Source organism: Thermorudis peleae, from assembly GCF_000744775.1.
Taxonomy (GTDB): Bacteria; Chloroflexota; Chloroflexia; order Thermomicrobiales; family Thermomicrobiaceae; genus Thermorudis; species Thermorudis peleae.
This window is the reverse complement of the sequence record NZ_JQMP01000004.1, coordinates 343,468-574,153: the sequence shown is the minus strand read 5'-3', so window position 1 is coordinate 574,153 and position 230,686 is coordinate 343,468. Positions and strand designations below refer to the sequence as shown.

The following is a 230,686-nucleotide window of genomic DNA, read 5'->3' as shown; positions in this document are numbered from 1 at the left end:
AACTTGAACTTGGCCGGCTCGTTATTCTCGATGTTGAAGGCTTCCCGGTGCGTCGTTCATGGTCAATCGTCCGTCGACGTGGCCGGCCAACAACGCCCGCAGCTGAAGCGCTCTGGCATTTCTTCCTGCAGTATCGTCATGCGCTACTCTGAGAAGAGTGGCGGCTGGCTTAGATGTTCCCAAGGCGGTGGTGGGTGTGGGACACCAAGTACATCCATCAGCAGAAAGGCATTACGCGGTCCCTGGTTACCGGCATTGGTGTTGAACAAGACGTGGACGGCGTGTGCGTCAGCCAGGGCGCGGTTGATCCGAGGGCGCCACTCCTCAAGCTCCGCTGGTTGGTAGTTCCAATCGAAACGCTCAGTGCTTGACGTTCCAACATGGTACCACTTCTCCGCGTTTCGTCCGTGGAAGCGGATTAAGGCGAGTTGAGGATTCGTGACAGCATAGACAGGTGGAACACTTCCGATCCCAACTTGTGGCTCATCGACCATCGTGAAGCTATAGCCGAGTGCCTGAAGTAGTGCAAGTGTGCGTTCCGCATGACGTTCATCCAGCCAGTCTCGCCGGCGAAATTCGATAGCAATAAGATGATCGGGGAAGAATTCCCGTAATCGTTTGAGATACTCGCAGTGTTGCGGAGTGTTGCGAAACGATGGCGGAAATTGGAAGGTCAACGCGCCGAGTTTTCGAGCTTCTTGCAAGGGCTTAACGATCTCGCGAAATGCTCGAGCAACGTTCGGGTCAAAGGCAGGTGATGGTGCTCCAGGGTGCTCTGGTGTGTGTGTTAGCAAACGAGGCGGTTTCACGTGGAAAAGAAACCCCGGTGGAGTCCGCTCAACCCATCCTTCAACGGTATGCACGCTTGGTAAGTGATAGTACGTGCTATTGACCTCGACGACGGGAAAGTATTGGGCGTAAAACCGGAGTCGCTCAGTTGACGAAAGCGTCGGCGGGTAGAACCCTTGGTGATCGTGCCATGCCGAGGTGCCAATCCGTAACTCGCCCATTTGTTCCTCCCTCGGTATATCGTGCTCTGCATATCTTGGTGCAAAATAGCCTAGAGGGGTATACTGCATGGGAAAGGAGGGCGGGATCATGCCACTACTCTCAGCGCGCGATCAAGACTACTTGCGGAAGCGTTTTGCTGAAGAACTCGTTGACCCAGTCACCATTACGCTCTATACCCAACGGCTTGCCCAGTTGCAACTACCAGGATACGAGTGCGCAACATGTCGAGAAGCGAACGAATTGTATAGTGAGCTTGCTCAGCTCTCAGAGAAAGTGAAGCTTGAGGTTGTCGACTTTCTGCAAGCACAGGCTGAGGCCCGAACGGCTGGCGTGACGGACATTCCTACGGCGGTCTTCTCAGGCAAGAACGCTGGCACTGTTCGCTATGTAGGCCTGCCGGCGGGCTATGAATTCGCCGTGCTCATTGAGGATCTGGCCGATCTCTCTCGCGGCACAACACGGCTGACTCCCCTCAGCCGTGAGACCTTAGCGAAGCTCCCTGCACCGGCGCATATTAAAGTCTTCGTTACTCCAACTTGACCGCACTGCCCAAGTGCCGCCAGGTTGGCGCACATGATGGCGATTGAGAGCGAGAAGGTCACCGCTGATGTGATTGAAGTAGCGGAATTCCCGCATCTGGCGCAGCGCTATCAAGTCTACGCCGTGCCGACGATTGTTATTAACGAACGGCTTCGCCTTGAAGGCGCACGACCTGAGGAAGCGTTTGTTGCTGCGGTTGAGGCAGCTGTTCGTCCGCCCGAGGCAGATCACGCTGGTCAACGCTAACGGGGAACCGCCCAATCGTGAGTATCCAAAATGCAAGCATCCGGGTCGCTTCTCACGACCCGGATGCTTGCCCTGTGGGTGACGGGGTGGCTTCGCTGCTCCGCTGCGTTTACGCAGCAGTTGCCCGCGCCTCGTAATCCGGCACGCTCGCTGGATGACGAGCCGCCGTGATAATCCAGTCAATAATGACTGCAACGAGTGAACCAATGACCAGCGGAATCAGGTGCAGGTCGCCGAAGGCAGGACCGCGGTGGAAGAAGACTTCAGCCACCCACATGCCGAGGAACGGATACGCCGCCACCCGCCAGGGCTTCATCGACAGCTTGCCCGGCAGCAAGTCATACCACAGCACACCAAAGGCATAGCTGAGCGCCAGCATCAAGAGGAACGTCCCGAACTGCATAGCCAGCCTCCTTTCGGTCTACGCTCCCCATCGCCCGCAGGGCTGCGCAAGGCCGTTGGTTCTCTTTTGCTTTCCATAATCAATTATACCTAGCATGGTAACAAGTCTGCAATAGTATGACAGAGCAGCAATGCTTCGCCGGACTGCCAGTTGGCCACTATACTGGAATGCAGTTCTGGTATGCCCAGTGCTGGAAGAGAGCCGAGGGAGTCACAGAATGGTGGGCGGTGATCATCGCCTTGCAGCACAGGAGCGAGCATCGATCCCTGACGAAGCATGGCAGTGGGCCGAGCGAGCATTGGTGCACATCCGCGTATTGGCTGAGGAGATTGGCCCACGCCCGTCAACCGGCGTTGGTGAACGGCGCGCTGCAGACTATGCGGCGTCAATATGGCGGCAAGCAGGACTTTTGACCTCCATCGAACCATTCCGCAGTGGCCGATCGACCTATCGTCCGTATGCACTTGCGTTTGCTGCTGGACTGGTTGGCACGGTTGTCTGGGCGGTTGAGCCAGGTCGACTGCGCGCACTCTTGGCCTCGGCGCTCAACGGTCTTGGGGCATGGGCCTTCTTGTGCGAAACCGAATTTCGTGATCACTGGGCACGACGCTTAGCTCCCCACGGACAAAGTCAGAACGTCGTCGCCGTTGTGCCACCAACTGGTCCGGTACGGCAACGCGTTGTCATCTATGGGCATCTTGATACGCATCGAACTCCTGTGTTTTACAGCAGTCCGCGTTGGCTGAGGGCGTTCTCCGGACTTGTCGGGGTAAGTTTCCTAAGCCTCATTGCAAACACGGTAGGCTTCGGCCGCGCAGCATGGCGTGGCCGTAGCCCGCTTCCGTTCTGGCTCTTGCCTGCGACAGGAATGCAACTCTTTGCCCTTGCTATGACATTACATGCCGATCGCACACCCTATACTCCAGGCGCGAACGACAACGCTAGTGGTGCAGCAAGCGTGCTCGCGCTTGGCGAGCGCTTAGTGCGGCAGCCACTCAACGGAACCGAAGTGTGGGTGGTTGCCAATGGCTGTGAAGAAGTCGGTGCCTATGGCATTGCTGCCTTCCTTGAGCAACATCGCGATGCGCTCCACAATGCTGTGTTCATCGACCTCGACATGGTTGGCATCGGCTTCCCTACGCTTCTCCTCCGTGAAGGACTCTTGCTACCGGCACGACCTGACCGATCTGTGCTCGCGCTTGCACGCAAGGTAGCAGCTCACTATCCAGGATGGCTTGGCGGAGAGCATCGTGGTGGAGCCTATACTGATACCGGCGTCGTCGTGCGGCGTGGGTTTCGTGGCCTCACGATTGACTCACAGTTGCCAACAGGCCATCCAGCTGTGCCATATATGGGGTACTGGCATCAGCAGTCGGATACAGTGGACAAGATTGAACTGCCGTGCCTAGCACGAGTGCACGCGTTTGTCTGGGCAATGCTTCAGGCGATTGACGAGATGGCCGATGGTGCATAACGACGTGGCGTCAGCGGTGAAGGGCGAGCGATGGAAACAGCCTATGATGCCGTGGTGGTTGGCGCTGGCCCTAATGGGCTTGCGGCTGCTATTGCGTTGGCGATGGCACGCCAGCGAGTTGTTGTCATTGAAGCAGCGCCAGTCGCTGGAGGCGGCCTCCGCAGCGAACCACTGACGCTGCCTGGCGTCGTGCATGATCTCTGTGCGGCAGTCTTACCGTTCGTTCGGGTGTCGCCGTTCTTGCGAGCATTGCCCCTGGGCCGCAATGGCCTCGGATGGGTCGAGTCGCCCTTTGTCCTTGCTCATCCTTTTGAAGACGGTACCGCCGCGGTTCTCAGCCGTCGGCTGAATGAGACAGCAGCGCGTCTTGCTGAAGACGGTCCGGCCTACCGTCGCCTCCTTGAAATCTTCGTTGATCAAGCGGATCCCCTTTTTCGCTGGATTCTTGGTCCACTTCGCTGGCCATCGCGGCCAGCACTAATAGCGCGTTTCGGGCTTGTCGCCCTGCAGTCTGCGCAACGGCTAGCCAACACCTGGTTTCGAACCCCGCAGGCACGTGCACTCTTTGCTGGTGTTGCAGCACATGGCATGTTGCCGCTTGACCAGCCGCCATCAGCTGCCTTTGGCCTGGTCCTCTTGCTCCTTGCCCACACCGTGGGGTGGCCGCTGCCACGCGGCGGGGCACAGCGTGTTGCGGACGCTTTAGTTGCGACGCTGCTCGAATATGGCGGCGAATTACGGACCAACACGAGGGTTACGAGCCTTGCAGAACTGCCACGTGCACGAGCGCTACTGCTTGACCTCGCACCGCCGCATGTGCTTTCTCTTGCTCGCTCCTGGCTACCCGTTTCCTATCGGCGTTGGCTGCGACGCTATCGCTTTGGGCCAGGCGTATGCAAAGTTGATTACGTCCTCGATGGGCCAGTGCCTTGGCGGGCTGTTGACTGTCATGACGCAGCGACAGTCCATCTCGGCGGTACAGCAGAGGAGATCGCTGAAGCTGAACGTGCGGTTGCGCATGGTCAATGCCCTGATCGCCCGTTTGTCATCCTCGTGCAACCGAGCCGATTTGATCCGACGCGAGCCCCTGGGACACGTCAGGTTGTTTGGGCCTACTGCCATGTGCCCGCTGGCTCAGATCGTGACTTGAGTGCGGCGATTGAAGAACAGATCGAGCGATTTGCTCCTGGCTTTCGCAAGCGGATTCTTGCCCGTCATGTCCAAACAGCCGCTCAACTTGCTGAGCGCGAGCCGAATATGATCGGGGGTGACATCAACTGTGGCGTAATGGATCTCCGTCAGCTGTTCTTTCGCCCGGCACCGCGGCGTAACCCTTATGCCACACCGCATCCTCAACTGTTTCTGTGCTCGTCAGCAACGCCACCTGGTGGCGGCGTTCATGGCATGTGTGGCTACTGGGCCGCCCGCTCAGCCCTTGCTCGCTTGACGGTCACCGTACGAGAACGGTAGAATTGCTATGCAAGACCTTCGGGGCAGGGTGAGGCGCGCGGCGCCAATTCCCGACCGGCGGTAAAGCCCGCGAGCGGCTTCGGCCGCAGGATCCGGTGAAACTCCGGAGCCGACGGTATAGTCCGGATGGGAGAAGGTTGTTGCACCGGCCGGTATCCGGCGTTTGCAGCACACCGCGATCGCCATCATCCCCGGAGGCTTGTCCTCCGGGATTTTTCTATGCCGGATCGGCCGGGAGAATGGATGGCGTACATGCCACAGCACCAACGCTGGTCGACTGATGACCGCCGCTTCATGCGACAAGCACTCGCACTTGCCTGGCAAGCGCAGGGGCGGGTTGCGCCGAACCCCGCTGTCGGTGCTGTCATCGTGCGCGATGGGATGGTCGTTGGCGCTGGCTGTACGCATCCCCCTGGCGGCCCACATGCTGAAATCGTCGCGCTACGCCAAGCTGGCGAACAGGCTCGTGGTGCTACGCTCTACGTGACACTGGAACCTTGCGCCCACTACGGCCGTACTCCGCCCTGTACCGAAGCGTTGCTTGCGGCTGGTATTGCGCGCGTCGTCGCTGCGCTCCGTGATCCGTTTCCGGCGGTCAATGGGCGAGGTCTTGCTCAGCTGCGGGAGGCTGGTGTTGCCGTTACCGTTGGGCTTGAGAAGCGGCGGGCGGTTGAAGTCAACGCTGGCTATCTGAAACGGCTGCAGACGGGTATGCCCGAGGTGACCGTCAAGTACGCTATAACGCTTGACGGGCGTATTGCTACCCGAACTGGCAACAGTCGATGGATCACCAGTGCACCTGCGCGGCTGCTTGCGCATCAACTCCGTGACCAACATGACGCGATCATGGTCGGCATTGGTACCGTCCTTGCCGATGATCCCTTGCTGACAACGCGCATACCGGCTGAGCATGCCGGGCTGGGCGGGCCACACCATCCGCTTCGTGTCATCGTTGACCGACTCGCTCGTACTCCTCCCACGGCCGCACTCCTTGCGCCCGATCTGCCTGGACGGACTGTCATTGCCTGCACCGATGAGGCTCCAGTCGAGCGGCGACAGGCGCTTGCAGCGGCTGGAGCAGATGTTGTCGTAGTGCCGCGGTCTGATCGCGGTGTTGACCTGCGCGCTCTGCTCTGTCACCTCGGCAACGTAGGCATCAACCGGGTGCTCGTTGAAGGTGGCGGTACACTCATCGGTTCGCTTTTCGACGATGATCTGGTCGACCAGGTCTATGCGCTCATCGCACCACTGATTGTCGGTGGTCGGACAGCTCCGGGGCCAGTCGGAGGCGACGGCGTCGCGCTGCTTGCCCACGCATGGCGACTCCACCATGTGCGCGTTCGCCGGTTAGGGCCAGACATCATGGTACACGGCCGCATCCATCCGCTGCCTACGGTATAGGGAGGGATACAGGATGTTCACAGGCATTATTGAAGAAGTCGGTACGGTGCGCCGCGTTGTCCATCGCCCCGGTGGGGCTGAGATCACGATTGCGTGCCGAACGGTGCTCGAGGGCACGCGCCTGGGCGACAGTATCAGTGTCGATGGCGTCTGTCTCACCGTGACGGATTGCACCACTGACGGGTTTACCGTAGGACTTCAGCCTGTCACGTTGGAACGAACGACGCTCGGCCAGCTCAAGCCCGGTGATCGGGTCAATCTCGAACGAGCGCTTGCTGTGAATGGCCGGCTCGGCGGTCACTACGTCCAGGGGCATGTCGATGGCGTTGGCCGCATCACCAGCAAGCAGCCCCATGGTGAAGCCATGATTGTACGCATTACTGTTCCCCCGGCGATTCAGCGCTACCTCGTCGAGCGCGGCTACATTGCAGTTGATGGCGCCAGCTTGACCATTATGACGGTGCATCCTGACGGGTTGAGTGTCTCACTCGTACGGTATACCCAGCAGCATATTACGCTGCCGCAGAAGCCGGTTGGCGCGCTGGTCAATCTCGAAGTTGATGTCATGGCCAAGTATGTCGAGCGGTTATTGGCGGCACAGTCAGCCGCGCCTGATGGCGTGACGCCTGAGTTGCTTGTGCGGGCTGGCTTTTGGGAGGCGCACTAATGGATGAGCGTTGGGAGCGTGTTGAGCGTGCATGCGCTGCGTTTCGGTCTGGTGGCTTCGTGCTCATCGTTGACGACGCTGACCGAGAAAATGAGGGCGATCTGGCCATTGCTGCTCAATTTGTTACTCCTGAGACCGTTGCCTTCATGGCGCGCGAAGCACGCGGCTTAATCTGTGTTCCCATGGCGCCGGAGTGGGCTGACCGGCTTGGGCTCCGACCAATGGTCGCTCCGAGTGAAGATGAAGCGCCATTTGGGACCGCGTTCCTGGTGTCGGTCGAGGCGCGCTATGGGGTAACAACAGGGATTTCAGCCTATGATCGTGCGACAACCATTCGGAAACTGGCCGACCCCACAGCGACACGCGCCGACTTCGTCACGCCTGGGCACGTCTTCCCCTTGCGTGCTCGTCCAGGTGGCGTGCTTGAACGCGGTGGACAGACAGAAGCCTCAGTTGACCTCGCACGGTTAGCTGGCTTGCATCCTGTTGCAGCCCTGTGCGAAGTCATGCGTGCCGATGGCCAGATGGCCCGATTACCCGAGTTAGAGCGCTTTGCTGCCGAGCATGATATTCCCATCGTGCATGTCGCTGACATCGTTGCCTACCGTATTGCCCACGAGCGACTTGCCCAACGTGTCGCCGAAACGCAGCTGCCAACCCGATACGGGACCTTTTCACTCCGAGCCTATCGTCGCATTGGTAGCGATGAGATCGACCTGGCGCTCTGGTGCGGGGCTGTTGACGATGGACAGCCGGTGCTTGTCCGTCTTCATTCTGAATGCCTCACCGGTGATGTATTCGGCTCCCTGCGCTGTGATTGTGGTGCCCAGCTGGAGGCGGCCCTGGAGCGGATTGGACAGCACGGTCGCGGCGTACTGGTCTACCTTCGCCAGGAGGGGCGCGGCATTGGCTTAGTCAACAAGCTCCGGGCGTACCATGTTCAGGATGCAGAAGGCCTCGATACGGTCGAAGCGAACCTGCGCCTTGGATTGCCAGTTGATGCCCGCGATTATCGAGCAGCTGCGATCATCCTCCATGATCTTGGCGTGCAGCATGTGCAACTGCTGACGAATAACCCAGCCAAATTGCGTGCCCTCGCCTGCTATGGCTTTGCGAGTGTTGTGCGGGTGCCGCTTGTGATTCCCCCAAATGACCACAACCGGCATTACCTTGAGACAAAGCGCACCAAACTTGGTCACCTGCTCGGAGAATTGTCGCCTCGCGTCAGTGCAGCAGCTGAATAGGAGGATGGCGATGACACTGCTTTCAACAAATGGTAGCCACCCACGCACCATTGCTGGCCTACTCAACGGTCGTGATCGCCGTTTTGCGATTATTGTAAGCCGATACAACGACTTCATCACGAGTAAGCTGCTCGAGGGTGCGCTCGATGCGCTTGCTCGGCATGAAACGGATCTCTCAGCAGTTGATGTTGTCTGGACTCCTGGCGCGTTTGAGTTGCCGCTCGTCGCCAAACGGCTTGCGCAGAGCCAGCGCTATCATGCCGTGATTTGCCTTGGGGCGGTGATACGCGGGTCAACGCCGCACTTCGATTACGTTGCAGCAGAAGTCTCGAAGGGGATCGCGAATGTTGCCCTCGAGACGGGCGTACCGGTCATTTTTGGCGTGCTGACCACCGACACGATCGAACAAGCAATCGAACGTGCTGGGACACGCATGGCGAATAAGGGAGCCGAGGCAGCGCTCGCAGCCCTTGAGATGGCGAGTGTGCTCGCCCAACTCGATATGGTCGCGATCGCCTCACAGACAACAGATCGATGAAAACATCCCGCGTTCCTGGCTGCTCTGTTTACATCGCTGTTACAGTTGCTGATTAGGTTCATTCTGGAATCGAAAGAAGAGGAGCAGCTGTGGAACGCTTACTGCAACAACCGCTTCGTCGGCGCAAAGCTGTCGCTGGGCTTGTTGCTGCTGGCTTAAGTGCGCTTCTTGCCGCCTACTATGCTGATTCGCGCGTTTCCTCTTCCTCGCTCGATGAGCGAACATTATTCCGCCATCTCCTGCGTCGAGCCGGTTTTGGTCTTGCGCCGAATGAAGTGACGACCTGGCAGAGCCTCGGATGGGATAATGCTGTTGGTCGTTTGGTTAACTACGAACAGGTTGCCAATCACGATCTTGAAGCACTCCTCGCTCAGTACCACTTCGACCTCACAACACCAAACGGTATTCGCTTATGGTGGCTTGTGCGCATGGCATACACCGCACGGCCACTTGAAGAGAAGATGACGCTGTTTTGGCATGGCCTCTTAACTTCGTCGTTGGGCAAGGCGACACCAAGCGAGATGATACGCCAGAATCAGTTTTTCCGTGAGCACGCGCTGGACAATTATGGGGTCATTTTGAAGGGAATTTCACGCGATGTCGCCATGATGCGCTGGCTTGATCTTGCAGAGAATCGTGTTGGTCACCCGAATGAGAACTATGCTCGGGAGTTAATGGAGCTCTTTACCATGGGGCCTGGCCATTACACTGAAGTCGATGTTCGGGAAGCGGCTCGTGCCTTTACCGGCCTCGTCCTCCGCAAAGACGGCAATGACTATGTCTCGGCCTTCGTTCCTTCACAGCATGATCGTGGTTCCAAAACCTTTTTGGGGCGCACCGGAAATTTTGGCCCGGATGATATTGTTGACATCATCCTCGAGCAACCTGCCACTGCTCCTTTCCTTGCGACAAAACTCCTGCGCTTCTTTGTCACGCCAACGCCATCACCAGATCTCGTGCAACGAATTGCGACGACGCTCCAAAAGACAAATTATTCAATCAAGGCGGCAGTAAAGGATATATTGTTGCTGCCAGAGTTTCGTGAACCGAGTGCCTACCGCTCTCTCATCAAATCTCCCGTTGAATATCTTGTAGGAGCGATCCGTCAACTTGGAGCTCATGGGAATCTGCAATTTGCTCCCCAAGCACTCAAGCTGATGGGCCAAGATCTCTTTGCTCCGCCGAATGTTGCCGGGTGGCCTGGGGGAACAAGCTGGCTTAACAGTGGAACGTGGCTAGCCCGTCTGAATGCAGCGAATACGCTCGTAACCCAGCGCGCGATGGTGCAGTTTGATTTCCATTCGCTGCTTGGTGATCCGCTACCCCAAGACCCACAAGGAGTCGTTGATCGTCTCGCAGAGGTCTTCGTTGACGGGCAACTCGCTGATCCGCAGCGTCAGATTCTCTATGACCATGCTGGTCCAGCTGCAGCATATCACCAAAGTCCGGATCAATGGCTTGATCAGCAAGGTCGTAGCCTTGTCTATCTTTTTCTCGCTCTGCCTGAGTATCACCTAAACTAAGGAGGTGTCACGTGCTCTCCCGGCGTGAATTGCTTCGTGCCTCAGTGGTTTCACTCGCGAGTGGCATCGTTATGCCAAACCTCTTTGCGCGAGCACTTGAAGTGGCAGCTGCTGATCACCGTGTGTCCGGGCCCAATGCTGCAGTGCTGGATCGCACGCTCATTATCATTCAACTTGCTGGCGGGAATGATGGATTGAACACGGTCATCCCGTACCAGAGCGGTGAGTATTATGCTGCCCGACCAACTTTGGCGATTGCCCCGGAATCAGTCATCCCGTTAAATGATCAACTTGGCTTGCATCCTTCGCTCAGTGCGTTGCACTCACTCTGGTCGCAAGGGCAACTCGCGATCATTGACGGCGTCGGTTATGACCATCCCAGCCTTTCCCATTTTCAGGCGATGGATATTTGGCAAACGGCGGATCCATAGCTGGCGCGACACGATGGCTGGTTATCAAAGTTGGTCGAGGGATTGGTGGATAGTCAAGGACACCCGCTGAGCACCGTTGCGCTGGGGGCGACGCTCCCGCCAGCACTCTGCTGCCCGCCAACCCCTCCACCTGTGCTAGAAAATCCCAAATAGTTTCGGCTCGAAGCCGATCCTCGTTCAGTGAGCCTTACCAAAGCACGTGAAGCAGCCTTGCGCCAGCTTTACCAGGCATATCAGCCACCGGCCCCATACGCAGCACTGCTTCAGGCTACTGCCGAGAGCGCTGCCCTCGCCAGCGTCCAGATGCAACAGGTACTTACGAGCTACCAGCCAAGTGTGTCCTATCCCTCAACCTCACTTGCTGATGGGTTGAAGCTTTTCGCGGCATTGATCACTGGCGGCTATGGTCTGCGGATTGGCTACATCATTCTTGGAGGATTCGACACCCATGCACTCCAAGCAGATCACCATGCTCAATTGCTGAAGACTTTGGGCGATGCTGTCGCAGCGTTTTATGCAGATCTCCAGGCCAAAGGGCATGCCCAGAATACGCTCGTTATGACCTGGTCAGAGTTTGGCCGGCGTGTAAAAGAAAATGCGAGTCATGGCACTGACCATGGCACAGCTGCTCCATTGTTCGTTGTTGGGCCAGGAGTGAAGAGTGGGATCTACGGTGAACCTCCTGACTTGCAGAACCTCGATGAGAACGGCAACCTGAAGTTTGCCGTCGATTTTCGAAGCGTCTATGCCACTGTGCTTGCCGGCTGGCTTGAGGCTGACCCGCAAGCGGTGCTAGGGCAGTCCTTCCCGCAATTGCCACTATTTTGACCTTGTGGTCTGCACTGGCGTATCGGGTTGCCACTTGCCGTCGTTGCGGCAGTCTGCGATGATCGGCCTTGAGGAGGGGCAAATGATCAACCGACGGCAGTGGCAATACGTCTTTCTTGGCTGCTTGCTGACTCTTTTCCTGCAGGTAAGCCCAGTCCAGGCGGCATCGTTACCAGCGGTCGCTGCTACAAGCTGGGTCATTATGGATGCCGATTCTGGTAAGGTGCTTGCCGAGCAAGCGAGCCATGAGCGTCGAGCGATGGCAAGCTTGACGAAGTTGATGACTGCGCTCGTTGCGGTGGAGCGAGGGAATCTCGACCAAGTTGTCACAATTACCTCGGGGGATGTAATTGGCGAGTCATCGATGGGACTCGTTCCTGGGCAACAGGTAACCTTACGGACGTTGCTCTATGGTCTGCTCCTTCGCAGTGGCAATGACGCTGCAATGGCTATTGCCCGGGCTGTTGGCGGTAGTCCCGCTCAGGAGAGCGCGCTTGCACGCCAGCAATTTATCGACTGGATGAATGCTCGGGCAGCGAGCCTTGGCATGAGCGATACGCAGTACATCAATCCGCATGGCTTAGATGCGGATGGCCACTACAGCTCCGCGTATGACCTTGCTTTACTTGCGCGCGCTGTGCTGAACAATCCAACGCTCGTTACTATCTTTGGCACACTCCGCTACAGCGCTGAGGGCTTCACGCTCCAGAATACGAACCAGTTGCTCGGCAGCTATCCTGGCTTGATCGGGGGCAAAACTGGCTGGACAGACAATGCTGGTCGGTGTCTGGTGCTGGTTGCCGAGCGCGCTGGCAAACGCGAAATTGTAGTGTTGCTTCATTCAACTGGCGATGCCTGGTTTGCTGACGGCGCTGCCTTGCTGAATGCTGGCTGGGTGCTGCTCGATCCCATCACGACTCCTGAGCGGGCAGCTGCGCTTTTCGCGTGGTGGCATGACCGTGTTGATGGACCGGTCGCAGCTGGTCTTGATCATCGTACGTGGCTCTGGGGCAATCCAATCAGTGGTGTCGTGAGCGAGTCATATCAGGAATCACCCGGTGGCGAGCGGTGGGTACAGTATTTTGATAAGGGGCGTATGGAGTTGACACATCCTGATCAACCGATCGACGCTCGCTGGGCGATCACGGGGGGCCGGCTCGCGTGGGAAATGATTACTGGCCAGCGACAGATTGGCGATAGCCAGTTTATTGCACTTGGCCCTGCTGCCATTCCAGTTGCTGGTGATGTCGTAGCGGGATCACCGACGTATGCCACGCTCCGGCCACTCTTATCGGCTCCAGCCCCACCACCCGGTTCGGTCATTACCCAAGTGCTTACTGCGAATGGTACAGTGACGGATGATCCGCAGCTTGCAGTGTACAACGTCCATGCGGGAGCGCCTGATCCAGCCACTGGACACGGGATTGCTGATGTCTTTGCGAGCTTCACTGCCCAGTGGGGACTTGTGCAAGTTGCCGGCCATGTCCGCTCCGAACCGCTGCTCAATCCTCCGGTTGCGCTTCTTGGTCTGCCGATCACGGATCCGTACTGGGTACGGGTACCGGTAGGAGGGCGTGTCCACGACGTACTAATCCAGTGCTTTGAACGTCGCTGTTTAAGCTATACGCCGGATAATCCACCAGGATGGCAAGTCGAAATGGGCAATATTGGTCAGCACTATCTCCATTGGCTACAGACAGCGACACTGTCGTCAGTGCTCGGGTTGGCTCAGGAGCCACGGAACGTGGGCTATGGCCTCGGAATGCTCTTTTACGCGTGAACGTAAAAGCCAAAGCCGCTCTATCAATTGTCCCTGTCGCACGCGCTGCGCTGCGCGCTTCACTGCTTCTGCTGGGTCGCCAAGATCACGAAAGATAACTGCGAGTTGCGACTCGTAGCAGGCGATAGCGGCGATGCGGCGCTCAAGGTGCTCGGCCGACAGCTCGATCATCCACGGCGTTTGCTCGCAATATTGGGTCACAAGCGCGTGGCGTTGGTCTTCACCACCAGGCAACAGGACGTAGGGGAAATCTTCATAGCTCCAAACCACCTGTCCATGTGCCCGAAGCCGTTGACCAAGCAGGCGAACCAGTTGGTGATCAACGTGGTTGCCGATGCCCAGTGGCACGGCATACCAGGCGGGCTGAATACCGGCCTTGTCAAGGAGCGACGTCAGTGCCTGCTCGAGTTCATCAAGCAGTGACCACTCGTCCGGATGGATTGCACCAAAGAGTTCGGCATCACTTTGGTAGTGGTCGCCACGGTAAATTGCGTCTGGCAAGCCCAGCCAGAGTGGCTCTGCGCCAAGCAACGTGGCAGCAGAACGTTCCTCTTGACGGCGAACAGCAAGTGCGTTGTGATCGTCGAGCCCTCGCCACTGATGCTGGAATCGCGCGAATGCGCTTAAGGTTGCTGGCGGTTCACCGCCGAAGCACGTGATGATAACCGGTCGCAGACCGCGCTCGGCCAGGAGCGCGACAGTGCCTCCACACGAGAGCGCAACATCGTCATAGTGGGGAGCGAGGAAAACTGGACGGAGATTAGCTTTGGGGTTGCGCATATCGTACTCGTACGTCACCGACACGACGTGTCACTCGCTTTCGATCGAGATATTCAAGAACTGCCTGTGCATACTTGCGGCTCGTATTGAAATGGTCCCGGAACTGCGCGAGCGTCAGGCCATTGTTTGCGTCAATGAGCGTCAGGACCGTTTGCTCGATTTCCTGCATAACATCGGTTGGGAAAACGATATCTTCGTCGACACGAACGATGTATCCAAGCTCAATCAGGGCATTGACGAGTTCTGGATCCACACCAAGCGTCGAAGGTGACGGTGGCGTATAGGGTGTCTCATGCAGCGCGGCTAGCAACCGCTGAGCTGCTGCCTCTTGTTGTGGAGTCAATTGAATCGCGTGTGTTGGCAGGCGGAGGACATCACCATCGTCAACGATTGCTCCCATGCCAGCGAATGTTGCGACAAGTGCATCAAACGCCCGCGGTGCAATCTCGAGCTGGCTACGGGCAGCTTCCTTCGGCATGCCACGGCGCAAGGGATACTGTTGATGGTAATCAGCTAACAGTGCAACAAGACGGCTACGCCATGCTTCGAGCGCTTCCCGCTGAAGGTAAAGCGTCGGCGTGTGTGGAGTTGGGGATACGAGTGCAATGATTTCGCCTTGTGCTTGCAGTACCTCAAGGGCGTCCGCTACATGGTGCTCATGCAATGTCAATTGCCGGGTTAATGTCGCAACGTCACGTGGTTCCTCAGCGAGCGCGTGGCGGACGAGTTCCACTGGTTCACCACGAGCGAGCAGTTCGAGTGTCGCAATTGTTGCGGGATGAAAGCGCCGGTGACGCGGCGGGTGTGCGTCCACGACCACACCGCCTCCCAAGGTCGCACTTGGTGAGGGGCGACGAAGGATGAAACGATCCCCACGAACGGCGACGACCGGTTTACGCAGGCGGAGCTGGACCCAACCAGTATCGCCTGGGGTGAGCTTCTCCGCATCCAGCAACGTGAGTTGTGCAAGCGTCTCGCTTGTCCCGATGAAGAGCATCACTTCATCATCTTGCTCGAGGATGGCTGGAGCATCTGCCAGCAAACGGATCCGGGCGTCGATCCGCTGGGTTGGAGTAAGCCAGCCTGGGATCGTGAGCACATCTCCTCGACTGATCTCCTCGACGGCTATGCCGCTAATGTTCACCGCCGTTCTGGCGCCAGGAGAGGCATGCTCAACTTTTTCCCGATGGCGTTGTAAACCGCGGATGCGCCCGCGTTTCCCGGCAGGCAGAATCTCAATCTCTTGGCCAACGCTAAGCGGCCCATCGCGAAGTGTGCCAGTGACAACGGTGCCAAAGCCCGCTATGGTAAAGACGCGATCGACTGCGAGGCGCGGCTTGCCGTCTGCTGGATGTGGTGGAAGCGTCGCCAGCAGTGTATCCAGCGTCTGGATGAGTTCCGCCAAGCCTTCGCCAGTGATCGCCGAGACTGGGATGAGCGGTGCCCCTTCAAGTGTCGTACCTTGGAGCAGTTCAATCGTTTCATTCATCACAAGCTCAAGCCAGTCTGGCTCGACAAGGTCACGTTTGGTGATCGCAACAATACCCTGGCGAATCTCGAGAAGATCAAGAATAGCCAAGTGCTCGCGTGTCTGGGGCATTGGCCCTTCGTCAGCTGCAATAACGAGGAGCGCTGCGTCGAAGCCACCGACTCCAGCCAGCATATTGCGGATGAAGCGTTCATGGCCGGGCACATCGATCATGCTGACCCGTCGGCCGCTTGGCAACGTGAGCCAAGCAAAACCGAGGTCAATCGTCATTTCGCGTTCTTTTTCTTCACGCAGTCGATCTGGGTCAATCCCCGTCAGTGCTTTGACGAGCGTTGACTTGCCATGATCAACATGCCCGGCTGTACCAACAACCGAGGTCGGCGGTGTAACGGTCATTAACCAACACCCCCTCGTCCTCTTCGCCGTGCTAAGTCTACGTGGTCTGGAAACGTTCAGCTTTGCGTACGATCATCATGGTGCAACGGCAATCGACGTCGGCGCAGCCCAGTAGCCACCAACTGCATAGATACGATGCCCTTCTTGTAGGGCTGCGGTGATTCATGGCAGACGCGTTCTGGCATGAGTACAACTCGGGGATCACGCCACGGCGTTGCACTTATCCTATTCGCGAACGCTGGTAAAATCGCGGTCATCAAGCCCAAGCTGCCTTGCAAGCTCGGCTGGCGTTGTCACCGGTTGTTGGCAGACGAAGTGCCGGCAGACATACGCCGTTGCCGTGCCATTCTTCTGTGGACGGTCAAGCAGCAGCGGTATAGACTCGTCATACTCGTGTGGCCGACGGAGTGCAACGACCTTGGCCGGCACATACGGCTCACGCACAACCTTCAAGAGTGCGGCCATGTCTGGCTGTTCTGGGTTCCCAACGAGCGCAATCTCAAACGGCTCAGCCAACAAGAAGTCAAGGACGAGGAGGAACTGGCTCATCCCAGTCGGATGCTCACTTGCGAGTGGCGCATAACGTTCAAGTACCGTGCGGGCATATTCCTCGTACCGTCCGTCGCCGAAGAGGAGTGACAGCCGGAGAAAGACGTCAGCCGTGACCGCGATCGGACTCGGCGTAGGCGAATCGAAGAGGCTCTTTGGCCGGGCTACCAGATGATCGGCGTGTTCGGTCGTATCAAAGAAATCTCCGATTGCCGGATCGCGAAATTCGCGCAGGATTGTTTCTGTCAATCTGCGCGCCCAGTGGAGCCATTGCCGATCAAAGGTCAGCTCGTAGAGGGCAAGGAGGCCACGAGCGAGGTACGCGTAGTCCTCAAGGAGGCCCGTGACTTTGGCCTGTCCATCTGCAAAGACATGCCAGAGATGGGCGTCACCCTCTGCAAGATGGTCGCGAAGGAAGGCAGCGAGTTGCACCGCGGCCTCGGCGTAGGTCGGTTCACCGAGCACAGTGGCCGCTTCGGCCAATGCCTGGAGGAGGAGTCCGTTCCAGGATGTCAGTACTTTCTCATCACGGGCTGGATGCGGGCGCTGTTCACGGAGGGCAAAGAGTCGCGATCGAATTGCAGCGACCTGCGCCATCAATTCCTCTTGCCCAATGCCAAGCGCTGCAGCGACATGTTCAGGCGGGTTCGGGACGTGAAGGACGTGCTTCCCTTCAAAATTGCCTTCTGGGCGCAAGCCGAAATACTGCTGTGCCACTGAAAAGAGTTGTGGACCGAGTGCTTCCTCGAGTTCTTCAGTTGTCCAGGTGTAGAACTTGCCTTCTTCGCCCTCAACGTCAGCGTCTTGGGCGCTGGCGAAGCCACCTCCGGGAAGCCGAAGCTCCCGCAGGACGTAGTCGAGTGTCTCAGTTGCCGTGCGGCGGAAAAGCGGGTTACCACTCGCCTGGTAGGCAAGGACAAGCAATCTGCTCAGCTGGGCGTTGTCATAGAGCATCTTCTCGAAGTGTGGGATCTCCCAAGCGGCATCGACGGCATACCGGTGGAATCCTCCGCCAATGTGGTCATAGATTCCGCCCCGGATCATGTGCTCCAGGCTGAAAGTCACCATCTCGCGTGCGCGCTGGGAGCCAACGCGACGAAATGTGCGGAGGAGGAACTCAAGCGTGGTCGGCGCAGGGAACTTCGGTGCCGTGCCGAATCCGCCGTGCTCACGATCGAATTCCGGTACAAGGTTTCGTGCCGCTTCGTCAAGGAGTGTTGAGGTCAGCGTGCTTGTTGGCAGAGTAAGAGCAAACTGCTGATTCAAGAAATGTACAAGGTCACTGGCAGCACGCTCGACCTCTGCTCGTCGTGTGCGATAGGTCTCAGAGACAGCCAAGAGCACGCGGGGGAAGCCTGGTAGGCCTGGTCGATCTTCAGGGGGAAAGTAGGTGCCACCATAAAATGGCCGACCGTCTGGTGTTAGGAAGACAGTCAGCGGCCATCCCCCTTGCCCCGTCATTGCCTGTACTGCGCTCATGTACAGTGCGTCAATATCCGGTCGTTCTTCCCGATCAACCTTAATGCAGACAAATCGCTCGTTCATGAGACGAGCGATGTCAGGGTTTTCAAAGCATTCGTGAGCCATGACGTGGCACCAGTGACACGCGGCATAGCCGATGCTGAGCAAAATCGGCTTATCTTGTTCTTGGGCGATGCGAAAGGCTTCTTCTCCCCAGGGATACCAATCGACAGGATTATCAGCATGTTGACGAAGATAGGGGCTGGTCTCGTTCGCAAGGCGATTTGGCACGGGATACCACTCCACTTCATCATGCGAGGCAGTGATGCGCCTCGCGCAAGGGTTTCGCTACGAAAGGATATCAAAATTCGCTCTTGCACCGCGGCCTTAACATGGCACAATCCCGGACAGGAAAACAGGCTGTCTGCCGGAGAGGAGATGCAGTATGGCAGAGCGGCAACAGGCCGCCTATGGTGAATGGCCATCAGCGTTAACAGCTGACTGGGTTGTCCAAGCAAGTCGGACGATCACAGAGGCGCAGTGGGGTGCAGGACAACTCTGGTGGCTTGAGAGTCGCCCAGAAGAGCAGGGGCGATCGGTGCTGGTTGCCCTTGCTCCAGGACATGAGCCGCGCGACGTCGTGCCGCCTGCCTATGATGTCCGTACTCGTGTCCATGAATATGGCGGTGGTGCGTTCACTGTGCACGGTGCTACTGCCTTCTTTAGCCATTTTTATGACCAGCGGCTCTATCGGTTGGACCCTGATGAACCGCCAAAGCCAATTACTCCCGATCCCCCTGTGTTAGCGGGCTATCGGTATGCTGATGGCCGCGTAACGCCTAATGGTCAGTGGCTTCTTGCTGTCCGGGAGCGGCATGAATCTGGCGGTGTGTTCAATGAGCTTGTTGCTTTGCCAACAGATGGCAGCGCTGAGCCCAAGGTGATTGTGAGTGGCAACGATTTCTATGCTGCACCGCGCATCAGCCCCGATGGAGACTGGCTGTGTTGGCTAACGTGGAATCATCCGAACATGCCATGGGATGGCACGGAGTTATGGGTTGGGCGCCTTGATGAGGTGGGAAACGTTCGGACGCCGTGGTTGCTTGCCGGCGGCCGACAAGAATCAATCACGCAGCCGCTTTGGGCTCCCGATGGGACGCTCTATTTTCTCTCTGATCGTACCGGCTGGTGGAATCTCTATCGCTGGCATCCTCGCAATGGCGTCATTGAGCAAGTCACTCAACTTGAGGCAGAAATTGGCGAGCCTCATTGGACCTTTGGCCAGTCGCGATACGTCGTCTTTCATGACGGGTACATTGCGGCAATCGTCACAGATCGCGGCGAGGATCGTCTGATCCGCGTTGATCCCGAAGGTGCTGTGCAATGGGTTGAAGTTCCCTGGCGAGCTCTTCTACGACTGACTGCCGATCCGTCTGATTCGAGCCGGCTCTGGCTCATCGCGAGTAGCCCTGCGTTCCCGCAGGCCCTGGTCGAGTTCTCGCTCCAGGACGGGACATGGCAGGTGATCCGCCAGGCTTCCGATGCCCAGCCCGAGTCAACGTGGATCAGCGAGCCTGATGTGATTGCGTTTCCCACTGAAGATGAGCAAACAGCCTATGGCTTCTTCTATCGTCCGAAGAATCCGACTGTTGAACTGCCACACGATGAGACACGTCCTCCGTTGATCGTCTTTTGCCACGGCGGACCGACCGGCCATGTGCGCCCAGCATTCTCGCCCGTGATTCAGTACTGGACAAGTCGAGGCTTCGCTGTCATCGACGTCAATTACGGTGGCAGCAGTGGCTATGGACGGGCCTATCGTGAGCGCTTGCGTGAACGATGGGGAATTGTTGACGTCGCTGACTGTGTGAACGCTGTCCGGTATCTTACCGAGCAAGGGGTAGTCGATAGCTCCCGAGTGGCGATCCGCGGTGGGTCAGCTGGTGGCTATACCACGCTTCGCGCGCTGACCGTGAGTGACGTGTTTGCTGCCGGGACAAGTTACTATGGAGTGGCCGACCTGGAGGCATTGGCGAAAACAACGCATAAATTTGAGTCGCGTTATCTTGATGGCCTCATTGGCCCATATCCTGATCAGGCGGAGCGCTATCGTGAGCGCTCTCCTCTCTATGCGATTGACCATCTCCGCGCCCCGGTCTTGCTCTTGCAAGGTGCAGATGATCGCGTGGTCCCTCCGGAGCAGGCAGAAATCATGGTGCAGTCGCTTGAGCGTCATCATCTGCCATATGCCTATTACGTTTTTGAGGGCGAAGGCCACGGATTCCGTCGTGCTGAGACAATTCGCCGCTGTTTAGTGCTTGAGCATAGTTTCTACGCCACTATTTTTGGCCTGCATCCACCCGAGTCCCTAGAGGCGGTGCAGTTGCATTGGTTCGGTGAGAGCACCGCCGTTCCTGAAGCAGCGGTTGATCAGGTCGTGGCCTCAGCCAGTGAGGAGGGAACAGAAGAAACGACACCGCAGTCTATCCCAATGGGTGAGAGTGCCCCGTCAATCCTACCAGGAGAGCCTCCGCATGAGAGTGAACGTATGACAGAATAGAGAGAGTACTGGGGCGCGGAAGGAGTGCGTCATGCGGAGCCGAATAGGCATCATAGTCAGTGTATTGGCCCTCGTGGTCGTTGCCCAGTTTTCCTTCGGTGCCTCCAGTGCGGGTGCAGCTGAGCCTGATCGAGTCTATTTCCCACAGACTGGCCATACGCTCAGCTATGGTTTCCTGCAGTATTGGCTGAATAATGGCGGTGTAACAGTTTTTGGCTATCCGATTAGCGAAGAACGTAATGAGCAGGGTGTGACGGTACAGTACTTCGAGCGTGCTGTCTTTGAATGGCATCCTGAGGCGCCACCGGGTTGGCAGGTGCAGTTACGGCGTCTTGGCAGCTTATTAACTGCTGGTCGAATGGATGAGCCTGCATTCCGGCCAGTACAGGCACAGAGTGATGCCGCGTGTGAGTATTTCCCACAGACACAGCATCGGCTCTGCAATGGCTTCCGTTCATTCTGGAATGCCCATGGTGGAGTCCGCATCTTTGGTTATCCGATTAGTGAAGAGCTGACAGAAGAAGGGCGAGTCGTCCAGTATTTCGAGCGTGCGCGCTTTGAGTGGTGGCCAGAACTTGCCGGCACACCATATGAGATTCAAATAAGCCTTCTTGGCCGCACCCTGGCGAATGCCAATGGTGTTGATACGGCACCCATTCCTCAGTCGGCAGATACACCGACGTATGATCCGGCTCTCTGGCTTGATGATCCAACAACTGTACGTGTTCCGCCACCGGGAGCTCCGGTGAATGAGCCCAAGTGGGTGGAGGTCGATCTTTCGCATCAGTATCTGCGTGCATGGGAATACGGCACGCTTGTCTTTGGAACGTATGTATCTACCGGTGTGCCGGCACATCCAACACCGACCGGCATGTTCCGTGTTTATCGCAAGCTACCGTACGACGATATGCAAGGTGGGACACCCGGAATCGACTATTACTACCTGCCGCGTGTTCCTGACGTGCTCTACTTCCTTGACGGATATGCGTTACATGGAACGTATTGGCACCATAATTTCGGACATGTCATGAGCCACGGGTGTGTCAACCTCCCGCTTGATGCAGCAGCGTGGATCTATTCCTGGGCGCCGGTCGGTACATTAGTCTGGATCCATCAGTGAAGGGGGAAAGGCCAGCGTGCCGCCGCGCTCTGCGGGGCAGGGGGCAAGCATTCAACGCACACTCGTCATCCTGCTCCTCCTTGCCTTGTCCGGATGTGTGAGCCAGTCAGTAACGGCTGTACCGACGCCAACAGCTCACCAGGAGGTGACTGCAACATCACCGCGAATAACTGCAACGGCAACGCCTTCGCCCGTGCCGACGCTTCGTCCTCTGCCCACACCGTCTCTGACACCTTTTCTGCTTCCAGCCAGTTGCAGTGAAGCGCAGCTTGTTGGGCTTGCCCGACAATTCATCACAGCCATTAATGCTGGTGATGCGAGGCAACTTCAGGCGCTATTAACGCAGCCGGAAGCGAGCGATGAGTGGTTTGCTGTTGTTCCACGAGATCTCACCCAACTCACCACCGCAACATTTACGACGCAACCGGATGAGTTTGTACGGTATGTGCTCGCGCGCCATACCCAGAATGAACAAATCGTCCCCCTCGAGCTTGTTGATCTGCGTGGGCGCACAACAACGGCGAATACAGCCCTGCTCATGCTTGCCGCAGTGCGCCAAGCCGTTGACATTCCGGCCAAACCTGCGGTTTTGCTCTTTGTCCTTGATTGTCAGCAGGAGCGTGTTCGTGGCTTGACGATGACCGATGCGCCAGTAACCACGGTGCCACAGACGCCGGTACAATTACTGAACACCGCGTTGCGACAACGTCCGCTTGAAAGCCCCGAAACACAGGGCAAGAGTGGTGTTTGTCCGCGTTCGGCTTGGGCGTTTGGCCGCGCCGTTGGAACAAGTCCAGCATATGCCGAGTTTGGCCCTGATGCTGTGATCAACCTCGGTGGGCCAGTCGCGCACGCTGATGGAACCGGCTGGTACACCTTCCCGATCGCCTGGCACCTTGCACCGGGATATCGTGGTCCGGTGTTGATTCGCGGCGTCCCATTAGACGGGCAGGGGCAAGTGCTCCTCGGCGGTGAGGGGGCAAGCGCCGAGAGCAGTGGACTCTTACTGCTCCCGCACGATCTGCAATCACAGGCAGATGGCTGGGCAAGCTGGCGAATGGAGGGTGCACTCAACCAGCCAGGTTGCTATGCCGTGTTTATTGACGGCGTGGTATTTCATCAAGCGCTGGTCTTTCAAGCAGTTGATGGCTCGGCCGATCACGTCGCTGACCTTACCCTGTCACGCCCACTGCCAGATGGCCTGCAACTGCTGTCAGCATTTCAGACACCAACTGGATCAGTGCAGCTCGCGTTTGCGAGCGATTACGTTGTCCTTCGCGTAGTACAGACGCGTGGCCCGTTGCTATCGACCGTTGCGCCAAGCCCATCGCAGTGCCAGGAAAGCGCGATTGGACTCATCTGCTGGACCAATGATCCAACGAGTGGTTGGCCTGCGACTGCGAGTTGGAGCGATGGTCCCATACATTATCAGTTAGTAGCGCTCCAAGCTACAGCTGCGACCTGGACGGCAAATGATCTTGTGGCCTTCGCAGAAGCATTGCACGATGCCCAACGAGTTCTCTCCCCAACAGCTTCCCCCACATCTTCGTGAGTAACACTGGTTCCAAGAAGTCCGACCATGCTTTTACACGTCTGCAATACTGCGTTGCTCTCCCTTGATTAGGCTCCTCGCTGAGGAAAGGGGGAGCAATGGCCGATCAGGTACTGAAACGCGAAGACACATTTCCTCGTTGGTGCCACTGTGCGCGCATGTCGCGTCGCCAGCTTCTCGGGCTGATAGCTGCTCAAGGAACGACAGCTCTACTCACTGCCTGTCACAGTACAGCGATGACACCATCAAAGCCTGTTTCTTCATCAGGACTGAATAGCCAAGCCATGACGGCGGCCCCAGCGGCCACTGTTACGCTCGGAATGCCGGCCACCATTACCCAGCATGGCTCAAAAGTTACCGTCGTCTACTGGGATGCATTTGGTGGTGAGCGTGGAAAGCTCGTACAGGAAATAGTGCAGCGCTTTCACGCTGCGCAATCGGATGTTGAAGTGGTCTATCAATTTCAGGGCAGCTACGATGATACGGGGCAGAAGCTGCTTCAGGCGATCGCGGCAAAGCAAACACCCGACCTCGTGTTGTTAGCAGATAACTGGTGGTTCCGTTTTTATCTCAACGATGTCTTGCAACCACTTTCCTCATTCTTTGCTCAAGCCGGAATCGATTTACAGGACTATGTTGGCCCGCTCTTGAATGAAGGAACTCGTCATGGCGAAGTCTATTGGGTACCGTTTGCGCGCTCCACGCCGATCTTCTATTACAACAAGACGGCATGGCAGGAAGCAGGATTGCCAGACCGCGGTCCAGAAACATGGGAGGAGTTTGCTCAGTGGGCACCGAAGCTCGTTCAGCAACGCGGGGGCAATGTGAGTCGCTCTGCATTTGCCATGCCAACAGGAGCCGGGAATACCCCTGGCAATCTCACTTCGCTTATCTCCTGGCTCTTCCAGCCAATCGTCTGGCAATGGGGTGGACGTTACTCGGATGAGGCGCTCGGCATTCACATTCAGGAGGCTCCTGCGATTGCAGCAGGACAGTCGTTCCTCTTGCGTCCGCTCAGCGAAGGATGGGCGATACCCTCGGGGGATATTGATGCAGCGTTTCTCAATGGTGGAACTGCGGCTGTCATGCAGACGACAGCGAACCTTGCAAACTATGAACGCAATGCCCCGTTCCCCGTTGGAACGGCCAAGCTCCCGAAAGGGCCTGCGGGCTTCGGTTGTTGTACCGGTGGATCAGGCCTTGCCATTCTCAAAGGGAAGCCTGTCGAAGTCCAGCAGGCTGCCTTTCGCTACATAGCCTTTGCAACCTCACCAGAAATCACAGCATTTTGGTCGCAGAATACCGGATACATGCCAGTGCGTCGTTCGGCTGTTGAAGGAACACTAATGACACAGTTTTACCAGCAGCGACCAAACTTCCGGACGGCCGTAGAGCAATTACCCCAAGCGCGCCAATGTGATCCAGCACGAGAATGGATACCGAATGGGTTTGACATCATTGGTCGCGGGTTAGAGCGGGTCTTGACACAGCGGGAAGACCCAGTGAGTGTGTTTCCCGCTCTTGGCCAACAACTGACTGAAGCCGCCTCGTCGATCATTGCCCAGTTAAAGCAACGTGAAGGCGATACAGTTCAGCGCATTCGGATACTCTAGCAGCACAATGCAGCCTCATCGCGGTATGATGCGCAGAGGCGTTCAGTGGGTTGGAGTGGAAGGTTACCTGCGTACCAATGGCTGTCCAGACCCTCATTCAAAACGGGCGGGTTGTTGACGGAACGGGAAACCCTTGGTTTTACGCGGATGTCCTGCTTGATGGAGATCGGATTGCGGCAGTTGTGCCGCCGGGCCAGTTTCCCTCAGCGTATGCCGAGGCAGTCGTTGACGCGAGCGGGATGGTTGTTTGTCCCGGATTTATTGATATTCAGAGCCATTCAATCGTTCCGTTGATGATCGATGGCCGATCTCTCTCAAAAGTGCTTCAGGGTGTCACGACTGAGATCATGGGAGAAGGCTGGACGCCAGCTCCCTTTGGGGGACGTATCGCTGAACCAATTCCCATAAGCGGCTTTGCGCGTCGCCTGACAGGCTGGCAGGAAGAAGCGAGAAACTGGCGTCGGTTTGGCGATTGGCTTGATGCACTTGCCCGTCATGGTGTTTCGCCGAATATTGGGTCGTTCATTGCTGGTGGGACAGTGCGGCAATATGCCAAGGGCTTTGATCCTACTCCTGCAACGCCGGATGAGCTCACTCTGATGCAACGCGTTGTTGCCGAGGCAATGGAGGACGGGGCGTTTGGCGTTGCGTATGCACTGATTTATCCGCCCGATGTCTTTGCGACGACTGAGGAGATCATCTATCTCTGTCGCGTCGTTGCCCGCTATGGAGGGCTCTACATTACCCACTTGCGATCTGAAGCAGACCAGCTCTTCCCTGCATTGGACGAAGCGTTCCGGATTGGCCGCGAAGCGGGCCTGCCAGTCGAAATTTATCACCTCAAAGCAGCTGGACGACGCAACTGGGCAAAAGCGCCTGAAGCGATCGCCCGCATTGAAGCGGCGCGCGCTGCGGGACTTGATGTTACCGCTGATATGTATCCCTATCAGGCCGCCGGAACTGGTCTTGCTTCGGTCCTGCCGCCGCGCTACACCGCTCTTCCAGATTTCTATACACGCCTTAACGATCCAGCATTCCGCGCCGAGATTCGAGCTGCGACCCTGCACGTGTCTGGTGATTGGGAGCCGCTTGCTGATCTCGCTGGCCCTGAAGGGGTCATGCCAGTTGGTATGGAACACCCAAGCCTGCGTCCCTATGTCGGCAAGCGCCTTGCAGAGATTGCAGCGATGCGGGGACAGGACTGGCTCGATGCCGCGCTCGATTTGCTTGCGATCGAGGGCCGAAATATTCCAACGGTCTACTTTATGATGGACGAGCAAAATATTCGCCTCCAACTTCAGCAGCCATGGATCAAGATCTCGACCGATGCTGGTGGACTCGATCCGGCCTGGGCGGCCGAGCATGGCCCTGTCCATCCGCGCGCGTATGGTACGTATACTCGAGTCTTGGGATATTACGTCCGTGAGGAACGGGTGCTCACGCTCGAGGATGCTGTGAGAAAGATGAGTAGCGCTGTCGCTGACCGCCTTGGCCTTCGCGATCGTGGGCAAATTCGCCCAGGATTTTTTGCTGACGTCGTGGTTTTTGATCCGCAGCAAGTTGCTGACCGGGCGACCTTCACCGACCCGCATCAATTGTCTGTCGGTATTCGTGACGTCTGGATCAATGGCGTGCGCGTGGTCGCTGACGGACGCCACGCCGGGGCTTTGCCTGGGCGCGTGGTGCGTGGTGCGGGAGCGCGGTAGCGGATGCTTGCGTTACAGTTTACGGACAGTCTGCCGCGTTACGGACTGACAAAAGTCCTTGGACGCATTCGACGCCGAGCATACTGGGCGTCGTGGTCGTGCCTGCAACTTCGCGATGTCCCCCCGCCATCGTTGCCTGCTTCCTCTTGGGTACGGATTGCAACCCGTTACGGCGGCATCTGCGGCAGTGATCTTGGTACGATCATGCTCCATCAAAGCCCGGTTATGTCGGCCATTACCTCGCTGCCATTTACCCTGGGGCACGAGAACGTTGGCATCGTGACCGAATGCGGGGCAAGCGTGACGGCGGTGCGTCCAGGGCAGCGCGTCGTTGTGAATCCGGTGTTGAGCTGTGAGCCTCGCGGCTTCAGTGACCGTTGCCCGAACTGTGCGCGCGGTGAAACCAATCTCTGCCTGCGGTTCCACGAGGGAGCGATTTCCGCTGGAACGATGATCGGCTTTTGCCGTGACACTGGTGGGAGTTGGAGCCCGCTCTTTGTCGCGCACCAATCGCAAGTGCTGCCTGTGCCTGATGTCCTTTCAGATGAAGAAGCGGTATTGGCCGAGCCGTTTGCCGTGGCGTTGCATGCTGTCTTGCGCCATTGGCCAGACGATACGGCAACAGTGCTCGTCCTTGGTGCAGGCATCATTGGCTTGCTCACGGTTGCCGCGCTCCGAGCGTTGGGATCGAAGGCGCGCATCCTCATTACGGCACGGTATCCGTTCCAGGCGAAGGAAGCGGAGCGTTTAGGGGCGGATATTGTGCTCCGCGCTCGTGATCCTGATGATCTTTATCGGCAGGTTGCTCGTCTTACTGGTGCAGCCATCCTCCATCCGCTCATCGGCCGACCGCTCGTACAAGGTGGTGCTGATCTCGTCTTCGATTGCGTCGGATCAAGCCGCACCGTTGATGACGCATTCCGGCTCACGCGTGCTGGTGGCACTGTCGTCTTAGTTGGTTTGGCTTCAACGCCGCATGGCGTCGATTGGACACCGGTTTGGCTACATGAGTTGCACGTTTGCGGCGAGATGGCATATGCCCATGAGCAGGTCGGAAACTGGCGCGGGCATACGATGGAGCTTGCCCTGAAGTTGATGGCCGAGCGCAAGGTTGAGCTTGGATCGCTCGTCACGCACCGATTTGATCTGAAAAACTATCGCACTGCCCTTGCGACTGTCACGCAAAAGGGCAGTGCGGGCGTCATCAAAGCGGTATTTGCCTTTGACCCAGCGGCTGCCGGCGCCTAAGCAGCTGGCAGCCGCTGCACGATTACGTCATCGGTACTTGTGGGATAATCTTATCGCCCACGCGTTCAAAGATCTCATCTAAGCTCTCGCCCGTGATCGTAACCCCGTGATTCTTCAGGCCGATCACCGCATGGCCAGGATCGGGCTCCTGCGCGAGCAGGTTCGAGACAGCCTGAGCCAATTCGAGTGTCCCGCATGGATAGTTAATCTCTGTCGAGCGAATCCCGTCCATCCAAGCATGGACATGCATAATGGCACCAATCTCTGGGTGCTGCTGGTAGATCATCCAATGCTCGATGGCATCAACGGAAACGCGACGCGGTTTGATGTTCGGCGGGACGCTTAAGATAATCGCTGGGATCGTGGGGTCGAAACCTGAAACCATCAAGATGTCTTGCCCGACTACTTCTAGCTTGGACTTATCAACGCCGCTGGCACTCATCCAGAAACGTGTTCGGTCTTTGCGAGCACTCAGGTTGCCGTAGCTTAGCCCACCAATGCCATACAATCGCCGGACGTGTCGCAACTCTTTCTCGCTGAGAAACTCCTCGACTGGGAAGGGAGCTGGGAGGAGGTTCATCGCGTCGAGGCGCTTGCCAGCGCGCGTAATCTGCGCAGTAATTTCATCGCCATTCCACAACTCTGGTTCAAGGTCAGTCTTGAAAACATTGTTGATCACAAGGTGCGAAGAGGCGAGCGGATAAAGCCGCTGGTAAATCGCCTCGAAGAATTGCTCATCCTGTCCTGGGACATATGGAATGCCGTAGTTGCCGCGTTCAAGCGTAATGAACCGGGCTTCAACACTCTGACCGTCTGCAGTTGGAACAAGGAGAATAACAAGGTTCGCTAACGAATACAGAAGGTACGGATAGCCTGCGACGAGAATATCAGCTGGTCGCTGGGCAAACTCGGTAATGCCAACGACAAAGGTCGCCTGTGCCTTCCGGCGATATGGCTTTGGTTTGTCATGTGGGAAGACATTAAGAACCAGCCGAATGTCAGGAATCGGTTGCTCAGTGTATTCATGCCCCTGGCGGATTAATGCATTTCGCAGCCCTTCAGCGAACCAGCGCAGGTGTGGCGTACTTTGCTCGCCAATAATCGTAAACGTTCCTGGACCTTCATCCTTCGCAATAAAATTCAACGCAATGAGCTGCGCTGAAACTCCGCCACTCATGCTTCTTATCACCACCTCTGTCCTTCTTCGCTCTGAGCTTGACGCTCAAGCGGCCAAGCCCTTCTGATTGTGGCAGATAGCCAAGTCAGAGGTCAATTGTGCCAACTGTTCGGCATAGGGATGCCTGTATACTCTCCCCACGTAGTGAGATTGCGAGAAAGGTCATTGCGATGAGAGAACCACATTGCCCCTCTGGTACTCGATGAAACATATGCATATTCCCCACCGTAGTCTTTGATTTTTGAGAAGACATAATGTTTGTGGCAGGGAATGGCAGAAGCGTTGCGTCTGCAGTTTGTCCCTTAGACGGGATGCTCTCGTTGACAGCTACCGCGTGGCACGCGTACGGTGAGTACTCGGTGCAGGACTCCAGCCGTCACATCGGTTGTGCCAGGCTGCTCACCGTCCATTTCGATGCGGAGCGGAACGTGTGCGTGAATTGTGACGACTTGCCCCTGCCAATGCTGGACTGCTGGGTGCCCAACGTGACGTCCACGGTAGACAGCGGGTAAGAGACGAAAGAGCAGTTCGCGCCGCGGAACGTCGCGCAGAACGAAGACTTCGAGCCGGCCGTCTGAGACCGATGCCATCGGAGCGAGCCGCATGCCGCCAGCGTGGAAACGGCCGTTGGCAAGTGCAACCATCATCGCTGGCCCGCGATAGACGACCACGCCATCGACGCTCAACTCCAATGGATGACTTCGGTGACGGAGAATGGTGCGGCCCGCTCCGATGAGGTAGCTGAGGAAGCCGCCAAGCCGCTTTGTTGAGGTGCTGACCCAGGCCGCTGTCTCGGCGCCGAGCCCAATGTCCGCCATATTGACAAAGCAGCGACGGGCAAGATTGCCATCAGGTGTGCGAAAGTCGAGTACGCCAACATCGACCTGACATCGCTCGCCGTTGAGCAACAATGAAGCAAGCTGCTCGGGTCGCGTAATTCCAAAAAGCCGGGCGAAGTCTCGGCCCGTACCACATGGCACAGGGGTAATAACGAGATCACGGCGTCGCGGTCGCCCTTGGAAATCAATAATCCCGTTGACGACTTCGTTGAGTGTCCCGTCGCCACCGACAACAATGAGCTCACGGGCTCCTGCAGTGACGAGTTGTTCCGCTAATCGAATTGCCTGGCCCGGGGCTTCGGTCAGTACGTCATGAACAGTGAACCCAAGTGCTGTGAGTTCGTGTCGTAGGCGTGGCCAGGTCCGCCCTGCCCGTCCACTCCCGGCTGCAGGGTTGATAATGGCATAGATGGTCTGTTCCACGACGTCAGAGAGGTGGGCACGCTGGTGCTGCAGTTGCTCAGGCAATGATTGTGACACGACTCTGCTCCCGCATTCTGGTATGGTGTCTATTACTCTGCCCACACCCAATAGAGCCGCAGGACGTAATGAAGAGAGCGAGCTTGTGTGGGAATGTTTCAGCATCGATAAAGCATGCACTGAAAAGTTTCCACAAATGCTCATCCTCTGTCGAGTATCCTGCTCAAGCCCGTAGTAGCAGTGTTGCAGGACGCGGCATTTTCCGGTAAAGTCGAGGCGTGGGCGCGCCGGGCGCTCAACCACGGGCAAGTGTACGCGGTGGAAACGTGCTGGGGAATGGCCGAACGCGGTATGGCGCGTCAGGCGCGTCAGGAAGGAATCACGGTGAGTGGCCCGGCCTGCGTAACCAAGGGAGGGGCGAGGGAGCATGATCCGCCCGCTCAGTGCACTCTTTGGATTGTTTAGCCGGGATCTGGGCATCGACCTCGGTACAGCCAATACGCTTGTCTACGTTCGCGGCAAAGGGATTGTTATTTCCGAGCCGTCAGTCGTCGCTGTCGATAAGCGGACGCGGCGTGCCTTGGCTGTTGGTGTGGAAGCCAAGGCTATGGTCGGCAAGACGCCAGAGACGATCGTCGCTGTTCGTCCACTCAAGGATGGTGTTATTGCCGACTTTGACATTGTTGAGATGATGCTGCACTACTTCATTCGCAAGGTTCACGCCCAACAGCTCATCACTCCTCATCCGCGCGTTGTCATTGGTGTTCCAAGTGGCGTCACCGAAGTTGAGAAGCGTGCGGCGAAGGATGCAGCGCTCAGTGCTGGCGCGCGCGAGGCCTATACGATTGAAGAGCCCATGGCCGCGGCGATTGGTGCGGGCTTGCCAATCAACGAGCCTGTCGGCAGCATGATCGTTGACATTGGTGGCGGCACAACGGAAGTCGCCGTAATCTCGCTTGGTGGCATCGTCGTGAATCGCTCACTCCGTGTCGCTGGTGATGAGATCGATGAGGCGATCATGCAGTATGCACGTCGGGACCATGATCTGATCATCGGTGAGCGAACAGCCGAGAATGCAAAAATTGCTGCCGGCTCAGCCTATCCGCTTGAAGAAGAGCGCCGGGTTGTACTGCGGGGGCGCGATCTGATTACCGGTTTGCCGAAGTCAGTTGAGGTCAGCAGTGTTGAGCTTCGTGAGGCGATTGCTGGGCCAGTTAATCAGATCGTTGAAGCTGTGAAGACATGCGTTGAAGAAACGCCACCAGAATTGATCGCCGACATTATGGAACGTGGCATCGTCTTGGCTGGTGGTGGTGCCTTGCTGCTTGGCCTCGATAAACGACTTCAAGCTGAACTACGAATGCCTGTGTATCTGGCAGACGATCCGCTCACCTGTGTTGCGCGTGGGGCAGGACGTGTGGCTGAGGCGTTGCACTTGTACCAGCGTGCGCTTGCTGGCAGCAACCAACGGCGGGTGCCCGCTCGGACAACAACGACCTAGCAAAGGACTATTGGCCTGCACATGGTCATCCCTGCTCGTCGTGTTGTGGCCCTAACAGTACTTTCTCTCCTTGCCGCCATGCTCCTCATTCTGCTCGATCGGCAACATGTGCTGACTGTTATCCGACTGCCAGCAGATCGCGCAGCTGCCACTGTCGAGCGTGTTTTCTCTTCCCTTTCGCTCCACCTCCCGTGGCCGACGAGTCAGCGGGAACGTGAGCTCGAAGCGCAACTCGCGCAGCTTCAAGCTGAACGTGACCGGCTCTTAGCCGAAAACGCCCAACTCAAAGAGGTGCAACGAGAAGTTGACCAGCTTCAAGCCCAACTGGGATTTCAGCAGCAACATCCTGAGCTGCGGCTCGTTCTGGCCCGAGTCATCGCCTATGATCCCGATGCGACGCAACAGGTGATCATCATTGATCGTGGGGCAAATGCCGGATTGCAAGTTGGATTGCCAGTGGTCAGCCCAAATTTCTTGGTCGGGGTTGTAACGGCAGTTGAGAGCGATCGTGCTCGGGTAACCTTGCTCACAGATCCCAGTATGCGTCTTGGGGCGCGATTGCAAGATACGGGGGCCGAAGGACTACTCTATGGTGAAGGGCCACAAGGGGGCGGTAGGCTCGAGTTGCGCCATCTTGACCCGCAGACGCCAGTGCATGATGGGGAGCTTGTTGTCACATCGGGGCGAACAGCGCATATTCCCGCGGGTCTCGTCATTGGTTCAGTCTATGGCGGCTCGCGTGAGCTGGCTGCTGGAGAACTCCGTCTCGCCGTGCGGCCGCTTGTAGACTTTAGGGCGCTGCGCTCAGTGAGTGTCATTCTGAGCGCTGCTGGATCGCCCTAGCGTGAGGAAGCATGGACATTCGTCTCTTGAGTGCTGTCGCCGCGAGCCATGCAAGCGCCGCTGTTATCCGCCGATTGGGCCATGGCGGTGGGACAGCGCTGCCTGGTCTTGTCGCAAATTGGATTGATCCGCGCGCATTAGCGAAGCTGAGCGCTCAGCTGCCCCATGGCGTCATCGTCGTCAGCGGCACAAACGGTAAGACGACTACGGCTCGAGCAATCGCGACGATTGCCGCTGCAGCTGGCTATCGTCCAGTCCATAACCGTTCAGGATCGAATCTTGTCCGTGGCGTCACCGCTGCGGTCGCTGCACAAACGCGTCTCAACGGGCGCGTCTGCGGCGATCTCGGCATCTTTGAAGCGGATGAGGCAGCGTTCCCTGCAATCGTGGCGCAAACGCGCCCGCGCCTCGTTGTTTTGCTCAACCTCTTTCGCGATCAACTTGATCGATATGGCGAACTCGATGCAATCGCTCGTCGATGGAGCAAGGCCCTCGCATTGCTCCCACCAGAAAGCTGCGTCCTCGTAAATGCAGACGATCCTACGCTGGCCGTGATGACCGAGACTCTGCCTGTGCCACGGATTACGTTTGGCATTCTAGAAGCGGAAGAGCAGCTTCCAAGCCTTCCGCATGCTGCGGATGCCCTGTCATGCCGCCGCTGTGGGGCAGCTTTAACATATCGCCAAGCATTCCTTTCGCATCTCGGTGAATACGTGTGTCCACGGTGTGGGTTTACTCGGCCCCGGCTCGATTATGGCGCGAACGAGATCGTGCTTGAGGGGCTTGATCGGCTTCAGCTGCGCCTCACGATCCCTCAGGGTGACCAGATTCCGTTGGCCGTTCCTCTTGGCGGACTGTACAACGCCTATAACGTCATTGCTGCTGCTGCTGCTGCCCATACCTTTGGAATCACGCCGTCAGCGATTGCTCAAGGCTTTGCTCAAATGACCGCTGCTTTTGGACGGCTTGAGCGTGTCTGTTACCACGGGCGTGAAATCATCTTTCTGCTGATTAAGAATCCGACAGGTTTGAATGAAGTGGTGCGAGCGCTCGCAAAAAGTCCAGAAGCACCACTCTTTTTCGCGATTAACGATCTTGATGCGGACGGGCGCGATATCTCGTGGCTCTGGGATGCTGATCTCGAGCCGCTTGCTGCATGGCATACCTCATTCTTTACCGGTGGATTGCGTGGCCCGGATATGGCTCTCCGTCTCAAGTACGCTGGTATTGCGGAGACGCGCGTGCACGAGCTTGGTAGACTGCCAGAAGCGTTCGAACGCTTCGTTGCGCGACTGGCCCCTGGCGCGCGCGGCTACGTCCTGCCCACCTATACGGCGCTTCTTTCGCTCCGTCGTTATCTTGCGGCACGTGGCGCTGCGCCAGCATTTTGGGAGCAGTGAGGGATGGAAGTAACCATTTGCTGGCTCTTCGGCCGCACAATGAATATCTACGGCGATCGGGGCAATATCCTAACCCTTGTGCAACGCTGCCGTTGGCGAGGCATTGAAGCGCATGTTGCGACCTATGCGTGTGGCGATTCGCTCAATGCAGCAGCATATGACATTTTCTTTTGGGGCGGTGGGCAAGATCGTGAGCAGATTGCGGCTGCGTGGGACCTCCAAGGTCCCAGTGGCGAGGCGTTGCGTGCTGCTGTTGAAGATGGCGCGCCACTGCTGGCAATCTGTGGCGGATATCAACTCCTTGGCCAATACTATCAACCCCATGAGGGCGAGCGATTACCAGGGCTTGGGATCTTTGATGCGTACACTGTCGCTGGCTCTCGTCGGATGATTGGCAATATCGTCGTGCAAAGCGACGACTTTGGTGAACTCGTTGGGTTTGAAAACCATAGTGGCCGGACGTTTCTTGGTCCGCAAGCCCGACCGCTTGGGTATGTCCGTAAAGGCTTTGGCAACAACGGTGAAGATCGAACTGAGGGGTGCCGCTATCGAAATGCAATCGGCACATACCTGCATGGGCCAATATTACCAAAGAATCCAAAACTTGCTGATTTCTTGATTCATGCTGCGCTCATACGACGGTATGGGCCGATTGACTTACCTCCACTCGATGATCGCCAAGAGGAGCAAGCGCATCAATCAGCCCGCAGTCGAGTTTTCCACAGGTACTAGGAGCCGGTTCCCTTTAGATAGCGGTCGAAGAACGCGGTTGTGCGCTGCATGAAAAGCAGCCAACTTGTCCCTTGGAATGCATGACCTTGACCAGGGTACTCATAGTATTCAACGCTCTTGCCTGCAGCGAGGAGTGCATCGCGAATGGCCTGTGACCATTGTGGCGGCGTAACGGTGTCAGCGAGCCCCTGATGGATTTGCACCGGAGCGGTTACATAGTGGAAGAAGAATAAAGGCGAGGTCTGGCGCAGGAACATCGGATCGCGTGCCGCTTCACGATACGCCTGGGCAAGAGGATCAGGACTTGCCTCATTCAATCCATCGCCCCATTTCTGGATGTTATCAAGGTCATAGGCGCTCACTGGGCCATACAGAACGGCTGCTTTAATCCGCGAATCAACAGTGATAGCTTTTGCTACCAATCCTCCACCCATGCTGTGGCCCCAGAGCCCAACGCGATGTGGATCGGCCTGGGGGAGTGATGGAAGAGAGCTGATAAGGTTCAGCACATCGATCACAATACCCGTGCGGAAATAGTTTGGCCCAGGATCAGAATCTCCCCATCCACGGAAATCTGGAGCAATACAGAGATAGCCTCGGCGCGCAAGGTAGTCCGCTTCGTTCGCGGTGTCGGCTCCCGACCAATACTGGTCTGGTGGAATATAGCCATGGTTGAGGATGACGACGGGGAATGGTCCACTCCCGTTCGGGATAAGCATAACGCCAGTGATGCGTAGGCCGTCGCTTGGATAAGTGATGGCATACCGTGTATACGCGGCGTTGCGCTCAAGCACACGGGTTATTGTAATCGTCCCTCCTGGATAACGCCGATTGCGTAAGCCTTCGATGGTATAGGCCCAGAGCGGATTTTGCGGAGTCGGTGAAGGGCTCGGCGTTACGGTTGGCACTGGCGTTGGTGTTGGTGTTGGGGAAAGCGTTGGAGTAGCGACTGGCGATGGGGTTGTCGGTGTTGGCGTTGTGATAATTGGCTGAGGAACAACCGTTGCCGTTGCCGCCTGTCGTTGCCCCTGGCACGCGCTAAGCATCGTGAGCACACTAAGGCAGAGAAGCCAAGTCAGGCGATGCATTCTCACGTGCCTCCAAATCGCTGCTTAGCCTCCATCCAGATTGCGCAAGATCGCCAATGGCCATACGGCAAGAATATCGCGCAGCGCCAGCGTCAATCCCTGAGCTGTGCCTAAGGAAAAGGTTTGGCCTGTGAGGATGCACTGCCATCGTGTGGGTGCCTCTGGCGGAAGCTGGAGCACGGTTTCTTCCCACGCTGTTGGTGGTGGGAGCGTCTGCCGCTCCCCAACGTCGCGATGAACGCGAGCTGGAAATCGAGTGACCACGGTCACTACCCACTGATGGTCGTGAATACGGGCAAAGGCGAGCACCTGATCACGCTGCGGGCCGTGCACGTGCAAGGGGACATACGCGCCTTCCAGGAAGAGTGCCGGTGAACGACGACGCAGATGAAGAGCCTGACGCGTGAGGAACAGCTTGATTCGCCCGTCTCGCCAATCCTGAAGTAGCTCTGTCGCATGCTCAACTGTTGGACGATCAGGGTCACAGAGCTGGGCGAGGTGATAAGCAAGCCGTTCAAAGTCGACCGGCCGGCGGTTATCTGGGTCAACAAGTGAGAACGACCATCCCTCGCAGCCTTGATAGATGTCTGGAACGCCGGGCGCCATGCAGGCTATGGCGCGCTGAGCAAGACTCGCAAGCGCACCTACCCAGGCGATGGCGTCACGGACCGGAGCGAGAGCATCTCGCACCGCTGCACCTTCGGAGCCACAGACAAGTTGCTGGGCAAATCGGAGAATTGCTTCCTCAGAGGACGGTTGTGGGTTGAGCCAACTTGTTTCCAGCTTGGCCTCGCGCGCAGCCTTGAGGAGATAGTCTGCGAAGCGTTGCGCAAATGTTGGCACGTCGTTCTCGTCAAAAGGCCAAGCAGCAACAAGCGTTTGAAGAGCGAGCAATGCTAAGTATGGGCGCGGAAAGTGCTGTCCACCAATCGTGCGACGGAATGGGGTAAGCGCTGCGCGGGCAGCGACCAGCGCGGATGCCCACATGTCAGGAAGTTGGGAAAGCGCAAGCAACCGCGCTCGAACGTCTTCGCTCCGCTTCGTGTCGTGGGTTGAGAGTGCATTGAGCGATCGAGGCCAACGAGCCTGTCGTTCCTGGCACCAGCGATGAAACGCTTCGATGGATAAGGGACCTGCTGCTGGATCACACCCAACATCGTTGAGTGCAAGCAGCCGTGGATCCCGGTACAGTGCTGTATCTTCAACCCCTTTCGCGATAGCGGCGCCAGTCAGCTGTTGCCATCGGATCATCCAACGTCGCCAAGCAGCAACTGGAAAGAGCGTGCCAACTTCTTCCCGGGCCAACAGGACACGGTGCAGTACATCGAGTGCAGCCATATCTTCGCATGTTGCCCGCGCAGCGGTTAGTGCCGCTGTGATAGCAGCATGGTCAGGTGCGGAAAGCGCTGGTCCCACACGGTATGTCCGATAGACGGGTACTGCAGCGGTCACAGCGCAAAGGGCCTGGCGGAGCGCCTGCAGTGGAACGTCTCGACCTTCGGGGATGCCAGCAGCAAGCTCGGCAAGCCAGAACGTGAGCAGGTCAATCTCGCTGGTGAAAAGCATGTTGAGGACTTCGTGCCGCGCTGCAGTAGCAAGAGTTGGAAAGTCTAGCTGCTCAGCAAAATGGGGATCCTCAGCTAACACGCTCCCGTGGCGCGCAGCCAGCTGCGCTGCCCCTTGTGGATCCAGCAAAACACGGGTGCAGTGGGCGAGAAAATCATAGCCCGTCGTGCCGTCAATTGGCCAATCCTGGGGTAAGCGTTCGTCGCCGGTTAGGATCTTTTCAACAAGGACAACGCCGGTTCCCTTTGTGCTTGCCTGAACGCGCTGGTTGAGCCAGTGAAGATAGGCCGTTGGTTCGGCTAACCCATCAATATGATCAACACGCACGCCATGGAAAAGCCCGGCGTCCATGAGACTCAGAATCAGCCCGTGCGTCGCTTCACGGACTGCCAGATCTTCCTGTCGGATCCCAGCAAGCTCAGTAATGTCGAAGAATCGGCGCAGTGTCAACTGTTGCAGGCCACTGCGCCAGAATGCCAGTCGGTAGTGTTGTGCCGCAAGCATGCGATCGAGTCGTGCTTGCGCCTCGGGGGTATCAGCTGGCTGAAATGCTGCGATAGCGTGTGCCAGTGCTTGTGCAACGTGTTGGTCAGAGTTAGCAAGGCCGCGCAACGTTGCACTTGCCTCGGCGAGACTACTCTTGCCTTCGGCTACTCGTTGTGCAAGCGCTGCAATCTGCTGGTGTAACGGCGGTGGTAACGTGTCGGTAAGGACATGTTCGAGAAATTGTTGCCATCCGGCTCGGTTGACCGGAAAGATTCGATCTGCGTACGTGATGACGAGCCCAGCATCAGCATGCCAGGCAAGCGCAAGCTTCCCGCTCCGCAACGCTTCAGCATATGGCTCGCCTAACACTGGCAGCGTGATGCGTCCACGGACGGCTGGCCATGGAGCATCCCAGGCAATATCAAACCAGCGCGCAGTCGGTGTATCGAGCCCGTCTCGGAGAAATTGCCACCAGGCTGGGTTGCTCTCATGCGCGGCCTGATGATTAGGCACGATATCGACGATGATGCCAAGGCCAAAGGCTTGTGCGGCATGCGCGAGCGAGCGAAAGCCTGCGAGCCCACCACGCTCGCGGCTGATCTGTGTGGGATCAATCACATCATAGCCATGCAGACTACCAGCTCGTGCTTCAGTAATCGGTGAGAGGTAAAGATCACTCACCCCGAGCGCGTTGAGGTACGGTACGAGCGATTGGACTGCTGCAAAGTCGAACTGCCGGTGGAGTTGCAAACGATATGTTGCAGTGAAAGCGCGCATCGCCGCTTGCCTCACTCACAGGCGAGCCAAAGCGTATCGCAGAGATGCTGGAATTGCTCAACCCAAGTGGCAGCTTCAGGATCGTTATCTGCCCGTTCTTTCATGGTCGGATAGATCGTATGACGCACATCCCAGGCAAGGTTTTGCACATTCCAGGTATTGACGGGCTCGCGAAGCTGCGGGATACGTTCAGCAAGCGCTGTGAGGGTCTGCAGGAGTCGACTGTCTTCGGGGTGTTCATGCCAGGCTGTTGCCAGCGCCTCGAGCCGTTGTTGCATGGCATATGCAAGGCCGGTGTAGTCGATAGCGAGCCCCCACTGTTCGGCATCGTCGAGCAGCTGATCAAACCGTGCCAGATCAGGCTCCTCGTCCGCAATCACCTGGCGTAGCGCGGCTTCAATGGCAACTTCAGCGGCAGCAAGGAATGGCCGCGGAATTGGCGCGCCAAGGGTGTGGAGGAACTGCATGAGCAGACGGTTGTCCTCATACACATGCCGGAACGAGCTTTCAGACTCTGCTATTGCTGAATCCAGGAGGATAGTGAGAATCTTTCGTTGTTCGTCGCGAAAGAGCGTGCGCAGTGAGTAGGTCTGGTCGGAAAAGTGCTGGTCAAACACGCGAAGCAATGCTGGAATATCTGCCTGCTCAAAGCTCGTCTTCAATTCCTCGAGAAGGGCCTTGTACTGCTCAGGATGGTGATCGGGTAGGACGCCACTCAGAACATTGTGTTCCCCAAGATGCAGTGCCGCAATCGTGAATTGGGCGTCTTCCTTCGTGATCGTTGATGTCACATCGACCGTGGCAACAAGGAGACGGGTTCGCCCTGCTTCTGCCTTGTACGCCTGCTGCTGCTGAATCGTGTAACAGGCAATGTCAGTCTGTTCTGGGTAGTTCTCGAAGAGTGCGCTAATTGCATAGTGTGCGGCGACTTCAGCTAATCCAATCTGTGCTGGCTTGACGAACCGTTCATAGACGACCCGCCCATTGCCAATTTCAGGGACGTTACTGGGCGCGCGTTCGAGAAACTCAAGATAGCCTGATTCGAGGTCTATCCCAAGGGCTTCGCGCGCAAGCTGAATTGCCCGTGCTGCGTACTGAATCACTTGGACGGTTTCGATACCTGAAATCTCATCAAAGAACCAGCCACAACTGGTGTACATTAAAAGCGCGTGGCGTTGCAGTTCAAGGAGTTTAAGTGCGGTGACTTGCTCTTCTTTGCTCAAGGGGTGGCGTTGCCAACGCTCAAAAAAGTGCTGCACATTCTCAGGGGAGCGGTCAAGGATAACATGGATGTAATCATCGCGTGCTTCCCATGGATCGTGCAAGAGTGCACCGATCGCTTCTTCATAGCGTGGCGCAAGTTCATCGCGGAGCCAATCCATGGCTTCGCGCAATGGCTGGCGCCACTCCTGGGTCCATCCCGGGTTCATGCCTGAGTTGCAGCCACAGTTGCTGCGCCAGCGCTCCACACCGTGGGCGCAGCTCCAGGAAGTTTGTTCAATAATTTCTGCCTCCCACGTTGGCGGGTAGTGTTCAAGGAAGGCAGCGTAGTTGGTTAGTTCGGCCTCCCCGCTCTGCTCGATCGTTTCGAGGGCAGCGGCAAGGGCCATGTCACCGAATCGGTGGTGATGACCAAAGGTCTCACCGTCAGTCGCAATGTGCACAAGGTGTGGCTGGTCATCGGCTGGCGCAGCCTGCAAGAGTCGTGCGGCAAGCTGGTGGCCATCATTGAGCAGTCCACCGAATGCCACATCATGAGCGGTTCCACCGTCATAGAAGAACACGGTAATCGTTCGGCCTGAGGGAAGACGCACGAGATAGGGGCGGCTTGGATCGACGCGACCGCCTTCGACATCCTGCCACTCTTCCTGATCGAGTGGGCGCACGCGCCGTGCCTGATATGGTGCGAGAATGGTGAAGGTAATGCCGTGCTCGGCCAGAATGTCGAGGGTCTCGAGGTCAACGGCTGTCTCTGGTAGCCACATGCCTTCAGGGTGCCGCCCAAACCGGCTGACAAAATCGGCAATCCCCCACCGGACCTGCGTTCGCTTATCGCGTGTATTGGCCAATGGCATGATGAGGTGGTTGTAGGCTTGCGCGATAGCTGAGCCATGGCCGTGAGTTGCAAGGCTTTCGCGATCAGCCTCCAGAATGCGCTCGTATACCGCAGGCGCTTGGTCCGCTAACCAGGCGATCAGCGTTGGCCCAAAATTAAAGCTCATTCTGGCGTAGTTATTGACGATTTTCATGATCTTGCCCTGATCATTGAGAATCCGTGACCAGGCATTGGGGCCGTAGCATTCGGCGGTGATGCGTGCGTTCCAGTCATGATAGGGGTATGCCGAATCTTGGACTTCGATAACCTCGAGCCATGGGTTTTCCCGTGGAGGTTGATAGAAATGTCCATGGACACAAATAAAGCGCTTTGCCATCTTAGGGCACGTCCTCTCGTTCCCAAAACGTTGCTGACCATGGCGGGAGCAGTACAGACGCTCCCGCGCCTCCAGTGACGCGGAGGGGAGATGGATCGGCAGATCGGTTGCCTCCCCACGTCTCTGCTGCTGAGTCTACTCGAATGTGCCATAGACCGTCAGGTAAATTGAGGTGAACAGTCTGCGGTTGATCAGCAAAGCAGAGGGCCAAACAAGCAGCAGGGGTAACATCTTCCCAGCGAACAACAAGGGTATGAGCCGCGCGATCCATCTCAACGATCGGCCAAGGGCGCGGTGTCGTCTGATAAGGTGCGGCTTGACGACGTACCGTAAGAAGGTGCTGGTAAAAGCGCCAAAGGGTACGATGCTGCCCTTCATCACGAAGCTGGTGGCGGAGTTTGGCCTGAAGAAACGTTTCAACTGCTTGAGGATCAGGCGGCTCTTGCTCGGCGTGAAAGGCTGCGAACTCCCGTTTCCGCCCTTCACGGACTGCGGTGATTAATTCTGGATCAGTGTGGCTGACGAAATAGGGGAATGGTGCTGTCTCTGCATATTCTTCTCCCATAAAGAGCAATGGCGTAAACGGCGACAACAACACGGTTGCAGCTGCCAACTTGAGGCGCTCGAAGTCGACAAGGGTGCTGAGGCGGTCTCCGCGGGCGCGGTTCCCAACCTGGTCATGATTTTGGATGCAGACAACGAACTGCTCAGGCTGGGCAACGAGAGCTGCTCGCCCATGCCGTCGCCGACGAAAGACTGAACGTTGTCCTGTGTAGCAGAAGCCGCGCCGAAAAACTCTCGCCAGGTGCTCAAGCGATCCGTAATCAGCATAGTACCCGTGCTGTTCGCCAGTAAGAAGCGTGTGGAGTGCGTGATGAAAATCATCGCTCCAGACCGCATCAAGCCCATAGCCTCCGAGTGGCCTTGGCGTGATGATCCGCGGGTCGTTGGCGTCACTCTCAGCGATAACGAGAATGTGGCGATTGAGTCGCAAGCCTTCTGCGTGAAGTGTTTGAGCAAGTTCCTCGAGAATGTGCGTTGGCAGTTGGTCAACGATCGCGTGGACCGCGTCGAGTCGAAATCCATCAATGTGATATTCCCGAACCCAGTGTAAGGCGTTTTCGATAAGAAAACGGCGGACTGGTTCACTATCGGGCCCATCCGTGTTGAGCGCAGGGCCCCAGGGAGTGCGGTACCGTTCAGTGAAATAGGGGCCATACTGGTTGAGTACATTGCCTTCGGGCCCAACATGGTTGTACACGACGTCAAGGATGACGCCGAGCCCATGCTGATGACAGGCATCGACAAGATAGCGAAGACCGTCAGGCCCGCCGTATGCGTGATGAACGGCAAACGGCAAGACCCCGTCGTAGCCCCAGTTGCGTTCTCCTGGGAATTCTGCCACTGGCATCAACTCAATCGCAGTAATCCCCAGGTCGACAAGAGTCGGTAGGATTGGAATGATCGCGGTAAAGGTGCCTTCGGGGGTGAAAGTGCCAACATGCAGCTCGTAGCAGATGAGTTCGGACAGACGGATCCCTCGCCAGTGGTCGTCATGCCAGGCAAAACGTGTTGGATCAGCAACCGCCGAAGGCCCATGTACGCCGTCCGGTTGCCATCGGCTAGCTGGATCAGGCAAATCTTGCTCACGATCGAGGCGATACCAGTACCGTGATCCGGCTGGCACGTTGTCGACAGCAACGGTCCAGTACCCGTCACGCTCTTGTTGCATCGGGATGAGGCGTTCCTGGGGTGTGAGGAGGTGAAGGGCGACGTCTGTTGCATTCGGGGCCCAGACAGTGAACTGCACATGCCCAGGAGCCAACACAATTGCCCCAAGCTCGAGTGGCTGCGCTGACACGCATGCTCCTCTCTACTGCTCGCACTTGAAGATGACCATTGCCAGTGGTGGGAGAGTGAGGTTAACAGAATAGGGTCGGCCATGCCATGGCACCGGCGTTGCCTCAACGCCGCCAAAGTTGCCCCAACCACTGCCACCATAGATCGACGCGTCGCTGTTGAGCACCTCGCGCCAGAAGCCAAGCCGTGGTACGCCGACGCGGTAGTTCTGCCGCGGGACCGGGGTAAAGTTGCACACGATGAGCAGTTCGCTTCCCTCTGCCCGCCCACGACGCAAGTAGCTCAGCACACTGTTATCGGCATCGTTGGGGTCGATCCACTCGAAGCCGGTAGGTGAGAAATCCTGCTCGTAGAGCGCTGGTTCGGTACGGACAAGTCGGTTGAGATCTTCGAGCCAGCGATGAATACCCTGGTGCGGCGCATACTGCAGCAGGTGCCAGTCGAGGCTTGTGTCATGATTCCATTCGGCCCATTGCCCGATCTCTGCGCCCATGAATAAGAGCTTTTTCCCCGGTTGTGTGTACTGGTAACCATAGAGTAGGCGAAGGTTGGCGAATTTCTGCCAGTCATCTCCAGGCATCTTGCTGAGCAAGGAACCTTTCCCATGCACAACTTCATCATGTGAAAGCGGGAGAACGAAGTTTTCGGTGAACGCGTAGAGCATACGAAACGTAAGCAACGTGTGGTGATACTTCCGGTAGATGGGATCATAGTGAAGGTAGTGAAGCGTATCGTGCATCCAGCCCATGTCCCACTTCATCCCGAAACCAAGGCCGCCGAGATACGTGGGACGTGACACCATCGGCCAGGCTGTCGATTCTTCGGCGATGGTCTGCACATCTGGATAGAGCCGATAGATCTCTTCGTTGAGACGACGCAGGAAGGCAATGGCCTCAAGATTTTCCCGACCGCCGTATTCGTTGGGGATCCATTCCCCTGGTTTACGGGAGTAATCGAGGTAGAGCATTGACGCGACAGCATCAACCCGAAGCCCATCGGCGTGGTAGCGATCGAGCCAGAAGATAGCACTGCTGAGCAGGAACGTGCGTACCTCATGCCGACCGTAGTTAAAGATCGCGCTATGCCAATCAGGATGAAAGCCGCGTCGAGGATCGGCGTGCTCGTAGAGATGTGTCCCATCAAAGTAAATTAAGCCGTGCTCATCGGTCGGAAAATGTGATGGGACCCAGTCAAGAATAACGCCGATGCCCTGCTGGTGCAGGTAGTCAATAAGATACATGAAGTCTTGGGGGGTGCCATATCGACTTGTTGGTGCGAAGTAGCCGGTAATCTGGTATCCCCATGAGCCGTAGAAGGGGTGCTCCATAATCGGCAAAAACTCGACGTGGGTAAAACCAAGGCGCTGCACATGCTCGGCAAGCTTCGGTGCCAGCTCTCGGTATGTCAACCAGCGATTGCCTTCTTCAGGCACGCGCATCCAGGAGCCGAGATGTACCTCGTAGATCAACATTGGTGCATCAAGAGCATTGCGTTGGCGTCGCTGCGCCATCCATTGCTGGTCATGCCATTCATACGAGAGATCCCAGACGATTGAAGCGGTTCGTGGAGGCGTTTCATGGAAGACGCCATAGGGATCGGCTTTGTCAACGCGATAGTTATTGTAGTGTGACACAATGTGGTACTTATACCGGGCTCCGACGCCGACGCCAGGGAGAAACCCTTCCCAGATGCCGGAGTTCCCACGTGGTGCAAGAGGATGGACTCCTGGCTTCCAGCCGTTAAAGTCGCCAATGACCGAAACTTCACGCGCGTTCGGTGCCCAGACTGCAAAGTAAACGCCAGTCTCATCACCAAGCTGTACGGGATGAGCTCCAAGCTTTTCGTATGCACGTAGCCACGAGCCTTCGTTGAAGAGGTAGAGATCGTCATCTGTCAGTAAACTCTGGTCATGGCGAATCGTTGGCGTTTCCGTCATCGTGCTTCCTTCCCTTGTGCTGCCTTTGTCCGAAGCTGGCTAATGCGGTTCAGCACGTGAATCAGATCAGGATCGGCAGACCATGCTTCGAGTGGCAAGCGCGCCTTATGTCGCCAATTTGGCTGCTCTGCGCCTGTGCCTGGTCGATTCTGGGGCTCCGTTTCGAGCCAGAGATCCTCAGCATTGACTAGGAGAATGCGCGCTGGACTTGTCGCCAGAAAAGTGAGTACACCTTCAAGTGCGCGGCGACATGCTCCATCATTCGCACTGTCATCTGGTAGAAGCCACCCTCGGTGCTGGAGCCAGCGAAGCGTTGCGTGGCGCTGGCGGGGTGTCCACGATTGCCAGAGTGCCGCAAATGGTGGAAGATCGTGCGTGTTGAGCGCTGCGAGCGACAGCGGCGAAGGCGTTGCGAAGCCTGCACCTCGCTGTTCAAACGGCAAGATGTACATGCCGAGGAGATGGTGACGGCGCATCGAATCGCGCACAAGCCACGGCACCGTGCCAAGGTCTTCGCCAATGAGTACTGCTTGGGCGCGTTGTGACTCAATGGCGAGTACAGCAAAGAGTTCCTCCGCTGGATAACGAACATAGATGCCGTCTCGTCCGCTTGCTCCTTGTGGCACCCAGTAGAGCCGATGCAGTCCCATGACATGGTCAAGGCGCAAGAGTGGCCCGACTGCAAGGTGCCGACGCACGATGGCACGAAAATATGCATGGCCGTTCTCTCGAGTGTGCAGCGGATGAAGCGGCGGGAAGTTCCAGACCTGACCTTCAGGATAGAATGCGTCCGGCGGCGCACCAGCGCTCATATCCAGCGCAAAATTCGTGCGCCAGCGCCACGTGTCGTAGCCTTGCGTGTGCACTCCGATTGGGAGATCAAGATAAAGCCCAACATGCTGTGCGCGGGCGGAACGTGCAACCTGAAGAAATTGCTGCTCGGTGAGCCACTGCGCGTAACAGAAGCGCCGAACTATCGCCGGATCTGCATCATCAGCGCCGAGTTGCCCGTCGCGTTGCGGCGTTGGCCATCCCTGCCAGCCTTGCCTTGTTTGCTCAACGAATGCCCGAAAGCGTGCGTATTTTTCGACCTCAGGGTGTTCGTGAAGCCACGATTGCAAGGCCTCGAATCGTGGACCGCGGTGTTGTGCAAGTGAGTCCGCCAGGAGTTGCAAAATTTGTGTTCGGAGCTGCATACCTCGGCGGTAGTCAACGAATGCGGATGCTCGTGCTGCTGCGAGTGCGTCCTGAAACGTGGATGAGGCAAGGAGTGTTTGGGCTTCTGGACACTGATCCACCTCCGGTGCCTGCGTGAGATCAAGGTAGAACGGATTCCAAAAGAGTCGGCTTACTGGCGCGTAGGGACTGGGATCGAACGGCTGGTCGAGGTACGTATCCAGCAGGGGAAGTGTGCCAACAACCTGCCCTTGCTGTTCCGCAACCCAGGTAACGAGTGTGCCAAGGTCGGAAAAGTTTCCTGCACCCCAACTCTGTTCAGTTGTCAGGGCATAGAGCGGTAAGAAGAGCCCCCACCATCGTGTTTCCTCGGAAGGGAGCCAACAACGGACTGGAGCACAAAGGATATGGGTTGTTGTCTCAATTCCGTCGGGGAAGTGTAACGACAGTGTGTGGTATCCCATTGGCAGGGCAGGGAGTCCAAGTCGAGCGATGGAATAGGTATCAGTGCCATTCTGCTCTTGCCCCCGGCGTGGCAGTTCAGTAGAGCGAACGGACCATTCATGGGTTGTACCGTCTTCCTGTTGGAGGAAGACGGTAAAGCGTTCGGGCTCTCTTGATAATGGCAAAAAGATCGAGAGGGCATTTCGACGATGTGGTCGTAGAACAATGGTCGGTTCAACGCGTCGTGTCAGGCGGTGGTGCTGGAACATTCGCAGTGCAGCTGGAGCCTCTTCCATGGTTGCCATGGTAATGCCAAGCGCGTTTAGGGCTGCAAGGATCACGTCAGGTGACGCGCGATGTCGGCGGCCCAAGACATCGACATAGCCAGTCTGCAGTCCAGCTGCCTGAGCGAGCTGCCGTAACGCAGCCTGTGGGGTATTCATGTTCCTGCCTCTGGTCCTTGACTCATCTCCAGTACACCGCGGAGAGGAATTGAAAGCCAGCCAGGTCGATGCCCCAGTTCGTAGCGTACTTCGTAGAGTGCCTTGTCGAGCAGGTAAGCCTCAAGCACTGCCCGCAAATCATCTGGACCAGGCGGAAGCAAATCGCTGCCTTCCATCGTCTGCAGATAGCCTTGGAGGAAGATGGCAGCAACCCAGCCATACCAGTAGCGCAGCCAGCGCTCAGCTCGCTCCACGTCAGAGATGAGACCATGCTGTTGATGTTCGTGAAGCACGGCGTAGGCAGCATAGTGGAAGGAACGGAGCATCCCCGCCACGTCAAGCAGCGGCGTGCGCTTGAGACGGCGTTCGCTAATCGGGCGAGCGGGCTCACCCTCAAAGTCGATAATCACAAAGTCGCGCCCAGTATAGAGCACTTGCCCAAGGTGATAGTCACCGTGGCAACGAATGCGCTTGGCTGGGATCAGGTGATGGAGTAGGCGCCGATAAACGGCGATGATCGTATTTTCCCGGGCGAGTACTTGCTCAACAAGGGCACGTGTTCCTTCGTCAAGCCGAGCGGTGTGCCGGCGAAGTTGCTGAAACGTTTGAATTGCTGCACTACGCATCGATTGGTAAATCGACCGTTGGTAGAGGAGCGAAAACGGTTCTGGTGCAAACGCTGGGTTATCAGTTGCAGCAGCCAGGGCGCGGTGAAGTTCTGCTGTTCGTTGCCCAAGGAGCCTGACCGCCTCGACGTACGTATTCACCGTTTCATAGACGTCGCTTGGGATTTCCCCTCCTGCTCGCTCAATGAGGCTTTGCGGATCAAGGGTAATGGCTGGCGGCTCACCCGGATACGCGAGTGCACGCTCGAGGTAGCCTCCAAGCTCATCGAGCGTGTATTGCCACGCATCTCCTTCGGTATGGACGAAAGCCTGGAGAACCGCGAGCGAGATCGGTTCAGATTGTCCGAGTTTGAGCTCGATGCTGCCGGCAAGTGGCGGCACATGGGGGAAGCCAACGCGCTCAGTCAGATAGTAGCCAATCTCGACCTCCGGATTCATTCCCGGTTCGACCTTGCGGAACAGCTTCAAAATGAGGCGGTCGCCAAAGATGAGCGAATTGTTACTTTGCTCAGCGCGACTGAGTGTCGGCTCAGGAAGGGGGGTCCCTGAGGGGACGAGTTGCCGAAATGCCCGCGTTGGTTGGGCAAGCAGGACAGCGCCATCTGCGGGAATCCGGCGACGACGACTGATCGCCTCGACTAATGCTCGACCAAAGGCCGGGTCTGCCAGTGCGTCGACGAGCAGCGCGTCGCCGCTCGGTTGCGCCAGCCGGCCCACGACGTAATGTGGCAAGCGCTCCATAATCTGCTCGGCGAGGGAACCATCGACGATGGTCAAGGGCAAGAGATATTGCTCAGGATCCCCTTCCGTGTATTCGACTGTGATAAGTAGCAGTTGTGCAGTGCGATCGCCATATTCAAACGGCACGTGAGCACTGATATGGGCACTGCGAATTCGCCGATCCTTTCCGCCAAACCAGCGTCGACCACGGAGATAGGCTGGTAATAAGCCTTCAAGTGCTCGTCGTGTCGGAGTGAGGTCAAAGTGGCCGTTACGCCGGGCGAGTGGGATGAGCGGTAGTTCGTGCAGCGTGATCGTGCCGCTTTCTTCTCCCGTCCGTTGTGGTTCAAGCGAGAACCAATAGAAACTATGTGGGCCAAGCGTGAGCAGATACGGAGTGTCACCGATCGGGGGAAATTCAACACGGCCAAAGAGTTCAACCGGCACAAGTCCGCGATACGGGCTGAGATCAAGTTCAGCATATTGCACAAAGCGCGACAAATTGGCGACGACAAGCAACGTTTCTTGCTCGTATCGCCGGACATATGCTAGGATCTTACGATTTTCGGGGGTGATGAATTCGAATGAGCCACGCCCAAATGCCCGGTACTGCTTGCGTAAAGCAATGAGCCGCTTCATCCACCAGAGCAATGAGTGCGGGTTATTTTGCTGCGCTTCAACGTTGACGGCCTCATAGTGATACTCGGCATCCACGATCACTGGCAAGTAGAGCCGCTGGCGATTTGCGGTGGAGAAGCCGGCATTGCGGTCGCTGCTCCATTGCATGGGAGTACGCACACCATTGCGGTCACCAAGGTAAATGTTGTCTCCCATGCCAATTTCATCGCCATAGTAAATGACTGGCGTGCCGGGAAGCGAGAAGAGGAGACCATTCATTAATTCGATTCGTCGGCGGTTATTGCCGAGCAATGGCGCAAGGCGACGGCGGATACCTAAGTTGATGCGTGCCACTGGATCGCGCGCATAGACGCGGTACATGTAGTCGCGTTCTTCGTCAGTGACCATCTCGAGGGTCAATTCGTCGTGGTTACGGAGGAAGAGGGCCCACTGTGCCGTTGGTGGGATGGGTGGCGTTTGGCTCAGGATGTCGATAATCGGGAACCGGTCTTCCATGCGGATTGCCATAAAGAGGCGTGGCATGAGTGGGAAGTGAAATGCCATGTGACATTCGTCACCATCGCCGAAATAGGCGACGGCATCTTCAGGCCACTGATTGGCTTCGGCTAAGAGCATGCGGTTCGGGAATCGTTCATCGATATGGCGACGGAGTTCTTTCAAAAATGCGTGCGTTTCTGGCAAATTCTCGCAGTTCGTCCCTTCTCGTTCGAAGAGATAGGGGACGGCATCAAGCCGCATGCCGTCGATGCCCAGCTCAAGCCAGAAATCGACGACCCGCAGAATCTCACGGCGCACGCGAGGGTTATCGTAGTTCAAGTCAGGCTGGTGTGAGTAGAACCGGTGCCAGTAGTAGGCTTGCGCGACTGGATCCCAGGCCCAATTCGATGTCTCAAAATCTTTGAAAATGATGCGTGCTTCACGATAACGATCTGGCGTATCGCTCCACACGTAGTAGTTACGGTAGATGCTCCCTGGCGCTGAGCGGCGCGCTCGCTGGAACCATGGATGCTGATCCGATGTATGGTTCAAGACGAGCTCATTAATGACCCGTATTCCGCGCTGGTGGGCCTCGCGAATGAACTGCCGGACATCGCGGAGCGTGCCATACGCGGGATGGACATTCGTGTAGTCCGCAATGTCATATCCATCATCGCGGAGGGGTGAGGGATAGAATGGGAGCAACCATACCGCGGTGACACCAAGGTCCTGGAGGTAATCCAGTTTTGCCGTCAACCCGGGGAAATCGCCGATGCCATCACCATTGCTATCGTAGAAGGCGCGAACGTGGACTTCGTAGATGATGGCGTCCTTATACCAGAGTGGATCGTCAGTCAAGGGCGATAGGCTAGGCACTGTTGCCGGACGCTGGCGTGTGGCCATTGATACCGGTGCCTCCTTTACCAAAGATTATGCGTAGTACTCAAAGTCGTGCTCGCGACGAATTCGCCGGCGCAGTAAGAAGATGTGCGCCGGCATAACCTGTGGATTTAACTCTACATAATTGGTCGGTCCGTGCCAGAGATAGCGCGCATCGCTCAGTAGATCATGAACTTGATACGGCTGATCGTGCGGGATTGCAAGGTCTTCGAGTGGGAGCGTGACCCAGCCAGATTGGGTGTAATGTGGATCGAGATTAACAACGGTGAGAATAATATTGCTACGATCATCCGTGGTCTTTGTGTAGGCGATGAGCTGGTCGTTCGTCGTCGGATGGAAACGCAAGGTCCAATCTTGCTGCAGAGCAGGGTTCTCACGACGGATACGGTTCACCCGGGCAATGATGGGGGCGAGGCTCTGCGGCGCATCGAGTTGCCAATGGCGGATCTCATATTTCTCTGAGTTGAGATATTCTTCGCTGCCTGGTGCGAGTGGCTGATTTTCGCAAAGTTCGAACGCTGGCCCATAGATGCCATAGTTTGCCCCAAGTGTCGCAGCAAGCACCAATCGTGTAAGAAATGCTGGCCGACCGCCAAGCTGCAAGTACTCTGTCAGGATATCTGGGGTATTCGGCCAGAGGTTGGGGCGGAAATATTCGCGTACTGGCGTTTGTGTCAACTCGGTGAAATAGCTCTCGAGTTCCCACTTGGTATTGCGCCACGCAAAGTACGTGTAGGATTGCGAGAAGCCGAGTTTCGCTAAGTGATACATCACTTTCGGGCGCGTAAAGGCTTCTGACAAGAAGATCACATCAGGGTACGTGTTCTTTATCTCTGCGATCAGCCATTCCCAGAATGGGAAAGCCTTCGTGTGCGGATTGTCGACCCGGAAGATGCGTACGCCTTGTTCAATCCAGAAGCAGACGACACGTCGTAGCTCTGCCCAGAGGTTGCGCCAGGCCGGACTCTCAAAATCAAAGGGATAGATATCCTGGTACTTCTTTGGCGGGTTCTCTGCATATTGAATCGTGCCGTCTGGGCGATGGCGGAACCATTCTGGATGCTCGCGGACGTAAGGGTGATCGGGGGAGCACTGGAACGCTAAATCGAGCGCGATCTCAATGCCGTGCTCCCGGGCTCGTTTGAGGAGGTACTGAAAGTCTGCGAGGGTGCCGAGCTGCGGGTGAATGGCGTCGTGGCCCCCTTCTGGTCCACCAATGGCCCATGGGCTGCCAGGGTCATCTGGGCCAGCAGTGAGCGTGTTGTTTCGTCCCTTCCGGAATGTGTGGCCAATTGGGTGAATCGGTGGAAGGTAGAGGACGTCGAAGCCCATGCCTGCAATGTAGGGAATCGCGCGCTCTGCGACATCGCGGAGTGTGCCATGGCGACCCGGTTCGGGTGACCACGAGCGAGGAAAAAGCTCGTACCACGTACTGAACCGCGCACGTGTCCGATCAACAACGAGGCGCAGCACCCGTGGGTACGATGTCGCGAAGGCTCGCGGATCGTGCTGGCGCATCAGGGCGTGAAGCTGGGGATCAAAGGCAGCTTCGGCTGCAGCTGGGCCCGTGCGGAGCGTCGCCGCATATGCTCGCAGAGTTGTTGCATCGGGTTCTGGTGCCTGGCGAGCGATCGTGTCAATGAGCTCTGCCCCAATCAGCAGATCAACACTGACATCTTGCCTTGCGTCAAGGCGCTTCCGTAGATCGCGCACCCATGTCTGGAATCGATCAATCCATGCGACTGCAGTGTATTCATAGATGCCAAGCTCATTGACAGCGAACTGAGCGTGCCAGCGGTCGTTGACCGTGAGCGTGAACGGTGTCTCATGCCACGTTTCCTCGCGAGCATGGCGGTAGCGGAGAACAGCTGCGATCGCATCGTGGCCGTCCGCAAAGATATCCGCTTCGATTGTGACAAGGTCACCAATGATCCGCTTTGCCGCAAACCGTCCGCAGTCAACTTCCGGCAAGAGCTGGGCAATGACGACGCGTTGCCGCCCCTCAGCAGGAAATGCGTCACAGTGTTGGTTACTCATTCCCTTCCTCTCACCTGTGTGCTTTGCGAGACGTCCGCAATCCCCCACTCCGGAAAATGTCGTCCGCCTAATTGTTCCATGCTGCGGCGCTTGATGGTGGTGCTAGGCTAGGATACCGTGAAACACGGCAGCCGAGTCTGGGGGAGCAGGCTATGCGTATTGCGGTAATCTCCGATGTCCATGGGAACCTTCCAGCCTTAGAGGCTGTACTTGCCGATATCGAGAAGGGATCATATGACCGTGTCGTCATGGCCGGCGACTTCGCGTTCGGTGGCCCATGGCCAGCTGAATGCATTGAGGTGATTCGCGAGCGGGGCATCCCGGCAGTGCGTGGAAATACCGACGAGTTCTTAGTTGAAGTTGGCAGTGGTGGACGAATACCAGCACACGTCAGTACTGAAGCGCAACGTCATACTGCCTCGCCTGCCTTGCGAGCGCGCTATGAATGGGCGGTTGAGCGTCTCTCAGCTGCGCATCTTGAGTATCTCGCTTCACTCCCACTCGCCTATCTTGTTCCGGCCCCCGGCGGAGCAGCGTTAACGGTTGTGCACGCAACGCCATGGAATTGTCACGATACGATCCAGCCAGACGCGCCGGAAGCAACGTTGCAGGCAATGCTGGATGCTGCCGGAGGCCAGGCTCTTGCCTATGGCCATATTCATGTGCAATATGCCCGTGCGCTTGCTGATCGTCTTGTTGTTGCCGTTGGGAGTGTTGGGTTACCGTTCGATGGTGACCAGCGTGCGGCCTATGCCATCCTAACCTTCAATGAAGATCAAGGGCGATGGGACGTTGCGTTTCGACGCGTTGCCTATAACGTCTCGCAGACCATTGCCGCATTACGTGCTTCCGCGATGCCTGGAGCTGAAGGGCAGATCGCCGTACTCGAGACTGCGCGCCCTCCTCACGGTTAGCGGCAAACTCTTGGGTGATGTGCTAGCATCCCTCTTTGAGGGATATCGCTGGGAGGGTTTGGGGTGCGCCACCTCTTTCTTGTGCTGTTAGTCATCAGTGCTACGGTGGTGCAAGTAACAATACTGCCCCGGATTAATCCACTGTGGGTTAATCCCGATCTCGTGTTAGGCATTGTTCTCGTCCTTGCGAGCCTCTATGGCGTGGCCTATGGTCTTGGAGCAGCGGCACTTGGTGGTGTGCTGCTCGATGTGCTTACGTTAACCCCGCTGGGCTTGCATAGCCTGGCACTGCTTGCTGCAGCGCTTACAGGAGGCCTCGCTCGTCGTCGGCTCTTCCGGGCTGATTTGCTTGTGCCAATGGGGCTTGTTGTCGTCGCAACAATAACCAGCCAAGCGTTGCTTGCCGTTGCGCGATGGTTAGCGCATATGAGTGCGTCGCCGCGGCTCATAGTTGAAGTTGCCGTGCTGACAGCGCTGCTGAATGTTGCTGCCGTCCCTGTGATCTACGTCGTGATTCTGCTCCTTGATCGTGTAGGACTCCATGATGCGGGCCCATCGACGACTTGAACTTGCGCCGCCTGAAGCACGGCGGCGCATTCTCATTGAAGAAATTGGCGATGAGCGCCGTGGCATGACGCGGCGCACATTCCTCTTGCGGAGCATGATCATTGCTGGTTTTGGCGCTGTCCTTGCGAAGTTAGGGAAGATGCAACTTCTTGATGCCGCTCGTTACCAGCGTCGTGCCGCTGGCAATGTCATTCGCTTCGAGGCATTGCCAGCACCGCGCGGGCTGATTGTTGATCGAAACGGTGTGATTCTGGCGCAGAATCGGCGTGCGTGGTCGGTCTCGGTTGTTCCTGACCAGTTGCCGGATGATCCGCAGCAGCGGGCTGCGGTGCGGGATCAGCTGATTCGGATGTTGAATCTTGATACCGTCCTTGTTGTACGGCCTGCTGCAGTACCTCCTGAAGCCCGCCGACCAGTTGCTGACGCTTTGTCAACTGCGCTGAATGTGCCGCTTGGGGACGTGCTCGGGCCATTAGTGTCACCGCCGAAGGATGGGCCTTTTGTTTTGTTGCGTGAGCAGCTTTCGCCTGCTGAAGTCGCGACGTTCCAGTCATTAGCACAACAATGGCCTGGTGTTCACGTGCTGAACCGCTACGATTATCTGCTTGAACAGTATGCGGGGTCTGGAAGCCCGATTGTCCTGAAGCGCGATGTGCCGCGTGATCTTGCGTTACAAATTGGAGCAAATCCACTCTCCTTCCCTGGTGTTGTTGTCGACGACAATACGCTCATGCGCCAGTACCCGGCTGGACCGATCTTTGCGCACGTTCTTGGATACGTTGGACCGATTACCAAAGAAGAGTATGATGCTGCTGGTGGTGATACTGCGGCGAATCCCTACTTACCAAATGCCGTTGTCGGACGTGATGGTATTGAGCAAGCGCTTGAGCCATACCTGCGGGGAACGCGTGGTGGCCGCTGGCTACAAACGGATGCCCGTGGGGCAGTTGTCTCCGAGTTAGTAGATCGACGGCAAGATCCCGTTCCCGGATACACTGTTGTGCTCACTATTGATAGCGCCTTGCAGAAGGCTGCCGCTGAAGCCCTCCAAGCAGGAATTGCGCAATCTAACGATGCGGCAGCAAAACAAGGACGCTCGGCAGTTGGGTCTGGAGTGGCTATTGCTCTTGATCCGCGTAGTGGTGAAGTGCTTGCGCTCGTGAGTCTCCCAACCTACGATAATCAATGCTTTGCTGATGGCATCTCCCAGGCAGAGTATCAGCGGTATTTAAACGATCCGTTCCGCCCGTTATTCAACTATGCCGTGCGTGGAGAATTCCCACCCGGTTCGACAGTCAAGCCGCTCCTTGCGTGCGCCGCGCTGCAAGAAGGCACAATCACTGCGCAAACGACATTTACCTGTCGTGGGGCAATTCGTGTCCCGACTGAGTGGGATGAAAATGGAGGCAATTACTACTATTGCTGGCTTCGCAGCGGGCATGGACCGATTACCGTGCTCGATGGTATTGCGCAATCATGTAATGTCTTCTTCTACAATGTCGGTGCGCCAAATCAGCAAGCTGAAGGGGCAAACACACCGCTTCACTATTACATTCCTGGAGATCCACAACCGCACTTTTTCTCGGGACTTGGGATCGAGCGGATTGGCAAATATCTCCGCGAGCAATTTGGATTTGGACAGCCCACGGGGATTGAGCTCGGCAACGAAGCGAGCGGCCTTGTGCCCGATCCGCGTTGGCTGTTCCAGGAGTTGCGGGAGTACTGGTCGGTCGGTGATACGATTAACGTCTCGATCGGCCAGGGCCATCTTTCTTGTACGCCATTGCAACTTGCCTGTGCTCTCGCTGCCATCGCAAATGGCGGGACGTATTATCGGCCCCGGCTTGTCCGAGAACTTCGTGATGCCAACGGAGAAACGGTGCGCACCTTCGAGCCGGTTGTCGTCCGAAAGCTCGGGATTGCGCCGGAGCATATTCAGCTAGTTCGTCAGGCAATGCGCCGCACGGTTACGGACGGGACAGCCAAGGGGAAATTCGTCCGCACAGGCGATACAATACCGATTGCTGGCAAAACAGGTACAGCTGAGTACGGTCAATCCGAGAATGGGAAATACACCAAGCAGCATGCATGGTTTACGGCATTTGCGCCGTATGATGCGCCAGAGATCCTGGTTCTTGTGTTGATTCGAGACGGCGGCGAAGGTGCAACGTTTGCGGTTCCAGTTGCTGACGCGATTCTCGCTGCCTATTTCCACCGGACGACTGCTGGGCGGTAATCAGCGGGCAGGGGGGCTTATGGAAGAGCGGACACGATTCGCAGACCAGCAGGTGCGCGTTCGCGGTACCCAAGATGGGCTTGTCCTTCAGTTGCCGCCAGGGCTTGCGACGGCCTCGTTGCTCGCTGATGTTCAAGCGACGATTGAGCGCTCCCGCGCATTCTTTCGCAATAGCGAGCTCATGATTGACTATGGCGAGCGTGAGCCCACGTTAGATGAAATCGTTGCGCTGCAACGCTATCTGAGCGAACAAGGAGTGCGTGTCCGGGCGATTACCTCGACAACGCCAGCGTACCGTGAGCGACTCCAAAGCTGGGGGTTTTATCCTTTGCGTGTCGTTGGCCGTGAGACACGAGACGATCGAATGGTACCAGGGAACGAAGCAGAGCGAACTGCACTCTACGTTCGGCGCACGCTCCGCTCTGGTATGAGTGTGACTGCTGATGGTGATGTTGTCATCGTTGGTGATGTCAATCCAGGAGCTGAGGTGCGTGCTGGCGGGGATGTTCTGGTCTGGGGGGTAGTGCGCGGGACAATCTACGCCGGACTCCGTACGGGGACGCAGGCGATCATCGCGGCATTGCGCCTGAGCCCGACGCTACTGCGTATTGGCTCGCTCGCTGCTCGGGCGCCTGACCAGCGGCGTGAGTTGCTCGACGAGCCTGCGTTAGCGCACGTGGTGGACGGGGCAATTGTGGTTGAGCCGTGGCGGTTTGAGCGACGACACGCCTAGTCAGAGCATGCAACGTCTGGTTGCGCGGCGGCAGCGAAAGGAGGGGGCTGTGGAGACAGAAGAAGCACGAGACGTCCAGGGGCGAGTCATTACCATCACTTCTGGCAAAGGCGGTGTTGGGAAGACAACCACGACGGCCAATCTCGGGGCAGCCCTTGCTGCCCGCGGACGTTCCGTTGTCCTCGTTGATGCCGATATTGGCCTCCGCAATCTCGATATTGTCTTGGGGCTTGAAAACCGCATCGTCTATGACATTGTTGACATTGTTGAGGGACGGTGCCGGTTACGCCAAGCCCTCATTCGTGATAAGCGGCTGTCCAATCTCTATCTCATCCCGGCCGCGCAAACCCGTGATAAGGAAGCAGTATCCCCACAGCAAATGCGCGAGTTGTGCAGCGAACTGCGTCGCCAATTTGACTTCGTGCTCATCGACTCCCCTGCCGGCATCGAGCAAGGCTTCCGTAATGCCATTGCTGGAGCGGACGAAGTACTGATCGTCACAAATCCTGAGGTGTCATCGGTTCGTGACGCTGATCGCATCATTGGCCTGGTTGAGGCGGCGGAGTTGCCAGTACCACGACTGATTGTGAATCGGATCGATCCGACCTTGGTCCGCCGTGGTGACATGCTCTCGGTTGATGATGTAACTGACATTTTGTCTATTCCCTTGATCGGGCTTGTACCAGATGATGAGACGATCATTACCTCGACGAACCGGGGAGAGCCAGCAGCGCTTGATCCTCAGTCGCGAGCCGGCCAGGCGTTCCGCGATATCGCTGCGCGTTTGCTTGGCGAAGAAATCCCGCTGTTGCCGCCGACTGAACCAGATGGCGCATTTCGTCGCTTCTTGCGCGCACTCGGGCTCGGCGGCCGTTCGAAGCAGGTCGTACACTAAGCACACGATGAGGAGGCACGACAATGGGGTGGCTTGATAACCTCTTTGGGCGCCGCAGCCAACCGCAACGGAGTGCGCAGGTCGCCAAACAGCGGCTCGTCGAGGTGCTCGTCCAAGATCACGTGAAGCTCACGCCCGAGGTGATGGAAGCGATTCGTGCCGATATCTATCGGATTCTTTCACGGCACCTTGACATCGATGCAGAACGGCTCGAGGTACGCATTATGCGCACTGAAACCGGCGATCGCTTAGTTGCGAACGTCCCGGTACGCCGAGCTGGGGTCCCAAGGCGATGAGCCTGTTACAAACCCTTGCACTGCAGAATATCCATCACGTTGGGATTGTGGTTGCATCCCTTGAGCCTGCGATTGAGCGCTATCAGGCGCTTGGCTGCCCCCTCCTTGAGGTGACTAATGTGCATGACCAACGAGTCCGGGTTGCGTTGCTGGCGAGCGGTGCCCAGTACATTGAACTACTCACACCACTTGATGATGACAGTGGTGTCGCGCGGTTCCTCGCCAAACGTGGGGACGGACTCCATCATGTTGCCTACCAAGTGCGTGATCTTGCTTCTGTCTTACAGCATCTCGCTGCCCAAGGCTTTGAGTTAATTGACGCTGAGCCGCGGCAAGGCTTGCATGGCTGGCGTGTTGCGTTCGTGCATCCACGCTCTTGTGCTGGTGTACTAACAGAACTCGTCGAAGTTGTCCAGCAGCCGCGTCACGTGACGCGCGCCCATCGACTCGCGTAAGGATCGAGGAGTACGGCAACAATGGTGGAAGCACGACTCGATCCCGTCTACACCGACGCTGGAATTGAGATCTTGCCGGTCTACCGTGACACAGGTCGCCCTGCAGAACCGGACCCCGGTACGTATCCCTATACCAGGGGAATCCACGCCACGATGTATCGTGGGAAGAAGTGGACAATCCGGCAGTATGCAGGCTACGCCTCAGCCGAAGAGACGAACCGCCGGTTTCGCCTCCTGCTTGCCCGTGGCCAAACTGGGCTCAGTGTCGCATTTGACCTTCCAACACAGCTTGGCTATGACTCGGATCATCCTCTCGCGAGACCGGAAGTTGGCCGCGTCGGTGTTGCAATCAGCACGCTCGATGACATGCGCCGGCTTTTCGATGGCATCCACCTTGGGCAGGTCACAACGTCAATGACGATCAATGCACCAGCAGCGATTTTGCTCCTGATGTATGAGCTTGTTGCCGAGGAACAGGGGGTCGATCCACGCACACTCCGTGGCACCATTCAAAACGACATCTTGAAGGAATATGCGGCTCGCGGGACCTATATCTTCCCACCTCGCCCTTCCATGCGCCTCGTTACCGATACGTTCGCTTATTGCCGTGAGCACCTTCCAAACTGGAACATGATCAGTATTAGTGGCTACCACATTCGTGAGGCTGGTGCCACAGCAGTACAGGAGATCGCGTTTACTCTGGCCAACGCGATCGCTTACGTCCAAGCTGCAATTGATGCTGGTCTCGCTGTTGATGAGTTTGCTCCACGCTTAAGTTTCTTCTTCGGTGCCCACAATAATTTCTTTGAGGAAATCGCGAAGTTTCGGGCAGCGCGCCGGATGTGGGCGAAGATCATGCGCGAGCGTTTTGGTGCCCAAAATCCGCGTTCACTGATGCTGCGCTTCCACACCCAGACCTGTGGTTGTACATTGACGGCGCAGCAGCCATTGAACAACATTGTCCGCGTTGCCTATCAGGCATTAAGCGCCGTGCTCGGTGGTACCCAGAGTCTGCATACCAATGCGTATGATGAGGCCCTTGGTCTGCCGACCGAAGAATCGGCGACCATTGCCTTGCGTACTCAGCAAATTCTGGCCGAAGAGACTGGGGTTGCTGATACAGCTGATCCTCTTGGGGGATCGTATTTTGTCGAAGCACTCACTGATGAAATCGAGCGTCGGGCGTGGTCGCTTCTTGAAGAGATCGAGGAACTTGGTGGTGCCGTCACTGCGATCGAACAGGGCTGGATGCAGGAGCAGATCGCCGAGAGCGCATATGCTTGGGAACGCGCTGTTGAGCGTGGTGACCGGGTGATCGTCGGCGTCAACAAGTATCAGGACGACCTGCCGGTCACGGTTCCAGTGCACCGCATTGATGATGAAGCGGTCAACCGACAGATTGCTCGTGTCCAAGCGTATCGCGCGGCCCAGGATGCAGTCCGGGTGACTGCAGCACTCGATGCCGTTGAGCAAGCTGCACGCGGAACAGTGAATCTCTTGCCCGTCATGAAGGAAGCACTCCGTGCTGGTGCAACCCTTGGGCAAATTTGTGGGCGACTCCGTCAGGTCTGGGGCGAGTACCGTCCACGTTTTGCCTAAGTTGCCTGATGCCTTGTCACGTTGTTGGGCAAGGCGCCACGGCGTGAAGCCGGTGGCAGTGACGATTGCTTGCACGCAGTAGCATCTGTAGCGTACGCGCCGTACAACGCTTGCTCCCTGTCCTTGACAAATGACGCGCGGACGGTGCCGTTCCCGCGACATTCCTTCACTTTCTTTCCGCATTATCATGGCCGATGCACCAGTCTCCCGAAGGATCCGTCAGCGAAAGAAGCCGCGCCTTCCTTCTTCTGTTCGTTTCTCTACGCTGTGAAAGAAACCGCTACTCGCGTTGTTGGTGGACTGCAGCGACAATGCAGCGAAGCTGGGTAGTGCCCCAATTTTTATTGTACGGACAGTATGTATGGACACCCCGAGGCGCCCAGGGCTTGTCAGGAGGGGTGTACGTATGTATGCTTGTGGACAAGTGTGGGGAAAGGTGGGGATAAGTGGGAGCCACTGTGGAAATCTCGCCCCGGGTTGTGTGCCGTGTGGCACCCCGCAATAGTTGCCAACCCCGCAGTGTTGTTGCCCATGCCCATCATCCCTTCCAGAAGTGAGGGTGGGGATGTTCCTCGGTCGCTACACCCATGCTATTGATGACAAAGGGCGCCTGGCGATACCGGCCCGTTTCCGGGAAGACTTCGGGAGTGAAGGCGTACTCACCCGAGGAATTGATCGCTGTCTCACCCTCTACCCTCTTTCAACATGGAAGCCGTTGGCCGAGAAAGTTGCTGCCTTGCCGATCAGCGATCCGGATGCTCGCACATTCCGCCGTATGGTCTTCAGCGAAGCCAGCGTTGTGGAACTCGATCGCCAGGGACGAATCCTGCTTCCTCCCGAACTTCGCGCCTACGCTGGCCTTATTCGTGACGCCGTCATTGTTGGGGTGAACACCTATATTGAGATCTGGAGTCCTGAGGGATGGGCGGCGCAGGCGCTTACCATGGACAAAGAAGGAGCTGATATTGCCCAGCGACTTGCAAGCTTGATCTAAGACGGTGAGAGAAATGCCGCGTGCAGTCAAGCTGGATCGCCGACAAGGCACTGGGGTAGCGGCTGACCGGGAGTTGCTCGCCAACGAGCAAATGCCGGGGCATATTCCGGTGCTGCTGAACGAAGTGATCGAGTGGCTTGCCGTTCGCCCCGGAGGGCAGTATATCGATGCGACATTTGGCGGCGGTGGCCATACGCGTGCACTGCTGCAGGCGAGTGCTCCAGATGGGTGCGTGCTTGCCGTCGATGCTGATCCCGAAGCAGTTGAGCGTGCCCGCGCCTTAGCCGAGGAATACCCAGGCCGCCTTGTTGTAGGTCACAGCAACTTTGCGGATCTTGCTCAGCTTGCACCAGCTGCTGGCTTTGCCAAGGTCGACGGTGTGCTCTTTGACCTTGGCCTTTCCTCATTGCAACTGGCTGATCCTGAACGCGGGTTTTCCTTTCAGCAACCTGGGCCGCTTGATATGCGGTTCGACCCGACCCGCGGTGAACCGGCAGCTGCACTTGTAAACACGTTGCCCGAGGAGCGCCTTGCTGACATTCTCTGGCGCTATGGCGAAGAGCCGCGCGCCCGGGCCATTGCGAAGGCAATCGTACGAGTGCGGCGGCAACGTCCGCTGACAACAACGACAGAGCTTGCCGAGGTGGTCGCACGGGTTGTCGGGCGAGCTGGCCAGCGGATTCATCCGGCGACCCGCACCTTCCAAGCCTTACGCATTGCCGTCAATGGCGAGCTTGATGCGCTTGCCGGAGGGCTTGATGCAGCCATCTCGCTCTTGCGCCCTGGTGGACGCCTCGTTGTCATTGCCTTCCATTCCTTGGAGGACCGCATCGTAAAGCAGACGTTTCGGGCTGAGGCGCAGGGCTGTCGCTGCCCGCCTGGCACGCCGGTTTGCATCTGTGGTCATCGTCCGCGGCTCCGGATCTTGACTCCCCATCCCATTTTCCCCAGCGCTGCTGAAGTTGCGCGCAATCCGCGCAGTCGTAGTGCGCGACTCCGTGCTGCGGAGCGTCTCCCATGACGCTTTCTACCCGTTCCCGGCCGGTACGGACTCGTCCGTTGCGGACGCAACCTGCTGAGCCACAACCGGCGCGCCCAAGTGCTTCGCCTCGCAGCCGACGGCCGAGTACGGTTGCGATCGCTATCCTGGTTGCCCTTGCTCTGGCTGGGTTGAGCGTACTCTATCTTATCCAGACAAGCGAAGTGGTCTCGCTTGGGTATCAGCTTACCCGCCTGCAGAATCAGCACGATGCCGTCGAACTCGAAAATTCCCGATTGCGCTATCAGATCGCAACCTATCAAGCGCTTGACCGCATTGAGCGGATCGCACGGGATGAACTTGGCATGGCACCCGTGCGACACGTTGAATACCTCGATGTTACACGGCCAGCGCCGTTGCCACAGCCACCATCGCCATCGCTGCCAACTCCATCGTTTTGGCAGCGCGTGCTTGACGTGCTGATGGGAGTTGGGAGAGCAACACACGAGAGTGCGACAGGGGCAAGCTGATGCACAAGGAGCCGATGCTCTCACGCAATCGGATACTCGTGCTGTTCCTTTGCTTTACACTCTTCTGCAGCGCCGTTGCCTACCGCGTCTTTTCGTTCCAGGTTGTGCAAGGACAGATGCTAGCCCAGCGTGCCGAGGAGTTCCGCTATCGGGAGGATATTGTGCCAGCGCATCGCGGCGATATCCTCGATGCTCGTGGGCGTGTGCTTGCGACCGATGTCCCCGCTGATCGGGTGTCGGCGATTATTCGTGAGGTAAAAGACCCCAAGAAGACTGCAGAGCTCCTTGCCCCGCTCGTGGGCCGGAGTGCTGACGATCTCTATGCAGCGCTGACCCAGCCCGGGAAAGAGTGGGTGGTGTTGCAACGGCAACTCTCTCCCGAAACATCAGACAAAATCAAAGCATTGAATTTGCCGGGCATTGTCTTGGATCCTGAGCCGCATCGAGCATATCCCATGGGAGACTTCGCCTCACAGGTGCTTGGCTTTGTCAACTGGGAGTATCAGGGTGCATATGGGATTGAAGCCCAGTATGACAAAGTCGTTGGTGGTCAGCCGGGACAACTGATCGGCGAGCGTGATGCTGCGGGCAACGTCATTGCGCTTGGCCAAAGCGTTTGGAACCCGCCAAAAGATGGAGCCACCCTAGTGCTGACGATTGACAGCGCCGTTCAACGGCTCGCTGAGCGTGCTCTCGACGAGGCAATAGCGACGCAGCATGCGACTGGCGGAACGATTATCGTGCAAAATGCCAAGACCGGGGCTATTCTGGCAATTGCGAATCGACCATCGTTCAATCCCAATGCCTATGCGACGGTGAGTGATTCGGCTGTCTTTGCCAACCCAGCGGTTGCCAACGCCTATGAGCCTGGTTCGACCTTCAAGATCATTACGATGGCGCTCGGGTTAGATGCTGGAGTCGTGACACCGAATACTGTCTATGATGGTGGACGTTACCGGGAGTTACCAGACGGGACTCGGATCTACAACGCGTTGCAACTTGCCTACGGTCCCGAAACAATGACGCAAGTGCTCGAGCACTCGAGTAACGTCGGAGCCATGTATGTTGCTGATCGCCTCGGGCAAAAGGCGTTTTATGATGGCGTGCTTCGATTTGGCTTCGGCAAGCCTACAGGCATTGATCTCCCAGGAGAAAATGATGGCATCGTCAATCTGCCAGGCAGTCCTGGTTGGTCACTGACCACCTTCTATACCAATGCATTTGGACAAGGCATTGCAGTAACTCCATTGCAGCTTGTTACCGCGGTCTCAGCAGTGGCAAACGGCGGACTCTTAATGCGCCCGTATCTCGTGCAAGAGATTCGGGATGGCAATCGCACGACAGTCACGCAGCCTCAGGTCGTGCGCCGAGTGATTCAGGAGACAACTGCGAAGCAGTTAACCGCGATGCTCGTTGATGTCATGGATACCACGTATCACAACACCTTCGGTATCCCCGGATATGCTGTTGCTGCAAAGACTGGTACCGCACAGATTCCTTCACCAAGTGGCGGCTACGAATCTGGCCCAGCCTCGACTATTGCCTCAGTGATTGGCTTTGGGCCTGCTGAGGATCCGCAATTTACGGTTCTTGTCAAAATTGACCGACCACAGGAATCACCGTGGGGGGAACGAGCTGCGGGCCCAGCATTTCGCGAAGTCTTCCAGGGACTCTTCTTACTTTATGGTATCCCGCCAAGCCGTCCCCAGGAGTTGGCACAATGATGGTGGCCTTGATGATTACTGACTCGGTGGGGCAGTAAGGTGTGAGCTATGATCTCACTTCGTGATGTTCTTGAAGGCAGCAAAGGATCCATCCAGGGAACACGTTCTCTCGACCTCCTGATCAAGCATGTCCGCCATGATTCTCGCGATGTGCAACCTGGTGACCTCTTCGTCGCCATTGTTGGAGAACGACAAGATGGGCACAGCTTTATCCCTGATGCTCTGGCTCGCGGCGCAGTTGCTGTCATGGTCGATCAAGCACATGCTGCGCAGTATGAGGGGTTATCGGTGCCTGTTGTTGTTGTCGACGATACGCTCGCTGCGCTCCAGCGACTTGCAAGCTACTGGCGAGGCTTGTTCGATCTTCAGGTCGTTGGTATTACCGGGAGCGTTGGCAAGACGAGTACCAAGGAAGCCGTCGCGGCCGTTGCGAGCCAACGCTATCGCGTGGTGAAGTCACGAGGGAGTTATAACAACGAGATTGGTGTCCCGCTCACGCTCCTCGATATCACGCCAGATACCGAGGTGGCTGTTGTTGAGATTGGTGGCGCTTATCGAATGGGTGAAGTGCGCGAGATGTGCGCGCTTGCCCGGCCTACCATCGGCATCGTTACCAATGTCAGCCATTCGCACCTTGCACGCATGGGCTCGCTTGAGGCGATTGCGAAGAATAAAGCAGAACTTATTGAATCGCTCGGAGAGGATGGTGTTGCCATCCTCAATGGCGATGATTTTCGCGTGCGTGCGATGGCTGCTCGTTGCCGCGGCCGCGTTGTCCTTTATGGTCTCGCTCCCGACTGCACGATACGAGCGGAGAATGTAGAGAGTCACGGGTTACAAGGGATTTCGTTCGACCTCGTCATTGGCGATGTCCGCAATCATGTCCGCTTGCCGCTCCTTGGTCGCCATAGTGTGCACACTGCCCTCGCAGCAATTGCTGTTGGCTACGAACTTGGTATGACCCTCGATGAGATGCTGCCGGGATTCGCTGATCCGAATATCCAGGTTCGTCTGCTGACAGTGCCCGGCGTGAATGGTGCAACGTTACTCGACGATTCCTACAATGCCAGTCCAACGTCGTGTTTAGCTGCTTTGAGTTTGCTCTCAGAGGTGCCAGCGCAACGGCGCATTGCCGTGTTTGGCGATATGTTCGAGCTTGGGTCATATGAAGAAGAAGGGCACCGTCTTGTTGGGCGGCGCGCGGCACACGTCGTGGATCTGCTCTTTACACTCGGGACACGTGCCCGCCTGATTGCTGAAGCAGCGGTTGAGGCAGGACTTTCACCACTCGCGGTCTTTGCAACGGAAGATCGTCGGGAGTTAATCGACCAGTTACGAGAAATCCTGCGTCCTGGCGACTTTGTTCTTGTTAAAGGAGCGCATGGGATGCGGATGGGCGAAATCGTCGAAGCGCTGCGCGCGCAGCAGCAAACCGGGAGCGCCCAGTGAGCGACGGGCTTGCACTGCTCGAAAGTGTTGGCCATTTCGTTCGGAATCGCAGCGTTCTCCCACGTGATCCGGGGCAAAATCTTGCTCTCTCCCTTGCGCTCTCTGGCGTTGCCTTCTTGCTCACAGTCATCGTCGGCCATCCATATATTCAGTGGTTGCGCCGGCATGGCATCGGCAAAAAAATTCGTATCGAAGGTCCAGAAGGCCATCTGGTGAAGCTTGGCACGCCAACCATGGGTGGCTTTATGATCACTGTGCCGGTCATTGTGTTGACCGTGTTCTTCAACCTCCTTGGACGGCTGTCTATGCTGCTGCCCCTTGGGGTTCTCATTGGCACTGCAGTGCTTGGGGCGATTGATGATCGGCTCAGTCTTGTAGGCGCAACACGTATGGGACTCAGCGCCCGGTTCAAAATGATCTGGCTCTTACTCTTCTCCATCGTTGCTGCAGTAATCCTCTATGGCCCCTTAGGATTGCATAGCATTTACATTCCGTTCGTCGGCAAATTTGATATTGGCGCTGTCTATCTTCCAATTGCTGTTCTTGCTATCGCTGGGACAGCCAATGCGGTCAACTTAACCGATGGCCTTGACACACTTGCTGGTGGAACGGCTGCGGTTGCCTTCACAGCATACGGCATCATTGCGTTCCTGCAAGGGCAGATCCAAGTGGTCACGTTTTGCTTTACCATGGTTGGATCTGTGCTCGGCTTTCTGTGGTACAACGCACATCCAGCGCAAGTCTTTATGGGCGACACGGGATCGCTGGCACTTGGAGCCTCACTCGCTACTGCAGCATTGATGACCGGTCAGTGGCTGCTGCTTCCGATCATTGGCATCGTCTTTGTCGCTGAGGCGTTATCCGTTATGCTGCAAGTTGCCTATTTCAAGTTGACAAATGGGAAGCGGTTGTTTCGCATGACGCCACTCCATCATCACTTCGAGTTGCTTGGCTGGTCAGAGACCCAGATTACACTCCGCTTCTGGCTTGTTGGGATGATGGCCGGCTTGCTTGGCATGGCACTCGCGCTGGCGTGAGACTGGGACGGTGGCAGAAATGATGCCGCACCACCAACTTGATCTCCGCGGTAAACGTGTCCTGGTTATGGGGCTTGGGACACGGAGCGGTGGACTTGGCGTCACGCGGTGGCTCGTTGCCCAGGGTGCAATTGTTACTGTCACCGATTTGCGACCAGCCGAAGCATTGCGCGAGAGCCTTGCTGCGCTTGAGGGATTGCCAATTACGTTTGTGCTCGGCCAGCATCGAGAGCAGGACTTTACTCAAGCTGATATCGTGGTTCGCAACCCAGCAGTGCCACGTGAATCGCCTTGGCTTGCGCTTGCTCGGGCCGCCGGTGCACGCATTGAGATGGAAATGACGCTCTTCTTCCGAGCGTGTCCCGCGCCGATTATTGGCGTAACGGGGACGAAAGGAAAGACAACGACCGCAACGCTCTGTGCCGCAATGTTGCGTGCATGGCGCCCGGATACGGTGCTCGCAGGAAATCTTGGTCGCTCCGCTCTTGAAATGCTTCCAGCAATTCAGCCGGATACGCCTGTCGTGCTCGAGCTTTCAAGCTGGCAGCTCGAAGGGCTCGGTGAACATGGGATGAGTCCGCACATCGCCATCTTGACCTCGATCAGTGAGGATCATCTCGATCGCTATCCTTCAATGGCAGAGTACATCGAAGCCAAGCGGCACATCGCCCGGTTTCAAAAGCCAGACGATTGGTTCATCGTCAATGCTGATAATCCGATTGCCTGGAGTTGCCGCCATACGGGACGGGGCCAGCTCGTGCCGTTTGGTCGGGATCAGGGATGGCCAACCGCTGCGGTACTTATTGGTGAGGAGCTGTATTGGCGTCGGGACTCGGTCGGACAGCGTATCTGCCACCGTTCCGAGATTCCGCTGGCAGGTGAGCACATTGCCTGGAATGTGCTCGCCGCGGCTGCTGCGGCCTTGCTCCGTGGTGCGCCGATCGAAGCCGTGCGAGAAGGGTTGCGTCAGGTACAGCCAATTCCGCATCGACTTGAGCCAATCGCTGAACTAAACGGAGTCCTCTTCGTCAACGACAGCGCGGCGACTGCGCCAGCGGCAGTCCTGGCGGCGCTTCAAGCCTACCGCGAACGCGGTATTGTGCTCATTGCCGGAGGAGCGGCCAAGGGCGTTGATTTGACACCGCTTGCTGAGCAGCTTGCCGCCGCGTCTCATGTACGAGCCGTGGTGCTCCTTGCTGGCTCTGCTACCCCAGCGTTTGCTGAAGCGCTCCGCGCTGCTGGCGCTCCTGTTCTTGGGGTGACCTACAGCATGGAGGAAGCTGTGCATACTGCTGTCGCGCATGCGCAGCCGGGGGATGTTGTCCTGCTCTCGCCTGGTTGCGCAAGCTTTGGCCTATTTCGTGATGAATTTCATCGCGGTGAATCCTTCCGTCAGGTTGTCCAACAACTGTGCCAGCAAGCGTTCCATGCGAAGGAGGGGGCAGGATGAACCTACGCGGGTGGCTGCGTCAACAGCTTGCGCTGCCGCGAGATCGTCATCCCCTCTATGAGCCCGATATTTGGTTGCTCTGCACGCTTTTCGTCCTCGTGATGTTTGGGACCGTCATGGTCTTTAGCGCGAGTTTCCCGCAAAGTGTGCGTGAAACTGGCAACGGTTATAGCTATCTTTTCCGCCACCTTCTCTGGCTGGGCATCGGTAGCCTTGGATTTCTGGTCACGTCGTTGGTTGACTATCGACGCTGGCGCGGGCTTGCTCCGCTTGCGCTGATGGCTGTGCTGGTACTGCTTGCACTCGTGCTTGTACCTGGAGTTGGTGTGCGCCTGTGGGGGGCCCAACGATGGATCGGCGTCGGCCCATTTACGGTGCAACCAGCTGAACTCGCTAAGCTCGGCCTGGCGCTGTTCTTCGCTGCTTGGCTCTCAAAACGAGGAGAGCGTCTTCGGTCATTTCGTGAGGGCCTTGTGCCATTTGCACTTTTGCTCGGTCTCGTCGTTGGGTTAGTCATGCTACAGCCCGATCTTGGTAGTGCGACGGTGCTCGCCATTATTGCCCTCAGCATGTTTTTCCTGGCCGGGGCGTCGCTGTCTCAACTCGCTCTCATCGGGGGCGCTGGGGCAGTTGGATTCGTTGCGCTGGCGCTTGGTGCATCCTACCGTCGCGATCGCCTACTGGTCTTTCTCAGCCCGGATCAGGACCTGTTCAATCCGCAAAGTAAGCTCTTGAACATTGGCTGGCAGCTTGCTCAGGCTCGACTTGCGTTCGCGAGCGGGGGACCGTTTGGTGATGGCCTTGGTGCAAGTCGGCAGAAGTTTCTGTGGCTTCCTGCCGCGGCCAACGATGCAATCTATGCCGTCATCGGTGAAGAACTCGGCATGGTCGGCTGCGCTTTCGTGCTCGTCTTGTTTCTCGTCCTCGCCTGGCGTGGGTATCGCGCTGCGCGATGGGCACCGGACCAGTTTGGCTCGCTGCTTGCAGCTGGCATTACGACATGGATGGTTGCCCAGGCGTTAATCAATATCGGAGGGATTACGTCGACCATTCCGTTCACCGGTATTCCTTTGCCATTTATTAGCTATGGTGGTTCGGCGTTAGCCGTCTCCCTCACTGCAATGGGGATCGTGGTGAATATCTCGCGTGGTCTTGTCCCGCGCCGGGTCCTCACGAAATCGCGGCACTCAACCTCCCAGATGCAAGCTGCCTCGGCTCCAGGGAGGCATCCGTCAGTGCTCCGTCCGAGCTTGCGAGCACGCGAGGGGGCTGGGGCATCACTTGGGTATCACGCGGTCGGGCGTTCCTTTGGCCGAGCGCGCCGTACAGGTGAAAGGCAGAGCAATGGACGGCCGGTCAGCCGCTGGTGATTGGCGTACGCTTACGCCGCCAGCGCATGTGCATCTTGTCGGAATCGGCGGAGCAGGGATGAGCGGCCTTGCTCGCATGCTCCGTGCCCTTGGCTATACCGTCACAGGATGTGATCGTGCCGCTTCACCAGAGCTCGACCGTCTGCAGGCTGAAGGGATTCAAGTCGAACTCGGGCATCATCCTGCGCATGTTCACAATGCCGCGTTCCTCGTCCTCAGTGCCGCAGTTTCGACAAGTGAGCCAGAAATTGGCGCAGCCATACAGCGGCGTCTCCCTGTTGTAAAACGCGCTGCTGTTCTTGGGTGGCTCAGTGAGCACCGCCAATGCATTGCGGTTGCTGGAGCCCATGGCAAGTCAACAACCAGCGGTATGATTGCCTGGATTCTTACTCAAGCTGGGTATCACCCGTCGTTTGCCGTTGGTGCTGAATTGCGCGACCTTGGAGTAAACGCTCGTATCGATACGGGTGAGGCGTTCGTCGTTGAAGCGGATGAGTATGACTACAGTTTTTTATTATTGCGCCCGTCAATCGCTGTGGTGTTGAATATCGAACACGATCATCCCGATCTCTTTCCGACGCCGGCTCATGTCGAGCGGGCATTTCAACGCTTCCTTGAGGCGGTGCCTCCAGGCGGTACAGCCGTCGTCGCTGCAGATGATCCTGCAGTGCAGCGTGTGCTCACGTGGCTAGCACCGCACCAACTCCAGATCATCACATTTGGAGCAAATCCAAAGGCAGATTGGTGGGTTGAACCGGGAGATCCGCCACAACTTCATGGTCCCCACAATCAACATTGGCCACTGCATTTGTCAATTCCTGGATGGCACAATCGGCTTAATGCAGCAGCCGCGGTTGCTGCGGCGCACGCTGCCGGTGTCCCTGTGTCGCAAAGCCTTCGCGCCCTTGCAGCCTTTCATGGAGTAAGCCGGCGGTTTGAACAATGGGGTGAAGTAAGAGGCATCAAGATTTTCGTCGACTATGCTCATCATCCTAGTGAAATTGCCGCCACAATTGCAGCAGCCCGCGAGCGCTTTCCTGGCTGCCGCCTTTGGGTACTCTTCCAGCCGCACACCTACAGCCGTACACGTGCGTTCCTCGACCGATTTGCTGAGGTGCTCGAATTGGCGGATGGTGTTGTCCTTGTGCCGATTTATGCTGCTCGGGAAGCTGATCCCGGTATCGTTCAAAGTGCGGATATTGGGGCGCGAATCCAGGGCGTTCCCGTGGTCGTTGCCGATGCCCTTGATGACGCGGTCCAGCGCCTTGTTTCACAACTGCACGGCGATGAGGTCATCTTGATTCTTGGCGCGGGTGATGTCTGGCGAGCAGCGCCGACCCTAATCCAAGCATTGGAAGGGCACGCATGAATGAGCGTACCGTTACCATCCAGAGTCCAACTGGCATCTTGCCGGTGAAGCGCAACGAGCCACTCTCGCGGTACACAACCTTCCGGATCGGTGGGCCAGCTGATTTCCTTGTTCGTGCTGCAACACGTGATGACGTGCTTGCTGCCCTTGCATGGGCTGACCAGCACCAGCTGCCCGTTACTGTCATTGGGGGTGGGAGCAACCTTCTCGTCGGTGATCGTGGGATTCGTGGACTCGTTGTCGTTGTGCGAGCACCAAGTACACAACTGGATGACCAGTTCCGCATTGAGCCAGATGGACAGGATCATGCGTTGGTAACTGTGCCTGCACAGGCTCCGATTTCTTGGCTAGGGCATGCGACGAGTGCCCAGGGGCTCGCTGGCTTAGAGTGGACGGCTGGGCTGCCAGGTGTTGTTGGTGGTGCGGTCGTCAACAACGCTGGTGCTCATGGCGGGGAGATGGCTGATTATCTTGTCTCGCTCACCCTCCTCGACACCGAGACGTTTGACCTTGTCCAGTGGACACAAGCAATGCTCGAACCCCGCTATCGTATGACCACTCTTAAAGCAGCACCGCGTCCTCGCCGATGGGTTGTGCTCGAAGTGACCTTTCGCTTGCCGTATGGGGATCGAGCGGAACTCCAGAGCCGGGTGGCTGAGCTTACTCGATGGCGACGGGTGCACCAGCCGACGGGGGCCTGTGCTGGCTCAGTCTTTACCAATCCTCCGGGAACCTACGCAGGGTATCTCATTGAGCAGGCTGGCTTGAAAGGGCTGCAAATCGGCGGGGTGAAAGTGTCAGAGCGGCATGCAAACTTCTTCATCAATACGGGCACAGCAACCGCTGCTGATGTACGGGCGTTAATTGCAATGATTCAAGAGGTTGTTCAACAGCGGTTTGGCATTGTCCTTGTGCCCGAAATTGAGCAGATTGGCGAGGAATGAGTCATGACCCGAAAACTCCGTGTCGGCGTCCTCTTCGGCGGACAATCGAGCGAGCATGATGTGTCCTTACGCTCGGCACAGGCGATCTTGCGGCATATTGATCGATCGCGCTTTGATGTTGTCCCAATTGGCATTACCCGGGATGGCCGGTGGTTGGTTGGTGGTGATCCTCTTCGTGCGCTAGCAGCTGTCTCGCGACTGCCGCTCGAATCTGAGAATGCCGATGAGTCCGAAGACAGCAGGAGTAGCATGCCGGCGTCCATTACTGATGACGTGCGTGCCATTGCACCAACCCATGTTGTCGGTGAATTGGACGTCGTCTTTCCAGTCTTGCATGGACCAAATGGGGAGGACGGCACTGTCCAAGGGTTGCTTGAGCTTGCTGGAATCCCCTATGTCGGCTGTGGCGTTCTTGCTTCTGCCGTTGCTATGGACAAGCCAACAGCGAAACGACTCTTTGCCTGGGCCGGCTTACCGCAAGCGCGGTGGCTCCTTATTACCTGGCGCGAATGGCAACACGATAGCCAAAGCGTGGAGCAGCGCGTTGAAGAAGAAATTGGCTACCCTTGCTTTGTGAAACCTGCGAACCTTGGCTCAAGCGTTGGTGTGACCAAGGTTCGTGCTGCGGCGCACCTTGGGCCCGCGATCGAAGAAGCAGGGCGCTATGACCGCCGGATACTTATTGAAGAGGCAATTGATGCTCGTGAGCTTGAAGTGAGTGTCTTAGGCAATGACGAGCCGGTAGCCTCGATTGTCGGTGAAATTATTCCGAGTCGAGAGTTCTATGACTATGAGGCGAAGTACGTTGATACCGGATCGCAACTCCTGATCCCAGCCCCGATTACACCAGAACAAGCCGAGGCCACGCGGCGTATGGCAGTCGAAGCATTTCGCCTCATTGACGGCGCGGGAATGGCGCGCGTTGATTTCTTTCTCGATCGCCGGACCGGACAGGTGCTCATTAACGAAGTCAATACCATCCCAGGCTTTACGGCGATCAGCATGTATCCCAAGCTCTGGGAAGCAAGCGGTCTGCCGTTTCGTGAGCTTATTACTCGGCTCATCGAGCTTGCACTCGAACGACACCAGGAAAAAGTGCAACGGCGCTGCGGATAATGCTCATGGTCACGAGACGCCCCCCTGCTCGTCCATTGCAGCGTGTTGGTCGTGTGGTGCGTTATGGAACACGCACTGGGCGCCTCCCTGCCCTGGTGTTAGCTGTTGGGTTCAGCGTGCTTGCCGGAGGATTTCTCACTGCGAAAACCTACACAGTACGGACAGTTGAGGTACAAGGAGCGCAGTTAGCGACTGCCAACGACGTTGTTCAAGTGAGTGGCGCCTTAGGCCAGTCGCTCTTTTGGCTTCGGCCGGACGACATAGCGCGACGCGTTGCGCGACATCCTGCTGTTGCGGCAGCGTCAGTTCATCCAGTTTTCCCTGATCGGGTCATTATCAGTCTCCAAGAGCGTGTGCCGGTGCTCGTCTGGATTGCTGGCGGGCAGCCGTATCTCGTCGATAGCCAAGGATGGGTTATTGCCCAGGGTGACCAGGCTATGCTTCCCCATGTCACTCAGGCTGATGGTACTCCGCCACAACTTGGCAGTAAACTGCCAGCCAGCAGCGTGCAGGCGGCTCGTACGATTGTTCAGCGAACACAAGGTCAGCAAGTTTCCTTGATCTATAGCGCAAAGCTTGGTCTTACACTCACCTATCCTGATGGTCGGACCGTGGTATTTGGCGACGCGACACGCTTAGCCGATCAGCTTGCGGTCTTCCAAGCGCTGCTTGCGCGCGACCAAGGTTGGCTGCGACTTGATCTGCGTGATCCAGATCGTCCGGTAATCTGGTGAGGAATGCGAGGTGTACGGATACTCGTCGGGGGGTGGCGATATGCTACACTCCCTCACAGCGTGACGCGGGTGGGGATCGGCCGAGCTACTACCAGATGATTCAACAGACGCTGCCACGAGGAAATGCAAAGTGCCCGTGGCAGGATGTTGCGTTAGCAGTATTCATTGGGTCGTTCCATAACGAGAATAGGGCGGGGCAGTGGCGAAGCGGACAACATACCAGCATCAGGAAGCCAGCGGGAGGTCACAAATGTTTCCAGAGCGTGAAGACGATTTCGTCAACAACTTCGCACGCATTAAGGTGATCGGCGTTGGTGGTGCCGGCGGGAACGCAGTGAACCGCATGATTGAGTCTGGCATTAGCGGCGTCGAGTTCATTGCGGTCAATACCGATGCCCAGGCTCTCCTCAACTCTCTTAGTCCGGTCACGATCCGTATTGGCGATAAATTGACGAAAGGGCTGGGAGCTGGTGGTCGTCCCGAAATTGGCGAGCGTGCTGCCGAGGAAAGTATTGATATCTTAGCTGAGGCTGTCCGTGGTGCTGATATGGTCTTTATTACGGCCGGCATGGGCGGTGGAACGGGCACAGGCGCTTCGCCGACGATTGCACGCCTGGCACGCGAGGCTGGAGCCCTGACCATTGGGATCGTCACCAAGCCGTTTGATTTTGAGGGAGCCAAACGTCGACGTATTGCCGATGAGGGCATCGCAGTCCTCCGCGAACACGTCGACGCCTTGATTACTATTCCAAACCAGCGGCTTGTCACACTGGTCGATCCTAAGACGCCTTTCTCAGAAGCGTTTCGCATTGCCGATGATGTGCTGCGACAAGGTATTCAAGGCATTTCCGAGCTCATTACCAAGCCGGGGTTAATTAACCTTGACTTTGCCGACGTCAAGACGATTCTGCGTGATGCCGGCTCAGCACTTATGGCGATTGGCCGTGGCTCGGGTGAAAATCGCTGTGTTGAGGCGGCGAAGGCTGCAATTGAGAGCCCGTTGCTTGAGATGAGCATTGACGGGGCAACTCGTGTCCTCTACAACATCACCGGTGGTCCAGACCTCTCAATGGCTGAAATTAACGAAGCTGCTGAGGTCATCCGTTCAACTGTCGACGAAGAGGCTGAAATTATCTTTGGTGCTAACCCTGACGAAGCGATGGGGCGGGACGTCACCATCACGCTCATTGCCGCTGGCTTTACCGGCTCAGGACAGCAGCGACGTGTGCGACCAGCCGCGACCGAGCAGCGACGGTTCCGTGCCGAACCGACGGCGCGAACGGCTCCGCCACGTACACCCATTCTTCCAGAGGATGACTGGGCTGAGCCATCGATCTTGCGCTTCTTGCGGGAGCGGTAAGATACTCCTTAAGGGAGTGGCCTGCAGCATGTGCTGTAGTCCAACAGGAACCGATGAGGCACAACGGTGCGGTGTCCTTTCTGTGGCGCACGTGATACCCGTGTAATCGATTCACGTGAGCTTGGTGGCGGCGAGAGTATTCGGCGCCGTCGGGAGTGTGTGGTTTGTGGCCGCCGGTTCACGACCTATGAGCGCGTTGAACCAGGCGGCCTCATGGTCATTAAGCGCGATGGCCGACGTGAAGAATTCGATAGTCGCAAGCTCCGTGATAAATTGCGGCTCGCCTTAACGAAGCGTCCGGTCTCGCAAGAAGAGGTTGACCGCATCGTTGCGACGGTTGAACGCGAGTTATTGGCAACTGGCAAGATCGAGGTGCCAAGCACGTTGATCGGCGAAATTGTGCTTCGTGAACTGAAGCAGCTTGATGAGGTGGCCTATATTCGGTTCGCTTCAGTCTATCGTCGTTTTGCCGATCTGGAAGATTTGCGCCGTGAAATGGAGGCGCTTGGCGCAGCCCGCACGCGTTCTGAACACGAGGCACCCTCGTCGTGATCCAACTACGAGCCAGAGCAGCTGACGGCGCGACGCTTGACCATCTTGTCTACGCCAATCGTCCGGGTGAACCATTTCGCTACTATCCTGATCGCTTCATCCTTGAAGCGACCATGCCCTCTCTCTCCGGGGCAGGCACATCTGCTCAGGTCGTACTCAAAGTCCCGCAGGGATGGTATGTGCTTGATTACGGTCCTCCACTCTTCCAAGGGCAGCGGCGTTGGTGGATCTGGCCAAGCGGACAACCGCCGTCAGCTCTCTATGCGGAGCTTACCGTTACTCTTCGTGTACAACGTCGCGCCATCGCCCGAGGGAGGTTGGGCCTCCCGATCTGGATCATGGGCTATCATCGCTTTGTCCCCGAGCAGCATCGTCTTCCCTGGGCGAACACTCTTGCGGATCTTGGTGAAATCGAGCCGTCTCATCAGCAGTTCACGCAGACCTTCCGGTTTTGCTTGTTCCCGTGGGCATTCTTCCGTGGTCTCTATCGTGATACCGTTGGCATTCGTCAGCGAGGGACACAGGTCATTGGTGGGCTGTGTACTGGCCTCTCGCGCCTTGCCCTAGCACGAGCGTTAGAAGCTTCACCATTGCCAGAAGGAACACTGCTTGAGCAGGTCATTGTCCTGCATGGCCGGCAACTGACTGATCGTGCGCTCCTTGCTGGTGCCCCGTGGTTCTTCTTCCCAAGTCCTCGCCGTGCCTACTTCCGGTTCATGCAGGATGTGCTTCAGCGTCGTGAGAGCGATCTTTGTTTTGATATTAATGTCCCTGTACCGTGGCGCCGTGACGTCATTCAGGCCTTACTTGGTCAGGGACATACGGTTGTTCCCTATGCCTTTCAGCAGCAACGTCCCGATCATGCTGCAGTCTGGGTCTTTGACCCGAATGCGCCCGATCGTGCTTCCGAGACTGTGCTCAGCATTGATTTACGACGAAATCGCTATGCCTATCCTCCCTTGATTACGCCCAATGACCGGGTGACCATCGTTGCAGTGCGGTTGCCGCACTATCTCCGCGGTCGCACCGCTGTGCTAGCCAGCTTGGCCAATATGGTGTTGTATGGCCCACGATGGCCCATCGTCATGTTCACCGGTAGTGTCCTTGCTTTGACTGCCTATGTCTGGCGGCGTCGTGCCACAGCTCGGTAGAGAAGAGCAAGGCCTCTCAGCATAACGCTGAGAGGCCTCACAGTGTTGTTGACTTGAATACCTATGCGAGGTGCTTTTCAATCTGCTGAAGAAGACGCTGCTTCGGCTGGGCGCCGATAATACGCTCAACTGGACGGCCATTCTTATAGAGGACAAGGGTTGGAATGCTCGTCACGCCGAGTTCTGTCGCAATGCGCATGTTTTCATCGACGTTGACCTTCGCGACCTTGAGTTGCTCGCCCTTCTCCTCAGCGATCTCCTCAAGGATTGGCGCGATGATGCGGCATGGACCGCACCAGGGTGCCCAAAAGTCAACAAGCACTGGAACAGCAGATTGAATAACCTCTGACTCAAACGTCTCATCACTGACTGTGACTGGTTTGGCCATTGTCCTGCTCCCTCCAATGGCTGCCCGGGTAAAGGGCTTGTGACTGACTATACTCAAGGGATCGGTATCCCTGCAAATGGAAAAGAACGCGCAACCACCACACTTTATGCCGAAAGCCGCGCATGGAATGCAGCGCGTAATTGCACGAGTACGCTCGGTATACTCCCATAGGGAGCGGTGGTGATGGCTTGCAGTGCGCCGTGTATTGCGCTCGATGGAGCATTTTACGACCAACCTCTCACCGGCAGCGGGCAATATACCCGTGGTCTATGGCACGCTTTGTGTATGCAAGCGCGTCCCGTTGTTCTCCTCCGTCCAGGCAGTGAGCCAGTGCGAATGCCCGACGTTGCCCAGCGGACTCGTCAAGAACCACTTGGGAAGGTAGCGAAGGTACAGTGGGAACAGTGGGGGATAGTTCATGTCGCTCGCCAGATTGGTGTGCAACTCTTGCATGTGCCCTATTTCGCTGGCCCACTGCGTGCGCCGTTTCCCGTCGTCCTCACTGTCCACGATGTGATCCCGCTGGTCTTACCTGAGTATCGCACCTTCGCCATGCGACTTTACTTGCTTCTTGCGGTCCGAGCGGCACGCCGAGCAGCCGCCATTATCACCGATTCTGACGCCTCATATCGCGATATCGTGCGCTACCTTCGCATCCCTGCCGAGCGGGTGCATGTAATTCCGTTGGCTGTCGATGCATCCTATCATGCTTCTGCGTGCGACGCCGCGTTGATCGAAGATCTACGGCAGCGTTTTGGTTTGCATGGTCCAGTGATCTTTAATGTTGGTGGTTTCGACGTTCGCAAAAATTTGTTGATGCTCCTTGAGGCATTTGCCTGCGCGTTGCCCGCGCTTGATCCACGTACGCGCTTAGTTATTGGAGGCAAGCCACATTCAGCGAATTCGCAGCGCTACCCACCGCTTGAGCCGACGATACAACGCCTTGGTCTTGTCAACCATGTCGTGATCACCGGACCGCTTCGCGAAGAGGAAAAGCGAGCGCTCTATTGCATGGCCGATCTCTACGTCTATCCCTCGATCTATGAGGGATTTGGATTGTCGCCATTAGAGGCGATGGCATGTGGCACCCCGGTGATCGTTGCCAATCGGACAAGCCTTCCCGAAGTCGTTGGCGATGCTGGCGTCCTCGTTGAGCCAACGGCTGAGGCGTTTGCCCGTGAAATCGTTCGCCTGATGCAGAATACATCATTGCGGCGGCAACTCGCCGAACGTGCACGGCGGCGTGCGGCAGCCTTTACCTGGGAGCGAACAGCTCAGCAGACGTGGCAGGTGTACGAGCGCGTTCTTGCGGCATGGCAGAAAGGGCATCGTGGCACTTGAGAATCGTCATGATTTCCAAAGCGCTTGTCAATGGCATCTATCAGAAGAAGCTGGAGGAATTAGCGAAGTTGCCTGATGTCGAGCTGGTTGCCATTGTGCCCCCAGCGTGGCAAGAGTCCCGCGTTGGCGTGCTGCAATTGGAACGGCGCTACACCAACGGCTATACCCTGATCGTTGAGCCAATGTGGTTCAACGGCCATCACCACGTGCATATTTATCCGCGTTTGTGGCGACATCTGCGACATTTTCGGCCGGACATTCTTCATATTGATGAAGAACCCTACAACCTCGTCACGGCTCATGCTGCTGTCCTCGGACGGCTTGTCGGTGCACGCATTCTCTTCTTTACCTGGCAGAATCTCTATCGTCGATATCCTCCGCCGTTTTCGCTGTTTGAACAACTCAATTATCGGCTTGCGACAGCCGCTGTAGCCGGCAATGAAGAGGCGGCTGCGGTGCTTCGACGCAAGGGCTATCGCGGCCCGCTGGCAGTTATTCCGCAATTCGGGGTTGACCCTGATCTCTTTCGTCCGCAAGCGAAGCCTCGTCGAGAAGAACCGGTCATTGGATTTGTTGGACGGTTAGTGCCGGAAAAGGGCGCTGACCTGCTTGTGCAAGCTCTCGCGCGCATGCGTGTACGCGCTCAGCTTCATCTTGTTGGCGGTGGTGTTGAGCGTGTTCCGCTCGAATTGCTCGCGACAAACCTTGGAATCCGAGATCGCGTCCATTTCCGTGGCAATATTGCCCCGGCGTTTATGCATCAGGTCTACCATGATTTCGATCTTCTCGTTGTCCCGTCGCGGACACGGCGAAACTGGAAGGAGCAGTTTGGCCGCGTCATCATTGAAGCAATGGCGTCTGGTGTGCCAGTGATTGGTTCGAATTCTGGTGAGATCCCAAATGTCATTGGTGATCCTGATCTCGTGTTTCCTGAGGGGGATGTGGATGCGCTTGCGCGCATGCTCGATCAGCTGCTGAGCCGTCCCGATCTGCTCGAGCAGAAGGCCGAGCAAGGACGCGCTCGGGTGCTTGCGCACTATACGCAAGCTCGGATTGCCGAACGGTACTATGCGCTGTATCAGGACATGATGCGTCCTCGACAGCGTGCTGCAAATGCACCGCACAGCGCACGTGAAGCGGCACGGAGGCACTATGAGCCCAAAGCGTGACTATGAGCCGCGTGACGCCCTCCGCTTGCTTGAGCCGAGTCCAGTTGCTCTTGTCACGAGTCAATTTCGGAGCCAGCCGAACGTGTTAACTGTGGCCTGGCTGATGCCACTGAGTTTCTCGCCTGCACAACTTGCCATCGCGCTGCATCCTGATCGCTTCTCACATGAGCTGATTAGTCGAAGCGAGACGTTCATTGTCAATATTCCGACCGCCGAGCAACTACGGGCAATTCATCTCTGTGGCCTGCTGTCTGGTCGGGACCACGATAAGTTTGCGGCAGCTAGCCTTACACCGGCAGATGCTCGTGAACTCGATATTCCAATCATTGAGGAGTGTGTTGGGCATATCGAATGTGGCCTCATTGAGCGGGTTCGCTTTGGTGACCACGATCTTTTTATTGGACAAGTCCTCGCCGTTACCGCTGAAGAGACGCTTTTCCACGATCGTTGGGAGGTTGTTGAAGCCGAAGGCTTCCCCCTTGTCCATCATCTCGGCGGCGAAGCGTATGTGAGCGGTGCCAAGCTGTATCGCGTTCGTGTTGCCTCTGAAGAAGAAGCTGAGGCTGCTACCTGAGCAGTTGCCTAGCTCACGTCGCCGACGCCAGGCTGCCAAAACTGCTCCATTCGCTGTCGCAGTAAGCGATGTTCTGGCCGAGATAGCGTTGGATCACGTCGCAAGATCGCTTCGGCGGCTCGCCGGGCGTGTTGCAAGGTTGGAACATCAGCGAGGCTCGCGAAACGGAGGTCTGGTAATCCGCTTTGCCGCGTGCCCAGGAATTCTCCCGGACCGCGCATTTGCAGGTCGATCTCAGCGAGGCGGAAGCCATCGTGCGTCTTCACAAGTGCTTGCAGCCGCTGCCGGCTTTCATCACTCTCACTGTCTGAGATCAAAAGGCAGTACGATTGCGCTGCTCCTCGCCCGACGCGTCCACGAAATTGGTGAAGTTGGGCCAGTCCAAACCGGTCGGCCCCTTCGATGAGTATCACCGTCGCGTTCGGGACATCGATGCCAACCTCAACTACTGCCGTTGAGACCAGAATATCAAGCTCATGATCACGGAATGCCGTCATGACGGCTTCTTTCTCAGCTGGACGCATACGGCCATGTAAGAGGCCGAGGCGGAAATCCGGGAAAACAACTTCCTGGAGGCGTTCAAACTCAACGGTGGCTGCTTTGGCGTCGATCGCTTCTGACTCTTCAACGAGCGGGTAGATAATGAATGCCTGATGACCTGCTTCGATTTGCTTTCGAATGAAGGCATAGGCGCGTTCACGCTGCTTACCGGTGAGCAAGTATGTCTGGACAACTTGCCGTCCCGGAGGCAGTTCGTCGATAATCGAAACATCTAAATCGCCATGGAGAACGAGCGCAAGGCTTCGCGGAATAGGCGTTGCGGTCATCACTAGGACGTCGGGATTGATGCCTTTGGCTCGTAACGTCGCTCGCTGCAGGACACCGAAGCGGTGTTGCTCGTCGATCACGGCAAGGCCAAGGCGCTGAAACTGCACCCAGTCCTCCAGGAGCGCGTGGGTGCCAATCAGCAGATTGATGCTTCCATCAAGCAACCCAGCCTCGATTGCGCGTCGTCCACGTTCACTCGTGCTGCCGGTTAAGAGCGCGACATTTGGACGAAGTTCGTCAGGTAAGCGTTCGTAGAGCCGCGTAAAGCTTCGCGCGTGTTGCTCGGCGAGGACTTCGGTTGGCGCGAGCACGGCTACTTGCGCACCAGCAGTGATGGCAATGAGTGCGGCCGCAGCAGCCACGACCGTCTTACCTGAGCCGACATCGCCTTGGAGGAGCCGACTCATTGGGCGCGGTTGTGCCATGTCGGCCAGAATCTCGTCAAGCGCGCGCCGCTGAGCGGCGGTGAGTTGAAATGGCAGGCTTGTAAGGAATGTCTCTAAGATGTCGGGGGGAGTTGGGAATGCCTGTCCTGGCTGTGCCTGCCATTCGGCTTTTCGGCGTACGAGCCCAAGTTGCAGGACCAGGAATTCATCAAAGGCGAGTCGTCGTCGAGCGGCCTCGCAGTGTTCGGGGGTATCTGGATAGTGGATTTGCTCCAATGCATCGCGAAGCGACAGGAGTGCATGTGCCTCAAGGATCGCGGGCGGCACAGGGTCCTCAACGAGTGGAAGGGCGACATCAAGGGCTAGGCGCGTAAGCTGCCGTAGCTGTTTCTGAGAGAGATTCCGTGTCAACGGATAGACGGGGACGATGCGCCCCGTCTGCACTGATGCTTCATCAGCACGCTCCCACTCTGGGTTACGGAAGCAAAGCATTGCCCGCTGGAGTTCAAGCTTGCCGCTAATGGCCACTTCCATTCCCACCTGCAATTGGCGCGCCACGTAGGGATTGAACCAAATGATGGGCATTGTGCCGGTCTGGTCAGTAATCTCAGCGTAGACATAACGCACACCACTTTGGGATTCGCGTTGTTCAAGAGTAGTCAGTGTGCCGATGACCGTACAGCGTACCTCGCCATCGGTTCTTTGCGCTGCAAAAAGTCGCGCGAGCTTGCCGATTGGCTGAATTGTTCGGTAATCCTCATATCGTCGTGGCGCGAGATAGAGCAGGTCGCCAATAGTGTGAACTCCCAGCCCTGCCAGCTGGTGTGCACGTTGCCTCCCGACGCCGGCAAGTGCTGTCACCGGCGAGTCGAGCGTCAAGTCAGATGGTGGGCGGATTGACTGTGGTCGTGCGCTGTGGTGATGGCGTGTGCGCAACACTGGATGACCGGTAACGTGGTTGTCTGGGGCTGGTGACACTGCCTGGGTGTGCGTGGGGGTGGCGGCGTGGGTCAAGAGTGTCAGTGCTTGCTCGACAATCTGCTTGCGTTCGGTGACTGAAGCCTGCTGGTATCGTGCAAAGAGCCGACAGATTTCGTCAATGAGCACGTGATGGTGCGGGGCATGTTTGCGCCAGATTGGCGTTTGCTGATCGAGAAACCGTTGGATGCCGCCAGCGACCGCAGTATCACGATAGCCTTTTCGTTGCTCAAGGCTGAGAACGCGCTGGAGGAGCGTAGCCATATCTGGTTGAAGATTCGATTCTCGCATCATACTCCCTGCCACCCCGTGTCCGTACTGCCAAGTGAAGCGATCAGCTCCGTCTGTGTCAAGCCAAGGCTTGATCTGGTGATGACCTTCCTGTATTCTCGCTTTAGCGCAATTCGCTAATGAAAACCGAAAGGAGGTGTTGGCCAGGGCGTGGTGTAGCCTGCTTGGGGTATTCGAGGGGAGAGTATCTCCTGTGGAGGGAGTGGCGTGATGGTGCTGCAGAAGTCAGCGCGCTGGTTGATCGTGACTCTTGCGGTTCTTCTTCTCCTGAGCATGCCTGCCACTGCGGCGAGTACCGCGACTCGCGTGAATGTTGGGAGTCCATCAAGTCCTTTTGCGCAAAATAAGCAGAATGAACCAGCCATTGCGGTCCATCCCCTTAATCCACAAATCCTCGTTGCTGGCGCGAATGATGAAATTGATATTGAGGCCTGCAATGCCGGTGATCCAACCACCTGTCCGTTTATCTTTTAACGGGGGCAAGAGTTGGATTCAGCCAACCTATACCGGTTGGACTGCCCGGGATTGTCTCGGCCCAGCCCCCTGCCAGCCACATGTCGGGCCGATCGGCACCCTGCCCTGGTATTACGAAAATGGCCTCGTTTCTGATGGCGATCCTGCGCTTGCTTTCGGGCCAAAGCCCGGTCCAGATGGGCGCTTTGCATGGAGTAATGGGGTTCGCCTGTACTATGCGAATTTGACCGCAAATTTCTCGGACCAACGTGGTCAAGAGGCTTTCCGTGGTGCAGAAGCGATTGCGGTCTCACGCACCGATGACCTCCAGGCCGCTGCAAATGGCGATAAAAATGCGTGGATGCCTCCAGTTCTTGTCTCGCAACGGCTCAGCACGACAACCTTTAGCGATAAAGACAACATCTGGGCGGATAATGCTGCGTCGAGCCCATATTTCAGCTGGGTCTATGTCTGTTGGGTTTCTTTCCGTAGTGACGGTGCTGCGCCTGAGCCATTGCTTGTGAGTCACTCCTCTGATGGAGGCGATACCTGGTCAGCACCAGTCCAGGTAACTGCTGCTGCTAATACTGGAGCCAATCCCGGACGGCAAGGATGTCAGCTGCGCACTGACAGTAAAGGCACTGTCTATGTCTTTTGGGAAGGCTTTGAACCGACGCTGAAGTCGAGTGTCCAGTACATGGCGCGCTCATTTGATGGCGGTGCCCACTTTGAGCAACCGCGCGTTATTGCAACGGTGGTCGACGTTGGTCAGTATGACCCTGTGCAGGGTGATGTGACGTTTGACGGTGTTGCTGGCGCACGGACGAACAGCTTCCCCGCGGTGAGTATTGCCAATGGTGCTCCTTACGGCGGCGGACCAGATATTATCGCGGTCGCTTGGGCCGATGCGCGCCTTGGACTCAATCGAGAGCAATTGCTCGTCCAGATTTCAACAGATGGCGGAAATACATGGTCACCTCCGATGAATGCAGCTCAAGCTGGCGATCGTCCAGACTTTCCGTGGATCGCTCTTTCTCCAAATGGCCGTGACCTCTATGTGGTGTACGACGCGTTCATCGATCCGTGGCGCACTGAAACCAGTTCGCCCCGTCGGTTCCTCGGAATCGTCCGCCATGCTGATACTGCCCACCCTGATGCCTGGACAACCCTGTTCCGCGGCGCGATTGGCGATGCTCGAGGGTCGAGTACCAATAGCCTCGCAGCGGAATTTCTTGGAGACTATAACTGGATCGTCGCAACCGATACTGCAGCTTTTGCCGTCTGGAATGATGGTCGTAATGTGAGTGTCTGCGAGGCGATCAATGTCTATCGCCAGAACCTCGCGAGCGGCACACCCGCGACCCGCCCTGTGCCCCAGCAAGATTGTCCGAAAGCGTTTGGGAATACCGACATCTACGGTGGCAGTTTCGTTGATCCAACGCCGTAGGCTGAGAACGGTTTGCGGGGGAAGCGTTATCATCGCTTCCCTCGCATTTGCGTTGAGGCTATTGAGTTCAGCCTGTCTTTTTCAGGCCAGCAAAGCCAAGTGTTCCTGGGCCAGTATATGTGCCGACAACTGGCCCGAGATTGCTCAGCGGAATCGTTTGGTCGGGGTAAAGCGCGAGCAGCCGGTCGCGTAATGACTCAGCGAGGGCAAGTGCATCGAGGTGAAGAACCGCGAGATGGTCGAAGGGACCATGTTCAGCTGCTAACTCAACAAGCCGTTCTATCGCGCGACGAGTCGTGCGGACACGTTCGACAGGCTCCACCACCCCTTCGCGGACTGTCAAGATCGGCTTCACCTGGAGAGCCGTGCCGAGAAATGCTGAAGCACGGCCGATTCGCCCGCCACGATAGAGATACTCGAGCGTATCAAGCATCGCAAAAACACGAACATCTCGTTTGCGGCGTTCAATCGTTTCAACAATGGTTGCCTGGCTTGCACCTTGAACAGCAAGATGCGCTGCCTCAAAGACGAGCCAGCCGGTGCCAATTGAAACGGTTTGCCCATCGATCACTGCAATACGATCAGGAGCCTGCTGGGCCGCCAGCCGCGCAGCGTTCCAGGTTCCGGAGAGTTGTGCGGCAATATGAATTGATACAATGTCAAACCCCTCACGTAGCAGTGGCTCATAAACGGCTTGAAATGCCCCAACGGATGGCTGCGATGTGCGGAGGAGTTGCTTTGCTCGCAGCAGCGCGGCCACCTGCTCGCTTGTGATATCAACCTGGTCGAAATAGCTTCGACCACCGACGTCAATGATCAACGGTACGATCCGAATCGGCAAGCCTTCAAGCAGGGAAGAAGGAAGGTCTGCCGTACTGTCGGTAACGATCCAGACTGGTCGATGGTGTGTCACGTTTCCCCCGCTCTACTCTAATGCAACCATGAGAGGGTAGAGGGGTTGCCCACCTTCAATGGTCTCGAGCGCGAGTCCAGGCCAGCGTTCCTGTATGGACTGGATGAGTGAATCAATCGGTGGCGCGTCTCGCCCCAGAATGAGTGTCGCTAACTCAGCCTCAGCTGCATTCGCTGCTTCAAACGCCGCCAAGGCTGTTGTCACAAAGTCGGGCGTGCTTGCAACAATCGTATCATCGACGAGCGCAAGCCATTCTCCTGCCCGAACGGTTACTGGCTCGTCGAGATCACGTGTTGCTTTGGTAACCGCAATAGCGCGAACATGCTGGCTCGCCTCGATGATCTGCCTCGCAACCTCGTGTGCTTCGGCGTCAGGGTGAAACGCCGTTACTGCGACAAGCCCTTGGGGAATGCGCGAAATAGGCAGAACGTCAACCTGTTTGTCAGCGATGAACTGTGCAGCATGTCGGGCGGTTATGGCGACGTTTGGATCATTGGGCAGTACAAGCACGGTGTCTTGCGGCAAGGCCGCAATAGCGTGGGCGATTTCCTCAGCGCTGGGCACCATGCCTGGGCCGCCGCGCACCGTCGCTGCGCCGAAGCTTGCAAACACTTTTGCGAGCTCAGGGCTCGGCACAACAGCGACAAGTCCAGTCCGACTCGATTGAGCGTGGTGAGGGGATTCGCTAGCTTTCTCACGTGCTGCCCGGAGTGCACGAGTTTGCAGTGACATGTTGTCGATGCGCACTGCATCAAGCTCGCCGAAAGCCAACGCTGCCTCGAGTAACTGTCCTGGGTGTTCCGTATGAACATGGACTTTCACTGCTTGCTGGTCGCCAACGAGCACAGCAGAGGTGCCAAGCTCGTTGAGAGTCTCACGAAGCGTTTCAAGCGGCACGTTTTCTCCAAGAAGCACAAAGTTCACGCAATAACCAAACGCGTCATCACCGTGCAACGCCTCGATATTGTCAAGAAACGTCATTGTCTGGGCAATGTGCCCTTCTTGCACATCACCTGAGGGCTGCAAGATTGGCGAAGCATTCGCGGCAAATGCTGCCGCGGCGTCGAGCATGACGGCAATTCCTTGGCCACCGGCATCGACGACGCCCGCTTGCCGCAGAATTGGCAGAAGGTCTGGTGTCTTCCGGACACTCGCGATGGCCGTATCACGACAGACCGCAAGCAATTCAGCTAGTGTGCAGCCTTGGGCCAAGGCCTGCTGTGCTGCCTCAGCGACTTCGCGAAGAACCGTGAGCATGGTTCCTTCAACGGGATGCAACACTGCTTGGTAGGCAAGGCGAGCTCCCTCGGCAAGTCCAGCACCGAGATGGGCGGCATCGAGTACCCGCGCGTTGTGCGCGACCTGGGCGAGTCCGCGGAATAGCTGGAAGAGGATAACACCAGAGTTGCCGCGCGCGCCGAGCAAGGCACCGCGTGCAGCTTGCTCAAGCACGGTTCCGGCTGTTGCGCTACGCTCTCCATCAGTTGCCTGTAGGGCGGATTCGAGGGTCAGGAGCATGTTGGTACCGGTGTCGCCGTCAGGTACAGGGAAAACGTTCAGGGCATTCAATGAAGGCACATGGCGGCGAAAATGGGTAACGATCGCAGCCAAAGCAGCGCGGAGCGTCGATCCTGTCCAGTTGACCTGTGGCGTCGCTACTGCCTGCTGAGTCCGTACATTGCCCACTGACGGAAAGCCTCCCCAATCTTGTTTCACGATGAGATTGCCAGCATGTGCGCTGATTGTCGTTGACTACGTCGTCGAGCATACCGCAGCTCGCATGGTGCCTGCGAGTACTGCGCTCGGATTGTAGCCTGTGATAGGACTTCGGTAAAATGCTCTGCCGGCTTTGGATCAGGAGTGCTGTGGCGTGCGAGATGACGGTGAGCTTGCCACTGGCCAAGCGGCATGCTAGTCTTGCTCGTTGGGCCGGTCCTGGCCGGTAGTAGTGGATGTGCGTGTGGGAATGCAACGGACAATTGGAGATCAGCGATGGCGGTTTGTGAACTCTGCGGCAAAAAGCCCGTTTCTGGCCATAATGTCAGTCACTCGAATCGGCGCACAAATCGGCGCTTCAAGCCCAATGTTCAGCCGGTGACGATCTACATCAATGGTGAGCGCAAGCGCTTGCGCATCTGCACCCGCTGCCTGCGAACGCTCTATAAGGATGCTCGGATGGCCGAAAAGGCTGAGCGGAAGCGGCAGAAAGTCCAGGGCAGGAGCTAGGTTTCAACCAGCAGATAGCGTGCTCGTCCTGCGAGATCGGGGAGAACGCGAACGTTCGCGTGTGGAAAGGCCCGACGCGCGCTTTGTTGCGCGCGAGCAGCCTGGCTCGGATCGATCTCGCAGAGGAGTACACCCCCAGTTTGTATGCAGCCTGGCGCTTGATCGAGAAGCGCTTCATAGGCTGCGAATCCTTCATGATCAGCGTAGAGGGCGATAGCCGGTTCATAGGCAATGCCAGGATGAGCCTGCTCATACCGCAGGTACGGTAAGTTCGCAACGATGAGGTCAAGAGGCTCGCCGCACCATTCCAGGAGTGAGCCGCAGACGAACTGCACGCGCTGCAAGCCAAGACGTTGGCGGTTAGCCTTAGCGACTTGAAGCGCTGGCAACGAGATATCGCTGCCGATCAGCAGTCCAGGCCACTCACGAGGTAAATGCCACGCGATTGCGAGAATAATTGCCCCGCTGCCTGTCCCGACATCGACACAGGTAGCTCCCGGATGGTCGCTGAGCCACGCGAGCGCCCATTGCACCAGAAACTCGGTCTCTGGGCGAGGGATGAGCACCGCCGGCGAGACAAGCAGATCCAAGCCAAAAAATTCCTTGTGACCGGTGATATAGGCGATCGGCTCTCCGGCTTGACGCCGGCGCACAAGCTGAGCAAAGCGCTCTGCACTCTCAGGCGGTAACGGTTCAGCCAGTCGTTGGTAGAGACCAACTCGGTCGAGGCTGAGCGTATGCATGAGCAAGAGTTCAGCATCAAGCCGTGGCGAATCGCTGGCCTCGCGAAGGTGCTGTGTTGCCCAGTGAAGAGCGGCGCGTATCGTATCGAATCGCTTTGTCATTGTATGCAAAACACACGCCCGGCTCGTCAGTAATTAGCTGATACCTGCCTCGCGCAAGCGCTCAGCCTGCTCTAATGCTTGAAGTTCGCTAATGAATTGATCAAGTTCGCCATCGAGCACGGCCGGCAAGTTGCTTACGCTAAGCTTCAGCCGATGGTCGGTGACGCGATCCTGCGGGAAGTTGTAGGTCCGAATCTTTTCCGCCCGTTCGCCAGTGCCCACCTGTGCGCGGCGCATTCCGGTGCGTTCTTCTTCCAGTTTGCGGCGCTCGAGATCATAGAGGCGAGCGCGCAAGACGGCCATTGCTCGTGCGCGATTCTTGAGTTGCGATCGCTCATCTTGACACGTGACAACAATGCCGGTCGGGAGATGGGTAATCCGGACAGCTGAGTCGGTTGTGTTGACGCTCTGCCCACCGTGGCCGCTCGACCGGAACACTTCGATACGGAGGTCGTCTTCATTGATCTGGACATCGACTTCTTCGGCTTCTGGCAGGACAGCGACGGTCGCTGTCGAGGTGTGGATACGCCCTCCTGATTCGGTAATCGGGATGCGTTGGACACGGTGCACGCCACTCTCATGTTTCAGGTGACTATAGGCGCCTTTGCCACGTACTTCGAAGATGATTTCTTTGAATCCGCCGAGTTCGGTTGGGTTGCTTGAGAGCACTTCAGTTTTCCAGCCTTGGCGTTCGGCGTAGCGGGTATACATACGGAAGAGATCGGCAGCGAAGAGGGCGGCTTCTTCTCCGCCAGTGCCAGCGCGGATCTCGACAATGACATCCTTTTCGTCGTTCGGGTCTTTCGGGACGAGGCGCTTACGGAGATCTTGATAGAGCTGCTCGCGCAGTTCTTTGAGCCGCGGAAGCTCGTCAGCTGCAAGTTCTGCAAGTTCGGGATCAGAGCCATCGAGCAGTTGCTCCGCTTCTGCAATCTGTTCGTCAACGCGACGGAGCTCGCGATAAACGCTGACAATTTCCTCAAGCTCGGCCCGCTCGCGGCCAAGCTGGGCAAGCCGCTGTGGATCAGTGACGACCTCGGGGTCGGCAAGCAGGTGCTCAAGCTCGATATAGCGCTGTTCAAGTTCCTGGAGTTTGTCAAGCACACTTACAGTCTTCGTCATGGTCTCCCTCACGTGTGCGAAGTTGCGGCGATCTTGCACACATCGTGCAAGTGTACCGCGCCTGCGGTACATCGATGTGAATCAAAACGATTGTGATGGAATAAGGGCTACGTAGGCGGGGCTGGCTGCGAAGAAGCACAGGCAAACGCGACCGCTTCCTCTGGGCTTGTTGCGTAGGAGAGATGGGCCTGGTGTACGCTCCGATGCAGCTGGTGGTGATCAAGATCCCAGCTTGCAAGCAAGACAACTGGTCGGCCCAGCTTTAACGCGAAGGCAATTTCGGAGAGCGTACCAAGGCCTCCGCCGATCGCGATGACGGCTTGCCCGGTTGCGACCACTGCCAGGTTTCGAGCTTCCCCGATGCCAGTGCAGATCGGATAGTCAACCCACGGATTTGCCTGCGTTGGGTCAACTCCCGGGAGGATACCGAGCGTGATTCCACCGGCACGTTTGGCGCCACGGCAGACTGCTTCCATCACACCGCCGCGGCCGCCGCACACGACGACATGCCCAGCACGAGCAAGCAGTTCTCCGACCTGCTCGGCAAGTTGAAGTTCATCAGGTGTTGCTTCGTGCGGCCCACAGACCGCAATGATCACGTGCTGCCTCCAAGCGGGAACTGATAGAGTTCAGTATAAACTGGGCCGCTTGGTCGTAGAACGCTGCGGTAAAGCGTTAACGTTGTTACCGGCAACACCACTGGTGGCAGCGCGCCAAGCTCGTGGAGCGCTGCTTCGATACCGCGTGGCGGAATCGTATCGTCAGGTCGCAACCGGGCCAGCGTAATATGTGGCTGGAACGGACGGTGTTCGGCTTGATAGCCGAGCGCAACACTGGCTGCTTCGATCCGTTCGTGCAGCACTGTTAAGGGAGCGAGATCGCCGATAAGGCCGAGCCAGATAACGCGCGGTTGGCGCAAGGATGGGAAAATACCGGCACCTGCTACCTGAAGAGTGAAGGGTTGGCTTGCTTGGCTGCTTGCCGCAAGGGCGTCCTGGAGTGCAGGCAGTTGTGCAACTGGTACATTGCCATAAAACTTTACGGTGATATGGCTGTTGTATGGATCGACCCACTTTGCTCGCCAGCCACGACGCTGTAGAAACGCAATGGCTTCAGCGATGCGGTGATGAACTGGAGAAGGCAAAGGAATTGCGGCAAAAACCCGCCACGTTTCCTCTTGTTCGTGTGGTTGCTGTCGTGCCTCTCGCCGCTTCATGATCTAAGTATACCTCGTGCGTTCGCAGCATTTCAGGAAAAGCTGGAGGATGAATGAACACTCCTGAAGGTCAGCAATTGCCAGAGCAAGACTCTTCTCGCTCAACTACTGAATGCATTTCGCTTCCATTTCCGCTGGAACGGCTGCGTGGCCGCCGCGTGACTTGCTCTTGTGGTCACGTGCTTGCAGTCTGGCGGCGCCGTCGTTTTTATCCCCTCGTGCCTCCTCGTGACACCGGAACATATCTTTTCCTCGTGTGCCCGGGTTGTGGCCGCACCTATCCATTAGCCGAACTGCTTGCTCACACGGACCCTCGACGCCGACCATCACGATAGTGATAGGATGACTCATTCACTCCACCAATCGCATACAATGAGCGCCGAGGTGCAGTGAGTGAAAAGGGGAGAAAGATGCGCATTGTTGATCTCAAGTGTGCAGTAATCGGTCAAAGCCCGGTGGTACGGATCGTGACAGATGAAGGGGTAAGTGGCTACGGGCAGATTGAATCGACAAAGCCGTACCTGAAGCCGCAGGTCCTTTTCTTCCGTGATTATCTCCTCGGCGAGGACCCCACGAATGTCGAGCGCGTCATTCGCAAGATTCGTCGCCTCGGTGCGTTTAAGCCGTGGGGCAGTGCTGTCAGCGCTATTGAAATGGCGCTGTGGGATGTTGCGGGCAAAGCTGCTGGTCTGCCTGTCTATAAGCTCCTTGGTGGCAAAGTTCGAGACCGTGTGCGGGTGTATAACGGCGGCGTGCGGTTTCCCTTACGTGGCTATCAACCTGAGGACTTCGCCGAGAATATGGCCAAGATGAAAGCTGCCCCGGAAGGATTCACCATCATCAAGCAGGCTATTGGGTACCATGGTCCAATGCTGCAGCATCTTCCCGGCTCGCGCTACGGCGAAGACGTAACCGGATCACCCTATCTCAACCGCGGCCCGCTGACGGAGCGTGGGTTGAAGCATCTTGTCGCGTGTGTTGAGGCGATGAAGTCGGTGCTTGGTGATGAGGTGGGGCTTGCTCTCGATTGTGGCCCCGGTTGGACGGTGCCTGATGCAATCCGCTTTGCTCGGGCTGTCGAGCCCTACAACATTCTCTGGCTCGAGGACCTCATCACTGGCGACTACACGCCCTACGTATTAGCTGAGCTCTATCGAGAAGTAACAACGCAAACGATGACGCCAACGCATACAGGCGAGCAGATCTATCTGCGCCAAAATTTCATGCAGTTAATTGAAACACATGCCGTGCGTGTGATTGGTCCCGATCCAGCAGATGTTGGTGGCATTGCTGAATTGAAGTGGATTGCTGAGTATGCTGATCTCCATGGAATCCAGATTGCCCCGCATGGCATCTTCGACGGCTTGATCGGTTTGGCGGCACTGGTGCAGGTGGCCGCGACGCTGCCGCAGAACTATATCGCGTTTGAGTATCCGGTCGCACGACCTGAATGGTGGTACGACATTATCGAGGGGTTGCCGCAGCCGATTGTGCGCGACGGTTTTATCGAAGTTTGGGATCGTCCCGGCCTCGGCGTCGAATTCAATGTTGACGCAGCGCGCCAGTATCTTCGCCCTGAAGACGCGGATTTCTTCGACTAGTCGTTGCCAACGTTTGTCACATTGTCAGCATATACTCATTGGGGGCAGCGAGAGGAGCAGCGCGTGCGACTCGCCTATTTAGGTCCGCCAGGGACATTCAGTGAAGAAGCGGCTTTGGCCGTTGCGTCGCGTGATGGTGCAGACGTCTTGCCACTGGGGTCAATTCCCGCACTCGTTTCTGCTGTTGAGACAGGGCTTGCCGATCGTGCGATTCTGCCAATCGAGAACTCGCTTGAGGGCACGGTGAGCACGACGGTTGACCTGCTCATCCATGATACGGACTTAAAAATCTGCGCTGAGTTGATCCTGCCGGTTCGGCACTTCCTTCTCGTCCGCCCTGGGACAAGTCTTGACCAGATCCGTGTTGTTGTCTCACATCCACAAGCGCTTGCCCAATGCCGACGATTTCTCGAGCGCTGCCTCCCGCAAGCGCAGCAGGTTGCTGCACTGAGCACTGCTGCTGCGGTTGCTGATGTCATGCAGCGAGAAGATGGCACATATGCCGCGATTGGGACGTTGCGTGCCGCTGAGCTCTATGGCGCTGCCGTCCTCGCGCGCGATATTCAGGATCATCATGGCAACGTGACACGGTTTGTTGTGTTGGCACCCGAGGATGCTCCGCCCACTGGGCATGATCGCACCTCATTTTGCTTTACGGTGAAACGCAATGTGCCTGGAGCGCTCGTCGATGTGCTGAGCGAGCTAGCGGTTGCGCAGATTCAAATGACCAAGGTTGAAAGTCGTCCGATGAAGTCGGTGCTTGGTGACTACTACTTCTTGGTCGATATTGAAGGTCACCGGCTTGATCCTCCGGTGGCCGCGGCGCTTGAGCGTGTCGCCGCAAAAGCAGCCGAGCTCAAGTTGTTTGGCTCATATCCCCGTCACGACGTGGAACTGTCGGGTGGTCGTATTCCTCGCCAATAACGCGGAGGCACGGCCGTGCGGGTAATTGGAGGCGTGGCACGTGGCCGACACCTGAAAGCACCACGTGGCATGCGCACACGTCCAATGGCTGACAAGATTCGTGAGGCGCTCTTTTCAATGCTTGCCTCGCTGCAGATTCGGCCGCGTCGCGTGCTCGATCTCTATGCCGGCAGTGGGGCCATCGGTATCGAAGCACTATCACGTGGTGCACAGTGGGTCGATTTTGTCGATATGAGTTCAGCGGCCTGTACGGTCATCCGACAGAATCTGGAAAACACGGGCTTTCGGGATCGCGCAGCAGTGCATTGCATGCCGGTCCGCTCCTTTCTTGCACGCGTGCGTGAACCGTACGATTGCGTCATTATGGACCCTCCCTATGCTGATCCAACCATCCTTGAGACTATGGCTCTGCTTGCCCGCTCAGCGGCTGTTCAGCCAGGGACCGTCTTAATTCTTGGCCATTCGCCGCGTCTTCTCCTCCCACCGTTTCATGCTGGTTGGCGACAATTACGCGATCGTTGTCACGGGGATAGTTGTGTGGCAATTTACCAACTTGAAGCAAGTGAGGATTCAGAGGCGGTGGAAACGTGATCCAGCATATTGCCCTCTATCCGGGCACCTTCGATCCGATTACGAATGGCCATGTCGATGTTGCATTACGTGCGGCGCGATTGTTCGACTTCGTTGTCATTGGGGTCTATGCAGGACACGATGGAGCGGGCAAGCACCCGTTGTTTAGCGCTGAAGAGCGGTGTGCCATGGCCCGGCAAGCACTTGCCGGTGTGGAAAATGTTCGCGTTGACGTCTTCACTGGCTTGACCGTAGACTATGCCCGTGCGGTTGGGGCGCAGACGATTGTCCGAGGGCTGCGAGCTGTGTCCGACTTTGAGTATGAATTTCAGCTCGCGCATATGAATCGTCATCTTGCACCAGATGTTGATGTCGTCTGCCTCATGACGAGTGCCCAGCACTCGTTTATTAGCTCGAGCATGATCAAAGAGGTGGCGATGCTGGGCGGTGATATCACAGCGTTTGTGCCACCGCACGTTGCGCAAGCGCTTGCTGAGAAGTTCAGTCAGCTGCGGGTGGAGCGTCGATAGGATGGCCATCGTGGATGAACAGCAACGGGGATATTCCGTAGCGGAGCCGCCGGTTGACCTCAATGAACTGATCGATCGGCTTGAAGAGCTCATGGTGCGTGGATCCCGGGTGCCGCTCACCAGCCGCGTGATGATCGAAGAAGCGGAAGCCCTTGCCTTGCTTGAACAGCTTCGTCGCGCGCTGCCTCGGGAAATCCGCCAGGCTCGACGGGTTTTACAAGAGCGGCAGAAAATTATCCTCGATGCCCAGATGGAAGCACAAAAGATTCTCGCAACAGCCCAGGAGCGCGCCCAATATATTCTGAGTGAGCAAGGCATTGTGAACGAAGCTAAGGCGCGCTGCGAGGAGATGCTGCGCCAGGCCAAAGAACAAGCCCGCCGTGCTCGCAGCGAAGTTGATCTCTATGCTGTTGATCTCCTCTCTCGCGTCGAGGAAGTGCTCCAGGAGAGCCTTGGTCGTGTCCAACACATCAAAGAGCGGATCACAGAGTAATAAGCTGAGCGTCGCATCTTGACAAGGCTCCATGTCGATGCTACAGTGCTAAAGCAAAAGAGGGTAATGGCTGCGAACGGGGCAAGTACGCGAAGGGTCGCGGCTCAGAGAGCTGGCGGATGGTGCAAGCCAGCGCTGGCGATTTCGCGGAATGGACTCGGGAGCTGCACCCCGAACGCCTTGTGCAAGTAGGAGGTGCCGGAGACTCCACCGTTATCTGGGAGCGGGGTATCGGATCACGCTGTGATCCCGTACTCGCAGAGGTGGGGCGTACGCGTGAGCTGCGCCCAACCAGGGTGGTACCGCGGAAGGCGATGTGCCCTCCGTCCCTGATGGGACGGAGGGCAATTTGTATTGGAGCAAAAGTGGAGCGGGGCCATGGTCGTAGGATTCGCACCTTCTTTCTCTCGTACCGAGCAATACCAACCGAGCCGTGACGAGGTGATTCGACTGGCTCACGCTGGCTACACCGTTATCCCCGTCTATCGGGTCTTGAACGCGGATCTGGAAACGCCCGTCTCCGTTTTCTTGAAAGTCGCACAAGGGCGGTATGGCTTCTTGCTGGAAAGTGTTGAGGGTGGCGAGCGGCTTGCGCGCTATTCCTTCATTGGCACCGATCCTGCGGCGGTGCTCACCTGCCGCGATGGTCTTGCGACAGTGCAATGGTTCGCGTCGTTGGGCGATAGCTCTGGACTTCATCACCGCGCAGGAGGGCTAGATTATTACGGAGGAGCAGCCCACGTAGAGCAGCGGCCTTTTACTGATCCATTAACGCTACTTCAGTCGCTCCTGGCGCCCTTGCGTCCAGCAGTGTTGCCCGGGTTGCCGCGCTTTCTTGGTGGGGCGGTCGGCTATGTAAGCTATGAAGCAGTGCGCTATTTCGAGCGTATCCCAACGGCTCCCCAGGACCCACTTGCCTTCCCCGACGCGTGTTTCCAACTCGTGACCAGTATGGTGATTGTTGATCACATCGAACGAACGATGACGGTCGTTGCCCATGCAGTCATCGATGATCCGCGTGTTGCTGGCCGCGAATATGACGCAGCAGTCGCACGGGTCGAGCAGATCGTCGAGCGGCTTCAAAAACCGCCAATCGTGCCGGTCAGCACCCATCCGTTGTCTTCCATCCCCATACTCGAGCGCTTGCAGGCTAATCTCGATCAGTCCCAGTATGAAGCCATGGTTGAACAAGCAAAGGCCTACATTGCTGCCGGGGATATCATCCAGGTGGTGCTTTCGCGTCGTCTTGCTACTGAGACTGGGGCTCACCCGTTCACGATTTATCGGGCACTTCGCCGTATCAATCCTTCGCCCTACATGTTCTTCTTGCAGTTTGATCGTGATGTGCTCATCGGTGCATCTCCTGAGATGCTCGTTCGGCTTGATGGCGACCAGCTGTCGATGCACCCGATTGCCGGCACCCGTCCCCGTGGCAGGACGCCTGAAGAAGACGAGGCGTTGGCACGTGAATTGCTCGCTGACGAAAAGGAACGTGCTGAGCACATTATGCTCGTTGATCTCGGCCGGAATGACATTGGGCGCGTCTCCGAACCAGGCACGGTTCGCGTGCCACGCCTGATGGAGATCGAGCGGTATAGCCATGTCATGCATCTGGTCAGTCAGGTAACCGGAAGACTCCGCGCTGACCTCAGTGGGATTGATGCGCTGCGGGCGTGCTTCCCAGCTGGGACGGTCAGTGGAGCACCAAAGATTCGTGCCATGGAAGTCATCGCGGAGCTTGAACCAGAGTGGCGTGGACCCTATGCCGGTGCTGTTGGCTATGTCGATTTTACCGGCAATCTCGATGCCGCGATCACTATCCGCACGATTGTGATGCGTGACGCAAAGGCATACCTCCAAGCGGGTGCAGGTATCGTTGCCGACAGCGTTCCTGAACGTGAATTCCAGGAGACCTGGCAGAAGCTTCGCGCAATCGTGCGTGCGCTTGAACTGGGCGAAGCGATGGAACGTGTACAGCGGGAAGGTGGTGAAGTGTGATTCTCCTACTCGATAACTATGACTCCTTTACCTATAACCTCTACCAGTATCTTGTCGAACTTGGAGCCGAAGTCACGGTCTATCGCAACGATGCGATTGATGTTGCTGATGTTCTCCGGTTACATCCAGATGGCATTGTGATCTCTCCTGGCCCTTGCACTCCACGGGAAGCTGGTATTTCGGTGCCACTCATCCGCGCTGTTGCTGGCCACATTCCGGTGCTTGGCGTTTGTCTGGGCCATCAAGCCATTGCAGAAGCCTTTGGAGGACGGGTTGTCCGTGCCCCGAGCCTCATGCATGGCAAGACGTCACAGGTCTATCACGATGGCTCGGGTGTCTTTACTGGGCTTCCCAGTCCGTTCACAGCAATCCGGTATCACTCGCTCGTCGTTGAGGCGGAGACACTGCCGGCTGAACTCTGCGTCTCGGCACGCAGTGATGACGGAGTGATCATGGGGATACGCCACCATCAGTATCCCATTGAAGGCGTCCAGTTCCACCCTGAGTCGATCTTGACCGAGCATGGCAAAGCCTTGCTGGCCAATTTCTTGGATCTCGCACGGACTTATCACCAGCGCATACTGGTCGGATCACGCCAGGAGGGAGGGCAAGCATGATCACTGAAGCGATTCGGAAAGTCGTTGCTGGCGAGACGCTCACACGGGATGAGGCAGCACAGGCGATGGAGGCAATTATGGGCGGTGCTGCGACGCCCGCCCAGATTGCTGGATTGCTCACGGCCTTGCGCGTGCGCGGAGAACGTGAAGAAGAAATTGCTGGCTTTGCTGAAACGATGCGCCGTTTTGCCGTGCCCGTCTCACTCGATCTCGCTACTCCGGTCGTAGACACGTGTGGAACCGGTGGTGATGGCGGGCGCACCTTTAACGTCTCGACTGCGGCCGCTTTCGTTGTTGCAGGCGCAGGAGTGCCAGTTGCCAAGCACGGGAACCGTGCGATGTCAAGCGCTAGTGGCTCGGCTGATGTACTCGAGGCACTGGGCGTCCGAATCGACCTTGGGCCTGAAGCCGTTGCCCATTGTGTTCGTGAGGCTGGCATCGGATTCATGTTTGCCCAACGTTTTCATCCGGCAATGCGCCACGCAGCACCAGTGCGTCGGGAACTTGGTATTCGCACAGTCTTCAACGTACTCGGGCCGTTGACCAATCCTGCTGGGGTACGCCACCAACTCGTCGGTGTCGCAATGCCTGATATGGTTGAAACAGTTGCCCGTGTTCTTGCCCTGCTTGGGGTGTCACACGCGCTTGTTGTCCACGCGACGGATGGCCTTGACGAGCTGAGCCTCAGCGCTCCAACACTCGTGTATGACGTGCGCACCAATGGTATGTCCTCGGTGCGCACGTTTACGATTGAGCCAGAATCGCTCGGCATTCCAGCAGCGCCGCTGTCTACTGTCCGCGGTGGAACGGCCCAGGAAAATGCGCTGATGATTCGCCGCATACTAAGCGGTGAAGAACGTGGCCCCGCGCGAGCTATTACCGTGCTCAATGCGGCAGCTGCACTCTACGCTGCAGATGCCGTTGAATCGATTGCTGAAGGAATTGCTCGCGCCACTGCAGCGATTGATAGTGGCGCAGCACAGGCTCGCCTCGAAGCTCTCGTGCGGCTGAGTCAGTCGTTGGCAGAAACAGAGGCGGGGGTAGCATGATGCGAGCGACTTCGACCTACCTCGACCGTATTCTTGCGCAGACGGCGCGGGATCTCGACCAGCGCCGTCAAATAACCCCTCTCCGCGAGCTAGAGGAGCGCGCAGCACGTCAGCCTGCCCCTTTTTCGATTTCAGCGGCACTTCGCGTTCCTGGCGTTCAGGTCATTGCTGAGATAAAACGAGCTTCGCCTTCCCGCGGCCTCATTGCTCCCGCTGCTCAGGTAGAAGATGTCGCACAGTCGTACCTTGAGGGCGGAGCTGCGGCGCTCTCGGTCTTAACGGACACCCCCTTCTTCCAGGGATCGCTTGAGGACTTGCGCTGTGCTACTCAACTTGCTCATGCCTGGCATCCCCCACGTCCTGTCCTTCGAAAAGACTTTGTGCTCGATCCATACCAGGTTATTGAAGCGCGAGCGGCGGGTGCCGACGCCGTGCTGTTGATTGTGGCTGCGTGCGATCCACCAACTTTGCTGCGGTTGCTAACGGAAGTGCAAACCTGGGGGATGGAAGCCCTCGTTGAAGTGCACGATGAAACTGAGCTGGCAACGGCGTTAGACGCTGGAGCCATGATCATCGGCATTAACAACCGTGACTTGCGCACATTCCAGGTTGATCTCGCAACGACTGAACGCCTCGCAGTGCAGGTCCCGGCGGATCGTGTCATCGTAGCGGAGAGTGGCATTCATGGGCCACAGGATGTCAAGCGGCTGGCTCAGGTTGGTGTCGATGCAGTGCTTGTTGGCGAGTCGTTGATGATGGCTGCTGATCGAAAGGCGGCAGTGGAGGCATTGTGGCAATGGCAGCTGGCTGGGTGAAGCTCTGCGGCATACGCACAATTGCCGATGCGTTGACTGCCGCTCGGGCTAACGCTGATGCCATTGGCTTTGTTTTTGCTCCCAGTCGGCGTCAAGTCACGGTATCGGCAGCAAAAGAAATTGCCCGAGTAGTTCGAGCCCTCGCACCCGAACTCCTCATTGTCGGTGTCTTCGTGAATGCTGCACCCGAAGAAATCAACGACGTTGTCGACACGGTTGGACTTGACCTGGTGCAGTTGAGTGGCGATGAACCACTGGCGGTAATTCCGCAGCTTACAAGACCTGTGCTGCGTTCCGTTCGTGTCACTGCTACAAATGCTGAAGCAGCGATGCAGTTTGCCCGTCAAGCCTTTGCGGCACACAAACCACCATTTGCCTTGTTGGTCGATGCGCATGTACCGGGCCGGTATGGCGGAACAGGACAGCGCGCTGACTGGGCGCTCGCTGCTGCGCTCGCCGCTGAGTGGCCAGTGGTCTTGGCCGGAGGATTGACGCCGGAAAATGTTGGCGAGGCGATTACCCAAGTCAGACCCTTCGGCGTTGATACGTCGAGTGGTATTGAGACAGATGGCCAGAAAGACCCCGCGAAGATGCAGGCGTTTGTCGCGGCGAGTCGAGCCGCGTTTGCGCTCCAGGCTTCATCCCAACAGCGGGAACAGCAGAAGGAGGCAGTACCATGACGCTGATCCGTGAAGTGCGACGACTTCCCGATGAGCGTGGTCGCTTCGGCCGGTTCGGTGGTGTCTATGCGCCAGTGACATTGCTTCCGGCGCTTGAAGAGTTGACAGCAGCGTACGAAGAAGCGCGCAATGATCCGTCATTCCAGGCTGAATTCGCTCGCTTGTTGCATGACTATGTAGGCCGTCCGACTCCACTCTATCATGCAGCAACCCTCAGCCGAGCAGTTGGTGGTGCCCAGATCTATCTCAAGCGGGAAGACCTTGCGCATACCGGGGCCCACAAGATTAATAACGCTCTTGGGCAGGGCCTGCTTGCTAAACGTATGGGGAAACGACGAGTAATTGCAGAAACTGGAGCGGGGCAGCACGGCGTTGCAACCGCGACGGTCTGCGCGTTGCTTGGTCTTGAGTGTGTTGTCTATATGGGTGAGCTGGACATTCAGCGTCAGGCGCTGAATGTTTTCCGCATGAAATTACTCGGCGCTGAGGTTCGCGCAGTGCACGCAGGCAGCCGCACGCTCAAAGACGCGATGAACGAGGCCATCCGTGATTGGGTGACCAATGTTCGCACGACCTACTACCTCATTGGTTCTGTCGCCGGGATGCATCCTTATCCCATGATTGTTCGTGATTTTCAATCGATCATCGGTCAGGAAGCGCGGCGGCAGATTCTCGAGCAAGCAGGTCGCCCCCCAGATGCAGTCGTTGCCTGTGTCGGTGGTGGTTCGAATGCGATGGGGATCTTTTCTGGCTTTCTCGACGATGCCGAAGTCGAGCTCTATGGTGCTGAAGCAGGTGGTGAAGGAGTCGAAACCGGACGCCATGCTGCTTCGCTGAGCGCAGGCCGGGTTGGTGTGCTCCACGGCTCGCAATCTTATGTGTTGCAGGATGCGGATGGGCAAATTCTTGAGGCGCACAGTATTGCTGCTGGACTCGATTACCCTGGCGTTGGCCCAGAGCATGCCTATTTGAAGGAAACCGGACGCGCAACCTATATCCCGATCACGGATCACGAAGCGCTCGATGCCTTTCAGTTGCTTTGTCGGACCGAAGGGATTATTCCAGCGCTTGAATCTGCGCATGCCGTTGCGCTGGCAGTGCGGCTCGCTCGCGAGCGCCCACGCGATGCCGTGATTCTTGTCAACCTCTCAGGGCGTGGTGATAAAGATCTGCATAGCGTTGCCTCGGTGTTGGGGGTGTCATTATGACGCAAGCTCCGAGCCAAAGCCGGTTGCAGAACGTGTTTGCTCAAGCCCGTGCGCGTGGCGACGTCGCGATCATTCCCTACTTGACCGTGGGGTTCCCGCAACGTGAGAGCACGGTTGCCCTCGCCAGGGCGGTTGTACAAGGGGGCGCTGCGGCAATCGAGCTGGGAATTCCTTTTTCTGATCCGTTGGCCGATGGCGTGACAATCCAGCGTGCAAGCCAGGTCGCTCTCGCCAATGGTGTCACCGTTCGCTTTTGCCTTGAAACGGCCGCGCAGTTGCGGCAAAACAGCGTTGACGTGCCGCTGATCTTCATGGGATACTACAATCCACTGCTCCAGTATGGTCTGGAGCGGTTTATCGCTGCATGCGTGGAAGTCGGAGTTGACGGCTTGATCGTGCCTGATTTACCCCCACAGGAAAGTGATGAACTCTTGGCACTGTGTCAAGCAGCTGGGCGCGATCTTATCCAGATGGTCGCTCCGACAAGTACGGATCAGTTGATTGCCGAGGCTGCAGCCAGGGCCCGTGGGTTTATCTATTGCGTTTCCGTGACCGGCGTGACTGGCGCACGCACACAGTTGCCGGAAGATCTTCCTGCGTTTATTACTCGAGTTCGCCAGGTGACCACCTTGCCGCTTGTCCTGGGCTTTGGCATCGCGCGTCCCGAGCATGTTCAAGCTGCAGCGGCGCTGGTTGATGGGGTGGTCGTCGGAAGCGCTCTCCTTGATCGTATCGCGAGCGCGCCACCATCGGCGCAGGCTGAGGTCGCGCGGGCATTTCTCGAGGAGTTGCGGTCGTAGGGGAGGGTAGGGAATGCATTGGTGCCGGGGAATTCGCGGAGCGACGACAGTGGAGCGGAACGACGCTGCGGAAATTGTTGCTGCGACGCGCGAGTTGTTACTGGCGATCGCCGAGGCAAACGACGTGCAGCCTGACGATATTGCGAGCATTATCTTTACGACGACACCTGATTTGAACGCCACATTCCCTGCGGTCGCAGCCCGTGAGCTTGGCTGGCTTCAGGTTCCGCTCCTCTGCGCCCACGAGATGAATGTCCCCGGTGCTTTACAACGCGTTGTGCGCGTGCTTATGCATGTCAACACAACGCGTCATGCCAATGAGATTCGCCATGTCTACTTACGTGGAGCGCGTGACTTGCGTCCTGACTGGACATTCGGTTCCGCGTTGTAGCTCGATCATGGTGCAGGCCCAGGGAAGGACAAGGAGGGACGAGGAATGATCGTGATCATGGAGCCGGGTGCGACTCCCGAGCAGATTGCTGCTGTGCAGAAGCGTGTTGAGGAGTTTGGCTTCTCAACTAAGCTTGCGCCCGGTGCCGAGCGGATGGTGATCGGTATTGTTGGTGTCCCCTTGCCAGACACGCTAAAGGAGGCGCTGGAGCGGCTGCCTGGAGTCGAGCAGGTCGTTCGTATCAGCAAGCGGTATAAGCTCGTCAGCCGCGATTTCCATCCAGTCAATAGCGTGATCCGCGTTGGCGATGTGGCTATTGGTGGCGATGACGTTGTTGTCATTGCTGGCCCCTGCTCGGTCGAAAGCGAGGAGCAGATCATCACAACTGCACGGGCCGTGAAAGCGGCTGGAGCAAAACTCCTGCGCGGCGGTGCCTTTAAGCCTCGTACTTCGCCATATGACTTCCGTGGCTTCGGTGAAAAGGGTCTCAAGCTGCTGGCGAAGGCTCGCGAGGAGACGGGGTTGCCAGTGGTGACCGAAGTGCTCAGCCCCAATGAGGTGGATCTTGTGGCTGAGTATGCCGATGTTCTGCAAATTGGCGCGCGCAATTGCCAGAACTACCTCTTGCTGGAGGCGGTGGGAAGAACGCACAAGCCAGTGCTCTTTAAGCGTGGTATGGCGGTTCAACTCGAGGAATGGCTCCTCGCGGCTGAATACATTGCAGCCCAAGGGAACGATCAGATTATCCTCTGTGAGCGCGGCATTCGGACGTTTGAGACCTACACTCGGAATACACTCGACCTTGCCGCAGTGCCGGCCATCAAGCGACTGAGCCACTTGCCAATCATTGTCGACCCAAGTCATGGCACTGGCCGCTGGCAGCTTGTCCCAGCAATGATGCTTGCTGCTGTGGCCGCTGGTGCTGATGGGTTGATTGTCGAGGTGCATCCCAATCCCGATCAAGCGCTTTCCGATGGCAGCCAGTCGCTGACGTTCGAGAACTTTGCGACTGTCATGCCGCAACTGGCGCGCGTTGCCGAAGCGATTGGCCGTCGGCTGCCCTTGCCTGAAACCACCAGCGAGTATGCAATGATGGCACCAGCTGAGTAAGCTGGAGAAAATGGTGAGGGCCGTGGTGTGGCTGTGGCATGAGGATAACGTGCAATGGAACAGGCAGCTGATAGGGCAGCAGTTCTGACAAAGATCCGCTTTAACGAGCAGGGGCTTGTCCCGGCGATCATCCAAGATGTAGCAACCCGCACCGTGCGTATGATCGGCTACATGAATGCCGAGGCAGTTCAGCGCACAATCGAGACCGGATTCGTGCACTTCTGGAGCCGGAGCCGGCAACGTCTTTGGATGAAAGGTGAAACCTCCGGTAACGTGCTTGAGCTCGTCGAATTGCGTGCCGATTGTGATGGCGATGCGTTATTGATCCTCGTGCAGCCCCACGGCCCGACTTGCCATACCGGCATGACGAGCTGCTTTGATGGGCAGCCTCTCATACAGCGTCCCTGGCCGCACAGTGGCAGTTGGGTTCTCGATGATGTTGCGGCGGTTATCGCTGAGCGGCAGGCATCTCCGCGCGAAGGCTCCTATACGAGCTATCTCTTCCGCGAGGGGGTCGATAAGATCGGCAAAAAGATCGGTGAAGAAGCGGCGGAAGTCATTATTGCTGCAAAGAATGGCCAGCCTGAGCCGCTTGCGAACGAGGTCGCTGACCTGTTCTATCACGTCCTCGTGCTCTTAGCAGCGATGAATGTGCCACTGCTACGGGTGTGGGATGTCTTACGGCAGCGACGTGGGCGCGGAGCGATCGATCAGCCTCCCTCGTCGTCTTCTTCGTCGTAGTAGAGGGGTGGCCGCACGATCATTTCACCGGCATCCAGATCAATCGAAAGAATCACCGATTGCAGTGCTGGCAAAAGCAGTTCGCCGTGTGCCGTCTGGACAACGTAGACGTCATTTGCTCCTGTTTCGAGGATCTCGACAAGCTCCCCGAGCAGTATTCCCTGCTCATCGCGGACACGAAGCCCAATGAGCTGAAAGTGGTAGTACTCATCCTCGCCGAGGGGAGCAGCTTGAGCAAGATCAATGCGCACCACGCGTCCTTGCAATTCCTCGGCAGCCTCTCGGGTCTCAATCCCTTCCAGGGCAAGTAGGGCAATTTCTCCTTGGATGCGGGCGCGGCGGAGCTTCCGCGGTGTTGGCTCGTCTTCGATGTAGACATACGCCAGCTTCGGAATACGCTCAGGGAAGTGCGACCAGATGCGGAGACGCACTTCCCCGCGAAGGCCGTGTGCGCCAACAATTTTGCCGATTGAGAGGCGCTCAATTGACTGCCGGTTCTTGCCGTGTTGTTCGTTCGATCTGGTCATCAATCGTCAAGCTCGCGTGAACACCGTAGCGAATAGCGGCGATGCTCAGCATCGTCCGCATAGCGCGAGCGATCTTGCCTTCGCGGCCAATAACTTTGCCAAGCTGGTCTGGTTCCACTGAGAGCCGCAGGACGACGGTGCGGCCCCGACGTCGTGCTCGAATCTGGAATGCTCCTGGCCCATCAACAAGCTGGCGAACGATATAGTCGATCAGATCCCGCAACGCTGGGATGGCGCGTTCGGGTTCTGACCGGTGAGGTGGCCGTCGTGGTGGTCCTGGTGGGCGTCCTCCGCTGCCACTCATGATTACGCCAGTACCTCGTTACCTACGCATTTGCCTGCGTCGTCGTGCCTTGCCCAGCTCCGTTGCGCCCAGGCAGAACCCCTGCCTTGACGAGGATGGAGCGGACCGTCTCGGTTGGCTGGGCGCCGTGCGAAAGCCAGTACTGCGCTCGCTCAGCATTAACTTGGATTGTCGCTGGCTCTGTACGAGGGTTATAGTACCCAATCTCCTCGATGAAGCGTCCATCGCGTGGCCAGCGCGCTTCTGCAGCGACAATCCGATAGTGTGGTTGCCCCTTGCGACCCATCCGGCGTAGTCGTAGTCGGATCATTGCCTCCCCGTCTCCGAACCTCGTCCCTGCGCTCAGCGGAACTGCTCATCGCGTGCTGCTACGAACTTTGGACAACACTCTCCATGCCAGCCTTCTTGCTGGCACGCAATGCATAGCGTAACACTTTCCTGTATCCACGGTCAAATAGCAAGCATCCATCGCTGCACGGCGGGTAAGGAGAGAGAATGCTGTGCAAGCAGCTTCAGTTTCGACATTATGAATTATGATGTCCCTCGCAGCCGTTTCCCTTGTCTTTGTTGGGCAGAACGCGCATGGAGAGAGCGGTGCAGAGCCTGCCAATCGGCAACGGCCGCAGTATCATCTTCGCTGGTTGCACGCTCACCATAGCGCGCAACAAGATACCGCGCTGTCAAATCGGCAAAGGTGCTCGTTGTTTCGTTGAGCATGTGCTGTAGGCGTGCAAGATAATCCAGTGGTGTCTCTGGGGCTCGCCGGCTGAAGCCGTACTCGCTGAGGAGCCAGAGGGCAGCCTGGTATGCCTCACGAACGGTCTGAGGCGTCGTTGGTACACGTCGCTGGGCACGCTTTTGTGTCGGACGCCGAAGAAGACCGCGGATCTGCTCCATGACAAGCGCACGCGACCAGGTTGCTTCGTGGATATCCTGCGTGCTTTCTTCACCTGTTGCGATGTGATAACGACGCAGCCCGCGAACAACAAGCAGAAGAATACCAGCCGCCAGGGAAATACCGATAGCAAGTTCGACCCCAAAGCGAAGAATCGGCGGCAGTCCAAACCGTGCATGGTTAGCGGCTTCGTGGAACGTCGGGAAAGCCGGTGGCTGTTGGGGAAGTGGCTGATGCGCGCTTCCGCCATGGTGGAGAAGCCACGTTATCGGAGTGAGGAGTAGAAAGAGGACGTAGGCAAACGCAGCAAGGATAAAGAAGAGCACGGTTTCGATGCCGGTAAGGATCCAGCTCAGTGGTGTCGCAAGCCACTGCCAGAGTGCCGGGCCAGCAAGCAGACTGATAAGTGCTGCGAACGCAACAGTGAAGAGCGCAAGACCCGTTGCGCTGCTCAGCCAGCGTCTTACCTGGAGTGTGCCTCCCACGCGTCGAGCAGCCGAGTGTTGTACCGCTGCCGCTTGCACTGTTGCGGCTGTAATGAGACGGAGGGCTGCGAGTGTCGGAACAACCCAGCTCAATGTTGCGCCAGCGCTTTCAGCCAGGTGCTTGCTAACAAGCACGAAGAACAGCGCGCCGCCAACAAGAACCAGATCGCGAATAAGGCTGCGTCGGACAAAGTCACTCGTGAATGGGCGTGGGTCAGCGCCGAGCGTGAGGCCGCGCCACCATGCCAGAGCGCTCAGGATGAGTAAGGCAAGTGCCGGGCCACGAAGGTGCAGGAGTTGAACGATCCCGATGAGTGGTGCAAGGATCCCGCCGTGCGAAGTGAGGCCAATCCAAAGCAGCGTACACCAGATCCACGCCAGGGCACTGATTGCCCGAGCAAACCCAACGTCCCAACCCGCAGCAAGGAGCAAGCGGGCGAGCCAGAATGCAACGAGCCCGAGTCCACCAAGCACGAGCCCTGCGGGGGGTTGGGTCTGTGATGACACCATCGCAGCACCAAGATGAAGCCACGGGAGAAGCGTAAGGGCTTCCGCACTGGCGACAAGGACACTGAGGATAATGTCAAGCGGATGAGGCAGCCATCGTCGCATTCGGCAAATCCTCCAGCGTATGAATGACAAAGCCAGGTCGCGAAGGAAGGCTTGGCGCGTCTCCGACAGCGAAGAGAGCAATCGTATGCCCCTCACGGTAAAGGCGGATGAGTGTCCGTTCAAGCTCTGGCGTAACCAGGGCGGTGATCACGGCAAGCGTTGCCCCCCAAGGAAGCATGCGTGCTTCACTGGCAAGCAGGCGCTCGATGCGATAACCCGTATACGGAACGAGGCGCGCAAGGGCTTCCAGAATCCGTTGGAGCTGACGTGGATGACGACTTGCCGGCAGGCGAATCAACCGCTCACCGCCTGCCTGTGGAGCGTTGACATAAAGGCCAACTTGGTATCCTGCATCAAGTCCCCAACGCGCTAAGGCGGCGCAGAGGGCGATCGCGTGCTCAAGCTTCTCGGGATCAAGCCCTTCCCAGTAATGCTGAAAGGTGTTGATGTCGAGAAAGAGTGCTAAGAGCGGTGTTGCGCCTGGTTCAAAGTGTTTGACTTGCACTTCGCCGGTCCGCGCTGTCGCTGCCCAATGGATTCGTCGTGGGGCGTCGCCTGGGGCATAAGGGCGTACACCCGCATAGCGTGTTGGGTCTTCGAGGAATGGCCGCAGTGGTGATCGTTCTCCAAGGGGATGTTCAGCTGGTACCTGGAATACTTCGAGGGGGAGCAGCGGAGGGTAAACCAGAAGTTCGGTTCGCTCATCGATCTCTTGGCGTGTGAATGCGAGTCCGAATGGATCGCCGGTACGAAGGCGAGCTGGCCCAAATCGAAATACTCCACGGCGTTGCGGGATGAGCGTGTAGCGCCGGCGAATGCGCTCATAGGGCCGGATCCCGAAGAGGGTACGCAATACATGCGTCTTTGGTTTGAAGGACGGCTCAAGCTGGGCCTCTCGAGTTGCTAGGCCATCAGGGATGTCATCTTCAACCTCTAACCAGGGAAGTGGAAGAAGTTTGTTGTTCTCGAGAATGAGTTCCATGGTGATCAGTTCGCCAGGGAATGCCCGTGTGGTGGAAAGTTGGCGCGTGTAGTGCACGGCGCGTAGCCCCACGCGGCGCCAGAGCAGCGCGAGCACCAAGGTCACGGCAACGACTGCGCCGAGAAAGGCGAGCAGGGGCTGACGCAATGCGAGTCCAGCAAGCACGACAAGGCAAGCAAGACCTAGGAGTGGTGGAAGGCGATCAGCCTGCTCAGTGTCAAAGAGTGCAGCGGCATCATCCATCGCCTGCTCCTATGTCTCCAGCAGCTCGACATCAGGCTCGACTGGCACAGGTAACTCAGCCACGATCTGCCCGAGCACGGTTTCCGCCGTTCGCCCATGGAGTTCAGCGCTGGGGGCAAGGAGCAACCGATGTGCCAGTGCCGGAATCGCCATCGTGCGCACGTCATCTGGCAAGACATATGCGCGGCCATGGAGGATGGCATAGGCTTGAGCCGCCCGTGCAAGTGCAAGCGTGCCACGTGGACTAACGCCGAGCGTTAGGTCAGGATGGGTGCGCGTTCGGGCAACGAGATCAAGAAGGTAATCTTCGACGGGTGGACTGATGTGCACAGCGCGCACCAGCTGGCTTGCCTCAATGAGTTCTTCTGGACTTGTCACGGGCTGAATTGCTTGCAGGGGATCACCATGCAGAAATCGCCCAAGGAGCGCTCGTTCGTCTTCTCGCTCGGGATATCCCATGCGGATTCGCAGCAAAAAGCGGTCGAGTTGCGCTTCCGGTAGGGGAAAGGTGCCTTCAAGTTCAACAGGATTTTGTGTCGCAATCACCAAAAATGGCCGTGGAAGCGGATACGTTTGGCGTTCAACCGTCACCTGGCGCTCTTCCATCGCCTCCAGCAATGCAGCTTGGGTACGCGGGGTGCCGCGGTTCACTTCGTCCGCGAGGATGACATGGGCGAAAATTGGACCAGGATGAAAACGAAACGATCCGTCCTGCGGTTGGTAGGCAAGGGTGCCGAGAATGTCGGTGGGGAGCAGATCTGGTGTGAATTGGATACGTTGGAAGGTGCCCCCGAGCGTTTGGCAGAGCGTACGGGCGAGCTTGGTTTTGCCGATACCAGGGACGTCTTCAATTAACACATGGCCATCGGCGAGCAGGGCAACAAGGACTTGCTCGATAACTGCCCGTTTCCCCACGATAACTCGCTCAACGGTATCGCAAATGCGCTGTGCAAGTGCTTGGATACGTTCTGCGGCTGTCGCATCAAGCCGGGGCATCGGCGTCATTTGTCCCATGAACGTTTACCTTCCCTTCTGGAGCGCGCGGAGTGCTTGGTCACGAATACTAGCTAACGGATCATGTTCCGCGATGTCGCGCAATACCGCATCGGCTTGCGGTGTATGGAGTTGCCGCAGTGCTGCAACAACCTCGACGCGGACACGTGCTGCTCCATGCTGGAGTGCAAATTGAAGTGCCGGGAGAGCTTGCGGATCGCCGATCTTTCCGAGTGCTGCAACAGCGGCGGCTGCAACATCGACGTCCCACAGACGTTCCTGGATTGTTTGGCAGAGTGCGGGTACGGCGTACTGCTCCTTTTGTTCGCCAAGTATCCAGGCACAGTGTTCAGCAATGTCTGGTCGAGGATGCCGCAGCCCTGCAATCAGTTTAGCGGTAAAGGAGTCCGCTGCGATAGTGCTACCATGCATCGTCATGACTTATCCTCGTGTTTCACGAGACCCGTGCGTCGTGAAGCGAGACACCGGGCGTTTCTCCACCAAAGACTGCGATAAGGTCTCGCCAACTTCGCCGCTCTTCGTCAGTCAGATGCCCGCGAAAACGGTAATCAGAACTGGCAATAAATCGTTGAGCACGCTCAGCAAGCTCTTCGAAGGCGGCCACCGTCTCATCAAGAACGTGGTCAGCGTCTGGCTGTGTGAGTGCTTGGCGAAGGTGGCCAAGGCAGCGCGGTTCCGCTGAGTGATTGCTCGTCTCCATCGGCAGAGCAACTGCTTCCGGCCAAGCTTGGTCTTCCTCAAGCAGCAACTGGGCAACCAGCTGGGGAGCATCGAGATAGGTGGTCCATGCCCGAGCGCGGTCGCACAGCCAGGCCGTTCCCTTACTGAGATATTCCCGCTCAGCTTGGCACCATGGGCAATATTCAGCTTGGCGTGGAAGATATGGTGGTCGTCGGCCAACACGCAGTGCAAGCTGTTGCTCACTATCGAGGCTGCGATGGTGGTGCGCATATCGTGTGGCGAGGATGTCAAGCAGCGAACGCCAGCGCGCTGCTTGAGCTGGGGCGATTCGCTCAAGGGTGATGGCAAGAAGGTGGGCATGTGGCTGGCAGAGTAGCGCTGGCTCACTGACGACGAGTTCTGGCTCGTGCATGGCGATCCACGCCAGCGCGGTAAGCAGCGTCGATTCTCGTTGGGCTTCCCAGATGCAAGCCGGGCAGGGAGTACGAGGGGTGAGCCAGCGCCGAGCAGCTGTAACGCCACCGATCTTTACTGTTTGGAGTAGATCGACGAGAATGCGCTGCAGAAGGATTGCCACACCATGGTGACTGAATACATGATCACCAGCTGGTATGAGTGCCCAACTATGAATGAAGCAAAAACCGCGCGCGGCCAGTAGTGCGCGATGAGTATCTGGATCGGTGACCTGTTCCCACAGGATTGATTCCAGCCCGCGCAATTCGCGCTCTGCAAGGAGCCGACAGACTGGGCAACCAGGTAAGGCGATCGCTTCCGTGAGCATTGCAATGAGCACGCGGTCTGGCTGGATAGTTGGACGAGTGCGAAACAGGCGGGAAATGCGTGCAAGCCATCCGCCACGCTGCTCGGCTGTTCCTCCTGTTCGCATGGCCGGTGTTTCATGCACCATAAGAAAACCTCCACGCTACCGGAATAATCCGGAACTGCGTAGAGGCCATCAGCCGCTCGGCGGTTCGGCGGTCTTGTGCCGCCTGGTGAGCCTCATCACCTGCGTAGCGTAGTATACCACAAAGCACGCGTGCTGACGGCGCCGTGCTCAATGCCGAGGGGAGAGTAGGGCAATCGTGCAAAAGCAAATGCATGGGGTTGACATCGCCATTGTCGGCGGTGGCATTATTGGGGCAACACTTGCCTACTTACTGGCGCGCCAAGGAGTCTCGTGTTGCGTCCTCGAGCGTGGGATACCTGGCGCTGGGACTGCCGAAGCATCCGCGGGAATTGTTGGGCCCCATCTTGAACGAGAACAACCCGAAGCCCTTCGTGCCTTGCTTCTCAAAAGCCTGCGGGCTTATCCCTGGTTGATTGCGACGCTGCAGGATGAAACGCCAATCGATCCAAGCTATCACACCTGGGGCGAGCTACGGTTAGCGTTCACAGCTGAGCAAGCTCAAGCGCTGCGGGATCATGGCCAATGGCTTGAGTCGCTCGGTTTTGATGTCACCTGGCTCGACGCTGCAGCAGTGCGAGCTGATGCACCAGTGGTGGCTGAACAGGTCGTTGGTGGGCTGTATCTCGCTGACGCTGCCAGTATGGTGGTGCCTCGTTTTGTGCGCTCACTGTTGGACGCAGCGTGCCGGCGCGGCGTAACCGTGTTGCAACAGACCCCAGTACTCGGCTTCCAAACAGTCGGCGACCGCGTGATTGCGCTGCAGACTGGCGCAGCAGTATTGCCGGTTGACCAGCTCGTACTCGCAGCCGGCGTTGAGACAACGGCTCTCGTGCGATTGCTTGGCTCCTCCGTCGCTATCGAGCCGGTGCGTGGCCAGATGGTGCTCCTTCGTACAGTGCCGGGGGTGCTCAGAACAATCCTTGCCGGTCCGGCTGGTGGCTATGTTGTTCCACGCACTGATGGCGATATTTGGGCAGGTCCAACGAAGGAACGAGGGCGCTGGGAACAGCAGCCAACAGTTGATGGCCTTGTCACGTGCTTGTCCATCCTGAATCAGCTCGCGCCCGGGTTGCGTCCTGCAATCTTTGCTGGCACGACTGTTGGACTGCGGCCAGGGGCGCCTCCCGATGGACTTCCCGTTATCGGCCGCCTGCCCGGCTGGGCAAATGTCTGGGTCGCAAGTGGACACGAACACCTGGGAGTCATGCTCGCCCCTGGCACAGCCGAACTCCTTGTCGCAGCGCTTACTGGTACCGAGACACTAGCCGAACTGTCCGCCTTTGATCCTGGACGGCCAGCTGCCTGGCGTAACAGTGAGCACCGGCGCGCAAATTAGGAACTCCACGTGATAATCCAGTCATCATGTGGCTCTCCTGCCGTCTCACTCGTACTATCGCACTGGCCGTTTCGGTTAACGTCAACGCAGGCCCGAACGATCGTCGTTGTACCAGCTTCACTACCGTTGCGCAGGATGGTGACAGAGGCTTTCCCGTTAGCATCGGTTAGTGGTGTTGCTGAACCAATGACGGCAGGTGCCGGATTATCATTTCCCTCTTCCAGAATGCTGAAGAGGACGCGCGCTCCTGCAACGCTGTGTGATTGCATGCCGATGTCCGTAACAAGAACCGTTAGCTGGACCGTTTCTGAGTCGCCATACGGGGGATTGGAGCCGTCAGCAGGGAATGCGAGTTGGTAGTTCACCCACTGGAGCGTCACGGCTGCGCGTGGCTCGCCTTGATCGCATGAAAGGCTCAGGTCAAGGTCGATACAGGCAAGCACCTGGTCAGTTCGCTGAGGATCAGTATGGACATGGGAATATGCGACTTGGCCTGCTTCGTTGCTTACGTTGAACCATAGGATGCTGTGGTCGGATAGCGAAAAGAGGGTAATCGGAATCACACTGCCTGTAGTTTTTGCGGTCAATTGGATTGGAACGTTGATTTGACTGATGTCGGCCGACGCCGTTAAGGTAATAGCATACTCGCCTGTTGGCTGGGGCATGGGTAGCCCAGGTGGTGTGGTCACGAGGCTAAACGTAGTCGAGCCGTCGACAGCGACAGCGTAGTTGACGTTATTCGAGATAGCGCTTACTGGTCCGCCTGTCCGTACGGCAACGACCGCACTGCCGTGAAATCCAGGTGTTAGTGCGCTGAGGCGTGGTGTGTAGAGCGTTTGACCACTGTGGGGGGCGAGCGTCAGCGACTGAGTGCTACTCGGTACCTCATGCCCCATGTGATCAAAGAAGCGCACGACGACCTCAGCGGGAGTCGTTGCGCTTGTATTGAAGAGATTGATGCCACTCGTATCAGCTCGCTGGCTACCATCGCCTTTTTGGACGAGTGGCAGAGTAAGGAACTCTCCCTCGGCTGCGCCACTCGGCGCAAGATAACTGAGCGCTTGGCCCTGGCCGTCGAGCTTGTTGCCTTGATACTTGACGGCATCGACGGCAACCGCAATTGGCTCGGTGCCAACAACGGTGGCCTGTGAGAGCCCTTCGATGCCGGCGCCATCGAATGATGGGCGGTAGACAAAGGTCATGCCGCTGGGAGGCAGCGTACGTTCAACTTTGCCAAGCAGTGTACCTTGGGTGTCGTAAAAGCTGAGCGTTACCAGATTTTCCTCACTATCCGAAAGGTTGCTGATATTAATCCCACTGTTCCAGCCATTGTAGGACTGGAAGATGAGCGGTGCCGTCACAACGCGTGGACTATCGGCAGCGCGAGCGACCGGCACATTGGTCAAGGCCATAAGTGTTGAGGGCTTGATACGGTCAACGCTTGCGACCACCGGGCATGGCGCAGTAATCCACGCTTGTCCAACCCAGTTTTGCGCGGAGACCCCATTGTTTTCCAGAAGGTCAACAAGGTGGAGCGAGCGTGTTGCTCCAGCAGTCACTGCTGCTTGAACACGAAGCGGTTGATGACTCATCGCCATCTCAGCCGAAGGCAAGAGGTCAATAGTGGCCTTACAGCTACCTGCCGTGGCCAGGTTGGTAAGATGGATGACACTTTCCCAACCGTTGTTGCTTTGAACAATGGGAAACGCCCAGCGTGTCGGCTCAGTACTTGCCAGGAGGTCAGCAAACTTACTCTCTTCAGGGAGTTGAGCCGCGTGCAGTAGTTCGGTAAGTCCAAGTGCCGTATACCCTGATACGATAGCGTGCCCTTGGGAGGTGATCGCTTCGGGTGCTGGCAGCGGCTCAACGAGCTTGACTGCCCCAGCAATCCGAGCGGTGATCGTACTGCACTGCTGGTCAATCACGGGCAGGATGACATCGTAGTTCGCATTCGTGCTAATCGGATCCGGCTCCGTACTATCTCTCGTCGCTCGCCAGTCGATACTCAGTCCAGTGGTCGTGCGAAGTGCTCGCCATTCATGGTCGTTTGAGAGTTGGCCAATGCCAGCGAATGACTCGTAGGCACCGTAGCGGATGATGATGACCTTTGGGGTGATTGATGGATCAAGTTTGATCGTATCTGCCGTGTTTTGCCCGCCTTTGTGGACCACAAACGTGCGAGTAGCGAAGGTCTTGTTGCAGATGGTATCCGATGGCGGGTTTGACGTGCTCGGCAAGGCAGGTCGCGCTGTTGCCACGAGTGCGTGTGCTCCTTCGTCGGTTGACGTGAAGAGCGCCTCTGGTGCGATTGTTTCGATGCCGTGTGATGGCAGGGTCAGGGTCTTAATCGGGTGCGTATAGTCTCCCGGCTGCCAAAGGTCGATAGTAATCGGGTACTCTTCGATGTTTTGGAGAATGGCGACACTATGCCATGGACCGAGAGTGCCGATACGCTGTCCGTTTGGTAGCCAGGGAAAGAACACGACACTCTGTGGCTGCGCTGCGAATGGCCACTGTGGGGCAGGAGAAAGTGCAGGTGTTGCGGCAATGGAGGAGAAACAGAGCGTTGCGAAAAGCGCGAAGCAGATTATCCACCTGATACGAGCGTGCAACCGCCCCACCCGATTCCGTCCTTTCGTTACGCGGAACCTCACAAGCACTATCGTGCGTTGCTCTCTGAGGAGAATGCAGAATGATGGACGGGACAGAAATTTTGCGAACGATGCCCGCTCCCTTGCAGATTCATCTCCTGATTCTCTGGTCCTTGTTTCCACCAAAGGACTAATAAGGTCTATCCCATATGGATAGAATCATAGATTAAGAAAAACCATCTTGTCAAGGACAACTGGGAGATATCCAGCAATTTCTGAATTGCCCGAGAGGTACCTTAGAGTGCTGCAGAGAAAACCAAGCTCAGACAGGTCAATGCGGTCGCGGCTTTCCTGTTTACAAGCGCAGCTTTTGACAGTAATCCCCTCAAGTCAGCGTTCCGCGGCTCTACTACAAAAAGCGAGGGTTCTATCCCAACGTGTGAACGACGCGCCGGACGGCAACTTTTCTCCAGATTTGACATTCAGCGTGTCGTTCGTCTGGGGCGCTTCTCACTTTTTGCAGCAGCCTGCTGTAGTGCTATACTTCCTCCGTTGTGATGTGGGTGGAGGTTGTTGGTACGAGCGATAAGGGGTTGCAGGGCAATGGCACTGTATAAGGCACAAAAGGAGCAAATCATTCAGCAATTTCGCGTTCATGAGCATGATACCGGTTCTCCTGAGGTGCAGATTGCCCTGCTAACCGAGCGCATTAACAACCTTGTTGAGCATCTGCGTGAGCATCCTCATGACCATCATTCACGCCGTGGCTTGCTCATGCTCGTTGGGCAGCGGCGGCGCTTGTTGCGCTATCTGCGGGACAATGATGCTGATCGATACCAGGCGCTTATTGCTCGCCTCGGGCTGCGACGGTAAGATGGCATCGGAGCATGCTGTTGAGGAACCAGTAGGAGACGATCGTCGCCGTTGCCAGCAGCGGCAGAGCGAGATTTGTCTTCAAAGCCCAGGGATATCATCCCTGGGCTTTCTGTCTGAACAGCGACGTGCTCCTGGTTAGCTGGAATGCAACGTGAAACGGTGCTCATTCTCTTGCTGTATCGTCGGATTGAGGAGCAATGTAGAGGAGCGTGTCAATGCCGCCAGTCATCCACGCGCGTTCAATTGAAATCAACGGAAGAACGCTAACGATTGAGACAGGGCGAGTTGCCGAACAGGCTGATGGTGCAGTTCTTGTCCGCTACGGGGAAACTGTCGTCTTGACCACAGTCGTTGGCGCGAAAGAACCCGTTGAAGGGCTCGATTTCTTCCCGTTGACGGTCGAGTATGAAGAGAAAATGTATGCTGCCGGCAAGATCCCGGGGAGTTTCTTCCGCCGCGAAGGCCGGCCGTCAGAAGCTGCGATCCTTGCAGCCCGTCTGACTGATCGTCCAATTCGTCCACTCTTCCCAAAGGGATATAAGAACGAGGTCCAGGTGATCTCGACCGTCCTGTCTGCAGATCAGGAGAACGATCCTGCTGTCCTTTCCATCATTGGCGCTTCTGCCGCGTTAATGCTCTCCGATATCCCATGGTATGGCCCAGTTGGGGCTGTGCAAGTCGGCGAATTGAATGGTGAGTTGGTGATCAATCCGACCAGCCATCAGTTGTTGGAGAGTCGTCTTGATATTGTGGTAGCTGGCACGGAAGATGCCGTTGTCATGGTCGAAGGCCATGCAAACGAGATTTCTGAAGACCGCTTCATTGAAGCGATCGAGCTCGCGCATCAGGAGATTCGCCGCATTGTTCAACTGCAGCGCGAGTTGCAGCAGATTGCTGGTAAGCCGAAACGCGAGTTTGTGTCTCCTGTCGAGAATGTTGCGTTGAAAGAGCAAATTGCCGCCTATGTCGGCGATCGTCTTGCGCAGGCAGTGTTTAATCCCGATAAGGAAGCGCGCGTTGAAGCAACCGCTTCCTTGCGCGAGGAAGTCATCACCCACTTCTGCCTCGCGCCTCTTGCAGCCGCTTCCGAGATGCCGACGTCCGTGCCCTCGCCCAAGGAGGTTGGTGACCTCTTTGACAGCCTCGTCAAGCAACTTGTCCGGACGTCGATTCTGGAGCGGGGCGAGCGGCCCGATGGCCGAAAGCCTGATGAAATCCGAGAAATCTGGATTGAGGTTGGATTGCTGCCTCGTCCACACGGTTCGGCATTATTTACCCGGGGCCAGACGCAAGTCCTGACAGTTTGCACACTTGGGACCAAGGAAGAGGAGCAACTCCTCGATACGCTCGGCATTGAAGAGTCAAAGCGCTACATTCATCACTACAATTTCCCACCATTTAGTACGGGCGAGATCCGCCGATTGCGTGGCCCGAGCCGACGCGATATCGGCCATGGCGCACTCGCAGAGCGTGCCCTGCTCGCGGTACTTCCATCGGAGGAGGAATTCCCCTATACGATGCGCCTTGTCTCTGAAGTGTTGAGCTCAAACGGCTCAACCTCGATGGCAAGTGTCTGTGGGAGTACCCTCGCGCTCATGGATGCCGGGGTGCCGATCCGCAAGCCCGTTGGTGGGATTGCCATGGGGCTTATCACTGACCCGCAAAGCGGACGGTACACCATCTTAACGGATATCCAGGGTATCGAGGACGCGCTTGGCGATATGGACTTCAAGGTCGCCGGGACCCGTGATGGTATTACGGCGATTCAGATGGATATTAAGGTTATGGGGCTTTCCACTGCAATTATGCGCCAAGCCCTCGAACAGGCTCGCCAAGCTCGGCTGTTCATCCTTGACAAGATGACGGCTGTGCTTCCTGAACCACGCTCGACCATGTCGCCGTATGCGCCGCGGATCTTCCGGATCAAGATTCGCCCGGATCAGATTGGCGATGTTATTGGCCCAGGTGGTCGGGTGATTCGTGGGATTCAAGAGGCTACTGGCTCGAAGATCGAGATTCAAGAGGATGGCACTGTCTTCATCAGCGCAGCCAACGAGGAAAGCGCGCGCAAAGCCATTCGCGAGATCGAACGGCTGACGCGCATGCCCGAAGTTGGGGAAATCTTCTCTGGCCGCGTGGTGACCATTATTCCGTCGGGAGCGTTTGTCGAGATCTTGCCTGGCCGCGATGGTTTCCTCCATATTTCGGAGATTGCTCCTGGCCGTGTCCGATCTGTCGAAGATGTGCTCAAGGTTGGTCAAGAGATTAGCGTGATGGTGACCGGCATTCGGCCGGATGGCAAGATCAACCTCTCGCGGAAGGCGTTGCTAGAGCGGGAAGAAGGCGCACAGCCAACCCAAGCGAGTGTGAGCGCAGCCGCAAGCAGCGATCGTGGCCCACGTGGAGAACGTCCGCGTGGTAGCGGTGGGCATGGCCCTGGCTCCCGTGGTGGAGGGCCAACGCGGCCTTCAGTTCCCGATCGCGGCCGCCCTGGCAGTGGACCACGGGCACCACGGCCTGGCGCATATACGATTGGTGAACGGCTACAGGCCATGCTCGAGGACGAGGAGAAACAGTAGCCCAACACGTTCGTGACAGGGGATGCATGCAAGGCCAAGCAATTGGCCTTGCATATTTTGTGTCTCTTGTTCGGCATCCTTTACGATGCGGAAAGATCACGTTCTCGTGAGGTTGAAGCCAGTATCGTTGCCGTTAGGAGCGCAGAAGCCTCATTACTCCAGACGGTTATGCGTACTGTTTGGAGCCGGTGACCGAAGTAATGCCAGTAAAGCAAGCAATCCGAGCAGTACGCCAAACCAGAGCGTTGAGCAACGAATCAAGACGGTCGCCGCACTCGCCTGTTGCGTTGTTAGTGCAGAATGACCAAAGACAAATAAGAGTCCAACGATACCCGCTTCGGCTACACCGATCCCTCCTGGAAGTAATGAGAGGGCACCAGCGATTGAGGCGCTCGAAAGAGCAAACGTGGCCAAACTGAATGTGTCACGGGCAAACGGAGCGCCAAGTCCCGTCAGAATGAGTCCCAGCGCAATACACTCTCCCATCCATGAAATGAGGCCAATGCCAACTGCGACGATGAGTCGATGCGGCAGGAAAAGCACGTAGGCAGCATGATAGGCATGCAGGAGGGCGGCGGCCTGGTTTTTCAGAATCGGGACACGTTCGCTGAGGCTGAGTAATCGTTCCATCAGTGGACGTTGGAGAATCATGAGAATCCCCACGATCACAATGCCAAGCAGCAGGAGAAAAAACGTAGGACGAACATGAAGGTCGAGGCTTGCGCTGAAGAGGGCGAGAAGGAGCATTGCAATACCATCGGTGAGGCGTTCAGCGATGACAATCGGCAAAGCACGGGCTGCTGGAGCTCCAGTAAAGCGTCGGATAAACGCAGCTTTCAGGAATTCTCCGACTTTCCCTGGAGTCAAGCTCATAGCCAGGCCGGAAAGGAAAATGAGCCAACTGGTCCACCGAGATGGCGTTTGGAGGTCAAGCCAACGGAGGTACAGTTGCCATTTGCCAAACCGCAAAAGGTAATTCCAGAATGTCAAAAGGATGACGAAAGGCAACAGTTGCCAACGGAACTGCTGGAGCGCGTTCAGCAGGGCATGGGCATCGCTTGCGATCGCAAGCGCGAAGAGCACGATAACGCCGAAAATGACACTCACAAGCAGCCGGCGCCAAAAGCGCTGGAGTAATCCTCCGTCAAGCGGTGCTTCCGTGTCCTCGGGAGTAGGTGCCCGAGTTACGACGGTCTGTTGTGGTTCTCGTGTCGGCGGTTTCATCACGGCGCTGCCTTAGGCTTTGTCCTTTGCTCTATACCCCTGTTGACACTTGGAGTGTGGCATAGTGCATAAGCGCTGGAAAGGCCTGGCCGTGCAGCACGATGAATGTCAGGCGCTGCTCGCATCTCATGCGCTCCAGGAGACCGCACAGGGCGTCATCCTTTCGATGAAAGTGATTCCGCGCTCGCGTGTGACTGCGCTCGTTGGTGTCCGTGATGGCGCACTCGTCGTGCGAATTGCCGCACCGCCATTCGATGGGAAGGCCAACGCTGCGCTCTGCGCATTTCTGAGCGAACTACTCGACGTGCCGCCAAGCGCGTTAACACTTGTGAGTGGCCATCGCTCGCCCCAGAAGCGCGTTGCCATTCGGGGCGTGTCAGTGTCAGCTCTCATCGATCGTCTTTGCCGCGCCCTCTGCCATCACGAGAGGCACAGCGGGTAATTGCCTCCAATTACTCTTGACGAGGAATACGGCGGAGCCCCTCAATGAGTGCACCGAGTGCGGCAAGGCCGACAGTGCCAAGAACTGCGCTCCGCATCCAAAGCGCATAGCGTGGTAGTGCTTGTCCGCGAGTCGGCACAGCTGGTGGCTCGTAGAAGAGCATTCGCCACCATAGGCGAATCGTCTCGCGCATTGCACGCAGGATAACCTTCGGATTGCCTCCGGTTGGCTCACCAGTTGGCCGAGGATAGTGGTTGACCCCAGCTTCGACGATCCGTGCGCCCGCGCGCCGCGCCTTAATTAACAACTCCGTATTGATCAGCGCACCTTTACTCGTAATCTCCAACGCTTTCAAGAGCTCTGCCCGCCAAACTTTGAACGCGCAGTCAATATCGCGGACAGGAATGCCAAAAAGAAGCCGCATGGCGCGGTTGAAGATCCAGGCGTAGATCAGACGAATACGTGGGTCACGCCGCTTGATGCGGTAGCCGGCGACAAGATCTGCATCGTGCAGGAAAGGAAGAAGTTGAGCCAGATCGGCCGGGTCAAACTGCTGATCGGCATCCATGAACATGATAAAGTCGCCGGTTGCAGCCTGAAACCCCGACGTAAGCGCTGCACCATACCCACGGTTCCGCTCGTGATGGATAACGCGTATTGTCGGTGAAAGCTGGGCAAGGTGATCTGCTAACGGACCAGTCCCGTCCGTGCTTCCATCATCGACGATGATTAGTTCGAATTCCGGAGCAAGGCTCGGGAGTACTTCGAGCGCGCGTCGAACAACGCCTTCAAGGTTGAGTGCTTCGTTATATGCCGGTAAAACGACCGAGAGCTTGCCTGGTACCCGAACAGTCGCGGCTTGTGCCGGAAGCGTCGCGTTCATGTTAGTACTCCTTCAACTATTTGGGCATGTTCTTCAATGCAAGGTAGGATGGCCGTGGACTCCAGTCGGCATAGAGTACTGACCAGGGATACTTTTCATCTGATGGTTGAGTCATCGTGCTGAAATTGAGGTTCCAGACGAACATGACGCCAACCCAAGGCCACTCTGTTCGCGCAATCTCAAAGGCGCGGACAAGGTACTGCGCTTGATCACTTTCGCTGATCTGATTGCCGTATTCAAAGCCGGGCGCTTGGTTCGCAGTAGTCCAGCCAAATTCGGTCAACCACACTTGCTTCGCGCCGTCCCCGTTATCAAGCATGACTTGCCGTAGTTGCTCAGCCCGACGGAAGTAAAAACTCGGGTGATCACGCCAACCTGGTCCTGGGCCAGGATGGTCTGGCCACATTGCGTCTGGGGGGTTGTTGTTACTACCCGGATGAACGCCGAGAACATCGAAATACTGTTTGATTTCGCCATTATTATAGGCATAGGCCTGCTTCAAATATTCTCGGTCGTCAATGCCAAGTGATGGATCCATCACGCCTGTGGGGGAAAGGCCACCAAAGACGACAATAGCCTGCGGGTCACTCGCTTTGACGCCGCGATAGCCGGCTTCAAGGAGTTTGATATAGCGCACAAGATCAACATGTCCACCAGTTTCGATGGCAAGGTTTTGTTCGTTCCAAATCTCCCAGGCTTGGACTTTGCCCTTATAGCGTTGAGCAAGATATTGCATCAAGGCGCCAAACGCTGTGGGATCCTGTGGAATACCACCATTGGGGTCAGCCCACGAGGGTGCATGAACAATACTGACAAGGATGTTGACCCCATTTTGATTGGCCTGATTCACGATAAGGTCGAGTGACTGGGGCTGGTATTGCCCGGGTGACGGTTCGAGTGTTGCCCAGTGGACCTGGATACGTACCCAGCCAAAACCAGCTTGTTTCACCATGTCGAGTGCTTTCTGGTTGTATGCTGCCCCACCATCATCGCCGCGCCAGGCGATGTTGAAGCCATAGCCCAGATGCGGGCCATAAAGGCGGCCGGTGATGGGATCAGGCGGGGGGAGGTTAGGGTTCTGCCGTTGGACTGCTTCTGGTGGCGCACCACGAGCCTGAAGATATTCGCGGCCAAGCAAGCCAAGTTCAACTTCCCACGGGGTGCCGCGATTCTCTGGATGATACTCAAAGCGAGCGCGTTCGAAGTATTGGACAGTGTGGACCTTGCCATCGCCGGCTGGTGGGTCTGGATTCTTCTCATCGAACTCTTCGGAAAGCGGGTAGCCAAAGTTGGGGAGTCCCCCATGGTCGATCCAAAACGCTTTAAAGCCGTAATTGAGGCTATGCTGTGTTTCTGAAAAGTACCAGTGATCAGATGAGCTTTGGAATGCGCTCACTGGTTGGAAAGGCGGCTCTTGTGTGCGGTTGCTTACACGCCATGCGCCAACACGGACCAGGAGGACCGCATAGGGCGTGCCAGCAAGTTCGGGGTGATACTCGAACACAGAGCGTTCGAAGTACTGCCGCCAATAGCCATCCTGTTGAAAGACTGCACTAATTGGATAACCATGGACGTAGAGACCTCCGTGCGTTTCCCAATATTGGCGAAAAACGCCTTCCACCCAGAACCCCGTTTCAGGAAAGTACCGTGGCATCAAGAGGTCGTCGGGGGAATTCGGGGCAGCATGAGCAGGGGGAATAGAGGAAAACGCACTCAGCAGGAGAGAAAGCAGGACAATAGCCCATCCATAGTGTGATCGAGCGAGCCGTACCACGAAGAAGAACCCCTTCCTCTTCCCACGATGATTATCCTGGGCGATGGGCACCACCGTACGTAAGCAGGATGCCCATATCGGCGAGAACCCTACCATATCCGCCAGCCCGGCAGCTATTGGGGACTTATGGCACAAGCAAGAGTTGCACGTCGCCTACTTCGATAACGTCGCCATACCGTAGGCCAGTTGGCGCAGTAATCGGCAAACCGTTCACTTTTGTGCCGTTCGTGCTACCAAGATCGGTAATCCACCAGCGCCCACGATCCCAGGTAAGCTGGGCATGCTCAGACGAGACGAAGCTGTCTTCAAGGCGAATCGTGCACTGTGGGTGTCGTCCGATGACGGTGATTGGTTCAAGCCGTAGACGAGTCCCTGGCCGTAACGTCGTATTGCCCGGTGCTTGCACGACGAGATGACCCGAAGCCACTTGCGCGGATGGTTGTTGGGTATTTGTTAGTGCTGCCAGCTCGCGAAGACTGACCCGAATGACCAACAGAAGAAAGAAGTAGAGAAGAAAAATGAACACGATGCGAAGCAGCAAGACGAACCACTCAAACGGCAGCGCGTTCATCATCGCTCGGCCGATTGCTCTCCATGTGTCGGTCCTTGATACGGCAAAATCTGCAGACTCACGGTACCAAGCGTGAGCCTATCGCCATCGGTAATCGGGGAGCGGGTGACTGGGCGGCCGTTGACCATTGTCCCGTTTGTTGAGTTGAGATCGACAATTTCATAGTGATCCTGATGGTACTCAAGACGCGCATGATGCCGTGATACTTCAGGGACTTCGAGGATAACGTCGTTATCGGGTGCGCGGCCAATTGTCGTCACTTTTTGGCGGATCAGGAAGGTTTGCTCAGGAAGCGGCCCGCCAATGATCCGAAGGAATTTCGGTGGGACGTTGCCGGTTTCTTCAAGGGCACGGAAGACTTGCGTTTGTTGCCACTCGGCCTCAACTGCTGGATCATAGTCTGGGAGCTGGGCAATGCTTGCTTCAACTTGAATGTTGCGCCGTGGAATGTTGCTATCACCAACAATCCGAACCCGGACGAGGTCAATAAAGCCGTAGCCACGTTCCTCCGCAAGATCGAGTAGCCACTCTTCAAGTTGGTTGCAGAGTGGACGAAGAAAATCCGCAAATTGCACAAGATCCTCTGGGTTAAGCCGGACAAGATAGTCGTTTGGGACGATTGGCCCTTCAACGGTCGAGAGTTTCTGACTTTCCATCGCTCGTTCGAGGCGACGGCCAATCTCAACGGGCTGAATCGGTGTGCGAAAGATCCGCCCCACCGAGCCTTCCATGATGCGTTGGACAAAATCCTCAAAACGCTGAATGCTGTTGATCATCGCTTGATGTACCGTTGTTGCCTCGCCCAACCACAATTGCCAGCGAAGTATACGAAGCTAGCCGACTGGTCAGCAAATTCCCTGCCGTACGCCCTCGTCTTGCCCTCGCGCTTAGGTTGAGGGAGCAGTGAGGGTGTCATGATAGAGGATAAATTGCTCCAATACTTCTTGAAGGTCCTTCACTTCAGGCAACTGGCCATGTTCCTGCTCCCACCATTCGATTGCCCGAGCAAGAATATCAGCCGGCCGGTCGCCAGGGAATTGGCGCGGAAAGCCGAGTGTCCGGATTTGCTGCCGCAGTGGTGCGAACACACTGCTATACCAGCGACGTGCAGCCTCTTGTATGTCTGGTATGGCAGCGTCCCGCTGGTAATGTTGGATCATGCGCAGCATTGTCTGGTAGGTTGCCGGACGGCTTGCTCCGACGCGCGTTATCCCTGTTGCCTGCTCGAACTGGCGCCGAGCAACAAACAGCTCGTGAGCAGCTTGGTCGTTCACCGGAAGAAATTCTGTGACCAACGCATCGAGTTCGGTGGACGGACCGAGTTGACGCGCAGCTGCGACGCGATGATGCCCATCGACGACATAGTAACCAAAGCCAAGCTTATACAGTTCGATCGGTGGCAGAGGATCGCCACGGAGCATTGCTGCCCGAACAAGTTGGAACCGCTCTTGATCGGCACGGTTGGGTTTGATGGGGAGAAAATCGGGGCCAAGCTCATGGACACGATTCACGCTACCCACAATACGCGATACTTCGACCGTGCGCAGGCCAAGCCATCGTGGAATGATGGCGCCAGCTCGTGCCGCGTCATCAGCAAAAGAACGCAAGGGATAACAGGGCTCAGCAGGGAGTTCAGCCCGTACTAGGAGCACGGGGCATGGTGCAGTGCGAAGGACTTCGTCGGTAACACCGCCACGCAAGATACTCGGAAAACGACTCCGTACTGTCATGCCCAAAATAATCAAGGCTGCGTCCAGCGCTTCGGCTTCGTTGATAATTGTTTCGACAACTGGGCCTTCCTTGACCATACTGCGAGCAGGAACGCCACGACGGCGGAGCACGCTACTGAGCGTGTCAAGGTGCGTTCGTGCCATGGCCTCAGCAGGCGTGACCATATCCGGTCGAAGTGTCCCACGCGGCAGGACGTGTAAGAGCACAACTTCACCATTGAGTCCTTGCGCCTGTTGAACGATTGTCTCAAGTTTCTGCTCTCCCAATGGGACAAGCGTAACCGGTACGAGAATAAGCGGTGGCACAGCATCCCCCCTTAGGGCTTGTGTCGCAGTGAGCTGAAAGTCTTAATGTGCCGCGCTTGCCGCCGCGTGTTCGTGAATCCGTCCAGCGGTTCCTGGATGTCGCACGACCATGGTCTCGTTCAAGAGTCCACCATAACCAAACCCAGCAAAGAGAGCGGGCGTCAACGGTTCACGCGCTAGTGCGTAGGGCAAGACAAGGTCGAGGATTGACGTTCGTCCATACATTTCACACGATGCAAGTCCAAAGGCTGGAACTGTCCCGAAGGTAGCGGCCCAAAACATCGTGCCAGGGTCAACTGGGGCGCCACGGCAGACAAATTGGGCTCGTAGGCGGCGGGCTGCGACGAGAAACGGATCCTGTGGATCGAGGACGATTGAGCCTGCGACAAGTAAGACCTCGCTGCCCGCTTGCAGCAGCCGTTGATAGGTTGCCGCGATGGTCGCCGGAGCATCAGTATCAAGATGAACGACCTCAACGAGTTCCGCCTGAAACTGGGCAAGCTTGTTTCGCAGTTGCTCAGAAGCAACTTGCAGGTTTGTTGGGCGAATTCTTGTCCCAGCGATCAGACTGATAGCTCGCACGGTGAATGGTGCAACCCGCAAAATTGGCCCACCCTCGGCTACGGCGAGGGCTCGATTCAGCAGTCGTTTGGCCATGACGAGGCGTGGTGCCTTGACAATCGCCACAGTGTCACCCGGTTGCGTAACCCGTCCGTCGAAGGCTGTCGCAACGAGGGCCGCGTTGGTTCGATTCAGGCGGTAGACACGGTCGCTGTCAACGCGCAGCAGCCCGAATTGCTCAGCCCGAACATTGACTTGCCCCTGGTGCGGACCCTCGAGGGTGAGGCCAGGGCCGGCCACTGCTTTTGCCAGCGCGAGTGACGCATCAGGCTGCGTTATATCATCAGGTTCTGGCAGCAGCACCGTTGCGCGCAGGTCAGGTCGCGGGCCAAGCCGCTCCTGGGCTTCTGCCAAGGTTGCCCCGCGTCGCACCGTTACCTGCTTGCCGTCTATAGTGGCAGTCAAATCGCGGCACAGAATTGCCTGAGCTACTGCCGGTGATATCTGCTGAAGTGGCACGGTCATGCGGCGCATTGGTCGTTCCTCCTAGCTACTCGATCTTGGTGGCGAGCGGTCGAGCGCGTGCCACTACTTCAAGCGTACCAGAGGGGAAGCCGCTTCAGAGGCTTCTACTATTGGGCAATCTTCACCAAGAGCGATTACACTCTGCCCAAGAGAAAGGAGCGAAGCGCTCATATGTCAATGGTTGACCTTCGCTCGCGGCTGCCTGCACTTGCCCCGTCAATCCTCGATGCCGACTTTGCTTGCCTTGCTGACGCCGTCCGGCTCCTTGAGGCACATGGCGCCGATTTTATCCATCTCGATGTCATGGATGGCCGATTTGTCCCAAATATAAGCTTTGGTCTTCCGGTTGTATCAGCTGTGCGACGCCTGACTCGGTTGCCGCTTGATGTGCATTTGATGATTGTCGAGCCTGAGCGGTATGTTGAGGCCTTTATTGAAGCGGGTGCCACAATTGTCACGGTTCACGCAGAGGTAAGTCCACATCTCCACCGCACTGTCCAGCTTATTCATGAGCATGGGGCACGGGCTGGCGTTGCACTGAATCCAGCAACCCCACTTGCGCTTATTGAGGAAATTCTTCCCTTCGTTGATGTCGTTCTCGTCATGACGGTAAATCCGGGATTCGGCGGACAAACACTGATTCCGTCTGTCTTGCAGAAAGTACGGCGCTTGCGCGCACGTATTGATGAGCAACGCCTTCCAGCAGTGATCGAGATTGATGGAGGGATCAAGCCGAGCAATGTTGGCGCTGGGATTGCTGCTGGGGCTGATGTGTTGGTCACTGGTTCTGCTGTCTTTCACGCTGATGATCCTGCGGCGGTATTACACGCCCTGCGCACTGAAGCGCAGCGTGCGTGGCTGGCTCACCGTTCAGGTTCATCGGATGGCGATTGATCTACTGGTGCAGTGTGATCAACGTCTTCGCTGAGTGCTACTTCTGCAAACCAGAGGCGATGCTTTCCTCGGTCATTGTTCAGGGCAAAGGCAAGTATTACTGCCAACAGTGCGAGCATGCTTGCAACGAGAAAGATTCCCCGAAATGTCTGCAACATGAGGCGCTGATATTCTGTCGGAGAAACGGCAAATCCTTTCTGGGCAAACAGTTGACTTGCTTGTTGTGTAAAGTGGCCAAGCCCTAGCCAGGCAAGGAGGGCCATCCCGGTCATCATACCGATGCATTGCGTCATCTGCGCGAATGCTGCAGCAGTCGCGCGTGCGCGACTGGGAGAGGCATGCAAGGTATGCCCAAGGATTGCCGCATCGTTCAACCCGATGCCGATCCCCAGGAGACTGAGCGTTCCCCAGAGGAGGGCTGATGATGGCGGGTTTGGCCACAGGCGCATCAGGCTAAAGCCCAGGGCGATCAAACTAAATGAGCCAATCGTCACGGTTCGAAATCCGAGACGTGGGGTAAGCAAGCCGCCAATGATGCCACCAATAGGCATCCAAAGCATCAATTTCAGGAGGTTGAGTCCTCCATCAATCGTCGGTTTTCCCCATAAGACATCAGTCATTAACGGAATACAGACCAGTGCCGTTATGGTTGCAGCACCATCGAGGCCGTAGAGGCTCATGCCGGTCAGGACGCGGCCTCGTTGGGATCCGTCGAGCGTGAGCAGCGGGGCATGTGCTCGCCGCTGCCGTTGCCAGAACGCGAGGCTAAGGATGGCGGCGCAAAGCACGCCGATGGCCAGATGAAGCGGGGCAGATGTGCCAACAGTACTCCCTTGTGCAGTAAGACCCCATGAAACCGTCCCAATTGCCAATACCAGCAAGAGAGCACTTGGCCAATCCAGATCAGCCTGCCGACGAATTTCGGTACCAAGGAGCAGGAGCGTCATGATTAGCCAAGGGAGTTGCAACGGAATGTTCAGCCAGAAAAGCCCGCGCCAGCCAATGTGGTTAACAAGCGCTGCTCCGTAGATTGGCCCGAGCAAGCTGCTTGCATCGTCAAGCGCTGCGACAAGGCCGAGAGCCATGATCCGCCGTGTTGGTGGCAGTGTCGTTCCGAGAATTGCAAATGTAATGGGGAGTAGCGCTCCTCCACCGAGGGCCTGGAGAGCCCGGGCGAGCGTGAACCATCCAAGTCCCGGTGAAAGCGCGACGATACCTGTCCCGACGAGGAAGAGTCCTGTGCTGATAAGATACATCCGGCGCAGGCCAAACACATCAGCAAGTTTCCCCATGAGCGGCAAGGCAATCGTGTACCCCAGAAGATAGCTATTCACGACCCATGCAGTCTTGCCAAATGTATCAACTGTGATGCCAAGGTCAGGCATCATCTGCGGCAGGATTGTGACCACGACTGTCTGGTCGAGGCCGGAAAAGAACACCCCAAAGCCGAGCGTGAGTGTGAGCAGTAGCCAGTGAGCATGGCGAGTCTTGCCGACTCTTGCAACCGCATCGAAGCCGCGATCACACTGGGCGGCACCAGGCGTGTGACTATGATGTCGGTGGGGTAATGGTAACTGGCGCATCGTACTTAGAGAGTGAAAGTGTGCGCTGGATATCGCGCGGCTCAGACTTCGTGAGTGGGCCATTCAGGATGACCTGATAAAGACGATGGTCATTGGCTCCGATCCACAGCTGTACGTTCAGCTGAAGGCCATCTTCCGTCCCGTTTGGGATCACTGGCCGTAGGGCGGTCGATGTAAGTGTCCCCTCAAGGATTGCCATAGGTGTTCCTTGCTGATTTGTCTGGCCAGTGACGTGCAGTTCAGTCATTGCGCGCAGTGCCTGAGGAATCGCTCCGAGGTTCAAAATATCCTGTGCACGCACCCCTTGTAGCGGCTGCCACTGATTGGGATTAAAGGGGTTCGTCATCCATGTTCGGTCATCGATGCCAATAAGCTGGAGATGGAGCTGGGCTCCCAGGGTTTGAACCAACAATGTCGCGTGGAGTTGGTTCGATTTTGTGACATCTCCTTCTGCCTGAACAAGCTGCATGCCGTTAAGGATTGTTGTCGTTCCGTGGCTGTGCGTGAGGACAAAGTGAAATGATTGTGCCTGCTCGAATTGGTTTGCCGCAAAATCACGGAGTTGTGCGGGATCAAGTGCAGGCTTCTGCTGACGACAGCCGGCGCTTCCAGCAAACAGCAAAATAGCGAGGGGGATGAGAATCCACCGTAGATGGGTGCGGCAAGCGCTCATGCACTATGCTCCCAGTAGTTCTCGGGCACGTGCCTCCCGGATTATACCCGCCTGTCGTATCCTTGCCACGGTATGCTGTGTACCCCATTGCCGATTGGGGAAGCGCAGCTCATACTAATGGGCAGCGACGAGTGCTCGGCGGCGAAGGGGAGAAAGGGACGTGTCAGTCGGGCAACGGACGCGAGAACTTGTTATCCACGTTGGGGCAGCAACTGATCCTGGCCCAGTCCGTGAACAGAACGAGGACGCGTTGCTCGTTACGGATCCGGCCAGCGAGGAAGCTCGGACACAAGGCATTCTGCTCGCGATCGCTGATGGCATGGGAGGCTATCAGCGTGGCGAGGTTGCCGCGCGGTTGGCGATTGAGACGCTTCGTTCTGTCTACTACAGTACTCCCCTGGCGCCGAATGAGATTCCTCAGCGGCTCCGGACAGCTTTTCGCCAAGCCAATGAGCGCATCTACGCCGAATGGCAGCCCGAGGGTGAAGAGCAACTCATGGGCACGACTCTTGTCGCTGCCGTGATTCGCGATCAGCAGCTTACCGTCGCAAATGTTGGTGACAGCCGGGCCTATCTCATTCGTGCCAAGCGCGCGACCCAGATTACTCGTGATCACTCGTTGGTTGCTGAACAAGTGGCTGCTGGTGTGCTGACGGAAGATGAAGCGCGCGAGAGCAATTATCGCAATGTCATTACTCGCGCACTTGGCCATCGCCAGCGTTTAGATGTCGATATCTTTGAGCTCCAACTCCTCGCTGATGACCGCCTTGTTCTTACCTCTGATGGTGTTCATGATGTAGTCACACCGGAGGAATTGACGCAAATTGTGCTTGCTCACCCTCCTGAAGCTGCTGCAAAAGCGCTGATCGACCTGGCTATTCAGAAGCAGACAACCGACAACGTCAGTGCCATTGTTGCCTGGGTGAAGCCTGCAGTTGAAGCTGCCGCAGAGCCAGCGCCAGCACGTCCTGGGACGAACTGGCTCGTTGTGGTTCTTGTCTTGCTTGGCATTCTCGTCTTTATCGCTGTTGTTGGCGTTATTCTTGCATTAGGTCATGCTCTGCCGTAGTGTGATGTACGCCAATGATTATTGATTCACATGTCCACATTTTCCCTCCTGAGGTTGTGGCGCACCGCGATACGTATTGCGAGCGTGATCCTTGGTTTGGCGCGCTCTACGCCACTGAGCGTGCACGGATTGCGACGCTCGAGGATTTGCTTACTGCAATGGATGGAGCTGGTATCGACTGCGCGATCGCTTGTGGTTTCCCATGGCATGATCCCGGGCTCTGTGCGTGGCATAACGAGTATCTTGCTGACGCTGCCCAGCGAAGCAACGGACGCGTTGCGTGGCTTGGCATTGTTGTACCTGGGACAACCACTGCGGCTGCTGAGGCTGAGCGTTGCTTTCTGTGCGGCGCAGTCGGTATCGGCGAGCTCAATGCTGATGCCCAAGGCTTTGCCTTTGATGACCAGAAGGCCTTTGCTCCACTGGTAGACGTATGCCGAGCGTTCAGTCGGCCGTTGCTTTTCCATGTCAGTGAGCCGCTCGGGCATCAGTATCCTGGCAAAGGCAACGCCTGGCCCCAGCGGTTTATCTCGTTCTTGGAAGCTTTTCCGGGGCAACCCGTCATCGCTGCACATTGGGGCGGCGGCCTCCCGTTTTATGAACTCATGCCAGAAGTTGCAGAACTTACCCGTCAGGTCGTATATGATTCAGCCGCAAGTACCTATCTCTACCGCTTTCGTGTGTTCCGCGCTGTTGTCGATCTCGTTGGGGCTGATCGCGTCTTGTTTGCCAGTGATTATCCTGTCCTGCGGCAGGATCGCTTCTTGCGTCGCGTGCTTGAGGTAGAGCTAACCGAGCAGGAACGTGCCTTGATCCTCGGACAGAATGCCCTGCGTGTCTTTCGTCTGGCAGAGGCTGCGCGATGATTCGGGGTCTTCGTGGCATCTTGGTAGGAAAACAGCCTGGCTTCGTGCTCATCGATGTCCAGGGAGTCACATTTCAAGTTTTTACGAGCCAAACGACGCTTGATGACCTCGGCTCGCTTGGAGAGGTGGTCTCGCTCTGGACACATTTGCGGGTACGCGAGGATGAACTTGCGCTGTATGGCTTTGCTACGGAGCAGGAGCTGGTACTATTTGAGCACCTGTTAACGATCGGCGGCGTCGGACCCAAGGCTGCATTAAGCATCCTTTCCCTTGGCACACCGGACTTCATCGCTGATTTGATTGCACGAGAAGCCGTTGACCAGCTGAGTCGAGCGCCGGGCGTTGGGCGGAAAACAGCGAGTCGCATCATCCTTGAACTGCGGGGCAAGCTTCCCGCTTTTGTCCCATCGGAGCGAGGGCCGAGCGTGCCAATTGATCACGATGTCGTCGATGCCTTGATGGCTCTCGGGTATTCGGCAGCCGAAGCCCGTGAGGCGGCATCGCATCTTGATCCGGAGGCTGCCTCAACGACAGAGGAGCGCGTTGTGGCAGCGCTTCGCTGGCTTGCCCGGCTGCACTAATCAGGCCGCAACCGCTCGAGCCGTTGCTCAATTGCTGCGGCGTGTGCTGTGAGTCCTTCGGCTCGCGCAAGTGTGATGGCTGTTGGCCCAAGGGAGCGCAGCCCAGACTCATGGACCGCGATGATGCTCGTTCGCTTGAGGAATGTTTCAACGTTGAGTGGTGAGGCAAATCGTGCCGTTTGGCCAGTTGGCATCACGTGGCTTGGGCCGGCGACATAATCGCCAATGACTTCGGGTGACTGTTCACCAAGAAATACACCACCAGCATGCATCACTTTATCAAGGTAACGCCAGGCATCTTGCACAAGCAAACAGAGGTGCTCAGGGGCATAGGCATTTGCAAGCGTAAACGCGTCATCAAGCGTGGGAACGACCGCAATGAGGCCATTGCGCTCCAATGCCTCACGTGCAATGGCGGCGCGTTCGAGGCGTGGTAGTTGTCGCTGTACCTCTGCAACGACCTGCTGGGCAAGGTCCACGCTCGTTGTCAGCAGAATCGCGCTCGCCATTGGATCATGTTCGGCCTGCGCAAGAAGGTCGGCGGCACAGAGTACTGGATTTGCTGAGTCATCTGCAATGAGCAAGGTCTCAGTTGGCCCTGGGAGCAGTCCAATATCGACAATTCCGAAGACAGCACGCATGGCGAGGACGACGAAGATATTGCCGGGCCCTACGATCTTATCGACTTTGGGGATCGTGGCTGTCCCCAAGGCGAGCGCTGCAATTGCTTGCGCGCCACCAATTTTGAACACACGATGCGTGCCAGCAATTTCAGCTGCAGTGAGAATCAGTGGATGTGCTGAGCCATCAGGCAGTGGCGGGGTACAAATGACAATTTCACGAACACCTGCGACCTGTGCGGGAATTGCTGACATTAAGAGAGAAGAAGGATACGGCGCACGTCCTGCTGGCGCATAGACGCCGACACGTTCAAGCGGCCGTACGAGTTGCCCAAAGGTGCCAGTCCCATCAAATGTCAGCCAGGTCTGGCTCCGCTGCTGCGCGTGAAAGGCCCGGATCCGGGCTGCGGCTGCTTCTAGTGCTGTGCGAATATCAGGAGCAACACGCTGACGCGCTGCCGCAAACTCCTCTGGCGTTACTTCCAAGGACTCAAGCTGGACGCCATCGAGAAGGTGCGTGTACCGGACCAGCGCTGTATCACCTTCACGGCGAACATCGTGGATAATCTGGGTGACTATTTCTTCAGCCGTTAAGGCCTTGCCAAAAAGTTCTTGAATGCGCTTTTGGACCTGTGGTGGGAGGACAGTATCGAAGCGCTGGCGTGCCTCGGTGAGAAGGTGATACGCCTCAGAAAACGTTGTGACAACGCGGATCGTTACTGGTTGCTCGTTCACGGCTCATGCTCCACGGCTTCACATAACCGATCGTAGGACTCGCACCGTTGGGCGAAAACATAGTCGGGGGAGTTGACTGTAATATCGCTGCTCCCCACCTGACGCAAGTGGTCGATGGCGTGGAGTAAGAGATCGCGCGGCACAATGATCCGCACTTCATACCATGTGCAGCCAGCATCGGGGAACTTTGGGTAAACCCGAGAGAGTGTCGGTCCTTGTTGACCGGCAATCGCCACGTTCGCGGTGATGCGTTCTGCGACGGCTGCCTCACTCTCGCCGCGCACGTTAGCCGTAATCACGCGGTAGTGACGAGCCCGAAGCCGTGCTTCGATGAGCTCAAGAATGGATCGCGCGCGTTCGAGCTTTTCGCTGGCCTGTCGTAACCCACGGCGTGATGCGATAAGGCAGGCCTGTGCTCGCAGAATCACCCCACCTTCAAGGATTCTTAGGCGGTTTTCTCGCAGCGTGACCCCGGTTTCAGTGAGGTCAGCAATAATGTCCGCGTGTCCAAGCGCGGGAGCGACTTCAAGTGCCCCATGGGCATCAACGAGGCTGAAGTAATGCACGCCGTTGCGATAGAGGAAATCACGTGTTAAGTTGGGGAACTTCGTCGCAACGCGCAGCGTGCGCCCGGAACGTTTAAAGTCGACTGAGAGATCGGCTAAATCAGCCATGGTCGTAATGTCGAGCCATCCCTCGGGAACTGCGAGCACAAGCTCACAGCGCCGAAAGCCAAGATCGTCGAGCACGACGAGCACATCAGGATTGTCACTTGCATGCTCTGCGACTAAATCGTAACCGGTAATCCCAAGGTCGACGCTACCATCGGCAACTTTGTGGACAATATCTTCTGTTCGTTGAAACAGAACGTCGACTCCCTCAAGTCCACTAATCCGACCAACATATTGCCGTGGGTTTGGACGCCATACTGGCAAGCCGGCGCTCTCAAGGAAGCGCAGCGTTGCCTCCTCATACGCCCCTTTCGAGGAGATAGCGAGACGCAGGGTTGGGGCCATCTCCTTACTCCTGTCCATCTTGCCTCAGAGGCAATTGCTCAACGCGTGTTGAGCCGTCTGCTTCAACGAAGATCACGTGGCTAATACCGCGACGTCGGGCGTATCGTCGGTTGGCGTTTGGAGAGCGGCCACGCACATCAAGTTCAACCTGCACGTTGCGCTGACGCAGTGCTTCTGCTGTTGCGATTGCGTGGGGCATGGCTTCCTGGGTAACAGGTGCCACCAGCGTGATGTCTGGCAGAGATGGGCCTGGCACGCGGGCGAGTTCAGTAAGCCGCTCGAGACCACAGGAGAATCCACACGCGGGAAGTGGCTGCCGGGCACCGAGCAACTGGGCGAGATCATCATAGCGACCGCCGCCGCAAAGCTGAAGATGTGGCTGTTCGGCGGCATAGACCTCAAAAAGCACGCCGGTGTAGTAATGCAACCCGCGCGCCATGCCAGGGCTGAGCACCACGGTGTCTTCTTCAACACCGTAAGCACGAAGCAATTGCAGCACAGCCTCAATCTGCTGGATCGGCGTCGGGTCAAGCGCGTGACGGTCAAGAAGCATGCGGAGTTGTGGAAGAACCTCCGCTGGCGGTCCTTCCAATGCAGCTAACTCACGGGTGAACGCAAATGCTTGCAGGATGTGTTCCCGATCTTGCACGCGACTAAGCTTTGCCAGTACTCCGGCAACAATCTCCTCCGGTGTTCGAGATCCTCCGCTGAGTTGCACACCAACTTCGCGAAGCATGCCAAGAACCCAGCGCTCGAGCCGCTCTGGTGAGATATCGCGGAGTTCATGGCCAAGCTCGTGATAGAGGGCAACAAGCCGCTCATTTCCTGACAAGCTTTCGAGTGCAGCATCGACATCAACTGGCTGCCCCTTGCGTAACCGTTCCATGCTCCAGAGCAACCAGTCGCGAACACGCTGGCGCAGTGGCAGACGATCGAGGAATTCCAGCACAATGCCGATGTGCCCAACGACCAGTCGTGGCGTGAGCCCGAGCGCTGTGACGCTTTCAACAGCGAGATGCACAATCTCAGCATCACCGTAGGGACTCGGTGCGCCGAGGAGTTCGCAGCCAAGTTCTGTGAACTGGCGACTCCGCCCAGCTTGTGGGCGTTCATAGCGGAAAACTGGCCCAACATACGCTAAACGCAGTGGCAGCGGCTCGTTCTGCAACTCCTCAACGTAATAGCGCAGTACTGATGCCGTATGCTCAGGTCGGAGGGCGATATCACGATTGCGATAGCGCAAGGCATAGATCTGGGCTACTCGTTCTGGTCCAGATTTGCGTAGGAAGAGCTCTGTCGCTTCAACGACCGGTGGCTCTATGAACTGATAGCCGTGTTGCTCCAAAATGGCCTGAAGCGTGTGACGAATTGCCTCCCGCCGCCGATATACCTCAGGGCCAATATCAGGCATGCCACGGAGGCGCTCAATTGGTGTTGTCGGCTCCGTTGTTGAAACAGTCGTCACTGGCGTAGCGCTCCTCCAACGCGTTCGTGCACAACGCGAGCAATTGTCTCACGGATGCTCGCAAGCTGTTCGTCACTTAATGGCTGATCAAGCGCTGAGAATGTTACCCGGAATGCCAGGCTCTTCTTTCCTGCAGGGATGGCTGGTCCATGGTAGACATCGAAGAGCCGGACGTTTGTTGCGAGCGGACCAGCACCGAGACGGACGGCCTCCGTCACCAGCGCGGCTGGCACAGCTTCGTCAACGACGATGGCAAAGTCCTGCTCAATTGGCTGGAAACGCGATACCGGATGCACGCTGATTGGCTCAAGGCCGAGTGCAAGCAGCGCGCTTAAGTCAATTTCGGCTGCGACGACACGGTGATGTCGTTCGATGCCATAATGCTCAGCGACCAGGGGATGCACCTCGCCGAGCACACCAACCGGCTCGCCTTTAACCACAATCTCTGCTGCTCGACCAGGATGAAGGCTCGGGTGAGCAAGTGGACGGAAGGTGACATCAAGCGCGCCAACTCGTGGCAGCAGCACTTCAATCGTGCCCTTAAGGTCAAAGAAATCGACCGGTCGCTCTTCATGGTAAAGGTCACGCACGTGCTGCACGCCTGCGAGCAGACAGCCGACTACCCGCCGTTCGTCGGGGAGTTGATCACCACCACGTGGAAGGTAAACTTTGCCGACTTCGAAGATAGAAACAGCGGCATTGAACTTCAAGTGCTCTGCCCCTGCACGGAGCAACGTTGGGAGCAGAGAGGGCCGCATCATTGACCATTCTGGGCGAATCGGATTCACTGCCCGAACGAGCGGAAGATCAGGCCGAGCAAAAAAGCCATAGCGATTCGGTGCCTCACGCTCAGCCGGATCGAGCGCTCGGAGCGCTGCTTCATCGATCATGGGGTAAGTGATAATTTCGGTAAGCCCTTCGCCGACCAGTGTGTCTTGGACGGCGCGCACAAGCTGAAGTAGTGGGTCAACTTCGACCGGCACCGTCTGTCCAACGGGAAGCCGTTCCGGAAGCTTATCATAGCCAATAACGCGTGCGATCTCTTCGACAATGTCCGCCTTAATGGTCAGGTCGCTGCGATAGGTTGGTACGGTCACAACGATAACCTGCTCGTGCCCCTCTTGGATAACTTCTGGCGCGAGTTCGAGCCGATGCAGAACATCAAGGATCTCGTCGTCGCTGAAGTCTGTGCCAAGGAGACGTGGAATTTCCCGTCGTGGTACCTGGATCTGGCGCGGGAAGCGGGGATGTGGGTAGACATCAGCGACGTTCGTAATGCGACTCTGAGGAAAGAGTTGCTGAAAGAGCATCACAGCCCGGCGGGTTGCCGTCCACGCGAGATTCGGATCAAGTCCGCGCTCGAAGCGTGCCGAAGCTTCAGTGCGAAGGCGCTGAGCGCGCGCAGTGCGCCGAATGCTGCGCATGTCGAAGTTTGCTGTCTCGAGCAAGACAACGCGCGTTTCTTCATCAATCTCACTTTCACGTCCACCCATAATCCCAGCGATACCAACAGCTCGTTCCTCATCAGCAATCACGAGAGTATCAGGGTCAAGGGTACGGTGGACATGGTCAATTGTCTCAAGTGTTTCCCCGGGACGCGCACGTCGGGCAATAAGGCGCCCACCATGGAGCCGAGCACGGTCATAGGCGTGCTGTGGCTGACCATACTCGAGCATAACATAGTTGGTGATATCGACGATGGCATTGATTGGGCGCATGCCCGCTACCCGGAGCCGCTGCTGCATCCACCACGGAGACGCTACTGGCTCGACGCCTTCGATGACGACTCCGACGAACCGAGCACAGAGATCGGGGGCGTCAATTGTCACAAGCGTTGGATCGCCGCAGGGAGCGAGTTCTGCAAGGGCAGGATAGTTGACCGGTTGCTTTGTCAAAGCACCTAACTCACGGGCAATACCGATCATCGAAAAAGCATGAACAAGGTTGGGGGTAATTTCGATTTCAAGCACTTCATCGCCAAGGACATCGGCGAGTGGCACACCCACTGGCGTATCATCGGGCAAGACCATAATACCTTCATGGTCATCTGAAAGCCCCAGTTCTTTTTCCGAGCAGACCATGCCCTCGGAACGTATCCCGCGGATGGTGCTGGGCGTCAGCGTCATCAGCCGTGGCTCAATGCTATGGCCATCGTAGAGGGTGGCACCGGGCAAAGCGAGTGCAACTTTTTGCCCGACTGCGATATTCGGTGCGCCAGTGACGACGGTGAGGCGATGGGTGCCGGCTGCAACAGTCGCCAGGACAAGCCGATCAGCATTGGGGTGGGGCTCGATGGCCTCAACCAGGCCAGTGAAAATCTTTTCCCAGTGCTCGCCGATTCGCTCAATCGCTTCGACTGCAAGGCCGGCGAGCGTTAATCGCTCCGCGATTGCTTCAGTGCTCAGTTCTGTTGGGACAAGCTCGCGTAACCATCGAACCGAGACGCGCATGATCTTCTCCCCACCTACCAGACTGTGGTGCGGCTAAACTGTGCCAGAAACCGGAGATCGCCCTGATAAAACAGGCGAATATCAGGGACTCCATATTTCAGCATGACGAGCCGTTCAACCCCCATACCGAACGCCCAGCCCGTGTAGCGCTCGGGATCATACCCGACGTTCCGGAGCACCTGCGGATGAACCATGCCTGCGCCGAGAATTTCGATCCAGCCAGTTCCTTTGCAGACCCGACAGCCTTCACCGTGACAGAACATGCAGTCAATAGCGAAATCCACACCTGGCTCGACAAAGGGAAAATAGTCGCAGCGAAAACGTACCCGGCGCTCTTGCCCGAAGAGTTGCCGTGCAAAGGCTGCAAGTGTCCCCTTCAAATCTGCCATGGTGATGTGCTCGTCAACAGCAAGTCCTTCGATCTGGTGGAAATGCCATTCATGTGTCGCGTCGACGGCTTCGTAGCGGTAGCACCGTCCGGGAACGACCACGCGGATTGGTGGCTGCCGTTGCTCCATGACACGAATTTGCATCGGTGAGGTGTGAGGACGAAGGACAATTTCACGACCCGGTGAATCGATATAGATCGTATCCCAGACGTCGCGTGCCGGATGGTCTTGCGGAATATTGAGTGCGTCGAAGGCATAGGCACTGTATTCAACTTCTGGACCTTCGACGACTTGGAATCCGAGGCGAGCGAAGATGCCAGTTACCTCGCGAATCATCGCCGTTACGGGGTGAAGCGTACCCAACGTGGGCTGGCGACCTGGCAGGGTAACATCGACTGTCTCAGCAGCGAGTTGTTGGGCGAGTTCCTGAGCGCTCACCTCTTGTTGCCGCGCGGTAAACGCAGCTGAAAGCTCCTCCTTCAGTGCGTTGACTGCCTGTCCATACGCTGGCCGCTCGGTTGGTGGAATCTGGCTAATTTGGCGCATGAGCTGAGTTAAGACGCCGCGCCGGCCAAGATAATGACTATGCCATTCTGCGAGCGCTGAACTCGTCTGGGCAGCGGCAAGCGCTGCCAGCGCCTCGTTGCGCACCTGGTCAATTTCCCCATGCACGGTTTCGCTCCCTGCTCATCTCTCCTTGCCATTTGCCAAAGAAACGAGCAGAGGCCGTGCCCCTGCTCGCCGGGTTGCCGTGTTGGGCGCGGATGGAACGCGTTCACCACCGCCCATGAACCGGCAACGCCGGCCAGCGGTGGTGATGAAATTGGACATATCTATAGGTACCCAACATCTTCGCCCCACTTGTCTCACTGTTGAGCTTAACGTGCGGCTTGTGGGCTGTCAACGCGCGCTCGATCTCTATAATCCCTGCAGGGACGTTGTACAGAGGGGATAGGCGCATGAGTCGAACGACAATTACCCGTGTGAGTGCTCGGGAGATCCTCGACTCACGAGGGAATCCGACCGTTGAAGTCGATGTTGAACTTGCCGGTGGTGCATGGGGCCGAGCGGCCGTTCCTTCCGGTGCCTCGACTGGTACGCACGAGGCCTTGGAGTTGCGGGATGGGGGGGAACGGTACGGCGGGAAAGGCGTCCAGAAGGCCGTTCAGCATGTCACAACGGTGATCGCTGAAGCAATTGTTGGCATGGATGCCTTGGACCAGCGCAAAATCGACTCGACCATGATCGAGCTTGATGGCACGCCAAACAAGCAGCGGCTTGGAGCGAATGCGCTTCTCGGTGTTTCCCTCGCTGTTGCTCGTGCTGCGGCAACTGCCTGCGGACTACCACTCTACCGCTACCTTGGTGGCCCGAATGCATACCTGTTGCCAACCCCACTCTTGAATATCCTGAATGGGGGTAAGCATGCTCCAGGCTCGAACGTCGACATGCAGGAATTTATGATTGTTCCCGTTGGCGCGCCATCGTTTCGCGAAGCGCTGCGCTGGGCAGCCGAAATCTACCACACATTGCGGCGGGTGTTAACTGAGGCAGGATACACCGCAGGGCTTGGCGATGAAGGCGGGTATGCTCCCCAGTTGCCAAGTAACCAAGCCGCAGTTGATCTAATCCTGCAAGCAATTGAGCGAGCTGGCTATCGCCCTGGTATCGACGTTGTGCTTGCGCTCGATCCAGCGGCGAGCGAGTTCTATGCGAATACTGCCTATACGCTGCATGGAGAAGGAAAGACGCTACAGCCGAGCGAGATGGTCGACTTTTGGGTGGAGTTACTGGAACGCTATCCCATTGTCTCGCTTGAGGATGGCTTGGCCGAAGACGACTGGCTTGCGTGGCAGGCGCTCACCGCGCGTGTTGGTGATCAGGTGCAGCTTGTGGGTGATGACCTGTTTGTCACCAATGCCGATCGGCTCCGTCGCGGCATTCGTGAACACGTTGCCAATGCTATCTTGATCAAGCCAAACCAGATTGGCACGTTGACTGAGACCCTTGAGGCGATCGCGCTTGCGCAGCGACATGGCTATGCCACGATCATTTCCCATCGCAGTGGTGAAACAACGGATAGCTTTATTGCGGATCTCGCTGTTGCGGTTGGTGCTGGTCAGATCAAGACGGGCGCTCCTGCACGTATGGATCGCGTCGAGAAATACAATCAGCTCTTGCGGATCGAAGAGGAACTGGGCCCAGCCGCGGCCTATGCCGGATGGAGCGGTTTCCCGGCGGCTGTCCGCATGACCCGGGCGCTTGGGAATTGAGTGGAAAAGGTGTGGGGCAGCGATAGCACACTCCACTGATCGCTGCCCCAGATGATTAGCTCATTAGCTGATCGAACAGTTGCCCAGCGAGCACTTGAGTAACGATGAGGCAGCCGAATAACACGACCCAATCAAGCGTGAGCGGCCACGTATGCGTGCCAATTAAATACCCGCGAAGCAGATCAACTAAATAGCTAAGGGGGTTCACGCGGGTCAGCACATGCAGCCAGGTGGGCATAATGCTTACCGGATAGATGGCATTGCTTGCAAAGAAGAGCGGCATCGTAATAACTTGACCGAATCCCATGAAACGCTCGCGCGTCTTCAGCAGGACGGCAGCCAGCAGCGAGATTGTTGCAAACAAACCCGCGCCAACGACGACCGCCAGCAAACTTCCCACGACGTTGATAATGCCCCAACGTATATGCACGCCGAGAAGAAGCGCGAGTGCCATCACGACGATGGCCTGGCAGAGTGCGCGGACACCAGCCCCAAAACCCTTGCCTGTAACCACACTCGTATGTGGCACGGGCATCGTCAGAAGCTTCTGTAAGATCCCTTGATCACGCTCCCAAATGACGGCCAGGCCGTAGAAGATTGCGATGAACATCGCTGATTGGGCAAGAATTCCTGGTGTGATGAAGGTCAGATAGTCAATTTGACCAGTTGGAATAGCGCGAACACGCGCCATTGCCTGCCCGAAGATGACAAGCCAAAGGACTGGCTGGACGGCTCTGGTGAAGAGTTCTGTTGGGTCATGACGGAGGCGACGAAGTTCGATCTCACCAAGGACGAGTGCACCTCGGAGATAGAGCCGGGCAACCTCGAGTGGTGATGGATCATGGAGTTGCGTGCTAACGGAAACGCTGGACGCGACGGCGGAGCTGGCGGACTTCACGGAAATCCCCTCCTGATTCAAGACTGGCGCTGGTTAATGCCACAAACACGTCTTCGAGCGTCCCGTCTGGCTTACCGATCAGCGCTTTCAGCTCTGCAGGGGTGCCAATTGCGGCAATTTGCCCCTGGTGCATGATGGCGACCCGATCGCAATATTCTTCTGCTTCTTCCATGTAGTGTGTCGTGACGAGCAGCGTGAGCCCGGTTTCGCGTCGCAGCGTGGTCAGCGCATTCCAGACGGTATGGCGTGCTACTGGATCAAGACCAACTGTTGGTTCGTCGAGAAAGAGGAGCTGAGGCCGATGAAGAATAGCTTGGCCAATTTCCAGGCGGCGGACCATCCCACCAGAATAGGTGCGGACGAGACGGTCGGCAGCATCCTCGAGATCCATGATGCGCAGGACCTCGGCGATCCGCTGCGTGCGTTCAGCTTTGGGCATCCCGAGGAGTTTCGCGATGATCAAGAGGTTCTCATACCCACTTAACTGTGCATCTGCCGACAGCGCTTGGGGAACATACCCGATGAGTTGTCGGACAAGAAGCCGGTGTCGGTGAGCTTCAACTCCAGCGATTCGCACCGTACCACTTGTCGGTTCTAATAACGTTGTCAGCATACGCACTGTCGTCGTCTTGCCGGCACCATTTGGCCCGAGCAAGCCGAAGACTTCGCCTTCATGAACAGAAAAGGAGACGCCGGCAACAGCGGTCGTACCGTTGAAGGACTTACGGAGATTGTCAACTTCGACCAGCGGCATAGCAACCTGCTCCTGCCGCTCGCGCACGAGCGCGGGCGCCGCAAAGTATAAGAGTCCGAGCAGCCATCTGCCAAGGGGAAAGGTACGCAATACACTGGCATCGTGTAGAACGATGCCAGTGAAAACGAAAGGAGCAAATCTGATGGAGCTACCAACGCTTGGCAAAATCTCGCCCGAGATCTTTCAGCACGTGATTTTGCCAGCGCTCGGCGCGCAGCGTTCTGAGGTCGTTGTGCCGCCGCAGCATGGGGTCGATGTGGGCATCGTTGATCTCGGGAACGGTCAGGTGATGGCGGTGACAACGGACCCGGTATTCATCGTCCCAGCTTACGGATGGGAGCGCGCAGCCTGGTTTGCCGTGCATATTCTGGCGTCTGATGCGGCAACGAGTGGCTTGCGGCCAGCGTATCTTGCCATTGACTTAAACCTCCCGGTCGACATCACCGCTGAGCAACTGGAGATCCTTTGGACAGCGATGCACCGGACCTGTGCTGACCTGGGGATTGCCGTTGTTGCTGGCCATACTGCACGGTATGAAGGTTGCAACTATCCAATGGTTGGTGGGGCAACTGTCATCGCTGTTGGCCCGGCAAACCGCTATGTGACGCCAGCAATGGCCCAGGTTGGAGATCGTGTGATTGTGACGAAAGGTGCGGCAATTGAAGCGGCAGGACTGTTTGCTGTCACATTCCCGGATCGTCTTGCTGCGGCCTATGGTCAAGAGTTCGCCGAACAAGCGCAGGCACTCTTCTGGCAGATGAGCGTGGTTGCTGATGCCATGACGGCGGTCAGTGTTGGTGTGCGTGATGATGGCGTCACCGCGATGCATGATGCAACCGAATGTGGTGTACTTGGCGGCCTCGTCGAGATTGCTGAGGCCTCGAAGGTTGGCCTGCGGGTAGTGCGGGATCAGATCATTGTCCGAGAGGATGTTGCCAAGATCTGCCAGTTGTTTGCTGTTGATCCGTACAGTGCAATCAGTGAGGGGACGCTTATTCTCACCGTACGGCCACACAAAGTTGATGCCGTGCTTGAGGCACTCGCCCAGCACAACATCGCCGCGAGTGTTGTTGGGGAGATCATGCCGCCGGACTATGGAGTGCGCATCGTCGTTGATGGCCAGGAGCGTCCTCTGGAGCATCCCCGTGTGGATCCCTTCTGGGCAGCATTTGGCCGCGCGCTAGCGGAGGCGGAGCAGGGCAAGTAGATTATTTGTGGTGGCCGTTTTTCACCAAATCGAACGTAATCTGTTTAATGACCGAAGCCTGGGAAAGGAGGCATAATTGCGCGTCGTCAGCTCCCTGGTTGATCAGACCGTTGCGTTCCTATGGGAGCTAGACAGAACTGGGCTGGAATCAACCACTTTCGCGACACGAGTTCTCCATTGTAATAAATATTTTGACAGCTTGCGAAGGGCTCGACGTTCGACTCCCAATGGCCAGATATCCCGATAATGCCCATCCTTGTCCCGGCTCGATCTGTTGCTGTGCGTATGGTTGTTGAAACATAGCTCGCTGGTGGACTGCTTAGCTGCGGAGTGCGAAGGGAATGTAGGATTGCTCCTCGAGCAGGTGCTTTTCTAACTTGTAGAGTTCGAGCCGGAGGGTTGTGCGATAGGAGACAGAGCGATTGAGTGCTGGATGACGATACGTCTCCTGCAGCGTCTGTTCCCAGGTCTCGACGACAAGCTTGCGCCCTTCATCATCGAGGAAGACGCCTTCAGCACCGGTGACGAAGTGGCGGCGTTGGAGTTGCCCGCGGTTGACCAGACGGAAGATCAGCCGGTCGACCAGAACTGGCTTGAAGATCTCGGCGACATCGAGGTTGAGCGTATGACGCCGGAAGTTCGTCTCGTGGAGATAACCAATGCGCGGGTCAAGATGCGTCTGGTAGATCTGGGCCAGAACAGCGGTGTAGAGGAGCGAATTACCAAACGAGATGAGTGCATTGGTCTCGTCGCGCGGCGGGCGTCTCGTGCGTGGTCCGAAGGGAAATTCGGCCTCGATGATGCTTGGCCAGGTCGCGTAGTAGGCTTCGCGTGCTTGCCCTTCGAGGGCCATAAGCGCGGCCGGCGATAGTGCATGATTGAGATCAGCCAACGATTGGTCAATACACTCGAGCGCATGCTGCACCGTGACGCCGCGTCGGCGGTAGTAAAGGAGGATCGTTCGGATATTACGGAGCGAACCGTGGACGAAGGCGCGTGCCAGGACGAGACGCCGCTCCTGATCAAGGTAATGCTCCACCTGGCGGAGAATGAGCGCACCGCTTGCCAAGTACTCGCGCGGATAGAAGGTACCCGTATAGTAGCCATATCGGTTGAAGAAGTGCAGGAGGATTCCTTCGCGCGCCACGAACTCGAGGAAGCGCTTGTTGAGATCGACTTCACCGAAAATGTAGAGCTCGCTTACCTGCTCGACCGGGAGAAAACGCTTTCCCTCTTCGGTTTCGAGCACAATGGTGTTCTGGTGACGAGCCAAACGGCCGGACGAGAAGATGTAAATCGGCTTCATGAGCTGGATCCTCGCTTCCGGCCGCGGTTGCGTGGCACGCGCTCGGTCGTTGGCTCCGCTTCGGAAACCCAGCAGAACTCGTAGTAGGCGCAGTTCGTACAAGCTGGGATACGCACTGGCGGTGGTGGCTGTGGTAGCTGGAGAAGTTCCTCGACACGCTGAATCGCCTGACGGACTGCCGCTTCCAGTTCGGGGGTCAGCTCAACCTGTTCAACGCGCCGCTGCTCAGGATAGCGGAGCTCGCCGCGGACATGCAGACCAGCGTCACGGAGCCGAAGGAGGTAATAGCCGAGCTGGAGCCGCTGAGCATGTTGAGCACGTGGCGAGCGCTTGACCTCACCGATCACAAGGGCTTCATCCTCATCAGCATCAATGGGGCGACGACGCAGAACATCGACCTTCATGCCGGGCAACTCGAGTTCCTTACGCTCGCGCGGATAGGAAGTTTCAGCCAGCAACCGCCCGAGTGCCAGAAGCTCGTGGTCACGGAATGGTTCGATATTGTGCCCCATGAGCCAGGTCTGGCGTGGACAAACAGCCACATACCAAATGAGTGTGCCGGTCACAGGAACTGGTTCAGGTCCCACTTGAACCCCGTCTTCTGATCGTAAAATGACTCGAGTTGGTTACGCGCGATTAGCCGCATGTCTTCTCGTCCATACACCAGTGGCGGTGGCAAGTTCCCCACCGCTCGGTGTAGGAGCGGCGTAATTGTGTAGGGTTCGAGAGTTCGGTACGCGCGGCGAACCGCGAGTCGTCGCTCATTCGGGTTATCCAGCGCGAGCGCTTGGCGGAGGTTTGCAATCGCACGTGTAGCTTCCTCATCTTGCTCGACCACGATGCTCAAAGAAGGCAACTCTTCGATCAACCGAAAGCAACTCACCGGAATCGACTCAGTACGCTTCTTGCAGTCAATGTTCGCGCGATCGTAGTCGAGACGTGGCAATGCAGCGAGCAAGCTCTCAGCATGAGCCTGACTGATGCGACTTTCGACTCTGGCGAAGTATTCTGCTAAGAGTTGCATGAGCTCGATGTCTCGGCGGGGTCCATCGATCGATTCGCGAGCAGCGTCCAGGAGGATTCGTCCATACACCCTCTCTCCCTGACCCTCGGCGAGCGCGACGAGTTCGAGCGTGGCGAGATCATGGTTTGCATTCCGATTGATGCGTCCGGCGACTTGGAGAAGGCTCTCGAGCGGTCCCCACTCCCGCCAACCAGCATCGAAATCGACATCGACTCCTGCCTCAACGACCTGCGTGCTCACAAGCACAACAGGTTGACGCTGCTTGAGCAGCGCGCGAATCTCGGCTAACCGTACCGAGCGGTCACGAGGAGTAATATTCGTTGACAAATAAAAGAGCAAGGGAAGTTGATACCGCTCGAGTTCCCGGAAGAGTTCAAGAGAGACGCGCACGCTGTTGACGACGACGAGCTGGCTTCGGTCACGAGTGTGCGCCACTGCCTCCGCGAGTTCTGGAACAGAGCGCGGAGCAGCGGGGCGAATGAGCACACGATGGGGATAGCCGTGGAGCGGCGGGTCAACGAGTTCGCGTGCCTGACTCGCCTCTGTGAGCCTCGGTTGCGTCGCGGTCATCAGGATAACGGTAACGTTCCAGCGTGGCAGATCAGAAAGAAGGACTCGCAAGAGTGGCCAATAGTGGGCATCGAGTGCCTGAACTTCGTCCAGGATGAGGATTGATCCCTCGACGAGCGTATGGAGTTTCTTAAGCGCGCGGTTCTGATAGCCAACGAGAGTGTGAAAAACCTGCACGAAAGTTGTGAACACGATCTCAGCATCCCACGCCTCAGCGAGCAGAAGTGCATCGTCTACCTCGATATCTTCTTCATCCGTAACGAGTCTTGTCTCTTGCTGCGCCTGTGCGGAGGCTGTCGCTGTACTTGGACGGGGATTTAGAGGTGCGAGGTGATGATGCTCGAGCAGCACGTGAGCTGGCTCGATCTCTGCATGTTTCAACACCTTGTGCATGATGTCCACAGTTTGCTCAATAAGATTAATGTAGGGCAGGGCATAAATAATTCGTAACCTCCGCCCCGTTGCTTCTTCGACTCTTGCACGTATAGTCAACGCTGCATGCAAGGCCGTCAGGGTCTTTCCGGCACCTGTCGGTGCTGTCAGAGTAAGCTGAGCGGGATAGAGCGATGCAAGAGGCCAGCTTCGAACGTGCCGATCGACCGTTTCGAAGACTTGCTTGCGAAACGGTTGAAGCGGCCCTGTTGAGCTCACGTTCCCCGTGAGATAGCGGCTAACGAGATCGGCCGGCAGCACTTCACGCCCTGGTGGGCAGTAGCCAGCAGCCAACTTCTTGTCGGCATCGATGAGACAGGAGAACACGACATTCGTTGCCCAGTAGCGCTGTCGCTGAGGGAAATCTTCAAGAGAGGAGAGATTCAGATAGTTGAGGCGTGCTGCTTCTTCTGCCAGTCTGCGGAGCGTCGACCAGATTTCGCCAACGCAGAACGGGGAGGGGTCAGGTAGCGCCAAGGATGCACAGAGCACTGGCCAGCTTTCCTTTACAGCTTCGAGTTGTCTCGTAAGCGCACGCAATGTTCTGCGCAGGCCTGGACGGTCGACATCGGGGAAATCGGGAGGATCAATGTCATGAGGACTGGGGAGCAGTTCCCAGGGGGACCGAAGTGCGCCGTGATGACGGGCCACGGCGAGGAAGATGGCTAGTGCATCGAGGCCGCGCTGTTCGGCGACCCAGGCACCGAACAAAGCGCTAATGTAGGAGTGGTTCGCTTCGGGTGCCTGGTACTGCCGATCTTTTAAGCGTTTCTGGAAGAACGGTGTGGCCTTTCCGAGATCGTGGACTGCCCCTGCCAGTTCAGCGAGATCGGCGAGTTCCGGCGGCGCATATGAGCGGGATAGGTCGGCAACAGTGCGGAGATGCTCGATGAGTTTCTCTCCATGGCCCGCCAGCCAGTACTCAGCGCTGTTTAACTGATCAAGGCCCATCGCTCGTTTCCCACTTGAATCCAAGCGCCGTGATACCGACAACGGATCGGATACCCCATCAGGTCGATGACCAAATCTGTTGCCGCGACCAAACGTCGACTGTTATCCAATCGTAAGGGATAGCGGTCACGCGAGAGTTTATGGCGAACTTGATCGTCGAGATTGAATTCGACAACCAAGTTCGCCTCGAGTGCTCCGTGATACTCAGCGAATTCCGGATCATTCTGACCGAGGGTTCCTTCTTGAACATCGACCGCTTCAAACCAAGCAAGGCAGTACGCGACTCCAAGCGAGGGGGGATAGACGGGTGCGCGCAGCGCTGCTGCTAGTTCCTGCGCGGAGAGCCAAGTTGGGGGGACAAGCACAAGGCGATAGCAGAGTGCTGCGCTGTCCCAGTCCTCTCGTCGAGTGTCAGGAAGCAAAAACTGAGTCGGAATTTGCGTCCGGGCTTCGAAGCCTCGTAATTCTCGTTCCTTCGCACTTTTCACCATGAGTGCGTTAACCGTTTGCATAATCATTCGGAGTGGTTGGCGAACGCCGATACCCATTCGCAAATCAACAAGCCGATCCAAGTACTCATGGCGCTTGAGCCCCAAGGCTGCACCGACAATGCCACGCACCGCCGTTGGCGGCGGGATTGGGTAGCTAAGCGACGAAGAATTCGTGTAGAAGCGTCGAAAGTGTCCGAATTTGCCACGCAGATCGCAGATCACGACCTCGCTCATCGCACATCATCCCACGATGCGAGTAACGTTCGGTAACTCAAGTAAGGCCTCCTCGCCACGTACGTTCAGCTCATCGTGGCGCCAGTAGCGGATCGCTTGGATGTGATCATGGTACCGCGCAAGGCGATTGATCAGCGGCTGGAGGTCGAGCACGAATTCTTCAATACTGCGCCAGCGCTCTACTGGCAGGTCTTCTTGAGCAGGGAGAAGGCGTAAGCCGTCTCTCGGGTCACCAAACGATGGTGTCCGCTCTTTCCAGTCTACACGGAGGTAGAGGCGAGGTGTTTGTCCGACCTTGCTTCGCGTCGTTGCTTCGCTCGAAAGAGCGTGCAGCAATCCATCTTCAAGCAACTCCAGGTCAGAAGCGGTCATTCCCGTGTAGCGTGCGCGGTGCGCTGCTACATGCCCCCAGAACGCGATCAAGGCATAGAGAAGCCGCCAGTCCTTTCCGATCGTCCCGTATTCGCCTTTCTCACCACCTCGCCCAGCGAACGTCGAGGTAATGCTGTTAGACGGATTGAGTTCGACCGGGTGCAGGGAGTACCCCCAGTTGAATTGAACTGGGCCGGTGTATTGTTCCGAAAGACCTTGGCCTCCATCACTACCCTTGATCGGTAACGTTGCACCAAAGAGGCGGACATCAATCAGGCGATTTAGGAACCACCGGCGATACTCTTCGTCACTACGAGTACCACCTTTCTGCCGCTGCTGCTGCTGGCCTGTCTCTTGTTCATACGTCTGTCGAAGCTCTTGTTCCCGCCCCGTCGCATCGACGTGCCTACCATCTTCGCGCGTACGGACCCAAACATCATAGCCACGGCCAAGCCAATAATCGCGCAGATAGCGCTTGAGCCGTACGTCGCTCACCAAGGCGCGCCGCGTGAAGGGATCCATTCGTGGACGGTTTTCATCGTCTGGATCGCCGTTTGGATTGGTTAGTTTTGCATCGTAAATGAAGAGAATTTCTGCATTATGCATCTCGTTCGTCATGATTTGTCCTCCTCAATATCATTTGTTCCCTCAATGACACTTCAATTGGGGTATTCTTCCATCGTTTCCTGTGCCTTGGTCTTCTCCTTTCTAGTTCGGATAATACGCCCCGTTTCATAGGAGTACCCTGCGAGGATGAAATAGACGTTTTCGGCATCGCTCAGCCGCCACCGGTCGCGGTGTCGCGTGAGTCGCTGCAATGCCTCGGCATACAGTAGTTCGTTCTCCGCCGCTCCAGGCCCACTCAGAAGCCGGTATTGGCGGAGTTTGTCGAAAAGTTCGGTTGCGAAGACCGTGACGCGGGGCAGCGACATACCAGTGTAGTTCAGCTTCTCTAGGATTGGTTTCGTCCCTGACTGGTCGCTTCGATATTGTTCTGAAGCAACTCGGGCCACGAGAACGCCGAGCAAGAAGAGGCTTTGCTCCTGCTCGTTCAGTTCGAGGCCGGTCATCGCGTTTCGGTAAAGATCAGGAATTGCCGCATCCACTCCAGCACCTCCGATGTCAACACAACCGACATACCTCGCAATCAGTCGCAAAGCGAGCGTTCGGGCGATGAATTGACGCAGTGTCCGGTCCAACTGGTCAGGATTCGGCGTTCGCTGCTCCCACGAGCGCGGCACGACCCAGTACCCAGCGTGCTGGCTCACGATTGCACGTGCACCTTCCAGGAAATCAGCGTGGAGCGCTGTGAGATCGATCGGCTCTCGCTGCAGAAGCTGCCGGGCAAGTGTCAACGCGGGACGTACCACCGGGGCACTTTGACTGCGTCGCAGCGGGAGCGCATCAAGGAGATCGTCGAGACCGACAAACCAACTCTCCTGGTCACTGGGGACAAACGGAGCGGCCCAACCGTCTTCTGCAGCCGCGTCATTCACCATATTGATGGCTCGAATCACCGCTTGGATACGGGAGGGAGGTAACTCGGCAATGACCTCGCGGACCTTCACCGCCATGTTCTGTTTTTCATGGAAGAGCAATGTCAGAGCAGCGTACAGGCCAGCGCGCTCCTGTGCAGCCCGGGCGATATCCTCGGGCGTTCTGCGCAGCTCGCGGAGCCGTGCCAACTCCGTCGATTCTTGACGAATGCGCTGGAGCCGACGTCGTACCTCATCGAGCTTACCAGTGGGCTCACTAAGAAATTCTGGGATGAGGAAAACCGAGGTTTGCAATAACCGCGACTCTAACTCTTGTTCCAAGAGTCGATCAGCTAAAAGAAGATCGATATAACACTGCTTGCAGACACTATAGCGCTCCAGAAAACCGTCCTGAACGAGATGACCAGCGAAGCTTACCTTGTCATTGATATACACTTTGATACGCATAGGAACGAAGTTCATCGTTACTTCCGCCTGCGTTCCACAAAGATGGCAGGTTCCCTGTACTGCATTGCTGAATGGCTCATCGACCAGAATCGAGAAAACAAAGCGCCGATATGCCGGTTCCTGTGCAATTGGGTGTCCTTCGATGCTCAGTGTCACGTATTGAACGTCTCGCTTCCATCCGAGCAAATCACGAAGTTCCTTCGCAAGTACTTCAGCTCGTTTCTTCGCTTCTACTTCGTTCAGCTTGTCCCACGCCACCTTGAGGACGGCGTCGCGTACACTGATGAGCTGGCCATCGTGCTGCGTAAGGGCCGGCGGATCGAGACGGAGACCGTCGAGGTCGAGAATAAACCGCTCACGCGTCTTCCCACCGAAGTCGCGCAGCCGGGCGAGCGCCGGTGCGAGCACACTGGCTAACTCGTCGAGTGCCTCATGTTGCTGCCCATCTAAGCCCAGCCGTTTTGGGGCGAGACCGGCGAAGACTGGACCAAGGAGATACTTAAGATCGCGCACCGTGACATCGCGGACATCTCCACCTGGTGAGAACTTCATGAGCTGAAGCCATAGATATCGGCGCAACGTTTCCGGACTTACTTCTTCGAGACGATGCCGTAACAGACCTTGTGCAGGGCAAATGTCCAAAATGCCCAGGTACAGCTGTTGAGTGCCGCGCGTCGAACGCCCCTCCGGGTCGCTTCCCATTTCGTCATCCGCACTGGTCAAGGCGAGTTGTTCCACAATAGCTTCCGGATCGTTCCCGAGAGCGTTCCGGATATACCTGCCTAACGCTTGCAGACTTCGAATCATCCGGTACCAGCCTCTCGTTTGTCCCGATGATCAACCTGTACCTAAGTATCACTGGACTGTATTCGGTTCGAAGCCCTGCTTCGAGTACCAGATGCATGGGTGTTGTCGGTCTCGTCAGCTGATATTGCTGCCCACTACTCGATCCACGTCTCCTTCTATAGCTCTGTTGCTCTAGCGCTTGGCCCGTAGGTGCACACTGCTGGCATGCTCCGGTACAGTGACGGTTACGCTCCGGCGTTGCAGCTACCTCAGCGCGCAATGGCGCGATGGCAGCTGTCTCAGTTGTCGGTATGGAAAAGATTGCCTGTGCAGCGGGCTCAGCTTCACTTTCGTCAGCTCCCTAGGTCTCACGTTCTGTAGATGCGGAGTGCTGCCTTTGCCGCTTTCCCTTCCCCTTCGAGTGTGTAGTTGGCCATGATGCTCAGCATCGATTACCTGCTTACTGACTTGGGACGTTACCGGCTTGCAGGTGTGGATTATATAGAATCGTGTTCCTTGATCCCGTACACCTGAGCCGTTGTAGCCTTCCAAAAACAATATATGATTTGGTCAGGTATCATGAAGCGGGAGCCGATCGATCATGTGATATTCCTTAACATTGCGGCACTGATAACGCCACCGGTATGTGCGAAAAGGAGATGAGTTTGCACAGACATTCTATCGACTGATATATACCATGCATCCGATTACTCGCCCTCGGAAACAACGCTCGTCGATGATTGCTCAGCAGTCCTCAGAGTGACGAGCGAGGCACCCAAGTTTTCCGCCTTAAGCCGCATTTCCGGTCACACATCCCTGCTGCTCAGCGTGTGCCTGTATCGGAGAACAGTCCGCTCAACCATTAATCATCGGTCTCTAACTCGTCAAGGTTTATCGATCACACTTGTCACATCACTATCTTCGTCCAGTAACGGGAAGACAGGTATTCCCGTCATCGTCACAATGAAGCAGTTGGCTTCCAGGAGCCTGTTTGGCATGAATGTGGGCAAAGTGAGGCTGATCAGGGCAAAAAGATAAGGCGAACGTCAAGCTAAGTGACTGCGTCCACTGGTTGAGAGACAGTGTTCTCGGATGCTCGAATAACGTGTCGAGCGTTGGGATGGATGTGTAGCTCCTGTGATTCTCTGAGGATGGCGCGTGTGCTGCAATTGCCTGGGCAGAAAGCAGGAGCGCAATGGTGGTACTGGTCGTGATGTGATGTATGCCAGTTATCGGCTGCCGCCGAATTGAGTAACGCTCTTGCTCGGGTTGCTATCGTCCTAAACGAGGTAACGATCAGGTAGACGGAAGGCGCGCGAACAGTAGATTGTGCTTTCAGGCCAGCTCGTGAAGCTGGCCCTGTCACTAGCAGGGTAGAGTACTTGCTGAGTCTTTACTTGGGCATGGTGCAATAGTGTCCTGCACCGGTAGCGAAGGTGACAGATTCTGTCGGCGGGAAGGGTGGGATTCGAACCCACGGGGGCCGGTTATGCCAGCCCCAATCGCTTAGCAGGCGACCCCTTTCGACCGCTCAGGCACCTTCCCAGGCTGGTCTCGCCCGGCGGAGAGGGAGGGATTCGAACCCCCGAGGCTCATCGCCTTGCGGTTTTCAAGACCGCCTTCCCCAGTCCCCAGCCCATCCCCACGGCCTTCCCCAGCCCCTGACCCCAGCCTGACCCCAGCCCGGCCGGGAACCCCGTGCTTCCCCCTTGCCCAGGAGGGAGGCAATCGATGGGAACGATCCGGTTACGGCACGATGGGCGGTACGAGGCCCGCATCATGGTCAACGGCCGCCGGAAGAGCCTCTACGGCCCCAGTGAAGCAGCGGTGCAGGCCAAGCTGGCAGCGCTCCAGCAGCAGCTGGCCGAGGGGCGGACCCCGCCCAGCGGGCTCACGCTGCGGCAACTGGCCCAGCGCTGGCTGGCCACCGAGGCCCGGCACTGGAAGCCCCGCACGTTGGCCGATTACCAGCGGCTGCTGGGGCAGTACGTCTTCCCCAGCCTTGGTGGGGTGCGGCTGGCCCACCTCGCCCCTGACCGGCTGCAGCAGGTGCTGGACAGCATCCCCGGCCGGGCAGCCAGCCAGACGGCCCGGGTGCTCCACCGGCTCTTTGCCGTGGCAGTGCGCTGGGGGTATCTGTCCGAGAACCCCTGTGACCGGCTGGTGCTGCCCCGTTACCAGCCTCCACGGCCTGCCCTGCCTGCCCTGGATGACCTCAAACGGCTCCTCGAGGTTTGCCTGACCAGTCCCGATCCGGGTGCCCCACTGGTGGGCGTGCTGCTCCTGACCGGGGTGCGGCTTGGGGAAGCACTGGCGCTGCGCTGGGCTGCGGTTGACCTGGACCGGGCACTGGTGCGGGTCGATCGGAGTGGCCAGTGGCTCCGGGGCCAGTGGGTGGAGACTCCCCCCAAGACCGTGAACGGGCACCGGTGCATCCCACTGGGAGACGTGGGGGTGCAGCTGCTCAAGCGGCAGCGGGCTCTGGTGGCCGAACGGCGGTTACGGGCAGGCCCGGCCTGGCAGGACTGGGGCCTGGTCTTCCCCAGCCAGACCGGCAAGCCCCAGCAAGAATCGGTCGTGCTCGCTGCGGTGCGACGGTGCTGCCAGCAGGCCGGGATTCCCCGCTTGACGGTGCACCAGCTCCGGCATGCCCATGTCAGCCTGGCGCTGGCCGCTGGGGTGCCACTCCCGGACGTCTCCCGGCGGCTGGGTCATGCCACGCCGGCGATTACCAGTGGGCTCTACAGCCATGCCATCACTGACGGCCACTGGGTGGCCCGGGCGGTCGAACAGGCGCTGTTGTCCTGAAGGGGAGGGCGGCCATGCGGGCACGGGCTCCACCCAGCGCCAGTGGGCCTGCGGGGGCCCATGGGGGCGACGGACGGAACAGCACACGGCGCTGAATGGAGGCGCAAGCGATGACCCACTCGACTGATGACGGACCGACGACCACCCTCTTCTCGCTCACGGTTTCCTTGCGTGACCTGCTGCATGCCCAGCGGGCGGTGGCTGAGGCGGCCCTGACCCTGGCCCAGCACGCCTACGAACGGGCTCTCGTCCTGGCCGCCCTTGCCGAACGGGTGGGCTGCTGGACAGATGACGACCAGGCGGCCCTGGAGGAAGTGCTGGAAGCCCAGGACCAGGACATCAGCCAGGTGCTGTGGCGGGGGAGTGGCCCGCTCACCACCGCCATGGAAGGGCTGCAGGACCGGCATGCCCAGGTGCGGGCGGCCTTGGTTGACCTTGGCCTGTGGCCTGAAGACTGCTGACGGGAGGACCGTGATGAAGCGACAGGTGTTGACGGATGGGACCGGGCGCTGGTTTGACCGGGAGAAAGCGACCCGGTTCGATGAGGCTCGGGAGTGGGACGGACGGAACTGGGTGTCGAAAGCGACCGGCAGCCAGTGGGACCACGAGGAGCTGTACCGGACCAAGAGCGGCCGCTGGATTCGGCACTGGTGGAGCCAGTGGCAGGGGAGCACCGACCGCTGGGAGGAAGTGACCGAGGCTGAGGCGGTACGGTGGCTCTTGCAGAACGACTACGAGCCAGATGGAGGTGACACGGGGTGCCACCAGGTGCCAGATGATGAGAGGGTGACCTCACTGGTGCTGGGGCTCGAAGTGTGAGCCGACGGAGAGGCTCGCCCGGGCGTCGCTACTTCCGATAGCGGTGGCCGAGAGGATGATGGCGTACACGGCTAGGCCGTCCTTGGTCGGGGTGACGTGGCTGTCGTGGCCAACGGCTGCCTGGTACCGCACGGCGGCGTCGGGGGACGCCCACGGCCGGTATCCGAGGAACCGCCCGAGGGCGTTCCACCGGCGCTCCTGCTCGCCGGGGTCCAAGTGCTCCCAGCGGGCGGTCTGGTCAGCAAGCGCAGCGACCGCCTGGGGCGGCAGGTCAGGGGCGACACGGGCAAGGTAGGCGATGGTCTCAGCGACCTGGCGACTGAGGATCCCCCACGACGTCCCGGTGATCGTTTCCCAGGCGGCGATGGCCGTGAGCACCAGCCGGGCATCATCTGGTGGGAGCTGGCACCAACGGAAGTGCTCGTTCTGGACAGCCGGTGTCCCACCATGTCCCGCTACAGGCGTTCCCGGCTCACTGGCTAGGGGGCCAGCAGCGTGGCGCTCCTTCCACCAGCGCCAACGTTCGGCGATGCGCCGGTACGACACGAAGAGGTCGTCGGACGGAACGTCCCCCAACCGGTTCCAGCGCTGGCGTTCATCCAGGCGGAGCCGCTCAAGCTCCCGATGGACCTGGATAGCGGTCTTGCCCTTCGCAAACTCGGCATCGATGAACGCCCGCACTTCGGGGACCAGGTGCTTCCCAGGCTCTTTCGTCTTCGGCACGAAGGGAACTCCGCAGTACTCCGCACCATTCCGCAGCCGACGGCCTCTACTCCGCAGGCAAAAGTCAGTATACCAGTGCCAGGTCACGAAAGGAGGAGACGATGCAGGACCTGACCACGGAGTATCTGACCCCAGCGGAAGCAGCCAGGATGCTCGAGGTCTCGGTTGAGCGGGTGCGCACCTGGCTGAAGACCGGCCGGATGGCGTGCGTGAAGACCCCACTGGGGAGGCTTATCCCTCCCCAGGAAGTCGAGCGGATCGCCGTTGAGCGGGCAAAGAAAGGAGGCAAGGATGGGACCGTGACGACGCCCGTTGCCAGTGGCATGCAGCCCGTGGAGTAAGTCGGCCAGGCGCTGGCACCACCTGACCGACCAACAAGGAATGGAGATGGACCGTGATACCTCTAGTATCGACGCTCTCGCCAGACTTTGCCATAACCAAAAAGAAGCGTGGGAAGATCTGTACCTTGGCCAAGGTGGTGCGGGCCTGGCCGACCGGCGAAATTGTCGTGGCCATGCCCGTCAAAGGCCGCCACTTTTCGACCCCCAGCTTGCCGCCTGAGGCCCTCAGGTTGGCCCGGCAAGCGGGGGCGACGGCCTGGATCGTGCGGTTCGACCAGGAACGGCGGTGCTATCGACTCCCGCTCGATGTCGCCGAGCGTGTCGGCCAGGTTGGCGATGACGGTGAACTGTACGTGTCCATGCGGTGGTTCGAGCGATGCCCATGGCTGGAGTGGCCTTTTGTCGAACGAATGGTTGAGGTGTGAAGGGATTGCTGGAGTCACGGTGAAAGGAGCAAACCGATGCCCATCTTAACCGCTACCAGCGGCGACGTCTTGCTCAAGCCCGGCCTGTACGACGCCGAGATTACTGCCGTTGATGAACGAGAAGATGGCAGCGGCCGACGCTACCTGGTGTGGGTCTTCACGGTCACTGCCGGGCCGAAGTCGGTCACGGTCCGGCGGCCAACGTCGATGGCCTTTGGCCCCAAGAGCGTGGCCCGGGGGTTCGTTGAAGCCGCCCTTGGCCGCAAGCTCCAGGCTGGGGAGACGGTTGATACGGAAACGCTCATCGGTTTGCCCGTCAAGGTGGTGATTGGCCGAGGGGCCCGGCCTGACGGGTCGGAGACGAACCGGATTGAGACGGTGCTCCCGGCTGATGGCGATGCGGATGACGAGGTGTTCTGATACGTGGCCCCTGGGGGATTCGCCCCGGGGCCACTCGTGAAAGGAGGATGCCGGTGCACGAGCCAAGGCCGACCGTTTTTGAGTATGGTGACGTCTTGTACACCTTCTTCGACCGCATTTCGGTCCCACTGGAGGATGCCGGAAAGGTACGCTGTGCGCTCTGTGGTCAGCAATTCACGGCCGGTGCGGTGGTCTGGAGTGTCACCGAAGACTGCCTCACGGATACAGCGTGGGGCTGGGGCTACCTCTGTGATGCCTGCCAGCGACGGGTACTACGTGAGGGCATCCCCGTCGGTGCTGAGATTGGGCAGGGATAAGGACCAGTAGCCGGGGGTTCACCCTGCCCCCGGCCACCAGGGTTGTTCGAAAGGAGTTCACTGATGACGGTCACCATGCTACACCAACGGGCCAGCGAGTACCAGTCCTGGGGGCTCCCGGCCATTCCCATTCACCAGGGCACACCCCTGGTCAAATGGGAACGCTTCAAGGACCGGCCCCCAGTCCCCGACGACATGACCACGTGGCCCTGGGACAGAGCCGACGGCCTGGCCATCATCTGCGGCCACCGAGAGCCCCAGTCGGGCAAGTACTGGTGGGTCTGGGACGTCGAACCCCAGTACCGGGCCAGGGCCGAGAACTGGTTAGATGTCGAGTGTCTGGGATGGCGGCAGGGATTGGTGGCCGAATCGCAACGTGGTGGCCTCCACGTGTACTGCCTGAGTGAGCGGCCCGTTCCCACCCAAAAGCATCCGTGGGGTGATATCAAAGGGGCTGGTGGTCTCATTTTTGCCCCACCGACCAGGGCCTTCAAGCTGGGTGCCAAACACGACTACCGCTGGCTCTCGGAACAGCCGGAGGAGGCACTGGAGCTGGAGCCAGATGACCTCCCCCAGCCTGATGCCCCCCAGCTCAATGGCCATCGGCAGGAGCCGCTCAGCGCAACGCTCAAACGCACCATCCCCACGGGAATCCGGCATCTCACCCTGGTCCGGGTTGCTGGCTGGCTGCGGGGGGATGGCCATCTGGAGCCCGACGAAATCCTGATGGTGCTCAAGGCGATGAATCGGCGTTGTGAGGAACCGTTGCCTGATAAAGAACTGGAGGCCATCGCTTCCTCCACCGGCCATTGGGAAGAGAACCCCATCCTCATCACCCACAACGGCAGGCATGCTGGGGGATCGTCCCCAGGCGATGATGAGCGGGATGCCGCATCATCCTCGATCCCCGACCACTGGCAGCCGGTCATGCTCACCGACCTGGCCGACGAGGCGGCCACCGTCGAGTGGCTCTGGGATGGGGTGTTGGCGAAAGGCCACCTCACTGACTTCTACGCCCTCTGGAAGAGCGGGAAGACCACGTTGGTGGCCGCCCTGCTCCAGCGGATGGCGGCTGGTGGGGAGCTGGCCGGGCGGCCCGTTGCCCCCGGCAAAGCGCTGGTGGTCTCCGAAGAGCCGAAGGTCAAGTGGGCGGAGCGGGCAGCGGCGTTGGGCCTGGGGGCACACGTCCACCTGATCAGCCGCCCGTTCCCCAAGCGGCCCACCCACGCCGAGTGGCGCCTCTTCACCCACTACCTGGTCACCCTGGTGGGCAGCGAGGGCTACGACCTGGTCGTGTTCGATGCGTTGCCGAACCTGTGGTGCGTCGTGGATGAGAACGATGCCAGTGAGACGGTCTCGGCCCTCCTGCCCCTGCAGGCGATTGCCAGTGCGGGGGCGGCGGTCCTGCTCCTGCGCCATCCTCGCAAGGGGGATGGGGGCCAGGCGACGGCCGGGCGGGGGTCGGGGGCCATCGCTGGCTTCGTTGACATTATCGTGGAGATGCGGCGGCTTGAGCCTGAGCAACCCGATGACACCCGCCGGGTGCTCACCATCTACTCCCGCTACGAACCGTTCGAGGTGGTGGTGCGCTGGGATGGCGACGGCGTCTACGAGACGCTGGGGACACCGGCAGCCTATGCGGTCGAGGCCCAATGTGCTCAGCTCTTGGCCGCCCTGGTTGACAGTGGGGCAGCGACGACCGAAGACCTGGCCAAGGCGACGGGGTTGCCCTACCCCACGGTCGCCCAGCGGCTCAAGGCCCTCCACCAGGCTGGTCGGGTGCACCGGGACGGGAGCGGCAAGCGGGGCGACCCCTACCGCTGGTCAGTGCCCGGCGAACCATCCCGTGCGGAGACTGCCCCAGGGACGTTTCGTGACAGTGGCCGTCCTGATGCGGAATGTCACGAAATGGGGGATGAATTCTTTTCTTCACGCTATACCCCTAAGCGTGAAGAAAAGAATTCCGGCGGAAAACCGGACATTTCCCATCACGATGCGGAAATCGCCAATTTTGCGGGTGCTGGAAAAACCGGACACGACCCCGGAAAACCGGACATTCCGCATCACGAAGCCAAAAATGGCGGACAGGGCCTCACCGAGAAAACCGGACACGACCCCGGAAAACCGGACATTTTCGATGCAGACGCCAAAACTGCCATCTGCGAGTGGTGTGGCGCTGCCTTTGGCTGGTCCGGGCGTGGGAAACCAGCGAAGTACTGCTCTGATGCTTGCCGCAAGAAGGCGGCCCGGCAGCAGGCGACCGAGCAGGCTGCTGGCCCGGCTGAGCAGGCCTCCCTGGCGTGGGCAGATGAACCGGCCAGGGCCTGTGTCGAGTGTGGAGCGCCCATCACGGTCCCCACGTTCAAGCTCTACTGCGGCTGGTGCACCAAGCGCAAGTACGACCAGCTGGGGATTGCCTATCCCGAGGTCCTGGAGCGCTGGCTGGCCGTGCAGCAGTCAGCGGATGGGCATGATGTCACGGAGGTGGAGGATGACTGAACGAACGCCGGTCTCGTTTGCTGGATGGCCTGAAACTCCCATGCCAGACACCAGCCAGGCCCTGCCCCCAGCGGCCCTGAGCTGGGAACGCCTGGTTGACCTCGAACCGGAACTGGCCCAGCTTGAACGGGAAGTCCGGGCATACCGCCGGATGGACCAGCTCAAGCGGCAACTCCTGGCCTTGCCGGTCGAACTCCCGCCCGACGTCTTCCGCTGGGCGACAACGACCTGTGCCAACGCCATCTGGTATGGCTATGGAGGGTATGTGGGCATCAAACCACGGCTCCGCACCCTGGTCGGTTGGTATGCCCGGCATCCAGCGTTGCGTTCTCGGGAGGCCTACGACCTGGCCTACCGGCGGCTCTACGACGGCTTGCCGGGGTGCCGGAACTGTCCATGCTACTGGTAGGAGACGGCGATGCGCACCTGGAAATATGCTGAACGAGCGCTTGCCAAGCTGGTGGGTGGGGAGCGGGTGCCGGTGAGTGGCCGTGTGGGCCAGCCGGATATCCGGCATCCCTGGCTGGCGATTGAAGTCAAGCACCGCAAGACCCTTCCCCAGTGGATCCTGGGGGCCGTGCAGCAGGCGGAACGGGCCGCACAGCCAAGCCAGCTCCCCATCGCCATCCTGCACCAGCATGGCCAGCGCTACCGTGAAGCGTTGGTGGTGCTGCGACTCAAGGACTTCGAGGCGTGGTTCGGGGAGGTGCACGGTGCTGAGACGACGGCTCCACCGGCTTGAGCAGTGCCAGTGCCGAGTTTGTGGCAGGATGAAGGCTGGGAATGGCCGGTTGTGCAGCGACTGCCAGCGGTTGCTCGACACGTTTCTCGTATATCTGGAACAGGACCTGGCGATCATGGTGCAGATGGCCAGGGCGGGTGAGGTGATCGAGATCCAGGACGAAGGCCCGCTGTGGGTGCTGACCCAGCAATGGTTGGCCCAAGTGACTGGGCAACGGGTGGCAGACAATGGCACGAAATGACGTGACCCCCAAGCAGCTCCAGTTCGTGCAGGCGCTCTTCGAGTGCCGGAGCGTCCCTGAGGCGGCGAGGTCGGCCGGCATCTCCGAGCGGACGGCCGACCGCTCCCTGGCCGACCAGCGGGTGCAGCAGTGGGGATGACGTGCTGAAGGTGGCCGCAGATGAGCCGAAATGAGCTGTCGGTCCGACAGCAACGCTTTGCCGTGGCCTACGTGGGTTGTCGGAGCCTGAAGGAGGCATGCCAGGTGGCCCGGGTTTCGGAGGCCACCGCCAAACGTTGGCTCAAGCAGCCGGCCATGCAGCAGTATGTCCGGACGTTGGCCCAGCAGCAGCTAGAGCAGATTCTGGGCCACCTCCGCCAGGCCGCCCTGGTCGCCGTGGCCACGTTGCAGCAGACGATGGTCGATCCGGCCGCCCCCTGGCCCAGTAAAGTCTCAGCGGCCAACAGCGTGCTCTCCCATCTCCTGAAACTGACGGAACAGGTGGACATTGAACAGCGGCTCTCGGCCCTTGAGACCCTGGTGGAGCAGCAAGGGAAGACGGCATGAACCGAACCCGCCGGTTGACCCGCCTGGAGCAGCAGCTGGCCCGCCCCACACCCCGGCCACCGTGCCCTACCTGCGGCTGGGATGGGACTCCCCAGTGGCCAGAGCGTTCCGCTGCCCGCCAGGACTGAGGAACGCTGGCCCTGGGGAGGGAGGGGAATTATCCAATGCAACGTGGGGGATAATGGGCTTCTCCCCAGGCCGTTTTTTAAGGGTGGAAAAATACCTGAAAAATACGGGGACCGTCCCCTGGGAATCATCCCGGGGTATCCTCCCCAGCCTGCACCAATTGCCGGTATTCGAGGATGGCGAGTGGTCCGGGTAACCCCAAGGCCTCGGCCAGCTTGCGGTAGGTGCCCGCCTGGCCGTGGGTTTCACCCCGTTCGATGCGTAAGACGGTCGTGTGGCTGACCCCAGCACGCCGGGCCAGTTCTTTGAGCCCGTAGCCTTTCTCAATCCGCCATTGCCGCAGTGGTTTGACGTCCATCGGCGCAGCCCCCTCTCGGTTCCTCAGCATACCGTGGTGCACCCCCTTGACACCAGTGTGTGCATTGTGGTATTATAGGGGTGCAAGGGAAAGGAGCGGAGCGATGGCGACGACACCGACACCACAGCGGACCTGGTACTACACCTGGGAGACCATTGAGCGGCTGGCCCCGGAGGCGCTGGAATTCCGGGAGTGGTTTGGTGATGAGCTGGGGCGGCGCATTGCGACCGACTACATCCGGGGCGAACTCGCTACTCAGCGCCGGATGCGGGCGCTAGAGCGGCAGGCCCAGCGCTCCCAGGCCCGCTACCCGGCCATCATCCCCGTGGCCACTGAGGAGGATGAGACCTGGCTGATTCCGTTCTAGGCCGCAACCCCGGGGGAACGTCCCCGGGGCTCCTTGACGCTCCGGGGGCCAGCACGTAGACTGGCCCCAACAGGGTTCGTACCTTACCAGGGAAGCACGAGAAATCCCCGGCCACTGGTAGGCGCAGTGCCGGGGGATGGCCAGGCCAGATCGGGTGGCCCGGCAGCCGTAAGTGTACCCGGAACACTGCCCCCGCTGGCCAGGCCAGGCGGGGGCATGCCGTTTTTCTGCGCATGGGGCACCGACCCCAGGCTGACCCCATGCAGGCGGGAAGGGTGGGATTCGAACCCACGGGGGCCGGTTATGCCAGCCCCAATCGCTTAGCAGGCGACCCCTTTCGACCTCTCAGGCACCTTCCCAGGCTGGTCTCGCCCGGCGGAGAGGGAGGGATTCGAACCCCCGAGGCTCATCGCCTTGCGGTTTTCAAGACCGCCGCCTTCAACCACTCGGCCACCTCTCCACGAGCCCCGGCTTTGCCGTCGGCCCTGCCGGGTGCACCATAGCGAAAGTATACCGCAGAGCATTGCTCTTTGTCTCCCGCTCCATACCATGCAGTCGGTGTCATATAGCTTGTGATGGGATGAGGCAGAATCGAGTCACATGTAGCGGCACGTTGCTCTTGTTTTCTCTCCCACAGCGAACATGGGTGGGCGCTCCAGGCCTACGGAAAGTATTCTCGCTGTCATCCTGCAGCGTAGTGTGCTGGAAATGGTCACACCATTGCGCGCAATGCGGTGCTGGGTGCAGCATGGCCCAACGACTGCGTCTGCGCGATAACCGCCAGGAGCGATGCGATGCAGTTGGGCCTCCTGTCGAGATGGATGCCGGTCACCTCGCATCGATGAACGCTTCGTCCGGTGCGTCATGCGTGCTTGACATCAAGAGAGAGAGAGAGAGTAGACTCTCCTTAGGAGAAATTGGTTCGTTGCGTGAACCAGGAGGTAGCTGATGAGGCAGCAGGCTTCGTGGTTCGGAATGCTCTTAGGCGTTGGGTTCTTGTCCTGTGTTTTTGCCAGCCTGCTCTCTGGTGCGAGCAACCCAGCGATGCTGGCCGGAATGCTTGGTCTGAGCTATAGTACGGCGCTGCATATCATTGATCTGCTGCTTGCCGGCTGGACAGTGTGGTCCGTTTTGGCTGTGCTTGCGACCATTGCCACAACCGGCGGAATCACTGCCGGAATTCTGTATGTCGCAAAAGCACTGGCTGAGCGTGTTGGGGAAGAGTACGCCGCTGCATGGTAGCTCTGGTCCGAGCGCTTGCTGCTGTGTGCTGGCTCGAAGTGCAGCGATGGAGGCCCTTGCGTGGTCTTCTGCCACCATCGCTGCGAAGCCGGTGGTTTCTGCTTCTGCTGATTTTTGTTATCGCTTTTCTCTTTGAACGCGTCGTTTTCTTCTTTGCGTTACTTGGGGCAACGAGTATTGGACCGACGCTATTGCATATCGTACTTTTAAGTTTGTTTGTGATGTTGATAGTGCTCATGGTTGTTCAACCACTGGTCTGGCAACTGAACAATGAGGAATCAGCTTTCTTCTCGCTTATTCCTGGGGCATTAGGACTTCTGTGGTTTGCGCATTTTGTTTCCCGACGCATGGTTCCGCTTGCTGTAAGCATGATCGCAATTGGCGCGGTTGGGGAAGCCTCTGGTGCTACTACCGGCCATCCGTATGGTAACGCGTTACGGTGGGGGCTGCTGGCTGGTAGTGTTGGTTTCACTGTATTGTCAGTGCGCAGCATAGTTTCTGTGCTCTGGCTGCGTTTAACATCCTCTCAACGCTATCCTACGCAGTCCGGGTTTTCCAGCCTTGTTATATTGCTGATGCGTTCTCTCCTTGCCTTCATGTTGGGGATGGGCATTGCGTATGGTGAGTTGCGTGTCCTTCAACTGCGGAACGTCTGGCAGAGTATTGCGAATGTTGCCACGATAGCTGTCCAACATGGTGAAATGCTTCCTGTTCCTCTTCTCTTGGCAGGAGCACTGGGAAGCTTTTCCATTGTTCTGTTGGCTGCGGCTATTGTGGGACGGTACTACCCGCTCATCTCTCTGCATGTGGCACATCGTCAACCGTTAGATGCCACCGCATATCTGAATGGCTCAATCACGCGTGTCATCCTTATCAAAGATGGTCTAGTTCTGTGGCGACGCGGCGTGCGTATGCTTTCGGTGGCATGGGTATTAGGACTTGCTGCGGCTGGATCACTTTGTGGAGTCAGTCTTGCCCAGCCGAGAGCATATGATCGTCCTGCGGAGTTGCTTACCGTCGCAGGGGCGATTGCCTTAGCGATTGCCTATCCGAATGCGTTCGAATACAGCCCAAATACCGTTAGCGATGAGCGTGAGCTGTTACCCTTGTTTCGGCTGCTCACGCTGTCACCCGCAGTGATGGCTTTTGCGAAGACTGCCTTGTCCGTAGCCTGGCTCAGCCTGCCAGCTGTGCTTGTTATAGGCTTAACCATAGTCGCTGCAGCAATTCCTGGCCTGTTCTTGGTTGTCATTCTTGTTCTAACTGTCTTCCTGCTGGTGCTGGCAGCGCTGCTGAAGTTTTTTCTGCCATGGTATGTCGTTTTTTCATCGCCCGAACTTCCACTTTCAGACGAAATCATCAATCAGCTTCGTTTCCTCGTGCAGGTCAGCTGGTTCCTAGTCCTTTCATTGTTTCTGAGCACGTTGCTAACGTCGGTGTTTGCACGACGCGTGAAGTCAATGTCTGAGCCGCAACACATGCTATCTCTCTCGATTGCGACAACGTTTCTCCTTGGAATGGTCATTCTGACAGCATTGTGGCTGGGGTGGTGGTATTGCAAACGCTATCGCCGAGTTGGCTGACTGAACAAGTGCGATGCGTCAGGTCGGTTTGGCGCTCGTTAGCACAAGCCTGCTCATTTTACTGGGGAGTACATTTTGGGGGATGTGGCTAGCGCAACAGACTGATTTTTCTCCTACCGGGCCAATAACGAATTGTCCGTCACTTTGGTCAATATTACGACAGAACAGTATCGTTGCGCTATTCTTCCTGACTGGAATTGTAACGTTCGGCATCACAACCTTGTATAGCCTTCTCAAGACTGGTCTCGTTACCGGCTTGGCTCTTGGTCTTGCAGCAAAGCGCAGTGGCTGGATCAATGGGCTGCGTCCACTGTTACCTCACAGCGTCTTTGAACTCTTGGCATTGGGCTGCTTCGGTGGGGTGGGCTTCAGTCCCCTCATGGCTTTTGTGATCTGGATGCGTAAGCAGCGACCAGTTTACCTCGTCTGGCAGTGTACACTGATTCTTCTCCTGCTGGGAAGTTTCGCACTCGTCGCTGCTGGAATAGTAGAGGCAAAGATCTCATGCCAGGTAATAAAGCTGAGTATCCAAACGAGGGGCGTTCTATCATGATGAACTTTCAGTCTCTTTTCCTCATTGCATGTGGCTCGCTTTTGTTCTTTCTCGGCCTCTATGCTGTCTTCGTTGATCGCAAGAAACGGGTGCAACTACCGCTGTGGTTTTACCTTGTTACCTTTGCTGCTGCGATCTGGGGGCTCGCATGGGGGATGGCCGAGTGGTTGCGTTAAATCCTTGCGATCGTCTAAAAAACGCTCCTCCCCTTTGTTTCCACTCTGTAACGAAGCGCTTTGGTGCGCGTAGTGTGTTAGAGGGGTGTAGCTTTACAGTCAGTGCGGGTGAACTTTGTGCGCTCATCGGAGCAAATGGCGCAGGCAAGACAACAACGGTACGGCTCGCTGTTGGCTTGTTGCAAAGTGATGAGGGGGAAGTAAAGGCCTTTGGTCATGTTCTCCCCAAGCAGCTTCGGGCTGTAAGCCGGTGTATCGGATTTTTGCCGGATACACCGTTTGCGTATGACTGGCTGTCTGGCAGAGAATTTTTGACTTTCGTCGGTAGGCTCTGGGGGTTCTCTCTCCATCAAGCCCAACAATATGCTGATGATTTACTCGCTCGTCTAGGGCTCAGCTCAGTCGCATGCTCACCAATCAGCGTCTATTCTCGGGGTATGAAGCAACGTCTCGGTCTTGCCACGGCCCTCGTGCATGCACCTCAGCTTCTTGTGCTTGATGAGCCGTTCGTTGCGTTAGATGAGGAAGGGCAACAGACATATTGTGCAACGTTTGCTGCACATCTGAGAGCGGGCGGAGCAATCCTTTTTACTACTCAAGATGAGCGGGTCGTGCAACTTCTCGCTCAACAACTTGAGTATCCAATCCGAATATTGCGTCTCGTACATGGAAGCATTGAAGGATGAGTGGCAGCGCATGGTCAAGCGGTGCAGCGGGATTACAGCAGCGGTGCGGGCAGGAATAGACGTTGTCGTGCGACCTGCGCACTGTTTTGCTACGCTGTCTCGTTGCCCGCATCCAATGTTCCCAATCATGCTTTATACGCTCTCGGCAAGCTTTCTTGCATTCGTTTTGGCTCCATCGCTCACACCTGTGATCCATTCCCGTTTTGCTTCTGCATTTCCCGATACGCTGAACCTCCTCCCGCTCCTCGAGCAAACAGCGCTTGTCATCATTATCATCGGGGTCGCGGTCGTGGCAGCATTGTCAATGATGATTGGGGCATTGATTTTACTCGTCCTTTCGCGTATTTTCGTGATATCGATTGATCCCGACGTTGGTGTCTCGGTGTTTGGCTATAGCCACGTGCCGCTTGTTATCCGGAATCTGCTTCTTTTATGGTTATCTTTGGTACATCCTCCGCTTGCTTCTACGTTGCTCAGTGGCAAGAATCCCTTGCTCTTCACAATGGTTGTTGGACGGCTCAGTGTGTTTACGATCTGGAGCATGGCACTACTGACATGGGGATGGCGAAGGAGTGCACGAACAAACCAGCGCCGGGCAACGGGGCTGGCGCTGGTCTTTGGCGTGGTGAATTGGGGGCTTCTCAGCTTTTCTCCACCGTCGTTGGCAGTGTCCTAATGGACGTGTGCTGAATGCGAAGCGCGACCAAACTCCGGCTGCGGGCCGATGCTCTCTTGCCCATGCATATACGGGCGCAGGACTGCTGGCACCTCGAAGCTGCCATCAGGCCGCTGATAGTTCTCCATAATTGCGATCAGCGTCCGCGGGAGAGCTAAGCCTGAGCCGTTCAGCGTATGCACGTACTGCGGCCGGGCACCTTCTGATGGGCGATAGCGAATATTCGCCCGACGCGCTTGGAAGTCTCGGAAGTTTGAACAGGATGAAACTTCGAGCCATTCCTGGCTGCCAGGAGCCCAAACTTCCAGGTCATACTTCTTGGCAGCCGTAAAGGAGAGATCCCCTGTGCAAATTTGCACCACCCGATACGGTAATTCGAGCCGTCGCAAGACGTCCTCAGCGTCCGCAACCAGCTTCGTCAGTTCTTCGTCCGATGTCTCAGGCGCAACGAATTTGACTAACTCGACCTTCTCAAACTGGTGAACACGCTTGATTCCGCGCACGTCTCGTCCGGCTGAGACTTTTTCTTTGCGGAAACAGGGCGTGTGGGCAACGTGATAGATCGGCAAGGTATCGGGAGGAAGGATCTCGTCACGATAGAGATTCGTCACGGGCACTTCGGCCGTTGGAATGAGCCAGAGATCGGTTTCCTCATCATGATAGAGATTATCGCCGAATTTCGGCAGGTTCCCTGTCCCAATCATTGCTTCACGTCGAACGAGCATCGGCGGATAGACTTCAAGGTAGCCATGCTCATTGACATGCAGATCGATCATCCAGGTAATCAGGGCTCGCTGCAGTCTCGCCAGATCGCCACGCAAGACATAGAACCGTGATCCGGCAATCTTCACCCCTCGCGCGAAGTCGATGAGATGCAATGCTTCGGCGATTTCCCAATGGGGGCGCACCGGAAATGAGAACTGCCGTGGTTCGCCCCAGGTGCGTACAACAACGTTGCCACTCTCATCTGGGCCAACGGGAACATCGGGATCAGGCAGGTTCGGGACTTCCAGTAAGAGCGCATTCAACTGCTCTTCAATTGAGCTGAGTTCGTGCTCAAGACTTGCAATCCGTTCGCCAAGCGCTCGCATTGCGTTAATAGCTTGTTCACGTTCTGGACCAGGGGGGAGTTGGGCAATTTTCCGCGACGTTGCATTCCGTTCAGCTTTATCCTGCTCAACTTCGCGCAACAGTGCCCGACGGCGTTCATCTAAGGCCAAAATCTCATCAATTGGCGCCGTGGTATTGAGTTTGACAAGCGCTTCGCGTACCAGCTCTGGATGTTCACGGATGAGCTTGAGGTCAAGCATTGTCCCTCCCAGTCTTTCCCTGGTTTGCCGCTAAGTATTACAGGGTATCGATTGCTGGTAAGAACTTCTGCCACGATTCGTGCACGTGCCCATTGAGCGCACGTTGGATGAAATAGTACCGTCCTGGGCGTGGTTCGAATGGCTGGCGTAAGAGTGTCATGTGAGCTTCGGCCAGTGACTTGCCGCCTTTGCGGTGGTTACAGGCCCGACATGCCGAAACAACATTTTCCCATGTATGCTTGCCACCCCGAGAGCGCGGGATGATATGGTCAATTGTTAAGTCGTTCGTCCTGATGCCACAGTACTGGCACGTATAGTTGTCGCGCTGGAAAACAGCCCGGCGCGTCAGGCGAACGCGCATCGGTGGCCGGCGAACGAGCGTCATGAGACGAATCACTGCCGGTGCTGGAAATTGCGACTGTGCTGATGGAATGACAAACCCATAATCTTCAAGTAGTTCGGCACGGCCCCGCAAGACAAGGACAAGGGCTCGACGAAGACTCGCAATGTGCAATGGCTCATAGTTCTGATTGAGGACGAGCACAGGGTAATGCCCGTTCTGGAGATAATGCCCGTTTGGCGGTTGTTGGAGCGGCTCCGTTGCTTCTCGCACGCCTGCGTCCTGCTACACCATCAATCAGCCCGCAATTGCAATGATAACAGAGACGACTAGCCGGCCGCTTCAACGAGAACCTCGGCCGACAGTGAGATTCCTGGCAGAACGCTGCGAAGCGCCTGTCCAGTATACGAATGGGGCATCTGGGCAAGTTCTTCCGGCGTACCAACCGCAATGACTTCGCCGCCCGCATCACCTCCTTCTGGCCCCAAATCAATGATCCAGTCCGCTGATTTAATGACATCCAGGTTATGCTCAATAACGATGACCGTATTGCCAGCGTCAACTAAGCGCTGCAACACCTGCAACAGGCGCTCAATATCGGCGAAGTGCAGACCGGTGGTCGGCTCGTCGAGAATATACAGTGTCTTGCCTGTCGCCCGCCGACTGAGTTCAGTTGCGAGTTTAATTCGCTGTGCTTCACCACCCGAGAGCGTGGTTGCTGGCTGGCCGAGGGTAATGTAGCCAAGCCCAACGTCGACGAGCGTCTGCAGTTTGTTGCGAATTGCCGGAAACGCCTCGAAAAATTCAAGCGCCTCTTCGACGGTCATGTCGAGAACATCAGCGATGCTCTTCCCCCGGTAGGTAATCTCCAGCGCTTCGCGGTTGTAGCGCTTCCCATGGCAGGCTTCGCATGGGACATACACATCGGGCAGGAATTGCATTTCGATCGCAATAACCCCTTGCCCTTGGCACGCTTCGCAACGTCCGCCTTTGACATTGAACGAGAAGCGCCCTGGAGTGTAGCCGCGAGCGCGTGCTTCGGGCAATGAGGCAAAGAGTTCACGGATCGGCGTAAAAGCGCCAGTGTAGGTCGCTGGGTTTGAGCGTGGCGTGCGACCAATTGGGCTCTGATCGATGTTGATGACTTTGTCGAGGTATTCAATGCCCTCAATACTGTCATGTGCACCAGCTGGTTCTTTGGCATGATGGAAGATCTGGGCAAGCCGGCGATACAGCGTATCAGTAATTAAGGTACTCTTTCCTGACCCCGAGACACCGGTAACGCAGATGAAGCAGCCGAGCGGAAAACTAACCGTGATGTTCTTTAAGTTATTTGCTCGTGCTCCACGGATTGTCAGTGTTGCACCGTTGCCGCGTCGCCGTTGTGCCGGAATTGGAATCTGCCGAGCACCGCTCAGAAATTGCCCAGTGATCGATTCTGGGGTGCGCATGATATCCTCGAGGGTTCCCTGGGCAACAATTGTGCCACCGTGCTTGCCAGCTCCTGGGCCAATATCGACGATCCAGTCAGCACTCCGGATCGTCGCTTCGTCATGTTCAACAACGATTAGGGTATTCCCGAGGTCGCGCAAACGGAGCAATGTCCGAATGAGCCGTTCGTTGTCGCGCGGATGCAAGCCGATACTGGGTTCGTCGAGCACGTATAGGACGCCCATCAACCCACTGCCAATTTGCGTGGCAAGTCGAATCCGCTGTGCCTCCCCGCCAGACAGCGTGGCGGTCGGGCGCTCAAGGGTTAAGTAATCCAGCCCGACATCGACAAGGAACCCAAGCCGGGCGCGCAATTCTTTGAGAATCTGCCGAGCAATCAGGCGCTCCCGGGTTGTGAGGAGTGCTTGCGACTCATCGGCGAGCGCTTCGATAAACGCGAGTGCTTCGCGAATCGACATGCGGCTCACGTCCACAATCGATTTCCCAGCGATTGTGACGGCGCGGCTCTCCGGTTTGAGACGACTTCCGCCACAGGCTGGGCAGGGAAGAGCGGTCATGTACTGCTCGATCTCGCTTCGGACATAATCAGACGACGTGGTCTCATACCGCCGGCGTAAACTCGGAATAACTCCCTCATAGGTGACCGTAAAGCTTCGTGGTCGGCCCATTCGGCTCTGATAGCGCACGGTTACGGGTTTGTTCCCATCGCCGTACAGGATAAGGTGGCGAATGCGCTCGGGGAGTTCGCGAAATGGTGTATCAAGCGAGAAGTGATAGTGCTCAGCTAATGCTGCGAGCAGTGCTTGGTACCATCGAATGCTATCGCGCCCCAGTCGCGACCATGGCGCAATCGCGCCATCAGCAAGGGAGCGGTCTGGGTCGGGCACAATGAGTTCGGGGTCGAACTCCATGCGTACCCCAAGTCCGTCGCACGCTGGACATGCCCCGTGCGGACTGTTGAACGAAAAGCTTCGTGGTTCGAGGGGGCTAAAGCTCCGTCCACAGTTCGGACAAGCCAACGCCTCTGAAAATTGCAACAGTGCGCCATCAACCAATTGAGCGAGAGCAAATCCTGATCCGAGCTTGAGGGCTGTCTCCAACGACTCGATTAACCGAATATGCAACGCATGGGCTTCATCCGGATCGTTGCGGCGGATAATGATTCGGTCAACGACGACCTCGATCGTATGCCGACGATTGCGGTCGAGGGTGATCGGTTCATCTAACTCACGGAGTTCGCCATCAACACGCACGCGTGTAAATCCAGCCCGGCGCAGTTCTTCAAAAACGGTGTGATGCTCCCCCTTGCGATCACGGACCAGCGGGGCGAGGATCAACAGGCGTGTTCCCTCGGGCAGTGCTTCCAGTTGCTCAGCCATCTGCTGCACCGTCTGCGCTGCAATTGGCAGCCCACAGTCCGGACAATGGGGTTGTCCAATACGCGCGTAGAGAAGGCGAAGATAGTCGTAGATCTCAGTCTGTGTGCCGACCGTCGAGCGAGGGTTGCGGTTAGCGCTCTTCTGGTCAATTGAAATCGCGGGAGAGAGTCCTTCGATCTGATCGACGTCGGGTTTCTCCATTAATCCAAGAAATTGCCGTGCGTAGGCCGAGAGAGACTCGACATAACGGCGCTGCCCTTCAGCGTAAATCGTATCGAAGGCGAGGCTTGACTTGCCGGACCCTGAAAGGCCCGTGAAGACGACCAGCTTATCGCGCGGGATCTCAAGGTCGATATTCTTCAGGTTGTGTTCACGCGCGCCGCGGATGATAATCTTGTCGCTCGCCATCGTTCTGTCTATCCCCCTTGTTGCCGACGGCGTCACACCGGGTAATTCTAGCAAGGCTGGCAAGGAACAAATGTTCAATTCCGGTGCAGACCAGTCGAGTGTGATCTTCTCAACTTGATACAATCGCGGCGGACATGTGAAGAAGGCGCAGATGCGGGGAATGTATGACGGAGGCGCGTACTACTGAGATGGCGCCTGAGTGGTCAACCCTCAGCCTGATTATTCCGGCCTATAACGAGGAGCGTCGCTTACCAACCACAATGGAAGCGGTGCTTTCCTATCTCACTGCTCAGCCGTATACGTGGGAGGTCTTGATTGCCGATGACGGGAGTGAGGACGCAACTGCAGCAATCGCGGCCGTTTGGCAGCAGCGGGAGGCGCGCGTGCGGCACTTGCGCCTTCCACACCGCGGGAAAGCGGCTGCTGTCTTTAGTGGAGTGATGGCAGCACATGGTCAGTTCATTGTCTTCACTGATGCTGACCTGTCAACTCCGATTCACTATCTTGAGCCGATGATGGCGCTTTTGAACCAAGGCTGGGACATCGTCATCGGATCTCGGGAAGGTGAAACAGCCAAGCGTTTGGGTGAACCGTGGCATCGCCATCTCATGGGACGCGTTTTTAACTGGGTGGTGCAGCTTCTTGCTGTTCCCGGAATTCCTGACACCCAATGTGGTTTTAAAGGCTTCCACGCTGCGGTAGCGCGAACGCTCTTTGCAGCGTGTCAACTTTACCGGAATGATACGCTTCCCGTGCGTGGACCGCGAGTTACCGGCTTCGATGTCGAATTGCTCTATGTAGCTCGCCGGGCTGGCTACCGCATCGCGATCCTTCCAGTTACCTGGCGCCATGTGCCCGGGAGCAAAGTTGATCCGGTAAGTGACAGCATGCGCATGCTGGGAGACGTGTTGCGTGTTCGCTGGTATGCCTGGCGTGGACGGTACGACGTCTCTCTTCCATCCTCGCTGGCTTCTCTGCCTGGACAACACCAGGACAAGGCGACTATACCCGAAGTGCGAAAGTGACATGCTGACACAGATTTTCGGGTAAGGAATTGTATGGTATCCTGAAGATGGCTTGAGCGCGTTTTCGCGGGCACACTGCATACACTCGCACAGGCCGAAATCTTCAAACTGAGGGAACACTGTGGATACCGATTGGTCTGTGAAGAGTCTCGAAGCGTTTTATCAGGCGACAGCTGACGTTCTCGCCGCAAGCGAGAACCAGCTCGAAGCGATTCAATCCCGGCTTGGGGCGCAGCTGGCCGAGTTGGAGCAGGAGTGCTCGCGTCTTCACCTGCACATTGAAGAGCTGTTATTAGAACATCCTCAAGAAAATCACGAACTGGAACGCCTACGCCAAGCTGAAGATCGTCTTACGCAGGCGCTGACGCAAGGGCAATTGCTCAGCCGCCAGTTGCGTGACTTTGTCCAGCTTTTGCGCCTGGCACGCCATCAGTTCCATGAGCGAGGAGTGCTGCCTGGTAACGACATCGCGCAGCAGCTTGCTGTTCGCCAAGCCATGATTCACGCGCAGGAGGAAGAGCGGCGTCGGCTGGCTCGCGAAATCCATGATGGGCCAGCGCAGGTATTAGCTAACGCAATTTTAAGCGTGCAGTTTGCTGCGCGTGTCCTTGCCCGAACGGAGGACGGAGGCAAAGGGGCAGTTCTGGAGGAACTCGAACGGATTGAACGCCTCCTTCGTGAGGGGTTGAGTGAAACCCGACGGTTCATGATCGAGCTTCAGCCGGTACTGTTACATCAGCAGGGACTCCTGCCAGCCTTGCGCCACTACCTTGAGACCTTCCAGCGTCTCTTCCAAGGCGAGCTTGTCGTGCATCTGCCCGAGACGCTTCCACCACTGACTCCGGATCAAGAGCTCACGGTCTTCCGCGTCGTCCAGGAAGCACTGCACAATGCCCAGCGACATGCCCGCGCACGGCGCATTATGCTTACGTTGAGCGCAACTTCTGCCGACATAGTTCTAGAGGTGGCAGATGATGGCCAGGGATTCCGGCCGTCGGCCGTGACGACAACGTCGAGTGGAGGCTTCGGGCTAAAGGGCATGCGTGAGCGCGCGGAAGTGGTGGGGGGAGAGGTGACAATCTGGAGCGAGCCCGGTGCTGGCACCCGGATTACCCTGCGCTTACCGCTCACGCCGCAGCTCGCCGAATATCACGCTGTTGAAGGCCAGACAGCAGGGTAAGGAGTGTGCCGAATGAGTCCAATCACGATTCTCATTGTCGACGATCATCCGTTATTTCGCACGGGCATCCGGTGGGCACTCGAACAGATCCCTGACTTTCAGATTGTTGGCGAGGCTGGTGATGGCAGTGAGGCCCTGCGTCTTGCCGATGAATGTGAGCCTGATGTTATCCTCATTGATTTGAGTTTGCCCGGGATGAATGGGTTAGAGGTCGCTCGCGCTCTCAAACGTCGTCATCCCCAAGCGGGCGTTGTTATCTTGACCATGCACCAAGATGACGAGCAACTTTTCAATGCGATCCGGGCAGGTGCAGCAGCATACTGTACCAAGGACGTTGAACCAAGCGCCCTGACCGAAATCATCATGCGGGTGGCACGAGGCGAATACCTCATCAACGAGATGGTGCTTTCACGCCCCTTTGTTGCCTCACGCGTACTCGATCAGTTCCGCGAATTGTCGCGCATGGATCGTTCGTCGACTGGTTTCTTCTCGCCGCTTACTCCTCGTGAGATTGAGATCCTCGACTGCGTCGCGCGCGGCCACAGTAATAAAGAGATCGCACAACTACTCAATATTAGTGACCAAACGGTGAAGAACCATATCACGTCGATTTTGCGCAAGCTAGCGGTCAACGACCGCACGCAGGCGGTGCTTTACGCCTTGAAGCATGGCTGGATCAAGCTGGACGAGCAGCATGTGCCCGTCACGGAGTCCTCGACACAGACGGCATTTCAGCTTCCTTGGCGTGAGCAGAATGGACGACGCTAGCGACGGGCAAACTGCCGCGCAAGTTCCTCATTGCTCAAATGCACCATCGTTGGGCGTCCGTGCGCGCAGGCGCGAGGAGCCGTGCATTGCTCGAGTTCTTGAATGAGCGCGCGCATCTCTTCTAAGGAGAGTACCTGACCGGCGCGAATCGCTGAGTGGCACGCGGTCGTCATAGCAAGCGATTCGATCCGGTTTGTTGCGTGACCGCCGTTACTCAGGTCGTCGAGAATCGCCAGGAGCGCAGTATTCGGTGACCGTTGCCGCAGAATTGCCGGCACTTGGCGGATCGCAACGGCATTCCCTCCGAAAGGTTCAACCTGAAATCCCAAAGCTGCCAGTTCGTCTTGGTAGGCCTCAAATGTGGCCAACTGGTCGGCAGTTAGTTCAACAATATAGGGTTCTAGCAAGGTTTGGGCTTCGACATGGCCTGCCGTCCACTGGGCAAGCAATCGTTCGAGCAGTACCCGTTCGTGGGCTGCATGTTGATCAATAAGGTAAAGCCCGTCTGGGCCCTCAGCGATAATGTACGTTTGTTGCACTTGACCAAGCACACGAAGGAGCGGAAGACGTTCACGCTCCGTGGTTTGGCGCTCGGTGTGCGATGGCGTGACCGATTGCGAAGGAGCGTCAAGCGTTCCGATTCGTCGTGGGTCTGCGATGAGCAGGCGCCGCTGCATTTCAGGTGGAGGGGCGGCAAGGGGTGAGGCCGTACGGAATTCCACTGGGGGAATCGCTTGTTTTGCCGTCCACTGCTGTAACGTATGACGCACAGCGTCGTGAAGCAGATGGAAAACCCGGCGCTCATCACGGAAACGGACTTCGCGCTTGGTGGGGTGGACGTTGACGTCGACGTGTTCAGGTGGCAGCTGAATCGTAAGGACTACGAGAGGGTAACGACCAATGAGTAAGAGTGTGTGGTACGCCTGCTCAACCGCGACGTTGAGCGTGCGGCTCTCGATCCATCGCTGATTCACGAAGAACAGCATCTGCTGCCGATTACTTCGGAAAAGTGATGGCAGGCTGATAGCTCCAGATACACGATACGGTGCGTCAAGGTCAACGGGCCACTCCAGAATGACCATCTGTTCGGCGACATCAGCCCCGAGGACGCTGGTTATTGCATTGCGGAGTTGTCCACTGCCATCCGTTGAGAATACTGTGCGACCATCAATAACCAGGGTGAACTGAACGTCGGGCCGGGCAAGCGCATAGGCTGCGACGACCCGCTGCATGAACGCTGTCTCAGTTCGCTCATGGCGAAGAAACTGCCGTCGCACCGGGACGTTGGCGAAAAGATCACGCACGGTAACGGCCGTACCCGGTGCGGCCGGTGCTGGCTCGACGGCGGTGACTTTCCCAAAGTGAACGCGGATACGGTATCCGATCGGTTCAGTTGCTGGTCGGCTGAGGATCTCGAGTTCACTGACCGCAGCAATGCTCGCAAGTGCCTCACCACGAAATCCGTAGGTTGTCAGCCGCATGAGATCATGGAATGCCTGTAATTTCGAGGTCGTATAGCGCTCAACCGCGAGCGGTAGCTCGGCTGCGTGCATGCCAATGCCATCATCGGTAACGCGGATGAGGTCTTGGCCGCCACCGGCAACCTCGATGTAGACCATGCGTGCTTGAGCATCGAGGGCGTTCTCAAGCAGTTCTTTGACAACAGCTGCCGGGCGCTCAATAACTTCACCCGCAGCAATCTTGCTAATGGTCATCGGGTCCAGCCGGTGGATCATGCAGCGGTACTCCCCATGCTCATGCTATGACGATCGTACACGATGCTGCAATCTGCCGCGAGGCTGGCCTGCGTTGGCGGTTTGCTTCTCGCCTATTGGGCTCGCTGACCAATGCTTTTAGGCAGCGTGCTATTGTTGTCGTGACGTTGTCAGAGAGACTCTTGACGACAGAGGCAAGGCCCATTATCCTGTCTCTGTCTAGCGTACGGGTATTTCTCGGGCACGACAGTATTCTGTGACGAAGCATTTTGGCATTGCGACGTTGCGGTGGCTGTGTACGCACGCCAGAGACGGATGGGAAAGAACGCCGTTGTCTGTTTCTTTTGGGCAACCGTACTCACAACAGTGCTTAACAGTGGTAAGCCATGAAGGAGGTGAAAACGCTGCGCAGAAATTGTTAACAATGTTGTCGTCACTTTGCCTTCGCCTGTCAGTGCCGAAGGCGCACAATTGTCTCCTTCGTATCGGTACCGTGTAGCAAGTCCTTGAGGGGGAGCCATGAACGAGCGGGATCTGAAAGGTCTTGGGCGTTACCCGCTGTCACGCCGAACCTTCATGCGTGGAGTGCTCGCGAGCACGGCAGCGCCGTTATTGAGTGCACTCTTAGCTGCCTGTGGTGGTGGGCAAACAACACCGACGTCAGCTCCATCTGCTGCGACACAGCCTCCTGCAACAAAGGCGCCAAGTGCGGCAACGCCGACTGGGGCAGCCGCCGCTGGGACAACACCGACGGCTGCTGCGACGGCCGCAGCGGCGACATCGACAACATCCGGCAAGCCAATCACACTGGCAATCTTGCATTTTAGCGTGATCGAAGGCACCACGTGGTCTGGGGCACACGATCGCGCTGCGAAGCGGTTGACGCAGAAATATCAGAACCTCAAGTACATCTATCGTGAGCAAGTTGGCCCGGATCAAGCTGTCCCATTTGCTGAGGAAATGATTGCCAAAGAGAACGCCGACATTATCGTGGGGAATGCCGAATTCATCGGCTTACCATTGCTTGATATTACGAGCAAGTATCCCAATAAGATCTTTGTCGCGATTGTTGCGAGTGATCTTACCCATCAACCGAACTTCATTCGGATTTTCCCACGTCAGTATCAAACGCTGTATCTCGAAGGGCTTGTCGCGGGGGCCTTGACGAAGACCGGTAATATCGGAATCGTTTCCGCCTTCCCTAATATCCAGGTGTTGCATCGGCAAGCGGGCTTCATCCTGGGTGTCCAGGAGGCGAACCGAACGCTCAATAAGAACGCCAAGATTTATATCAAATACGTCGGTGACTGGTATCTTCCTGCTGAAGAGCGGGCAGTTGCTGAAACACTCGTTAGTCAATATAACTGCGACGTCCTCACCCAGCAGACCGACTCCGGTTCTACCCTGGACGTCTGCAAGGCCAAAGGGGTGTGGTTCGTCGGCAAAGATATGGATATCGTGGGCTTCTACAAGTGGGCCGATACGAACACCGTCGCGGTGTCCTTCGACACTCGGTGGGAAGTGCTCTATGATCGCATTATTCAGGCCATGATGAAGTCGCAGAAGCCTGATGAGGTCATGTTCTTGGGCCTTGAGTCGACGATGAAGCTGGCGGATGGAACCGAAGAGGCTACCGTTGACTTGATGAACGATATGAAAGTTGGCGTCGATGCCATTAGCCCCAAGGCCGCTCAGATCTTACCCAAGGAAATTGTTGATCTCGTCCGCCAGCGGCGGGAGCAAATGCAAAAGGGGCAGTGGGATCCCTTTACGGCCAATGCGCTTGTGAGTAATGGAACCGGGCTGAAGCTACAGGATACGCCGATTCCGGCGAAAGGGACGACGGTCAAGCCTGCAGGGCAAGCCCCAACAACCGAGTGGATTTTGACGAAGTTCAATTTTGATCTCGAAGGTGTGACGATTCTTCCGTAGATGAGCAAAATGCAATCATCGGAGGAGGCTAATAATCAGGTTGACAGCGTAGTCTTGCCGTACGGCTCGTGAGGAGTGACTATGCGGCCCATAGAGCGCGGTCACGTCGTGCTTGAGGCGCGTGGCATTACCAAGCGCTTTGGCACAGTTGTAGCCAACGATCATATCGACCTCACGGTTCGCGCTGGCGAAATTCACGCGATTCTCGGAGAAAATGGCGCTGGGAAAACCACCCTGATGCGCATTCTCTTTGGAGAGCTTCAGCCTGATGAAGGCGAGATTTATCTCTGGGGACAGCGCGTTCAGTTCCGGAGTCCACGGGATGCGCTGCAGCATGGTATCGGAATGGTGCATCAGGAGCGCCGACTCATTTCTGCCCACACTGTACTCGAGAATATTGTCTTAGGGCATCCGAAGACCAAAATGATCCTCAATCTGCGCGATGCGGAACGGGACGTTGCAGCATTGTGTGAACGCTATGGATTTCGCATTCCCCTGCACGCGCGGGTGTGGCAACTTTCAGAGGGCGAGAAGCAGCTTGTCGAGATTATCAAAGCGCTCTACTACGGCGCGAAAATTTTGATTTTGGATGAGCCGACCTCTGTGCTCTCCCCACCTGAAGTGCTCGCCTTGCTCACATCACTGCAACGGCTGTCCAAAGATGATCTTGCCGTCATTCCCTTTATCACCCATAAGTTGCCAGTGGTACTTGAGCATACCGATCGTGTGACGATCCTGCGTCGCGGGCGTGTTGTTGCCGAGGTTGAAACGCATTCAGCAACCGAGCAAAGCCTCGCTGCCGCAATGGTCGGGCAAGAGATTGCGCTGACCCACGAACGTGGCGAAACACGCATCGGCTCACCAATGCTCCAGGTTCAGGATTTGTGGGTGCGCGATGATCGTGGGCTTCTTGCGGTCAAGGGTCTCTCGTTTGTTGTTCACGAAGGGGAAATCTTTGGTATTGCTGGAGTAGCAGGCAATGGCCAAGAAGCCTTAGCTGAGGCAATTGCTGGCTTGCGCGCAGTCGAACGTGGCCACATTGTTCTTGCTGGGCACGATATCACCCGCTCGAGTGTCCGTGATCGCTGGCGACGTGGGGTTGGCTACATTCCAGCGCAACGCCGCGAGGTTGGCTCTATCCCCGAATTCTCTTTAACGGACAACGTGTTGCTGAACTTCTATGACGAGCCAACGATGTCGCGCTTCGGGTTTGTCGCTACGGAACGAGCACGTGCGCTGACCGAGACCGTCGTACGTGACTACCGTGTTGTCACGGCCGGGGTGGAAGCACCGGCACGTTCCCTGTCTGGTGGCAATCTCCAGAAGATCATCCTTGGACGTGTTCTTGCACGACGTCCCCGTTTGCTCATTGCCTGCCTGCCAACCCATGGTCTTGACATTGGGGCTGCTGAATTTGTCCATCGAAAGTTGCGCGAGGCACAGCAGGATGGGACAGCGATCCTGTTGATCTCGGAAGATCTCGACGAAATACTGGCCTTGAGTGACCGCATCGCAGCGATGTATGAAGGAACATTTACGGGCGTTCTGCCTGCTGCTGATGCAACACGAGAGCACATTGGTGAATTGATGGCTGGACTACGCAGGGAGCCAGCATGAGGGTAAACGTTGGAAATACCACCATACGGATTGAGCGACGGTCAACACTGCGATGGTGGCAATCAGCCGTGGCTTCTGTGCTTGCAGTCGTTGTCTCGCTCGTGCTTGTTGGCTTCGCCTTTCTCCATGTTGGGGCGAGTCCAGTGGCTGTTTATCGTGAGATTATTCAGTATGCGTTCCTGAGCCAGTACGGGTTGCCTCAGACGATCAACCGCGCCGTCTTTATCTTGCTCTGTGCCTATGCCTTTATCGTGCCAATTCGTGCTGGCCTCTGGAATATCGGCATGCCCGGCCAAGTCTATGCTGGGATGCTGGCGGCATTTAGCGTCGCGTATGCGTTTGGCGCAAAAACCTCGGTGAATGCGCCGATCCCAGGGGTGATCGTTATCCCGCTGATGGTTCTTGGTGCGATGGCTGGCGGAGCACTGTACGGCGCAATTCCGGGCTTGCTCCGTGGCAAGCTCCAGGTCAACGAAATTGTCACAACGATGATGTTGAACTCGGTTATGCTCTGGCTGGTCGCGCACATGATTCGTGAGGGTGGACCCTTCATGGGGCGAACGGCGGAAGGCGAAGGCTTCAGCTTGCCACTCGCAGCGCGCATGCCACAGCTTTGGAATTTGCCACTCACGGTCTACGCGACGTTGGTACTAGCCGTTTTCCTGTCTATTGTTTTAGCGAAAACAACAATTGGGTACCAGATTCGCGCGTTTGGTGCCAGTCCAGCTGCCGCACGCTATGCTGGGATACGTGAGGGGTTTTTGTGCACATTCGTGTTCTTGCTTGGTGGCCTGTTTGCGGGCTTTGCGGGATATCACTATTTTGCCGCGGTGCCTGGTGTCTATAAGATTCCCAAGAGCTACAACGATTTCGGCGACTTCAGTTTCTACGGGCTTATTACCGGCTTGATTGCACAGAACAACCCGATTGCTGCGATACCAGTCGCCTTGCTTTTCGGCGGCGTTGCGAGTGGGGCACGCTTCATGCAAGGCAAGCTGCGTCTAGCGTTCGGTATTGACTATGCGCTGCTTGGCGTTCTCATGCTTGTGATAGTGGCGTTTCAGGCGTTAGCCCACTATCGGCTTGCTCTTGAACATCGTGTGCCTGCAGCAGTACCCCAGCGTGAGATTGGAGAGAGCCGTGTCGAATCTCCTCACCATTAGTCTGGCAGCTGCTGCTGTCTTTGCCATCGCTGCCCTTGGCGAATTACTCGAGCAGCGTGCTGGAATCTTGAACGTCGGATTAGAAGGCGTCATGTTGCTCAGTGGGACGTTTGGTTTCATTGTCGCGAAAACGACTGGTCACTACCTGTGGGGATTCTTGGTTGCCCTCGCGATCGGAGCACTGGTCGGTCTCATCCATGGCTTTTTCTCCATCACCCTTGGAAGCAATCAGGTTGTAAATGGCATGGCAATCTGGATCTTTGGCTTTGGACTAACCACCTATGTTGGGTATCCCTATACCGGCCCCCTTGGCTTGAAGCAGTTTCCAAATCTTTTGGGCCTTCCGCCGTTTTTCATCCTTGCCCTTGTCCTTGCGGGGGCAATTTGGTTCTTACTCTACCGCACGCATATTGGGTTACAGCTGCGATCGGTGGGTGAGAATCCTGCTGTGGCCGAGTCGAGCGGCATTGCAGTCATTCGGCTGCGCTACCTCGCAGCTGTACTCGCTGGCGCGTTGGTTGGGCTTGCTGGCGGCGTGTATTCTTTGATCTATAACCCAGTATGGAGTTACAACTACCTGCAAGGCTGGGGGTTCATTGCCCTGGCGCTTGTCTTCTTTTCGCTCTGGAATCCCTTGCTGGTGCTACTTGGCGCTGTGCTCTTTGGAGTTCTTTGGCAACTCTCCCTTTATCCTGAACTGCTCTTCCCCAATTTCTTTTCGCGCTATCTCTGGCGAGCGGTACCGTTTCTGATCACGGTTGTTGTCTTTGTCGTCATGTCAACACGTTGGTTTAGCCTGCGCTGGGGTGCAGCCAAGCCACACGCGCTTGGGCTGCCGTATCAACGAGAGAGCTAGCAATTTCGGATTCAGGTGTGATTTTCTCCTCAGGCTTGTGCAATTGTCTTGCCTGTTCCCGATGCCCCTATTACAATAGCCCTGTCATCCGATGAGAGGATCACGTGCATGTCAGCAGTGCAGGTGGCGGAGCATCAGCAAAGCAACGTACGGTCTCCTCATCGTTCTCGGCTTGGACGAGACTGGCAGCTTGGATACGCGCTGCTCTTGCCGGCCGTTGTGGTTGTCCTTGGGCTCATCGCCTATCCACTAGGCTATGCTGTGTGGCTGAGCTTACAGGATATTAAGGTTGGCGGACAGGGCCACTTTATTGGTTTTGCCAACTATGTGCGCATCCTCTTTGATCGACAAAGCCAAATTCATGGATTATTTTGGAATAGTGTTAAGGTGACGTTCCTCTATACTGGTGGAGCTCTTATAGGAAAATTCATCATTGGAATGGTGAGTGCATTAATTCTTAACGCAGAAATTCGTGCACGACGGTTTTGGCGGACCCTGCTCTTTGTTCCCTGGGCTATTCCTGCGGTCGTCAGTGCATTTTCCTGGAAGTGGATCTACAACGATGTTAATGGCGTTCTTAATACGATTTTGCTACGGCTGGGGTTGATCAAGGATCCCATTCTCTTCCTATCAGATCCGCGACTCGCGCTCTGGTCTGTCCTTATTGCAGTTATTTGGCAAGGTGCGCCGTTTTGGATCATGACGTTTCTGGCTGGGCTACAGGCAATCCCGCGCGAGCTCTATGAAGCAGCCCAGATTGACGGGGCAACCTCAGCCCAGACCTTCTGGCGTATCACTTTGCCCAACCTCATGCCAGTCATCATTGTCACGACGATGCTCTCAGCAATTTGGACGTCGAACGCGATTCAATATGTCTATGTATTGACGAATGGCGGGCCAGCGAACGTCACGGAGACTTTTCCCATTTTGGCCTATCACCAAGGGATGCAGGCCTATGATCTTGGCATTGCAGCGACAATTCCTCTGCTCTTTTTCCCGCTTTTTGCTGTCATGATTTACTTTTTGACTCGACGTATGCTCCAGCAGGAGGAACGGTGATGGCCGAACGGGTTGAAGTGTTGCGGACGACGGCCCAACCATCACGCGTGCAGGCCTTACGGAGGTGGCTTGCCTACCGCGGTCGGGGATATATGATCCTTGGCTATACGCTTCTCGTTGTACTGAGTCTTTGGACGCTGTTCCCGGTCTACTGGCAACTCGCGACCTCAGTCCGTGCGGATGTCGATCTCTATAGCTCGCATGTCACACTTCTTCCACATGTCTTGACGCTGAAACACTATGCCAAAATTTTTAGCAACACGAGCGCATTTGCGATACAACTGCGAAATAGCTTTGTTGTGGCTGTCATTACGACAGTGGTTTCCACCGTGCTGGGCGCGATGGCCGGCTACGCGTTAACACGGCTCCAGTTCTTTGGCCGCGCTGCGTTTGCACGGTTGTTGATTTATGCCTACTTAGCTCCTGGAACAATCCTTTTTATCCCGATCTTTATGATGATGAATCGTTTGGGGCTGCGCGATAACTTGTTGGGTTTGATTCTGGCATATTTGACGTTTACGTTGCCGTTCGCAACGTGGATGCTCATGGGCTACTTTCGCTCCGTGCCAATCGAGCTTGAGGAGGCCGCGCTGATTGATGGCGCGAGCCGATGGCGCGTCTTGTGGCGGATTGTCGTTCCACTTTCGCTACCCGCGATTGTTGTCGCGGCAGTGTTCGCATTTACCCTCTCTTGGAATGAATTCCTGTATGCCCTGGTGCTGCTTCAACGCGAGGACGTGATGACGGCGCCTGTGGGGCTCTCTGCGTATGTCATAGGTGACCAATTTTACTGGGGGCAAATGATGGCTGCCGCGACAATCATGTCGCTTCCTCCATTGATCGTCTACCTTTTCGGTCAACGGTGGGTGATTGCTGGGTGGACAGCCGGTGCAGTGAAAGATTAACCGGAGCGCGACTGGTAGAGCAGGATGCAATGGTGTAGCCGAGGTGAGGAGGGGGTATGGTTGAGGAACGACGTTTCTCTCGTCGAGCGTTTCTGTCTTTGTTGGCTACTGGTGCCGGGGCGGTTGCGGTTGCAGCGTGTGGTGGTGGTGCGAGTTCCCCGACGGTAACACCGACGAAGGCTCCTGCTGCTTCCACGCCAACGGCTGCCGCAACGAAGGCCAGTGGCGCTGCGACGCCATCCGCGCAAGCAACCACCACTGCTGCAGCGCTTGGCACCCCGCAGCTAAAGCCAGTTGCCGGCCAGCAGGTCGTGATCTGGCAAACGGTCGACTATCTGCCGCAAACGACTGCGCTCTTGAAGGAGCGGTTCACCCAGGTGGCACAAGAGAAAGGCTTCTCCGTTACGTTCGAGGAGATCCCCAATAACCCGCAGGGCTATAACCGCTTCAATGCTGCCGTGCAGGCGGGCACACCACCTGACATTTACCGGCTCTATGATTACCAAACGCAGTTTTGGCGCGCTCAGGGGCAAACTGTTGATGTAACTGATCTCGTACAACCGTATATTCAACAAAACGGCGGGGTCTGGCAGCCTGTGGAGCAGACGTGTGTTTACAAAGGGCGCTGGTGGGCCGCACCCTACACGGTCAATGCCTGGCCATTCCATACCAGGCAGGATCTGCTTGATCAAGCTGGCTTTAAATATCCGGCCAACTGGGATGAAGTGCGTACGCAAGGGAAAGCCTTAACGAAGCCACCGCTCTATTACTACGGCATGACGCTTGGGAAAACGAACGATACCAATAACCATGTCATCGGTATGGTTTGGACTTTCGGTGGGAAATTGCAGAATGAAGATGGCACGCTGGCGGTAACCGCGAATGACAAAGCATGGCTCGATACACTCGCGTTGATTCAAACGATGTACCTTGATGACAAGATCATTCCGCCTGGTTCTGTAAACTGGGACGACGGGGGAAATAACCAGGGATTTCAAAGCGAGCAACTTGTCATAACGGCTAATCCTACTAGTGTCTATAATTGGCTGCTGCAGAACAAGCCTGACCTTGCCAAGAAGACCCGCCTCTACAACTGGCCTGCTGGGCCAGCTGGTTCATTCGGTATGGTCGATGTGTGGACAGAGGCGTTGTTTAAGAACGGCAAAGGCGGCGATAATGCTCGCATTTTGTTGCTCTCAATTCTCGATCCAACGTGGTACGCCGATTACATTAACAATAAGCTCAATGGGCGCTTTATTCCTTGTTGGAAAGATATGATTAAGGCTGACCTTTGGACAAAGAATCCCCTCTATTCAGAGTATCAGAAGATTATCGAGACAGGACGTATTATGGGCTACGCTGCTGCCCCACTCGGCGCTTTCGGTGAGTTAACCACCAAATTCGTCATTGGTGATATGATGCAAGATCTGGTCGTTAAGAAATTGAAGCCAGCTGATGCGCTCGCAAACTTCGTGAAGGCTGCCCAGGAAATCTACAGCAAGCCTGAAAACCGTGCCTAAGGGTAATAGGGAAAGGCAACCAGAGAGCGGCACGTATCGTGTGCTTTCTTGCTCGATGACTGGGCGCATTCGGGGTCAGGGTGCTCCTATTCGGTATGATCACGCTGCTTGGCGCGCCTTGTTGCGCGGAGCAACGATCATGACTTCGTTGCTCCGTCCAACCCTTGGCCCGTTGCCGCGTTCGGTATTGATCCGTCCAATTGTTGGGAATGGTTCCCCGGAAATCCTTGACCATGCGGCGACGATCGCACGCCGCGTGATTGAGTTGCCCGATCCGTTCGAGAATGCTGGGGCCATGCTCCTGCGCCATGCAGTCTGGCGCGTCTATGAGCGTGTGGGCGATGGTTGTGCGACAACAGCCGTATTAAGCGCTGCGCTGTTGCGGGAAGTGCTTCGTGTTGCGGAAGCTGGATGGAGTATTTCTCAGCTTGAGCGTGTGCTTGAGCAGGTTTGGCATTGTGTCCGGGCGAATTTGTTGGAGCATGCAAAAACCGATATATCGTTCGATCAACTCCACGCGGTAATCCAGCGTGCTGTCTATGATCCTGTCCTTGCTCGCCTTCTCAGTGAGGCAGTTGATGCAGTTGGTCCCGAAGGTGTTGTCTTGCTCGAGGAGGGAGTGAGCGCCGATCCTACCTGTGTCTATGAAGAGGGCATTGTATGGGATAGTGGTGTCCTCTCACCGATATGGCTTCAGGCTCCTGATGGATGTTGCCGCGTGCATGAGCCACGGATCTTGCTGCTCGATGGCGCGGTGACGAAGGGTGTTGAACTCCTTCCGTTTCTCGAGCGTTGTCTTGCATCAAATATTCGTCGCCTCGTGATCATTGCTGGAGAGATACGCCATGATGCGCTTGCGCTTTTGGTACGCAACGGTGAGCGCGGTGTCTTTGAGCAGATTGTCGCGCTGCAGGCACCCTCAGTTGGGTGGCAGCAGCAGGAAATCTTGGAAGATCTGGCGGCGTTAACGGGCGGGTTCGTGGTGCACTGCAACGGAGGGGAGTCGTTGTCAGCTTCCTCGATAGCAGTGCTTGGCAGAGCGCGGCATGTGTGGGCAACACTGCGGCATTTCGGTATTCTTGGCGGCCACCTTGATCGGGAACGAGTGCGAGCCCGGTTGCGCGCCGCGCGTGCGGCCCTAGCCAGAGCAGACGATGCGTATCTCCGGACGAAAGCACAGGAGCGGATTGCACGCTTAACCGGGGTAACGGCTCGTCTTCAGGTTGGAGGTGCCGTACCTCGGGAACGTGAGGCGCGGCGGCTGGTTGCTGAATCGGCCGTTAAGACAGCGCAGGCCGCGTTAAGCGGCGGTCTTGTTCCAGGTGGTGGCGCAACCTTGCTTGGGATTGCTCGTGAGCTTCGTGCTCTGCCAATGCGAGCTGACCCCTGCGAGGTTGCAATACGCAACGCGTTCGGTACAGCGCTTACGGAACCGATCCGGGTTATCCTGACCAATGCTGGCATTGAGCCGGGCAGAGTGCTTGCGGAGGCTGATCGCTGTCCAACGGCGGCCTTTGATGTCCTGCGTCAGTCGTGGGTTGATCCCTGGCTGGAAGGGCTACTTGATCCCGTCCAGGTCATTGACACGGCGATTGAGACGGCGGTGAGTATAGTTCGCATGGTTCTTTCGACTGGAGCATTGATTCACCGCACCTGGCCGGCGGTAGCAGCTCACCCATAACCAAGGCGATCGGAGCACGTTGTGTTTCCACTTACCCAGACGCGTTGGTCGCTGCTCGCTCAGGTAGAAGGGGCTACTGTCTTAACGCTCCTCAGTGTCTGCGATAACGGGAAAAGCATCCTCGTTGCTGGAACACCGTCTGGTGTGGCCATTGCGGAACCTCCATCGTTTGGTTGGCGATGGCTCGGCACAACAGTACCACTTCTGGTTGAGACGCTTGCCTATGTTCCTACTCAGGATGGCAGTTGTCTGTGGTTTGCCGGAACACCGCATGGGCTATTTCGGCTACGGGGTGAACATCAGCCGTGGGAACCGGTCTTGGTAGGAAGCCGTGTTACTGCTCTTGCCGTTGCTGAGGATGGAGAGCAGCCTGCGATTTTTATTGGTACCGAACGTGATGGAATTTTCTGTTCAGATGATGGCGGCACGACGTGGAAAAGCCGCAATGTGGGGCTTCCCGATCTTTCCGTCTTGGCATTGGCACTTTCGCCGACATTTGCCTATGATCGGCTCGGATTCGTCGCGACAGAAAGCGGTCTCTTTGGGACGCGTAATGGTGGTGCAAGCTGGCGCCCACTCCATTTTCCCGTGGCTGATCCTGTCATTACCTCTATTGTAGTCTCGCCGCGCTTTGCTGAAGACCGGCGCCTCTTCGTCAGTGTTGACAACTATGGCGTGTTCACATCGGATGATGCGGGCGAGCATTGGCGTCGGCTTCCGCTCGAGCAGGCCGAAGGCGTCACCGCGGTTGCCGTCAATGCTCATGGGCAACATCTTGCCGTCGCGGTGGATCAACACGTTCTCTGGTCTCCTGACGGCGGGCGCAAGTGGCATGATTTGGGATCGTTGCCGTCTCCCGTACTCAGCTTGTCGTTTGCTTCCTTCGCGCCGAATGCTACTGACGAGCAACTGCTTGCTGGATGTCTTCGTTCCGGGGTCTGGTCATGGAATCCATCGACTCATGAATGGCGACCGTGGCCTGTGCCGCTTATGGCAGCGGTGCCTTCCGGCCTTGCTGCAGTGGTGGAACACAAGCATCAGATTCGGGTGGTTACGGCTTGGCTTGAGCACGGTGTGTTGTGCGGTGACCTCCCGCAGGGAGTCTGGAGCACGCAGCTGAATGGCGTCTCACGACTGTTCTTTCATCTTATTCATGTGCGCTCAACGTCGCGCCTTTATCTCCAAGCGAGCGATGGACTCTGGCGAAGTGGTGATGGTGGAATAACATGGGATCTCCTGACACCGTCGTTAGCTCCAGCGCGCTTACTCGCTGTGACGGCAAATGCTCGTGCTGACGGTGATGTCATTTTCGCAGCAATGCGCGATGGCACGTGGTGGTATTCGACAGATGGTGGAAAAGACTGGCAAACGGGCCAGTTTGGCGAAGGAAACATCGTGCGGGCAATTGCCGTCACCCGGCGTGACTCTGGCCAGATCGTTCTCCTTGCGCTGACATCGACATTTGATGCTCAAGGACAACTGGATATAACGCTTCGCGCTTCAGTTGATGGTGGGCGGTCTTGGCTAGCTTGGCTTCGACAGCCTGATCCTCCAACGTCCCACCTTGCCCTCTCCGATGACCTGACGCAGTGGGAGGAAATCTGGGTAGGATTGGACGATACGCTTTGGCGAGGCCGGTGGGATACAGGAGGTTCAGAGCCGGTGTGGAGCGCCCTTCCTTCTCTCACCCCATCCCCACTGACGGCCGTCGCACGTCCTCCCACAGCTTTCCCCTGGTGTCGGTTGCTCCTCGCCGCTGGCCCTGCTGTCTTTATCGTACGTGGCGAAGACGACGCGTTAACCGCGTGGAGTGAGGGATTAGAGGACGCGCCGATTCTCGGCTTGGCACTCGCGCACAACTTGTCTGGACTGCTCGCATTTGCGGTAGATGCATATGGCCGAGTCTGGGGACGCCTGCTTGTCCCTGAGCATGCTGGCAGCTAAGCCGGAGCAACCAGGCGGTTGTTGGCTAGTGCTGCGATCGTTGCCGCTTGGGTTCATGATCAATGATTACTGAGCATGCCACGCCCGACGTAGCGGGGCACGGGATAAAGTTCAAAAATAGGTCATCGTCGTTTTAACTCAGATCCGATAGCATCCCACCTCCCTCCTGCCTTCCAAGTCCTCATACTGCTGCTCCGGAGGAAATAGGCGCCCACGCCGGGTGTGCTGCTTCTGTCAAACCATCACGTTCTGCCGTGATTTGTCCTGTTATCAAGTAACAACGGATAACGTGGATATGGCTCTGTGCCGTAGTGTGACCCCCTTCATTTCTCTTGAAGCGCAGCCCGTTGGGAGAGCAAGAGTGCGAGGCGTTCTTCCGCATCGGCGAGTTTGGCGCGCTGTCGCTCAACGACATGGGCTGGCGCTCGCTGGACAAACTGGTCGTTGGCAAGCAGTTGCCGCGCGCGCTCGATTTCAGCTTGCACTTCCGCAATCTCGCGATCAAGGCGCGCACGTTCAGCAGCAAGGTCAACCATCCCGCGAAGTGGAAGATAGACCACGGCATCGTCGACGACCAGCGTTATGACATGCTCGGGATTCTCCGGAAGGGCATCGAGATACTGGATGCCATCATCAGCAAGCCGAGCAAGAAAGCGGAGTACAGGTTCCGCTGTCTTGAAGGCGTGACCATGGCTACCAGGATAGATCATTGCTTGAATCCAGCGCGCTGGCTCAACACCCGCTTCGGCACGCGCGTTGCGGATCGCGCGAATGACATCAATAAGGAACCCAAATTCGCCTTCTGCTTCGTCATCGATCCACTGTGCATCAGGCGTCGGCCATGGGGCGACCATGATACTCTCCCCGGCATGGGGGAGGCGCTGCCAGAGTTCTTCGGTGAGGAAAGGCATAAACGGATGGAGAAGCCGGAGTGTGCGCTCAAGGACGACCGCTAACGTTTGGCGTGCCGCTTGGGCCGAAGCTCCACCTTGGTTGAGCGCCACTTTCGATGCCTCAATGTACCAGTCGCAGAACTCTGACCAGATGAACTCGTGGAGGTGGTGTCCAGCTTCGTGGAACTGGTAGCGTTCAAGCTGGTCCGTGATGGTTTCAATGGTTCGCTGCAATCGACTGAGCATCCAGCGGTCGGCAAGGCTTGCCGCTTCATGCGCGGGTGGTGTGGGATTCCCATCAGCGTCGACCTCAAGCGGCGCGTTATTCAGTGCACGCAAGACGAAGCGGGTCGCATTCCAGATCTTGTTCCCGAAGTTGCGGCTTGCTTCAACTCGCTGCACGCTTAGCTTCATGTCTGACCCAGGGCCGGCCATGGTGAGGAGGGTGAAGCGCAGTGCGTCGCTGCCATACTGTGCCGTGATCTCGGTTGGGTCGATCACGTTGCCCTTGGTCTTGCTCATGCGCTCGCCGCGCTCATCACGCACCGTCCCATGGAGGTACACCGTATGAAACGGTGGCGTACCCATAAACTCAAGACCAAGGAAAATCATCCGAGCGACCCAGAAGAAGAGGATGTCATAGCCGGTTTCCATGACTGAGCTGGGGTAAAAGTATCGGAGATCTTCCGTGTCATCTGGCCAGCCAAGCGTGCTGAAGGGCCAAAGACCAGAGCTGAACCAGGTATCGAGCACGTCAGGATCTTGCTCAATCTGCGTGCTCCCGCAGTGCTGGCAGCGTTCAAGTGTCTCTTGGTCGGTCACTGACACTTGGCCGCAGTCGCTGCAGTACCAGACTGGAATCCGATGCCCCCACCAGAGTTGCCGGGAGATGCACCAATCTCGGACGTTCTCCAGCCAGTGCAGGTACACGTTCACGAAGCGTTCGGGAATGAAGCGCACTGTGCCATTCTTGGCAACCTCGATTGCTGGCCCAGCGAGTGGTGCCATCTTGACGAACCACTGCTTGCTGATCAATGGTTCAACAACAGCGCCACACCGCTGGCAATGGCCCAGCGAATAACGGTGTGGCTCAACTTTCACCAGTGCCCCTTCTTGCTCAAGTCGGGCAACGACGTGCTGGCGTGCCTCGGCAATGGTTAGGCCAGCAAACGGGCCCGCTTCAGCGTTCAGCGTTCCATCCTCATTCAAGATGTTGACAGCCGGGAGGCCATGCCGCTGACCAATCTCAAAGTCTGTGAAATCGTGAGCTGGCGTCACTTTCACTGCGCCAGTGCCAAATTCAGGGTCAACTGCAGCATCGGCAACAATCCGGAGTCGTCGACCAAGGATGGGCAGCACGGCAGTCTTGCCGATGACATCGTGATAGCGCGGATCATCAGGGTGCACGGCAACACCCGTGTCGCCGAGCATCGTCTCAGGACGTGTCGTTGCCACCACTAATGCCCCACTGCCGTCCTCGAGCGGATAGCGCAGGTAGTAAAGTTGGCCATCGGTCTCTTCGTGTTCGACTTCGAGATCGGACAGGGCCGTCATACAGCGCGGACACCAGTTGATGAGGCGCTCACCGCGGTAAATGAGGCCCTTGTCGTACAGCCGTTTAAATGCTGTACGGACTGCGCGTGAAGGTCCTGGATCCATCGTGAAACGGAAGCGAGTCCAATCACAGGATGCGCCAAGAATACGCAGTTGCTCACGAATCCTGCCGCGATAGCGGTTCATCCAGTCCCAAACACGCTCCAAAAACTTCTCGCGGCCGAGGTCGTGGCGTGTTAACCCTTCCTTCAGCAACTCACGCTCTACAACCCATTGCCCGGCTATCCCAGCATGGTCAGCGCCGGGGAGCCAAAGCGTGGGATAGCCCTGCATCCGTCGCCAGCGAATAAGCAGGTCTTCAACAGCGACGAAGAGGGCATGTCCCATGTGAAGCTCTCCAGTCACGTTCGGAGGAGGCATGATGATCACAAATGGCTTTCGCTGTGGATCGATTGTTGGGGTGAAATAGCCCTTGGATTCCCACCAGTCATACCAGTGTGATTCGACCTCTTGCGGCTGATATGCCGGGGCTAAATCGCCTGCCGGTGTTGTCTGTGCCATTGCGAGCTGCCTCCTTACTTTCTCCGCGAATACAAAAGCGGCGTCCGCCTTAGACTGTCGGAGCGGACGCCGCGTGTCAGTTACGCAACAGGCAAACCCCTATGGCGGCGCCGCTCGCCCAGCCGCTACGTGATCACCATCTTGTACTGTCGGCTGTCTCTGACCGCGCTGCGCCATTCCGTTACCCTCTATCCAAAGCCTACATGGTGATGGCTTGTTGGTCAATAAGCGGATGATTCCTCATCCTCCTCGGAACTGGCTGGCACCAGGAGGTCGCTCATCTGTGTCAGGGCAGCGTGCTGCAGTTCCCAGACATGATCGGCAATTTCACGCAGTCGACGATTGAGGAGGGCAGCTTCACGCAATAGACGTGCTGCTGCGGCAAGCCGCTCCTCTGTACTTGTGTCAGCTGCGCGTGCGCGCTCAATGAGCTTTGCCGAGCGCTCCTCAAAGTTTGAAACGGCAACCCCAAAGGTGCGAAGAAGCCGACGCGTTGGGTCCAGTGGTTGGCGTCCTTCACTCATTGTTGTGCTCACCTTTCTGCTCACTATGCTCTCAAACAGTCAGCGCCATGTTGTGCCATTATCCTGGAACGCAAGCATCCAATGAACATTCCACGATCATCACGATTGTGCGCAATGACCGGGAAGCAAGAATACGCTAGCGCTCGACGCTGTGGCATTGTGCTCCTCATGGTAGAGCTAATCTGCTGCCAATTCGTGTTGTATCGTTGCCGGACAGTTCACAGTTCCAGACCGCTCTTCAGCGGATTTCAGCAATCGAGGCGTCCATCTGTGGATCATCTGTCTATAGCACCAGTCTTCCTGCCTGGTTAGCTGTCTCGTCAATGCCAGACCACGGCGCTGGGGCAATGGGCAGCCGATGCTGCCGTGCAGCATGTTGCCGACCCAGTGGGGGCGTGTTTCTGGGGTCGTCAAGATGTTTCTCCTCTTGCGCTTGTCGGGTATGTGTGTTACAGTGAACAGTGCCCAGAAGTGGGCGGCAGGTGAGGAAGCGATGGTGCGTGCAAGAACCCGAACAGTCCAACACCAGCACAAACCTGGCTTGACCAAAGCCGGGCACTGGGCTGTTTCGGTGGTGCCCGCACCTATTCGCGCCCCCAGGTACCTGGGGGCTCCTGCCGTATCCCGGGGCGGTGCACACAATTGGGGTGTGTAGCACGCAATAGCTTGTAGCAGACTCCGGAGCGGCGGTGAGCCTCATAAAGGCACCGCCGCTCTTGGTTTTCTCGGGTACGTTACGGTGTTGTAAGGGGAGAGGAGTGTTACCCATGTGTCCAGAATGTGGCGCAACGTTGACGCTCGAAAACGTTGAAGTTGGGGAAATTGTCCAATGCCCCGAGTGTGGGGTTGATCTCGAGGTGCTCGAGGTTGATCCGCTTGAGCTTGGGCTTGCACCAGCGGAAGAAGAAGACTGGGGCGAGTAGCCGTGGCATTGCAGGTAGCGCTCCTAGCTGAGCGATTACGCGTCGAGGAGCGGCTCCTGACCGAAGCATTCGAGCAGCAGGGCTGGCAGGTCACGCGCGTTGCCCCCTCTGAACTCGCATTGCCGCTGGGCGAGGACGTTGATCTGCCTCCTGTTGTGGTGCTGCGTGAGCGGGCGACGCCAGAACTGGTTGCACTCTCAGCGCTTCTTGAGGCGTCTGGGCGCGTGGTAATCAACCGCCCAGCAACAACGCGCCTCTTAGCAGACCGGCTTGCACTGCTCCGCCATTTTGCGATTGCTGGGTTGCCAATTCCGCGGACCGTTGTGAGCTTTGGGCCTGCAGCCACACTGCGGGTCATCGATGAACTCGGTTTTCCAGTCTATCTCAAACCATTCTTTGCTGATCCCATCATGCCGGTGGCGCTGGTCGAAGATCGCGATGCTGCGGAAGCGCTCATTGAGCATCGAACGGTGCTCGGTGATGAGCAAGCGGTGTTGGTTCAACAGGCTGTTGGCTCGCCAGACCAGGCACGACGGCTTGTGATCGTCGGGAATGCGCTCGTCGCTGTTGCTCATCGCGATGCCGGACAATGGGCTCCGGCACTGGAGATGAATCGGTGGAGCGCGCTCGCGGAGGCCGTTGTGCAGCGGCTCGGAAGTGGGGCCTATACCGTTGATGTCGTGGAAACGCCAACGGGTGGTGTCCTCATTTCGGCCGAGAATCTTGTCGAATTTCGTTCGCTCGGCGAGCAGGCGGCGGCTGTCGCGATGGCGATCGTTGACCATGTAGTGGCTCGGGCTGCCGAGCATACGCCAGCGGTAGCAGGGGAGGGGTGAGATGACGGTGGGTATCTGGACGGCAGCCAGCCTCCTCGAAGGCTTGTTGCGCATCCCCAGCCCATCTGGGCATGAAGCTGAGGCCGTCGCTTGGCTGTGCGAGCGGATGACTGAGCTCGGTTATCATGCTGAGGTCGACGGCGCCGGCAATGCGGTTGGTACCCGAGGCGACGGCCCGTACGAAGTGATGCTTTTAGGCCACATTGATACGGTGCCCGGCCGTGTTCCTGTTCGCCAGGTTGATGGCTTGCTCTACGGCCGTGGCGCTGTTGATGCCAAGGGACCGCTGGCGGCCTTTGTGCTCGCTGGTTCTCACGTTGCGCTACCACCCGGAGTACGCCTAACGGTCGTCGGAGCGGTGGAAGAAGAAGTGATGAGCTCTCGTGGAGCACACTGGCTCGTTGACCACCATCAGCCGAAGCCGTGTGCTGTCATCATCGGTGAGCCAAGTGGCTGGGACGGCGTTGTCCTTGGGTATAAGGGCTCCGTTGCGGTCGAGTACCAAGTTGCTCGACCGATTGGCCATTCAGCTGGGCCGGAGACAACCGCCGCAGCCCTCGCCGTTGACTACTGGAACAAGTTGGTTGCCTGGGCGGCAAGTCGCAGCGATCCAACTGCCCGTTCATTTGATCAGGTTACGACGACGTTGCTCGCAATCAATACGACCACTGACGGCTTGACTGAGCAGGCATGGCTGCGTGCAAACCTCCGTCTCCCGCCCGCTGTTTCGCCAGCCGAAGCGGTCGCTGCTGCCCACCAACTCGCCGGAATTGGCGATGTGCGGGTGCACGTCAATGCTCCGGCGTTTCGAGTCGACAAGCGCTCTCCGCTGGTTAGCGTCTTCTTAGCTGCAATCCGCGAGAGTGGAGGCCAGCCGAAGCTGAAAGTGAAGACGGGAACGTCGGACATGAACATTGTTGGTCCAGCCTGGGGGTGCCCGATTGTCGCTTATGGCCCGGGTGATTCTCGTCTTGACCACACCCCCCATGAGCATGTGTCGGTTGCCGAGTTGGAGCAAGCCGTGGCAGTGCTCGAGCGTGCACTCGAGCGGGTGGTTGCGCAAATTGCGCAGCAACGGTGGGAGGGGATCCAGTGAGTAGTCCGCTCCATATAGGCATACTGCTTTCCCATGTGCGCGAGGAAGAGAAACGACTTCTTCGTGCATTTGAAGCTCGCGGAGCATTGCCCGTTCGCCTCTATGACCGTTCACTCATTTTTGATCTGGTGGATCCGACCTGCAGTGCACCGACGCTTGATCTCGTTCTCGATCGCTGCATGGCGCACAGCCGCGGCGTTGTTGCTCTCCGGCTTTTTGAGTCCATGGGTATTCCAACCATCAATACGAGTCAGGCGATGACAATTGCCGATGATAAGGTGCTGACCACGCGGCTGTTGGCTCAGGCTGGGGTGCCAACGTTACGCACCATGGTCGCCTTTGACGTTGATTCTGCCCTGCAAGCGCTTGACCAGCTGGGGTATCCGGCGGTCATTAAGCCGGTGACGGGGTCGTGGGGGCGTCTTCTGGCACGGGTCCATTCTCCACAAGCCGCTCGTAGCGTCCTTGAGCACAAGCGAGCGCTTGGATCGTTTCACCACGGTGTGTTTTATCTTCAGGAATACGTCGAAAAACCCGGTCGCGATCTGCGAGTTTTTGTCGTTGGGGATGACGTCATTGCTGCGTCGTATCGTATAGCGAACCATTGGGTCACCAATGTTGCCCGTGGCGCAATCTCAGCTCCGTGTCCTGTCACACCAGACGTTGCTGAAATTGCTCTGCGGGCTGCCCATGTTGTTGGTGTTGAAATTGCTGGCATTGACCTCATCGAAACAGCTGCAGGACTGAAAGTCCTGGAGGTCAATGGTGGCGTGGAGTTCAAAGGCTTAATGCAAACGACTGACCACGATATCGCCGGAATTATTGCCGACTATGTGCTTGATCGCGCGCGGGGGCTGCGTCAACCGGCTGTTGTCACCCTTGATCGTCCGCGAGCGACATCTCCAGCATGCTCACCGGCTCGCGCCAGTTAGTGAGGGAGTGTTTATGGCACTGAAAGCGGCAATTCTGGGCGGATCAGGTTACACCGGTGGCGAATTACTTCGCCTTTTACTTGGACACCCTGAAGTCGAGGTCACGCAGGTAACCTCGCGGAATCGGGCAGGGAAATTTGTCCACACGGTTCACCCCAACCTCCGAAAGCGCACCCAGCTTAAATTTATTCATCCCGATGCGTTGCAACCGGCTGATGTCCTTTTTGTCTGCCTTCCGCATGGGGCGGTTGCCCCAATGATCGATCGCATCCGTTCGTTAGCGCCGGTCATTTTTGATCTTTCTGCGGATTTTCGGCTGCGCGACCCAGCAGCCTATGAGCGTTGGTACGGGTGGCAGCATCCAGCGCCGTCGCTCCTTCGGGAAGCCGTCTACGGATTGCCTGAACTCCATCGAGCTGAGATTCGTGAAGCGAACTACATCGCTTGCCCGGGCTGCAATGCAACCGCCGTCATTCTTGGCTTAGCGCCACTTGCGCGAGCTGGAGTCCTTGCTTCAGACCTCCCGGTCTTTGCTGAAGCCAAAGTGGGCTCGTCTGGGGCTGGCGGGGAAGTTGGGCTCTCAAGCCATCATCCTGAGCGCAGTGGTGTGATTCGGCCCTATAAGCCCACAGGTCATCGTCATGCTGCTGAAATCCTCCAAGAACTGGGCTGTGCTGACCGTCCGATTCAGGTTGCCCTCAGTGTGACGAGCGTTGAGGCGGTGCGCGGCATCTTGGCGACCAGCTATGCCTTTCTTTCTGTCCCGTTAACCGATCGTGATCTGTGGCAGATCTACCGCAACATGTATGGCAATGAGCCATTTGTCCGAATTGTCAAGGAGGCCTCTGGCCTGCACCGATATCCCGAGCCAAAAATCCTCGCTGGATCGAACTATTGCGATGTTGGCTGGGAGCTTGACCTAAGCGATCCTCATCACCCGCGCGTCGTCGTCATGTCTGCAATCGATAATCTCATGAAGGGGGCGGCGGGGCAAGCTGTACAAGCAATGAACGTGCGCTTTGGCTTTCCGGAAACTCTCGGCTTGGAGTTTTCAGGGCTCCACCCACTATGAGTGCCGTCTATCACGTCGTGCGTCACAACACCACGCGTTGGATGATGGTAGTCGCTGGCGGCATTGTGCTTACCGGCCTTGCTTTTCGCCGTCTCACCCCGTGTCCCGCGTGGCTGAGTTGGGTGCTGACGTTGCCTGGCCTCCGGCGCATTGGAAATGCTGAAGACCTTGCAACGTTGCTCGATCTCCAGCCTGGCATGAAGATTCTCGATGCAGGCGCTGGCCCTGGGCGACTGAGCCTTGCATTTGCTCGATATGTTGGTCCCGATGGCTTGGTTGTCGCGCTCGATTGCCAGCCAGCAATGCTTACCCAGCTGCGTACACGTGCTGATCGTCTTGGTATATCGAATGTCTTGCCGGCACTTGCTGAACTCGGTGCAGATGCGCCATTGCCGGCGGATACATTTGATCGGGCAGTCTTGGTGCACGTCCTTGGTGAAATCCGTCCTCGCCAAGCAGCGTTGCATGAACTCTACCGGGCATTGAAACCTGGCGGTATGCTCGCAGTGGTTGAAACATTGCCCGATCCGCATTTTCTTCCTCGTCACAGAGTACATGCCCTTGCAAAGGCAGCGGGCTTCACGCTCGTTCGACAAAGCGGTACCCCGCTTGCCTATACCATGCTCTTCCAGAAGCCATACGAAACCCGTGATCACTGGGGAGGGAAGCTTGACCAATGCTCATCGTGAAGCTCGGCGGTAGTGCTGGCATTGATCCTGCCCTGACACTGGATGACCTTGCGGCGCTCTCTGTGGAGCAGCCGGTCGTCTTCGTCCATGGAGCCAACGCTGTGCTTGATGAATGGATGCGGCGATTTGGCAAAGAGCCGCGACTGGTTCACTCCTCGTCTGGTCAGGTCAGTCGCTATACCGATGCTGAGACGATGGACCTGATGCTCGCTGTTTACGCTGGTCTCGTCAATAAGCGACTGGTTGAAGCCCTGCAGGCGCGCGGTGTGAATGCCGTTGGGTTAACCGCGCTTGATGGTCGCATTGCCCGCGGGCTACGCAAGGAGACGATCCGGGCGATTGAAAATGGAAAGCCCAAAGTCCTGCGTGGTGACTATGCTGGCAGCATCAATGAAATCGACCCGACGTTGTTACGCTTGCTCCTTGAGCATGGCTACTTACCGGTCGTTACGCCACCAGCGCTGAGCTACCACGGTGAAGCAATTAACGTTGATGGGGACAAGCTAGCGCTCCAATTAGCACTTGCCTTGCAGGCCAATGCGCTGGTGATTCTTTCGAATACACCAGGCTTGCTCGCGAATCTGCAGGATCCCTCGTCGCTGATTCGTGAGATCGTCGTTGATGATCCCGAGAGTGTTGCACGGGCAATGGAAGCAGCTCAGGGCCGCATGAAGAAGAAAGTCGAAGCAGGGTGCCGCGCTGTTGCTGCTGGAATCCCACAGGTCGTCTTTGCTGATGCCCGTGTGGAACATCCAATTCGGCGAGCGCTCGCCGGCGAAGGCACTCGCCTTGTGGCACGCAGCACGATAGGAGTCAATGTATGACCGCGCGTCCAACTGATGCTGTCCTTGCAGCAGACCAGCAACTCCAACCTCCGCTGTACGCAAAGCGTGGAATTGCCCTCGTGCGGGGCGAAGGCGTGTGGCTTTGGGATAGCGAAGGACGACGCTATCTCGATCTGATGAGCAACTATGGAGTCAACATTCTCGGCCACGCGCACCCACGCGTCACTGTTGCAATCGTTGAACAAGCTGGTCGACTACTGAACTGCCATCAGTCGTTTGCTAACGATACGCGGGCCGCCTTTCTTGAGCAACTCTTGGCGATTGCTCCAGCAGGCTTGCGCCGCGTCTTCCTTTCCAACTCAGGCACAGAGGCCGTTGAGGCAGCGCTCAAGTTTGCCTGGGCAGTGACTGGACGACGCAAGATTGTTGCAGCCCGTCGTGGCTATCACGGCCGTACCCTTGGAGCCTTGGCGGCGACTGCTGAGAAGAAGTATCGCGATCGATTCATTGGCCTCCTGGCTGAAGCCGAACACGTACCATTTGGCGATCGCGATGCCCTTGCTGCCGCTGTTGATACAGCGACGGCTGCGGTGATTCTCGAGCCGATCCAAGGCGAGGGAGGGATCTTCCCTGCGCCACCGGGTTATCTTGCCGCTGCGCGCGAGATTACCCGTCAAGCCGGTGCCCTTCTCATTTTTGACGAAGTGCAGACGGGTTTTCGTACCGGGGCATGGTTTGCTTGTCAACATGATGGTGTGAGCCCTGATCTCCTCTGTCTTGCCAAGGGATTGGCCAATGGCGTGCCGATTGGTGCGACACTGATGACGGAGGAGATCGCCTCCTGCTTACCGAGCGGTGTACATGGCAGTACCTTTGGCGGTAACCCGTTGGCCTGTGCGGCTGGGCTTGCTACGTTGCAAACGCTCCATGACGAAGGCTGGATTGCCCATAGCGCTGATATCGGAGCGTACTTTCTTGAGCAGTTGCAGCAATTGCGCCATCCGCTTGTTCGTGCAGTGCGGGGGCGGGGACTCATGATCGGCGTTGAGCTGAAGCTGCGAGCCACACCTGTCTTGCGTGCCATGCAAGAGTCGGGCGTTCTTGCGCTGCCGGCAACAACGACGACGCTACGCTTTTTGCCACCATTGCTCCTTACTCGTGAACAGGTTGATATGGCCGTCGACGTCTTTGCCCACGCGCTGGACGCCGCACAGGACTAATCCCACCGCAGCGACCGTTGCGCGCCTCTTGCTTGCGCCATTGCCGATTATCCCGATACACTAGGTACACATGCCTCAATGAAGCACAACTGACGGGCGGCCTCGGGAACTGGTGCAGAGGAGGTGCGCAATGGCAGTTGAACTCATTAATCCAGTGGTCGCACGTTGGCGGCGTGAGGGGTTGGAGGATCCCGAAGGCTTTTGGGCACGGGCAGCCGAGAAGGCCTTCTGGTTTCGTCCCTGGACGCAGACGTTTGTGTGGGAGCCACCGACGTTCCGCTGGTTTGTCGATGGACTGACCAATCTTGCCTACGCGGCGCTCGATGTACATGTTGCACGCGGTCGCGGTGGGCATGCGGCGCTGATTGCTGAGACAGAGTGGGGAGAGCGCCGCGTCTTCACCTATGCCCAACTCCTACGTCAGGTGCGACGAATCGCCGCGGCGCTTCGAGGCCTCGGCATCCAAAAAGGTGATCGCATCGGGATTTACATGCCGACATGCCCCGAGGCAATCATGCTCATGCTGGCCGCCACGCGTATTGGGGCAATGCACATTGTCGTCTTCGCAGGTTTTGGTGCTGGTGCGCTGCATGATCGGCTCACCATGGCCGGAGCAAAGGCGCTCTTCACGGCCGATTTCACCTGGCGACGTGGTAACCCCGTCCGGTTGAAGGAGATCGTTGACCAGGCGCTGGCGTTGGGAGCTGAGTCAGTTCAATCGGTCGTGGTGTTGCGTCGCCGAAACGATCCCGTGCCAATGCAGCCTGGACGGGATCTCGACTGGGAGTCATTCCTTGCGCTCGGTCATGACCAATCCGATCAGGTTGAACTGATGGAAGCAAACGAGCCGGCGTTTATCCTCGCCACATCGGGAACAACGGCGAAGCCAAAGCTCGCCGTCCATACCCATGGTGCCTATCAAGTCGGCATTCGGAGTACGGCGGAGTGGTGTTTTGCCCTGAAACCAGATGATATCTGGTGGTCAACATCTGATATTGGCTGGATCGTTGGCCATAGCCATATTGTCTATGCCCCGCTCTTGATTGGCTGTACAACGATTGCGTATGAAGGCGCGCTCGATTATCCCGGCCCGGAGACGTTCTACCGGATTATCGATGAAAATCGCGTCACAGGGATCTTTACCTCACCGACAGCAGTGCGAATGCTGATGAAGTATGGTGCTGAACCAGCACGACGCTACGATCTGACCTCCGTTGAGCGTGTCGTTTGCGCTGGGGAAGTGCTGAATCCGCCAGCTTGGGAGTGGCTGCAGAAGGACGTCTTTGCTGACCGTATCCCCGTTATTGACCATTGGTGGCAGACCGAAACGGGTGGGCCAGTGATTGGCAATCCCTATGGGATAGCCATGCTGCCCATTAAGCCCGGCTCGGCGAGCCTGCCACTTCCTGGCATGGATGTTGCCGTCATGACGCCCGAAGGGCAACGCTGTGGTCCTGGTGAACGGGGCATTGTTGTGATCCAGCGGCCTTTCCCAGGGTTGACACCAATGCTCTGGGGTGATCCTGAACGGTATGCGCGCGACTATTGGAACCGCATCCCCGGTGTCTACTTCACTGGTGATGCTGCCATGGTTGACGACGATGGCTATTTCTGGTTTGCTGGTCGGGCAGATGAGATTATCAAGATAGCTGGACACCGCATCGGCACGATCGAAGTTGAAACGGCATTCTTACGTCATCCAGCCGTGGCTGAAGCTGGTGTTACAGGACGCCCTGACCCGGTTCGCGGCGAAGTCGTCTCTGCGTTCGTCACGTTGAAACAAGGCTATACCCCATCGCCCGAGTTGGAGCGTGAATTGCTTGAAACAGTGCGTCGAGAGTTAGGGCCAGTCGTAGTCATTGGTGAATTGAACTTCGTCCGAACGTTACCAAAGACACGCAGTGGCAAGATCATGCGGCGTGTACTCAAGGCGGTCGTGCTTGACCGTGACCCTGGCGATATCTCGACCATTGAAGACGAGGGAAGCGTTGAAGAAGCCCGCGCGGCCTGGCTACAGTTGAAGTCATCGCTGCAAACTGGTGGGACACCGTCATCAGCAGGTGCTGACGGGAGCGGCAACGCTTAAGATTCGCCACGGAGGCAGCGACGAAGCGCGTCTTCCCAGTCCGGCAGTGTGATGCCAAGCGCTGGCGCTGCGAGACTGGTTAGCACACCATTGCGCGGCGGACGGGCAGCGCGCTGATAGGCGCTTGCTGGGATCGGCTCGACGGCAACAGGCAGATCGGCAATCTGTACGATTGCACGAGCCCAGTCGTACCATGACGCGTGCCCGCTATTGACAAGATGGTATGTTCCATACACACCCTTGCTTGCGAGTGTCCAAAGAGCACGCGCCAGATCGTCAGTAAATGTTGGGTTGCCGAACTGGTCATAGACCATGCGCAGCACGGATTGTTCACGGGCAAGCCGCAGGACGGTCGTCACAAAGTTGCGGCTTGTTCGGTCATAGAGCATTGCTGTCCTGACAATAGTATGGTGTGGGCAAAGAGCGCGAGCGGCTTCTTCGCCCATGAGCTTACTCCAACCATAAACATTAATGGGATGAGGGGAAGCAAATTCGTGATATGGCTCCGCTGATTCGCCATCGAACACATAGTTTGTGGAGATCATGATGAGATGCGCCCCAACGCGCTGAGCGATTGCGGCGACGTGTTGGACGCCGAGCGCGTTGATGCGATAGGCCTGAAGGGGATCGCGTTCACAGGCATCGACGTTCGTCCAAGCTGCACAGTGCAGGATAATGGCTGGTTGGAGGGGCAAAATCTGTGCGGCGACTGCATCCGGATCCGTAACATCGCAGTCACTGCGATGGAGTGGAATCACTTCAGCCCATTCTGGGCAGGTTCGTTGGAGTGCTTGCCCAAGTTGTCCATTGGCTCCGGTAATCACGACACGTTTTGTTGCCATTGCCGTCTCGTGCTCCTCGTTTGAGCCTCCGCACCCTCGTTGTCGTCTCTAGTGTAGGTGACAGTCCCCGGTTGGATCGCCACAGGATACGCTACGTCGCTTTGTCCCCGATAGGCTATTGTGGCTTCCTCTTGCTCGCTCTTGACGGGGCACGGGCACACTGGCAGCATGCTCTGGTATTCGTCATACTCCTGTTGGGGAAACAGTGCGATGGAAAGGCGAAAGGACAACATCCGTGTGGTTTGGGGCCCATGAATCGATCGCAGGAGGCATTGACAAAGCGATCGAACGGGCGTTGCAAGTTGGCTGTGATGCCCTCCAAGTTTTTACAAAGAGCAGCAACCAATGGAAAGCCCGCCCGCTGAGCGATGCAGAGGTTGAGGCGTTCCAACGGCGTTGGCAAGAATCGGGCTTGCGGATTGTCGTTGCCCATGATTCATATCTCATCAATCTCGCAAGTCCGGATGATGCGCTCTGGGAGAAATCGATCGCTGCCTTCCGTGAGGAGCTGGAACGCTGTGAACGGCTCGGTATTCCCTATTTAGTAACACATCCGGGTGCCTATGGGACATCGAGTTTGGAAGAAGGAATTCGGCGGATTGCTGAAGCATTGAACCGTGTCCATGCCGAACTCCCTGGCTACCGCGTTGTTACCTTGCTCGAGACAACGGCTGGCCAGGGAACGACGATTGGAGCAAAGTTTGAGGAACTTGCTGCTATCACTGAACGGGTTCGTGAGCCTGAGCGGATCGCATACTGTTTCGACACATGCCATGTTTTCGCCGCTGGTTATGAACTGACAACTCCTGATGGTTACGCGCAAACGATGGCCGAATTTGACAACGTGCTGGGGCTTGACCGGCTGCGCGTCTTTCACCTCAATGATTCCAAGCGCGAGCGTGGTTCGCGCGTTGACCGCCATGAGCATATTGGGAAAGGCAAAATCGGTCTTGAAGGCTTTCGCCAGTTAGTGAATGATCCACGCTTCCAACATCATCCAGCCCTGCTCGAGACGGAGAAGAGCCAAGACCTCCACGAGGACAGGGAGAACCTGCAGGTACTTCGATCATTAGTCCAGCAAGTGAGTGATGGGCAGTGACACCAGGAACGAGGTGCAAGGTGCGTCTCAATACACCGCATACTCCCGGACGCTTCGCGCTTGCGTCGACGCCGCTCGGCTGGATGGCGCTCGCTGCGAGTGAGCAGGGAATTCGTCTGCTCGCTTTTGCTGATACTGCCGAGGAGGCCGAAGCGGCCGTTCACCAGGATGGGAATGATAATGCATTCGTACGTGATGACGCCTCCTTGGCTGCATGGGTGGAGCGGATCATCGCTTTTCTTTCAGGGCAACAGCATGCGCTTGATGAGATTCCGCTTGATATCCAGAACGGAACGCCGTTTCAGCGTCGAGTCTGGGAACTGCTCCGTGCAATTCCTTGTGGTCAGACGCGCACCTATGCTGATCTCGCTAGGAAACTGGGTCAGCCGACCGCAACCCGTGCTATCGCCCGTGCGTGTGCGGCAAATCCCATCGCCGTACTTGTTCCTTGCCATCGCGTTGTCCGATCAGACGGCGGACTCGGCGGATACCGCTGGGGAATCGAGCGCAAGCGCGCTTTGCTCGCGCTTGAGCAGCAGTATGCAACGCCAAGCTGCGGCACAGGAATACAGAGAATGCCAGCTTTAGCTGGCATTCTCTTGCTTTGCTTCGCTCTTTCGCTGACTACTCTTGAATAGGCACGCGGTTGAAGACGGCCAGGCGGGGTTCAGTCATGTCCTCAATCGCATAGCGCAGCCCCTCGCGGCTGAGGCCCGAGTCCTTCACGCCGCCGTACGGCATGTGGTCAATGCGATAGGTCGGAATATCGTTGATAATCACACCGCCAACTTCGAGTGTCTCAAAAGCACGGAGCGCATGTTCAAGATTGCCAGTGAAGACGCCAGCTTGCAGGCCGTAGGCCGAGTCGTTGACTGCTGCTAGTGCTTCTTCAAAATCATCAAATGGCCAGAGTCCGACCACCGGAGCAAAGACTTCTCGCTGGCAGACTGGATGCTGCTTCGGGACATCGACCAAGACGGTTGGCTGGAAGAAGCGGCCTTCGGCCTTGCCGCCAACGAGCACCTTTGCTCCTTCTGCAACGGCTGACTCAACCCAATCCTGTGTACGCTGGGCAGCCTTGTTGTCGATCATCGGCCCAACGTCAGTGGTCTCGTCAAGCGGGTCGCCAATCTTAAGCTCACGCGTAGCTGCAACGAACCGCTCGACAAATTCATCCCAACGTGCTCGATGGACATAGACGCGCTGGACCGAGATGCAGACCTGGCCAGCGTAGGAGAACGCGCCAGTGCGGATGCGCGGGATTGCGACATCAAGGTTTGCCGTGCGATCAACAATCACCCCAGCGTTGCCGCCCAGTTCAAGCACCACTTTCTTTTTCCCAGCGCGGGCTTTCAAGTCCCAACCAACATCTGGAGAACCGGTGAAGGTGAGGAGCTTGAAGCGTGGGTCAGTCACGAGGCGATCACCGACCGCACGTGTCATCGGCATAATGCTCACCGCCCCCTTGGGGACTCCTGCCTCTTCCAGGAGTTCCGCGAAGGTGAGCATCGTGAGCGGGTCACGGCTCGGAGGCTTGAGAACAATGGTGTTCCCCGAAGCGATTGCTGGCGCAATCTTATGGAGAGCAAGGTTGAGGGGAAAGTTAAATGGTGAGATGCCAGCAATTGGTCCAATCGGAAACCGCCTCGTTATGCCAAAGCGCCCTTGTGAACTTGCCATCAGGTCAAGCGGAATAACTTCGCCACCAATGCGCTTGGCTTCTTCAACGGCAGTCTGCAACGTAAAAACGCCACGCGCAGCTTCAACCCGCGCATCACGAATCGGTTTCCCCGACTCGAGGCTAATGAGCCGGGCGAATTCTTCTTGTCGCCGGCGTAGCCCATCTGCCAGCTTTTGGAGGATCTCCGCCCGTTCGTAACTTTGCAGGCGCCGTGTCACAGCAAAGGCCTGCTCGGCTGCAACAATGGCATCTTCGAGATCCTGCTCCGTGGCTTCGTAGGTGATGCCGACCAGTTCGTCGTTATACGGACTGCGGATTTCAAGTCGGTTGGGCGATGTGCGCCACTCGCCAGCGCAGTAAAACGGATATTCGCGTGCCATCGCTCGCTCCTTCCATGATAGGAGGCTCTCGCCTCCTCTTGTCTTGTTGCGCGGTGCTTACGAGCACTGATTCGCATCTGGATCCTGCGGCAAGGCCATCTTCGCCGGATCAAGGATGACATCTGCTTCTTCCGGACTGAGTACTCCTTCCTCGACGACGACGTCGCGCACCGTCTTGCCCGTTTCCCAGGCCTTCTTCGCAATCTCGGCAGCACGCAGATAGCCAATCTTCGGCGTCAAAATCGTGGCGAGAGCAATACTGCCGTGAGCGAGTTCAGCCAGCCGAGCTTCGTTCGCCGTAATCCCTTCAATGCAGCGGGTACGGAACGTCTGCAGTGCATTGGTGAAGATATCAATTGCCCAGAGTAAGTTAGCGATGATGAGTGGAGTCCAGACATTCAAGTCAAGCTGACCAGCTTGGACTGCGAGCGCAACAGCGTGGTCATAGCCGACAACTTGGAAGGCCACCATATTGACCATTTCAGCAATGGAGGGATTGACCTTCCCGGGCATGATCGACGAACCCGGTTGAACCGGGGGGAGGATAATTTCGCCAAGCCCGGCTCGAGGTCCTGAACTGAGCAAGCGGATATCGTTCGCAATCCGGATGACTTCAAGCGCAGCGTTCCGGAGCGCTGCTGAAAGGAGGGCAAAATCCGCATGGCTTTGCGTAATTTCAAACGTATTGTATGCCGGTCGCAATGGCCAACCAGTGATCGCCGAAAGCTCGGCAGCAACAGCCTTGCGATAGCCCGGGAAAGCATTGATACCGGTGCCAAGAGCAGTTGCACCAAGGTTGAGTTCGTACAACGCTTCGCGAGCACTGGCGATGCGGTCAGCTGCGCGGCGAAGGGCTGCCGCGTAACCTGAGAACTCATCGCCTAGGCGAATGGGTACAGCATCTTGCAAATGCGTACGTCCGGTCTTCGTGTATCCCACAAATTGTTGAGCTTTTTGGCAGAATGCTTCACTCAGCTGCCGAAGCGCCTCGAGAAGCCGAGGCGTTGCACGCAGGAGTGCAAGGCGTGCGGCAGTTGGAATAACGTCGTTACTCGATTGACCAAGGTTCACATGATCGTTAGGATGAACTGGCTTGTACTCGCCGCGACGGCCGCCGAGAATTTCATTGGCCCGATTAGCGATGACCTCGTTGGCGTTCATGTTGTGTGAGGTGCCAGCGCCAGCCTGATAGGGGTCGACGACGAAGTGCTCGTGCCACTGGCCATCGATAATTTCTTGAGCTGCCTGCTCAATCGCGCGTGCGACATCGTCGTTCAGGCGACCTGCACGGTGATTGACACGCGCTGCGGCAAGCTTGACCTGCGCAATGGCAACGATGTAATCCCGATGCGGTCGCTGTCCGCTGATGGGAAAGTTGGCAACAGCTCGGGCCGTCTGTGCGCCATACAGCACATCAGCTGGAACGTGAACCTCGCCTAGCGAATCGCGCTCAACTCGCATATCGGCAACTTGCATTGCATCCCTCCTTCCAGCGTGACAAAGAGCCGAGCGGGGCAATCGTGATCGTGACCCCGCTCGGCATCTTCCCTCTCTCCCTCGTGTCGAATCAAGCAGCGTCCCACCAGCTTGGGCGCTGCGAGCCGATAGCAGCCAGCTCGGTTTTGACGTAAATCAATCCTTCGCGGTCCATCACAGCTTGCTCGTACTCACCGCTCATCGTAATAGCGTCAACCGGGCAAACCTGGGCGCAGAGGCCGCAATACATGCAGCGGCCAGCCCGCAAGATGAATTCGCCGAGTTCCCGGTCACCCTCTTCTGAGGGAACGACGTGCATCTCAAGGCAGCTCGTGGGGCAGATACGTGCGCAAAGTCCACAAGCGACGCAGAGCGCTTCGCCCGTTTCAGGATCGGAGCGGAGTGACGGAAGACCGCGGAAGCGTTGGGGAAAATCACGCTTCTTCTCTGGCCACTGAACCGTGACCGGCCGCTTGAAGAAGTGCCGGAGTGTAACGACGAACCCTTTCACTTCATCAAGCATGTTTTCTCATCCTCTCAGATCGCTGGCACAACGAAGCGCAGCCGCTCGCGTGCAAGCCCGTCATCAAAGCGCAGTGCACTCGCTGCACCAAACGCTGCCTGTTGAAGCCAAATTCCCCACTTCCCGCCTGGAACATTCGGGCCGAGGAAGACAACCGCATCTCCAGCGCTTACCGCATCATGGAGCGGCCATGGCAGTGGACCACGCTCAAGCCGGGGATACGAAATCCCGCGATAGATCGGCGCAAGGTGCGCAATTTCTTGGAAGAGTTGTCCCGGGTGCGTAACAGCTATGGTGTAGCCAAGCCGCTGGGCAATTGCTTGGACGTACCACAGCGTCGAATGCGCGTCTCCTGGTGGGTTGACCGCAATACGCAGGCGTTGGACGAAGCGGTCAGCGCTTGTGTAGGTGCCGTCCTTCTCCAGGAACATCGCGCCGGGCAATATGAGATGTGCGCGCTCGGTTAGTTCGCTGGGGAAACAATCCTCGACCATCAGGAACTCGAGTTGTTCAAGCGCTGCGAGAAAGCTGGCGTCAAGTGGCTTCGCAAAGGTATGGCTCGATCCCACAAGCCACAGTGCCCGAATCTCACCGCGCTGGATTGCCTGTGTTAACTCCGCAAGACCATAACCTGGTGCCTCTGGTAGCGTGGCCAGGGGCGCAAAGCCGTTCAGCCGTGGTGCTTGCTGGTTCCATCGTCCAAGCCAGGCAACCGCGAACGCGTGTCGCGTGGTCGGATCTGCCACTGGTTGATAGCCAGGATAGAGAGCTGGGTGGCATCCCATGTCAAGCGCGCCCTGGGCATTCGCTGGGCCGCGGAAGGCTACAACTCCGGCGCCTGGTCGACCGACGTTATTGGTCAGCAGAGCCAGGTTGTGCAGTGCAATCGTGGCCGCATAGACATCTGCCGGATTCTGCTCGTGAGCGAGCGTGTGGAAGATCGCACTTGGCGGGTAGCCTCCGTCAGGGCGTTGGGCTGCGGCGCCAACGCCGCCAGTTGCGTAGAGTTCAGCAGCCTTACGAATCAATTCCACCGAGACGCCCGTTTGCGCGGCAACCGCTGCCACGTCAATCCGGCGAATCGCGTTCTGCCAGGCGCGGAAGCTCTCGTTGTCAAGTACGGGTGCAGCCCAGCCTTCTTCGACGATAACGCGCGCCATAGCATGCAAAATGGCCGCTTCGCTGCCGCGTGACGCGCGAATCCAGACTTCTGCGCGGTCACAGAGCGGATAATGATCATGGCTGATGACGATCGTTTTGGCTTCGCGCGTGTTTCGGCTCCAGTAGAGCCAATAGCTTGCGACTGGCGCGTGCTCGCCAATGCTCGGCCCAACAACCAAGGCGCACGCGGTATCGGTAAAGAGTTCTTGCACAGAGTTTGTGTTCACTGGCAGGCCGAAGGAGTCGAGCAAGGCCTGTTCAACGGCGCGCTGTGCCGGTGTTGCCAAGCGGTCGATGTTGTTTGAACCCATGACAGCCCGGGTGAAAAGCTGGAGGGCATAGAGTTCTTCATTGGTTGCATCTTGACTGGCTAATGCGGCAAACGTGTTGCCTTGGTAGTGGCGAAGTTGCTCGGCGGCGAAATCGAGTGCCTCGTCAAGGGATACCGGCACAAGGGCATCGCCTTGGCGGCGATATGCTTGCTCTAACCGATCCGGATGCTGGACGTGTTCGTAGCCCCACTTTCCGCGCACGCAGGTGTAGCCGTAATTCAAGCCGCGTTCCCAGAGATGGGTCACGCGTCGGACGAGGCCGCGGTTATGTTCAACGTTGAGTGTGCAGCCGACATCGCAAAAGCCGCAGATGGTCTCGGTTGTGTCAAGTTCCCATGGATGGTGGGCAAACTTGCGGTCAGTCAGTGCGCCGACTGGGCACACTGCGATGCACATGCCGCATGAAGTGCACGTCGTGTCACGTAGGTCAATTCCCCAGGCTGGACTGACTTCTGCCTCAAGCCCGCGGTTGAGGATTTCGATCGCCGTAACACCAATGACTTCATCGCAGACACGAGTGCAGCGGGCGCAGATGATACAACGTTCCCACTTGTAATCGATAACATCACTAAAGTGCTTGTATGGGCGAGCGATCTTTGGACGATCGTACGGGCTTGGACGGACATTGTGGAAGTAGGTGTTGTCTTGCAGATAACATTCACCCGATTTATCGCAGGTTGGGCAGTCAAGTGCATGGTCGATCAAATACATTTCGAGGACAAAGCGGCGTGCTTCTTCGCATGCCGGGGAATTGGTGGCAATTTCCATTCCGTCGCGCACTTGGGCAGCACACGATTCAACAAGTCCGCCACGCCGCCCCAGGATCTCGACAGTGCAGATCCGGCATGATCCCCATGGACGAAGCAAAGGTTGGTAGCACATGTTGGGGACTTCAATGCCAACCATCCGGCAGGCTTCGAGAATGGTCATCCCCTCGGGAACGGTATACTGCTGCCCGTTAATCGTTACAGTGACAAGCCGCTGCTCGGTCTTGAGCGCCATGCGCACAACCCTTGATCTGCTTGCCGATACAAGCTGGCGTATTGTCCTGTCTTGGATACAACGCCAGCACCATACCCACTTCTCTGTGCTAAGCGTAACATACTTGGTTCCCGTTGGACGTCTTGCTCGAGAAAGCTTGTTATACTAGCGATGGAAATGGGGGCTGTGCCTTGGAATTCGAGACAATTATTGGGCTAGAAGTCCACGCCCAACTGTTGACGCGCTCCAAGATGTTCTGCGGGTGCTCCGCTGACTATGTTGGGGCGGAGCCAAATACCCATGTTTGCCCGGTGTGCCTTGGTCTGCCTGGAGCCCTGCCCGTTATCAACCGGCAGGCCGTGCGGTATACCATCATGACCGGCTTAGCGCTCAATTGTCAGATTCCAGCCTATAGTAAATTTGACCGCAAAAATTATATGTACCCTGACCTTATGAAAGGATATCAGATCTCACAATACGATCTCCCGCTCTGCGTGAATGGCTATCTCGAATATGAACATGACGGCGTGCGCAAGCGGGTGGGCATTCGCCGCGTTCATCTCGAAGAAGACACCGCCAAGCTTGTCCATGCGAATGATGGAGGAGTAGGTTACAGCCTCGTTGATGTCAATCGTGCTGGCGTTCCGCTGATTGAGATCGTCACTGAACCTGACTTGCGCTCGCCGGAAGAAGCGCGCGCGTTCCTTATGGCGCTCCGACAAGTATTGCGCTACCTTGGCGTCTCAACTGCGAATATGGAGGAAGGGGCGTTCCGCTGTGATGCCAATATTTCACAGCGTACCCGAGATGGGAGCATCATTGGCCCCAAAGTTGAAATTAAGAATATGAACAGCTTCCGCTCCGTTGAACGAGCGCTCGCCTACGAAGTCGAGCGCCAACGAGCGGCATTACAACGCGGCGAACAGCTTATTCAGGAGACCCGCGGGTGGCTTGAAGACCAAGGGATGACTGTATCACAACGTACGAAAGAATACGCGGAGGATTATCGATATTTCCCCGAGCCAGATCTCCCTCCGCTCTTCCTTACTGAGGCTGAGGTTGCTGAAATCCGAGCGGCGATGCCAGAACTCCCGCTCGCACGCTGGGAACGGTTTCAGGCGGAGTATGGACTTTCCCCGCAAGAGTCGGCGTTGCTCACTGAAGAGCGGGAAGTCGCCGACTTCTTTGAGGCATGCCTCCAGGGTGACCGACAACGGGCGAAAGCAGTGGCGAATTGGATTACTGGCCCGCTCTTTGCGCTGATGCGAGAGCGTGGGCTTTCTCTCAGTGGCCTCGGCATCCGTCCGGAGCAATTGCGCCAGCTTGTAACGCTTGTCGAGAACGGGACGATCAACGCGTTGACAGCCAAAGATGTACTTGAAGCTGTCTGCGCGACCGGGAAAGATCCCGAGACGATTGTCGCCGAGCAAGGGCTGGCGCAGGTGAGCGACGTTGCTCAGCTCCGTGCAGTGGTGCAGTCGGTGCTTGAGCAGAACCCCAAAGCGGTGGCCGACTATCGCCGTGGCAAGAGTGCAGCACTGGGGTTCTTGCTTGGGCAGGTCATGAAAGCGCTTGGCGGGCGGGCGAACCCCGCAGTAGCAAGGGAACTGCTCGAAGAAGCATTGCAAGCGCCGGTGGACTAAGTCTGCCGGCGCTTCTGCTTCTCGCCGCACCGTGCGCGGCTATCCCCAACGCCGGGTTGCTGGCTGCCTACTTGACAGAAGGAAAGGGAGAGCCATGACTGCGACTGTCACCTTGCCGATTCGGCCGAAACCGGAGCGGACACTGTTTGATGTTGCCGTTGAGCAGTTCAACATCGCCGCGGATGTCATCGGGCTTGATGACGACTTGCGACGGATCTTGAGCGAGTGCAAACGCGAGTTGATTGTGCATTTCCCGGTTGAGATGGACGATGGATCAGTGCAGGTCTTTACCGGCTATCGCGTCCATCACAATCTGGCAGCTGGACCGGGCAAAGGCGGCATTCGCTATCATCCGGATGTCACGCTCGACGAAGTCAAAGCGCTTGCAATGTGGATGACCTGGAAATGCGCAGTCGTTGGCCTGCCGTATGGTGGGGCTAAGGGTGGTGTTAAGGTTGATCCAAAGCAGCTGTCGCAGAACGAGTTGCAGAACCTTACCCGCCGGTATACGACTGAAATTTCTGCATTGATTGGCCCGTATTCCGATATTCCGGCGCCCGATGTGAACACGAATCCACAGATTATGGCATGGATCATGGATACCTACAGCATGCACCATGGTGGAGTCGCTGTGCCAGCAGTCGTTACCGGCAAGCCGATTCAGCTTGGTGGCTCAGAAGGACGAAACGAAGCAACGGGCCGCGGTGTTGTGTTCGCTATTGAGGAAGCTGCCAAGGTCATGGGGCTTGACCTGACGAGCGCGACAGCGGTTGTCCAGGGCTTTGGCAATGCGGGCTCGACCGTTGCTCGCCTGCTTACTGAACTCGGCTGCCGCGTCGTCGGTGTCTCGGATTCCCATGGCGGTATCTGGAACTCACGGGGGCTGGATATTGCCGCAGTCCTCGAGCATAAGCGACGTACAGGAAGTGTCATTAACTTCCCAGATGCGGAAGCTGTAAGCAACGAAGAACTCCTTGAACTGCCGTGTGACATTCTCGTCCCAGCTGCATTAGAGAATCAGATTACTGAAGAGAATGCCTCACGTATCAAAGCGCGCTTGATTGCTGAAGCCGCGAATGGCCCAACAACACCCGAAGCTGACCAGATACTCTATGACCGTGGCGTTGTCTTGCTTCCCGATATCTATGCGAACGCTGGTGGGGTAACCGTCTCCTACTTTGAGTGGGTCCAAAGCTTGCAGCATTTTTATTGGACTGAACAAGAAGTAAACGATCGCCTCAAGGCGATTATGACGCGCAGTTTCCGTGCGATCCATGCTATGGCTGAGCGCTACCATGTTCACATGCGGACAGCGGCCCTCGCGCTTGCGATTCAGCGCGTTGCCGAAATTACCCGGCTGCGGGGCATCTATCCATAGACTGCGAGCGTCTGCAACGTGCTCTGCAACCAATGAGGCGAGAGGGAATTCCCTCTCGCCTCATTCATTGTACGAGCCTATGCCGTCGTGTGGGTTAGCAGTTCGCGCAATTCTGCCTCGCGCTGTTGCTTCGTCACCACAATCAGTTCGTCGCCAGGTTCAACGATTGTTTGCCCTGTTGGGATGATAACCTCGCCGCGGCGGAGAATTGCCGTGACAATGACCTCGGGAGGAAATGGGATCTGCCAGATTGGTTGGTTAATCACCGGAGAATCTTCGGCTACCTTAATCTCAACGATCGCAAGGTCAGCATGGCGGAGAGCCATGAGATGAACAAACGGACGCTCAGGAATCTGCTGCTCGATCAAGCTGAGAATCACGTTTGTTTGGCTGACGGTGACATCAACCCCGAGGCGACGGAAGAGTTCTTCGTTCTTTGGATTATTCACGCGGGCGATGGTCCGCCGCACGCCAAATCGCTCGCGGGCGATTTGGCAAATAACAAGGTTGTCCTCATCGTCACCAGTAACGGCAATGACAACATCCGCACGTCCAGCGCCAGCAGCAGCCAGTGTCGCTACTTCCGCGCCATCGCCCTGCATCACAATGGCACCGAACCGTTCGCGGTAGATGTGGACCTTAATCGGGTTCTTTTCAATCAAAAAGACCTCGTATCCTTCATTGACCAGCGTCTTTGTCAAGTAATAGCCAACTTTGCCACCGCCGACGACTAAGATATACATGCTACCGCTCCCACCTACCGCTGCTCAGTTGTTGACGCTGATGTCGCTTGCTGTGCTTGATGGATGGCATCCTCGATCTTGGTTGCGACTGCTGTTGTCGGGCAAATCACGTGGAGCCCTAATTCACGATAGATCTCTGCTCGTTCTGGGTCGTAAATGCGCAAAATCACCGTTGGAATCCGATAGAGTACCTGAGCAATCTGGGCGGCCATGATATTGGTGTTGTCATTGTCGGTGACGGCGATGAAGGCGTCAGCTGATTCAATGCCGGCGGAGCGCAGCACGTCTTCATCAATCCCAGTGCCGATGATGAGTTGGCCAGGGAAGCGTTCTGGCAAGCGACGGAACGCTGTTTGCTTCAAGTCAACAATTGCGACATGATGGCCTTCGTTGACCAAGTCAATGGCTAACCGAGCCCCAACACGACCGCAGCCGACGATCACAATGTTCACGGAAGTGCCTCTTCCTCTCCTGCCACCCGAATGACGATGACGTCACACGGAGCATTTGTCAAGACATAGGGTAGTGTCTCACCCTGGGTTAGCACACCGAGATGCCAACGGCTCGTTGTTGCCATAATGATGGCATCAACTGCTCGCTCAATTGCTTCGTCAACGATTGCAGCAGCAGCAACGCGAGCTTGGAGCAGTTCCGTGTTGATGCGCTTCCAGCGTCCACGGCCCAAGCGTTGTGCATAGGCAGCGGCAGCTTCAAGGATTGCTGCTCCATGTTCGATCTCGTCAGGAAGTTCCACGTCAAGGGCATAACGCTGGGGCACTTCGAGCACGTAAACAAGGGTGAGTTCCGTGCCTCCCTGGCTACATACTGCTGCGGCAAGATCAAGAGCCCGCCGATCGCTGGGCACGCCACTAACCGGTACGATTACGCGTCGATACACCCAGCCCCATCCTCCTCCGCCTGGTCGGCCTGTCGCATACGCTCTAGCATACCGTATATTTCACGTATGCCGCGTTAGATCCCAAGTGCAAGCCGCTCGATCAGTGGCTCTGGCAGCTTGGCAGCACGCATTGCTGCTTGAACCTGCTCGACAGGGTATAGAACACGCCGAAAGACAATGCGCCGTTCCTCAGGATAGTAGAGCGCAAAGGCAGCCCGAGGGTCACCGTCACGTGGTTGTCCAACAGAGCCGGGGTTAATAAGGTATCGCTCGTCAGGGTCAAGCTGAATTGCATCGCCATCCGTTGGGATCATCGGCTGCTCTCCGCGTTGCGCTGCATGCTCACTGATGACAAAGGGAACGTGGGTATGACCGAAGAAGCAGATGGGGGTAGAAAAATACTCAAAGTTAGCCAGGGCAATTGGGGTACTTATGATGTACTCCCAAATGGGGCTCCGTGGACTGCCATGCACAAGCGTACAGTGATCAGCAGTCGCGATCAGGGCAAGCGCTTGGAGATAAGCGCGGTCTTCGTCCGTGAGTTGTTGCTTCGTCCAGCGTAATGACTGCTGAGCAAGACGGTTAAAACTTTCCGTTGGAATTTTGCCGAGCGCAGCAAGATCATGATTACCAGCAAGGTTAACATGCGGGCGGAGCGCGCGAACGCGTGCAAGGCATTCACGAGGATGTGGTCCGTAGTCAACAATATCACCGAGTTGCCAGACGGCATCGACCGGCCCAGCAGCGGTGAGGACAGTATCAAGCGCAGTCAAATTCCCGTGAATATCAGAGATGAGCAAGATGATCACGCGTTTTGCTTACCTCAGCGCTTCTGCTTGGCCACACACAGTCTGTTCGGGTTACCAGGATGTGCGCGTGAACGCGCACTGCGGCTGTGTAGTATAGCGCGTCTGTCAAGAATGCAGAGTTGCATGTCTGTTGTGGTCCTGCGCATCATTGCACCATGCGCAATGGGCGCATCACTGAGTTTCGTCGGCGAGATGCCGCACGACTGGAGGGAGGGCGATCCAATGGTGCAGGAAGGCCAAGAGTGGCGCGTTCTTGGTGCATTGGCTGGTGGGGCTGCACTCGCGGGTGCGGCAGCGTTCGTGTTGCAGCGTCGACGGCAGCGCCCCAAGCCACTGCCAGCGAGGCTGGCCGAGGAGCTTGAGATTGAACCGGCGATCGACGCTGTGCGCGAAGCTGTCCGTGAAGCGCGAGAACGGCTTGCACGCTACGATGGCCGTGCACTTCGTGATGTGACGGAGCGTACGCGGAAGGAACTGCCGAAGCGGACACGCGAAGCCTTGAAGCATCTTGAGGTCGAGCGAGAGCGGTTGAGCAAGCTCGTACAACGTGATGTTGCGCCAACAACGCAGCGCGTTGCCCAGGAGGCCTTACAAGAGGCTGAGCGTGTTTTAAGTGCTGCGCGTGAGCGGGCGGGAGCCGTTGCCTCTACCATACAGCAGACACTGCCAACAAAGGCGCGCGAAAGTGCTGAGGCGGTCGGTGGAGCCGTGGCTGAACTCGCCGATCGTGTCCGCGCACAGCGTCCGCAAGATCGGTTACCGGTGTTGCGCCGCTCAGCGCGCTCAGTATCGCCGGTAGAGCGCATCGTGTCTGACATTCGTCAAGCCGTCGGAGATCTGGTTGCCATCGGTTTCTGGGGTGGTGCAACTGCGGCGCTCGTGTACTTCGGCCTCTTGAATGAAGCACAACGCGCCCGCGTTCGCCGTGCGTTACGTGGTGCTTGGGAGCAGATACAGGAACTCCTCGGCGATTTTGAGCCGGATGCGAACGCGTTTACCGATTACGTCCACTCGGCGTAATCTGACCAAAAGCCCGTAGCTGGCTTGTGCTACACGGGGAGAAGGCAAGCAATATCCTCTCCCCGTGTTGTCTATGACTGTGCCGCTTTGAGGGCCTCACTGAAGACGGTCAGGAAATCGTCTGCCTGCTCTTGGGTGATGATGAGCGGCGGGATGACCCGAATGACCTGGTCATGCTCGCCAGCCGTGATAAGCAGCGTACGCCGTTCTTGCGCGTGCTGAATGACACGCTTCACCGCTTCTGGATTGGGCGAACGATCATCCGGATGAACCAGTTCGACCCCGATCATCAACCCGAGCCCCCGAACTTCGCCGATGATCGGGAATTCCTGCTGGAGTTCACGGAGTTGCCCCATGAGGTAGTGGCCAATCCGTTCGGCGTTCTCCGGCAACCGCTCTTCGCGCATGACCTCAAACGTGGCGACGCCTGCTGCACAGGCGACGGCGTTCCCACCGAACGTGCCACCATGCGCGCCAGGTGCCCATCGATCCATGAGGTCACGATTGGCAACCACCGCAGAGAGCGGGAGCCCTGAGGCAATGCCTTTGGCCATGGTGACAATATCCGGGACGATGCCAAAGTGCTCAAATGCCCACATCCGTCCAGTGCGACCAACCCCCGTCTGGATTTCATCAACAATCAGCAGGATCCCGTGTTCGTCGCAGATCCGGCGGAGTTCCTGCAGGAAGAGCGTCGGAGGCAGAATATATCCGCCTTCTCCCAGCATTGGTTCGACAATGATTGCCGCAACATCATCAGGCATGACCATGGTCTGGAAGAGACGCTCGAGTTCCGCAATGCAGGCACGGGCCACGTCATCAGGCGTCATGCCTGCTGGGGCCCGAAACGGATAGGGATACGGGGCGTGGTAAATAGAAGGGACGAGGGGTTCATAGTGACCGCGCACTTTGACCCGCGAGGTTGTCAAGGCCATTGCGAGGTGCGTCCGCCCATGGAACGCGCCGCGGAAGGCAATCACCGCAGGCCGGCCAGTCGCGACTTTGGCAAGTTTGACGGCTCCTTCGACCGCTTCGGCTCCCGAATTGCTGAAGAAGACTTGATTGAGTTGCGGTGGTAATGTTGCGGTAATCACCTGTGCCAAGCGGAGCATCGGCTCGTGCGCCAGAATGTTCGCTTGCGCGTGAATGATCTTGCCAGCCTGCTCCCGGATTGCTGCAACCACGCGTGGGTGACAGTGGCCCGTGTTGACCACGGCAATCCCGGAGGTAAAATCTGCCCACCGCTCGCCGTGAATGTCCCACACATAGAGTCCTTGGGCATGGTCAACGACGACCGGGGAATAGCGTGTCAGGACACGCGGGATAATCTCGAGTGGATTCAGCTGAGCGGACATCGCGTGGCTCCTTCCTTCATCCTGCGTTAGAGGCGCTCGAGCAGGGCAATGAGCAGTGCGGTGCGCTCCAGAAGACCGGGGATGGAGATATGCTCGTCGACGGCGTGAGCGCCGTTGCCCGGACAGCCGAGCCCATCAAGCGTTGGGACACCTAAGGCGGCCGTGAAGTTGCCGTCGCTGCCACCGCCAGTTGCCGATTCTTCGAGCGTGATACCAAGTTCGCGCCCAATTTCCTGAGCACGCGCAAAGGCCGCAGCGATCACTGGCGTCCGTTCCATTGGTGGACGGTTGATGCCGCCAGTCACGTTGAGTTCGGTGCCTTCTAGCACAGGCCGGAGTGTCATCAGGGCTTGCGTTATGCGCTCGGCTTCTGCAAGGGTTGTGACGCGGACGTCAATCTGCGCCCATGCTTCTGCCGCAACTACATTCGGTCGTGTGCCGCCACCAATCACGCCGACATTAATCGTCGTTCCCTGGGTCGGGTCGGCAAGACGTTGGATGGCGAGAATTTGATGGGCGAGTTCAACAATTGCGCTCACGCCACGGTCAGGATCAGCGCCGGCATGTGCTGCGCGTCCACGAACACGCAGTGAGAACATGCCCACGCCTTTGCGTGCTGTCTTGAGCGCACCGCGCGGTGGCGTTGGAGGCTCAAGGCATAAGACATAAGCGGCCTCGCGCGCGAATGCTTCGATCAAGGGACGCGAAACCGGGCTGCCGACTTCCTCCTCGGTGGTGATAAGCCAGACGATTGAGCGCTGAAGCCGGTTGTTGGCTCGAAGCCATCGTATTGCCTCGAGCATCATGGCCACACTGGCTTTCATGTCAAAGATGCCGGGGCCAAAGGCGCGCTCTCCCTCGATTCGAAAAGGGCGCTCACGGATTGTGCCTAGTGGCCAAACAGTGTCGATATGCGTGAGTACAAGAAGTGGTGAGCGGGACTGATCAGCTCCATACCACCGCGCTACGGTCAGGTCACCGTAGTGCTGTTGTGGGTGAACCGTAACCTCTGCACCCAGTGCGCGGCATTGCGCTTGCAGCCAAGCACTCAGTGTGTCAACCGCAGCTTTCTCCGTACTCGGTGATTCATAGTTGACCAGCGTTGCAAGGGTAGTGAGCAGTGCATCTCGACGCGTTGCCAGCTCAGCGATCAAGCTCATCCTCTTGCCCTTCTTCTGGGGAAGGACGCGAGCCGAAAAGTCGACTGCGCCACGATGATTCGTTTTCTTGTGGACGTGTAACGTTTGGACGAGGTTGCCATTCGTTACTGGGTTGCGATGGTGCGGCTGGACGTGGCTGGCTGAATGCGCTCAGGTGTGCTTCGAGGTCGATGTATCGATCGGCAGCCTCAAGGAGTTCAACCGAGGTGTTGCGCGGTGTCGAGGCAACTTCAACGCGTTTCCCCAGCCGCTGGACGCTTTCGACAAGGTAGGTAAAATCACCGTCACCACTGACTAATACCGCAACGTCGTAATATGGCGCTTGTGTCAGCATGTCGACCGCTAATTCAAGGTTCAAATTCCCGCGTAGCGTACCATCAGGTTGACGGCGCAGCGCTTTTGCGGTGACACGGAATCCGTTGCGGCGTAGCCACGTTAAGAACGGCACAGCCGAACTGTCTTCGGTGGAGAGGACAACGTAGGCGTAGGCGCAGTAGAGGCGACGTCCATCGACGAGGAAGTCAAGGAGCTTGCTGTAGTCGATGCGTACGCCAAGATCACGGGCAGCAAAGTAGAGATTTGACATGTCAAAGAAGAGTGCTACGCGATCAAATTGTTCTGCTCGCCACATCTCCCGTTCCAATCGTGTCGGAATATCCACGTCCCAAACCCGTTCGTTCTCCTGACCAATCGCTCATCGTTATGATTGTGCAGTAATGATTGGCAAATCGACCATGGTAACCAGGCCCGGAGCATGAGCAACGACGCGTGGAACGGCGTTGAGGGCAATTGCTGTGGTTGCCCGGTCACCCTGTAATCCGCCTGGAATCACCAGCTCCAGTGGCATTGGCCCCTCAAGCAAGATGCGATCATACGCAGGATCAGCGTCAAGGTACATCTTCAAATGGAGCGTAATCCGTTCTTTGCCGTCGACGTAGCCTCGCCCGATTTGATCAACACCGCAAACCTGGCCCGGTTCAACGGTGAAGTACGCTGTCTGAATGCGGTGATCAGCAAGAACTGGCTCGATGGTTTCATCATACCCATCGAGTTGCCAGCCGAGCCCGGCAGCCAGAAGAGCCACTGATTCGCGAAGACCGACGTGGCGAACAGTGCCAGCCTTAACAAGCGCTTGAAACTCTTCAACGGTCTTGCCTGAGCCAATCTTGGCTTGCAGTGGCTGACGGCGCGTCGAGGCGTTTTGAATGCGCTCAACACGGACTGCTGTTACCTGCTGAGCGACGGCGCTGAACACCAGTGGCAACGTATCCATCACAAACCCAGGATTAACACCAGTGCCAAGGACGGTAACGCCGTACTGACGAGCCAGCGCATCAAGCTGTGCGGCCAGGTCCGGGTGCTGTGCGGCAGGGAAGGCGAGTTCTTCACACGTCGAGACGATGTTAGCCTGATTCCGCACAATGAGCTCAAGTTGTGGAAAGACCTGACGGAAGGAGGAACCCGTCGTGTGCAGAACGCAGTCAGGTTTTGTCTCGGCGAGCACAGCCTCAGCGTCGCTGCGCACAGGAATGCCAAGAGGCTCGGGAAGTCCGATTACTTCCCCGACGTCTTTCCCGACCTTTGCCGGGTCAATGTCAATTGCTCCAACGAGCGCATAGGATCTCCGCGTTGCCGCGAGTCGGGCAATCTCCTGGCCAATCGGCCCTAACCCAAATTGCACGACCCGGTAGACACGCATAGAAGTGCTGCTCCCTCCCTGTTCCCGTGGGCCTTCCTTAGTGTTGTTCGCGCCGCTTTTGTTCCCGCTCGCGCTCACGCAGCTGCCGATAGTACTTCTTGGGTTTCGGCAACGGCCGGCTTTCTTCCGCTTCGCGGGCTGCGGCTGCTTCAGCAGCTGCCTGAACGAGTTGCTCCTCAAGCACAGCAAGGTCGTCGTAAACTGCAATGTTGGAATGCGCGACCGGCGTTCGCATTAATCGCCGGACAAGCTCAAGGAGTGAACGGACCTGGGCTTGATCACCCCCTGTGCGCTGGGCCGTTTCCATGACACTGTCAACGAGCCGCAACGTCTCGGGCCGTGCCTGGTTTTGAACCAGCCGTTGCCGGACGCGTTCCAGTGCATCTGTCAGGTACATGGTTGCCAGCGTCCTTCCTTGCAGCAGATCCCTCTGCCGCCATTTCGGAGTATCCGGTATTCTTGCCTTGAACGCAAGTGCAGAGCAGCAACGGCCATGGTGCTGCCTTGGTCTAGCGTCCAAGATGCTCTGCTCTTTCCTTGCGTCAGTGTTGGATTTCGATCTTTCTGGAAGAATACTCAGTCAAGGTATAAGTGTGCCCATTGTACATCCTTCCGGAGATGGCACGTAAGGACGATGGTCAGCCTATGCATGAGCCGACGGAACATCCTGGTACGGCACAGTTTCTTGGTTGCCTAATTGGCCTTGCTATTGGTGATGCCTTGGGAGCGCCGGTTGATGGCTTGAGTCGAGAAGAAATTGCCGTCCAATACGGTTGGGTCGATCACTACCTTGCTCGTCCGGCTACTGCAACGACACCGGCACTCCCGCCCGGGCGCTTTACTGATCAGACGGAACTTGCGTTGTGTGTTGTAGAAGGCATTGTGAGTGGCCGAGGATTTCTTGATCCCGCAGCGATCGGCTATCGCTTCCTGCGCGTGCTGGACGGTGAAGCGGGCGCGTTCGTTGATGCAACAACACGGCAAGCACTTGCCCGCGCTGCTGAAACTGACCAGTTTCAGCAAGGGTTAGCTGATGTTGAACCACCAAGCGCAGCGCCCCTTTCTCGTGTTATTCCTATTGGCCTTCTGCATGCGCTTGCTCCCTTCAACGTTGAACTCTTCACCCGCGATGTCATGCGCGTACTCGGCATGACGCACAGTGATCTCACAACGCTCAATGCTGCATTGGCTGTTGCCTATGCAGTACGGTCCCTTGCTGCTGGTGAGGTACCACCGGAATTGCTCCTTGAAGATGTGTTGCACTTTATCGACGAAGATCTCGTTGCCGCCAATATCCGTCAGGCAGCAGCGCTTGCTGCGACCGGTGGCGACATTGAGCGCGATCTTGCCCATCTGGTTCAACTTGGCCATGGCCCAGCTGCGCATGAAGCGGTGGCTGCAGCGTTTTACTCCTTTGCAGTTGCTTCAAACGATGCTCGCCGTGCACTTACGCTTGCGGTCAATGCTGGTGGTGCAACGCGTATTATCGGTGCATTGACGGGTGCTCTCGTTGGCACCGTGGTTGGCGCCGATGGCTTGCCCGAAACCTGGCGTGCGGAGTTAGATGGCGTAGTATACCTCCAAATGGCTGCAGCTGGGTTGCTTCGTGCCGCCGAGCAGCGTGCTGGCATCCTGGGACGGCTGCGTATGCGCTAAATGTGACGATGACGGGGCGAAGGAGTGTGATTTGCATCTCTCTGCGGTGATTTTTGATCTTGATGGGGTACTGGTTGATAGTGAGCCTGCACAGCTTGCTGCCTGGAACGATGTCTTGGCGCAATACGGATGTGCGCTCGATGAAGGTCTCGTTCGTGAACTGTTTGGCCTTCGGGTCCGAGATTCTGCGCGGAAGATTGTGGACTACTTTCACCTTCCGTGTGATCCGACGGCACTCCTTGCAGAGCGCGAGGCAGTCTTCTTTGACTCTTATGTTGAGCGCATTACCCTGATGCCCGGTGTTGCGGAAACGCTCGTTGAGCTTGCAGCGCAAGGCGTACCACTTGGCTTGGCAACATCTGGCCATCGTCGCTATGTGGAGCGCCTTTTGCCGCTCTTGACCCGCTATGCTTCCTTTGCCGCTATCGTGACTGGCGATGATGTGGCACGCGGAAAGCCTGCTCCAGACTGCTATCGGATTGCGGTGCAACAGTTAGGTGTCTCACCGTCTTCCACGCTCGCCATTGAAGATGCTCCGCTTGGCATCGCTGCTGCGAAAGCGGCCGGCCTCTTTTGTGTCGCGGTACCAAACCGCTATACCGCCGAATTGCCAGGACTCGCACTAGCCGACGTGCTTTTACCGCGGCTCGATGCGCTGTTACCCTGGTTACATCGATCGGCCATGCTGAACCGTCCATCACGAGAGGAGAGGGAGCACCGTGCTTGACCTGCTTATTCGCAACGGCACGGTTTTTGACGGTAGTGGGCGGCCTGGGTTCGTTGCTGATGTCGCGATCGAAGGGAATCGCATCGTGCACATTGGCCGGCTCGAGAGTGCGGTTGCACGGCAAGTCATTGATGCAACCGGCAAAGCTGTCGCCCCCGGGTTTATCGATATTCACACCCATTCTGAGTTGCCTCTCCTCGTTGACGGCCGGGCAATGAGCAAAGTGATGCAGGGAGTAACGCTCGAAGTTGTCGGTAACTGTGGCACGTCGCCTGGCCCACGAACACCAGTGGTTGAGGCTCGATTACGTGCACTTGCACCGGTTGATGATGAACTGCAGCAATGGACATGGCAGACGACTGGTGAATTCATGGACAAGCTCCAACAGCGCGGAATCGCGCTCAACGTTGCTTTTCTGGTCGGCCATGGCTCACTTCGTACCGCAGTCATGGGGACTGAGCAACGACCGCCAACGCCAGTCGAACTGCGGCAAATGCAAGAACGACTTCGTCTTGAGTTGGAGCAGGGGGCGCTTGGTCTTTCGACAGGACTGATCTATGCTCCGAGTATGTACGCTCAGACCGAAGAACTGATTGCACTGGCTCGCGTGCTCCGCGAAATGGGCCGCATCTATGCCAGCCACATTCGCGGAGAAGGCGATACGGTTGCTGAGGCCATTGACGAGGCAATAACCATTGGACGGCAGGCTGGCGTGCCGGTCCAGATCTCCCATTTGAAGGCCACTGGTCGGCAGAACTGGGGCCGTGCCCCAGCGTTACTCCGGTTGCTTGAACAGGCCCGAGGCGACGGCATTGACGTCATGGCCGACCAATATCCCTATGTTGCGAGCAGTACAACGCTTACAGCAGTCTTGCCGCCTTGGGCGCTGAGTGGTGGCATACCACAACTCCTGAGGCGGCTGCAGGATCTAACACAGCGTGCGCTGATACGACAGCAGATAACCGAAGGCGTTGATGGCTGGGTGCCGCTCTTGCGGGGATGCACATTCGCTGACCTGATTATTGCCTCCTTTGCACCAGATCCCTCGCTTGAGGGACAATCGCTTGCCGACATAGCAGCGCAACGCGGGCTTGATCCGAGCGAGCTGACCTTGCAACTCTTGGAAGAAGCTGGTGGCGAAGTCAGCATCATCCGTTTCGCGATGAGCGAAGAGGATGTCCGCACGATTTTGCAGCATCCGCTGGTGATGGTTGGTTCAGATGGCTCGGCGCTTGCTGCCGATGGCCCGCTGTCGCGTGGTAAGCCGCATCCGCGTGCCTATGGTACGTTCCCCCGTGTGCTTGGCCACTATGTCCGCGATGAGCGTGTCCTGTCGTTGCCCGAAGCGGTGCGTAAGATGACGGCGTTGCCGGCGATGCGCCTCGGACTGAAAGAACGTGGTCGACTTGTTGCAGGTTATCGAGCGGACATCGTCGTTTTTGATCCTGCGACGGTTGCGGAGCGGGCGACATGGGCAAATCCCCATCAGTATCCATGTGGCATTGAGTGGGTACTGGTTAATGGCGTGCCAGTCGTTGCCTATGGGCAACACACTGGCGCTCGGCCAGGACGCGTGTTACGTTGGGGTGTTGCTGGGTGCCCCGAATAATACGACGCGGAGCACCGGGGGACAGAGTGCTCCGCGCCAAGGGAAGGGAAGGGATTGGGGTTAGGACGGGCAGGGGGATCTGCTCCGCCCTCACCGCAAGTATAGCATGTTAACATAACGAGGACAACCTCGTGTGTTACTGGGGCTGTGCGTTTCGATCATGCCTGGCTACAAGCTACGTTTGCTGTTCTGTTATGTCATCGGTAATGGCAACAAGGCCGCTCTTGTCAAGAAGGGTGCTCTAAGGCTTCTCTGGCGTTGCTACGAGTATGCGTAGCGGTCGGTGATCGCCGTACTGTGCTCGTTTGTCTTCCATCTGCTGGGTGCCTGCTTGCCATTTCGGGGTTCATGCGCTATGATAGAGCGTTGTTCGCGCCCAGTTGTGGTACAGGGCGTTGGGGGGTGATCTCGCTAAGTAAACGGAGGTATAGGGGGAGTGAAGAGCCTGGGTCGACATGTGATTGTCGAGCTCTGGGGATGTAAAAATATTGACTCCCTTCCCAAGATCGAGGAAGCCTTGCGCGAAGCGGTGAAAGCAACCCGTGCGACGCTCCGCGACCTCCAGATTTTCCCCTGGGAACCGTATAACGGTGTGAGTGGCATCGCCATCCTCTCGGAGTCACACCTAAGTATTCACACATGGCCAGAGCTTGGCTATGCTGCTGTTGATATTTTCACGTGTGGCGAACACACACAGCCGGATGCGGCTGTCCCAGTGCTCCGCGAGTTTTTCAATCCGGAGCGGATGGAGGTGATGCAAGTGACGAGGGGGGTCATCGTTGATTGATAGTGGTCTGTGGCATACTGACGACCCTGAAGTGCCAAGTCAACGTATTTGGCTTAAAGTTCGGGAGACGCTGGAGCGGCGGACGTCGCCCTACCAGGAGATTGCGGTTCTTGATACGGTGCTGTTCGGCCGGGCGCTGGTTCTGAACAACGTTATCCAGACGGCCGAACGCGATGAGTTTTGCTACCATGAAATGCTCGTCCATCCAGCGATGCTTGCTCACCCTGCGCCACGGCAGGTGCTGATCGTCGGCGGCGGCGATGGGGGAGCATTGCGGCGGGTGCTTGAGCACAATACGGTCGAGCGCGTGACGATGGTGGAGATCGACCGCGATGTGGTTGAGGTTTGCCGTCGCCACTTGACAGCGATTCACGCCAATGCCTTTGATGATCCTCGTGTTGACCTGCGGTTTGAGGATGGATTTGCGTTTGTTCAAGCTCGCCCGTCCCGCTATGACATTATCATCGTCGATGGACCTGATCCGATTGGCACAACACCCGGTGCTGTGCTCTTTGCTGGTGAGTTTTATCAGGCACTTGCTGATATGCTGACGGATGACGGGATCGTTGTCCAGCAAACTGAATCGCCATTCCTGCTTCCGGCTCAAACGGCTGCGACCTATATTCTCCTGCGGCGCGTCTTGCCCATCGCTCGCACATACCTTACGACGGTGCAGTCCTATGATGGAGCCTGGAGCTTTACTCTTGGCGCTCGATCGATTGATCCGGCAACGGTTGACGAGGCTGTGCTCCTTGCACGTATGAACGAGCGCGGTATCTCGGCGTGTCGCTACTACAGCCCGGCGGTGCACCGCGCGGCGTTCCAGTTGCCGGTCTTTTTACAGCAATTTCTTGACGAATCGCTGGCTGCTGGTCGGCCTGCTGAGACCCATCCACTTATGCCCGAAGTCAATCTCCGTTTCCCGGGCTTTCAGCCGTAGCGCCTCTCCTATCTTCGACATCATAGAAGAGCCTGCCACACCGTACCAACGTGACGGGGGCAGGCCTGCTTTCTACCTAACGCGCGTGATCGACGAAATAGGTCTGGCACGCACGGTCAATCAGCGCTGGTGTTAAGCGCGGCTCAATTCCAAGAAACTGTGCTGCGCCAACAAGGTTACGCAGAATGTCACGCGGGTGACATGCCCGAAGCTCCCGTTTGCCCACATAGTGCGTACGTAACAGATAGGCCAAGCCTGTTGGGTCAAACGGAATGCCAAATGCTCGACACTGATCCTCAAAAATCTTTGCAAACTGCTGTACTGAAGGGTTGCCGAGGGCGATCTTAGCTGGAATTCTTCGCAGAAAAGCTTCGTCGGCAAGCGCTGATGGTGAAAGGTTCGTTGAGAGGACGAGCAGACCATCCCATGGAACCTCGATCTGCTTGCCATTGCGTAGTGTCAGGAAATCTCGGCGCTCTTCGAGAGGAATGATCCAGCGGTTGAGGAGTGCCTGGGGCTGGAATGCTTGTCGCCCAAAGTCATCGATAATGAGGACGCCGTTATTCGCGCGCAGGTGGATTGGTGCTTCCATGACTCCTGGTTGGGACGAAGGCTTCAGATCGAATGCATCAAGTGTCAATTCACCGCCAACGAGGACGCTTGGACGCTCGCACCGTACCCAACGCCGATCGCCAATCGTTCGCCGCGGCAACTCGATGGCATGGTGAACGTGCGGATCGAAGATCCGGATAATTTGCTGGTCAATGATGATTGCATGCGGAATAAGAACCGTGCCGCCAAACATAGCGGCGAAGCGTTGCGCGAGCGCTGTCTTCCCGTTACCTGGCTTGCCGTACAAGAAAATTGCATGCGCGCTATTGAGCGCTTGGCCGAGTTGTTCAAGAAGGGATTGTTCAAAATGTAGGCCACCGAGTGCGGCGAGCAGTGCGTCGCGCTGTACCCGCAGTCTTTGCAGCGATTGTTCCCGTACGACTTCAAGGTAGGCGGTAAAGGGTACGGGAGCTGGGCCAATATAGCCGTTCCGTTCGAGAGCTTCGCGTGCACGGCGTGTTCCCTGGCTGGTGAGACTGTAACGATAGCCAAGTTCTCCGAGCCCGTTTGTTCCCGTCACCTCGATGAGTTCTTCGCGCTTGGCTTGGCTCAGCACACGTTCAACCACATGCGGGTAGGGTAGGCAGAGTTGTTCGACGAGGACATAGGCAGGCAATGCTCCCTGCGTGTAGAGCAACTTCAGCAGCAGATCAAGCAGAAAGCTGGTCTCGAGTCCAGTCTCCTCACATGATGCTGGCTCTGGTGGTAGTAAGGTGGCCAAGGGAACAGTCGGATTCAGCGTCATGCGATACCATGCCTGCTCTTCACAGTCAGTATTTCCCCCATCTCGCGTTATCGACCGTAAGGCGCGGATGCGTGATAGGGAACGTTTCTCAGTCATGACCAGGACTAAAGATGGGGTGATTATGTTACGGGAGGAGCACTCGTTCGCCTTCGCTCAGCCCGGCAGCAATCTCCGCCATCCCATTGCTGCGCAAGCCCACTGTCACTTCACGCTCACTCTGCTGGCCGTTCGGTCCAATAACGGTGACAAACGTGCGCTGTCCGACAGTGTGCAATGCGCGCTCTGGAACAAGGAGCACATCACGACGAAGAATGGCCTGGACTCGCACTGTAGCGGTCATGCCAGGACGTAACGGCGCATTCGGCTGTGGTGTGAGTGCAACCTGACCAGTAAAGCTCGTGACGCCTCCTTGCTGTTGAGCGGCTTGGCTAATGCGGCTGATGGTCCCTGGAAATGTTTGGCCTGGGAAGGCATCGACCGTCACCTCAACGGGTTGGCCAGTGCTCAGGTAGCGGATGTCGGTCTCGTCCATGGTTACCGTTACACCAAGGTCATTGAATGCCGCGAGAGTCACAACAACAGCACCGGCACTCACCGGTGCTCCAGGACTGACGTTAACGTCTGTGACGATGCCATCAGCGGGGGCAACGATCAGGGTTTTGGCCAGATTCGCACGAACTTGATCATAGGCAGCTTGTGCATTCCGGCGTTGTGCTTCAGCATGCACCTTCTCTTCAGCACTGGCTTGTGTATTCTGAAGGGTGCTTGAGAGGGCTGCTTCTGCCTGCTCAAGCTGCTGCTTTGCCTGCATGATTTGCTCATCAATGGGTCTGCGGTCGAGCTGGACCAGAATATCCCCGGCTTGAACCGTGTCTCCTGGTGTCACAGCAACAATCTGGACGCGGTCGTCAATACTGCTTGTGACCGTGATGGGGTGCAATGCTGCAATGCGTCCATCAAGCTCGATCGTTCCTTCCAGTGTTCCGCGCTTGACTGTCCAGATTGATCCCGACGATGCGC

204 protein-coding genes, 4 tRNA genes, 1 pseudogene, 2 riboswitches and 1 other annotated feature (2 of these 212 running past the window's edge) are annotated in these 230,686 nt (G+C 57.2%); of the genes and pseudogenes, 127 read left to right on the top strand and 82 right to left on the bottom strand.

Features of this window, described 5'->3' with window-relative positions:
• Positions 1 to 152, top strand: partial view of a LysR family transcriptional regulator gene (locus N675_RS12520; RefSeq protein WP_038040382.1) — the end only. The gene continues 748 nt to the left of window position 1, outside the view; the window shows 152 of its 900 coding nt (coding positions 749-900); its start codon lies beyond the left edge, outside the window; its stop codon occupies positions 150 to 152.
• Here N675_RS12520 and N675_RS12515 read toward each other — a convergent pair.
• A complete protein-coding gene (locus N675_RS12515) occupies positions 144 to 1,010 on the bottom strand; it encodes a DUF72 domain-containing protein (protein ID WP_038040380.1) in 867 nt (288 codons plus the stop codon). The genes N675_RS12520 and N675_RS12515 overlap by 9 nt on opposite strands.
• A gap of 88 nt (positions 1,011 to 1,098) precedes the next feature.
• Between N675_RS12515 and N675_RS13860 the strand changes: the two genes are divergently transcribed.
• The gene (locus tag N675_RS13860) at positions 1,099 to 1,551 is read left to right on the top strand and encodes a hypothetical protein (protein WP_051914730.1); all 453 of its coding nucleotides are present in this window, start codon (positions 1,099 to 1,101) and stop codon (positions 1,549 to 1,551) included.
• Positions 1,552 to 1,563: 12 nt separating this feature from the next.
• A pseudogene (locus N675_RS13855) lies at positions 1,564 to 1,797 on the top strand (thioredoxin family protein); the annotation flags it as partial.
• A 109-nt stretch (positions 1,798 to 1,906) separates the two neighbouring features.
• Here the strand turns inward: N675_RS13855 and N675_RS12505 are convergent.
• Entirely contained in the window at positions 1,907 to 2,200 is a 294-nt protein-coding gene (locus tag N675_RS12505) for a hypothetical protein (protein ID WP_038040377.1), read from the bottom strand.
• A gap of 217 nt (positions 2,201 to 2,417) precedes the next feature.
• On the opposite strand from N675_RS12505, the gene N675_RS12500 reads away from it, so the two are divergent.
• The 10 genes from N675_RS12500 (at position 2,418) to N675_RS13835 (ending at position 13,556) form a co-directional block, all read left to right on the top strand.
• Positions 2,418 to 3,674, top strand: coding sequence for a M28 family metallopeptidase (locus tag N675_RS12500; protein ID WP_038040374.1), 1,257 nt, complete (start codon positions 2,418 to 2,420; stop codon positions 3,672 to 3,674).
• Positions 3,675 to 3,704: 30 nt separating this feature from the next.
• Positions 3,705 to 5,144, top strand: a complete 1,440-nt coding sequence (locus N675_RS12495) for a phytoene desaturase family protein (protein ID WP_038040372.1) — start codon at positions 3,705 to 3,707, stop codon at positions 5,142 to 5,144.
• 10 nt (positions 5,145 to 5,154) lie between these two features.
• Positions 5,155 to 5,286: riboswitch (FMN riboswitch) on the top strand.
• Positions 5,287 to 5,396: 110 nt separating this feature from the next.
• The gene (gene ribD, locus N675_RS12490; protein WP_038040370.1) at positions 5,397 to 6,545 is read left to right on the top strand and encodes a bifunctional diaminohydroxyphosphoribosylaminopyrimidine deaminase/5-amino-6-(5-phosphoribosylamino)uracil reductase RibD; all 1,149 of its coding nucleotides are present in this window, start codon (positions 5,397 to 5,399) and stop codon (positions 6,543 to 6,545) included.
• Between the two features lie 13 nt (positions 6,546 to 6,558).
• Positions 6,559 to 7,212 (top strand): riboflavin synthase, encoded by a 654-nt coding sequence (locus tag N675_RS12485; RefSeq protein ID WP_038040368.1) that lies wholly within the window; start codon positions 6,559 to 6,561, stop codon positions 7,210 to 7,212.
• Positions 7,212 to 8,456 (top strand): bifunctional 3,4-dihydroxy-2-butanone-4-phosphate synthase/GTP cyclohydrolase II, encoded by a 1,245-nt coding sequence (locus N675_RS12480; protein WP_038040365.1) that lies wholly within the window; start codon positions 7,212 to 7,214, stop codon positions 8,454 to 8,456. The genes N675_RS12485 and N675_RS12480 overlap by 1 nt, the downstream gene beginning before the upstream one ends.
• A 10-nt stretch (positions 8,457 to 8,466) precedes the next feature.
• On the top strand, positions 8,467 to 8,994 hold the full coding sequence (gene ribH, locus N675_RS12475; protein ID WP_038040361.1) for a 6,7-dimethyl-8-ribityllumazine synthase: 528 nt from the start codon (positions 8,467 to 8,469) through the stop codon (positions 8,992 to 8,994).
• 89 nt (positions 8,995 to 9,083) lie between these two features.
• Positions 9,084 to 10,517, top strand: coding sequence for a DUF1800 domain-containing protein (locus tag N675_RS13850; RefSeq protein ID WP_051914728.1), 1,434 nt, complete (start codon positions 9,084 to 9,086; stop codon positions 10,515 to 10,517).
• A gap of 11 nt (positions 10,518 to 10,528) precedes the next feature.
• Positions 10,529 to 10,948, top strand: coding sequence for a DUF1501 domain-containing protein (locus N675_RS13845; protein ID WP_051914727.1), 420 nt, complete (start codon positions 10,529 to 10,531; stop codon positions 10,946 to 10,948).
• Between the two features lie 180 nt (positions 10,949 to 11,128).
• Entirely contained in the window at positions 11,129 to 11,776 is a 648-nt protein-coding gene (locus N675_RS13840; protein WP_051914726.1) for a DUF1501 domain-containing protein, read from the top strand.
• Positions 11,777 to 11,858: 82 nt separating this feature from the next.
• A complete protein-coding gene (locus N675_RS13835) occupies positions 11,859 to 13,556 on the top strand; it encodes a D-alanyl-D-alanine carboxypeptidase family protein (RefSeq protein WP_051914725.1) in 1,698 nt (565 codons plus the stop codon).
• Here the strand turns inward: N675_RS13835 and N675_RS12450 are convergent.
• The 3 genes from N675_RS12450 to N675_RS12440 form a co-directional block, all read right to left on the bottom strand.
• Positions 13,488 to 14,360: a PIG-L deacetylase family protein gene (locus tag N675_RS12450; protein WP_231578041.1), complete on the bottom strand. Its 873-nt coding sequence runs from the start codon at positions 14,358 to 14,360 to the stop codon at positions 13,488 to 13,490. The two genes, N675_RS13835 and N675_RS12450, sit on opposite strands and share 69 nt — an antisense overlap.
• The gene (gene selB / locus N675_RS12445) at positions 14,317 to 16,221 is read right to left on the bottom strand and encodes a selenocysteine-specific translation elongation factor (RefSeq protein ID WP_038040356.1); all 1,905 of its coding nucleotides are present in this window, start codon (positions 16,219 to 16,221) and stop codon (positions 14,317 to 14,319) included. Before selB ends, N675_RS12450 begins: the two co-directional genes overlap by 44 nt.
• A 225-nt stretch (positions 16,222 to 16,446) precedes the next feature.
• Positions 16,447 to 18,522 (bottom strand): thioredoxin domain-containing protein, encoded by a 2,076-nt coding sequence (locus N675_RS12440; protein WP_038040353.1) that lies wholly within the window; start codon positions 18,520 to 18,522, stop codon positions 16,447 to 16,449.
• A 154-nt stretch (positions 18,523 to 18,676) separates the two neighbouring features.
• Here N675_RS12440 and N675_RS12435 point away from each other — a divergent pair, with 154 nt between their 5' ends.
• From N675_RS12435 to N675_RS12410, 6 genes are all read left to right on the top strand, one after another.
• Positions 18,677 to 20,791, top strand: a complete 2,115-nt coding sequence (locus N675_RS12435) for a S9 family peptidase (RefSeq protein WP_081887105.1) — start codon at positions 18,677 to 18,679, stop codon at positions 20,789 to 20,791.
• Positions 20,792 to 20,822: 31 nt separating this feature from the next.
• Entirely contained in the window at positions 20,823 to 21,911 is a 1,089-nt protein-coding gene (locus tag N675_RS12430) for a L,D-transpeptidase (protein WP_038040350.1), read from the top strand.
• Positions 21,912 to 21,927: 16 nt separating this feature from the next.
• Positions 21,928 to 23,463: a hypothetical protein gene (locus N675_RS12425; protein ID WP_038040347.1), complete on the top strand. Its 1,536-nt coding sequence runs from the start codon at positions 21,928 to 21,930 to the stop codon at positions 23,461 to 23,463.
• 98 nt (positions 23,464 to 23,561) lie between these two features.
• Positions 23,562 to 25,076 carry an ABC transporter substrate-binding protein gene (locus N675_RS12420; RefSeq protein WP_231578040.1) on the top strand — a complete coding sequence of 505 codons (1,515 nt, stop codon included), beginning with the start codon at positions 23,562 to 23,564 and terminating at the stop codon, positions 25,074 to 25,076.
• 77 nt (positions 25,077 to 25,153) lie between these two features.
• Positions 25,154 to 26,782: an N-acyl-D-amino-acid deacylase family protein gene (locus N675_RS12415; RefSeq protein WP_038040344.1), complete on the top strand. Its 1,629-nt coding sequence runs from the start codon at positions 25,154 to 25,156 to the stop codon at positions 26,780 to 26,782.
• A gap of 3 nt (positions 26,783 to 26,785) precedes the next feature.
• A complete protein-coding gene (locus N675_RS12410) occupies positions 26,786 to 28,030 on the top strand; it encodes a zinc-dependent alcohol dehydrogenase (protein WP_038040340.1) in 1,245 nt (414 codons plus the stop codon).
• 22 nt (positions 28,031 to 28,052) lie between these two features.
• On the opposite strand, the gene N675_RS12405 is transcribed toward N675_RS12410, so the two are convergent.
• Both N675_RS12405 and N675_RS12400 read right to left on the bottom strand, forming a co-directional pair.
• Positions 28,053 to 29,219, bottom strand: coding sequence for a class II aldolase/adducin family protein (locus N675_RS12405; RefSeq protein WP_231578039.1), 1,167 nt, complete (start codon positions 29,217 to 29,219; stop codon positions 28,053 to 28,055).
• A 290-nt stretch (positions 29,220 to 29,509) separates the two neighbouring features.
• On the bottom strand, positions 29,510 to 30,526 hold the full coding sequence (locus N675_RS12400; protein WP_231578038.1) for a diacylglycerol/lipid kinase family protein: 1,017 nt from the start codon (positions 30,524 to 30,526) through the stop codon (positions 29,510 to 29,512).
• 367 nt (positions 30,527 to 30,893) lie between these two features.
• On the opposite strand from N675_RS12400, the gene N675_RS12395 reads away from it, so the two are divergent.
• The 4 genes from N675_RS12395 to N675_RS12380 are packed head-to-tail and all read left to right on the top strand — an operon-like array spanning position 30,894 to position 34,942.
• Complete coding sequence (locus tag N675_RS12395) at positions 30,894 to 31,967, top strand: rod shape-determining protein (protein ID WP_038040339.1); 1,074 nt, start codon at positions 30,894 to 30,896, stop codon at positions 31,965 to 31,967.
• A gap of 21 nt (positions 31,968 to 31,988) precedes the next feature.
• Complete coding sequence (gene mreC, locus N675_RS12390; RefSeq protein WP_038040338.1) at positions 31,989 to 32,810, top strand: rod shape-determining protein MreC; 822 nt, start codon at positions 31,989 to 31,991, stop codon at positions 32,808 to 32,810.
• An 11-nt stretch (positions 32,811 to 32,821) separates the two neighbouring features.
• A complete protein-coding gene (locus N675_RS12385) occupies positions 32,822 to 34,210 on the top strand; it encodes a MurT ligase domain-containing protein (RefSeq protein ID WP_038040337.1) in 1,389 nt (462 codons plus the stop codon).
• Positions 34,211 to 34,213: 3 nt separating this feature from the next.
• Complete coding sequence (locus N675_RS12380; RefSeq protein WP_038040336.1) at positions 34,214 to 34,942, top strand: type 1 glutamine amidotransferase; 729 nt, start codon at positions 34,214 to 34,216, stop codon at positions 34,940 to 34,942.
• On the opposite strand, the gene N675_RS12375 is transcribed toward N675_RS12380, so the two are convergent.
• Genes N675_RS12375 through N675_RS12340 form a run of 8 tightly spaced genes read right to left on the bottom strand, consistent with a single transcriptional unit; the run spans position 34,939 to position 52,549 of the window.
• On the bottom strand, positions 34,939 to 36,030 hold the full coding sequence (locus N675_RS12375; protein WP_051914724.1) for an alpha/beta hydrolase family protein: 1,092 nt from the start codon (positions 36,028 to 36,030) through the stop codon (positions 34,939 to 34,941). The two genes, N675_RS12380 and N675_RS12375, sit on opposite strands and share 4 nt — an antisense overlap.
• A gap of 24 nt (positions 36,031 to 36,054) precedes the next feature.
• Positions 36,055 to 38,859, bottom strand: coding sequence for a malto-oligosyltrehalose synthase (treY, locus tag N675_RS12370; protein ID WP_038040335.1), 2,805 nt, complete (start codon positions 38,857 to 38,859; stop codon positions 36,055 to 36,057).
• Between the two features lie 11 nt (positions 38,860 to 38,870).
• Positions 38,871 to 41,291 (bottom strand): DUF3536 domain-containing protein, encoded by a 2,421-nt coding sequence (locus tag N675_RS12365; RefSeq protein ID WP_038040334.1) that lies wholly within the window; start codon positions 41,289 to 41,291, stop codon positions 38,871 to 38,873.
• A gap of 1 nt (position 41,292) precedes the next feature.
• Positions 41,293 to 43,152, bottom strand: coding sequence for a malto-oligosyltrehalose trehalohydrolase (gene treZ, locus N675_RS12360; protein WP_081887103.1), 1,860 nt, complete (start codon positions 43,150 to 43,152; stop codon positions 41,293 to 41,295).
• Positions 43,153 to 43,164: 12 nt separating this feature from the next.
• Positions 43,165 to 45,087, bottom strand: coding sequence for a 1,4-alpha-glucan branching protein GlgB (gene glgB / locus N675_RS12355; RefSeq protein WP_038040333.1), 1,923 nt, complete (start codon positions 45,085 to 45,087; stop codon positions 43,165 to 43,167).
• Positions 45,084 to 47,150, bottom strand: coding sequence for a 4-alpha-glucanotransferase (gene malQ / locus N675_RS12350; protein WP_038040331.1), 2,067 nt, complete (start codon positions 47,148 to 47,150; stop codon positions 45,084 to 45,086). Before malQ ends, glgB begins: the two co-directional genes overlap by 4 nt.
• Positions 47,147 to 50,515: a maltose alpha-D-glucosyltransferase gene (gene treS / locus N675_RS12345; RefSeq protein WP_038040329.1), complete on the bottom strand. Its 3,369-nt coding sequence runs from the start codon at positions 50,513 to 50,515 to the stop codon at positions 47,147 to 47,149. The genes malQ and treS overlap by 4 nt, the downstream gene beginning before the upstream one ends.
• A 27-nt stretch (positions 50,516 to 50,542) precedes the next feature.
• The gene (locus tag N675_RS12340; protein ID WP_038040328.1) at positions 50,543 to 52,549 is read right to left on the bottom strand and encodes an alpha-1,4-glucan--maltose-1-phosphate maltosyltransferase; all 2,007 of its coding nucleotides are present in this window, start codon (positions 52,547 to 52,549) and stop codon (positions 50,543 to 50,545) included.
• 152 nt (positions 52,550 to 52,701) lie between these two features.
• Between N675_RS12340 and N675_RS12335 the strand changes: the two genes are divergently transcribed.
• The 23 genes from N675_RS12335 to N675_RS12225 all read left to right on the top strand — a co-directional run bounded on the left by N675_RS12335 (position 52,702) and on the right by N675_RS12225 (position 77,003).
• Positions 52,702 to 53,463, top strand: a complete 762-nt coding sequence (locus N675_RS12335) for a metallophosphoesterase family protein (protein ID WP_038040325.1) — start codon at positions 52,702 to 52,704, stop codon at positions 53,461 to 53,463.
• Between the two features lie 63 nt (positions 53,464 to 53,526).
• A complete protein-coding gene (gene mreD, locus N675_RS12330; protein WP_051914723.1) occupies positions 53,527 to 54,030 on the top strand; it encodes a rod shape-determining protein MreD in 504 nt (167 codons plus the stop codon).
• Positions 54,005 to 56,266: a penicillin-binding protein 2 gene (gene mrdA / locus N675_RS12325; RefSeq protein ID WP_038040322.1), complete on the top strand. Its 2,262-nt coding sequence runs from the start codon at positions 54,005 to 54,007 to the stop codon at positions 56,264 to 56,266. The genes mreD and mrdA overlap by 26 nt, the downstream gene beginning before the upstream one ends.
• Before the next feature lie 19 nt (positions 56,267 to 56,285).
• Entirely contained in the window at positions 56,286 to 56,999 is a 714-nt protein-coding gene (gene minC, locus N675_RS12320; RefSeq protein ID WP_038040320.1) for a septum site-determining protein MinC, read from the top strand.
• 49 nt (positions 57,000 to 57,048) lie between these two features.
• Complete coding sequence (minD, locus tag N675_RS12315; RefSeq protein WP_038040318.1) at positions 57,049 to 57,894, top strand: septum site-determining protein MinD; 846 nt, start codon at positions 57,049 to 57,051, stop codon at positions 57,892 to 57,894.
• 23 nt (positions 57,895 to 57,917) lie between these two features.
• Positions 57,918 to 58,190, top strand: coding sequence for a cell division topological specificity factor MinE (gene minE / locus N675_RS12310; RefSeq protein ID WP_038040316.1), 273 nt, complete (start codon positions 57,918 to 57,920; stop codon positions 58,188 to 58,190).
• Positions 58,187 to 58,645: a methylmalonyl-CoA epimerase gene (gene mce, locus N675_RS12305; protein WP_051914722.1), complete on the top strand. Its 459-nt coding sequence runs from the start codon at positions 58,187 to 58,189 to the stop codon at positions 58,643 to 58,645. The genes minE and mce overlap by 4 nt, the downstream gene beginning before the upstream one ends.
• A gap of 21 nt (positions 58,646 to 58,666) precedes the next feature.
• A complete protein-coding gene (locus N675_RS12300) occupies positions 58,667 to 60,244 on the top strand; it encodes an acyl-CoA mutase large subunit family protein (RefSeq protein WP_038040313.1) in 1,578 nt (525 codons plus the stop codon).
• Positions 60,245 to 60,809: 565 nt separating this feature from the next.
• A complete protein-coding gene (mraZ, locus tag N675_RS12295; RefSeq protein ID WP_038040311.1) occupies positions 60,810 to 61,238 on the top strand; it encodes a division/cell wall cluster transcriptional repressor MraZ in 429 nt (142 codons plus the stop codon).
• A gap of 91 nt (positions 61,239 to 61,329) precedes the next feature.
• Entirely contained in the window at positions 61,330 to 62,259 is a 930-nt protein-coding gene (rsmH, locus tag N675_RS12290; protein ID WP_038040837.1) for a 16S rRNA (cytosine(1402)-N(4))-methyltransferase RsmH, read from the top strand.
• A gap of 38 nt (positions 62,260 to 62,297) precedes the next feature.
• Complete coding sequence (locus N675_RS12285) at positions 62,298 to 62,747, top strand: FtsB/FtsL family cell division protein (RefSeq protein ID WP_197066303.1); 450 nt, start codon at positions 62,298 to 62,300, stop codon at positions 62,745 to 62,747.
• Positions 62,748 to 62,761: 14 nt separating this feature from the next.
• Complete coding sequence (locus N675_RS12280; protein ID WP_231578037.1) at positions 62,762 to 64,471, top strand: peptidoglycan D,D-transpeptidase FtsI family protein; 1,710 nt, start codon at positions 62,762 to 62,764, stop codon at positions 64,469 to 64,471.
• Positions 64,472 to 64,519: 48 nt separating this feature from the next.
• On the top strand, positions 64,520 to 65,920 hold the full coding sequence (locus N675_RS12275) for a UDP-N-acetylmuramoyl-tripeptide--D-alanyl-D-alanine ligase (RefSeq protein ID WP_038040306.1): 1,401 nt from the start codon (positions 64,520 to 64,522) through the stop codon (positions 65,918 to 65,920).
• Positions 65,917 to 66,957: a phospho-N-acetylmuramoyl-pentapeptide-transferase gene (gene mraY, locus N675_RS12270; RefSeq protein ID WP_081887098.1), complete on the top strand. Its 1,041-nt coding sequence runs from the start codon at positions 65,917 to 65,919 to the stop codon at positions 66,955 to 66,957. Before N675_RS12275 ends, mraY begins: the two co-directional genes overlap by 4 nt.
• A 19-nt stretch (positions 66,958 to 66,976) precedes the next feature.
• Positions 66,977 to 68,407 carry a UDP-N-acetylmuramoyl-L-alanine--D-glutamate ligase gene (murD, locus tag N675_RS12265; RefSeq protein ID WP_038040304.1) on the top strand — a complete coding sequence of 477 codons (1,431 nt, stop codon included), beginning with the start codon at positions 66,977 to 66,979 and terminating at the stop codon, positions 68,405 to 68,407.
• Positions 68,404 to 69,777 carry a putative lipid II flippase FtsW gene (gene ftsW, locus N675_RS12260; protein WP_051914721.1) on the top strand — a complete coding sequence of 458 codons (1,374 nt, stop codon included), beginning with the start codon at positions 68,404 to 68,406 and terminating at the stop codon, positions 69,775 to 69,777. Before murD ends, ftsW begins: the two co-directional genes overlap by 4 nt.
• A complete protein-coding gene (murC, locus tag N675_RS12255; protein WP_051914720.1) occupies positions 69,752 to 71,146 on the top strand; it encodes a UDP-N-acetylmuramate--L-alanine ligase in 1,395 nt (464 codons plus the stop codon). The genes ftsW and murC overlap by 26 nt, the downstream gene beginning before the upstream one ends.
• Entirely contained in the window at positions 71,143 to 72,090 is a 948-nt protein-coding gene (gene murB, locus N675_RS12250) for a UDP-N-acetylmuramate dehydrogenase (RefSeq protein ID WP_038040301.1), read from the top strand. Before murC ends, murB begins: the two co-directional genes overlap by 4 nt.
• Positions 72,091 to 72,093: 3 nt before the next feature.
• On the top strand, positions 72,094 to 73,206 hold the full coding sequence (locus N675_RS12245) for a D-alanine--D-alanine ligase (RefSeq protein ID WP_038040298.1): 1,113 nt from the start codon (positions 72,094 to 72,096) through the stop codon (positions 73,204 to 73,206).
• Positions 73,207 to 73,211: 5 nt separating this feature from the next.
• The gene (locus N675_RS12240; RefSeq protein WP_197066302.1) at positions 73,212 to 73,940 is read left to right on the top strand and encodes a cell division protein FtsQ/DivIB; all 729 of its coding nucleotides are present in this window, start codon (positions 73,212 to 73,214) and stop codon (positions 73,938 to 73,940) included.
• Between the two features lie 250 nt (positions 73,941 to 74,190).
• The gene (ftsZ, locus tag N675_RS12235; RefSeq protein WP_038040293.1) at positions 74,191 to 75,300 is read left to right on the top strand and encodes a cell division protein FtsZ; all 1,110 of its coding nucleotides are present in this window, start codon (positions 74,191 to 74,193) and stop codon (positions 75,298 to 75,300) included.
• 66 nt (positions 75,301 to 75,366) lie between these two features.
• Positions 75,367 to 75,852: a transcriptional regulator NrdR gene (nrdR, locus tag N675_RS12230; RefSeq protein ID WP_038040290.1), complete on the top strand. Its 486-nt coding sequence runs from the start codon at positions 75,367 to 75,369 to the stop codon at positions 75,850 to 75,852.
• Positions 75,849 to 77,003: a hypothetical protein gene (locus N675_RS12225; protein ID WP_038040288.1), complete on the top strand. Its 1,155-nt coding sequence runs from the start codon at positions 75,849 to 75,851 to the stop codon at positions 77,001 to 77,003. Before nrdR ends, N675_RS12225 begins: the two co-directional genes overlap by 4 nt.
• Before the next feature lie 61 nt (positions 77,004 to 77,064).
• Here N675_RS12225 and trxA read toward each other — a convergent pair whose 3' ends face one another.
• Positions 77,065 to 77,391 (bottom strand): thioredoxin, encoded by a 327-nt coding sequence (gene trxA, locus N675_RS12220; protein ID WP_038040287.1) that lies wholly within the window; start codon positions 77,389 to 77,391, stop codon positions 77,065 to 77,067.
• A gap of 183 nt (positions 77,392 to 77,574) precedes the next feature.
• Between trxA and N675_RS12215 the strand changes: the two genes are divergently transcribed.
• The 3 genes from N675_RS12215 to N675_RS12205 are packed head-to-tail and all read left to right on the top strand — an operon-like array spanning position 77,575 to position 80,475.
• Entirely contained in the window at positions 77,575 to 78,732 is a 1,158-nt protein-coding gene (locus N675_RS12215; protein WP_038040285.1) for a glycosyltransferase family 4 protein, read from the top strand.
• A gap of 8 nt (positions 78,733 to 78,740) precedes the next feature.
• Positions 78,741 to 79,901: a glycosyltransferase family 4 protein gene (locus N675_RS12210; RefSeq protein ID WP_338417755.1), complete on the top strand. Its 1,161-nt coding sequence runs from the start codon at positions 78,741 to 78,743 to the stop codon at positions 79,899 to 79,901.
• The gene (locus tag N675_RS12205; protein WP_038040280.1) at positions 79,885 to 80,475 is read left to right on the top strand and encodes a flavin reductase family protein; all 591 of its coding nucleotides are present in this window, start codon (positions 79,885 to 79,887) and stop codon (positions 80,473 to 80,475) included. Before N675_RS12210 ends, N675_RS12205 begins: the two co-directional genes overlap by 17 nt.
• Positions 80,476 to 80,483: 8 nt before the next feature.
• Here N675_RS12205 and recG read toward each other — a convergent pair whose 3' ends face one another.
• Positions 80,484 to 82,961 carry an ATP-dependent DNA helicase RecG gene (gene recG, locus N675_RS12200; protein ID WP_051914718.1) on the bottom strand — a complete coding sequence of 826 codons (2,478 nt, stop codon included), beginning with the start codon at positions 82,959 to 82,961 and terminating at the stop codon, positions 80,484 to 80,486.
• 207 nt (positions 82,962 to 83,168) lie between these two features.
• On the opposite strand from recG, the gene N675_RS12195 reads away from it, so the two are divergent.
• Together N675_RS12195 and N675_RS12190 are read left to right on the top strand one after the other, a co-directional pair.
• Positions 83,169 to 83,432, top strand: a complete 264-nt coding sequence (locus N675_RS12195) for a hypothetical protein (protein WP_038040278.1) — start codon at positions 83,169 to 83,171, stop codon at positions 83,430 to 83,432.
• The gene (locus N675_RS12190; protein ID WP_038040276.1) at positions 83,395 to 84,858 is read left to right on the top strand and encodes a sialidase family protein; all 1,464 of its coding nucleotides are present in this window, start codon (positions 83,395 to 83,397) and stop codon (positions 84,856 to 84,858) included. The genes N675_RS12195 and N675_RS12190 overlap by 38 nt, the downstream gene beginning before the upstream one ends.
• Positions 84,859 to 84,925: 67 nt before the next feature.
• Here the strand turns inward: N675_RS12190 and N675_RS12185 are convergent, their stop codons facing one another.
• Positions 84,926 to 85,771: a DegV family protein gene (locus N675_RS12185; protein WP_038040274.1), complete on the bottom strand. Its 846-nt coding sequence runs from the start codon at positions 85,769 to 85,771 to the stop codon at positions 84,926 to 84,928.
• Between the two features lie 12 nt (positions 85,772 to 85,783).
• Positions 85,784 to 87,457: a DAK2 domain-containing protein gene (locus tag N675_RS12180; protein WP_051914717.1), complete on the bottom strand. Its 1,674-nt coding sequence runs from the start codon at positions 87,455 to 87,457 to the stop codon at positions 85,784 to 85,786.
• Between the two features lie 306 nt (positions 87,458 to 87,763).
• Here N675_RS12180 and rpmB point away from each other — a divergent pair, with 306 nt between their 5' ends.
• Positions 87,764 to 87,997: a 50S ribosomal protein L28 gene (rpmB, locus tag N675_RS12175; RefSeq protein WP_051914716.1), complete on the top strand. Its 234-nt coding sequence runs from the start codon at positions 87,764 to 87,766 to the stop codon at positions 87,995 to 87,997.
• Here the strand turns inward: rpmB and prmC are convergent.
• The 4 genes from prmC to thpR form a co-directional block, all read right to left on the bottom strand.
• Complete coding sequence (prmC, locus tag N675_RS12170) at positions 87,994 to 88,842, bottom strand: peptide chain release factor N(5)-glutamine methyltransferase (protein ID WP_038040272.1); 849 nt, start codon at positions 88,840 to 88,842, stop codon at positions 87,994 to 87,996. The genes rpmB and prmC overlap by 4 nt on opposite strands.
• A 33-nt stretch (positions 88,843 to 88,875) precedes the next feature.
• The gene (prfA, locus tag N675_RS12165; RefSeq protein ID WP_038040823.1) at positions 88,876 to 89,946 is read right to left on the bottom strand and encodes a peptide chain release factor 1; all 1,071 of its coding nucleotides are present in this window, start codon (positions 89,944 to 89,946) and stop codon (positions 88,876 to 88,878) included.
• Positions 89,947 to 90,071: 125 nt separating this feature from the next.
• Complete coding sequence (locus N675_RS12160; protein WP_051914715.1) at positions 90,072 to 90,563, bottom strand: TIGR00725 family protein; 492 nt, start codon at positions 90,561 to 90,563, stop codon at positions 90,072 to 90,074.
• A complete protein-coding gene (gene thpR / locus N675_RS12155) occupies positions 90,560 to 91,180 on the bottom strand; it encodes an RNA 2',3'-cyclic phosphodiesterase (RefSeq protein WP_051914714.1) in 621 nt (206 codons plus the stop codon). The genes N675_RS12160 and thpR overlap by 4 nt, the downstream gene beginning before the upstream one ends.
• 410 nt (positions 91,181 to 91,590) lie before the next feature.
• Here thpR and N675_RS12150 point away from each other — a divergent pair, with 410 nt between their 5' ends.
• The 15 genes from N675_RS12150 to hisIE all read left to right on the top strand — a co-directional run bounded on the left by N675_RS12150 (position 91,591) and on the right by hisIE (position 104,707).
• A complete protein-coding gene (locus tag N675_RS12150; protein ID WP_038040270.1) occupies positions 91,591 to 92,781 on the top strand; it encodes a mandelate racemase/muconate lactonizing enzyme family protein in 1,191 nt (396 codons plus the stop codon).
• Between the two features lie 63 nt (positions 92,782 to 92,844).
• A complete protein-coding gene (gene pheA, locus N675_RS12145; RefSeq protein ID WP_038040268.1) occupies positions 92,845 to 93,705 on the top strand; it encodes a prephenate dehydratase in 861 nt (286 codons plus the stop codon).
• Positions 93,706 to 93,720: 15 nt separating this feature from the next.
• On the top strand, positions 93,721 to 94,296 hold the full coding sequence (gene rsmD, locus N675_RS12140) for a 16S rRNA (guanine(966)-N(2))-methyltransferase RsmD (protein ID WP_038040267.1): 576 nt from the start codon (positions 93,721 to 93,723) through the stop codon (positions 94,294 to 94,296).
• Positions 94,296 to 94,805, top strand: a complete 510-nt coding sequence (coaD, locus tag N675_RS12135) for a pantetheine-phosphate adenylyltransferase (protein ID WP_038040817.1) — start codon at positions 94,296 to 94,298, stop codon at positions 94,803 to 94,805. The genes rsmD and coaD overlap by 1 nt, the downstream gene beginning before the upstream one ends.
• A gap of 1 nt (position 94,806) precedes the next feature.
• Positions 94,807 to 95,298: an ATP synthase subunit B family protein gene (locus N675_RS12130; protein WP_038040264.1), complete on the top strand. Its 492-nt coding sequence runs from the start codon at positions 94,807 to 94,809 to the stop codon at positions 95,296 to 95,298.
• 63 nt (positions 95,299 to 95,361) lie between these two features.
• Positions 95,362 to 95,632 (top strand) — a binding site (T-box leader).
• A gap of 44 nt (positions 95,633 to 95,676) precedes the next feature.
• Positions 95,677 to 97,296 carry an anthranilate synthase component I gene (gene trpE, locus N675_RS12125; RefSeq protein ID WP_051914713.1) on the top strand — a complete coding sequence of 540 codons (1,620 nt, stop codon included), beginning with the start codon at positions 95,677 to 95,679 and terminating at the stop codon, positions 97,294 to 97,296.
• A complete protein-coding gene (locus N675_RS12120; protein ID WP_038040262.1) occupies positions 97,293 to 97,913 on the top strand; it encodes an anthranilate synthase component II in 621 nt (206 codons plus the stop codon). The genes trpE and N675_RS12120 overlap by 4 nt, the downstream gene beginning before the upstream one ends.
• Positions 97,910 to 98,962 carry an anthranilate phosphoribosyltransferase gene (gene trpD, locus N675_RS12115; RefSeq protein ID WP_038040259.1) on the top strand — a complete coding sequence of 351 codons (1,053 nt, stop codon included), beginning with the start codon at positions 97,910 to 97,912 and terminating at the stop codon, positions 98,960 to 98,962. Before N675_RS12120 ends, trpD begins: the two co-directional genes overlap by 4 nt.
• On the top strand, positions 98,959 to 99,777 hold the full coding sequence (gene trpC, locus N675_RS12110; protein ID WP_051914712.1) for an indole-3-glycerol phosphate synthase TrpC: 819 nt from the start codon (positions 98,959 to 98,961) through the stop codon (positions 99,775 to 99,777). The genes trpD and trpC overlap by 4 nt, the downstream gene beginning before the upstream one ends.
• Positions 99,759 to 100,457 (top strand): phosphoribosylanthranilate isomerase, encoded by a 699-nt coding sequence (locus N675_RS12105; RefSeq protein ID WP_038040257.1) that lies wholly within the window; start codon positions 99,759 to 99,761, stop codon positions 100,455 to 100,457. The genes trpC and N675_RS12105 overlap by 19 nt, the downstream gene beginning before the upstream one ends.
• Complete coding sequence (trpB, locus tag N675_RS12100) at positions 100,454 to 101,665, top strand: tryptophan synthase subunit beta (RefSeq protein ID WP_038040255.1); 1,212 nt, start codon at positions 100,454 to 100,456, stop codon at positions 101,663 to 101,665. The genes N675_RS12105 and trpB overlap by 4 nt, the downstream gene beginning before the upstream one ends.
• Positions 101,662 to 102,465, top strand: a complete 804-nt coding sequence (gene trpA / locus N675_RS12095; protein WP_038040253.1) for a tryptophan synthase subunit alpha — start codon at positions 101,662 to 101,664, stop codon at positions 102,463 to 102,465. The genes trpB and trpA overlap by 4 nt, the downstream gene beginning before the upstream one ends.
• 13 nt (positions 102,466 to 102,478) lie before the next feature.
• The gene (gene aroH, locus N675_RS12090; RefSeq protein ID WP_038040250.1) at positions 102,479 to 102,856 is read left to right on the top strand and encodes a chorismate mutase; all 378 of its coding nucleotides are present in this window, start codon (positions 102,479 to 102,481) and stop codon (positions 102,854 to 102,856) included.
• Between the two features lie 45 nt (positions 102,857 to 102,901).
• Positions 102,902 to 103,966 carry a 3-deoxy-7-phosphoheptulonate synthase gene (gene aroF, locus N675_RS12085; protein ID WP_038040248.1) on the top strand — a complete coding sequence of 355 codons (1,065 nt, stop codon included), beginning with the start codon at positions 102,902 to 102,904 and terminating at the stop codon, positions 103,964 to 103,966.
• A gap of 54 nt (positions 103,967 to 104,020) precedes the next feature.
• Positions 104,021 to 104,707: a bifunctional phosphoribosyl-AMP cyclohydrolase/phosphoribosyl-ATP diphosphatase HisIE gene (gene hisIE / locus N675_RS12080; protein WP_038040246.1), complete on the top strand. Its 687-nt coding sequence runs from the start codon at positions 104,021 to 104,023 to the stop codon at positions 104,705 to 104,707.
• Here the strand turns inward: hisIE and rimM are convergent.
• The 8 genes from rimM to N675_RS12040 form a co-directional block, all read right to left on the bottom strand.
• Positions 104,677 to 105,234: a ribosome maturation factor RimM gene (gene rimM, locus N675_RS12075; RefSeq protein ID WP_038040245.1), complete on the bottom strand. Its 558-nt coding sequence runs from the start codon at positions 105,232 to 105,234 to the stop codon at positions 104,677 to 104,679. The two genes, hisIE and rimM, sit on opposite strands and share 31 nt — an antisense overlap.
• Entirely contained in the window at positions 105,188 to 105,538 is a 351-nt protein-coding gene (locus N675_RS12070) for a KH domain-containing protein (RefSeq protein ID WP_081887096.1), read from the bottom strand. Before N675_RS12070 ends, rimM begins: the two co-directional genes overlap by 47 nt.
• 22 nt (positions 105,539 to 105,560) lie before the next feature.
• Positions 105,561 to 105,848, bottom strand: a complete 288-nt coding sequence (rpsP, locus tag N675_RS12065; protein WP_038040243.1) for a 30S ribosomal protein S16 — start codon at positions 105,846 to 105,848, stop codon at positions 105,561 to 105,563.
• A 221-nt stretch (positions 105,849 to 106,069) separates the two neighbouring features.
• Positions 106,070 to 107,530: a DUF4129 domain-containing protein gene (locus N675_RS12060; RefSeq protein WP_038040233.1), complete on the bottom strand. Its 1,461-nt coding sequence runs from the start codon at positions 107,528 to 107,530 to the stop codon at positions 106,070 to 106,072.
• Positions 107,502 to 108,755, bottom strand: coding sequence for a DUF58 domain-containing protein (locus N675_RS12055; RefSeq protein WP_051914711.1), 1,254 nt, complete (start codon positions 108,753 to 108,755; stop codon positions 107,502 to 107,504). Before N675_RS12055 ends, N675_RS12060 begins: the two co-directional genes overlap by 29 nt.
• Positions 108,756 to 108,764: 9 nt before the next feature.
• Positions 108,765 to 109,769: an AAA family ATPase gene (locus tag N675_RS12050; RefSeq protein WP_338417754.1), complete on the bottom strand. Its 1,005-nt coding sequence runs from the start codon at positions 109,767 to 109,769 to the stop codon at positions 108,765 to 108,767.
• 6 nt (positions 109,770 to 109,775) lie between these two features.
• Complete coding sequence (locus N675_RS12045; protein ID WP_038040231.1) at positions 109,776 to 110,186, bottom strand: HEAT repeat domain-containing protein; 411 nt, start codon at positions 110,184 to 110,186, stop codon at positions 109,776 to 109,778.
• A gap of 16 nt (positions 110,187 to 110,202) precedes the next feature.
• Positions 110,203 to 111,357, bottom strand: a complete 1,155-nt coding sequence (locus N675_RS12040; protein ID WP_038040229.1) for a hypothetical protein — start codon at positions 111,355 to 111,357, stop codon at positions 110,203 to 110,205.
• Between the two features lie 32 nt (positions 111,358 to 111,389).
• Positions 111,390 to 111,466, bottom strand: a riboswitch (Fluoride riboswitch).
• Between the two features lie 66 nt (positions 111,467 to 111,532).
• Between N675_RS12040 and N675_RS12035 the strand changes: the two genes are divergently transcribed.
• Positions 111,533 to 112,693, top strand: coding sequence for an NAD(P)/FAD-dependent oxidoreductase (locus N675_RS12035; protein WP_156100890.1), 1,161 nt, complete (start codon positions 111,533 to 111,535; stop codon positions 112,691 to 112,693).
• Here N675_RS12035 and N675_RS12030 read toward each other — a convergent pair.
• Entirely contained in the window at positions 112,690 to 115,314 is a 2,625-nt protein-coding gene (locus N675_RS12030) for an Ig-like domain-containing protein (protein WP_038040224.1), read from the bottom strand. The two genes, N675_RS12035 and N675_RS12030, sit on opposite strands and share 4 nt — an antisense overlap.
• Before the next feature lie 573 nt (positions 115,315 to 115,887).
• On the opposite strand from N675_RS12030, the gene rpsO reads away from it, so the two are divergent.
• Entirely contained in the window at positions 115,888 to 116,157 is a 270-nt protein-coding gene (gene rpsO / locus N675_RS12025; protein ID WP_038040222.1) for a 30S ribosomal protein S15, read from the top strand.
• A 218-nt stretch (positions 116,158 to 116,375) separates the two neighbouring features.
• Complete coding sequence (locus N675_RS12020) at positions 116,376 to 118,739, top strand: polyribonucleotide nucleotidyltransferase (protein WP_038040220.1); 2,364 nt, start codon at positions 116,376 to 116,378, stop codon at positions 118,737 to 118,739.
• Positions 118,740 to 118,892: 153 nt separating this feature from the next.
• Here the strand turns inward: N675_RS12020 and N675_RS12015 are convergent, their stop codons facing one another.
• Complete coding sequence (locus tag N675_RS12015; protein WP_051914710.1) at positions 118,893 to 119,963, bottom strand: lysylphosphatidylglycerol synthase transmembrane domain-containing protein; 1,071 nt, start codon at positions 119,961 to 119,963, stop codon at positions 118,893 to 118,895.
• Between the two features lie 64 nt (positions 119,964 to 120,027).
• On the opposite strand from N675_RS12015, the gene N675_RS12010 reads away from it, so the two are divergent.
• The gene (locus N675_RS12010) at positions 120,028 to 120,405 is read left to right on the top strand and encodes a DUF167 domain-containing protein (protein WP_231578035.1); all 378 of its coding nucleotides are present in this window, start codon (positions 120,028 to 120,030) and stop codon (positions 120,403 to 120,405) included.
• A gap of 10 nt (positions 120,406 to 120,415) precedes the next feature.
• On the opposite strand, the gene N675_RS12005 is transcribed toward N675_RS12010, so the two are convergent.
• From N675_RS12005 to N675_RS11980, 6 genes are all read right to left on the bottom strand, one after another.
• The gene (locus N675_RS12005; protein ID WP_051914709.1) at positions 120,416 to 121,288 is read right to left on the bottom strand and encodes a glycosyltransferase family 2 protein; all 873 of its coding nucleotides are present in this window, start codon (positions 121,286 to 121,288) and stop codon (positions 120,416 to 120,418) included.
• Between the two features lie 16 nt (positions 121,289 to 121,304).
• Positions 121,305 to 123,062, bottom strand: a complete 1,758-nt coding sequence (locus N675_RS12000; RefSeq protein WP_038040218.1) for a cellulase family glycosylhydrolase — start codon at positions 123,060 to 123,062, stop codon at positions 121,305 to 121,307.
• 124 nt (positions 123,063 to 123,186) lie between these two features.
• Positions 123,187 to 123,636: an FHA domain-containing protein gene (locus tag N675_RS11995; protein ID WP_038040216.1), complete on the bottom strand. Its 450-nt coding sequence runs from the start codon at positions 123,634 to 123,636 to the stop codon at positions 123,187 to 123,189.
• Positions 123,633 to 124,409 carry an FhaA domain-containing protein gene (locus N675_RS11990; protein ID WP_038040214.1) on the bottom strand — a complete coding sequence of 259 codons (777 nt, stop codon included), beginning with the start codon at positions 124,407 to 124,409 and terminating at the stop codon, positions 123,633 to 123,635. The genes N675_RS11995 and N675_RS11990 overlap by 4 nt, the downstream gene beginning before the upstream one ends.
• Positions 124,410 to 124,520: 111 nt before the next feature.
• Positions 124,521 to 125,669: a universal stress protein gene (locus tag N675_RS11985; protein ID WP_038040212.1), complete on the bottom strand. Its 1,149-nt coding sequence runs from the start codon at positions 125,667 to 125,669 to the stop codon at positions 124,521 to 124,523.
• A gap of 42 nt (positions 125,670 to 125,711) precedes the next feature.
• Entirely contained in the window at positions 125,712 to 126,764 is a 1,053-nt protein-coding gene (locus N675_RS11980; protein ID WP_038040210.1) for a molybdopterin-binding domain-containing protein, read from the bottom strand.
• A gap of 162 nt (positions 126,765 to 126,926) precedes the next feature.
• Here N675_RS11980 and rpe point away from each other — a divergent pair, with 162 nt between their 5' ends.
• Entirely contained in the window at positions 126,927 to 127,649 is a 723-nt protein-coding gene (gene rpe, locus N675_RS11975) for a ribulose-phosphate 3-epimerase (RefSeq protein WP_081887093.1), read from the top strand.
• Here the strand turns inward: rpe and N675_RS11970 are convergent.
• Positions 127,619 to 129,232, bottom strand: coding sequence for an MFS transporter (locus tag N675_RS11970; RefSeq protein ID WP_038040208.1), 1,614 nt, complete (start codon positions 129,230 to 129,232; stop codon positions 127,619 to 127,621). The genes rpe and N675_RS11970 overlap by 31 nt on opposite strands.
• Entirely contained in the window at positions 129,198 to 129,905 is a 708-nt protein-coding gene (locus N675_RS11965) for an LppX_LprAFG lipoprotein (protein ID WP_038040206.1), read from the bottom strand. The genes N675_RS11970 and N675_RS11965 overlap by 35 nt, the downstream gene beginning before the upstream one ends.
• 160 nt (positions 129,906 to 130,065) lie before the next feature.
• Between N675_RS11965 and N675_RS11960 the strand changes: the two genes are divergently transcribed.
• The 3 genes from N675_RS11960 to ruvA are packed head-to-tail and all read left to right on the top strand — an operon-like array spanning position 130,066 to position 132,421.
• The gene (locus N675_RS11960; RefSeq protein ID WP_051914708.1) at positions 130,066 to 130,974 is read left to right on the top strand and encodes a PP2C family protein-serine/threonine phosphatase; all 909 of its coding nucleotides are present in this window, start codon (positions 130,066 to 130,068) and stop codon (positions 130,972 to 130,974) included.
• Between the two features lie 14 nt (positions 130,975 to 130,988).
• Positions 130,989 to 131,840: an amidohydrolase family protein gene (locus N675_RS11955; RefSeq protein WP_038040205.1), complete on the top strand. Its 852-nt coding sequence runs from the start codon at positions 130,989 to 130,991 to the stop codon at positions 131,838 to 131,840.
• Positions 131,837 to 132,421 (top strand): Holliday junction branch migration protein RuvA, encoded by a 585-nt coding sequence (ruvA, locus tag N675_RS11950; RefSeq protein WP_038040203.1) that lies wholly within the window; start codon positions 131,837 to 131,839, stop codon positions 132,419 to 132,421. The genes N675_RS11955 and ruvA overlap by 4 nt, the downstream gene beginning before the upstream one ends.
• Here the strand turns inward: ruvA and hisD are convergent.
• From hisD to pheS, 5 genes are read right to left on the bottom strand one after another with little or no spacing between them, the layout of a single operon-like run.
• On the bottom strand, positions 132,418 to 133,776 hold the full coding sequence (hisD, locus tag N675_RS11945) for a histidinol dehydrogenase (protein WP_038040201.1): 1,359 nt from the start codon (positions 133,774 to 133,776) through the stop codon (positions 132,418 to 132,420). The two genes, ruvA and hisD, sit on opposite strands and share 4 nt — an antisense overlap.
• On the bottom strand, positions 133,773 to 134,792 hold the full coding sequence (gene hisG, locus N675_RS11940; protein WP_038040199.1) for an ATP phosphoribosyltransferase: 1,020 nt from the start codon (positions 134,790 to 134,792) through the stop codon (positions 133,773 to 133,775). The genes hisD and hisG overlap by 4 nt, the downstream gene beginning before the upstream one ends.
• A gap of 4 nt (positions 134,793 to 134,796) precedes the next feature.
• Positions 134,797 to 136,257, bottom strand: a complete 1,461-nt coding sequence (locus tag N675_RS11935; protein WP_231578034.1) for a histidine--tRNA ligase — start codon at positions 136,255 to 136,257, stop codon at positions 134,797 to 134,799.
• Positions 136,254 to 138,707, bottom strand: a complete 2,454-nt coding sequence (pheT, locus tag N675_RS11930) for a phenylalanine--tRNA ligase subunit beta (RefSeq protein ID WP_038040198.1) — start codon at positions 138,705 to 138,707, stop codon at positions 136,254 to 136,256. The genes N675_RS11935 and pheT overlap by 4 nt, the downstream gene beginning before the upstream one ends.
• 14 nt (positions 138,708 to 138,721) lie before the next feature.
• Positions 138,722 to 139,768, bottom strand: coding sequence for a phenylalanine--tRNA ligase subunit alpha (gene pheS / locus N675_RS11925; RefSeq protein WP_038040196.1), 1,047 nt, complete (start codon positions 139,766 to 139,768; stop codon positions 138,722 to 138,724).
• A 287-nt stretch (positions 139,769 to 140,055) separates the two neighbouring features.
• Here pheS and eno point away from each other — a divergent pair, with 287 nt between their 5' ends.
• Complete coding sequence (eno, locus tag N675_RS11920) at positions 140,056 to 141,369, top strand: phosphopyruvate hydratase (protein WP_038040193.1); 1,314 nt, start codon at positions 140,056 to 140,058, stop codon at positions 141,367 to 141,369.
• A 55-nt stretch (positions 141,370 to 141,424) separates the two neighbouring features.
• Here the strand turns inward: eno and N675_RS11915 are convergent, their stop codons facing one another.
• Both N675_RS11915 and N675_RS11910 read right to left on the bottom strand, forming a co-directional pair.
• Positions 141,425 to 142,267, bottom strand: coding sequence for an ABC transporter permease (locus N675_RS11915; RefSeq protein ID WP_038040190.1), 843 nt, complete (start codon positions 142,265 to 142,267; stop codon positions 141,425 to 141,427).
• Positions 142,224 to 143,021 carry an ABC transporter ATP-binding protein gene (locus tag N675_RS11910; RefSeq protein ID WP_038040188.1) on the bottom strand — a complete coding sequence of 266 codons (798 nt, stop codon included), beginning with the start codon at positions 143,019 to 143,021 and terminating at the stop codon, positions 142,224 to 142,226. The genes N675_RS11915 and N675_RS11910 overlap by 44 nt, the downstream gene beginning before the upstream one ends.
• A 142-nt stretch (positions 143,022 to 143,163) precedes the next feature.
• On the opposite strand from N675_RS11910, the gene N675_RS11905 reads away from it, so the two are divergent.
• Positions 143,164 to 144,228: an AIR synthase family protein gene (locus N675_RS11905; protein WP_038040186.1), complete on the top strand. Its 1,065-nt coding sequence runs from the start codon at positions 143,164 to 143,166 to the stop codon at positions 144,226 to 144,228.
• A 319-nt stretch (positions 144,229 to 144,547) separates the two neighbouring features.
• On the opposite strand, the gene cas1b is transcribed toward N675_RS11905, so the two are convergent.
• The 8 genes from cas1b to N675_RS14385 form a co-directional block, all read right to left on the bottom strand.
• Positions 144,548 to 145,534 (bottom strand): type I-B CRISPR-associated endonuclease Cas1b, encoded by a 987-nt coding sequence (gene cas1b, locus N675_RS11900; protein ID WP_038040184.1) that lies wholly within the window; start codon positions 145,532 to 145,534, stop codon positions 144,548 to 144,550.
• The gene (cas4, locus tag N675_RS11895) at positions 145,531 to 146,121 is read right to left on the bottom strand and encodes a CRISPR-associated protein Cas4 (RefSeq protein ID WP_038040181.1); all 591 of its coding nucleotides are present in this window, start codon (positions 146,119 to 146,121) and stop codon (positions 145,531 to 145,533) included. The genes cas1b and cas4 overlap by 4 nt, the downstream gene beginning before the upstream one ends.
• Positions 146,097 to 148,511 (bottom strand): CRISPR-associated helicase/endonuclease Cas3, encoded by a 2,415-nt coding sequence (locus N675_RS11890; RefSeq protein WP_051914707.1) that lies wholly within the window; start codon positions 148,509 to 148,511, stop codon positions 146,097 to 146,099. The genes cas4 and N675_RS11890 overlap by 25 nt, the downstream gene beginning before the upstream one ends.
• Positions 148,493 to 149,236: a CRISPR-associated protein Cas5 gene (cas5, locus tag N675_RS13830; RefSeq protein WP_051914706.1), complete on the bottom strand. Its 744-nt coding sequence runs from the start codon at positions 149,234 to 149,236 to the stop codon at positions 148,493 to 148,495. Before cas5 ends, N675_RS11890 begins: the two co-directional genes overlap by 19 nt.
• Positions 149,237 to 149,242: 6 nt before the next feature.
• Positions 149,243 to 150,226 (bottom strand): type I-B CRISPR-associated protein Cas7/Csh2, encoded by a 984-nt coding sequence (gene cas7b, locus N675_RS11880; protein WP_051914705.1) that lies wholly within the window; start codon positions 150,224 to 150,226, stop codon positions 149,243 to 149,245.
• Between the two features lie 41 nt (positions 150,227 to 150,267).
• Positions 150,268 to 152,358, bottom strand: coding sequence for a TM1802 family CRISPR-associated protein (locus N675_RS11875; RefSeq protein WP_038040180.1), 2,091 nt, complete (start codon positions 152,356 to 152,358; stop codon positions 150,268 to 150,270).
• Between the two features lie 1,432 nt (positions 152,359 to 153,790).
• Positions 153,791 to 153,882, bottom strand: a tRNA-Ser gene (locus N675_RS11870).
• A 17-nt stretch (positions 153,883 to 153,899) separates the two neighbouring features.
• Positions 153,900 to 153,981, bottom strand: a tRNA-OTHER gene (locus N675_RS14385).
• 54 nt (positions 153,982 to 154,035) lie between these two features.
• On the opposite strand from N675_RS14385, the gene N675_RS11865 reads away from it, so the two are divergent.
• From N675_RS11865 to N675_RS11855, 3 genes are all read left to right on the top strand, one after another.
• Positions 154,036 to 155,145, top strand: coding sequence for a tyrosine-type recombinase/integrase (locus N675_RS11865; protein WP_156100888.1), 1,110 nt, complete (start codon positions 154,036 to 154,038; stop codon positions 155,143 to 155,145).
• A 110-nt stretch (positions 155,146 to 155,255) separates the two neighbouring features.
• A complete protein-coding gene (locus N675_RS11860; protein WP_038040174.1) occupies positions 155,256 to 155,606 on the top strand; it encodes a hypothetical protein in 351 nt (116 codons plus the stop codon).
• 13 nt (positions 155,607 to 155,619) lie between these two features.
• A complete protein-coding gene (locus N675_RS11855) occupies positions 155,620 to 155,964 on the top strand; it encodes a hypothetical protein (protein WP_038040171.1) in 345 nt (114 codons plus the stop codon).
• Here the strand turns inward: N675_RS11855 and N675_RS11850 are convergent.
• Positions 155,938 to 156,687 (bottom strand): hypothetical protein, encoded by a 750-nt coding sequence (locus N675_RS11850; RefSeq protein WP_038040169.1) that lies wholly within the window; start codon positions 156,685 to 156,687, stop codon positions 155,938 to 155,940. The genes N675_RS11855 and N675_RS11850 overlap by 27 nt on opposite strands.
• 101 nt (positions 156,688 to 156,788) lie before the next feature.
• Here N675_RS11850 and N675_RS11845 point away from each other — a divergent pair, with 101 nt between their 5' ends.
• The 9 genes from N675_RS11845 (at position 156,789) to N675_RS11805 (ending at position 162,218) form a co-directional block, all read left to right on the top strand.
• Entirely contained in the window at positions 156,789 to 157,028 is a 240-nt protein-coding gene (locus N675_RS11845) for a helix-turn-helix domain-containing protein (RefSeq protein WP_038040167.1), read from the top strand.
• Between the two features lie 53 nt (positions 157,029 to 157,081).
• Positions 157,082 to 157,453 (top strand): hypothetical protein, encoded by a 372-nt coding sequence (locus N675_RS11840; protein WP_038040165.1) that lies wholly within the window; start codon positions 157,082 to 157,084, stop codon positions 157,451 to 157,453.
• Positions 157,454 to 157,489: 36 nt separating this feature from the next.
• On the top strand, positions 157,490 to 157,873 hold the full coding sequence (locus N675_RS11835) for a hypothetical protein (RefSeq protein WP_038040162.1): 384 nt from the start codon (positions 157,490 to 157,492) through the stop codon (positions 157,871 to 157,873).
• 53 nt (positions 157,874 to 157,926) lie between these two features.
• Positions 157,927 to 158,190: a hypothetical protein gene (locus tag N675_RS11830; protein ID WP_156100887.1), complete on the top strand. Its 264-nt coding sequence runs from the start codon at positions 157,927 to 157,929 to the stop codon at positions 158,188 to 158,190.
• 63 nt (positions 158,191 to 158,253) lie between these two features.
• Entirely contained in the window at positions 158,254 to 160,689 is a 2,436-nt protein-coding gene (locus tag N675_RS11825) for an AAA family ATPase (RefSeq protein ID WP_038040157.1), read from the top strand.
• Positions 160,682 to 161,098: a hypothetical protein gene (locus tag N675_RS11820; protein WP_038040155.1), complete on the top strand. Its 417-nt coding sequence runs from the start codon at positions 160,682 to 160,684 to the stop codon at positions 161,096 to 161,098. Before N675_RS11825 ends, N675_RS11820 begins: the two co-directional genes overlap by 8 nt.
• Before the next feature lie 9 nt (positions 161,099 to 161,107).
• On the top strand, positions 161,108 to 161,431 hold the full coding sequence (locus N675_RS11815; protein WP_038040152.1) for a hypothetical protein: 324 nt from the start codon (positions 161,108 to 161,110) through the stop codon (positions 161,429 to 161,431).
• Positions 161,432 to 161,459: 28 nt separating this feature from the next.
• Entirely contained in the window at positions 161,460 to 161,672 is a 213-nt protein-coding gene (locus N675_RS11810; RefSeq protein WP_038040149.1) for a hypothetical protein, read from the top strand.
• Positions 161,673 to 161,831: 159 nt separating this feature from the next.
• Positions 161,832 to 162,218, top strand: coding sequence for a hypothetical protein (locus N675_RS11805; RefSeq protein WP_038040147.1), 387 nt, complete (start codon positions 161,832 to 161,834; stop codon positions 162,216 to 162,218).
• A gap of 253 nt (positions 162,219 to 162,471) precedes the next feature.
• Here the strand turns inward: N675_RS11805 and N675_RS11800 are convergent, their stop codons facing one another.
• A complete protein-coding gene (locus N675_RS11800; RefSeq protein WP_051914704.1) occupies positions 162,472 to 162,702 on the bottom strand; it encodes a helix-turn-helix domain-containing protein in 231 nt (76 codons plus the stop codon).
• 103 nt (positions 162,703 to 162,805) lie between these two features.
• Between N675_RS11800 and N675_RS11795 the strand changes: the two genes are divergently transcribed.
• Positions 162,806 to 163,069, top strand: a complete 264-nt coding sequence (locus N675_RS11795) for a hypothetical protein (protein WP_038040142.1) — start codon at positions 162,806 to 162,808, stop codon at positions 163,067 to 163,069.
• A 267-nt stretch (positions 163,070 to 163,336) separates the two neighbouring features.
• Here the strand turns inward: N675_RS11795 and N675_RS11790 are convergent.
• Together N675_RS11790 and N675_RS11785 are read right to left on the bottom strand one after the other, a co-directional pair.
• Positions 163,337 to 163,428 (bottom strand) — tRNA-Ser (locus tag N675_RS11790).
• A 17-nt stretch (positions 163,429 to 163,445) separates the two neighbouring features.
• Positions 163,446 to 163,529 (bottom strand) — tRNA-Ser (locus tag N675_RS11785).
• 488 nt (positions 163,530 to 164,017) lie between these two features.
• On the opposite strand from N675_RS11785, the gene N675_RS11780 reads away from it, so the two are divergent.
• The 6 genes from N675_RS11780 to N675_RS11755 all read left to right on the top strand — a co-directional run bounded on the left by N675_RS11780 (position 164,018) and on the right by N675_RS11755 (position 167,985).
• Positions 164,018 to 164,311, top strand: coding sequence for an uberolysin/carnocyclin family circular bacteriocin (locus N675_RS11780; RefSeq protein WP_051914703.1), 294 nt, complete (start codon positions 164,018 to 164,020; stop codon positions 164,309 to 164,311).
• Positions 164,305 to 165,894, top strand: coding sequence for a hypothetical protein (locus tag N675_RS13825; protein WP_051914702.1), 1,590 nt, complete (start codon positions 164,305 to 164,307; stop codon positions 165,892 to 165,894). Before N675_RS11780 ends, N675_RS13825 begins: the two co-directional genes overlap by 7 nt.
• 13 nt (positions 165,895 to 165,907) lie before the next feature.
• On the top strand, positions 165,908 to 166,447 hold the full coding sequence (locus N675_RS14855; protein ID WP_038040140.1) for a stage II sporulation protein M: 540 nt from the start codon (positions 165,908 to 165,910) through the stop codon (positions 166,445 to 166,447).
• Positions 166,444 to 166,623 carry a hypothetical protein gene (locus N675_RS11765; protein WP_038040138.1) on the top strand — a complete coding sequence of 60 codons (180 nt, stop codon included), beginning with the start codon at positions 166,444 to 166,446 and terminating at the stop codon, positions 166,621 to 166,623. Before N675_RS14855 ends, N675_RS11765 begins: the two co-directional genes overlap by 4 nt.
• Before the next feature lie 74 nt (positions 166,624 to 166,697).
• Complete coding sequence (locus tag N675_RS11760) at positions 166,698 to 167,309, top strand: ABC transporter ATP-binding protein (protein ID WP_051914701.1); 612 nt, start codon at positions 166,698 to 166,700, stop codon at positions 167,307 to 167,309.
• A 10-nt stretch (positions 167,310 to 167,319) separates the two neighbouring features.
• A complete protein-coding gene (locus N675_RS11755; RefSeq protein ID WP_038040136.1) occupies positions 167,320 to 167,985 on the top strand; it encodes a YIP1 family protein in 666 nt (221 codons plus the stop codon).
• On the opposite strand, the gene serS is transcribed toward N675_RS11755, so the two are convergent.
• From serS to uvrA, 3 genes are read right to left on the bottom strand one after another with little or no spacing between them, the layout of a single operon-like run.
• Positions 167,982 to 169,295 (bottom strand): serine--tRNA ligase, encoded by a 1,314-nt coding sequence (gene serS / locus N675_RS11750; protein ID WP_038040134.1) that lies wholly within the window; start codon positions 169,293 to 169,295, stop codon positions 167,982 to 167,984. The two genes, N675_RS11755 and serS, sit on opposite strands and share 4 nt — an antisense overlap.
• A gap of 37 nt (positions 169,296 to 169,332) precedes the next feature.
• The gene (locus N675_RS11745; protein ID WP_051914700.1) at positions 169,333 to 169,908 is read right to left on the bottom strand and encodes an HNH endonuclease; all 576 of its coding nucleotides are present in this window, start codon (positions 169,906 to 169,908) and stop codon (positions 169,333 to 169,335) included.
• Positions 169,909 to 169,964: 56 nt separating this feature from the next.
• Positions 169,965 to 172,874, bottom strand: a complete 2,910-nt coding sequence (gene uvrA / locus N675_RS11740; protein WP_038040131.1) for an excinuclease ABC subunit UvrA — start codon at positions 172,872 to 172,874, stop codon at positions 169,965 to 169,967.
• A 164-nt stretch (positions 172,875 to 173,038) separates the two neighbouring features.
• Here uvrA and N675_RS11735 point away from each other — a divergent pair, with 164 nt between their 5' ends.
• The 3 genes from N675_RS11735 (at position 173,039) to N675_RS11725 (ending at position 175,847) form a co-directional block, all read left to right on the top strand.
• The gene (locus N675_RS11735) at positions 173,039 to 173,899 is read left to right on the top strand and encodes a dolichyl-phosphate beta-glucosyltransferase (RefSeq protein WP_231578033.1); all 861 of its coding nucleotides are present in this window, start codon (positions 173,039 to 173,041) and stop codon (positions 173,897 to 173,899) included.
• Positions 173,900 to 174,038: 139 nt separating this feature from the next.
• On the top strand, positions 174,039 to 175,079 hold the full coding sequence (locus N675_RS13820; protein ID WP_156100886.1) for a sensor histidine kinase: 1,041 nt from the start codon (positions 174,039 to 174,041) through the stop codon (positions 175,077 to 175,079).
• Between the two features lie 12 nt (positions 175,080 to 175,091).
• Entirely contained in the window at positions 175,092 to 175,847 is a 756-nt protein-coding gene (locus N675_RS11725; protein ID WP_051914698.1) for a response regulator, read from the top strand.
• Here the strand turns inward: N675_RS11725 and mutL are convergent.
• On the bottom strand, positions 175,844 to 177,583 hold the full coding sequence (gene mutL / locus N675_RS11720; RefSeq protein WP_038040127.1) for a DNA mismatch repair endonuclease MutL: 1,740 nt from the start codon (positions 177,581 to 177,583) through the stop codon (positions 175,844 to 175,846). The two genes, N675_RS11725 and mutL, sit on opposite strands and share 4 nt — an antisense overlap.
• A 498-nt stretch (positions 177,584 to 178,081) precedes the next feature.
• Here mutL and N675_RS11715 point away from each other — a divergent pair, with 498 nt between their 5' ends.
• The 9 genes from N675_RS11715 to N675_RS11675 all read left to right on the top strand — a co-directional run bounded on the left by N675_RS11715 (position 178,082) and on the right by N675_RS11675 (position 190,239).
• Positions 178,082 to 179,494, top strand: a complete 1,413-nt coding sequence (locus tag N675_RS11715; protein WP_038040125.1) for a BMP family ABC transporter substrate-binding protein — start codon at positions 178,082 to 178,084, stop codon at positions 179,492 to 179,494.
• A gap of 81 nt (positions 179,495 to 179,575) precedes the next feature.
• Entirely contained in the window at positions 179,576 to 181,111 is a 1,536-nt protein-coding gene (locus N675_RS11710; RefSeq protein ID WP_038040124.1) for an ABC transporter ATP-binding protein, read from the top strand.
• On the top strand, positions 181,108 to 182,274 hold the full coding sequence (locus N675_RS11705) for an ABC transporter permease (RefSeq protein ID WP_038040123.1): 1,167 nt from the start codon (positions 181,108 to 181,110) through the stop codon (positions 182,272 to 182,274). Before N675_RS11710 ends, N675_RS11705 begins: the two co-directional genes overlap by 4 nt.
• The gene (locus tag N675_RS11700; RefSeq protein WP_038040121.1) at positions 182,252 to 183,130 is read left to right on the top strand and encodes an ABC transporter permease; all 879 of its coding nucleotides are present in this window, start codon (positions 182,252 to 182,254) and stop codon (positions 183,128 to 183,130) included. Before N675_RS11705 ends, N675_RS11700 begins: the two co-directional genes overlap by 23 nt.
• Positions 183,131 to 183,238: 108 nt before the next feature.
• The gene (locus tag N675_RS11695) at positions 183,239 to 184,189 is read left to right on the top strand and encodes a carbohydrate ABC transporter permease (protein ID WP_038040120.1); all 951 of its coding nucleotides are present in this window, start codon (positions 183,239 to 183,241) and stop codon (positions 184,187 to 184,189) included.
• Positions 184,189 to 185,094 carry a carbohydrate ABC transporter permease gene (locus N675_RS11690; RefSeq protein ID WP_051914697.1) on the top strand — a complete coding sequence of 302 codons (906 nt, stop codon included), beginning with the start codon at positions 184,189 to 184,191 and terminating at the stop codon, positions 185,092 to 185,094. Before N675_RS11695 ends, N675_RS11690 begins: the two co-directional genes overlap by 1 nt.
• Positions 185,095 to 185,150: 56 nt before the next feature.
• Complete coding sequence (locus tag N675_RS11685) at positions 185,151 to 186,614, top strand: ABC transporter substrate-binding protein (RefSeq protein WP_038040118.1); 1,464 nt, start codon at positions 185,151 to 185,153, stop codon at positions 186,612 to 186,614.
• Positions 186,615 to 186,753: 139 nt separating this feature from the next.
• Positions 186,754 to 188,295, top strand: coding sequence for a TCP-1/cpn60 chaperonin family protein (locus N675_RS11680; RefSeq protein ID WP_197066299.1), 1,542 nt, complete (start codon positions 186,754 to 186,756; stop codon positions 188,293 to 188,295).
• A gap of 21 nt (positions 188,296 to 188,316) precedes the next feature.
• Complete coding sequence (locus N675_RS11675; protein ID WP_038040114.1) at positions 188,317 to 190,239, top strand: WD40/YVTN/BNR-like repeat-containing protein; 1,923 nt, start codon at positions 188,317 to 188,319, stop codon at positions 190,237 to 190,239.
• A 323-nt stretch (positions 190,240 to 190,562) separates the two neighbouring features.
• Here N675_RS11675 and N675_RS11670 read toward each other — a convergent pair whose 3' ends face one another.
• Positions 190,563 to 193,247, bottom strand: a complete 2,685-nt coding sequence (locus N675_RS11670) for a valine--tRNA ligase (protein ID WP_038040112.1) — start codon at positions 193,245 to 193,247, stop codon at positions 190,563 to 190,565.
• Between the two features lie 221 nt (positions 193,248 to 193,468).
• Positions 193,469 to 193,771 (bottom strand): hypothetical protein, encoded by a 303-nt coding sequence (locus N675_RS11665; protein ID WP_038040110.1) that lies wholly within the window; start codon positions 193,769 to 193,771, stop codon positions 193,469 to 193,471.
• A 767-nt stretch (positions 193,772 to 194,538) separates the two neighbouring features.
• On the opposite strand from N675_RS11665, the gene lysW reads away from it, so the two are divergent.
• From lysW to N675_RS11620, 9 genes are all read left to right on the top strand, one after another.
• Positions 194,539 to 194,694, top strand: a complete 156-nt coding sequence (lysW, locus tag N675_RS11660; RefSeq protein ID WP_156100885.1) for a lysine biosynthesis protein LysW — start codon at positions 194,539 to 194,541, stop codon at positions 194,692 to 194,694.
• A gap of 2 nt (positions 194,695 to 194,696) precedes the next feature.
• Positions 194,697 to 195,530: an ATP-grasp domain-containing protein gene (locus N675_RS11655; RefSeq protein ID WP_038040105.1), complete on the top strand. Its 834-nt coding sequence runs from the start codon at positions 194,697 to 194,699 to the stop codon at positions 195,528 to 195,530.
• A 1-nt stretch (position 195,531) separates the two neighbouring features.
• The gene (locus tag N675_RS11650; protein ID WP_051914696.1) at positions 195,532 to 196,626 is read left to right on the top strand and encodes a [LysW]-lysine hydrolase; all 1,095 of its coding nucleotides are present in this window, start codon (positions 195,532 to 195,534) and stop codon (positions 196,624 to 196,626) included.
• The gene (gene lysX, locus N675_RS11645) at positions 196,623 to 197,558 is read left to right on the top strand and encodes a lysine biosynthesis protein LysX (RefSeq protein ID WP_081887088.1); all 936 of its coding nucleotides are present in this window, start codon (positions 196,623 to 196,625) and stop codon (positions 197,556 to 197,558) included. Before N675_RS11650 ends, lysX begins: the two co-directional genes overlap by 4 nt.
• Before the next feature lie 13 nt (positions 197,559 to 197,571).
• Complete coding sequence (argC, locus tag N675_RS11640) at positions 197,572 to 198,630, top strand: N-acetyl-gamma-glutamyl-phosphate reductase (RefSeq protein WP_038040102.1); 1,059 nt, start codon at positions 197,572 to 197,574, stop codon at positions 198,628 to 198,630.
• The gene (locus tag N675_RS11635) at positions 198,627 to 199,319 is read left to right on the top strand and encodes a class I SAM-dependent methyltransferase (RefSeq protein ID WP_051914695.1); all 693 of its coding nucleotides are present in this window, start codon (positions 198,627 to 198,629) and stop codon (positions 199,317 to 199,319) included. Before argC ends, N675_RS11635 begins: the two co-directional genes overlap by 4 nt.
• On the top strand, positions 199,307 to 200,143 hold the full coding sequence (locus N675_RS11630; RefSeq protein ID WP_038040100.1) for a [LysW]-aminoadipate kinase: 837 nt from the start codon (positions 199,307 to 199,309) through the stop codon (positions 200,141 to 200,143). The genes N675_RS11635 and N675_RS11630 overlap by 13 nt, the downstream gene beginning before the upstream one ends.
• On the top strand, positions 200,140 to 201,324 hold the full coding sequence (locus N675_RS11625) for an aspartate aminotransferase family protein (RefSeq protein ID WP_038040098.1): 1,185 nt from the start codon (positions 200,140 to 200,142) through the stop codon (positions 201,322 to 201,324). The genes N675_RS11630 and N675_RS11625 overlap by 4 nt, the downstream gene beginning before the upstream one ends.
• A gap of 130 nt (positions 201,325 to 201,454) precedes the next feature.
• Complete coding sequence (locus tag N675_RS11620) at positions 201,455 to 203,410, top strand: acetate--CoA ligase (protein WP_038040095.1); 1,956 nt, start codon at positions 201,455 to 201,457, stop codon at positions 203,408 to 203,410.
• On the opposite strand, the gene rfbD is transcribed toward N675_RS11620, so the two are convergent.
• Positions 203,407 to 204,252 carry a dTDP-4-dehydrorhamnose reductase gene (rfbD, locus tag N675_RS11615; RefSeq protein ID WP_038040094.1) on the bottom strand — a complete coding sequence of 282 codons (846 nt, stop codon included), beginning with the start codon at positions 204,250 to 204,252 and terminating at the stop codon, positions 203,407 to 203,409. The genes N675_RS11620 and rfbD overlap by 4 nt on opposite strands.
• Before the next feature lie 235 nt (positions 204,253 to 204,487).
• Here rfbD and N675_RS11605 point away from each other — a divergent pair, with 235 nt between their 5' ends.
• Positions 204,488 to 205,351 (top strand): deoxyribonuclease IV, encoded by an 864-nt coding sequence (locus N675_RS11605; RefSeq protein WP_038040090.1) that lies wholly within the window; start codon positions 204,488 to 204,490, stop codon positions 205,349 to 205,351.
• 20 nt (positions 205,352 to 205,371) lie between these two features.
• A complete protein-coding gene (locus N675_RS11600; RefSeq protein ID WP_231578032.1) occupies positions 205,372 to 205,989 on the top strand; it encodes a methylated-DNA--[protein]-cysteine S-methyltransferase in 618 nt (205 codons plus the stop codon).
• Here the strand turns inward: N675_RS11600 and N675_RS11595 are convergent.
• From N675_RS11595 to N675_RS11580, 4 genes are all read right to left on the bottom strand, one after another.
• Entirely contained in the window at positions 205,976 to 207,412 is a 1,437-nt protein-coding gene (locus tag N675_RS11595; protein WP_038040087.1) for an aldehyde dehydrogenase family protein, read from the bottom strand. The genes N675_RS11600 and N675_RS11595 overlap by 14 nt on opposite strands.
• 57 nt (positions 207,413 to 207,469) lie before the next feature.
• Complete coding sequence (locus tag N675_RS11590) at positions 207,470 to 208,888, bottom strand: aspartate ammonia-lyase (RefSeq protein WP_038040086.1); 1,419 nt, start codon at positions 208,886 to 208,888, stop codon at positions 207,470 to 207,472.
• A 91-nt stretch (positions 208,889 to 208,979) separates the two neighbouring features.
• Positions 208,980 to 209,411 carry a NuoI/complex I 23 kDa subunit family protein gene (locus N675_RS11585; RefSeq protein WP_038040083.1) on the bottom strand — a complete coding sequence of 144 codons (432 nt, stop codon included), beginning with the start codon at positions 209,409 to 209,411 and terminating at the stop codon, positions 208,980 to 208,982.
• Positions 209,412 to 209,425: 14 nt separating this feature from the next.
• Positions 209,426 to 211,906 carry a molybdopterin-dependent oxidoreductase gene (locus N675_RS11580; protein ID WP_051914694.1) on the bottom strand — a complete coding sequence of 827 codons (2,481 nt, stop codon included), beginning with the start codon at positions 211,904 to 211,906 and terminating at the stop codon, positions 209,426 to 209,428.
• A gap of 170 nt (positions 211,907 to 212,076) precedes the next feature.
• On the opposite strand from N675_RS11580, the gene gatB reads away from it, so the two are divergent.
• Together gatB and N675_RS11570 are read left to right on the top strand one after the other, a co-directional pair.
• Positions 212,077 to 213,528: an Asp-tRNA(Asn)/Glu-tRNA(Gln) amidotransferase subunit GatB gene (gatB, locus tag N675_RS11575; RefSeq protein ID WP_038040081.1), complete on the top strand. Its 1,452-nt coding sequence runs from the start codon at positions 212,077 to 212,079 to the stop codon at positions 213,526 to 213,528.
• A 94-nt stretch (positions 213,529 to 213,622) separates the two neighbouring features.
• Positions 213,623 to 214,906, top strand: a complete 1,284-nt coding sequence (locus tag N675_RS11570) for a Glu/Leu/Phe/Val family dehydrogenase (protein WP_051914693.1) — start codon at positions 213,623 to 213,625, stop codon at positions 214,904 to 214,906.
• Positions 214,907 to 214,983: 77 nt separating this feature from the next.
• On the opposite strand, the gene N675_RS11565 is transcribed toward N675_RS11570, so the two are convergent.
• The 4 genes from N675_RS11565 to N675_RS11550 form a co-directional block, all read right to left on the bottom strand.
• A complete protein-coding gene (locus N675_RS11565; RefSeq protein ID WP_038040078.1) occupies positions 214,984 to 215,649 on the bottom strand; it encodes a potassium channel family protein in 666 nt (221 codons plus the stop codon).
• A gap of 14 nt (positions 215,650 to 215,663) precedes the next feature.
• On the bottom strand, positions 215,664 to 216,101 hold the full coding sequence (locus N675_RS11560) for a potassium channel family protein (RefSeq protein ID WP_051914692.1): 438 nt from the start codon (positions 216,099 to 216,101) through the stop codon (positions 215,664 to 215,666).
• Positions 216,098 to 216,547: a universal stress protein gene (locus N675_RS11555; protein WP_038040075.1), complete on the bottom strand. Its 450-nt coding sequence runs from the start codon at positions 216,545 to 216,547 to the stop codon at positions 216,098 to 216,100. Before N675_RS11555 ends, N675_RS11560 begins: the two co-directional genes overlap by 4 nt.
• Positions 216,548 to 216,621: 74 nt before the next feature.
• Positions 216,622 to 217,356 (bottom strand): metallophosphoesterase family protein, encoded by a 735-nt coding sequence (locus N675_RS11550; protein WP_038040073.1) that lies wholly within the window; start codon positions 217,354 to 217,356, stop codon positions 216,622 to 216,624.
• A 123-nt stretch (positions 217,357 to 217,479) separates the two neighbouring features.
• Between N675_RS11550 and N675_RS11545 the strand changes: the two genes are divergently transcribed.
• The gene (locus tag N675_RS11545) at positions 217,480 to 218,376 is read left to right on the top strand and encodes a hypothetical protein (protein ID WP_038040072.1); all 897 of its coding nucleotides are present in this window, start codon (positions 217,480 to 217,482) and stop codon (positions 218,374 to 218,376) included.
• A gap of 71 nt (positions 218,377 to 218,447) precedes the next feature.
• On the opposite strand, the gene N675_RS11540 is transcribed toward N675_RS11545, so the two are convergent.
• The 5 genes from N675_RS11540 to N675_RS11520 are packed head-to-tail and all read right to left on the bottom strand — an operon-like array spanning position 218,448 to position 222,987.
• Positions 218,448 to 219,731: an aspartate aminotransferase family protein gene (locus N675_RS11540; protein ID WP_038040070.1), complete on the bottom strand. Its 1,284-nt coding sequence runs from the start codon at positions 219,729 to 219,731 to the stop codon at positions 218,448 to 218,450.
• 26 nt (positions 219,732 to 219,757) lie between these two features.
• Complete coding sequence (locus N675_RS11535) at positions 219,758 to 220,891, bottom strand: M20 family metallopeptidase (RefSeq protein WP_038040069.1); 1,134 nt, start codon at positions 220,889 to 220,891, stop codon at positions 219,758 to 219,760.
• Positions 220,875 to 221,552: a LabA-like NYN domain-containing protein gene (locus N675_RS11530; RefSeq protein WP_231578031.1), complete on the bottom strand. Its 678-nt coding sequence runs from the start codon at positions 221,550 to 221,552 to the stop codon at positions 220,875 to 220,877. The genes N675_RS11535 and N675_RS11530 overlap by 17 nt, the downstream gene beginning before the upstream one ends.
• Before the next feature lie 39 nt (positions 221,553 to 221,591).
• Complete coding sequence (locus N675_RS11525) at positions 221,592 to 222,590, bottom strand: NAD(P)H-dependent amine dehydrogenase family protein (RefSeq protein WP_038040068.1); 999 nt, start codon at positions 222,588 to 222,590, stop codon at positions 221,592 to 221,594.
• 37 nt (positions 222,591 to 222,627) lie between these two features.
• Positions 222,628 to 222,987: a hypothetical protein gene (locus N675_RS11520; protein ID WP_038040067.1), complete on the bottom strand. Its 360-nt coding sequence runs from the start codon at positions 222,985 to 222,987 to the stop codon at positions 222,628 to 222,630.
• Positions 222,988 to 223,235: 248 nt separating this feature from the next.
• Here N675_RS11520 and N675_RS11515 point away from each other — a divergent pair, with 248 nt between their 5' ends.
• The 5 genes from N675_RS11515 to speE all read left to right on the top strand — a co-directional run bounded on the left by N675_RS11515 (position 223,236) and on the right by speE (position 228,309).
• Positions 223,236 to 224,246, top strand: coding sequence for an ADP-ribosylglycohydrolase family protein (locus tag N675_RS11515; RefSeq protein WP_038040066.1), 1,011 nt, complete (start codon positions 223,236 to 223,238; stop codon positions 224,244 to 224,246).
• Positions 224,247 to 224,277: 31 nt separating this feature from the next.
• Positions 224,278 to 224,973, top strand: coding sequence for an HAD family hydrolase (locus tag N675_RS11510; protein WP_051914691.1), 696 nt, complete (start codon positions 224,278 to 224,280; stop codon positions 224,971 to 224,973).
• Positions 224,966 to 226,582 (top strand): N-acyl-D-amino-acid deacylase family protein, encoded by a 1,617-nt coding sequence (locus N675_RS11505; protein WP_038040064.1) that lies wholly within the window; start codon positions 224,966 to 224,968, stop codon positions 226,580 to 226,582. The genes N675_RS11510 and N675_RS11505 overlap by 8 nt, the downstream gene beginning before the upstream one ends.
• A gap of 436 nt (positions 226,583 to 227,018) precedes the next feature.
• Positions 227,019 to 227,369, top strand: coding sequence for an adenosylmethionine decarboxylase (speD, locus tag N675_RS11500; protein ID WP_038040062.1), 351 nt, complete (start codon positions 227,019 to 227,021; stop codon positions 227,367 to 227,369).
• Positions 227,362 to 228,309 carry a polyamine aminopropyltransferase gene (gene speE / locus N675_RS11495; protein WP_051914690.1) on the top strand — a complete coding sequence of 316 codons (948 nt, stop codon included), beginning with the start codon at positions 227,362 to 227,364 and terminating at the stop codon, positions 228,307 to 228,309. Before speD ends, speE begins: the two co-directional genes overlap by 8 nt.
• Before the next feature lie 76 nt (positions 228,310 to 228,385).
• Here speE and N675_RS11490 read toward each other — a convergent pair whose 3' ends face one another.
• Together N675_RS11490 and N675_RS11485 are read right to left on the bottom strand one after the other, a co-directional pair.
• Positions 228,386 to 229,666, bottom strand: a complete 1,281-nt coding sequence (locus N675_RS11490) for an ATP-binding protein (protein ID WP_038040061.1) — start codon at positions 229,664 to 229,666, stop codon at positions 228,386 to 228,388.
• A 124-nt stretch (positions 229,667 to 229,790) separates the two neighbouring features.
• On the bottom strand, positions 229,791 to 230,686 hold the 3' portion of the coding sequence (locus tag N675_RS11485) for an efflux RND transporter periplasmic adaptor subunit (RefSeq protein ID WP_038040060.1). The gene runs 82 nt beyond the window's last position; only the last 896 of its 978 coding nucleotides appear in the window; the start codon falls outside the window, past its right edge; its stop codon occupies positions 229,791 to 229,793.

Bases quoted from the DNA above. Each gene is read 5' to 3' on its own strand.
- N675_RS11905 (WP_038040186.1), top strand. From the start codon at position 143,164: ATGGAGCTACCAACGCTTGGCAAAATCTCGCCCGAGATCTTTCAGCAC.
- N675_RS11540 (WP_038040070.1), bottom strand. From the start codon at position 219,731: ATGTCCGCTCAGCTGAATCCACTCGAGATTATCCCGCGTGTCCTGACA.
- N675_RS11835 (WP_038040162.1), top strand. From the start codon at position 157,490: ATGCCCATCTTAACCGCTACCAGCGGCGACGTCTTGCTCAAGCCCGGC.
- N675_RS11795 (WP_038040142.1), top strand. From the start codon at position 162,806: ATGGCGACGACACCGACACCACAGCGGACCTGGTACTACACCTGGGAG.
- cas5 (WP_051914706.1), bottom strand. From the start codon at position 149,236: ATGAGCGAGGTCGTGATCTGCGATCTGCGTGGCAAATTCGGACACTTT.
- N675_RS13835 (WP_051914725.1), top strand. From the start codon at position 11,859: ATGATCAACCGACGGCAGTGGCAATACGTCTTTCTTGGCTGCTTGCTG.
- N675_RS12190 (WP_038040276.1), top strand. From the start codon at position 83,395: ATGCCGGTGATCCAACCACCTGTCCGTTTATCTTTTAACGGGGGCAAG.
- mraZ (WP_038040311.1), top strand. From the start codon at position 60,810: ATGTTCCTCGGTCGCTACACCCATGCTATTGATGACAAAGGGCGCCTG.
- N675_RS11710 (WP_038040124.1), top strand. From the start codon at position 179,576: ATGCGGCCCATAGAGCGCGGTCACGTCGTGCTTGAGGCGCGTGGCATT.
- N675_RS11735 (WP_231578033.1), top strand. From the start codon at position 173,039: ATGACGGAGGCGCGTACTACTGAGATGGCGCCTGAGTGGTCAACCCTC.
- malQ (WP_038040331.1), bottom strand. From the start codon at position 47,150: ATGAATACCCCACAGGCTGCGTTACGGCAGCTCGCTCAGGCAGCTGGA.
- N675_RS11705 (WP_038040123.1), top strand. From the start codon at position 181,108: ATGAGGGTAAACGTTGGAAATACCACCATACGGATTGAGCGACGGTCA.
- trpA (WP_038040253.1), top strand. From the start codon at position 101,662: ATGACGCAAGCTCCGAGCCAAAGCCGGTTGCAGAACGTGTTTGCTCAA.
- glgB (WP_038040333.1), bottom strand. From the start codon at position 45,087: ATGACGGAAACGCCAACGATTCGCCATGACCAGAGTTTACTGACAGAT.
- ribH (WP_038040361.1), top strand. From the start codon at position 8,467: ATGACACTGCTTTCAACAAATGGTAGCCACCCACGCACCATTGCTGGC.
- N675_RS11860 (WP_038040174.1), top strand. From the start codon at position 155,256: ATGACCCACTCGACTGATGACGGACCGACGACCACCCTCTTCTCGCTC.
- trpB (WP_038040255.1), top strand. From the start codon at position 100,454: ATGACGCTGATCCGTGAAGTGCGACGACTTCCCGATGAGCGTGGTCGC.
- argC (WP_038040102.1), top strand. From the start codon at position 197,572: ATGGCACTGAAAGCGGCAATTCTGGGCGGATCAGGTTACACCGGTGGC.
- rpsP (WP_038040243.1), bottom strand. From the start codon at position 105,848: ATGATCCGACTACGACTACGCCGGATGGGTCGCAAGGGGCAACCACAC.
- N675_RS11630 (WP_038040100.1), top strand. From the start codon at position 199,307: ATGCTCATCGTGAAGCTCGGCGGTAGTGCTGGCATTGATCCTGCCCTG.
- murC (WP_051914720.1), top strand. From the start codon at position 69,752: ATGGACGGCCGGTCAGCCGCTGGTGATTGGCGTACGCTTACGCCGCCA.
- rsmH (WP_038040837.1), top strand. From the start codon at position 61,330: ATGCCGGGGCATATTCCGGTGCTGCTGAACGAAGTGATCGAGTGGCTT.
- N675_RS12070 (WP_081887096.1), bottom strand. From the start codon at position 105,538: ATGAGTGGCAGCGGAGGACGCCCACCAGGACCACCACGACGGCCACCT.
- N675_RS11525 (WP_038040068.1), bottom strand. From the start codon at position 222,590: ATGCGTGTCTACCGGGTCGTGCAATTTGGGTTAGGGCCGATTGGCCAG.
- N675_RS11580 (WP_051914694.1), bottom strand. From the start codon at position 211,906: ATGGCGCTCAAGACCGAGCAGCGGCTTGTCACTGTAACGATTAACGGG.
- N675_RS12040 (WP_038040229.1), bottom strand. From the start codon at position 111,357: ATGGTGCATGAAACACCGGCCATGCGAACAGGAGGAACAGCCGAGCAG.
- N675_RS12500 (WP_038040374.1), top strand. From the start codon at position 2,418: ATGGTGGGCGGTGATCATCGCCTTGCAGCACAGGAGCGAGCATCGATC.
- N675_RS11680 (WP_197066299.1), top strand. From the start codon at position 186,754: ATGACTTCGTTGCTCCGTCCAACCCTTGGCCCGTTGCCGCGTTCGGTA.
- N675_RS11970 (WP_038040208.1), bottom strand. From the start codon at position 129,232: ATGCGCCAGTTACCATTACCCCACCGACATCATAGTCACACGCCTGGT.
- N675_RS12275 (WP_038040306.1), top strand. From the start codon at position 64,520: ATGATCTCACTTCGTGATGTTCTTGAAGGCAGCAAAGGATCCATCCAG.
- aroH (WP_038040250.1), top strand. From the start codon at position 102,479: ATGCATTGGTGCCGGGGAATTCGCGGAGCGACGACAGTGGAGCGGAAC.
- N675_RS11515 (WP_038040066.1), top strand. From the start codon at position 223,236: ATGCATGAGCCGACGGAACATCCTGGTACGGCACAGTTTCTTGGTTGC.
- N675_RS11955 (WP_038040205.1), top strand. From the start codon at position 130,989: ATGATTATTGATTCACATGTCCACATTTTCCCTCCTGAGGTTGTGGCG.
- N675_RS12005 (WP_051914709.1), bottom strand. From the start codon at position 121,288: ATGAACGCGACGCTTCCGGCACAAGCCGCGACTGTTCGGGTACCAGGC.
- N675_RS11980 (WP_038040210.1), bottom strand. From the start codon at position 126,764: ATGCGCCGCATGACCGTGCCACTTCAGCAGATATCACCGGCAGTAGCT.
- trpC (WP_051914712.1), top strand. From the start codon at position 98,959: ATGATGCGAGCGACTTCGACCTACCTCGACCGTATTCTTGCGCAGACG.
- N675_RS11685 (WP_038040118.1), top strand. From the start codon at position 185,151: ATGGTTGAGGAACGACGTTTCTCTCGTCGAGCGTTTCTGTCTTTGTTG.
- N675_RS11910 (WP_038040188.1), bottom strand. From the start codon at position 143,021: ATGCCGCTGGTCGAAGTTGACAATCTCCGTAAGTCCTTCAACGGTACG.
- N675_RS11725 (WP_051914698.1), top strand. From the start codon at position 175,092: ATGAGTCCAATCACGATTCTCATTGTCGACGATCATCCGTTATTTCGC.
- N675_RS12060 (WP_038040233.1), bottom strand. From the start codon at position 107,530: ATGCGACGATGGCTGCCTCATCCGCTTGACATTATCCTCAGTGTCCTT.
- N675_RS11690 (WP_051914697.1), top strand. From the start codon at position 184,189: ATGGCCGAACGGGTTGAAGTGTTGCGGACGACGGCCCAACCATCACGC.
- N675_RS11965 (WP_038040206.1), bottom strand. From the start codon at position 129,905: ATGAGCGCTTGCCGCACCCATCTACGGTGGATTCTCATCCCCCTCGCT.
- N675_RS11995 (WP_038040216.1), bottom strand. From the start codon at position 123,636: ATGATGAACGCGCTGCCGTTTGAGTGGTTCGTCTTGCTGCTTCGCATC.
- N675_RS11665 (WP_038040110.1), bottom strand. From the start codon at position 193,771: ATGAGTGAAGGACGCCAACCACTGGACCCAACGCGTCGGCTTCTTCGC.
- mrdA (WP_038040322.1), top strand. From the start codon at position 54,005: ATGATGCGGGCCCATCGACGACTTGAACTTGCGCCGCCTGAAGCACGG.
- N675_RS11875 (WP_038040180.1), bottom strand. From the start codon at position 152,358: ATGATTCGAAGTCTGCAAGCGTTAGGCAGGTATATCCGGAACGCTCTC.
- N675_RS11695 (WP_038040120.1), top strand. From the start codon at position 183,239: ATGTCAGCAGTGCAGGTGGCGGAGCATCAGCAAAGCAACGTACGGTCT.
- serS (WP_038040134.1), bottom strand. From the start codon at position 169,295: ATGCTTGACCTCAAGCTCATCCGTGAACATCCAGAGCTGGTACGCGAA.
- N675_RS12515 (WP_038040380.1), bottom strand. From the start codon at position 1,010: ATGGGCGAGTTACGGATTGGCACCTCGGCATGGCACGATCACCAAGGG.
- N675_RS12335 (WP_038040325.1), top strand. From the start codon at position 52,702: ATGCGTATTGCGGTAATCTCCGATGTCCATGGGAACCTTCCAGCCTTA.
- ruvA (WP_038040203.1), top strand. From the start codon at position 131,837: ATGATTCGGGGTCTTCGTGGCATCTTGGTAGGAAAACAGCCTGGCTTC.
- N675_RS12280 (WP_231578037.1), top strand. From the start codon at position 62,762: ATGCTCTCACGCAATCGGATACTCGTGCTGTTCCTTTGCTTTACACTC.
- N675_RS11595 (WP_038040087.1), bottom strand. From the start codon at position 207,412: ATGGCACGCGAATATCCGTTTTACTGCGCTGGCGAGTGGCGCACATCG.
- N675_RS12215 (WP_038040285.1), top strand. From the start codon at position 77,575: ATGGCTTGCAGTGCGCCGTGTATTGCGCTCGATGGAGCATTTTACGAC.
- N675_RS12130 (WP_038040264.1), top strand. From the start codon at position 94,807: ATGGCCATCGTGGATGAACAGCAACGGGGATATTCCGTAGCGGAGCCG.
- N675_RS11565 (WP_038040078.1), bottom strand. From the start codon at position 215,649: ATGTATATCTTAGTCGTCGGCGGTGGCAAAGTTGGCTATTACTTGACA.
- N675_RS11535 (WP_038040069.1), bottom strand. From the start codon at position 220,891: ATGAGCTTGATCGCTGAGCTGGCAACGCGTCGAGATGCACTGCTCACT.
- N675_RS12055 (WP_051914711.1), bottom strand. From the start codon at position 108,755: ATGGATGATGCCGCTGCACTCTTTGACACTGAGCAGGCTGATCGCCTT.
- N675_RS11670 (WP_038040112.1), bottom strand. From the start codon at position 193,247: ATGGCACAGACAACACCGGCAGGCGATTTAGCCCCGGCATATCAGCCG.
- ribD (WP_038040370.1), top strand. From the start codon at position 5,397: ATGCCACAGCACCAACGCTGGTCGACTGATGACCGCCGCTTCATGCGA.
- hisIE (WP_038040246.1), top strand. From the start codon at position 104,021: ATGGAACAGGCAGCTGATAGGGCAGCAGTTCTGACAAAGATCCGCTTT.
- N675_RS13860 (WP_051914730.1), top strand. From the start codon at position 1,099: ATGCCACTACTCTCAGCGCGCGATCAAGACTACTTGCGGAAGCGTTTT.
- N675_RS12395 (WP_038040339.1), top strand. From the start codon at position 30,894: ATGATCCGCCCGCTCAGTGCACTCTTTGGATTGTTTAGCCGGGATCTG.
- rpsO (WP_038040222.1), top strand. From the start codon at position 115,888: ATGGCACTGTATAAGGCACAAAAGGAGCAAATCATTCAGCAATTTCGC.
- N675_RS11635 (WP_051914695.1), top strand. From the start codon at position 198,627: ATGAGTGCCGTCTATCACGTCGTGCGTCACAACACCACGCGTTGGATG.
- N675_RS11590 (WP_038040086.1), bottom strand. From the start codon at position 208,888: ATGCAAGTTGCCGATATGCGAGTTGAGCGCGATTCGCTAGGCGAGGTT.
- N675_RS11585 (WP_038040083.1), bottom strand. From the start codon at position 209,411: ATGCTTGATGAAGTGAAAGGGTTCGTCGTTACACTCCGGCACTTCTTC.
- N675_RS11855 (WP_038040171.1), top strand. From the start codon at position 155,620: ATGAAGCGACAGGTGTTGACGGATGGGACCGGGCGCTGGTTTGACCGG.
- N675_RS11990 (WP_038040214.1), bottom strand. From the start codon at position 124,409: ATGATCAACAGCATTCAGCGTTTTGAGGATTTTGTCCAACGCATCATG.
- N675_RS12435 (WP_081887105.1), top strand. From the start codon at position 18,677: ATGGCAGAGCGGCAACAGGCCGCCTATGGTGAATGGCCATCAGCGTTA.
- N675_RS11570 (WP_051914693.1), top strand. From the start codon at position 213,623: ATGACTGCGACTGTCACCTTGCCGATTCGGCCGAAACCGGAGCGGACA.
- rpe (WP_081887093.1), top strand. From the start codon at position 126,927: ATGTCAATGGTTGACCTTCGCTCGCGGCTGCCTGCACTTGCCCCGTCA.
- N675_RS11845 (WP_038040167.1), top strand. From the start codon at position 156,789: ATGCAGGACCTGACCACGGAGTATCTGACCCCAGCGGAAGCAGCCAGG.
- N675_RS12385 (WP_038040337.1), top strand. From the start codon at position 32,822: ATGGACATTCGTCTCTTGAGTGCTGTCGCCGCGAGCCATGCAAGCGCC.
- N675_RS12480 (WP_038040365.1), top strand. From the start codon at position 7,212: ATGGATGAGCGTTGGGAGCGTGTTGAGCGTGCATGCGCTGCGTTTCGG.
- rfbD (WP_038040094.1), bottom strand. From the start codon at position 204,252: ATGGCAACAAAACGTGTCGTGATTACCGGAGCCAATGGACAACTTGGG.
- N675_RS11815 (WP_038040152.1), top strand. From the start codon at position 161,108: ATGCGCACCTGGAAATATGCTGAACGAGCGCTTGCCAAGCTGGTGGGT.
- N675_RS12240 (WP_197066302.1), top strand. From the start codon at position 73,212: ATGGTCACGAGACGCCCCCCTGCTCGTCCATTGCAGCGTGTTGGTCGT.
- N675_RS12495 (WP_038040372.1), top strand. From the start codon at position 3,705: ATGGAAACAGCCTATGATGCCGTGGTGGTTGGCGCTGGCCCTAATGGG.
- trxA (WP_038040287.1), bottom strand. From the start codon at position 77,391: ATGGCCAAACCAGTCACAGTCAGTGATGAGACGTTTGAGTCAGAGGTT.
- murD (WP_038040304.1), top strand. From the start codon at position 66,977: ATGATGCCGCACCACCAACTTGATCTCCGCGGTAAACGTGTCCTGGTT.
- rpmB (WP_051914716.1), top strand. From the start codon at position 87,764: ATGGCGGTTTGTGAACTCTGCGGCAAAAAGCCCGTTTCTGGCCATAAT.
- N675_RS11810 (WP_038040149.1), top strand. From the start codon at position 161,460: ATGAAGGCTGGGAATGGCCGGTTGTGCAGCGACTGCCAGCGGTTGCTC.
- N675_RS12505 (WP_038040377.1), bottom strand. From the start codon at position 2,200: ATGCAGTTCGGGACGTTCCTCTTGATGCTGGCGCTCAGCTATGCCTTT.
- murB (WP_038040301.1), top strand. From the start codon at position 71,143: ATGAATGAGCGTACCGTTACCATCCAGAGTCCAACTGGCATCTTGCCG.
- N675_RS11890 (WP_051914707.1), bottom strand. From the start codon at position 148,511: ATGGGCCTTGATCAGTTAAACAGCGCTGAGTACTGGCTGGCGGGCCAT.
- N675_RS11715 (WP_038040125.1), top strand. From the start codon at position 178,082: ATGAACGAGCGGGATCTGAAAGGTCTTGGGCGTTACCCGCTGTCACGC.
- N675_RS13825 (WP_051914702.1), top strand. From the start codon at position 164,305: ATGGTAGCTCTGGTCCGAGCGCTTGCTGCTGTGTGCTGGCTCGAAGTG.
- N675_RS11825 (WP_038040157.1), top strand. From the start codon at position 158,254: ATGACGGTCACCATGCTACACCAACGGGCCAGCGAGTACCAGTCCTGG.
- cas7b (WP_051914705.1), bottom strand. From the start codon at position 150,226: ATGACGAACGAGATGCATAATGCAGAAATTCTCTTCATTTACGATGCA.
- N675_RS12410 (WP_038040340.1), top strand. From the start codon at position 26,786: ATGCTTGCGTTACAGTTTACGGACAGTCTGCCGCGTTACGGACTGACA.
- N675_RS14855 (WP_038040140.1), top strand. From the start codon at position 165,908: ATGCGTCAGGTCGGTTTGGCGCTCGTTAGCACAAGCCTGCTCATTTTA.
- N675_RS12340 (WP_038040328.1), bottom strand. From the start codon at position 52,549: ATGAGTAACCAACACTGTGACGCATTTCCTGCTGAGGGGCGGCAACGC.
- thpR (WP_051914714.1), bottom strand. From the start codon at position 91,180: ATGAAGCGGCGAGAGGCACGACAGCAACCACACGAACAAGAGGAAACG.
- ftsW (WP_051914721.1), top strand. From the start codon at position 68,404: ATGAACCTACGCGGGTGGCTGCGTCAACAGCTTGCGCTGCCGCGAGAT.
- ftsZ (WP_038040293.1), top strand. From the start codon at position 74,191: ATGTTTCCAGAGCGTGAAGACGATTTCGTCAACAACTTCGCACGCATT.
- selB (WP_038040356.1), bottom strand. From the start codon at position 16,221: ATGACCGTTACACCGCCGACCTCGGTTGTTGGTACAGCCGGGCATGTT.
- N675_RS12195 (WP_038040278.1), top strand. From the start codon at position 83,169: ATGGTGCTGCAGAAGTCAGCGCGCTGGTTGATCGTGACTCTTGCGGTT.
- treS (WP_038040329.1), bottom strand. From the start codon at position 50,515: ATGGCCACACGCCAGCGTCCGGCAACAGTGCCTAGCCTATCGCCCTTG.
- N675_RS12020 (WP_038040220.1), top strand. From the start codon at position 116,376: ATGCCGCCAGTCATCCACGCGCGTTCAATTGAAATCAACGGAAGAACG.
- N675_RS11490 (WP_038040061.1), bottom strand. From the start codon at position 229,666: ATGACGCTGAATCCGACTGTTCCCTTGGCCACCTTACTACCACCAGAG.
- N675_RS12430 (WP_038040350.1), top strand. From the start codon at position 20,823: ATGCGGAGCCGAATAGGCATCATAGTCAGTGTATTGGCCCTCGTGGTC.
- N675_RS12245 (WP_038040298.1), top strand. From the start codon at position 72,094: ATGACCCGAAAACTCCGTGTCGGCGTCCTCTTCGGCGGACAATCGAGC.
- N675_RS11780 (WP_051914703.1), top strand. From the start codon at position 164,018: ATGAGGCAGCAGGCTTCGTGGTTCGGAATGCTCTTAGGCGTTGGGTTC.
- minC (WP_038040320.1), top strand. From the start codon at position 56,286: ATGGAAGAGCGGACACGATTCGCAGACCAGCAGGTGCGCGTTCGCGGT.
- aroF (WP_038040248.1), top strand. From the start codon at position 102,902: ATGATCGTGATCATGGAGCCGGGTGCGACTCCCGAGCAGATTGCTGCT.
- N675_RS11755 (WP_038040136.1), top strand. From the start codon at position 167,320: ATGGTCAAGCGGTGCAGCGGGATTACAGCAGCGGTGCGGGCAGGAATA.
- N675_RS12485 (WP_038040368.1), top strand. From the start codon at position 6,559: ATGTTCACAGGCATTATTGAAGAAGTCGGTACGGTGCGCCGCGTTGTC.
- N675_RS11800 (WP_051914704.1), bottom strand. From the start codon at position 162,702: ATGGACGTCAAACCACTGCGGCAATGGCGGATTGAGAAAGGCTACGGG.
- N675_RS11765 (WP_038040138.1), top strand. From the start codon at position 166,444: ATGATGAACTTTCAGTCTCTTTTCCTCATTGCATGTGGCTCGCTTTTG.
- N675_RS12420 (WP_231578040.1), top strand. From the start codon at position 23,562: ATGGCCGATCAGGTACTGAAACGCGAAGACACATTTCCTCGTTGGTGC.
- N675_RS11820 (WP_038040155.1), top strand. From the start codon at position 160,682: ATGACTGAACGAACGCCGGTCTCGTTTGCTGGATGGCCTGAAACTCCC.
- hisG (WP_038040199.1), bottom strand. From the start codon at position 134,792: ATGGCCCCAACCCTGCGTCTCGCTATCTCCTCGAAAGGGGCGTATGAG.
- N675_RS12050 (WP_338417754.1), bottom strand. From the start codon at position 109,769: ATGGGACAAATGACGCCGATGCCCCGGCTTGATGCGACAGCCGCAGAA.
- treY (WP_038040335.1), bottom strand. From the start codon at position 38,859: ATGCGCGCTTTCACTGCAACATATCGTTTGCAACTCCACCGGCAGTTC.
- N675_RS12205 (WP_038040280.1), top strand. From the start codon at position 79,885: ATGAGCCCAAAGCGTGACTATGAGCCGCGTGACGCCCTCCGCTTGCTT.
- N675_RS11650 (WP_051914696.1), top strand. From the start codon at position 195,532: ATGACGGTGGGTATCTGGACGGCAGCCAGCCTCCTCGAAGGCTTGTTG.
- uvrA (WP_038040131.1), bottom strand. From the start codon at position 172,874: ATGGCGAGCGACAAGATTATCATCCGCGGCGCGCGTGAACACAACCTG.
- N675_RS11805 (WP_038040147.1), top strand. From the start codon at position 161,832: ATGAGCCGAAATGAGCTGTCGGTCCGACAGCAACGCTTTGCCGTGGCC.
- prmC (WP_038040272.1), bottom strand. From the start codon at position 88,842: ATGACAAAGCGATTCGATACGATACGCGCCGCTCTTCACTGGGCAACA.
- recG (WP_051914718.1), bottom strand. From the start codon at position 82,961: ATGATGCGAGAATCGAATCTTCAACCAGATATGGCTACGCTCCTCCAG.
- N675_RS12375 (WP_051914724.1), bottom strand. From the start codon at position 36,030: ATGCATCGCCTGACTTGGCTTCTCTGCCTTAGTGTGCTCACGATGCTT.
- N675_RS12365 (WP_038040334.1), bottom strand. From the start codon at position 41,291: ATGGCAAAGCGCTTTATTTGTGTCCATGGACATTTCTATCAACCTCCA.
- N675_RS12045 (WP_038040231.1), bottom strand. From the start codon at position 110,186: ATGACGATGCATGGTAGCACTATCGCAGCGGACTCCTTTACCGCTAAA.
- N675_RS12015 (WP_051914710.1), bottom strand. From the start codon at position 119,963: ATGAAACCGCCGACACGAGAACCACAACAGACCGTCGTAACTCGGGCA.
- mce (WP_051914722.1), top strand. From the start codon at position 58,187: ATGAGCCTGTTACAAACCCTTGCACTGCAGAATATCCATCACGTTGGG.
- mutL (WP_038040127.1), bottom strand. From the start codon at position 177,583: ATGATCCACCGGCTGGACCCGATGACCATTAGCAAGATTGCTGCGGGT.
- N675_RS12415 (WP_038040344.1), top strand. From the start codon at position 25,154: ATGGCTGTCCAGACCCTCATTCAAAACGGGCGGGTTGTTGACGGAACG.
- minE (WP_038040316.1), top strand. From the start codon at position 57,918: ATGGGGTGGCTTGATAACCTCTTTGGGCGCCGCAGCCAACCGCAACGG.
- lysW (WP_156100885.1), top strand. From the start codon at position 194,539: ATGTGTCCAGAATGTGGCGCAACGTTGACGCTCGAAAACGTTGAAGTT.
- N675_RS11545 (WP_038040072.1), top strand. From the start codon at position 217,480: ATGTCTGTTGTGGTCCTGCGCATCATTGCACCATGCGCAATGGGCGCA.
- cas1b (WP_038040184.1), bottom strand. From the start codon at position 145,534: ATGAAGCCGATTTACATCTTCTCGTCCGGCCGTTTGGCTCGTCACCAG.
- N675_RS12105 (WP_038040257.1), top strand. From the start codon at position 99,759: ATGGCAGCTGGCTGGGTGAAGCTCTGCGGCATACGCACAATTGCCGAT.
- N675_RS11625 (WP_038040098.1), top strand. From the start codon at position 200,140: ATGACCGCGCGTCCAACTGATGCTGTCCTTGCAGCAGACCAGCAACTC.
- mreC (WP_038040338.1), top strand. From the start codon at position 31,989: ATGGTCATCCCTGCTCGTCGTGTTGTGGCCCTAACAGTACTTTCTCTC.
- N675_RS12210 (WP_338417755.1), top strand. From the start codon at position 78,741: ATGATTTCCAAAGCGCTTGTCAATGGCATCTATCAGAAGAAGCTGGAG.
- trpE (WP_051914713.1), top strand. From the start codon at position 95,677: ATGGTCGTAGGATTCGCACCTTCTTTCTCTCGTACCGAGCAATACCAA.
- pheT (WP_038040198.1), bottom strand. From the start codon at position 138,707: ATGCGCGTCTCGGTTCGATGGTTACGCGAGCTTGTCCCAACAGAACTG.
- N675_RS11620 (WP_038040095.1), top strand. From the start codon at position 201,455: ATGGCAGTTGAACTCATTAATCCAGTGGTCGCACGTTGGCGGCGTGAG.
- N675_RS12300 (WP_038040313.1), top strand. From the start codon at position 58,667: ATGGTGGAAGCACGACTCGATCCCGTCTACACCGACGCTGGAATTGAG.
- N675_RS11520 (WP_038040067.1), bottom strand. From the start codon at position 222,987: ATGTACCTGACAGATGCACTGGAACGCGTCCGGCAACGGCTGGTTCAA.
- trpD (WP_038040259.1), top strand. From the start codon at position 97,910: ATGATCACTGAAGCGATTCGGAAAGTCGTTGCTGGCGAGACGCTCACA.
- N675_RS12150 (WP_038040270.1), top strand. From the start codon at position 91,591: ATGCGCATTGTTGATCTCAAGTGTGCAGTAATCGGTCAAAGCCCGGTG.
- N675_RS12380 (WP_038040336.1), top strand. From the start codon at position 34,214: ATGGAAGTAACCATTTGCTGGCTCTTCGGCCGCACAATGAATATCTAC.
- eno (WP_038040193.1), top strand. From the start codon at position 140,056: ATGAGTCGAACGACAATTACCCGTGTGAGTGCTCGGGAGATCCTCGAC.
- rimM (WP_038040245.1), bottom strand. From the start codon at position 105,234: ATGACCAGATCGAACGAACAACACGGCAAGAACCGGCAGTCAATTGAG.